Genomic DNA, 230686 nt, shown 5'->3' with positions numbered 1-230686 from the left:
GGCGTAATACTGCGCACCAGGACTGCACCGCTCGCCGTCTCCCCCTGCACATGGAGGGTATGCTGACTGTAGGCACGGACCTGACGCATCCAATGTTCGACTGCACTCTTCTCTACCGGCATCTCACACCGCTGCCGCTGCTGCGTCAGGGTGCCGTCCTGGCTTTTCCAGGCGGCCAGGTAGAACACCAGCGTCCATTGCTCAGCGTTGCCAATACAACCCGCCCCCGAACCAAAGGCATCGACCAGCCCGATAACCGGTTCATCCGTGTTCAACATGCGCGCGTTTCCTTTGTCTGTAGTTGGGGCAAGCTTATTGTCCACGTATCAGTTGCTGTGCGCACGCTTCACTGCCGAGCCATTGCAGATACGCCTGAAGGTGCCATAGGATGCCTCCTTATGAATCGATGCTACTGACGCTGGAAAAACGATGACCGAATTACAAGGATGTGTAGAATTTTCTGGTCTGGAGTGCCGGCCTGTTGGGCCCTCTGACGTAGAAATGATCTGCTCACATCGCCAGGAAATGTTTCTTGAGGCGGGTGGGAACCCTGAAGAACTACGGGTCATGACTCAGCACTTTCGCCCATGGCTGGAGGAGCGGCTCGGTGACGGTCGGTATTACGGATTCAAACTCTTGGATGGCGAACAACCGGTCGCAGCCATTGGCCTGATGAGCATTGATTGGCCTCCCCATCCATCGCACCCAACCCTGGATAAGCGTGGGTACGTGTTGAATGTGTTCGTCCAGCCGGCCTACCGCCGCCGAGGTCTAGCCTCAGCCTTGATGCAAGCTGCTGACGCCGAGTTTGCTCGCCGAGGAATCACCTTCGCTGTACTGCACGCCACCAATACGGGCAAACCAGTCTATGAGCAAATCGGTTGGACTGGAACGTCGGAAATGGCCAAATCCATTACTTGGTAGTGACCGCTTTCGACTGTGGATTCAACCGGTCGATGCAACACATCACCTGATCGGCTGTTTTGTAGGACGACGCAGTCACCGATGTTCCGCTGCCAACATTGATCTGAATTGAGAAGTGATCTCGGAAGATAGCCCAGCAGCTTCGAAAACTGCGCAGGTGAAGCTAACGGGTGCAGGGCCTGGAGCAGTTATGATGCGGTCTGCAACCAAAGCCACTGGACTGCTTCGATAAAGCGTGCACCCCTCATAACCTACGGCATTCTGTTGCAGGAAGTCAGCGCTGTTCGATGTATGAGGAACGGTGTCGAGAAGGCTGGCCCTGGCAAGTGCCAGCGTTCCCCCACAGATACCGGCAATTGTCGCTCCACTTGAACGACTGGCACGAAGAAACTCTCGAATATCAGGTGCTTCTACACGTTCCCAGACCATTCCTCCAATCACGACTACAACGTCCGGTTTCCATTCCAGACATTGTTGCAAACTGCTATCGACAGTTACAGCCAATCCACCCTGCGAGCGAAACTGCCCCGTAACAGAAGCGAAAAACCTGACGTCGATCCCGTAAAACGGAGACGCAGTTCCAGCGATGAAAGCGTATTCCCAATCCGCAAAACCGGGTGTCAGTATCAATCCCACACGTGCCATCAGTCAGAATCCTCCATGAATGCCAGTAACATATGGCGACAACACACATACATCAAGGGCTGCTTTGGGTTGCGGTTTCAACCGCTCGCGAATAACTGCTTTGGATTATGCAACCCCTGCCCAAGCGTCAAACCATTACCTCGAATCAGCGAAGCATGCCATTTCAGTGTCCTGTCGCAGTGCAAGCCTGACGCGCAGGCATTGCTTGAAAAAAAAGCGTCAAGCGATGGCATCATCGGAGTGGATGGTGACAGTGGTCGCCCACGCGGGTTAATCCACCAGCAGATTACCTTGCTGATCAGCGAATTTCTGGTGCAGTCATCTGGCTACAAAGCGGTCGGCCCAGGCGCAGCTCCTGCGCGGTGAGCCTGCAATACCATTTCTGTCAGTGCCCATCATCATGCCGGCACGTGAACCACATCGTCTGTATGGATGAATAATCGAGGCGGTCGCACTTGTACCATGGTGTCTGGGCACACTCTGGCTCAAGGAGATGGCATGACCTCTATTGATCAACTGGAAACCCGCCTGCGCACGCTTGAAGATGTCGAAGTGATTCGCCAGCTCAAGGCGCGCTATCTGGCGTGTTGCGATCTGAAGGATCCGCAGGGCATGCGCGACTGCTTCGCGCCGGGCCCGGTGCTTATCGACTACGGCCGGATCGGTGTGTTCGAAGACCGCGATCAACTCGTGGCGATTTTCCAACAGCTCGGCTGTCATCCACATGTTGTCGAGATGCACCATGGCGTCAACCCGCAGATCGATGTGCTTGATGATACGCACGCCCGTGGCACATGGGGTTTGCATTACCAGATGATCGACACGCAATCGCGGGCTATCACCCAGCTTGGCGCGCACTATGACGACGAGTACCGCAAGATCAACGGTCATTGGAAGATCAGCGCCACGCGCTGCGTGGTGACGTCCACGCTGATCGCCAGCTATGAGCAGACCGAGCCCGGTGTGCGCTTCGCCGGTGTTCAGGCGAGTGCCACAGAAATGGGAGCACCTGCAGATGAGTAACGATCACAGCCAGTTGGTCGCGGTTGTAACAGGCGCGTCGCGTGGTGCCGGCAAAGGCATTGCTCTGGCACTCGGCGCGGCGGGCGCGACGGTGTACGTGACCGGCCGTTCGCAGAACGAGGGCGATGCGTCGTTGCCAGGCACGATCCACGAGACGGCGCGCCAAATCGATGCGTTAGGCGGCAAGGGCATCGCCGTCGCGTGCGATCACGCCGATGATGAGCAGGTGCGCAGCCTCTTCGAGCAGGTCGAGCGAGAGAGCGGGCGGCTCGACATCCTTGTCAATAACGCGACGTTTCTACACGATCAACTGATAAACCCCGGACCGTTCTGGGAGAAGCCGCTCGATCTCGTCAAGATCCTCGACGTCGGTTTACGCTCCGCCTATGTGGTGAGCTGGTACGCGGCTCCGCTGATGGCCAAACGTCGTGGCGGGCTGATCGTATTTACCTCGTCATTTGGCTCGAACTGCTACATGCACGGCGCAGCCTATGGCGCGCAGAAGGCCGGTGTCGACAAATTCGCCAAAGACATGGCCGTGGACTTTCGCCCCTACGATGTCGCGGTGGTGTCCATCTGGATGGGTCCGCTGCGCACGGAGCGCACGACACGTGCATTGCAAGACCACCCGCATCGCTACGAGGAATTTTCGTTCGTCATGGAAAGCCCGGAGTTCACTGGCAGGGTCATTCACGCGCTGTATTGCGACCCTGACCGAATGACGCAGTCCGGGCAGGTCCTGATCGGGGCAGAAGTTGCGGTGAAGTACGGCATTGTCGATCTGAATGGCCAACAGCCTCCGTCCTATCGCGACATGCTGGGCAGTCCAGTGCAGGCTCATCCGGCGATTGTCGAGTAGCGAGGCCGCCGATAGCAGCTTGAGACCGTAAACGTCGGCTCGACGGGATGCGGAAGAGATCGCCGTAGATGTCGATCTTTAGCGAGATCGCGGAACCTTCAAACGACTCAGGGTTCGCCATGCATATTGGCAAGGCAAGCTCCAGGGTGCAGGGGCCACGCTGAATGGCCTCGCCCGGAGGCTATGGCGTCGAGGCATGCTCAGGGACAGGCCGGTGAGGAATAGTCTGTCCGTTGGCAATGGCACTGGCTTCAAGCTTCGCACGCTCCGCGTCCAAAAAAACATACGCGGCTTGCAGGGTGGTGATCTTCGCTTGAATTTCGGCCATCTTGCTGGCGACCAAGGCCGCGCCTTGAGCACAATCGATCGTATTACCCCGCCTGGCCGCGAGGATGTCGCCAATTTCAGCGAGTGAAAACCCTCCGCTCTGGGCACTCTGAATGAATGCCAAATCAACAACGGTCTGATCGCTGTAGCTGCGGTAGTTGTTGGCCTGTCGATGGGCCACGATCAGCCCGAGCTGCTCGTAATAGCGCAATGCATGGCGCCCGAGGCCACTGCGGCGCTCCAACTCCCCAATGTTCACATTAAAAATTCCTTGACTGTAGAGCAGGCTCTACACCTTAGCCTGCGCCAATCATCCAAACAAGGAGTCAGGCATGAGCGTTGAATGCTTCGTCACAGGCAGCAGTGGGTTTGTGGGTCAACATTTACTGGCCCGTCTTACTGCCACAGGGCACAAGACTTGGGTGCTTATGCGCAGTCCTGAAAACACTGAGCGTCTCAGAGAGCAGGTAGGCCGACTGGGCGGTAACCCTGCGTATATCCATGCCGTTGAGGGCGATATCAGCAGTGAGGGGCTTGGGCTCAGCGAGGCAGACAGGCAGCGCGTGTCTTCGGCCGCTGTGGTTTTCCACCTCGCGGCGCAATTTACCTGGGGGCTTACAATGGAGCGCGCCCGCACAATCAATGTGCAAGGGGCCCTGAACGTCGCCAGGATTGCGGCGAGCCAGCGTATCCGATTGCTGATGGTGGGCGGCTTTATGCTGCAGAACCTTACCCACCTTGCCAGTATCGGGGTTGATAATGAGCACCCTGAAAACACACATTGGCCCGCAGTCTACAACCGTGTAGGTGGCTACGAAGGCAGCAAGCTCGAATCCCATTTCGCAGTCATTCGTTACATGCAGGAAGCGGGCGCGGATTACACGATCGTTCATCCTGCTACGGTGTGTGGCCACAGCGAGAGTGGGCACATCCTGGAAGGGCAACCGCTGGCCGAACTCATTCGAAATCTGGCACAAGGCCGGTTCAAAGCTGTCCCCGGTTCCGCCGCGCACTGGTTGCCATTGGTCAGCGTCGATTACCTGGTGACGATGATAACCTGCGTGGCGTTCGACCCTTCGATGGCCAACCGGCAGGTCCTGGCGCTCGATGAGCGCACACCGAACTTGCAGGGGATGCTTCAGCAGGTCGCAATAACGCTGAAGGTCAAGGCACCCCGCCGCCATGTAGCGATAGGGGTGCTCAGGTGGCTTTTGACGATTCCCGGACTGGCAGCCCGACTCGCGATCAGCGCCGAGTCACTGAACTTTATTCAGACGCAGCGCTTCGACATGAGCGATAGCAAGCAACTGGAAAGGAAGTATCAGTTAACACATCCCGACCTGGCGCGAACGTTGGAAAAGACGGTGCGCTATGTCGAGGGTTACCTGCCCAATTGAGCCAACCACGTCAGGCAATCTTCGATGAAGTAGCAAATTCCTTATGCTGTACTGCGCGCGATCGGAGGCGCGCAGATGGCGTTCCTGTAAGGCGTTGTGACGGCCGGCCAGGCGCGCCTCCAGCAACAACAGACTGATGCTAAACGGCGTGACCGTGGCGCTGACCAACCCCAAGGCGATCCTGTTCTTCGCAGCGTTCCTGCCGCAATTCATCCGCTCGGGAAGTGACTCGAACGCACAGTTGAGCATTCTCGTGCTGACCTTCGCGGCCTGCTCGATCGCCTCCCATGCCTTCTATGTGGCCCTGGCCCAGGTGCTGCGGCGCAAGCTCGCCTCGCCGAACCGTGCGCGGTTGATGAACCGGCTGTTCGGCGCCTCGTTCGTGGCGCTGGGGGCGAGCCTGTTTACCGTTCAGGCCAAGGTTGCCTGAGTGACGGTCATCACTGCTTGGTCCGCAAGGGAGGTAGCCATTTTTTGGCTTCAGGCTGAACAACGGCTATTGCTTGTGAACTGTCGATGGTGGATGAGCGCTTTCACCATCGAGGACACTCAATTACCCCAGTAACATGGCACGGGCTGCGCCCGTGTTCTCGGGTAAACCCGCTCCCACAGTGAATGGGCAACGGCTGAGGCCAACACTATCCTGTGGGCGGGCTTCGCCCGTGATGGCATCGGTGTGGTGCCAGTACCTTCGCGGTGTTTGTATCGCAGGCAAGCCTGCTTGTATGAATCCCCCACCGGACTGCAGTCCATCTTGTGGGAGCGGGCTTGCCCGCGATGGTATCGGCGTGGTCTCAGTAAATTCGCGGTGCTTGTATCGCATCCACCGGTTGAATCCGGACCCCAAAGCGGCCCTTCGCGGAGGTCAGCTCTCGGCCAGAAATGGCCATCCTGTCTTGTTCATATCAAGCCCAGCATGAGCAGACATCGCTCAATGGTGCATACAGTGCCCCCTTCGCTCAGCAGATGCTTTAATTCATGCCTGTTGCTTCGTGCTATGGCGGTTGTGCGTGGGGCACCTTCGGGTGCGCCGGGACCTGGAGCCCGGTCTGTCAACCCGCGTACAGCTGCCACCCTTATCGGGTATCAAGGACATTCGCATAAGTTCGTACAATTATGCGTTTGAATACACACTTCAGCCCAATTACCCTCTTGCGCATTGCGCCCAATACAGCGGCCGATTTCAGCAGCCCAGCCCTCGTTCAACAGGTGCTTTAATTCTTGCCTGTTGCTTCGTGCTATGGCGGTTGTGCGTGGGGCACCTTCGGGTGCGCCGGGCTCCTTGATCCCTGGTCTGCTAACCCGCGTACAACTGCCACCCTTGATGGGCATCAAGGACATTCGTGTCAGTTCATCCCCACCTGCGCTTGAATCCACACGTCAACCCCGTTAATCTGCTGCGCGTCGCTGACAATCCAGCGATCGGGTTTGGTAGCCCGGTTGGTAATCAAGGCGCACAAGCGGCCTATCCGAATCAGTTGGCACTTTATCTGCGCCAGCTGGTTCGCGTTATGGCGGCTGTGCGCGGGGCGCCTTCGTGCGCGCTGGGTTCCTTGATTCCCGGTCTACCAACCTGCGTACAGCCGCCACCCATTCGTTTGGTAGCGATACGTGGCGGCTCCAACAATCAAGGAGCGTCACCATGACCAAGATAGTCCCCGATCCCCCACCCACCAACATCCTGAAAACCACCGCCTGCGCCACCTTCGGATCCTGCGAAGACAGCCACGATCCGCTGTTCAGTGTTCGCGCCGGGCTCAACGTCGAAGACGTGCTGATCCACCTCACCATCCTGCTACGTTCCGCCTACGCCACCAACGAACAGGCCTGTCAGGTGGTCGACAGCGAAACCCGGCATCTGCTCTGGTTCACCCGCACGGCCGTTGATATGGCTCAAGGGCTGGCGCAGGCGTTGCTCGGTGGCATGGAGGTCGAGCGCTCAAGGCCGGAAACGCGCTAACGGTATAACGGGCAGCGGCGCTCGCCCTGCCCGCTTTTCAGGCCACGGCAGGTTCTGCGTCCAGGCCTTTCTGCACATACCAGGACAACGGCAGCGTCAGCAACAAGGTGGTGGCCACGATGATCACGGCGAAGGGCACCCCCGTGATATCGCCCAGATGACCAAACACCACTGGCGCCAGCGCGCCGCCACCAATCGTGCCGGTGTAGAACACGGCGAAGGCTTGTTCGCGCTTGCCTGGGCCGGCCAGGTCCGGCACGGTGCCATAGAGCACCGATGACGTACCGTTCAGCACCAACCCCAACAGCGGCAGGGTCGCCATCAGGCCGTAAAACGGCAGGTACACCGCCAAGATGATCAGCGCAGCGGTAGAGAACTCGGTCAACCATACGGTCTTCATCATGCCAATGCGTACGCCCAGGTAGCCGCACAGCAACTTGCCGAATGCCCCACCGACGAACAACATCATCAGCGCCAACCCTATGCCTGCCGTCCCGGCCCCTTTGGCTTGCAGCAGGAACGGCAAGAAGGTGAGGAACCCCATCCGCACCGCGCTGTCCAGCGTGCCGGTCAGGACCAGGGCACGCAACCCGCCGACAGAACCCCGCCCGGCGTTTGCCGCGAAGGCTTTACCCTGAGCCGACGCGGGCTGCGCCTGCGCCGGAATCAGCCACCACAGCAGGCCCGCAGCCATCAGGCCGAGCAGGCCCATCAGGGTGACGCTGGCGCGCCAACTGATCAGCATCAGCAGCAGGCCGACAACGCCCGGCAGCAGCGTTTTACCGATGTCCCCAGCGAAGTTGTACTGCGACAACGCTTGCTTGACGCCCCCGCCCGCCTCGTGAGTGTCCGTAATCAACGAAGACGCCAGTGGGTGTTGAGTGCTCGCACCCAATCCCCCCAGCAACAGCGCCATCAACAGCAGGCTCAACCCACCAGCCTGCCCTGCCAACACATAGGCCAGCCCCGCAAGTGCGGTACCGGCCACCAACAGGCGTGCTCTCCCCCAGCGCCTCGCGGCACGGCTTGCCAATAACTGGAAACCGGCCATCATCCCCGAGTAGGCACCACGCAACAGGCCGATCTGGGCATAGCTCAAGGAAAACTGCGCCTGCCAGATCGGCAACAGCACATAGATAACGTCGGTCAGGCCATCATGGACAGCGTGGGCGCCACAACCCGCAATCAACGAGCGGCGACGCACCGTGGCATTAGTAGATTGCACTACAGGCAAAGACGGTCCTTCGTCGTTGAGCGCATTCATCGTGTAGAAATCCCCGCGGGTTGCACGCTGATCACCTCATACAGTCCTGGATGAAGGATACATCGCGACCAAGGGGTTTACAGCCCGTCGAGATCAACCCATGTCGCACACTCAGTACGCCCCTCTCAGGGTCAACGTAAAACTGCGCGGCTCACCATAGAAGTTGTAGATATTGGGGGTACCGACTGAAGCGTAGTAGGTGCGGTCCAACAGGTTGTTGATGTGCAGATCGACGCTGTGTTGTTTGTCCAGTTGGTAGCCGATACGGCCGTTGACCACGGCATAACCACTGTTCACCAGTTCGTCGCGCCAGCCCCGTGAACTCTGTGTCGCACCATTGGCCAGTACCCCAAGGCCGACACTGAACCCCGCCAGGGCGCTCTGCTCGTCAAAGCGGTAGTTGCTCCACAGCTTGAGCTGGTCCTTGGGCGTCTGGATCGAGTAGGTTCGCCCCTGATTCTCCCGGGCTTGCAGGTAGCGCGTCTCCAGGCGGGTGTAACCTGCCGACAGGTCGAGCCCAGCAGCGGGCTTGCCAGTGACTTCCAGCTCCCAGCCCTCGCTTTCTACTTCGCCGGCGTTCAGGTAGTAGTTGTCGTTTGGATAAGCCGGATCGGCGTAGGCACGGTTCTCGTCGCGCAAATTGAACCAGGCCAACGACAGCCCCAGGCGCCCTTCCAGCCATTCGGTTTTGCTGCCGACTTCATACTGGCGCCCTTCACGCGGCTTGAGCACGCTGCCATCCGCCTTCAGTTGGGTCTGCGGTACAAAAATGTCGGTATAGCTGGCGTACAAGGTGATGTTCGGGTTCAACTCATACAGCAGGCCGCCATAGGGGCTGATCTGCTGATCGGCTTCAGCACCGTCTCGCCAGTCCGAGGCATTGGATGGCGCAACGTCGCGGGTACGGCTGCGGAAGGTCGTGGTGCGAGCCCCCAGTACCAGCGTCAACGGATCGGCAAGGCTAATGTTCAGCCGGGAATAGAGACCGTACTGTTCGGTTTCACTCTCTCTGCCCGAGGTGTATGCAATCGTCGGTTCGGGCAGATCATCGAGCCCGTCAAAGGTTGTGCTCCCCCCCACACCACGCCCCGAGCGGCCACGGCTGTTGTACACCTCAGCGTTGGCCCCCAGCAGCAGGTTGTGGGTACGCCCCAGCAACGCGAACGGCCCGCTCAAGAACACGTCCATGCCTTCGCGGGTGTAGTTGTAGGCACCTTGCATGCTGCTGTAGCGGAGGGTATCGGTCAGTGGCGCCAGGCCCGATGAGGCATAGGCGTACTTGTAGTTCTGGTACTGTTCCCGCCGGTTGAACGCGCCCTTGAGTACCCATTCGTTGTCGAAGCGATGTTCAAGGCTGGCCGACCACTCATGGGTGTCGTAGCTCAGCCGTCCCCAGTCAGGGGCATGGAAGGTTGAGCGCGACACATCCAGCAACCTGTAGTGCCCCTTGGCGTCCACCAGGTCATACGCCGGTAACCCGGACCAGGGCGCCTGCACCTGCTGCTCTTGAGTGCTGTAGGAAACGTCCAGTGTGGTCTGCGGATTCAGGTCGTAAGCGAGGGCGGCCATCCCCAACCATTTGTCACTGCTGGTTCGATCGTAGAAGTATTGGCGATCCTCGCTCGACAGCACCAGGCGACCGCGCAGGCTGCCACTGTCATTCAGCGGCCCGCTGATATCGCCCTCACGGCGGTAGGTATCCCAGGAACCTGCAGAAAGGGCCCAGTTGGCGGCGAAATGATCCAGGGGCCGCTTCTTGACCAGATTGACCACACCACCCGGCTCACCCGCGCCCTGCAGGAGGCCGGAAGGCCCCCGGAGCACTTCGATGCGCTCGTACAGCGGCAGGTCGAACTGGTTGGACGGGGTCATGCCGTTGTACGAAGGCACACCGTCGTACATCACGCCCAACGCATAACCACGGGACAAATACTGGTAGCTCAAGGTGTCATTGGCGATGAGGGTGACGCCGGTCACTTGCTGCATGGCGTCGGGGACACTGACCATGCCCTGGTCGTCCATCTGCTGACGCGTCACCACACTGACCGACTGAGGAACCTCTCGTGAGCTGAGCGGAGTTTTATTGAATCCACTGACGGTTTCGGCTTTATAGCCGGGCTCCCGTTGGCCGACGACAGTGGTTTCCGGTAAGGCCAGTGGTTGCTCGGCAGCGTTGCTGAACATGCTGACCAATACCAGGGACCAGCCCAGTGGCGCAGGGCCAGGACGTTGTTTTAAAACCATGAGGGTGCTCGCTCGATAATCTGGCGGCAGCCGTCCGGCATGCTCCACAAAGCCCTGATAAAACGCTCTGGATGGCGCCAGCGACTACCCTGTCAACGGACGGCGCGACTCTAGTGCCTCAGAGCCTGCTGCTAAAACTGCGACATCCCGCCACGGCCAAGCCATGCCAGGGCCGCCCCGACGAGCCGCTTTATGGGCGGCTGCCAGGGATGCGGCAGCCTGTCGCACAAGGCCGACAGGCTGGCTCGCCACCGACGTACCCGGCAAGCGCTACTCAGGGTACCGGCAACCACCTGCGAAACCCCGTGCCGCCCTTGCCCGTCAGTGGGCACCAGGCAAAGTCCCACGGCACCGGTGGAAGTTCTTCCTGCTCCAAATCGGGCGCGAGCATCGGACGAGGCGCCACCTTCCAATCGAAGAGCATCTGCGGTGAACCTTGCCAGGCCAAGACCAACCCGCGCGCCAGGCTGTCATCGGTATTGATCCAACGCGCCGCCGCAGCACTCATGAACGACTCGATGTGCGCGTCGTTGATCCGTGCCCGGTAGCTGGAGCCGAGCAGCCAGCGACACACGCTCAGGTAATACGTCCAGTTCAGTGGCGGATGATTGCGGTACGCCCAGGTCATGAAACCACGAAAGATATTCAGACCATCCGGAGGGTCGAGCTTAAGCAGCGCCGGGCACACATCGAACAACGTGTGCCAGTACGGCAGCAGACGGGCATCCAGGTGCACGAAGCTGCGTGCGTTGCTGGGGTAGTCGGGAAACGGCAGCAGAAAATCCCCTTTTTTCCCCAGTCGGGAAGCCTTGCTGACCAATCGCGAGGCGCCTGACGGAACCGCTAGCGCTCGCATGTCAGCCTCCCCAATGGGCGATTCAAACCTTCAATACCACGCGCCATGTTGCGCTCCTTACCCTGTCACCATTAACCATGGGCACACCCGATTCGGGTGTGCGGAAAAAGCCGGTCATGCGTGACGAGCAGGAGACGCTCGGGGGTTGATCGACGGCCAGCGGGCACGGGGCGACACCCAGAACAATGGCGGTGTGAACGGCCGCGGTGACGCCGCGATAGCACCGATCAGCGCCACCGACGCTGGCGGAATGAATACGGCTTCAAGCGTCTGAGAACAGCAACAATGGACTTGGTCAGCCTTGCCCGCAGAGGATGGCCGCTGTTTGTCGAGCGCAAGCGTGACCTGCTGCACGCTGCCCGCAGAGCAAAAGCTGCCCGTCAGCAACTGCTCAATGCTCAACGCGCCAAAAGCACCGGCCATCGGCAGCGCCATGACCTTGAGCACAATCGCCAGAAACGCCGCGACCCAGACGTTCTGCTGACTGGCGTTACTCATTCCACCCTGCATGCAACACCCTAAGGATGATGACAATCAAACACCCGCCCCCACGCTGTGGCGCATGGGCGACAGCAAGGCGAACAGCGGACGAAGGCCTGCAGCGGTCACCGGCCAATAAGGCCGTCCGCCTGTGAGCGTTAAATCAGAGGGGATGCGCGAGGATTGGCCGAGGGCCAGGAATAACGCGGGGGCGCCTTGCAGCGTTGCTCACGGCCGGGACGTTGTGTTCGCCCCAGCCGTAGCAACCAGCTGAGGCAGAACAGCATGGCAATGCCAAGGCTTAGTGCAGAGCAAATCGGACAAGAAAAACTGGCGCCCCAGCCGCTGGCCGAAGGGCTGCCGAGGTCGGTGCTCGGGCTGGGGGCCTTGCCGCCGAGGGAGGCGCAGAACTGTCCACCCAAGCCATTGAGTTCCAGCCCCATCACCTGCCCGTGCCCCAAACCGCAGGCAAACACATTGAACAGAACGCTGAAATACAGCATCCAGGCAATGAGTGAGCGGTCTGAGCGGGCGAGTTTCATGGCGGCGACTTTACCATCGAACCGCAAGAAGGCTGAAGCGCGACTTGGGTCGAACAGACTGGCCAGAAAACCATTGCCGACTATTTTCTATCACGAGCGACATCCCTGTAGGTCTTCGGCAGCTCCCCTGTCCATTGCCGGAACGCCCGAGTGAATGCGGAAGGCTCAGAAAAACCCAGCGCTAGGGAAACAAGACTGATCGACATCGACGTCTGGCTCAAGTAATGGATCGCCATGTCCCGACGCACACCATCCTTGAGCCGTTGAAACTGGCTTCCCTCAGCCGCGAGCTTTCGCCTCAGTGTTCTGTCGGTGAGGTGTAACGCGAGTGCCGCATGCTGAATGGTGGCTTCAGCCAGATTTTCCGAGCGCTCCAGGTAATCCAGCACTCGCCGTGTATAGACGGGGTAATAGGCCGGCCGAGTGAACCAGTCGAATGGCGCTCGCTTCAAATGAACCCTTAGGGCCTCGGGTGTTTGCACCAGCGGTGCCTTGAGTGCCGCCGCATCGAACACCAGGCAGGTCACCGGCTGGTCGAACTTCGCCGGACAGGGAAACATCAAACGGTACTCTGTCAGGTGTTTGGGCGCCGGATGGTCAAACGCGACATGCTTCAGCGAAATCCGCTGGCCAATCAACCAGCTGGGAAAACGATGCCACAACAGCAGTAGAAAACCTCTGAGCAGGTAGTCCGGGTCTTGAGCCGGATCCTTGAGCCGCATCGAAAAAACCGCTTCATCACCGACGACATCAAGCGCCAGGTGCAAGGAGTCATTCACCACATTGTAGAAGTGGCTCAGCTTGTAATACACCGAGTGCAGGTTACGTGAATGAACGACCTGCTTGGCCATGATGGCGAACACGCCCTGCCGACAACGCTGCGCGCCCATGCCCAGAAACTCGTCATCGGCCAAACGCCAGACCGCTCGCATCAAGCGACTGAATTGATCAGGCGTGATCCGCAGATGGGCATTGTCCAGCATGCGTCGATTAAGGCCCGCTTCATTGAGCAGCACCGCCTCGTCAAGCTGAAGACGGCGCCCGGCGTTCATGAGCATTCGGGCGAAATGAATGGAAATGGAATAGCGCTCTATACCCATCGAAGACAGATCCCTGCATCACATCCGCGAAGTCTACCGCCATACCGCTGTCCGTTTATGTCTATTTTTCGACTGGTTTCGTTATTGTCGCCAAGGGCCCTTCCAATGGAAGGTAGCGACCGCCAGCAGAGGCCTGACTGATGCGGGTAAAACGCTGCCATTTCCGACAATTCCCAAGGAACCCGTCCGTGCACGTGCAAGCAGTAAACGTGGTTACAACGCCAGGGACAGCTACTCGTCCGCGCAAGAACCGCAGGCTAAACGTATTGATATACCCGCACCAGGCGACATCCGTTGCGCCCAGCGTGCACACCAACGGCCTGAAGCGCGGCCGATATGCGCCCTCTGCCCTACAGAATTACCGGCTCACACTGCCCCCACTAGCGCGCCTTCATGCGCTGGGCGACGGCTGTGGCCAATGCCAGCGGGCCCATGACAGTCGAGGCGAGCGCCCCATCGCATCTGGCCAATTTGGTCGATTATCGGGCGCAGCTCAACGCAAGGCCTGACGCTTCCAATACCCAATACCCAATACCCATGACACGACCCTGACGTTTGGCCCCAGCAGCGTGAACAGCACGGTCGGCCTGACGCATCGTTTTAAAGAGGATGTCTTAATGAGTGATTACACCCATCCCTATCGCGACAGCGAGTTCGTCCTGCAGCAACTGGTCGAATTTGAAGCCTTGTGTGCATCGGCACATCGGGATGACATCAACGATGAACTGGTGTCCGCGATTCTGGCCGAAGCCGGTCGTCTGGGCTCTGGCGTATTGGCACCGCTCAACAGGATTGGCGACACCCAGGGCGCACGTCTGGGCGAGCACGGCGTTCAGGAAACTCCCGGTTTCGCCGATGCTTATCAGCAGTTCCAGGCCGGCGGCTGGCCTTCGTTGACTGCAGCGGAAATCTGGGGCGGCCAAAACCTGCCGAATGTGATCGGCACTGCCGTCAATGAAATCTGGCATTCGGCCAACATGGCCTTCGCCCTCTGCCCGATGCTGACGCAAGGTGCAATCGAGGCCATCGCCCACCACGGCTCGCCCGCCTTGCGTGATGCCTACCTTGCCCCGTTGGTCAGTGGCGAATGGACCGGCACCATGAACCTCACCGAGCCGGATGCCGGTTCAGACCTGGCCGCGATCAAGAGCCGTGCTATCCCTCAGGGCGACCATTACCTGATCAGCGGGCAGAAAATCTTCATCACTTGGGGCGACCACCAGATGACGGAGAACATCGTCCATCTGGTACTGGCCCGGCTGCCAGATGCACCGGCCGGCGTAAAAGGCATTTCGCTGTTCGTCGTGCCTAAATTCCTGCTTGATGCCCAAGGCAAGCCAGGCGCACTCAACGATGCCCGCTGCATCGCGCTGGAGCACAAGCTGGGCATCCACGGCAGCCCGACCTGTGTCATGAGCTTTGGCGATAACGGTGGCGCCATCGGTTACCTGGTGGGCGAACCACACCAAGGGCTGGCGTGCATGTTCACCATGATGAACCACGCTCGACAAAGCGTTGGCCTGCAAGGCCTGGCCATCTCCGAACGCGCCTACCAACACGCCTTGCAGTACGCCAAGGACCGCCTGCAAGGCACGCGCAAGGACGGTAGCCGCTTCTCGATCATCCACTTCCCGGATGTACGGCGCATGCTGCTTCAGATGAAGGCGTCCATCGAGGCAATGCGAGCCCTGGCACTGGTGGCTGCCGCCGAAGTGGACCGGACCACCTACGCACCTGACGCAGACGCGGCAAAGCTGCATCAAGGTCGCGTCGACCTGCTCACCCCCATCGTCAAGGGGTGGCTGACCGAGATGGCACAAGAGGTGACCTCTCTCGGCGTACAGATTCACGGTGGCATGGGCTTCATCGAAGAAACCGGCGCCGCCCAGCATTATCGTGACGCCCGTATCCTGACCATCTATGAGGGCACCACCGGCATCCAGGCACTTGACCTGGTCGGGCGCAAGACACTGCTCAACGAAGGCCAGTTGATCAACCGTTTGTTGGACGATATCGGCGAAACCGTCGCTGTGCTGCAACGCTCGACGCACCTCGCCAATCAGGCTGCCGCACTGGAAGGCGCCTTGGGCGCTGGCCGGCAAGCCCTGCGCATTCTCCTCGACAATGCGAAAACCGACGCGCACCTGGCAGGCAGCATCAGCGTGAACTTCATGATGCTGTTCGGCTACCTCTGCGGCGGTTGGCTGATGGCTCGCTCGGCCTTGAGCGCCCAAGCCCTGCTCGACGCCGGCAGCGGCGATCCTCAGTTCCTGAAAGCCAAGCTGGTCACTGCCGACTTCTATGCCGAACAGCTACTGCCGCGCGTGCATGCCCTGCTGACCGCCATTGGTAGCGGCAGCAGAAGCATCATGGCACTGGACGACGAACAATTTTGACTGCGCGTTCATTGACTAGCCCCCCAGTAACGACTGGCACTGCGAACTACTGCGGTGGCCTTTAACGGTCACCGCACGTTTGCAACACACGTTTGCCCCACAACATAGCGATACCCGCCTTGATCGTCTCGGCCTCCCCTTCTGCCCACCCCCAAGAACAATCAGGCGAGCAGCGCTTCGCAACGGCCCTGCTGAGTAAGGACGCGCGTACCCATTGGGCGTTTGATGCCCGGTAGCCCGTCCATTTCTCCCCCTATTTGAGGTTTCCCCCATGCACGCTTCGCGTATTCGACTGGCTTCCCTGCACGACAAGATCATGAGTGCGACGCAGGCAGCACGGCTCATCAAAGACGGCATGACCATCGGCATGAGTGGTTTTGGCGGTGCGGGAGACGCCAAAGCGGTTCCCTTGGCATTGATCGAGCAGGTCAAGCGCACGCCACTGAAAATCAACCTGATTACCGGCGCCAGCCTTGGCGGAGGGCTGGATGGGAAAATGGCCGAAGCCGGCCTGCTGGCACGGCGGATGCCCTTTCAGGGCGATGCGGTACTGCGCAAAGCCATCAACGAAGCGCGCGTCATGTTCATCGACCAGCACCTCTCGGAAGTGGTCGAACAGGTGCGCGATGGTTTCCTGCCCACCCCGGATATTGCGGTCGTCGAAGCGGTGGCCATCACCGAGCAAGGGCATATCGTACCTACGTCCTCCGTGGGCAACTCGGCAAGCCTGGCCCTGGCGGCCAAGCAGGTAATCGTCGAACTCAACCTGGCGAGCAATCCACACTTCGAGGGGTTACATGACATCTACCTGCCTCAAGATCGCCCTCACCGTGGCCCTATCCCCATTCGTCACTCAAACGAGCGCATCGGTAGCCAGGCGATCGACATCGATCCGTCACGCATCGCCGCCATCGTCATCTGCAACTCGCCCGAGGCGACCGTGACCATGTTGCCGCCTGACAATGACACGCAGTCCATCGCCGACCACTTGGTGCGGTTCTTCGAGCAGGAGGTGGAAATGGGCCGCCTGCCTAGAAACCTGGCGCCGCTGCAAGTGGGCGTGGGTTCCATTGCCAATGCCGTGATGTGTGGCCTGATCAACGCGCCCTTCAACGACTTGGTGCAGTACTCCGAAGTCCTGCAGGACTCCACGTTCGACCTGCTTGACGCCGGCAAGCTGAAATTTGCCTCGGGATGCTCCATCACCCTGTCCGGCCCCTGTGGCGAGCGAGTCTTCGGCAACCTGGAAAAGTACGCTGACCGCCTGGTACTGCGCCCCCAGGAAATCTCCAACCACCCGGAAGTCATTCGACGCCTGGGGCTCATCGCAATCAACACCGCGCTGGAGTTTGATCTCTACGGCAACGTGAACTCCACTCACGTCTGCGGCACCCAAATGATGAACGGCATCGGCGGCTCCGGGGACTTTGCCCGCAACGCTCGCCTGTCGATATTCGTGACCAAGTCGATTGCCAAGGACGGGAACATTTCGCGCGTAGTGCCCATGGTCAGCCACGTCGACCACACAGAGCACGACGTGGATATTCTGGTCACTGAGCACGGCTTGGCTGACTTGAGGGGCCTCGCACCTCGAGAGCGGGCCCGGGTGATTATTGATCAATGCGTACACCCAGACTACCGCGCAGCCCTTGATGACTACTTCAGCGCCGCCTGCCTGCTGGGCGGACATACCCCCCACGACCTCAGCCAGGCGTTGAGCTGGCATGTACGTTTGAACAAGACAGGCAGCATGCAGCAACCCAACTGACGCCCTGGCACACCGCTGCAGCGCAAACGCGCGGCACTGCAACTGAACGGCCACCCCCAGGCCGTTCGGTTCTGCGCTAAACCTCGTCACCCGCGCATCACCGCCTACGTGCTGTTCGGTCCCGAACAGCCATTCAGCACTTTGTTCGGTGCAGTGCTTCCAACCTTACCGCTCAATACAGCCAAGCCATTGTTTTAAAAGCACTTTTAAACATGGCATGGTTCTCGCCTTGTTCCTCTCACCCTAGAAATGTGTCGCCCGCTACTGACCGTTAAGTAGCCGGTCGAGCCGTACATGCCTTGAAGAGGAATACGATGAAACTTCTGCACATGCTGTTCTGCACCGCGTTGTTGTTTGGCGCCAACACCTACGCCAGTGACGACGTGCCGTCATTGGCAGGCAAGCGCATCGCCATCAGCATGACCGGCACCAGCCATTACTTCGACGTGAAGGCGTTCCAGGCTCAGGTCGACGAGGTAAAACGCCTGGGCGGTACTCCCATTACGCTGGATGCCGGCCGAAACGACAAAAACCTGGTCACGCAACTGCAAACCGTGGTCACCCAAAAACCTGATGCCGTTATCCAGACGCTGGGTACGCTGAGCGTGATCGACCCTTGGCTCAAGCGCATCAAGGCGGCCGGCATTCCGCTGTTCACCATCGATGCGCCCTCGCAGTACAGCATCAACAACACCACCTCGGACAACTACGCAGCGGGCCGTTTGTTGGCGGAGCAACTGGTCAAGGATACCGGTGGCAAGGGCAACATCCTGGTGTTCAACGGTTTCTATGGCGTGCCCGTATGCCGCATCCGCTATGACGAACTGATCAAGGCGCTGGCCGACCATCCGGATCTGAAGGTCATTCAGCCCGAGCTGCGTGACGTCATCCCCAACACCGTGCAAGACGCCCGCTCGCAGGTCGCGGCGTTGCTCAACAAGTACCCCAAAGGTGAAATCGCGGCCATCTGGTCGGCCTGGGACATCCCGCAGCTGGGCGCCAGCCAGGCGCTGATTGACGCGGGGCGCACCGAGATCAAGACCTACGGTGTCGATGGCACACCTGAAGTGCTCGACCTGATACAGCGAGACGATTCGCCCATCGGCGCCGTTGTGGCCCAGCAACCCGTCTTGATCGGAAAAACCGCAGTACAGAATGTCGCGCGTTACCTGGCCGGGCAAAAAGACCTGCCTAAGGAAACCCACGTTTCCACCCTGCTGACCACGGCAAACAACCTGGATGAAATGCAACAACTGCGAGGTGACCAATGAGCCAGAAAAGTGATTTCGATATCGGCCGACGCGCCCTGCTGGGCGCTGGCGTTACCCTGGCTGCCGGCCTTGGTCTTTCTTCCCTGGCCCGAGCAGCCAGCCCGAGTGGCAGCGCCAGTGGCGACGCACCGGTGCCTTCACTGGCGGGCAAACGCATCGCCATCAGCACCGTGGGCACCAGCATCTACTTCGATAGCCGTGCGTTCGCCGCGCAGGTCGAAGAGGTGAAAAGGCTGGGCGGAACGCCAATCACCCTGGACGCGGGGCGCAACGACAAGGCCATGGTCACCCAGCTTCAGAACCTGGTCACCCAGAAGCCTGATGCGGTGATCCACACGCTGGGCACCTTGAGCATCATCGACCCCTGGTTCAAGCGTATTGCGGCGGCCGGCATTCCGCTGTTCACCATCGAGGTGCCGTCGCAGTACGCCATCAATACCATCTCGGCGGACAACTGGAGCACCGGCTTGATCCTGGCCAAGAAGCTGGTGGCGGACCTGCGCGGCAAGGGACGTGTGCTGGTATTCAATGGTTTCTATGGGGTGCCAAGCTGCGGTATTCGTTACGACCAGTTGAAGCTCGTGACCAAGTTCTACCCACAAATCGAGTTCCTCGAGCCGGAGCTGCGTGATGTCATCCCCAACACCGTGCAGGACGCCCGCAGTCAAGTCGCCGCGCTGCTGAACAAATACCCCAAGGGCGAGATCGATGCGATCTGGACGGCCTGGGATTTGCCGCAGTTGGGTGCCAGCCAGGCGCTGATCGACGCAGGGCGCACCGAGATCAAGACCTACGGCGTCGACGGCACACCGGAAGTACTGGACCTGCTTAAACAACCCAATACGCCAGTCGCCGCCGTGGTTTCGCAACAACCGGCACTGATCGGACGCTTGGCGGTACACAACGTCGCCCGTTACCTGGCAGGTGAGCACGACCTGCCCAAGGAAACCTTCGTCGAGACACTATTGACCACAGCGGACAACGTCGATGACGTTCGCCGCCTCAGGGGTGATGCTTGAACAACATCCCTGCCCTGGAGCTTCGCAACCTGACCAAGCAGTTCGGCGTCACGCGGGCGCTAGACGATGCCAGCCTGCGCGTCCAGCGTGGCAGCGTGCATGGCCTCGTCGGTGAGAACGGTGCCGGAAAGTCGACCCTGATCAAGGTACTTGCCGGCATTCATCGCCCGGATGCCGGCAGCCTGTGGGTGGACGGTCAGCAATACACACACTTCACGCCGCGCCAGGTGGCACGTCTCGGCATTCAGTTCATTCACCAGGAGCGACTGCTGCCCGCCAGTTTCACGGTGAGCGAGGCGCTGTTCTTCGGCCAGGAAATACACCGCGGCCCTTTCGTCGATCGCCGTGCGCAACAGCGGGAAGCCGAACGCCTGCTTGACGCGTATTTCGACCTGAAATTGCCGCCGGATGCATTGATCGGTGAGCTGAGCAGCGCCGAGCAACAGGTGGTGCAGATTACCCGCGCGCTGATCGCCAAACCCAAGGTGCTGGTATTCGATGAGCCCAGCGTCGCGCTGGTGCAACGCGAGGTTGAGCAATTGCTGCGCATCGTCAAGCGATTGCGTGATCAGGGCTTGGCGATCATCTACATCTCTCACTACCTGCAAGAGATCGAACACCTGTGTGACCGGGTGACCGTGTTGCGCAATGGGCGTGATGTCGCCGAGGTCGATCCGCGCAACACGTCGCTGGCAGAAATTACGCGCCTGATGGTCAACCGCGAAGTGGCCGAAATGTACCCCAAGCAGCCGGTCGCATTGGGCGAGCCGCTACTGCAGGTGAGCGGCCTGCAGAAGCGGCATGCCTATCGCGATATCGACCTGCTGGTGCGCCGTGGCGAGATCGTCGGCCTCACCGGGCTGGTGGGCTCCGGCGCCAAGGAGCTGCTGAAAAGCCTGTTCGGCCTGGACCCGGCGCAACAGGGCGAGATTCGCCTGAACGGGCAACTTGTCGAGTTGAACAGTACGCATCAGGCCGTGCGCGAAGGCGTTGCCCTGCTGCCGGAAGAGCGCCGCCGGCAAGGGGTGGCGCTGGACCTGTCCGTTCAGGAGAACAGCACCCTGGCCAGCCTCTCACGCTTCACCCGGTTTGGGCTGCTCTCGGAACGCCGTGAGCAGCAGGAAACCCAAGCCCTGATCGAGCATCTGCTGATCAAGACCTCCGGGGCGCAGGCCAGGGTGCGCCAGCTCAGCGGTGGCAATCAGCAGAAGGTGGCGCTGGCCAAATGGCTGAGCCGGCAGTCGACCCTCTACCTGCTGGACGAGCCCAGCGTCGGTATCGACATCGGCGCCAAAGTGGAGATCTACCGTCTGATCGGAAAGCTGGTGGAGCAAGGCGCCGGTGTCTTGCTGCTTTCGTCCGATCTGCCCGAGCTGCTGGGCCTGTGCGACCGCGTCTATGTCATGCACCGAGGGGCCATCATTGCGCAACGCAAGGCCGCCGAGCTCGACAGCGACACGCTACTGGCGCTTGCGTCCGGCACACATCATCAACAGGAACCCGACTATGTCCACTGATCTCTCCCTGGCCAGCGTGTCGGTCCCACGACTCTCGAACCGCTGGCAATTGAAACTGCTGCGCCATGGCGCCTCGCTGGCGTTCCTGGCGATCTTGCTGGTATTTGCCAGTACAGCGCAAAACTTCCTTTCACCCACCAACCTCTCGAATGTCTTCGCGCAATCTGCAATCCTCGGCCTCCTCGCTTTCGGGCTGACCATCGTGATCATCGGTGGCGGCTCCAACGTGGTATCTGGCGGCCTTGACCTGTCGCTGGCGGCCAATCTCGGGCTGTCGGCCGCCGTCTATGCCACGCTGAACAACGCGGGCGTCAGTGCAGCCAGCAGCATCGCCCTGACCTTGGCATGCGGCCTGGCCATCGGCGCGCTGAACGGCCTGGTGGTGGTCGGCCTGCGCCTGCCGCCACTGCTGGCGACGCTGGCCAGCATGAACCTGATTGCCGGCCTGGAGCTGGTGTTGACTGAAAATACCGTGCTGCCAACCGAGTCAGCGCTACTGGAGCTGCTCAGTTTTGGTCATTGGCTGGGGCAGCCGGCATTGGCCTGGGTGTTCCTTATGGCCGCGCTGCTGTTGACGCTGCTGATCCAGTTCAGTCGTTACGGCCTGCGCCTGTATGCCGTTGGCGAGTACCCGGAAGCAGCAACTGCAGCAGGCCTGCCTGTGGCGGCCTATCAGTTCTCCAGCTACCTGCTCAGTGGTCTGTGCGGGAGCCTGGCGTCGTTTTGTTCGGCCGCCTGGTTCAGTGGAAGCACTACCGGCTCTGGGGAGATGCTGCTGTCGGTTGTAGCCATCGCCTTTCTAGGCAGCGTGTTCTCCCGCCGCCTGCGCCCGAGCATCAGCGGTACATTGCTGGCCACGTTGCTGGTGGGTTTTCTGGTCAATGGTTTCCAACTGCTGAACATCTCCAGCTTCTGGGTCAACGGTGTACAGGGTGTATTGATTCTACTGGTCGTCGCCAGTTCAAGCCTGCTGCGTGGGAGGTCGTGACATGAGCCAATCAACCACAGTGCTACCCAGCACCGCCTCGGTATCAATCAGTCGTCAATGGCTGCGCCTGGTCTTGCCCGTCTTGTTCCTGGTGCTGCTGGTATTTTTCGCGGTCAATGCACCCGGTTTTCTCAGTGTGGGCAACCTCAGCAGTGTATTGCTCAACAATTTCGCCCTTCTGGCCATCGTCGCCATCGGCATGACGCTGGCAATCAGCGCTGGCGGTATCGACCTTTCGGTGAGCGTAGCGTTGGATCTGGCTGCACTGACGTTCGTCGTATCGCTCAATGCTGGCTTTGGGCTGTTTCCGGCAATCGTGTCCGCGATACTGGTGGGCGGCCTGACCGGCGTATTCAACGCAGTGTTGATCAGCGGGCTGCGTATTTCGCCATTTCTGGCGACACTCGGTACGCTCTTTATCGGCACCAGCGTGCAGCAGTTGCTCTCCGACGGCGGCCAGCCGATCTACCTGGCTGCACAGGCACGCCCTGCCCTGGCCAGCATCGTCGTGCTCGGCATTCCGCTGCCGCTACTGATCGTTGCGGTTTTGGCGGCGGGTTACGGTGTAGCGCTCGCCAAAGGCCGCTTCGGCCGTCAGGTGCTGGCCATCGGCGAACAACCGGAGGTCGCGCGCTACAGCGGTGTGCCGGTGCAGCGCATCACCGCCCGGGTGTTCATCGCGTGCGCCCTGGCCTGCTCAGTCGCGGGTATTTTGCTGAGCAGTACAGTGAATGCCTACGTACCGATGTCGGGTAACGCCTTTCTGATCAATGCAATCGGCGCCGTATTTATCGGCACCACCCTCAACCGCCATGGGCGGGCCAACGTACCGGGTACACTGCTGGGCGTACTCTTCCTGAATATCACCGCCAATGGCCTGCTGCTGATCGGCTGGAACTTCTACTGGCAACAGGTGGCCACGGGCGCACTGATTCTGCTGGTGCTGTCGTTCAGCTACCTTGGTCGCCGCGTATTCAAGGACCCGTCCTGACCACCCCTGTAGGAGTTGGCTTGCCAACGATGCAGACGCCACGGTCTCGCTGGCACTTCGCCGACGCCATCGCAGGCAAGCCAGCTCCTACAGGAAATGCAGTGTTCTGTGTGGATCGTTGTGGGCGTTGGCTTGCCAACGATGCAGACGCCTCGGACTTGCTGACACTGCGCTGAAGCAATCGCAGGCAAGCCTGCTTCTACAGTCCATCCCTGTAGGAGCCGGGCTTGCCCGCGATACAGGCGCCGCGAAGGCACTGACACCCCGCCGATACCATCGCAGGCAAGCCTGCCGGTGGCGCCGCTGCAGGGAATGGATATGTTCACAAGGCGAATGACACACCTGCCATTCCGATCCCCCGGGATGGCAGGTGTGTTTTGCTCAGGTCAGTGCCACACCGTTAAGGTAGTGGTCGCCCAAGCGACGGCGCAGTTGCGACAACGGTACGGCATCGCCCTCAATCGACGGGCGCGGCGTTTGCCTTCCGGTCAGCTCGACCTGCAGCTCACTCGCCCGTTGTGCCGCTTCCGCAGCCGCCAAGCGTGCGCTGGCGGCCTCGACCGACGAGCGCCCGGCCTGCGCCAGCAACGCATCGGCGGCAGCAATACGCACCTCCAGGTCACCAATACTTGCGATGGTCAGGGTATCGTCCTTCAACGGGCTGCCTTGCAAGTGTTCGACCAGCGCACGTTGAACATTTTGCGCGAACCCCAGGTCGGCCAGTGTATGAGCGTGAGACATAAGCAGGTCCTCAGTTCCAGGAATGACGTTGTGGATTGACGCCGTTCAGGCGCTGGTTGCCGATCAGGTGGTATTTCCAGCGCACCGGATCGTGCAGCGTATGCGTGCGCGCGTTACGCCAGAAACGGTCCAGCCCCTGGCTGGCAGACACACTGCGCGTGCCTCCCAGCTCCAGCAGCCGGGTCGACGCCAACAGGGCGATCTCGGTAGACAGGACTTTGGCCTGGCCGACAACCACCGAGGCGTGGGCGACGCTTGCTTCGGTAGGCTCCGCAAGCGCAAGGTCCACGGCCTGGGCGGACGCCTGGAGGATCGCTTCGGCAGCGTGCAGGCGCCAGGCCAGGTCGCCAATCGCAGCCTGGCTAAGTGGGTCCTGCCAACCGTGCTGCAAACCACTGTCGACCCACGGACGCGCCTCTCGCGCCACGCGCAGGGTTTCGGCAAACGCGCCTCGGGCAATGCCGGTGTCCACTGCGGCCTGAATGATCTGCGACACCGGCCCATCGGCGGTGGGTCGGTCATAGGCTTTCCAGGCCGGAATCACGGCGCTGAGCGGCACGCGTACGCGGTCGATCAATGCCTTGCCACTGGCGGTGGTGCGCTGCCCAAAGCCATCCCAGTTATCGACAATGCTCAGCCCTTGCGCGTCCCGTGGCACAAACGCAATGAACGGCCGGTTCTGCTCATCCACCGCCGCCGTCGGGACAATGTGAGCGAACAGCGCGCCGGTGCAGTAGAACTTCTCGCCCTCCAGCACCGCGGTGTCGCCCTCAAAATGAATGCGTGTTTCGAACGCAGTGACGGTTTTGCTCTTGGCTTCGGAGAACGCATTGCCGAACCGATAGCCGGCAAGCACCTTGGCAAAATAGTGATGTTGCTGTGCCTCGCTCCCGGTCAACAGCAGGTTGTTGATCACACCGTAGTGATTCTGCGGCAACTGCCCCAGCGAGGAGTCCGCCGCTGAAACGGTTGCCACGACCTCGGTCAGCGTGGCGCAGGACACGCCAGCACCACCATGGGCCTTGGGAACGGTAATGGCCCACAGGCCACTCTCGGAAAAGCGGTCCAGCTCCGCCCACGGCAGACGTCGCTCGCGATCACGCGCAACGGCTTCTTGGGCAAAATCCTGGGCCAGGCGCTGGGCCACCTCAATGGCTTCGGCATCACTACGAATAATATGCGCCGGACGCCGAGGCGCTGAAATGGCCTGCTCGGGCAGGCGGGTATGCAGTCTATCGGTCATGCGTGACTACTCCATGCGGTACAGGTAAGAAAGGGCTACAGCACAGGCTTACAAGCGGAAATCCAGCGGGTACTCGACGATGAAACGCACTTCGTCAACGTTGGACTCGGCCACGTGATCGCCGCCGACACGGTGCGTGGCCTGCATCAGGTTGAATGAGAGGTCCTTGGCCGGCCCGCTCTGCACCACATACTTGATCCAGACGTTGCGCTCCCAGTGGCTGCCATCCTTGATGCCGCTGTAGTAGCTGTAGGCACCCCCGGCGCGGCTGCCATCGATGTCGGTACCGCGCACGTAACGCGTGGTCAGGGTGAGGCCCGGCACACCGAGGCCAACGAAGTTGTAGTCATAACGCGCCTCCCAGGCACGCTCGTTGGGGTTGTTGAAGTCCGATATCTGGGATGCGGCATCCAACTCAAGGTCGTAGGTGTTCCAGACATAGTCGAACGGCGTGTCACCGTCGATCCGCGTGTAGCTCAACTTGAAGGCATGGGCGCCATAACCCAGCCCGGCATGGGCGCTCCAGGAGTCGTTGTCGATCTTGCCGGCCAACGCCTTGCCGCTGTCGCGGGTGCGGTAGTAGTTCAGGCCGGTGTTGACGCTCAGGGCCTCGTTGATCGGCTGCACAAAATCGAAGCGGGCGAAGGACTGGTTCCAGATGTCGTCAAGCCGGCTGGTGTGCAACTTGAAGCTCAGTTGGTCGTTGAACACATAGTCACCGCCCAGGTAGATCACATCGTTGGCGCCCTTGAAGCGCCCCGCGTACACCGTGCCGAGGTCACCACGGTGGTTGCTGGCGTTGCGATCGCTGCTCGACTCAAGCTTGCCGCCCTGCAGGGTCAGGCCCTCCACGGAGGTGTTTCGAAACACCAGGCCGCGCAAGGTCTGGGGCAACAGGCGAATATCGCTGGCATAGAGTACCGGGCTGGTTGGGCGCACATCGCCGTAGCGCACTTCGGTGTCGAAGGCACGCACCTTGAGCGCCGCGCCGACCTTGCTGTACTCATCCTTGGGTTCGCCATCGAAGTTGGCACCAGAGCGCGAAACGATGCCCGGCACCCCCACACCGTTGCCGACCACACCATTACCACCATCGAGCTTGAGGCCCAATACGCCCTGCACATCCAGGCCAAAGCCGACCGTGCCCTGGGTGAAACCGGATTGCACATCGGCGATCACGCCATGCCCCCATTCGCGATGCTGGCTCTGCCGTTCACCGGTATTGGGGTTGCGGGCGAAATCGCCGTTGCGGTAGTCCTGGCTGAAGAAGTAGTTGCGGTTGAGCACATGTACCTGCGTGCCCTCAAGGAAGCCTTCGCTTTCTTCGCTGGCGGCAAAGGCCGGGCTGGCCAGGGCAAGGGTCAATGAAAGGGCTGTTCGATGGTTGTTTCCAAAACGCATGGCAAGGTCCTAGTAGTTGCGTATGTAACGCCCGTGCAGGCGCTGTTCACTCAACTATTTCAACAACCATGCCAATTAATTAATCCTTATATATCAACAACTTAAAATACAAACCTGAGAAACGGGAATTTTACCAACGGGCAAACTGACCGATCAGTGTTGCGTGCCACACAGCACATTCGAAGGTCGACACCCGAATGCCGTCAGGCACAGTCGAACGCCATCCACCGCAGGCGGATTCGCACGCGGAAAGTCATGTTGTATGTGTGCTGGAAAAGGAGAGATCAGGTGCGGGGGTACGATAGAAAACCGCACCGATGGGCGCACAGGCACCCATCGGGAGAGGAGGAAAACGAGTGCGTGGCGTGCCTCAGTCGGCCTTGCCACCGAGGTAGAAATGCTGGATGTCTTCGCGGGCGGCCAACTCACTGGCGGCGCCCTCACCCACCACCCGGCCGTTCTCCAGAATGTAGGCATAACTGGCGTGACGCAGCGCAACATTGATGTTCTGTTCGGCCACCAGAAAGCTCACGCCTTCCTGAGCATTGAGCTGGGCAACGATATCGAAAATTTCCTCGACGATGATCGGTGCCAGGCCCATGGACGGTTCATCAAGCAACACCAGGGAGGGCCGGGTCATCAGCGCACGCCCAATGGCCAGCATCTGCTGTTCGCCGCCCGAGGTCAGCCCCGCCTGGGTCTTGCGCTTGGTCTTCAACCGCGGAAACCAGGTGTAGATCCGCTCCAGGTCCTGCTCCAGCTCACGCCTGGAGGGGTTGCGCAAAAAGCCGCCACTGCGCAGGTTTTCCTCGATGGTGAGATGGGCAAACACATGACGCCCTTCCAGCACATGGACAATGCCCTGGCGTGCCAGCACGTTGGCCGCGACCCCGGCGGTGTCCTGCCCGCGAAAGTGGATCTGGCCGCGGGTAACCCGCGCGCGATCGGCCTGGACCAGGCCGGAGATAGCCTTGAGCGTGGTACTTTTACCTGCACCGTTGGCCCCCAGCAGGGCGACAATACCGCCCTCCTCGATCCGCAGAGAAACGCCGACAACCGCGAGGATGGCGCCGTCATAGACCACTTCGATGTCCTCGACGGCGAGCAGCTCGGCACGCTCGACAGCAGGACGGGTTACTGTATTCATCTATACGCACCTTCTACTAAGCTCAGGGCGCACCGTTCAGGATCGCGGCACGCAGGCAGGCATCACTTACTGCTCAGCCGCGCAATCGCGTGCTTGAACACCTTTTTCTTTGGCGTACTCTGCAGACTTGGCATCGATCAGTGGGCGCAAGGTCGTACGGTCGGCCTGAACCCAGTCGGTGATCAGGTTCCACTGCTTGCCGTCCCACTGCTGTACCTTCGCTGCACCGCCGCCCTCATGGTCATCACACGACAGTTTGAGCGGCTGCATGAGGCCCAGAAACCCGATCTCCTTGAGGCGTGCATCATCGAGGTTCAGGTGCTCCAGGCCCCAGCGTCCCTCTTCACCGTTGAGTGGACGGTTGCCGAATTTTTTCTGCCCGGCGCGTATCGCCTCTACCGCGATGGCCGCGTTCACCAGCCCGGAGTTGTAGTACACGCTGCCAAAACTCTTGGGGTCCTTGAGGTCACTTTTGCCCTTGTCGAGAATGTGCTGCTTGATGCGCTGGTGAATATCGAAGGTGGCACCGCCTGGGTAGGGTGTCAGCGCCAGGTAGCCTTTGCCCGCCTCGCCCGCGGGCAGTACGTCCTCATTCGAGCTGGCCCAAATGTCGCCGACAATGTGGTCTACCGGATAACCGAAGCGCGCCGCCGTCTTGATCGCCACCGGCGTGGACACGCCCCAGGTACGCAGGAATACCCAGTCCGGCTGGAGTTGGCGCACCTTACGCCACTGCGAAGCCTGCTCGTTCCCAGGATCGGCCACCGGGATCTGGATGTTCTCGAAACCATATTTTTCCGCCAGCAGCTGCAGCGGCCCCTGGGTTTCACGGCCGTAGGCGGAGTCGTGATAGACGGTGGCAATCTTCTTGCCCTTGAGCTTGTCCAGGCCACCCTCGCGCGCTGCTACGTAGTTGATGAATGCCGACGCCTCGCTGTAGAAGGTCAACATGGCCGGGAAGTTGTACGGGAACACACTGCCGTCGGTGGCCTCGGTGCGGCCATAGCCGAGCGTGATCAGCGCAATCCTGTCAGCGGCAGCCTTGTCGGCCAGGGCGTACGCAGCGGGTGCTCCGTTGGGCTGATAGAGGGCCACGGGGGCTCCATTGAGGCCGTTCTTGAAGCGCTCATAGCACTCGATGCCCTTCTCCGCCGTCCATTCGGTCTCGCATTCCTGCCACACCAACTTGACGCCGTTGATGCCGCCTTCCACTTCATTGATGTAACGCAGGTAGTCGATCATCCCGGCCCACACCGGAATACCACTGGAGGCATAAGCGCCGACGCGGTAGGTGGCCAGGGGAAAGAATTGTTCTGTGGCGGCGGCCTGTGCTGGCTGTGGCAATGCCGAGTATAGGCCTAGCGCCAGGGCGAGCGCGGTGGCGCTGTATTTGAGGGTTGCATTCAGGGTCATGGGTTCTCTCTCGTCCTTTCGCCGCGCGGCAACCCAAGGGGTGCCGCGGGCAGGTGCTTTCATGAGGCAGGCAGGCTTACTGTTCGGCCGCGCAATCACGTGGGGTGATGCCCTTTTCCTTGGTATAGGCGGCGGACTTGGCCTCGATCAGCGGCCGCAGCGTATCGCGGTCGGCTTGCAGCCAGCCCGTCACCAACTGCCACTTCTCCCCGTCCCATTGCTGCACGCGGGCGGCACCACCGCCCTCGTGATCAGCACACGACAGTTTCAAAGGCGGGAGCAAGCCCTCGAAGCCGCTGGCCTTGAGGCGCGCCGCATCGATGTTCAAGTGTTCAAAGCCCCAGCGTGCTTCCTCGCCATTCAACGGGCGATGGCCGAACTTGGTTTGCGCAGTGCGCAGTGCCTCGACCGCGATGGCCGCGTTGATCAAGCCGACGTTGTAGTACACCTTGCCGAAGTAGGCTGGGTCCTTGAGATCGCTCTTGCCGGTGTCGAGGATGTACTGCTTGAGGCGTTTGTGAATCTCGAACTCTGCGCCACCGGGGAACGGTGCCAGCGCCTGGTAGCCCTTGGCCGCGGTGCCGGCCGGAATCACGTCAGCCTCGGAGCCGGCCCAGACGTCACCGATGATGCGATCGACCGCAATGCCAAAGCGTGCTGCGGTCTTGATACCGACCGGCGTGGACACGCCCCAGGTGCGCAGAAACACCCAGTCCGGCTTGATCTGGCGCACCTGGCGCCACTGCGCGGACTGTTCGTTACCCGGATCGGCCACCGGGATCTGGATGTTTTCAAAGCCGTACTTCTGCGCCAGCAACGCCATCGGCGCCTGGGTCTCGCGGCCATAGGCAGAGTCGTGGTACACGGTCACGATCTTCTTGCCTTTGAGTTTGTCGAACCCGCCTTCGCGCTGGGCGATGTAGTTGATACCCACCGACGCCTGGCCGTAGTAATTGAGCAACAACGGGAACGCGTAGGGGAACACGCTGCCGTCGGTGGACTCGGTACGCCCGCCCGCACCATCGATCAGCGGGATCCGGTCAGCCGCGCCCTTCTCCATCAACGCATACGAGCCCGGTGTACTGTGGGTGAAGAAGAACGCGGTCGGTGCGCCGTTCAAGCCGCCCTTGTAGCGCTCGTAGCACTCGACGATGCGATCAACGCTCCACTCGGTCTCGCACTCCTGCCAGACCAGCTTGACGCCATTGATGCCGCCCTCGACTTCGTTGATGTAGCGAAAATAGTCAATCTCGCCAGCCCACCAAGGGATGCCACTGGAGGCATAGGCGCCGACCCGGTAGGTGGCCATGGGCACAAACTGTTCATTGCTGGCGGCCTGCGCCACCGCGGGCAGCAGGGACTGGAAGCCAAGCGCAAACAAGGCGCTGATGAGGGTACGCTGGAGGGGGTTACGCATGTCGTTCACTTCTTTGAGATGGAGTGTGGTTCGTCCCCTCCCGTGGTCGGGTCAAGGTGCATGGAAATCTTGATCGCGCTAGAAGCGCAGTGGCCAGGTCCTGAGCCGGTCGCGCAGGTTGCCGAACAGGCGTACCAGGCCTTCCGGTTCCTTGATCAGGAACACGATGATCAGCGTGCCAAAGATGATTTTCTGCAGGTTCTGCAACTGACCGGCATCGACATTGCCGCCGAACAACCACTGCCCGGCATGGTTGAGAAAGATCGGCATCAGGCTGATGAACGCGGCACCGACGAAGTTGCCAGCAATGCTGCCCATGCCGCCGATAATGATGATGAACAGGATCTGGAACGAGCGGTTGATATCAAAGCTGCCGGCGCTGGCCGTCCCCAGGTAGGCGAACGCCCAGAGCGCACCGGCAATGCCCAGGTAGAACGAACTGACCGCAAACGCCAGACGCTTGTAGCGATCCACCGGGATGCCGATCACTGCCGCGGCCGTGTCCATGTCCCGGATCGCCATCCAGTTGCGGCCGATCTGGCTGCGCACCAGGTTCACCGCAACCCAGGTCAGCAGCACCACACAGCTCAAGGTCAGCAGGTAGCGGCCGACCGGTGAGGCCAGGCTGTAGCCGAACAGTTCCAGGCGCGGCGCACTGATGGTGCCGGACGACGCATAGTTGTAGAACCAGGGAAACTTGGCAAACACCCACTCAATGAAAAACTGTGCGGCAAGTGTGGTGACCATCAGGTAGAAGCCTTTGATTCTTGCGCTGGGGATACCGAACAGCATGCCGAGGAACGCGGCAATCAACCCGCCGCCCACCAACGCCAACGGCAGCGGGATACCCGGCACTCGCAGCAACAGGCCATAGGTGGCAAAGGCGCCGACCGCCATGAAACCCGCAGCGCCAACCGACGTCTGGCCGGTGTAGCCGGTCAACAGGTTCAAGCCCAGGCCGGCCAGCGACAGCACCAGAAACGGGATCAGGATTGCATTGAGCCAGTAGTCATCGCCCAGCAGCGGCAAGGCCACGAAGGCCACCAGCAGCAGGAGCGCCAGGCCCAGGGGCCAGCGCCGACGTACCAGGATCAGGGGCGCATCGTCAAAGCTGGTGGTGAGGCGCGCAGTAGTCGTGGTCATACGATCACACTCGTTCGATGGCACGGTCGCCAAACAGGCCGGCCGGGCGGATATAGAGGAATACCAAGGCGAGGAAGTAGGCGAACCAAGGGGTGATGCCACCGCCAATCAGCGGGCCGATATAGGCCTCGGCGAGGTTCTCGGCAGCACCGACAATCAGCCCGCCGACGATGGCTCCGCCAATCGAGGTGAAACCGCCGATGATCAGTACCGGCAGGGCCTTGAGGACCACCAGTGACAGCGAGAACTGCACCCCCTGACGCGCGCCCCACAACAAGCCGGCCACCAGCCCGACCATCCCGGCCACGGCCCAGACAATCTGCCAGATGCGGTTGAGGTTGATGCCAATGGACAAGGCCGCGCGGGTATCGTCTGCCACCGCACGCAGGGCTATACCGATTCGCGTGCGGTTGAACAGCAGCGCCAACAGCGCGACCAGCACTGCGGCAACCGCGGCAGCAACCAGGTCGAACTGGCTGATCATGACCTCGCCCACGAACAACGGGATATCCTCGATGCCCAGGTCCAGCGCCCGTACCTGGGCGCCCATCAGCCCTTGCGCCAGCCCTTCGACGATGAAGGACAGGCCGAGGGTGGCCATGAACAGGGTGATCTGCGAGCGGTTGACCAACGGCCGCAATACCAGGCGTTCGATCAGCAGGGCGCCGATGATCATCACTACCAGGGTCAGGGCCAGCGCCAGCACGAAGGGCACGCCCTGCTCGTGCAGGCTGACAAAGGTCAACGCAGCAAACAGCAGCATCGCACCCTGGGCGAAGTTGAACACGCCACTGGCCTTGTAGATCAGCACAAAACCGATCGCTACCAACGAGTACATGGTGCCGGCGAGCAAGCCACCGATCAGGGTTTCCAAGAAGAAATTCATCAGTGCACGGTCCCCAGGTAGGCAGCGATTACGTCAGGATTGGCCTGCACTTCAGCGGGCGTGCCATCGCCGACTTTGCGCCCGTAGTCGAGCACAACGACGTGGGCGCAGAGGTCCATGACCACCTTGATGTCATGCTCAATCAGAATCACCGTGGTGCCCAGGTCGCGGTTGATGTCGGCAATAAAGCGGCTCATTTCCTGTTTTTCCTCGGCATTCATGCCGGCCATGGGTTCGTCGAGCAGTAATAGCGTTGGCTGGGCAATCAGGGCGCGGCCCAGCTCAACGCGCTTTTGCAGGCCGTATGCCAGGCTACCCACCGCGACGTCGCGCCAGGGCTGCAACTCCAGGAACTCCAACACCTGCTCGGCACGTTCGGCGAACACCCGCGCCTCGCGCCGGGCCCGTGGCAAGCCCAGCGCCTGCTCGAGAAAAAAGCTGCGCTGGAAACGCGACAGGCCAGTGAGCAGGTTGTCCAGCACGCTCATGTTCTTGAACAGCGCGTTGTTCTGGAACGTGCGGCCGATGCCCAGGCGCGCTGCCGTCAGGGGATGCGGGCGCTGCAGCCGCTCGGCATCGAACTCCAGCTCGCCGGCATCGGCACGGTAGACACCGTTGAGGATGTTCAACAGCGAGCTCTTGCCCGCGCCGTTGGGGCCGATCAACGCGCAGATTTCGCCACGGCGCACGGCGAACGACAGGTCATTGATGGCCTTCACGCCTTTGAATGACAGGGAGATGTTGCGGACTTCAAGAAGCGTACTCATGCAACACGCTCCAGGTCCTCGTGCAGCCACAACAGCCGGCCAGGGGCACGCTCGGCATCGGCATTGGCCGGGTGTTCAATGTGGGCCACCCGCTGGAAACCGAGCAAATGGCGCACCCGCGACTTGATCCAGCGGCGCAAGCCACGGCGTGGATCCGCCAGGGTCCAGTCGCACAGGCGGCGGCGCCAACTGCCTTGAGGTGCCAGCCGTGCCTCGATTTCCTCAGCCAGTGTCTGTGCACGCTGAGCAGACAACAGCAGTGCAGTCGGGGCGATTTCACGGCGGTCGCGGCTCGCCGTTTCACGGGTTTCCGGAAAGGCAAAACCTTCGCCACGTTCCAGCCAGCGGCTTAGCACATGAGCCAGGCCCTGGGCCCACTCCGTGCCTTCATCAACCCAGACCACCTCATCACGCGCGGCCTGAGCCCACCCCTGACGAGCGTGATACAACGGTTCACCGCTAAACAGCGTCGCCAAGGGCAATACCTGAAACGCGCCCTGCGGTGCGGTGCTGGCCTGTGCGCAGAACAGTCGCAGTGGCGCCAGCGGGTCAAGCCCGGCCAGACGCCAGTGAGCAACGGTCTCGCGGCGCTGCACGAAGGCAAAATCCGCTCGCAGCAGACGCAACTGCCGCTGCAACACCTCGCCACGGCTCTGCGGGCTGATGACTGCGCTGCATCCACCCAGGCTGTGGGCCGCGATTGCCAGGATCAGCAGGGACGGCTCAATCGCACCGCACAACACCAGCCGTGCTTCAGGCACAAAACCCTGCTGACGCAGACCGGCAGCGCACCGTTCAACTTCACGCAACACATCGATCCAGCGCCAGGCCTTCCAAGTGCCTTGGCGACGGTGACGCAGGGCGATCTGCAACGGTTTTTCCCTGGCCCAGCGACGCAGCGCCGACAGGGCAAAGTCCGGCACTACATCAAGCGGCCGGGTGTTCAGCTCATGGACCTTCATAGGCAACTCCTGGAAGGCCCAGACCGCTCATATCAACGATGCTCAACTGCATTTCACGTGGCACTGGGCTGCTCCTGTCTACTCAGCTTCGCACCACTGTCCGGTGCGTTTGAAAGCTATGTAACAGGATCCGTGCCAACAGATAATTTATGTTTATTTTCAAATACTTAGATTAAAAATAATGCCACCGACTCGTGCCTGCGTGGCGACAGCCTGTTGATCAACTGTTCGTGCATGGACAGTTGATCAACGCCCTACCCTGCCAGAAGAACGCACCCGACCACCTGAGCGGCCAATCAGCGCCGCGCGACCTTGAGCACGGGTGCCATCCCTGTGCGTTATCCCGTTTCCCCTTCCCCAAGTAGTCCGAAACTCCCAGCGCGCCTAGGAGTATCGGCCAATGCGCAATCACCGGCGCTTTTACATAGTTGTGGCATGTAGCAGAAAGGGGCTGCGGTCAGGTCTCGAAGACTGAAAACTGTCTGGAGAAAGTCATGACTATTTACAAAAAAAGCTCATCCCTGAAGAACGACATAGCCGGTTACACCGGTGCAGATCTTTCGCCCTTCACCCAAGGTTTCAAAGCGAACGACAGCACGACGTTTACATTCCTGAGCAATCCCGCCGCCCTGACTGCTCCGACGGTCACCACCGACCTGAAAGACTACGCTCCTGGCAGCACAGCCATCATCACAGCCAGCGGATTCGCCGCCGGCAGTACCGTGAAGCTCGAGGTGGATCATGTCACCGACGCTGGCGCAGACAGCGTGTGGGGCACGCCTGACGATGTACTCAACACCAATACTGGCGAGGGGCACGACCCCTGGTATGTGACCGACGGTGGTACCGGCGATCTCGACGGCCAGGTCAACGGCAGCGTCACCACCTCGTGGTACGTAAATCCCGACGACTCGGCAGATGCCAGGTTTCTGCTCACCGCCAGCGCTGCGGGCCGCGATGGTGTGTTCGGTACCGGCGACGACGCCGTAGCGACAACCTCGTTTACGGACAGCGGCCCAAGCATCGTGGCAACCGGTGCGAATGTGACGCTGGACGAAACAGCCGGGTTGCAGAACAGCACAGCCACTCCAAGCCCTGCAGGAGATGCTAACGACAATGACATTCTGGTGGCCTCCCTGCCTTCGATCTTCTCGGCACGCTTGACGACACTTGGGGCAGGTACCGCGACGGGGGCTGCCTTGAGTGGCTATACCGGGGCTGCTGGCAACACCGGCAGTGATGCGTTCACCATCACCCCGACGCCCGGAGCAAACATTACCGATGTGAGCTTCACCGACAGTCTTGGCGCGGCGCTCAATGGCTTGGACAGCGGACTGGATACCCTCAATGGCACCAACATCCTTCTCTATACGGATGAGACCAACAACAACATCGTTCTGGGCCGCGCCGGCGGCCCAGCCGGTGAGATCGTGTTCGCTGCCTATATTGAAGAAACCGGATCGCCGGTCACCGGCGGCAAAATCTGGACCGTGCAGTACGAACCGTTCAAGAACCCAGACGCCAGCAACCCTGACGACCCGATCGATCTCACGAATATTGTTTTCGTCGGCGCCAGTCAGGATCTGACATTCAGCCTGGCCAATGCGCCCTCCGGCCAGAACCTCTTCCTCATGTTCACCACGGCGAACCCGACAGTGGTCAACGACGGCGGTGTCTTGCGGATCACAGACCCCACCATCATCGCGACCGGAAAGGACCCCGCGGACCAGTCAAGCGGCGCCAACATAACCACCGGTGACACGATCAATACCAGCCAGGCGGGTGGTCCGACCACCTTTGGCACCAACAATCAGATGATTGTGGAACAAGAGGGCATCCGTTTTACGTTCGTCACGGGTGCCAGGCAGAATGTGACCATTCCCAACCTTGACCAGAACGAAGCAGATGTCGAATCCAACATCGACTTCACCGGCATGTTCAATGCAAAGGGGGCCAGCTTCGACGTCGTTCAGCTACAGAGCGGCAAGAGTGCCATCGTAAAAATCAGCGCGTTCAACACGGCGGCTGAACCGGGTGTGAACTTCGTCAACGGGTACGCAGGTGATGCATCGGTTGCAATCACTAATGTTCGCATCATCAACAAGAGTACCGGGGCGGTAATCGAGAACTCAAACGGATCGGTGAATGATCCGAGCATTACCATCAGTTTTACAGGTGGCGTTGCCACCATCACGGGCATCAAGGCCGGCTACAAGATTGAATACACCACAACGCAGAATCACAACCGTGTACTCATCGAGAACGGTGCAGCCGTCGATGCCAAGGGCAATGACCATGCCGATTTCGATATCGGTAGTTTCACACTGAGCCAAGCGGTGACTTCGACCGCTGAAATCGGCTCCAAGATCATCTTCGAGGACGATGGGCCAACGGCAACCGGCACCGCAGCGACTGGCACCGTCGATGAAGATGGCCTGACCAACGGCATCCCCGGCGGCACCGGCGACGTTGCCGGCGAGGCGACCACCGCCAGTGGCAGCGTGACCGGCATCTTCCAGTCCGGTGCCGATACGCCGCTGAGCTACAGCTTGTCGAGTGACACCAGCGGCTTGCCTGCACTGAGTTCGGGCGGCGTCGCACTGGTGTACAGCGTCGTGGGCAACACCCTTACCGCCAAGGCCGGTGTGGTGGACGTGTTCACCTTCAGCCTCACCAGCGCCGGTGCCTACACCTTCACCCTGCTCAAACCGCTGGACCATGCGGCCGGCAACAACGAAAACGACATCACCATCAACCTGGGCAGCTTGCTGAAGGCCACTGACAAGGACGGCGATACCGTCACCGCCGCTGCTGAAAAACTGGTCATCACCGTCGACGACGACACCCCAACGGCAACCGGTACTGCGGCGACTGGCACCGTCGATGAAGATGGCCTGACCAACGGCATCCCTGGCGGAACCGGCGACGTTGCCGGCGAGGCGACCACCGCCAGTGGCAGCGTGACCGGCATCTTCCAGTCCGGTGCCGACACGCCGCTGAGCTATGGCTTGTCGACTGACACCAGCGGCTTGCCTGCACTGACTTCCGGCGGCGTCGCACTGGTGTACAGCGTCGTGGGCAACACCCTTACCGCCAAGGCCGGTGTGGTGGACGTATTTACCTTCAGCCTCACCAGCGCCGGTGCGTATACCTTCACCCTGCTCAAGCCGCTGGACCATGCGGCCGGCAACAACGAAAACGACATCACCATCAACCTGGGCAGCTTGCTGCAAGCCACTGACAAGGACGGCGACACCGTCACCGCCGCCGCTGAAAAACTGGTCATCACCGTTGACGACGACACCCCAACGGCAACCGGTACTGCGGCGACTGGCACGGTCGATGAGGATGGCCTGACCAATGGCATTGCCGGCGGCACCGGCGATGTTGCCGGCGAGGCGACTACCGCCAGCGGCAGTGTGACCGGCATCTTCCAGTCCGGCGCCGATACGCCGCTGAGCTATGGCTTGTCGAGTGACACCAGCGGCTTGCCGGCACTGAGCTCGGGCGGCGTCGCACTGGTGTACAGCGTCGTGGGCAACACCCTTACCGCCAAGGCCGGTGTGGTCGATGTGTTCACCTTCAGCCTCACCAGCGCCGGTGCCTATACCTTCACCCTGCTCAAGCCGCTGGACCATGCGGCCGGCAATGACGAAAACGATATCACCATCAACCTGGGCAGCTTGCTGCAAGCCACCGACAAGGACGGCGATACCGTCACCGCCGCTGCTGAAAAACTGGTTATCACCGTCGACGACGACACGCCAACGGCAACCGGCACCGCAGCGACTGGCACCGTCGACGAAGATGGCCTGACCAACGGCATCCCTGGAGGCACCGGCGACGTTGCTGGCGAGGCGACTACCGCCAGCGGCAGTGTGACTGGCATCTTCCAGTCCGGCGCCGATACGCCGCTGAGCTATGGCTTGTCGAGTGACACCAGCGGCTTGCCGGCACTGAGCTCCGGCGGCGTCGCGCTGGTGTACAGCGTCGTAGGCAATACCCTCACCGCCAAGGCCGGTGTGGTCGATGTATTCACCTTCAGCCTCACCAGCGCCGGTGCGTATACCTTCACCCTGCTCAAGCCGCTGGACCATGCAGCCGGCAATGACGAAAACGACATCACCATCAACCTGGGCAGCTTGCTGCAAGCCACCGACAAGGACGGCGATACCGTCACCGCCGCCGCTGAAAAACTGGTTATCACCGTTGACGACGACACGCCAACGGCAACCGGCACGGCAGCGACTGGCACCGTCGATGAAGATGGCCTGACCAACGGCATCCCCGGAGGCACCGGCGACGTTGCCGGCGAGGCGACCACCGCCAGCGGTAGCGTAACCGGCATCTTCCAATCCGGCGCCGATACGCCACTGAGCTATGGCTTGTCGAGTGACACCAGCGGCTTGCCGGCACTGAGCTCGGGCGGCGTCGCACTGGTGTACAGCGTCGTGGGCAACACCCTCACCGCCAAAGCCGGCGTGGTCGACGTGTTCACCTTCAGCCTCACTAGCGCCGGTGCCTACACCTTCACCCTGCTCAAACCGCTGGACCATGCGGCCGGCAATGACGAAAACGACATCACCATCAACCTGGGCAGCTTGCTGCAAGCCACTGACAAGGACGGCGACACCGTCACCGCCGCCGCTGAAAAACTGGTTATCACCGTTGACGACGACACCCCAACGGCAACCGGTACTGCGGCGACTGGCACCGTCGATGAAGATGGCCTGACCAACGGCATCCCTGGAGGCACCGGCGACGTTGCTGGCGAGGCGACTACCGCCAGCGGCAGTGTGACCGGCATCTTCCAGTCCGGCGCCGATACGCCGCTGAGCTATGGCTTGTCGAGTGACACCAGCGGCTTGCCGGCACTGAGCTCGGGCGGCGTCGCACTGGTGTACAGCGTCGTGGGCAACACCCTTACCGCCAAGGCCGGTGTGGTGGACGTATTCACCTTCAGCCTCACCAGCGCCGGTGCCTATACCTTCACCCTGCTCAAGCCGCTGGACCATGCGGCCGGCAATGACGAAAACGATATCACCATCAACCTGGGCAGCTTGCTGCAAGCCACCGACAAGGACGGCGATACCGTCACCGCCGCTGCTGAAAAACTGGTTATCACCGTCGACGACGACACGCCAACGGCAACCGGCACCGCAGCGACTGGCACCGTCGACGAAGATGGCCTGACCAACGGCATCCCTGGAGGCACCGGCGACGTTGCTGGCGAGGCGACTACCGCCAGCGGCAGTGTGACTGGCATCTTCCAGTCCGGCGCCGATACGCCGCTGAGCTATGGCTTGTCGAGTGACACCAGCGGCTTGCCGGCACTGAGCTCCGGCGGCGTCGCGCTGGTGTACAGCGTCGTAGGCAATACCCTCACCGCCAAGGCCGGTGTGGTCGATGTATTCACCTTCAGCCTCACCAGCGCCGGTGCGTATACCTTCACCCTGCTCAAGCCGCTGGACCATGCAGCCGGCAATGACGAAAACGACATCACCATCAACCTGGGCAGCTTGCTGCAAGCCACCGACAAGGACGGCGATACCGTCACCGCCGCCGCTGAAAAACTGGTTATCACCGTTGACGACGACACGCCAACGGCAACCGGCACGGCAGCGACTGGCACCGTCGATGAAGATGGCCTGACCAATGGCATTGCCGGCGGCACCGGCGATGTTGCCGGCGAGGCGACCACCGCCAGTGGCAGCGTGACCGGCATCTTCCAGTCCGGCGCCGACACGCCGCTGAGCTATGGCTTGTCGAGTGACACCAGCGGCTTGCCTGCACTGAGTTCCGGCGGCGTCGCACTGGTGTACAGCGTCGTGGGCAACACCCTCACGGCCAAGGCCGGTGTGGTGGACGTATTCACCTTCAGCCTCACCAGCGCCGGTGCGTACACCTTCACCCTGCTCAAGCCGCTGGACCATGCGGCCGGTAATGACGAAAACGATATCACCATCAACCTGGGCAGCTTGCTGCAAGCCACTGACAAGGACGGCGACACCGTCACCGCCACCGCTGAAAAACTGGTCATCACCGTTGACGACGACACCCCAACGGCAACCGGCACCCCTGTAACCGGAACGGTCGATGAAGACGGCCTGACCAACGGCATCCCCGGCGGAACCGGCGACGTTGCTGGCGAGGCGACCACCGCCAGTGGCAGCGTGACCGGCATCTTCCAGTCCGGTGCCGACACGCCGCTGAGCTATGGCTTGTCGAGTGACACCAGCGGCTTGCCTGCACTGAGTTCCGGCGGCGTGGCACTGGTGTACAGCGTCGTGGGCAACACCCTCACGGCCAAGGCCGGTGTGGTGGACGTATTCACCTTCAGCCTCACCAGCGCCGGTGCGTATACCTTCACCCTGCTCAAGCCGCTGGACCATGCAGCCGGCAATGACGAAAACGATATCACCATCAACCTGGGCAGCTTGCTGCAGGCCACCGACAAGGACGGCGACACCGTCACCGCCGCCGCTGAAAAACTGGTCATCACCGTTGACGACGACACCCCAACGGCAACCGGTACTGCGGCGACTGGCACGGTCGATGAGGATGGCCTGACCAATGGCATTGCCGGCGGCACCGGCGATGTTGCCGGCGAGGCGACCACCGCCAGTGGCAGCGTGACCGGCATCTTCCAGTCTGGCGCCGATACGCCGCTGAGCTATGGCTTGTCGAGTGACACCAGCGGCTTGCCGGCACTGAGCTCGGGCGGCGTCGCACTGGTGTACAGCGTCGTGGGCAACACCCTTACCGCCAAGGCCGGTGTGGTGGACGTGTTCACCTTCAGCCTCACCAGCGCCGGTGCGTATACCTTCACCCTGCTCAAGCCGCTGGACCATGCAGCCGGCAATGACGAAAACGATATCACCATCAACCTGGGCAGCTTGCTGCAAGCCACTGACAAGGACGGCGATACCGTCACCGCCGCCGCTGAAAAACTGGTCATCACCGTTGACGACGACACCCCAACGGCAACCGGCACCCCTGTAACCGGAACGGTCGATGAAGACGGCCTGACCAACGGCATCCCCGGCGGGATCGGCGACGTTGCCGGCGAGGCGACCACCGCCAGTGGCAGCGTGACCGGCATCTTCCAGTCCGGTGCCGACACACCGCTGAGCTATGGCTTGTCGAGTAATACCAGTGGCTTGTCAGCGCTAAGCTCGGGCGGCGTGGCACTGGTGTACAGCGTCGTGGGCAACACCCTCACGGCCAAGGCCGGTGTGGTGGACGTATTCACCTTCAGCCTCACCGCTGCCGGTGCCTACACCTTCACCCTGCTCAAGCCGCTAGACCATGCAGCCGGCAATGACGAAAACGACATCACTATTAACCTGGGTACCCTGCTGCAGGCCACCGACAAGGACGGCGACACCGTCACGGCAGCCGCCGACAAACTGGTCATCACCGTTGACGACGATACGCCGACACTCGCGTTCGGCAACCTGATCGGGACCGGTAGCGTCCTTGCGCAATACGGGTTCTGGGATAAGTCGGACGGAGCCGACGGGCTGGGTGCAGCCGGCCTGGATGTCTCGCTGGTGAACGGTGAGTTCACGCTTGTCAGGCCAGACAACACAACAACGACCGGGACCGGCACGCTCACCGAACTATCGCCCTCACCGGATGCCAATGGCGCGTACCAATTCGCAGGAACGCTGACCGGTGACTTTGACAACAATGCTCAAACAGCAGATACCAGCGTCGACTACACGCTGACCGTGTTTGCCAATGGCAGCTATGCACTGGATCTGGTTCAGGGCTTCAGTTCGACGGTGGTGCTCAGCAGTGCCGACGGCTCACTTGCAGCCGGCGGTCCTGATCCGGTTCGCACGCTGTTGATTCCGGAGACAAATGATCCAACCATTCCTTCTGCATCTGAGGAAATTGTCTTCTTCTCGGCAAAAGCGCTTGCGTCTACAACGGACATCCTGTCCGGTATCGGGCTCGGAGCCTACGACCCCACGGAAGCAGCGCTGCAGACTAACCCGTTACCGTCGTACATCGATCCTGCATCGATGAACGTCAGCACATCCGGCATTGGTGTTGCCAACAACCTATTCCAAGGAGACAACCTGGCGGCAATCAGCGCAGCCGATGAGAGTTTCGTCATCAACCCAGAGACCCTGCTGACGGGAATGAAGGTCTTCATCGACAACTCCGTGGGGGGGTACGACACCGCGACAGAAGACCTGTACTACAGGATTTACTACGAGGATGGTACGTTCTCGGACCTCATCGAAGTGAATACCCTGACGCCGGAGGCCGGTGGACAGGTGTCCTTCCTCATCGAGAGGGAAGGAACGGCACTGATCGACGCGGTTCAACTGACGATGGGCCGAGGCGAGATCAAGATACCGGTGATCGAGTTCATTCAGGAAAGCGAGAACCTGGCCAGTGATGTCAAGCTGACGTTCAACGCGACGGTGACCGACAAGGACGGGGACTCGGCGACAAGTACCTTTAACGCCGACTTGTTTGCCAACGATGCGGCCGACGCCACCTTCGACTTCACGCTGGTTGGAACAAGCGGTGCGCGTGATGCCTTCAACGTCGATCTGTCACTCACAGAGAACCAGTATCAGGTCACCGGCTTCGATGTGACCGCCGGCCACCGAGACACGCTGGTGCTCAACGGCGACCAGAACGCGGTTGTCCAATCAATCAACAACGCCGGTGCAGACAGCATCGTGACGATCGCCGAGTCCGGCGGACAAACAACGACGATCACCTTGGTCGGAGTCGATGTTCTGAATAGCGACATTGTGTTTGGCGGTGCCTGAGGTACTGCGCGCAGTACAGGATGCGAGGGTGGCGTAGAAACCACCCTCGCATTGCTTCCTGGCAATCGAATACAAGACCTGCATGGCCGAACCCGCTCTGGATGGTCAAGCGCCACAACAAAGAACGGCAACACAGCAGCGCGCCATGCACCCATAGCCGTTTCAGGTCGCGGTTCTTGCGTGAGGCTCAATCCGACTCCACTCACGTGGACTCAGGCGGCTCTCCGTTGCTGGTGAGCCCATGTTTCATTGCGTACATGAGCAAATCGATTCGATTGATGAGATCGAGCTTTTGATAGATGTTGCTGAGGTGGTTGTGTACCGTGTGTTCGCTAATGCCCAGGCGCTCGGCGATGCCCATGTATTTGGCAGACGGATCATCCACAATGGCGCGAATCAGTTCCCGCTCGCGCAGTGTCAGCCGCGCCTGTTTCGCCTGTTCCAGATTGCATCTCAAGGGTATATGCCCGGTCGCGGCATAGCCGGAGAGCCCACCGGCCCACGCCCTATCCAGCCCGATGTTGCGATGGTGAACCTTGATGATGGCCTGGATGATCGACTCCGTCGGGTCTTCCGCAAGCACGATACCGCGTGCGCCCGCCTCTATCGCCTGGGCAACGGGAATGGATTCGTACAAACCCTTGAGCACCAGCACCTTCATTTCCGCGCTGCGGGTGAGCCCCGAGACAACCTCCAGCGGGTTAAGCGCATCAGGAAAGAAACTGAAAAAAATAACGTCTGGGCGCAACTGATCGGCAAGGTCCAGCGCATTGGTGTAGGTGGTGGCCTGGCCGCTCACTTCCATCCGAGGCTTTCTGGCATTGATCAAATCGTGAAGGCCCATCAGAACAAGAGGGCGACAATCGATCAGCATCACCCGTATTGGTTTTCTGTGTTCAGGCATTCTCTTTCTGCCCCCTATTGAAAGACGGTACCCGCCCACATGTTGAAAGCATGGGCTTCCACCGGCTGCACCAGCAGGGGCTGCAAATATATCCATAAGCCGGACAACGGCATCGAAACAACACAAATAGGAATAGCTATCAATAGCTTGCGCATGATGATGTGCTCCCTAAGCCGGTAAACTGAGTCTAGGCCAGCACGGTATGCTGCCAGCCCACCTAACCGCCAGCCACCGACTCACCCCTCCTACACGTCGCTCGACCGATGCTCTCAAAACGTACTCTAGTCTCGCAAAATCAAGACCTTAGGCTCACCAGCGACGGCCTGCAGCCACAGCCTGCCCCGCCCAAAAACGTCAATCAACCGACGAATGGCGGGTGAAAATGTACAAAAAAACGATGGCGTCAATTTAACGTCAAACCCTGCCTCAACGAGCCCCTCTGGTCGGCCCTGGGTACGCGCACGGGCACGCCAAACGCGTTTAATGTGGGTTGTAGGGGCATGGTGCAGTGCCGCCGCTCGGCGCCTCTGTACTGGCCAACCGTCACGCCACTTGGATGAACGTGCGGATGAATGCCGGCTTGAGCGAAGGATGGCCAACGTGAAGGTTCAATCGGAATCGGAAGGGGTAACGGGACAGTTATCCAACAAAAGTGCTTACAAGAGACGGTCGTGGCTTGGCGAGATCAGGGACGCACGACATCCTGGCCAGCGCTGCGGGGACTCAACCAGCCATTCACACTTTCGACACTTTCGGCCGACGGCTTTCCCGCCCAGCGATTGAGGCTGAACACATTACTGAGGAACTCGTATTGCGTCTTGAGCAGGTTACGCCGAGCGCGAAACTCGTTACGCACGCTGGCCAGTACATCGACGGCATTGACCATTCCATAGTTCAGCGCTTTCTCTGCGGCTACCCTCGACAACTGTGCAGAGGCCAACGCCAGGCGGTTCGCCTCGATCTTTTCACCGTTCGAACTGGCGGTGAGGTATGCGCTGGTGATCTCCTTGACCACCCGACGCCGGATCGCTTCCAGTTCCTGCTCGGCAGTCACTTGATCCTGATAGAGCCCACGGACCCGCGCCGAGGTCGAGCCGCCGCTGTACAGCGGCACCTGAATGCCAACGCCCGCAACATAACTGTCAGTACGTGGCGTCAGGGAATTGTTGTAACCTTCGTTGGTCTGTTGAGCACTCAGGCTCAGGCTCAAGGTCGGATAGTGCCCGCCCTTGCCACTGCGTAACGCGGCGTTCGCTGCTTCGACCCCGCTCTCGCGAGCCTTGAGCGCAGGGTTTGACGCGATTCCCTCGCGAACCCAGGTTTCCAGACTCTGCGCAGAAACCTGTAGTTGCACGTCATCACGAATCCGATTAAGCCTCTCTTTGACGGGGCGACCGACAATCTCTGCCAGTGATTCGCGGCTGATAATGGCTTGGTTACGGGCATCCAGCTCCTGCGCCGCGAGCAAATCCACCCTGGCCTTGAGGTCAAGCTGATCCGTAATCAAGGCCAACTGCTTCTCGTACAACACGTTGATCCGGTCCAGACTTTTTTGCGTGGTTAGACGCTCCGCTATCACTAACTCCAGCTCATCCTCTGCCGCCAATGCCGTGAAGTAACGCCTCGCCAATTCCACTGTCGCCTCCGCCTGGGCATCCAGCGCTTCCGATTCGGACTGCTTGGCCAGGCTTTGAAATTTTTTATAGTTCTCCCACGCGGCCTTGTTATAGAGGTACTGACGCAACACCAGGCTGTAGCTCTCGCTATCGTAACTCTGCTGTATCAGGTCGTTTTCCTGGTGAATCTGGTTCACCCCTGCGTTAATCGATACTTGCGGCAACAGCGCTCCCAGGGCCTCGCGCTGATGTTCCTGACCCGCCTGGGCTCGCGCAAAAGAGGCCAGTACCTGCGGATCCTCCAACCGCGCCTCCCGATACAGCTGTACAAGGTCAGTGGAAAACGTCGAGGCACTGACCCCTTTCGATACGACGGCAGGGGTTTGCGCCAGGGCAACGCCCGCCGCAACCATGAACGCACTACCCAACAAAATGGCCGACGTGCCCACGGTCATTCCTCGATCATCGATTGAGAGAGGGCATTGCGCGCCGGTTGCATCAAGTACTGCAACAACGTGCGTTGGCCCGTGATGATCAACACGTCCGCCGGCATCCCCGGCAACAACTTGCGCTCACCCAAGGTACGCACGCCGTTCTCGGTTACCCGGACCCGAGCCAGGTAATAGGCGGCCCCGGTCTTCTCGTTGGTCAGCCGGTCAGCCGATACGCTGCTGACCTCGCCTTCGATCACCGGTGTGGTCGAGCTATTGAACGCGCTGAAACGAATATCGGCACGCTTGCCGATGGCGATACGGTCAATATCCAGCGTCGTCACCTGAGCCTCTATGACCAGCTCGGAAACCGATGGAACGATGTCCAGCAGCGGCGTTGCCGGGCGCACGACACCACCAATGGTGTGCACTGTCATGCCAATCACCATGCCTGCGTCGGGTGCGCGGATGACGATACGGCTGAGCCGGTCTTCCAGGGCCGAGGTTTTCTCCTGCAAGTCGTATATCTTGGTCTGAACCTCGGCCAACTGCTTGACGACATCGGCATTGAAATCCTTGTCGATTTGCAGAATCTGCAGCTGTGTTTCGTTGATCTGCAGACGCGTACGGTTGATTGTGGAACGGTGATCCGCCACCTCAGACCTGAGCATCCCCAGTTTGCGCTCCTGCTCGAGCAGACGTTGCTTGTCGACGAACCCCTGCTTGAGCAGGTCCGTCAACTCATCGATTTCACCGCTGTAGGATTTCTCCAGATGCATCTTCGCGTCGATCATCGATTGCAGCCCCTTGACCTGTTGCTGCAACTGGCCGATGCGCTCCCGCAATACTGCTATCTGGCCCAGCCGCGAGCCCTGTCGAGCATTGAATACCTGGGTCTCGCTCTGGCGCGCTTCCATACCGCGCGAACTCGTGGGATCGACCACGTCACCAAAACCGATCGCCGACAGCGTGTCGCGCTCGGCGATGAGCCTTGCCTCCATGGCTTTGGCCGCGACCAACTGGCTTCGGGTCATCTCGTATTCAAAACGCAGTTGGGCATCATCAAGAATGATCAGCGGATCACCGCGTTTGACGATGTCGCCGTCATGGGCCAGTACCTCTTTGACAATGCCCCCTTCAAGATGCTGGACGGTTTTGCGGTAAGTCTGCACCGTGACCACACCCGGCGCATAAGCGGCCCCGTCGAGGGGCGCGAAAGCCGCCCAGGTGCCGAACAGGCCGAAAGTCACACTGACAATGGCGACGCCCAACCGGCGTACTTTACGATCCGACGTTGGCAGGTCGGCGAGACTGTCAATTTGCCGGTCGGGCATCTTAGGATTCATTGTCTTCGTCCTTGCCGGTATCGACCGCAGCAACACTGGCACCTGCAGGCATGGCATGCCGTTGTGCCTGCTGTTGCCTTGCGTTGAGTTCGGCCAGCACCTGGTCGCGAGGCCCAAACAGGCTGACAACCCCAGCGTTCATCACCATGAGCCGGTCAAGTTGCGACACGATATTGGTTCGGTGGGTAATCACAAACAGCGTCGCACCAGTCTGTTTTAACTGCTGGATGGCTGCCGCCAAGGCACGATCACCGACGTCGTCAAGATTGGAGTTGGGCTCGTCAAGCACAATCAACCTCGGGCTGCCATACAGGGCACGGGCCAATCCGATGCGTTGGCGCTGCCCGCCCGACAGCATGACCCCCTCGCTGCCAATCACAGTGTCGTAGCCATCAGGCAACAGCAAAATCATTTCGTGAACGCCAGCGGTCTTGGCAGCCAGAATGACTTTTGCCGAGTCGACCTCGGCGAAGCGGGCAATGTTTTCACCGATGCTGCCCTCGAACAATTCAATGTCCTGAGGCAAGTACCCGATATATGGGCCCAGCTCTTGTTTGTCCCAGGCGCTGATATCCGCGCCATCCAACCGGACGACCCCATGCTGCGGCGCCCACACCCCTATCAATGCTCTGACCAGGGTCGACTTGCCGGCGGCACTTGGGCCGATGATTCCCACCACGCAACCGGCAGGGACGCTGAAGCTTATGTTTTTGATGATAGGTGTATTCGAGCCAGGTGCCGCGACAACCAGATTCTCGACCTGCACGTGCCCCTGGGGCGGAGGTAAAGACATACGCTCGGGTTGCGTCTGTTGCTTGTCGAGGATGTCGTTCAGACGGCGGTATTGCGAACGCGCCGCAATGAAGCCTTTCCAACTGCCGATGATCAGATCAATGGGGGCCAGCGCACGCCCCAGTAGCACGGCCCCGGCAAACACCATACCGGCTCCGACCTGATGGTCCACCGCCAGGTACGCCCCCAGCCCCAGCACCAGTGATTGCACCAGGAGCCGGAAAGTCCGGGAAAGCGTACTGACAATAGCCCCTCTATCGCTTGCCATGGACTGCAACAACAGAACGTTTCTTTGCCGACGCCCCCAACGATCCATCAGGGTTTCAAGCATGCCCATGGACTCGATCACCTCTGCGTTGCGCAGGTTCTTCGTGGTGTAGAGCGTCGCGCCGATATGTTCCTTGTTGGCCTGGGCCAGTGCCGGCCCCGTCAGCCTCTCATTGAGAAATGCGAGTGATAACAACAGTAGCGCACTGCCTGTCGCCACCCAGCCGAACCAGGGATGAAACAGGAACATCACCGCGATATAAATCGGCAACCAGGGGGCGTCGAAGAAGGCGAACAATCCGTTACCGGAGAGAAACTGCCTCAAGCCCGTCAAGTCGTTGAGGGGCTGTGCCGAAGCATCCATGCCGCCACTGTCCAAAGCCCGTTTGAAACTGGCTTTATAGACTTGGCGGCTGAGCAACACATCCAGCCGGGTACTGACCCGTACCATGATGCGCGAACGAACCCACTCCAGAGAACCGAGCGTGAGCAACAACCCGGTCATGATCAGCGTCAGCATTGCCAGGGTCGTCAGACTTCCGCTGCTCATCACTCGGCCATATACCTGAAGCATATAGAAGGTAGGAACGAGCATCAGTGCGTTGATAAAAAAGCTGGCAAAACCAACAAAAACAAAGCTGTCTCGACAGGTTTTCAGCGCACTTTTCAGACTGTTTTCAGGTGTGCTTCGCATTGAGACCCCTGCTCGTAAAGCCAACCTTTGAGGAGCTTAGATCATGTCGAACAACTGTGTTCGGTAATTGACCAGATCGCAGACTTTCTGGATCTTCCGCCCAGTGCAGCACCGCGCTCGTCGTGCGCCCTCCTTCGTTTATGACAATCTGATTGCTGGCAACGACAGCCTGGAATTCGTCGACCGGGCATCACCCCAATTGATCAACCATGACCGCATTGCTATAGACCAGAGCACCGTCAGCGGCACGGTGCCCGACCAAATGAAACTGACCGCGTTGGTCACGTGCACTCAAGTAAACGCGAAACTGGCAATCCGACAACGGGCCACACTCCGGAGGCATGATCAATTCCATCTGGCTGATGTCGACATCAACCATCACCTCGGGCGCGTTGGTCTTTTTCAACTGCTCTTCAGCCGCCTCAAGGCGAACATGATCCGCGCCACTGACGTGAAAATGAATTTGCCCCAGCTCGATGGGGGGTGCATCGCTACTGGTCTTGTACCAGCCTTCTATAGTCAAGGTGTTCATGGACAGTGCTCCTGAGGTGAACGCCCCGACATTGACGCTGGATCGGGGCGCACGCTGGGCTAGCGCTTGATGAGGGAAATCTTGGTGCCCTCAATGCTGATACCCGCCATCAACCCTTGCTGATCGAAGACAAACGCATAGGCATCGTGCTGCAACGACGAACTCGATAGATTCTTCGCCACGCCTTGATCAACGACGACGACGGTAGGCCCGACGCCGACCTCCCAGCCCTTCGTGTCGCGCACATATTGCAGGGCTTTGTCGGTCATCAAGAACACGGCATAAGCGTAGGATTGGGCGCCTGCCTGCAGCCCCCAGGAGCCGGTCACCGAGTTGTAGTAGCCATCCACTTTGGAGCCGATCAACAACTCGCCTTCACCATAACTGCCACCAAACACCAGGCCGGCCTTGACGATGTTAGGGAACACGAGCACAGCCTTGGCGGTGCGCGACAGGGTCTGAGCCAATGGGTCTGCCTTGTAGAGCATCTGCAAGGCCTGTTGGGAATCTTTGTCCAGGTCCGCGGCCGTTGCAGCACTGGCACTGTTAATGAGCCCTGCCGATGCCAATGACAGGACGACAAAAGCCATCGAAAACAATAACCGTAGTGAATGTTTCATTGCTGAACTCCAATACCCGAAATAGAAAGGAAGTGATCGTGGGCTGTGCGACTGACATCCGTCAGTCGGTTACAACCGCCCCATCAGCAGCAACACGATGAGAATGATCACCACGATGCCCAACCCGCCGGTCGGTCCGTATCCCCAGTTCCTGCTGTGCGGCCAGCTCGGAAACACGCCGATCAGTAGCAGGATCAAGATGATTAATAGAATTGTGCCCACGCTCATGGCTGTTTCCTCGAGCGCGCGAAAGAAAAGAGCAGGCTTTATCGCTGTCGCGCGCGCACAGCGATCTGACACAATCAGCTTGAGCCGTTGGCAGACAATGTTCTGTACGGTGCCGCACAGACGTCAGGGTCTTTTGCGCCGAGCCTGTTGAACGTGGGCGTCACTGAGAACGCTCGACACGAAGCCCCCTTATCGCAAAAAGAACCTGGAGAACCTCATGAACAAGGACCAAGTAAAAGGCAGAGCCAAAGAAATTGAAGGCACGATCAAGGAAGTCGCAGGCAAGGCTGTTGGCAACAAAAGCCTGGAAAACAAAGGGAAGATCGAGAAAACGATTGGCAATGTTCAGGCAGGCATTGGCGACCTGAAGGAAGAGTTGAAACGCTGATCCGACTCGATGATCGGGTCCATTCAAAAGCATAAACAGCGCAGCCGGTGTACAACGCGCTGAACCCACTCTGGCAACCACACGAGTACGTGCTGTAGCGAACAGACGGTCAGGCAAACATTGCCCAAACTTTCTGCACGAGGCCGTACAGCACCGCTCTCGTCACTGTCACCGTGCTGCAGGACAATCACGTGCCAGCCAAAACACCACGGCAGGTGGAGAACCGCCTGCTTCAGGGCCTGCCTGAAAAGGACCTCAACCCTATACTGGATCAGTGCCAGCACGTCGACCTGGCCTTTGGCACCGTGCTGTGTGAGCCTGGCCAGCCCCTGCTGCATGTGTACTTCCCAAGCACCGCATTCATTTCCCTGATGACGACGCTACGTGGCCATCCACCCCTTGAAATAGGTCTGGTCGGCTACGAAGGCATGCTCGGTGCGACCCTTGCACTAGGTGCCAACACCGCCCCCATGCGGGCGATCGTACAAGGGGCCGGCAGCAGCCTGCGAATGGAATGTGCACAGCTGAAAATCGCGCTCCACGAGCATCCCGTGCTGTTGCAACGGTTGAATCAATACCTGTACCTGTTCCTCAAGCAACTGGCGCAAACGGCAGCCTGCACTCATTTCCACGAGATCGAGCCGCGCCTGGCGCGTTGGCTACTGATGACTCATGACCGCGCACACGCCAACCATTTTTATCTGACGCACGCGCTCCTGGCGAACATGCTTGGCGTAAGGCGCAGTGGCGTGACCCTGGCTGCCGGAGCACTACAAGAGCGCAATTTGATTCGATACTCCCGTGGCGACATTACCATCCTTGACCGCAAGGGATTGGAAGCTGCGTCATGCGAATGCTACTGCGCGCTCCACACAGAAGCCTGAAAATCATGCCCAGGGCACTGTGTGCGATGGCGTACATACCCTGCCCCTTCTTCAGGGACAGAATGGAGCCAGGGAAAAGCAGCATTCGCTGCAACAGGCGTAATCATGAACACCATGACTGATTCACTCGCAGTAACGCGCATAAATGCGCAGTGCCATCCACTGGTACGTTACCTCAACAAGCTAAGCGGCATTCGCTACTCGGCCCTTTATGAGCAGACCGGCTGCTACGAGCTGAACCCTTTGTACGGAAAAACACGACATGCTACCGACGAAGAGCTGGCCAATACCGAGGTCTGGGAGCGACTGCCTTGAGCCCCAGGCGTACGAAGTCAAACAGGACTCACACTGAAGGTTCGAGCATGCGCCTCGTATCAGTAGCCACAGCTGCCGGCTTCGCACTTGTCCTGCTCGGCAACCAGGCCGTTGCCGCCGACCCTGAGCCAAACAAGGCCGCAACGGTCGACAAGGCAAAGGCCCTGGAACAGAAAGCTGCGGCGAACCAGAGCACGACATCGTTACCCAGGGCCGAGCCCCTCACAAAGCCTGAAGCGCAAGCCGTGGACCCTGTGGGCGCAGCCTCCCTGAACAATACAATTAGCTGCCTTTCACGCACCATCTACTGGGAAGCCAAAGGCGGTGCGCCTGCCGACATGGAAGCGGTAGCCAGCGTCGTCCTGAACCGAGTAGGTCATGCAGGCTTTCCAGGCACGGTTTGCGAAGTGGTCAAACAAGGCTCCGAACAGCATGCCTGTCAATTTTCCTGGTGGTGTGACGGCAATTCTGATCATGTAGATGAAGACGCGCCCTACCTGCTTGCCAAGGAGGTAGCACGCAAGGCGCTCAACCAACAACTCACCGACCGAACAGGCGGCGCGTTGTACTTCCATAGCAAAGGCGTAACACCCGATTGGGCCAAGCAATACACCAAGACGGCCGAAACAGGAAAGTTCCTCTTTTACAAGCCTCACGACGGGACAGCACGATAGCGCCGGCGGCGAGACACACGGTGAGCCTGTTCAGTGAGAAGTGGTATGGCTAAGGACTGTATGGGCAAGAAGACGATCGGTTTCTTTCTTTACAACGGCATAACACTCGCAACACAGCGCCTCGAGCTTCGCGCGATCCAACACCTCTATATGGCCACGGCTGTACTCGATCACCCCGAGTTTCTGTAATTTACCCGCAGCTTCCGTGACGCCCTCGCGACGAACGCCAAGCATGTTGGCAATCAGTTCCTGGGTCATGATCAGCTGATTACTCGGCAAGCGATCCAGCGACAGCAGCAACCAACGACACAGCTGCTGGTCGATTGAGTGATGGCGATTGCACACTGCGGTCTGTGCCATTTGAGTAATCAAGGCCTGGGTGTAGCGCAGCAACAGCTGCATCATCTCGCCATGCCGGTTGAACTCACTTTTCAGGCGATGCCCCGCCAGCCGGTAGGCATGCCCTGCACTCTGCACAATGGCCCGGCTCGGAGTGCTTTCGCCGCCCATGAACACGGCTATGCCAACGAGCCCTTCGTTACCTACAACAGAAATTTCCGCCGAGGCCCCCGTCTTCCATCACGTAAAGCAGGGAAATGATGGCGTCGGTAGGGAAATAGACATACTGAAGAGAATCACCTGACTCATACACGACCTTGCCCAAGGGCAAGACGACCAACTCCAACTGGGGAATCAGCCGCTCTTGTACCTCGATGGGCAACGCCGCCAGCAGACGGTTCTGCAACGGGTGGGGAAGCTCAGACATGGTTTCACCAATGGTGCCAATGGCCTGCAAACACACGGGATTTCACAATCATAGACCCGCTGGTGAATTTCCACCTCCCGGCGCCCCGTGCACAAGGATTCAATTTTCTGTAGTACCTGGGCCTGCAGTAGAGGATGCTGGACAAGGTTAAGACGCGCCCCAGGTTGCCTGACTGCCATGTCTATTGCCCTATGGTCCCTACTCCTCGGTTTTTTACTCATCACCATGGTGCTGGGTGGAACCCTGCTCGCCCGGTTGCTGTTGAGCAGCGCTATGGTCTACCTCTTTGTCGGCTACACGCTGGGGCCTGCGGGGCTTGCGGTGATCACCCTGAACCCTGCGCATCATGCCGATGTGCTGGCATGGGTCGCCGAGGTCGCAGTGCTTATCTCACTGTTCAACGTGGGATTGAAGATGGGTGCCGTTCCATTCTCCGACAGGCGCTGGAGGGTGCCGCTACGCTTGGCACTCATCTCCATGGTGCTCACGGTAGGGCTTATCACCGCTGTCGGTGTCTGGGGACTGGGGCTGCCACTGGGTGCCGCTGTGTTGCTGGGGGGCATCCTTGCCCCGACAGACCCTGTGCTGGCTTCCGGGGTGCAAACTGACAGTGAAGTCCATCCAGATCGCCTGCGTTTCAGCCTTTCCGGAGAAGGTGGCTTGAACGACGGAACGGCGTTTCCCTTCGTGATGCTGGGCCTCGGGCTGCTGGGGTTGCACGACCTCGGCACGAGTGGCTGGCGCTGGTGGGCAATAGACCTGATCTGGGCCACAGCGGGAGGCCTGCTGATCGGCGCTGCGTTAGGCGCAATCATCGGCCGCCTCGTTGTTCACCTGCGTACGCGCTATAAGCTGGCCGTAGGCCTGGACGAATTCCTCTCACTCGGTCTTCTGGCGATGGCTTATGGCGCTGCGCAACTGAGCCTGGCATCCGGCTTCCTGGCCGTATTCGCCGCAGGGCTGGCGCTGCAACGGGTCAAGGAGCAACCGAAGCCCAATACGGCATCACTGAGCACGAGGCCTGGGGTGAGCGGCCACGCCTACGAGGCATTGGCCACGCACTCCCACCATGCCAGCGCAACCATGACGAGCGCAGTGATCGGGTTCAATGAACAACTCGAAAAGTTGGCCGAACTTGGGATGGTACTGTTTGTGGGGGCATTACTGCCCTACGTGGTTTATTGGCCAGCCTTGTGGTGGTTCATACCCTTGTTGTTCGTGCTCCTGCGCTCGCTGGCCGTTGCGATTGGGATGCTGGGCGAACCCATGCGCACACCACGGCGCGCGATGATCTGCTGGTTCGGGATACGCGGAATAGGTTCCATCTTTTACCTGATGTTCGCCATTCGCCATGGCCTGACCCCCCACGTGGCTCAACAATTGATAACCCTGACGTTGGTGACCGTCACTGTCTCTATCGTGGTACACGGTATGTCGGTTCTGCCTCTGATGAAGTGGTATGAACACCAAGACTAACCCTTGCAGTAACGCTGATGTACGCGTTCCAGGCATACCAGACAACGCCAACGGTTAAGCGCGGTAACGCACCGACGCCAACCGCCTGCGCTGTCACAGTGCACTCCAGCCCGATGCAATGATGCACGCCTGTCGGGCCTCCATCATAGAGAGTGCACGCTGATGCAAAGACAATTACGCAACCTGATACTCGCCGCCAGCATCTCACTGGCAATAGGCGCCACAAACGGCATCGCCGCAGCGAATGCCAAGACCTTCACGGATACACGACAGGAAACCCAAATCTGGACGACCTTTGCGTTGAATCCTTATTTGCGTGCCAACGACCTGAACGTATCGGTGGCAGATGGCAAAGCCACACTGAGCGGTTACGTGGATGAAAGCCCTCATAAAGACCTGGCGAACGCCATTGCTCTGGGTGTCGGTGGGATTGATGCCGTCGACAACCAGATCATCGTCCAGCCTGATTACGTTGCGCCGGTTTCCTCCGCAGCGCGCAGCTACGGCACCATGATTGACGATGCCACCATCACTGCCGCGGTGAAATCGAAGTTGCTGTGGAGCAAACAGGCCGATGGCATGTCCGCTAACGTCCAGACCGAGTCAGGCAAGGTAACACTGCGTGGTACCGCCAACAGCAACGCTGACCGGGAGCTGGCCGGCCGTCTGGCCAGAAATACCCACGGCGTCGTGAAGGTAGATAATCAATTGGTCATTGAGCCGTCCGAGCCAACGATGACCGATAGCACCCAAAGCGCCGCGAATGCAGCGGGACGAGATGTTGCCGACAGCTGGATTACGACAAAGGTCAAATCCACCCTTATGTACTCCAGCAACGTCAACGGCAGCGGCATTACGGTCAACACCAAGGACGGTATCGTCACGTTGAATGGTACGGTGGAGAACGCAACGGAACGTGATCTGGCAATCGAACTCGCGCAAAACGTGAAAGGTGTGACGAGCGTGCAATCGACCGATCTACGGTACTGAAACACGCCTTTGAAGCTTCGCCATGCAGCCTTGCGAGCAGCCTGCACGGCGAAGCTTCCAGGTTGCGGTTCCGCTATTACCCTCACCTCGCGGAGGGACAGCCAATGAGTCTGCTAGCCATGTGGAAATGCGTGCGTATTCCACTGATGCTGTGCCTGGTTGTGTTCCTGGCATTTCTGATTTCCTGCAGCACATTACCGAGAATAGTGCCCGACATGGCTCGCGCGCACTCGCCTCCGATACAGTTCGATGGAATACACGGTCCGCTGTCAGCCGAGCGCAGCAAGGCCATTCTCGACCGGCTCAAATCCACCGGCGTAAAGACCGATATTTTCGACGTGCACCTGGCCATTGAAGAGTCCATCGTCGGCAGCCCGCTGACCGAGGGAAACAAGGTCGATTTACTGCAAGACGGGCCAGCAACCTACCAGGCGATGATCAAAGCCGTAGAGGCGGCGCGCGACCATATCAACATGGAGACCTATATTCTTGATGATGATGAAGTTGGCCGGCGCTTCGCCAACGCACTGATCGCTCGGCAACGACAGGGTGTACAAGTCAATCTGATCCGCGACAGCGTCGGCACCCTTGCCACCCCCCAAGCGTTTTTCACTCGATTGACCGACGCGGGTATCAAGGTTCTGGAGTACAACCCGGTCAATCCAATGACGGCCAAGGCAGGCTGGGACGTGAATCAGCGCGACCATAGAAAGCTGCTGATAATAGACGGGCGTACAGCCTTCCTCGGTGGGATCAACATCAGTAGTGTCTATTCGGGCGGCTCATTTGGCGCTCGCACGAAGATACGTCCGAGCGGTGATTTACCCTGGCGCGATACCGACTTGCGTATTGAGGGGCCCGTGGTTGCGGAACTACAGAAATTGTTCATCCACACATGGGCGAGTCAGAAAGGCGACCCTCTGACGGCACGTCACTACTTTCCGCCCCCCGAGCGCAAAGGTACCGAAGTTGTACGTGCCATTGGCAGTTCGCCCGATGAGCCTTTCAGCCTGATCTATGCAACGCTGATCTCCGCGCTGCAGAACGCGCAGACCGAAATATGGCTGACCAACGCCTACTTCGTGCCCGACCCGCAGTTGCTGGAAGCGCTCAAGGACGCGGTCGCGCGGGGCGTCGACGTCAAGCTGGTATTGCCCAGCAGCACTGATTCCTGGCTGGTGTTCCACGCCGGCCGCGCCTACTACAGCGAACTGCTAGCCGCCAAGGTCAAGCTGTACGAACGCCGCGATGCGCTGCTGCACGTCAAGACGGCAGTCATCGATGGTGTGTGGTCGAGTGTTGGCTCTACCAACCTCGACTGGCGCAGCTTCCTGCACAACGATGAAGTCAACGTTGTCGTACTGGGCACCGAATTCGGAAAAAAAATGCAGGCCGCGTTCCAGGCCGACCTGGCCAATTCAACCGAGATCACGCTGGAACAATGGCGACACCGCTCAATGGGCGTGAGGATCAAAGAACTGATGGGCCGGCTATGGGAGTACTGGCTATGAGCCAAGCAGCGCTGCGCTGGAGTACTGTTCTCAAAATAACCCTGCTCTGCACCCTGATAGGACTGCCGCAGGCCCATGCCCAGGACGCAGCCCAGACGTTGAAAGCACGCTACGGCGCTCTAGAGCAGAAATTGACGCACAACCCTTTCAATAGACCGCTGGTTCTCCTGTCGAGCGAATCCCCCAATGGCCTCAAAGGCGAAGTCTATGCAGTCGTCGAGTACCCTTTCGACGTGGTCAATTCACAGCTTGGGGAGATCAAACACTGGTGCGATATCCTCATCCTGCATCAGAACGTCAAACGTTGCATCAACGCCAACACCAGTGCTGGCCCGACGCTGCAACTCAGTATTGGCCAAAAATCGAACTCGTCCCTGGCCGATGCCTACCCCTTCACGTTTCTTTATACCGCGGCTGCGTCAAACGCCGACTACCTGAACATCTTGCTGAAAGCGGCCGAGGGGCCATTGGATACACGCCTGTTTCGTATCGAACTGCAAGCGGTGCCGCTGGACGCCCAGCGCAGCTTCCTGCACCTGTCCTACTCCTATACGTATGGCCTTACCGCACGTCTGGCCATGGTGGGTTACCTGGCCACGACCGGGCACAACAAGGTCGGTTTCAGTATCGTTGGCCAAAACACCAGCGGAGAGTCTGTCTACGTGGGTAATACCCTGGGTGTGATTGAGCGCAATACGATGCGCTACTACCTGGCAATAGACGCTTACCTGTCCACGCTGCTCGTGCCACCGCCGGCACAGCAGGAGCAACGCCTGAGAGCCTGGCACGCGGCTGTTGAGCGCTATCCGCAACAACTCCACGAGCTTGAACTCGGCCCCTACCTGAAAATGAAACGCGAGGAAATTCAGCGTCAGCAGATAACACTGCTGAAGTAAGCCGATCTATTCAGCACTTCTATCAGCTTGATGCGTTGCACGCAAAGACTCAGCAGGGACAGGACACAGCACAATCGTCGGCAAAGCCAACGGTTTACCTCCATAAGCGCCTGCGCATAGCCAGGCCGTCACTCCAAGTCGTCCCAATAAGGGGGCGTGCCGATGGCGTTCAGAAAGTAATCCCACACCAATCGCACTTTTCGCGAGCGAAGCCGGTTCTCGGGGGATATCAGGTGTATTTGACTTGGCATCGCCTCCACGGAGCCCTCCCATTCGGGCAGAAGCCGGATCAACTCTTTGTTCCTGAAGCACTCTTTGCTGAACAGCCAGGAAGGAAAAAATACGATCCCCCTTCCAGCCAATGCCGCTGCCACCAGCACCTCAGCGTTGTTGCTACGGAGTGGACCATGAACATCAATGATTTCTACTGCCTCGCTCTCAGGACGACGAAAATACCAGCGCTGCGCTCCACCCGTTCCTTTGTAGACGAGACAGGAATGGTTTCGCAGCGCCTGCGGCGACGAAGGTTTCCCATACCGCTCCACATACTCTGCGCTCGCGCAGAGTACGTAGCGTTGGTCGCAGATTTTCCGTCCGATCAAACCCGAGTCCTCTAAATGCCCGACTCGGAATGTGATATCGGCGCCCTCCTGTACGGGATCAATGAACGCATCGGTGACAGCCAGCTCCACGGTCAGTTCGGGGTATTGCAGATAAAGACCATTGAGGAGCTTCACAATGTGAAGATGGCCCAGCGCGACAGGTGCATTGATCCGCACCAGGCCACCAATGTCACCTCCTTTACCGCTGACTTCTTCATCCGCGGCGTCCAGCAACTCCAGAACTTCCCTGATCTGAAGGTAATAACGCTCACCCGCATCGGTCAGCTTTACCGCGCGAGTACTTCGATACAGGAGCTGTTGCCCTACCTCACGCTCAAGTGCCGCGATGAAACGTGAAACCGATGAGGCTGGCACCTGGAAGTGGCGGGCTGCCGCGGAAAAGCTGCCCTTCAGGGCAACCATCGCGAAGAACCTGTGGGCTTTTAGATGCATGTCAGGTGTCCTTCAAGGGCACGGGGAGGCTGCTATGACCCGCAAATGCTCAGCCGATACCGTGCTTTCAGCCTTATGCAGTCAGACAAATGCAAACCCAAAAATTGCTGATACAGCAATAGTGTTTTGCTTTTAGCCTTAATTGTGACCTTTTTCGCAACCTCCTACCATCGCGCCCTCTATAGCAGTGCGTTACCCCACTTGGAGGCCAAGACTCATGATTGACCTGTTTGACCCATATGACTTGAACGGTTTGACGCTGAACAACCGCTTCGTCATGGCACCGATGACCCGGTCACGGGCACCGGAGGACATTGCAACTGAACAGGTGGCCTTGCATTACACCCAGCGAGGCACTGCTGGCCTGATTGTGTCCGAAGGTACCCCGATCTCCCGCGAGGGCCAGGGCTATCTCTTCAATCCTGGGATCTTCACAGAAGACCAGATCCAGGGCTGGAAGCTGGTCACCGATTCAGTCCACAGCGTGGGCGGCAAAATCTTTGCCCAGTTGTGGCATGTTGGACGTGTTTCCCACACCTCGATTCAGACCGACGGGAAAGCGCCCGTCAGTGCCACGAGCAAAGTTGCACAAGGCGCGATCGCCTTCGGATACACGCAGAGCGGTGAACCAGGATTTGTCCCAACGTCGACTCCCCGCCCTCTTGCTACCGAGGAAGTCGGTCGAGTCGTTGAGGATTTTGCGCAAGCCGCAGCGAATGCAATTGCTGCCGGTTTCGATGGCGTGGAAATTCATGGCGCCAACGGCTACCTGATCGAGCAGTTCCTGAACCCATTGGTCAATGACCGCTCCGACCGCTATTCAGCGAAAAGCCTGGAAGACCGCCTGCGCTTCGTGTTTGAAGTGGTTGATGCCGTTTGCTCCAGAATTGGTGCAGACAAGGTAGGTATTCGGATCTCTCCGTACGGGCAGCTCTTCGACATGCCACTCTACCCCGAGATCGACGAGACCTACTCGGCACTCTGCGCAGGCATGAACACGCGTGGGATTGCCTATGTCCACGTCATGGATCAGACACACTTCTTCCTGGCGAGTGAAAGTGCTACTGCGCAGGAGCAAGCGCTTCGAGAACTGCTGGAGCACTGCAAAGCGCAATTGGGCCAAACAGCGCTGATTCTTGCCGGTGACATGACATTGGAGCGCGCCCAAGACCTGGTTGATGCTGGGCTGATCGATCTGGCTGCCTTTGGGCAACCGTTCATTGCCAACCCTGATTTGGTCGCACGCTTGAAAAACGGCTGGCCTTTGTCGACGCCAGATCGCGACACCTACTACGGCGGCACCGCCAAGGGTTATGTCGACTATCCCCCCTACGTGCCAGCCTGACGCGACGGTCATTCAGCGGTGGCGAGGCAGTCATTGCCCGCCATCGCCTAAAACAACGGCCGTTCTGGATTGTCTGCTGCTAGTGAGGCGTTATGGCTGACTGTGCCAGCCTCATCTCGCCGCCCAAGGCGATCCGGATAAAAGTCGAGTGATATACCGCAAAACAAAAAACCCCAAGGCTTTCACCTTGGGGTTTTTCATGTGCAGCGCACCTTTCTATTAATCTATCAAGATTCGCTGCACCAAATTTGGAGCGGGAAACGAGACTCGAACTCGCGACCCCGACCTTGGCAAGGTCGTGCTCTACCAACTGAGCTATTCCCGCGTCGTCTTGATGGAGGCTATTCTAGCGATTTTAAAAACCTCGTCAAGCCTTTGATTCAAAAAAGTTTTATTTTTTTTCTGAACCGTCCCGCAGGTGTGGCCAGGCCGCCCGCAAGTACTGTTGCATCGACCACAAGGTCAGGCCCGCAGCGATCATCAGCAACGAATAACCCAGCACCACCCAGAAGTTGAGCACCGGCGGGTTGGGCCAACAGGATCACCAGCGCCAGCATCTGCGCGGCGGTCTTCCATTTGCCCAGGTTCGACACCGCTACATGAGCGCGGGCGCCAAGCTCGGCCATCCACTCGCGCAGCGCCGAGACAACGATTTCGCGCCCGATGATGACCGCCGCGGGCAAGGTCAGCCACAAGTTGGCATGCACCTGAACCAGCAATACCAGCGCTACCGCAACCATCAGTTTGTCGGCAACAGGGTCGAGAAACGCACCGAACGGTGTGCTCTGTTGCAGGCGCCGGGCCAGGTAGCCATCCAGCCAGTCGGTCGCTGCGGCAATGGCAAAGACCGTGCTGGCGGCAAGGTAGCTCCAGTGGTAAGGCATATAGAACAACAAAATGAAGATCGGTATGAGCAGGACGCGAAGAACGGTAAGCAAATTAGGAATATTCATCGGCACAACTGGCTGCAAAGTGAGCGGGCATTCTACTCGCTATGCAGGCTGTCATAAATCGACTCAGCGAGCTTTTTACTGATTCCGGGTGCTTTAGCGATTTCTTCTACGCTGGCACGGGCCAATTCCTGCAGCCCACCGAAGTGTTTGAGCAGGTCGCGACGACGCTTGGGCCCTACCCCGGCAACACCTTCAAGGCTGGAGGTACGCCGCGCCTTGCCGCGTCGGGCACGGTGGCCGGTGATGGCAAACCGGTGGGCCTCATCGCGAATCTGCTGGATCAGGTGCAACGCCGGGGAATCCCCGCGCAACGTGAACTCGTGGGCGGCATCATTCAGGTAAAGGGTTTCAAAGCCGGCCTTGCGCGTAACGCCCTTGGCCACGCCCAGCAGAATCAGCTCGGGTACGGCCAGTTCCTGCAGTACATCCCGAGCCATGTTCAGTTGGCCCTTGCCGCCGTCCACCAGCAGGATATCGGGCAGTTTACCCTCGCCTTCCTTGAGCCGGGCAAAGCGTCGGGTCAAGGCCTGGTGCATGGCCGCATAATCGTCGCCAGCCGTCACGCCTTCAATGTTGTAGCGACGGTAGTCCGACTTGAGCGGGCCTTCCGGCCCGAACACCACGCAGGACGCCACGGTCGCCTCACCGCTGGAGTGACTGATGTCGTAGCACTCCAGTCGTTGAGGGATCTCGTCGAGCTTGAGCACCTGAGCCAGTGCTTCAAATCGCGCCGCCATGTGCTGGCGGTTGGCCAGGCGCGCCATCAGCGCCTGTTCGGCGTTGGTAACCGCCAGTTGCTGCCAGCGCGCGCGCGTGCCGCGAACCCGGTGGCTGATGCTCAACTCGCGGCCACGCAGGCTATGGATCGCGGCGGTGATCGCCTCGAAGTCCTCATGCACCACGTTGACGATCAACTCGCCCGGCAGGTCGCGTTCAGGGTTCCCCACATAATACTGCGAGAGAAACGCAGCCATGACTTCGGCCACGTCCTCCTCAATACCCACCTGCGGAAAGAAGTTCTTGCTGCCCAGCACTCGCCCGCCACGCACACTGATCAGGTGTACGCAGGCACCACCCGGGTTGACGAACGCGGCTATCACATCGACATCACCGCTACCGCCCTCCATGCTCTGCTGGTCCTGGACCCGCCGCAGCAAGGCAATCTGATCGCGCAACTCAGCCGCGCGCTCGAACTCCAGGGCCATGGCTGCACGCTCCATGGCCGCACTCAACTCATCGGTCAGTTGGTGGCTGCGCCCTTCCAGGAACATCACCGAGTGACGTACATCCTCGGCATACACCTGCGGCTCAACCAGACCGACACACGGAGCCTTGCAGCGCTTGATCTGATACTGCAGGCAAGGCCGCGTGCGGTTGCTGTAATAGCTGTCTTCACACTGGCGCACCAGGAAGGTTTTTTGCAGCAGGTTCAGGCTCTCGCGAATGGCTCCGGCGCTGGGATAAGGCCCAAAATACTTGCCCTTGGCCTTCTTGGCGCCACGGTGAATGCCCAGGCGCGGGTATTCACCCTCGGAAAGCACGACATAGGGGTAGGATTTGTCGTCACGTAGCAGGATGTTGTAAGGCGGCCGCCATTCCTTGATCAGCGTCTGCTCCAGCAGCAGCGCCTCGGTCTCGTTGGCGGTAATGGTGGTTTCGACCTGAGCGATCTTGCCCACCAGCGCTGCCGTTTTCGGCGCAAGACCGGTCTTGCGAAAATAGCTGGCCAAGCGCTTTTTGAGGTTCTTCGCCTTGCCTACATAAAGCAGGCGCGCGTCCTCGTCGAACATTCGATAGACGCCCGGGCGACCACTGCAGGTCGCCAGGAAGGCGCTTGAATCAAAAACAGGGATCATGTTCAGAGATTGGCGTCGACCATGCCATGGCGGACCGCCAGCAACGTCAGTTCGACGTCGCTGGTGACCGAAAGCTTTTCAAAGATACGGTAACGGTACGTGTTCACGGTTTTCGGCGACAAGCACAGCTTGTCGGAAATGATCTGTACCTTCTGGCAACCGACGATCATCAGCGCGATCTGGATCTCTCGTTCGGACAACGCGTCGAAAGGCGAACCCTGCGGCTGGAACGGCTTGAGTGCAAGCTGCTGGGCGATCTGTGGGCTGATATAACGCTGCCCGGCAAACACCAGGCGTATGGCCTGAACCATTTCATCCAGCCCAGCGCCCTTGGTCAGGTAGCCCGCAGCTCCAGCCTGCAGCAAACGTGTCGGGAACGGGTCCTCTTCACAGACCGTTACCGCCACCACTTTCACATCAGGGTGGCTACGCAGCAGCTTGCGGGTGGCTTCCAGGCCGCCGATACCCGGCATCTTGACGTCCATCAGGACGACATCCGGCTTCAACTCACGCGCGACCTTCAATGAAGCCTCGCCCGAATCCGCCTCGCCGACCACCTGAAGACCGTCGATATCAGCCAGCATTCGGGTAATGCCTGTACGCACCAGATCGTGATCATCGACCACCAGGACCCTAATCAAGCTGACACCTCGCGTTACGGTCTTAAATTGGATCCCGCCACTCTAACAAAAAACCCGGCACGAATCCTAACGGAAAGCGTCACGATACCGACGTCAATTTCCTTACACCCACAGCGGGCCGCTGCATCCCCCTGGACAGGCTGTGAAGCAATTGCACCACAGCCTCCTGATCGGCCTGCGGCAATGTTCGATAGCAATCGAGCAACTGGCTTTCAGCAGACGACAAGCCCTTGGCCGTCACCGGAGTATGCACCCCGGTGAGCACATACAAGGCATCGACACCGCGCCCTGCCACAGCGGCCAGATAGTCCAGCTTGGGCGTTCGCTCACCACTCTCGTATTTGCCCTGAGCATTGGGCTCGACACCACCGATGTCGCCAAAAGCACGCTGAGTCAGCCCAAGCCGCTCTCTTTCTTCCCTGATACGCGAACCGATTCCAGTCATCTGAATACAAAATCCCTTACACGACACCCCCAAGGGGGGCTCCCTGAAAATAACAATAGGTAATGAAGCGCTGCTGAACTATGCACGCGATGCAGCGTGCAACACAAGCCAGCCCGTGACAGCCCGACATGACGCCACTCATTCCCACACACCGTTAGTGTTTGAACATTAATTCTGGCAACGCAGAAGTTCCCTATCACAGCGGTATTACAGAGTATTGAATGTTATCGAAGTTAGCTGCAGCGGCCCACCACACACTATAAAAAACACATGAACTGCGCGCACTGACACTGCGCGAGCGCACGCGCCAAAAAAATGAACACACCTCAATGTTTCAGGCCCAAAAAACGCCTTAAGCAGAAATTTTGACGCCAACAAACCACCACGAAAAAGCCTTCAATTTTTTGACGCCCAACTTACATCAAACTTTAAGTCATTGATTTAAAAAGGTTTTTTATATTTAACTGATTTAATTTGACCACTCATCAACTTTGTAGACACTCGCCACTTGCAAGTATTAAAAGTCGTCTTATAGGATGTAAAAAAGACAGAAAAACCGCCTGCGCAATACAACTTCGCGCTGTCTGTCAGCGTGCGCCTGCCGCCCTATAAACATGTCTAACTAACGATCCCGGATCAGTCGATGAACCGGGAGAGAGGGAACTATGCATATCAGTATTTTTGGATTGGGTTATGTTGGGGCTGTCTGTGCCGGTTGCCTTTCGGCACGCGGACATCAGGTGATCGGTGTCGATATCTCCGAGGCCAAGATCGAGATGATCAACCAAGGCCAGTCACCCATCGTTGAGCCTGGCCTTGAGGCATTGCTGCAGGAGGGCCTGCGCAAAGGGCTGCTGCGTGGCACGACCGATGTTCAGGCCGCAGTTCTGGAAACCGACCTGTCACTGCTCTGCGTTGGTACCCCGAGCAAGAAGAACGGCGACCTGGACCTGGTCTACATGGAGGCTGTGTGTCGCCAGATCGGTGAAGCGCTGCGTGACAAGCCCTCGCGGCACACCGTCGTGGTACGCAGCACCGTGCTGCCCGGAACAGTGAAGAATGTGGTGATCCCACTGCTTGAAGCCACGTCCGGCAAACGTGCCGGTGTCGACTTCGGCGTCGCGGTGAACCCGGAGTTCCTCCGCGAAAGTACGGCGATCAACGACTACGACTTCCCGGCGATGACCGTCATCGGAGAGCTCGACAGCCAGTCTGGCGAGCTGCTGCAATCGCTCTACGAGGGCCTGGACGCACCGGTGATTCGCAAGTCGATCGAAGTCGCCGAAATGATCAAGTACACCTGCAACGTCTGGCATGCGACCAAGGTCAGCTTCGCCAATGAGATCGGTAACATTGCCAAGGCCTCGGGCGTCGACGGCCGTGAAGTGATGGATGTGGTCTGCCAGGACCACAAACTCAATCTGTCACGCTATTACCTGCGCCCCGGCTTTGCCTTCGGTGGCTCGTGCCTGCCCAAGGATGTTCGCGCCCTCACCTACCGCGCCGGTCAGCTGGACGTCGAACACCCACTGCTTGCCTCGATCATGGCCAGTAACCGCAGCCAGGTGCAGAACGCATTCGACCTGGTGACCGGTTTCGACAAACGTCGTATCGGCCTGCTCGGCTTGAGCTTCAAGGCTGGCAGTGACGACCTGCGCGAGAGCCCGCTGGTAGAGCTGGCCGAAATGCTGATCGGCAAAGGTTATGACCTGCGCATCTACGACGCCAACGTGGAGTACGCGCGGGTATTCGGCGCCAACCGCGATTACATCGAAGGGAAAATCCCGCACGTCTCCTCACTGCTCTGCAACGACTTGCAACAGGTCATCGACGACTCGGACGTGATCGTGCTCGGTAACAACGACAACCGTTTCGCCCTGGCGCTGGAGCGCAACGACAACAAGCAGATCGTCGATCTGGTCGGCTTCATGCCGCATACCAGCGACGCTTCCCGTGAAGGGATCTGCTGGTAAGCCTGAACGCTCCGCCAAGAGAGCAGCCGGCACCCGCCATCAACTGACATGACCTGCCATCGTCCGCCCGCCTCGCGGGACGGCGACGTGCAGCCGTGTCGCCGGCAGGCGCCGCCACCATCAAGGAGAGACGAACACATGGAACGACAGTCAGGCCAACCTGCGGGTCACTCAGGCATGCTCAGGGCAAGCGCACGCTTCTGCGCCTGGGCCTGCCTGTTCGGCTTGGTCGCGCTGGCCTCGGAAATGGTTGCACCGCAATACCTGGACCCCAATCACCACCTGTTCATTTTCATCATCGGCACCCTGGGCATGTGGCGCTATGGCAACGCCATTGTCCATTACCTGCGCGGCATGTACTTCCTGCACTGGAAGTTTCCACGTATTCGCAAGGCCGTCGAGCGCATGGGCGATGCAGCACTGCCAGCCCACATGTTCATGGTGGTCACCAGTTTCCGTATCCCGACCCATACCACCTTCAAGGTCTACCAGTCGGTATTCCAGGAAGTGCAGCGGCTCAAGGTACCGTGCACGGTCATCGCCTCGATCGTCGAGAAAGGCGACGAGCACTTCATCAAGGACATCATGCGTAACGAGGTCAAGGGCCGCGACGACATCAAGCTGGTTATCGTCCGCGCCCGCGGCACCGGCAAGCGTGATGGCCTGGCGCATGCCTTTCGCGCACTGTCGCGGCAGATGCCCATGGAAGACTCGGTGGTCGGCGTGGTCGATGGCGACACCATGATGCTGCCCGGCTGTGTCGAACGTGCGGTCAAGCTGTTTGCCTACCTGCCCAATGTCGGCGGCCTGACCACCAACGAGTTCTGCGAGGTCGAAGGCAGCCGCCTGATGCGCGAATGGCACTCGATGCGTTTTGTTCAACGGCACATCAACATGTGCTCGATGGCCCTGTCGCACCGCGTGCTGACCCTGACCGGGCGGCTGTCGTTCTTCCGTGCCAGTGTGATGACCGACCCCGAGTTCATCAGGGATGTCGAAGCCGACTTCCTCGAACACTGGCGCCTGGGCCGCTTCCAGTTCCTCACCGGTGACGACAAGTCATCCTGGTTGAGCCTGATGCGTGCGGGTTGGGACACCTTCTATGTGCCCGACAGCAACACCCTGACCGTGGAGCATCCGCCAGACAACAGCTTCTGGCGTGCAACCCGGCAGTTGATGTTCCGCTGGTACGGCAACTCGCTGCGGCAGAACTTCCGCGCCACCCACCTGCTCGGGCGAGCGCGACTGGGGCTGTTCACCCTGTATGTGCTGCTGGATCAGCGGGTATCGATGTGGACATGCCTGATGGGCCTGACTGCATCGGTGGTGGCCGGCCTGGTGTTCGGCATCCAGTACCTGCTGGTGTACCTGTTCTGGGTGCTGCTGTCGCGCACCCTGGTCACGGTGATGTTCCTGTTTGCCGGGCACCCGGTAAGCCCGGTGTACCCGTTCGTTCTTTATTACAACCAGATCGTCGGCTCGGTGATGAAGGTTTACGCAATGTTCCACATGGACCAACAGCGCTGGACCCGACAAAAAACCACATTAAGCAACGGCAGCGTCAACTTCGATGCAGCCCTGAACCGCTGGTCCTCCAAAGCGATGCTGTGTTCCTCCATCGCGATCTTCTTCGGGGTCATCTCGGTTCTTCTCGAACTCACGCAACGTTAAGGAAAGGCGCCTGTCATGAGTAGCTCCAGCACCCCAACAGTACCGGCCAATGTGGTCCATGAAGCGATCGACGAACGTCAGTACGTGCGCACCAAACTCAATGCCCGGGTCCTGCTCAGCGCAACGGGCCAACCCTCATTCGAGAGCACGCTGCAGGACATTTCCCTGGGCGGTATCGGCCTGGTTCATGCAGACCCGCTGAAGATCGGCAGCCTGTACAACGCCTCGATCAAGCTGCGACTGAATCAGATCGACCTGAATATCGACAGCAAGGTCAAGATCGTGTCCCAGCGCGGCCAGGAGGTCGGCGCACAGTTCGTCGACCTCGATACCCAGAAGCGCGACATCCTGCGCTACATCATCACCGCCTACATGTCCGGCGAAATCGCCGACATCAATGGCCTGTTCAACGTGATGCAACGCGAGAACTACATCAAGGAACGCAAGCACACCTATGCCAGCGCGCGTTCAGCCGGCGACCGCCTCAAGGCCATGACCGGCACCCTGCTGTACACCGCCGCCGGGATCGCCGCGCTGAGCTTTGTTGCCTACAAGAGCTACCTGCTGCTGTTTCGCATCCCGGCGCTGCAAGCCCAGGTGTCGGCCAATGCCCAGGTCATCAGCATGCCCGACAACGGCTATGTGAAGTTCCTGCTGCAACCGGGGCAGACCGAGGTCAAGGCCGGCGAGCCGGTGGCGAGCATTTCAACGCAACTGGCGACCAGCTTTACCAGCCCGGCCGACATGAAGGCAGTCGCCGACCTGTCGCCCGGCGACCTGCAAACCCTGCTCGGTCGCGCCACCATCGAAACCGTGATCAACAGCCCGTGCGACTGCCAGGTGTACTTCCCAAGCAAGCCATTGGACGGCTTCGGCTACAAGCAGGCGCCACTCATGCACCTGCTGCCGAAAAACGAAGACCTGTTCGTCACCGCCAACGTGCCGTTCGACAAGCTCGCCGACATCTCCCGGGTGACCTCGGTCGACCTGCAGGTGTTCGGCCTCGACGAGCGCTTCACCGGCACGGTGGTGGACTCGCGGGTGGATGAGCTGAACAAGAACCTGGCCCTGACGATCCGTCCGGACACGCGCTTGCCAGCCCAGGCCTATCTGAAACCGGTGTCAGTAGACCTGTTCCTCGGTCTGCCGTCGCTGTCGCGCTAAGGGCCGAGCGATGAAACCGATGACGCCCACCTGGTTGCTGCTCGGCGCCCTGGCCTGCACTGCCCCGGCGTTGGCCGGGCAGAGCCTGGAGCAAATCCGCTATGCGCTGTACAAAGACCCCAGCGCCGAGGTCACGGCTGATCTGCGCGTGCTGGCCGAGCGTGGTGACCTGGCGTCCAAGCTGTTGCTGGGCGACCTGTTGTCGAGCAGTGAAGGTGCCAGCCGCCAGGAAGTGATTCGTCTGTACCGCGAAGCCTTTGCCGACGGGCGCGGGCTTGTCCCGGCGCTGGCTTCACTGGCGCGCCTGCTCGACCGCAGCCCGAGCCTGCGCCAGGGCCAGCGCGCCTGGGTTGAACAGGCGCTGACGCGCTACCCGAGCAACCTCGACCCGCGTAACGCCAGCACAACCCTGGAAGTGTTCCTGGTGTACCCGGAACTGGTGCCAACCCATGAAGCGGCGCAGGTGCTTGGCCTGTATGAGCAGTCGTGCCTGCTCAACTGCCGTCCCGCGTTGTACCGCGCTGTTCTGGCCGAGCGCCAGGGCGATCGTGCCGCGGCCGAGCGAGGCTATCAACAGGCGGTGCGGACTGACCTGCGGGCCATCGACCGCTATTACCGCTTCCTTGGCGAGGATCAGGACACGGCCTTCCCGGCCTTCGCCCGAACCCTGGAGGCCGAGCGGCCGCAACTGCCGGTGGACATCGTTCACCGTATCGGTTCACTGCTCGACAGCATCACCAGCGTGCGCCGCGCCGAACAGGACGCCGACCGCTACGAGCGCCAGGCCAGCGGCATGGGCCCGGACAAAGCCCAACCGAGCCCACAGCAACTGGCCCAGGAAAAGGCCGAGGCCGAAGCCCTTGATCTTGCCACCGCCGAAGCTCACCGCTGGCGTGACAACGCGGTGGAGCGCGGTTTCGTCCCGGCGATGGTGTCCAAGGCCAACTACATGATCTCCAACCCGACCGAGCACAACGCCGAGGAAACCCAAAGCCTGATCGACCAGGTAAAGACCCGGGAGCCAACCCGGGCCAAGGCACTGCAAGCCTCGTTCTACATGGTCAACAACTGGCTCACCCTCGACCCGGACAAAGCCCGTGCGCTGATCGATGAACTGATCGCCAGCCACTACCCCGATGCCCAACTGCTGCTTGGCGAGTACTACAGCAAGGGCGTCGAGGACGAGCCCGACCAGGAAAAAGCCCTGGCGATTTTCCAGCAACAGGCACAAGACGGCTCCACCGCGGCCTGGTACCGCATGGCGACCCTGCATGCGTATGGCCGGGCGATCTGTCATGACCCGGTCAAGGCCTACACCTATGCACGGGTCGCTCTGGACCTGGGCGAAAACGGCGCCCGCAGCCTGCTCAAACGCCTGGAAAAAACCCTGAAAAAGGATGACATCGAACGCGCCCTCGTGGCCCGTAACGATCTGTTGAAGGAGGCTACCCTGTGAAAGCGCACCACTCCCTGTTCGGCGCCCTGCTCGCCCTGACCCCTGTTTACGCAGCCTTGGCCGCCGAAGAAATCACCGGCCCGGAAGCCGACAGCAGTGAACCGGTACGGGTTGCCGCCAGCGATGGCAGCGAGCCGCTGATTACCTCCGAGTTCTTCAACAAGCTCACCGTGCAAACCGGCTACGGCCCGGAAAACTCCCAGGTCGGCCGCAGTCGCGAGATGTTCTACAGCCTGCGCTACGAGCCCTCGTTCGCCTGGTACTCACCGGAAAAGCGCTGGGCCAAGTGGCAGGTCTACGGCCGCCTGTGGCTGGACTATGACTCCAGCCAGGCAATCAGCGTGCAGAATGAAAACGCCAACAGCTTCGGCCGCGAGCAGCCCGAAGGCTGGTACGCCGAGCTGCGCGAGCTCTACGTCAAACGCAACCTGCTGGGTGACGACCCGCGTTTTTCACTGTCGGCAGGCCGCCAGCGCTACTTTGACGACTACGGGATCTGGTGGGATGACAGCCTTGAGTCGTTGCGTTTCAACTACAACGACACCTTCTCCCATGGCTTCCTCGCCGTGGCGCAGAAGTTCTACAACTACAACAGTGACGTCAACACCCTGGCCGACAGCGAAGAGCGCACCACCTACCTGATGGGTGAGTATGCCTACCGCTGGAGCGAGCGTAACTGGGCGGGCGTACGCCTGATGCATGAGGACGACCACAGCGGCCACGACCCTGAAGACCGCTACGACTTCAAGGGCATGCGCTACGGGCTGTTCTTCAAGGCCGATGACTTGCAGGTCAGCCCGCTGTTCAGCGACTACCACCTGGAGCTGGCCGGGCTTGATGGCAAGATCGACAACACCGACGGCAATGGTATTACCAGCACCGGCAACAGTACCCGTGGCTGGGCGGCACTGGGCGAGATTGGCAAGCGCTTCCACGACCTGCCCTGGACCCCACGCCTGGCATTGCGCGGTGGCCTGACCGACAAGCCCAGCGATGATAACGACGGCTTTCGCCTGAACACCATCCAGTCTGACCGTATCACCCGCCAAGGCTCCTATAGCACCCGTCTGACCAGTTCGTTCGTCAGCCTGGACCTGCGCAACCTCAGTTACTACGGCTTTGCCCTGGAAACCCAGCCAACCCCACGCAGTGCCCTGGACCTGAGGCTCACCGAGCTCAAGCTGCGGGACGCCGAAGGCACCCTGCCGATCCGCATCGACGGTGATCAGCGCAGTGCGCGTAATCAGGCTATCACCCAAGGCACCCATACCGGTGGCAAGACCGTCGGGCAGATGCTCGACCTGAACTACTACTGGAAAATGTTTCCCGTGGCCATCGACGGCAAACACCTGGACGTCAACACCCTGGTCAGCGCCAGCTACCTGAATGCAGGTAACGCGCTGGACACCGGCGATGACTATCAGCTGACGCTCGGCGTCGTGATCAGCTACTAAGGACGGGCCCCGAGATGATCTTCGCCTCCAACGTCTTTCTGTTCCTTTACCTGCCGCTGTTCCTGGCCGTGTACTTCCTTGCCCGGCCGCAGTGGCGCTCAACGGTGATCGTGGCCGCCAGCTACATCTTCTACGCCTGGTGGCGCCCGGACTTTCTGCTGTTGTTCGTCGCCATTACCTACTGGAACTACTGGTTCGGCCTGCGCATCAAGGCACGCCTGGATGCCGGCGACAAACGCTGGGCGTTTCGCCTGTTGTGGATCGGCATCATCGGCAACCTGTCGACCCTGGGCTACTTCAAGTACGCCAACTTCGGCGCCGAAGTGCTGGCCGCCCTGCTCGCACCGCTGGGCATCAATACCTTTACCCTGGAGACGATTTTCCTGCCGCTGGGCATCTCCTTCTATGTGTTCCATGCCCTGAGCTACATCGTCGACATTTACCGCAAGGACGCCACGCCGACCAACAACTTCATCGACTTTGCTGCGTTCGTTGCACTGTTCCCTCACCTGGTTGCCGGGCCGATCCTGCGCTACAGCCAATTGGCCCCACAACTGCGCCAGCGGACCCATTCACTGGAGCTGTTCTCGCTGGGCGTGTGCCGGTTCATGCTCGGTTTCATCATGAAAGTACTGATCGCCGACCAACTGGCGCCGATCAACGTGCTGTTCGTCAGCGAAGGAACCCTGCAATTGAGCGATGCCTGGTTCGGCCTGGTGGTCTCGACCCTGCAGCTGTACTTCGACTTTGCTGGCTACAGCCATATGGCCCTGGGCCTGGCCCTGATGATGGGCTTTCGTTTTCCGGAGAACTTCAACCAGCCCTACGTCTCGCAGAGCATCACCGAGTTCTGGGCCCGCTGGCACATGACCCTGGCGCACTTCCTGCGTGACTACGTGTACATGCCGCTGGTACGCAAACGCATTGCCGGTGCCCTTCCCGCACTGGTCTACACCATGCTGCTGTCGGGCCTTTGGCACGGTGCCAGCTTCGCGTTCATCTGCTGGGGGCTGTTCTTCGGTTTTGGCATGGTGATCGAGCGCAAATTCGACTTGGCGACCAAGATCACCACGCCCTACCACCTGGGCCGCAACCTGCGCACGGCGTTGTTGATCATCCTCAGCATGCCGCTGTTTTTCACCAACGACCTGCGCCACAGCCTGGCCATCTACCAGGCGCTGCTCGGTTTCAACGGTCTCGGCTCGCTGGAGCTGTACGTACTCGGCGCGTCGAAGATGGCCATGTCCTTTGCCGCCGTGGCGCTGTGCTGGCTGATCCTGGCCGGGAGCAACAACGTGCGCTACTACGCCGGCAACAAGGAGCACTACTTCATGCGCCACGTCGGCGGCCTCAAGGCCGTGCTGCTGTGGTGCGGGTTCGGCCTGGCGCTGAGCAGCCTGGCGGCGCACTCCTTCTCGCCCTTCTTGTACTTCCAGTTCTAGGAGACTGCCATGTACCCGGTGTTCAACTCGGCAAGCAAGGTCAACGGCATTCTGTTCTGCCTGGTGTTGGCGGGCATGTTCATCTACTCGCTACCGCCCGTTTTCAGTTTCGCAAAAAACCAGAGCGACGCCTGGACGCTGTTCGTCGATGGCAAGTTGCTGCGCAAGTTCGAGCAAGCCTACGACAAGCGTTTCTTCCTGCGCGAACCCTCGGTAGCACTGTGGGCCAACGCCCAGTACCAACTGTTTGGCGAAGGCACCAAAGGTGTGGTGCTGGGCAAGGACGGCTGGCTCTACACCAACCAGGAGTACCGCGTACCCAACGACCTGGACGCCAACATTGAGGGGCAACTGGCACAGATTGCCGCGGTCGAGCAGCAACTCAAACAGCACAACAAGCAGCTGATCGTACTGCCGTTGCCCATGAAGCTGGACATCTATGCGGCCCACACCCAACACCCCTTCGACCCGCGGGTAGTGAGCCTGTATGACCGTTTCGTCGGCCAGCTCCAGGCACGACAAATCGCCGTCACCCCGGTGCGTTCAACCTTTCTGCAGCACCTGGAAGGGCCGGAACTGTTCCTCAAGTCCGACACCCACTGGAGCCCGGAAGGTGCCCGCCTGGCCGCTCATGAACTGGCCCGCCAACGGCCTGAGTTGCTCGGTGACGAACGCTACGTGTCGAACAAGGTGGCGGAAAAAATCGTCAAGGGCGACTTGATGAACTACATCCAGTTCGGGCAAAGCCCCCTGGCCCCGCAGTTCGGTGCCAATTCGATCGCCGTCTACGAAACCCTCAAGGCCAGCCAGGACGCCGATCAGCTGTTCGCCGAGGAACACCAGAGCCTGCTGCTGGTCGGCACCAGCTACAGCAAGATCGATGACTGGAACTTCGTCGGTTTCCTCAAGGAAGCGCTGAACCGCGACCTGCTCAGTGTCGCCGTCGAGGCCCGCGGGCCATTCGAAGCCATGACCCAATTCCTGCAGAGCGACCAACTGGCCAATCCCCAGATCGACACCGTGGTCTGGGAGTTCCCGCTGCGCACCCTGCTTGTCCACCGGATCGGTTCACTGAGCCGCCCCGCCCAGCCCCAACACTTTTAAAGGAAGATCCCCATGACCCGCACCTTGCAGCAGTTCCTGGCCGCCAGCGCTCTGGCCCTTGGCGTACTCAACGCACCGATTGTTCTCGCCGCCGAAGGCAACGCCGACCTGTATGACGCCGTGGCCCCGGCCGACTCGGCCTTTGTTCGGGTATTGAACCTGAGCAACAGCAACATCGAAGTGACCCTGAGCGGCAAGGTAACCCCGCAGAAGGTCGCCCCCGGGCAACTCAGCGGCTACCGTTTCACCCCTGCCGGTACACACAAGATTGCGGTCGGCAGCCAGTCGATCGAACCGCAACTGATCAAGAACGCCGCCAGTACCGTGGTCTATGACGGCAAAAGCCTCACCCTGATTGCCGACAAGTACATCAACGAACCGAAGAAGGCCCAGATCGCCTTCTACAACCTGACGCCGGCCAAGGCGGCGTTGAAGACCGTCGACGGCAAGCACGTGATCATCGACCCGCTGGGCAAGGACCAGACCGGCAGCCGCATGGTCAACGAAATCAAGATCGGCTTCGCCGCCTATGTCGAGGAACAGAACGTGGCCAGGTTCGAGGAACTGTTCCTGAAGAAGGGTCGCTCCTACAGCTACGTGCTGCTGCCTCAAGGCAGCGGCTACCGCAGCCTGAGCCTGGCCAACAGCATTGACCCCAGCGAGTGAATGACCACTGCACTTGTTCAACAGGATGATGAATCGCGCACATGAAGACTTTACTCCCCCTGGGCCTTGTCGCCGCCCTTGCCTGCTTCAGCCTGCCCGCCACGGCAACTGAAACCGGCAAACGTGCTGCCTGCGAGAGCCTTGAGTGCATGACCTGCCCCGCCCTGAGCGACCCGCAGAAGTACGCCGAAGGGCGCATGAAGCTGATGCGTGAAATTGTCCCGGGCAAAAACCGCTGGCTGTTCCGCTCGATGGTCGACCTGACCAACGATTTCGGTATCCCGGCGCCGATGCGTCCAGAGTTTGCCCGGCTGATGGCTGCGTTCCGCCAACAAGGTATCCATGTCGCCATGGCGATCCAGCCCACCCGTGGGCTGATGCACCGCGACAAGCTCTATCCCGACCAACTGCATGGCTTCGACTTCGCCCGGGCCAGCGGCAACCTGAGCAGCTACCTGCAACAGTTGCGCAGTGCCGGCGCAGTGGTACCCGACATGATGCAACTGGTGCACACCCCGCCCAAGGGCGAGTACTTCTTTCGTCGTGACCACCACTGGACCCCCAGTGGTGCCGAGGCAACTGCACGCTTGCTGGCCGACGAGGTGCGCCGGCAGCCGTTCTATGCCGAACTGAGCAAAAAGCAGTACCGCACTGAACCTGGCGTCATGGTGCCCAAGGACGGCACCCTGAACCTGGCGATGAGCTATATCTGCGGCAACAACTATGGCTTCCAGTACGTGCGTGGCTACCAGACCATCCCCATGGCCGACGACGCCAACGCACTGTTCGACGAAGCACCGGACCCAGAGGTGATTCTGGTCGGTGACAGTAACTCGGCCGCCCGTGAGGACGAGAGCAAGCAGTTCAACTTCGACGGCTACCTCAAGCAGTACCTGGAAGTGGACATCCTCAACTACGCCCTGCCAGGCGTTGGCCAGGATGGCTCGCTGCTGGAATACCTGCTCTCGGACAACTACAAGCCCAAGGCGCCGCCCAAGCTGATCATCTGGGAGTTGCCCGCCAACTATCAGCTAGAATCCAAACCCATGTATCGGCAACTGATTCCGGCGATCAAAGGCGGTTGCTCGACCTCTACCGCAGTGCTCGGCAACCACGTACAGCGCCCGGCCTTGAAGGTCAGTGACCGCATCGAGTTGCTCAGCAATGCCGGTGAGGCACGCAAGAACCTCAGCAGTGGCCAGGGCTTTCTCGACATCAAGATCAGCGACAAGAACGTCAAGGACTTCTACGTCATCGTCTATTACGACAACGGCGCCCGCGACAAGGTCTGGTTCCGCCGCGAAGCAGCCGTCACCGGTGGGCAGTACTACCTGGAACTGAGCAAGGCCAAGGAATTCGCCGGCGCCAACCTGCTCTCGGTGTTTCTTGAACCCACCAAACCCGGCACTGCTGCCACTGAAGTGGAAACCCGACTATGCCTGTAAAACGCTGGAGCGTCGCCGGGCTTGGCCTGTGCGCCGCGCTGCACCTGGGCAGTAGCCTGGCCGCCAGCTCGATCTGGCCGGCACAGGCCACCGCGCAGTCGGCGATGATTGCCGACTACCGCAGCCTGGCCTGCAGTAAAGAGCCGCCACCGCCCTACACCGGCAACCTGCAACTGCAGAGCAAGTACGACCAGAGCGACGCCAGCAAATCGACCTTGCGCAGCGACCCGGACGCTGGCACGGAAAAGGTCGGCAAGCAGGTCAAAGCGTTCATCGGTGGGCTGATTTACGCCAACAAACGCTTCCTGCGGGCCAAAACCCCACAAGAAGCCAACATGGCCCTGGCCTGCCAGGACCAGTGGCTGGAACGCTGGGCCCAGGCGGGCGCGCTGCTCAACCCCGACGCCAGCAGCACCGGCATGGCCGCACGTAAATGGGCGGTCGCCGCCATGGCCTCGAACCTGCTGCTGACCCAGGCGGCGAGCAATGGCAAGGTTAAGCTCTCGCCCGCCCAAAACGCCTGGTTCGAGCGCCTTGGCGAGCTGGTCATCCGTGAGTACCAGCCGCGCCAGACGCCGGACTTCACCTGGTTCAACAACCATGACTATTGGGCCGCCTGGGCAGTCGCCGCGACCGGCATGCTGGTGCAGCGCGACGACTTCATCCAGTGGGCCGACGGCAACCTGCGCCGAGGCCTGCAGCAGGCCGTGCGCAGCAGCGACGGCAGCTATGCCTACCTGCCGCTGGAAGTGGCGCGCAGCAAGCTGGCCGCGACCTACAGCCAGTACGCCCTGGTGCCGTTGGTGCTGCTGGCCGAGTCGGCGCGGGCCAACCACCTGCCCTGGAGCAGCGAGGATCAGCAAACCCTGGAACTGCTGGCCAACTTTGCCGCGCGCAGCATCCTTGACCCCGGCAACCTGCCGGAACTCAAGGGCCAGTCACAGACCGATGTCGCGCCGTACAAGCTGGCCTGGTTGATCCCGTTCCTGCAACGCGCCCCGGACAACCGCCTGGCGCGTCAGCTGTATGACAGCGAAGACGGCGACGTCGACAACTACAGCCAGCTCGGCGGCCCGCTCAAGCCGTTATACCCCAAACTGCCGTAACCCAAGGACGAACCGCCATGGCCTTGTTTGCCCGTCACCTCTACCTTCCCTGCCTGGCGCTGTTGCTGGCTGGCAGCGCTCACGCCGCCAGCCAGAGCCTGCCGCTGCAGCAGTCACTGAGCACCGTTGCCACGGCAGCGCACCAAGCACACCTGCAACAGCTGCAGGCCCAGGCCCGTGAGGCCGTGCAAATGCAAACGCCTGAACGCCCGCGCCCCGCCGCACGCGGCAGTGTCAGCCTGCAACCAATGTTCTCTTCCCAGGGCGGTAGCTGGCCGTTCGAGCCGTTCGTCAACAACGGCCTGTTCCGTGCCATTGCCGGCTATCAGGCGCACCACCCGAACGCCGTACTGATTCGCAGTGGCAGCGTCACCCTTGCGCAACTGCATGACGCCCTCAAGGACGAGCGCATCCTCAAGCGCTACAAGGACGGCTACCTGCTCAGCTACCCACTGATGATCGCCAGCGACGGTGGCCTGGTGCTCGAAGGCACCAGCCTGTACCTGTACAGCTACTCCGGTACTGCGCTGATCAACCAGGGCTGGCTGGGCCTGAACCAGTCTCGCCTGGAGAGCGTCGCGGGCGACAAACCAGGCAGTACTGACCGGGCCTGGCGGCCGTTTGTGGTGGCCTGGGCTGGCAGCCACACCCAGGTGCTGAACTCGACCCTCAACCGCCTGGGCTACAACGCCAACCTGTCGCGTGGCCTGAGTACCGCCCTGAGCGTGCAGCAACCCGCCAACAGCCGACCGGCGACGCTGCTGGTGCGTAACAGCCAGTTCAACGAACTCAGTGCCGTAGAGCTGCAACATACCCTGGCCCAGTTCGACAGCAATCGCTTTGAGCATTCACAGCAATACGCCCTGGATATCCGCGACAGCCAGGCACTGATCAGCCAGAACCAGATCCGCGGCGTCGACAACAACAGCGCCATCCGCCTGCGTGGCAACACCCGGGCGCTGGTCGAGAGCAACCTGATCCTTGGCGCCAACAAGGCTGCCATCGAGGTCAGCGAACAACACGGTGCACTCGTACTGAGCCGCAACCGCATCGGCGCCAGCCGGGGCAACGGTATCCTGCTGCGCAGCCTGCAACCCACGGGCACTGCACCGTTGCTGATTGACGACAACCTGATCGGCAGCAGCCAGGGTAGCGCGATAGATGCCAGTGAAGTCGCCGCGGCAACGCTGATCAACAACCGTATTGGCAACACCCCGGAATATGCCGTCAGCCTGCGCAATGCCAGCGCCCTGCCCGGCCCGTTGATTCTTAGCGGCAACACCCTGGGCCAGGTCGGCAAGGCGGTGGTGCGGGTCGAAGGCTTGAACCAGGTGGACCTGGGGCCTAACCGTTTCAACGGTACACCCCTGCTACAGAACCTGTTGATCGGCGATTTGCTGCCCGTACAGAGCCTACTGCTCGACGCCACCCTGCGTCAGCACCAGGTGATCCGCGTCAGCCAGGTGGCTGCCGTGCAATAACGCGCTGCATGCGCACAAAGCAATCGTCCTCACCCACCGCTTCAAAGCCCCGGCGCCGGTACAACCCCTGCGCCGGGTTGCTCTTGAATACGGTCAGGCGCAACAACGGCAGGCGCCGCGCTGCCGCCCAGGCCGCCAACTGCTCCAACGCCCAGGAACCGACGCCCCGCCCCCGGGGCGCTTGCAATCACCTGCAGCTCGCGAATGAACAGCGCCCGGGCATCCTGGCTCAGGCTGCAAAAACCCAGTAACTGCTCGCCCTCGACGATCAGCCATTGCTCACGCCAGGTCCAGGCTTGATCAAAGGCTTCATCCATCCACAGGAGGTCGTACTCCCGGTAATACGGCAGCATGTTGTCGCACGTCAGCGCGCGAGCAAAAGGCAAGTGCTGGTCAGTAGCGCGAATCAGTTGCAGGGTCATTAAACGATCAACCAAAAATGCCGGCCTTGCCGACGAAGGGATCAACAGCGTATCAGCGACTGTACGGACGCTGTGGACGATACAACGCTTGTCAGTAAAACGTACGCACTTACAGGTTTACTTGATCAAGATCAGATCGCCATCACTGTTTGTTTCTATGCTGGTCACGCACGGCTCGTTACTTCATGGCAAACGCTACCTGGACCCCTTCTCATGACCACCCCGACACTGGCGACACGCTCTGCACTTTCAAGCGTTAGCCAAACTCCCAGCCGCGCCACGCTGACCCTGTTTTTCTCCTTGTTGCTGGCCGGGTTGGTGTACACCGCCTGGAGCCTGTTTCGCGATGTCAGTGCCAGCGGCACGGTGATTACCACCTGGACACCCTTTGTCCTGCTGGGCGTAGCCCTGGTAATCGCTCTGGGGTTCGAATTCGTCAACGGTTTCCACGATACCGCCAACGCGGTGGCCACGGTCATCTATACCCATTCGCTCCCGGCCTCGTTCGCCGTGATCTGGTCGGGCTGCTGGAATTTTCTCGGCGTACTGTTCTCCAGTGGCGCAGTAGCCTTCGGTATCGTCGCGTTGCTGCCGGTGGAATTGATCCTGCAAGTCGGCTCGTCGGCCGGCTTCTCGATGGTCTTCGCCCTGCTACTGTCGGCGATTGTCTGGAACCTGGGAACCTGGTGGCTGGGGCTGCCGGCTTCATCGTCACACACCTTGATCGGCTCAATCATCGGCGTTGGCGTGGCCAATGCCCTGATGCACGGTCGCAACGGCACCAGCGGCATAGACTGGACCCAGGCCAGCAAGGTCGGCTACTCGTTGCTGTTGTCACCGGTGGTCGGTTTTGTCTGCGCGGCCTTGTTGCTGCTGACCTTGCGCCTGTTGGTCAAGCGCAAGGCGCTGTACCAGGCGCCCGTCGGCAACGCACCACCGCCCTGGTGGATTCGCGGGATGCTGATCCTGACCTGTACCGGTGTGTCCTTCGCCCATGGCTCCAACGACGGGCAAAAAGGCATGGGGCTGATCATGCTGATTCTGGTCGGAACCCTGCCGATGGCCTATGCATTGAACCGCACCATGCCTGCTGAACAATCCGTGCAATTCGCCTTCGTGGCCGAGGCCACCCAACAGGCGCTGGTGCGCACGGCGCCACAGCCGGCACCCGACGATCCGCGACAGACCCTGACCACCTTCATTCGCAGCCAGCAGGCAAATGCCGATCTGCTACCCGCCCTGGCCGCGCTCGCCGGCCTGATTGGCCAAGAGGTCAAGGGGTATGGCTCCTTTGCCGGCGTACCGGCCGAGGCCATGGCCAATGTGCGCAACGACATGTACCTGACCAGCGAAGCCATTCGCCTGATGGACAAGCAGAAGCTGATCCACTTTGATCCAGCGACCCAGGCCACCCTGCACGACTTCAAACGGCAGATCGACGATGCCACGCACTACATTCCCCTCTGGGTGAAGGTTGCCGTGGCCATCGCCCTCGGGCTGGGCACCATGGTCGGTTGGCGGCGGATCGTGGTGACCGTCGGCGAGAAAATCGGCAAGACCCACCTGACCTACGCCCAGGGCGCCAGCGCCGAACTGGTCGCGATGTTCACCATTGGCGCGGCAGACCTGTACGGCTTGCCCGTTTCGACCACCCATGTGCTGTCCTCTGGCGTGGCCGGCACCATGACCGCCAATGGCTCGGGCCTGCAGCTACGGACCATCGCCAACCTGCTGATGGCCTGGGTGCTGACCCTGCCGGCGGCGATTGTGTTGTCGGGTAGCCTGTACTGGTTACTGCGCCAGGTGTTCTGAAACAGCAGCCATACTCAAGGCACCCTCGCCACCTCGCGGAGCCTTGCCATGGCTGAACTGCTGCGCCACATCTGCCGTCTGCTGGACAATGGGCTGAACAAGGACGTCTTCGACAACCTGCGCAACTTTCTCATGTGCTCGCTGCTGCTGGCGGCTGGCAGCAGCACGCTCACCGGTGATGGCCAAGTGTATTTCGGCCTGTTCGCAGCGCACATGGCCGGCGTCGGGCTGATAGCGCTGGCCGTTTTTCTGATGCTGCTGAACATGGCCGACGGCCTGCGCAAGCTGTCCAAGGCCCGCCATCCGCTGCTCCTGCAGGTCATTCTGTGCCTGGTCTACATGCTGTTGGCGGTGCGTGTGGTAGAGATTGTCTGGGAGTTTCGTGCCACCTGAACCCGCAGCTCGCGGACCCGCGTCCAGGCATCCGCCTGCAAGCACTGCGCCTGCCCACCCCTACTCGTCATAGTGATACATGGGGCCTTGGCTGCGAGCAGGCAGCGTTGTGGTGTAGGCTAACTGCCCTGGAAGAATAATGATTCAAAAAAGGATGAGCCCCATGACGTACGATGACGCCTCCTTGCGAGCCCTTGCCACACTGCCCCACACCGCCCTGTTCGTCGCCTGGGCCGTGCAACGGTCCCTGACCAGCCGTAACTTTCAGGCAGACTTCGACTACGAGATCAATTCGCTGGTTGAACGTACCCTCACGCCCGGCCTGTTCTTTCGCCAGTGCTGCGACAGCAGGCTCAACGCGGAAGACCTCAACCGCCAGGGCAATGCCTTCGTCGCCCACTACCTGGCCATCGAGAACGGCCAGTTTGCCGCCGACTGCCAGGACCTGCTGGCGACAAAGGGTGATCGCCCCAGCAGTGTGGCCGACACCTGGGACAACTTCGACAGGCTGAAACCACGCCTGGATGAACGCTTTGCGCAGTGGCAAAAGGACCTTTACCTCGCAACCAGCACCACAATCTGACCCAGCACATTTCCAAGGATGGATTACCCATGGCACAAATAAAGGTCTATGGCCTGCGCTCGACACTGGAGCGCCACCGCACAGGACTGTCGGAGGCGATTCATGCCGCAGTGATGGCTGCACTGGCGTATCCGGTCGAGAAACGTTTCCAACGTTTCATTGCGCTGGACCCGGCGGATTTCCTCTACCCCGACGACCGCTCACACCAGTACACCATCATTGAGATCAGCCTGTTCGAGGGCCGTTCGGTACAGGCGAAGAAAGCACTCATTCGCCTGTTGTTCCTGTACATCGGCGAACGCACCGGCATCAGCGCCCAGGATGTGGAAATTACCCTGTCTGAAACCCCGCGGGAGAACTGGGGTATTCGCGGCCTACCGGGAGATGAGCTGGGGTTGAACTACAAGGTTGAGGTCTGACAGGCGCCGTATGTCCGGGTGGCGCCCGCCGAGTGTCGATTGTTCTGCTACTTTGGGAATACCCAGCACGCACACGTACAGGTGACCCATCATGGCGCGCACCACTCCCATCGAGCTCTACCGCAACATTGGCATCGTTGCGCACGTAGACGCCGGCAAGACCACAACCACCGAACGCATCCTGTTCTACACCGGGGTCAACTATAAAATGGGCGAGGTGCATGACGGCGCCGCGACCATGGACTGGATGGCCCAGGAGCAGGAGCGCGGCATCACCATCACCTCGGCAGCCACCACGGCTTTCTGGCAAGGCTCGACCAAGCAGTTCCCGAACAAGTACCGCTTCAACATCATCGACACCCCCGGCCACGTTGACTTCACCATTGAAGTCGAACGCTCGCTGCGCGTGCTCGACGGTGCGGTGGTGGTCTTCAGCGGCGCCGACGGCGTCGAGCCGCAGTCTGAAACCGTCTGGCGCCAGGCCAACAAATACAAGGTGCCTCGCCTGGCCTACATCAACAAGATGGACCGCCAGGGCGCCGACTTTCTGCGGGTGGTGAGACAGATCGACAAGCGCCTGGGGCACCACCCGGTGCCGATTCAACTGGCCATCGGCGCCGAGGAGCACTTTGTCGGGCAGATCGACCTGGTGAAGATGAAAGCGATCTACTGGAACGACGATGACCAGGGCACCAGCTACCGCGAGGAGGAGATCCCCGACGCGCTGCGGCCACTGGCAGAAGAATGGCGTGCCCACATGATCGAAGCCGCCGCCGAAGCCAACGACGAGTTGATGAGCCTGTACCTGGACGGTGTCGAACTGAGTACGGCGCAAATCAAGGCAGGATTGCGTCAGCGCACCCTGGACAACCAGATCGTGCCGACGATCCTCGGTTCGTCGTTCAAGAACAAGGGGGTGCCGCTGATGCTCGACGCGGTGATCGACTACCTGCCGGCCCCTTCGGAAATCCCGGCCATCAACGGCACCGACCCGCAGCACGAAGACAAACACCTGGAACGTCATGCCGACGACAACGAGCCCTTCTCGGCCCTGGCCTTCAAGATCGCCACCGACCCGTTCGTGGGTACCCTGACCTTTGTCCGGGTCTACTCCGGGGTATTGTCCTCAGGCGATGCGGTACTCAACTCGGTCAAGGGCAAGAAGGAACGGGTCGGGCGTATGGTGCAAATGCACGCCAACCAGCGTGCCGAGATCAAGGCCGTGTGCGCGGGCGACATCGCCGCACTGATCGGCATGAAGGATGTCACCACCGGCGATACCCTGTGCGACATCAACAAGCCCATTATCCTTGAGCGCATGGACTTCCCCGACCCGGTGATCTCGGTGGCCGTGGAGCCCAAGACCAAAGCCGACCAGGAAAAAATGGGCATCGCCTTGAGCAAACTCGCCCAGGAAGACCCGTCGTTCCGGGTCAAGACCGACGAGGAAACCGCACAGACCATCATTTCCGGTATGGGCGAGTTGCACCTGGACATCATCGTCGACCGCATGAAGCGCGAGTTCGGCGTCGATGCCAACATCGGCAAACCCCAGGTGGCCTACCGCGAGAAAATCCGCAATACCTGCGAGATCGAAGGCAAGTTTGTCCGCCAGTCGGGTGGTCGCGGCCAGTTCGGTCATTGCTGGATTCGCTTTTCGCCAAGCGATGAAGGCAAGGAAGGCCTGGAATTCACCAGTGAAGTGGTCGGTGGAGTCATCCCCCGTGAGTACATCCCGGCCATCCAGAAAGGCATCGAAGAACAGATGCAGAACGGCGTACTGGCCGGCTACCCGCTGATTGGCCTGAAAGCGGCGGTGTTCGACGGCTCGTACCACGACGTCGACTCCAACGAGATGGCCTTCAAGATCGCCGCGTCGATGGCCACCAAGCAGCTTTCGCAAAAAGGCGGTGCAGTGCTGCTGGAGCCGGTGATGAAGGTCGAAGTGGTCACACCGGAAGAATACATGGGTGATGTGATGGGCGACCTCAACCGTCGGCGTGGCGTGATCCAGGGCATGGACGACAGCCCGGCGGGCAAGGTGGTGCGTGCCGAAGTGCCACTGGGAGAAATGTTCGGCTACTCCACCGACATGCGCTCAATGTCCCAGGGCCGGGCCAGTTACTCGATGGAGTTCATTCGCTATTCAGAAGCGCCAGCCAGCATAACCGACGTGATTATCAAGAAACAGGGCTAGCCGCCACGGTACGCGGCACTCAAGACAACACGGCCAACCAGCGGGCTGGCCGTGACATTTCCAATTGCGTAAGATCCGCTCCCCTTCTTGCCAACACCGTTGACCGCGACCGCTTTCGCCGGTCGGTTTTTTTCAGGTACCCCATGAAACCCATTCGCCTACGCGCCGAGGCCCTGGCCGGCCTTACCACGTCCTTCGCACTGCTGCCCGAATGCATCGCCTTCGCGCTGGTCGCGCACCTCAACCCGCTGATGGGGTTGTACGGTGCGTTCATTATCTGCACCTTGACCGCCCTGTTCGGTGGGCGACCAGGCATGATTTCCGGCGCTGCCGGGTCGATGGCGGTGGTGATCGTGGCGCTGGTGGTGCAACACGGCGTGCAGTACCTGCTCGCCACGGTGCTGCTGGGTGGGCTGATCATGGTCGCCTTCGGCCTGCTGCGGCTGGGCAAACTGGTGCGCATGGTGCCGCACTCGGTGATGCTGGGGTTCGTCAATGGCCTGGCCATCATCATTGCCCTTGCCCAACTGGAGCATTTCAAGAGCGCAGAGGCCTGGCTCAGTGGTGCACCGCTCTACCTGATGATCGGGCTGGTCACGCTGACGATGGCCATCGTCTACCTGCTGCCGCGCCTCACCCGCGCAGTGCCACCGGCGCTGGTTGCAATTCTGGGTGTCGGCCTTGCGGTGTACCTGCTTGACCTGCCGACCCGCACCTTGGGCGACATGGCCCACATTGCCGGCGGCCTGCCAGTATTTGCACTGCCCCAGCTACCCTGGAACCTTGAAACCCTCGGCATCGTCGCCCCTTATGCGATATTGATGGCCTTGATCGGCCTGCTGGAAACCCTGCTGACACTGAACCTCACCGATGAAATCACCGAAACCCGTGGCTACCCGGATCGCGAGTGCGTAGCACTGGGTGCAGCCAACATGGTTTCAGGGCTGTTCGGCGGCATGGGTGGATGCGCGATGATCGGCCAAACGGTGATCAACCTCAGCTCCGGTGGCCGTGGTCGCCTCTCGGGCGTGATCGCTGGGGTGATGATCCTGCTGTTCGTGCTGTTTCTCTCGCCGCTGATCGAGCGCATCCCGCTGGCCGCGCTGGTCGGGGTGATGTTCGTGGTCTCGCAGCAGACCTTCGCCTGGGCCTCGCTGCGGGTGTTCAACAAAGTGCCCTTGAACGACGTACTGGTGATCATCTCGGTGACCGTCATCACGGTGTTCACCGACCTGGCCACCGCCGTGCTGTGCGGGATCATCATTGCTGCCCTGAACTTTGCCTGGCAGCAAGCCCGCGAGCTTTACGCAGACGGCCATCTGGAAGCCGATGGCAGCAAGCGTTACCAACTGCATGGCACGCTGTTCTTCGCCTCGACCACCCAGTTCCTGAACCAGTTCGACCCGGCCAACGACCCGGCCCAGGTGACGCTCGATTGCCGCCACCTGAGCTTTGTCGACTACTCGGCAATCGCCGCGCTGAAGACATTGCGCGAACGCTATGCCAATGCCGGCAAGCACCTGCGCGTGCTGCACTTGTCTGAACGCTGCAGGCAACTGCTCAGACGCGCGGGCATGCACACACCAGGCGAGTGAGTCGCAGGAGGAGCGTTTCAGCAGGCCTGGCAGCTCTTGACCGACGCAGACACTGCGGCCCATGCTCACGCTCCTCCAACCGAACGCTCAGGGAACGACTGTATGAAGCTGGAAACCTTAGCCATTCACGCGGGCTTCAGCCCCGATCCAACCACGAAGGCTGTTGCCGTACCGATCTACCAGACCACCTCCTTCGCCTTTGACGACACCCAGCACGGTGCCGACCTGTTCGACCTGAAGGTGGCTGGCAATATCTACTCGCGGATCATGAACCCCACCAACGACGTCCTGGAAAAACGCATGGCCGCGCTTGAAGGTGGCGTCGGCGCACTGGCCGTGGCTTCGGGCATGGCTGCCATCACCTACGCCATCCAGACCGTGGCCGAGGCCGGCGACAACATCGTCTCGGTGGCCAAACTGTACGGCGGCACCTACAACCTGCTGGCCCACACCCTGCCGCGCTTCGGCATCCAGACCCGCTTCGCCGCCCATGACGACATTGCCGCGCTCGAGGCACTGATCGACGACAAGACCAAGGCGGTGTTCTGCGAGTCCATCGGCAACCCGGCGGGCAACATCGTCGACCTCCGGGCACTGGCCGACGCCGCGCACCGCCATGGCGTGCCGCTGATCGTCGACAACACCGTCGCCACCCCGATCCTGTGCCGCCCGTTCGAGCACGGTGCCGACATCGTCGTGCATTCGCTGACCAAGTACATCGGTGGCCACGGCACCAGCATCGGCGGCATCGTGATCGACTCTGGGAACTTCCCCTGGGCTGAATACAAGCAGCGTTTTGCCCTGCTCAACACCCCTGACCCGTCCTACCACGGCGTCACCTACACCGAAGCCTTCGGCCCGGCAGCCTTTATCGGCCGCTGCCGCGTGGTACCCCTGCGCAACACCGGCGCGGCACTGTCGCCGTTCAACGCCTTCCTGATCCTGCAAGGCCTGGAAACACTGGCCCTGCGCATGGAGCGCCATACCGAGAACGCGCTGAAAGTGGCGAACTACCTGCGTGAGCATGAACAGGTCGCCTGGGTGAAATACGCCGGCCTGCCGGACCACCCCGAGCATGAGCTGGCCGTGCGCTACACCGGTGGCAAGCCGGCGTCGATCCTCTCCTTCGGCATCAAGGGCGGCCAGGAAGCCGGGGCGCGCTTCATCGATGCGCTGAAACTGGTGGTACGCCTGGTGAACATTGGCGACGCCAAATCGCTGGCCTGCCACCCGGCCTCCACGACCCACCGCCAGTTGAACGACGAAGAGCTGGAGAAGGCCGGAGTGCCACGTGACATGGTGCGCCTGTCCATTGGCATCGAGCACAGCGACGACATCCTGGCCGACCTGGCGCAGGCGCTGAAGGCCTCTGCACAAGGCTGAGTCGGTTTTTTTAGCGTTAGCAGGGTTGCTACTGGTGGGCAAGGCTCACTCCCACAACCTGCGAGGATCAGGCAGCTGGCAAGACCGCACCCGCGGATTGCCCAGCCCCTGGCAAACCCGCAGACACAATTGACTGTACATCCATACAGATAATGCTTGCCTCTCGCCGCCACCCTGCGCATGCTATGCAACTTCTATAGCCGCCAGACTCATCATCGGCCATGCGCCTCTTTCTCTGCGAAAAACCCTCCCAGGCCAAGGACATCGCCAAAGTCCTCGGCGCCAACCGGCGCGGTGATGGCTGCTGGGTCGGCAACGACCTCTGCGTAACCTGGTGTATCGGCCACCTGCTGGAAACCGCACCACCTGACGCCTACGATGCCCGCTATAAACGCTGGGTACTGGAAGACCTGCCCATCGTGCCGCAGCAGTGGAAGATGCTGGTCAAACCGAAAACCGCCAGCCAGTTCAAGGCGGTGAAACGCCTGCTCAGCGAAGCCCGTGAACTGGTCATCGCTACCGACGCCGACCGCGAAGGTGAAATGATCGCCCGTGAACTGGTCGAGCACTGCCGCTACCGTGGGCCGATTCAGCGCCTGTGGTTATCGGCACTCGACGACGCCTCGATCCGCAAGGCGCTGGCAGCGCTCAAGCCCGGTGCCGCTACGTTCAGCCTCTATCACTCGGCCCTGGGTCGCTCACGGGCCGACTGGCTGATCGGCATGAACATGAGTCGCCTGTTCACCCTGCTCGGCCGTCGTTCCGGGTACCAGGGGGTGTTGCCGGTTGGCCGGGTGCAAACCCCTACCCTGCGCCTGGTGGTCGACCGCGACCGCAGCATCGCCGACTTCGTGCCGGTTCCGTTCTGGGCCATCGAGGTGACGCTGAGCAGCGCCAATGCGAGCTTTACCGCGCAGTGGCGCGCCCCGGAAGACGCCTGTGACGATCAGGGCCGCTGCCTCAACCCGGTACTGGCACAGCACGCCGCCGAGGCCATTGGCGGCGCGGCCAGCGCAGAGGTAGTGAACGTCAGCACTGAACGGGTACGCGAGGCCGCCCCGTTGCCCTTCGACCTCGGCACCCTGCAGGAGCTCTGCTCGAAAAAGCTGGGCCTGGGCGCCCAGGAAACCCTCGACATTGCCCAGGCGCTGTATGAAACCTACAAGGTCATCACCTACCCACGCAGTGACTGTGGCTACCTGCCGCTGAGCCAGCACAGCGAGGCCCCGGCCATTCTCGCCGCACTGGGCCGGGCCGACGCCAGCCTGGCCGCACTGCAACCCTATCTGGAGCCGCAACGCCGCTCACGCGCCTGGAACGATGCCAAGGTCAGCGCCCACCACGGCATCATCCCTACCGCTGCGGCCATCGACCTGGGGCGCCTGCCGAGCAAGCACAAGGCGGTGTTCAGCCTGATCCGTGCGCGCTACCTGGCGCAGTTTCTGCCCAACCACGAATACGACCGCACCGAGGCCGACTTCGACTGTGCCGGTCAGGCACTACGCGCCGTTGGCAAGCGTATCGTCGAACCCGGCTGGCGCCGCGCCCTGCCCGAAGCCCTGACCCCAGGCAAAGGTCGCGAAGCGCCGGCAGCGCAGGTGTTGCCGGCACTGAGCAAAGGCCAGCACTGCGCCGTGGCCGGGGTCAATCTCAAGGACCTCTGGACCCAGCCGCCCAAACCGTTCACCGAGGGCGACCTGATCAAGGCCATGAAGAACGTCGCCAAACTGGTCGACGATCCACGGCTCAAGCAAAAGCTCAAGGACACCACCGGTATTGGTACCGAGGCGACCCGTGCCGGAATCATCCAGGGCTTGCTCGACCGAGGCTACCTGGTAAAGAACGGCAAGGCGTTGTCGGCCACCCCGGCTGCCTGCAGCCTGATCGACGCCGTACCTCGGGCCATTGCCGACCCAGGCACTACGGCTATCTGGGAGCAGGCACTGGACATGGTGCAAACCGGCGAGATGAGCCTGGAGGCGTTCGTTGCCAAGCAATCGGCATGGATGAGCAAGCAGGTCGAGCGATGTGCCGGGCTCAGCCTGAACATCAGCGGCCCGGCAGTTCCAGCCGGGGGTAGCAGCGCCCCCTGGAAAAAGAAACGCAAGGCCGCAGCGCGTAAACCATCGAGCAGCGCCAAACGTCCGAAGAAAACCGCGGCGCCAAAGGCCCGCTGAAAACGTGTATACACATCAACTGGATCAACTCAAGGTCAGGGACTGCCCATGAAATTTGCCTACACCATTCTTTACGTACCCGATGTCGCCTCATCGCTGGCGTTCTTTGAACAGGCCTTTGGCATTAACCGGCGCTTTTTGCATGAGTCTGGCGACTATGGCGAACTGGACACCGGTGCCACCACCCTGGCTTTCGCTTCACGGGCGCTGGGCCAGGCCAACCTGCCAGAGGGGCTGGTAGTGGCAGCTGAATCAGCCCGGCCGCTGGGCATGGAAATCGCACTCGCCACCGATACTGTCGAGGTCGCCCACGCCCAGGCACTGGCCTGCGGAGCAACCGAGCTCAAGGCCCCCGAGCAAAAGCCCTGGGGGCAAACCGTGTCGTACCTGCGCTGCCCCGATGGCTTGCTTGTGGAGTTGTGTACGCCGATGGCGTAACGCTGGCGTCTGCGCCGACAGAAAAAAGCCCTGCCGGAGACCGGCAGGGCTTCAAGGTGCAGCCACTACAGTGTAACGATCAGCGACCGATAGCCCGCGCCGCGTCGGACGTGTACATGTCCGGCGTGAACTTGCTCTCGTTGAGGATCGGCCCCTTCTTCGCCTCGTTGGTCATCCCGTAGCCGGTGTACTGGCCCGAGTTCAAGTCCATGAAAAACTGTGAACCTGCCTGCCAGCCGCTCATGTCCGGATGGTAGTAGTAGTTGATCATTGCATGCTTCCACAGCTGCCCACGGGCATCGTAGTTATCGGCCATGACCGCGTTCCAGGTGTCTTCGTCAATGAACAGCACCCGCTTGCCATAGACGTGGCGATAGCCTTCCTTCAGGTCAGCCTCCACCACCCAGACACGCCGCAGCTCATAACGCATGAACTCAGGATTGGGGTGGTTGGGCGTGAGCATGTCAGCGTACTTGATGTTCCCCGCATTCGGTTTGAACGCGTTGGCCGGGCTGTAGATTTCACGCTTGCCAATCAGTTTCCAGGTGTAGCGTTCCGGCGCGCCGTTGAACAACCGGTCCTCATCGACCGTCATGGTCCCGTTGGTGCCGATCATCGGTTGGTCATAGCCGTAGCCCGGCATTTGCCGGACGCGTCGGGTCGACGGGCTATAGCTCCAGGCCTGGCGGGATTCAGTGGCGAAGTTGTAGGGTTCATGGGCAATGCTGATCACGCCGTTGTCACGGGCCGGTTTCAGCGTAGTGTTGTAACTCATCGCCTGAACCTTGTTTTCGGTCTTGGGTTCGACCGTTGGCGAGTTGGCCTGCGACAGGTTGCGCGCATGGGCACGGCCCCAACCGATACTGCCGTTGGGCAATACGGACGCCAGGTCGCTGATCTTTTCCTCGGTGTAGGCGCGCGCCGGCAACTGATGGTTCCAAAGCACTTCCATGCCATTTTTCGGAATCGGGAACGGTATCTGGCCGAGCCCTTCAATGCCAAGGCCGTCATTGACCAGCTTGGCAGTCAGCGCATTCTGCATCGCCCGCCGGCACACATAATCGGGGTAACGGAAATCCCGATGCCCAGGGTAGACGTTCATCTTGTAGGTGGTCGGGTACTTCTTCAGCAGGGCTTTCTGGCCTTCGGTCAGGTGCGCCTCGTACTGGCTCATGTTCTGTGCGGTGATCACCAGGATCGGCTTCTCCGACGCGTAAGGGTCCACAGGTTGGTCACCCGAGAACTTCACGTGATTCCAGCCGGGGACCTCCCCCAGGTATTTGCCGGTGTACGGGGGAATGGTTCCTGCAGCATTACCGGCCTGCTCGGCACCGACGCAGGTCAGTTCCTTGCCCAGCTTGGCGGCTTCCTGAGGCGACACCTCGGCGTATGCGCTACCGATAATCCCGGCATTGGCGGTTAATGCGGCTGCGAGCATGACACCTGTTCTTGTTATTTTCATGTATTGCCTCCTTCGCTGATAAGGCTTGCGGGTATGGGCCTATTGTTCGTGTTCTGACGGCGCCAACATCGTCCGGAAAGACTAAAAATCAAGGTGCTTCCACCTTTCTTTCAGCGCGCTCTTGAGCACTTTGCCGGTGGCGTTGCGTGGCAGTGGCTCAGCCTGCGAGTACACCCGCGCCGGGACCTTGTAGCCCGCCAGCCGCTGGGCAATGAATGCACAGACGTGCTCTTGGTCGGGCATCTGCCCGGTATTGCCGTGAATGACCAACGCCACGGCTTCACCCAGTACCGGATCGGGGATGGCAAATGCCGCCGCCTCGTCAACACCGGGCATTTCACTGACACAGGCTTCAATTTCGGCCGCCGAGATTTTCTCGCCACCGCGGTTGATCAGGTCCTTGAGCCGCCCGGTAATGCAAAGAAACCCCTCCTCGTCCAGGTAGCCGATATCCCCCGTGTCGAGCCACCCGTCATGCAAGGCCTCGGTGCTGGCCTGCGGCAGGTTCCAATAGCCGCTCATCAGGGTTGGCGAACGCAGCCAGATCAAACCACTGGAACCGTTGGGCAACGGCTGCTGCGGGTCGTCGCCAATGCGCACATCGACAATCGGCAATGGCCAACCGGCCGTTGCCGGTTTGTAGACGAACTGATCGCCCCCAATAGCCGCGCCGATGCCGTTGCTTTCCGTCAGGCCGTAACCGCTGCCACAAATGGCCTCGGGCTTGCGTGCGATCATCTCGGCCAGTAAAGCACTGGAGGACGCACCACCCCCAAGGCCCAGCCCGAACAGGCTGGCGGTCTGCTCGGAGCCAAAGCGTGGCGATGCGAGCAATTGCTGCATCATCACCGGTGCGCCGCTGAACTGGGTACAGTGCTCCTCACTGATCAGATCGAGGGCGCGTTCGACGTCCCACTTGTACATCAGCAGCAAGCGCCGGCCACTGCGCATTGCCGAAAGGAACTGCGCATGCAACCCGCTGACATGGAACAATGGAACCGCCATCAGGGTGGTGGGTGGGTAGCCGCTCTGGATCACCCCACTGATGAGTTCAGGTGAGCTCAGCGCGCAGAATGCGCTCTGGAACTCCAGTGCGGCCAGGGCCTGGCAGATCGCTCGGTGGCTGGACACCACGCCCTTGGCTCGGCTGGTAGTACCGGAGGTGTAGAGGATCAGTGCCGGTGCCTCAGGGTCAATATTCACCACTGGAACAGGCAAGCGCGCGTCGGCCAACAGGTCTTCATAGCGAAGACAGTACTCGGGCAGCTGTACCTGACGTTCCGTTCCCACAACGATCGTTGGCAACTGGTCGCCGGCCAGGTCGTCTTGCAGCACGCTCAGCCGCGGTTCATCACACAGCAGCACGCGGGCACCGCTGTCTTGCAAGCCATGCAGCAACTCGTCACGCAGCCCCCAGCTATTGAGCGGTACACACACCGCGCCGCAACGCTGGATCGCGGCGAATGCCACCAGCCAGGCCGGCTGATTGCGCATGGCAATGGCAACCCGCTCGCCGGGGCGCAGGTCAAAACAGGCGACCATCTGCCCCGCCAGCCGGTCAACCTGATCGAAGTACTCGGCAAAGGTCAGCCGCTGGGCTTGCCACACCAGGAACTCGCGCTCACCGTGCACACGACCGGCATCAATTGCTTCCACCAGGTTGTGTGCGGTGTGCCGAAAAAAACGTGCACCACCCTCCGCCGGGCTTACCACTTCAAAAGGCGAGCCCGGTGCAATCAATTGCTGCCAGGCGGATTGCCATCGTTCAATGCTCATGTGTCGTTCTCCAGGGCAACCGAGACGTCGCGCCTTCAGGCGCAGGCCTCGTCGAGGGCCGAATAGCGTTCGCAATGAAAATCCCGGTCGCCCAAACAGGCCTGGGCGACGCGCACACGCTTGAGGTAAAGACCGACATCCAGTTCATCGGTGACCCCGATGCCACCGTGCATCTGTACGGCTTCATTGCTGACCTTGATTGCCGTATCACCGGCCTTCCACTTCGCCAGGCTGACCAGTCGGCCACGTTCGGCGACACTGAGGCTGGCGTCGTCCAGGGCCGCCAGCCCGGCCATGACTGCGCTGCGGGCCAGGGCCAGATCGACGTACAACTGGGCGGCACGGTGTTGCAGGACCTGGAACGAGCCAATCGGCGTGTCGAATTGCACGCGGGTCTTGAGGTAGTCGAGGGTGGTCTGGAACAGTTGCTCGGCCATGCCCAACAGTTCTGCGGCCAGGCACGCACGACCGCGGTCCAGCGCGGTGTCCAGCGCGGCCCAGCCATCACCGAGCGTGCCCAACAGTGCGTCACTGCCCAGTTGCACACCGTCCAGCCGTAGCCGCGCACAGTTACGCGAGTCGATCAACGGCAAGGCGCTGCAATTCAGGCCAGGGGTATCGGCAGGTAACAGGAACAGGCTGATCCCCTGTGCCTCACCCGCATGCCCCGAGGTACGCGCAGCCAGCAGGTACGCATCGGCGCCAAGCCCGTCGACCACCCAGTACTTGTCACCCCGCAAACGGAAACCGTCGCCCTCGACCACCGCCTCAAGGGCCGTACCCAACGGGTTATGACGTGACTGTTCATCCAGCGCCAGGGCCAGGCGTTTCTCGCCGCTGATCAGGGCATTCAGCCAGCGGTCCTGCTGTTGCGGGTTGCCCGCAAGGTGCAATAGCGAACCACCCAGCACCACGCTCGACAGCAAGGGCGTGGCCGCCAGGTTGTGGCCGATAGACTCGAACACCGGCCCAAGCCCCATGCAGCCAAAGTCCAGGCCCCCGTAATTTTCCGGAAATGGAATCGCACTCCAACCCAGGTCCACGGCGGCTTGCCACAGCTGCGGATCAAAACCGAGCACCGAACCCTCGTCGCGCAGCCGACGCTGGGCCGCGACCGGGCTGCGCGCCGCGAGAAAATCCCGGGCACTGTCGGCGAGCAAGCGCTGCTCTTCGCTGTAGCGCAGGTTCATGGCGTCACTCCTTTCTTTGCATCGGGCAGACCAAGCACGCGCTTGGCGATGACATTGAGCTGGATCTCCGAGGCACCACCGGAAATCGTCAGGGCATAGCTGTTCAACCAGGCCCGGGTAATCGCCTGTTGCTGGGCACTGAAGGCCTCGCTTTGCCAGCCGAAGGCATGCCCGCCCATGGCATCGAGCAGGACTTCGAACTTGTCGCGTTCCTGCTCGGTGTGCACCAGTTTCATGATCGACATCAGGCCACTGACGTCGTCACCGAACCTGGCTTCTTCGGTCATGCGCTGAACCGTCAGGCCATAGGCGTGTTCATTCATCGCGCAGGCCACGGCGCGGGCATGCAGCGCCTGTTCACCTTGGCTTTGAGGGCGCGGCAGGTACTCACGCAGCAGCGAAAGCAAATGGAAATGCGAGGGCAGGCTGATCTCGCCAAACTTCGACATGGCCTTGCGTTCGTGCTGCAGCAGGTACTTGCCCAGGTTCCAGCCGCCATCCAAGGGGCCGATCAGTTGCTGCTTGGGCACCTTCACCCCATCGAAGAACACCTGGCAAAACGCCGATTTGCCGCTGATCAGGTCAATCGGTACCGCCTTGACCCCAGGGCTGCGCATATCCAGCACGATCAGGCTGATACCTTCATGCTTGGGCACCGTGGGGTTGGTTCGTACCAGAGCGTACATCCAATCGGATTTATCGCCGTAGGACGTCCAGATCTTGCTGCCGTCAACGACAAAGTGGTCGCCAGCATCACGGGCCGCCATTTTCAGGCTGGCAAGGTCGGAACCCGCGTTAGGCTCAGAGAAGCCCTGACACCAGCGCACTTCACCCCGGGCCATGGGCGGCAATAACGTCCGCTTCTGCTCCTCACTGCCAAATGCCAGCAGCACCGGCCCAAGCATCCAGATGCCCAGGTTGATCTGGGGCGGACGACACTTGAGCCTGCGCATTTCGCTCTCAAGTACCGCCAGTTGCTCTTCGCTCAAGCCCGCACCGCCGTACTCCTCGGGCCATTCCGGGCAGAACCAGCGCTTGTCACGCATGCGCTCAAACCACAACCGGGCGTCTTCGCTGGGGAACTGCGGCTGGCTGGCACCCCACACCACTTCGCCCTCCGCCATGGCGGTTCGCATGGACAAGGGGCAGTTGGCCTCCAGCCAGGCACGGGTCTCGTGCCTGAATTGCTCAATCGTGCTCATGAAATTCACCCTCGACCCGGCCCCGGACTCAGTCCGGAGCGGGTACTGTTCTTGTTGTATTGGCTGAGCGGCGCGGGGCGCTGTCAGCGTTGGGTACGTGGCATGCCCAGGCCGAACTGGGCGATCAGTTCACGCTGAATTTCGTTGGTGCCACCGCCAAACGTCAGGGTGACCGAAGAGCGCAGTTCGTACTCCAGCTCGCCCTGCAACAACGCCGCTGAGGAGCCGCTGCGCAACGAACCGTTGGCGCCGAGAATGGCGGCGAGCTTGCGCAGTATCTCGATGGCCGACTCGGAGCCATACACCTTGGTGGTCGAACTCAGGGCCACGTCCATGCGCTGCTGCTCAAGGTCGGCGGCGATACGCAAGTTGATCAGGCGCATCGCTTCCAGGCGGGCATAACACTCTGCCAACGAACTGCGCACCCAGCCCTTGTCCATGGCCCGTCGGCCCTGTTCATCACGGCAACGCGCCCACAGGTAGACCCGGCGGAACAAGGCGACGACCTTGTCCGACCAGGAGCCAAGCCCAAGCCGCTCATGGTTGAGTTGCTCGGTGATCAGCTTCCAGCCACCGTGCAACTCCCCTACCAGCATGTCCTTGGGCACCCGCACGTTGTCGTAATAGGTGGCGGTGGTGGCAATGCTGGTGGTCGGGATCAGTGTCGTGGAGAACCCGGGCGCCTGGGTATCGAGGATCAGGATCGAAATCCCCTTGTGACGCGCTTGCGTGGGGTCAGTACGCGCCGCCAGCCAGATGTAGTCCGCCGCATCGGCACCGGACGTCCACAATTTGTTGCCATTGACCACGAACTCATCGCCTTGCAGGCGTGCGCTGGTCTTTAGAACCGCCAGGTCACTGCCGGCGTCCGGCTCGGAGTAGCCGATGGCAAACATGATCTCGCCCGCAGCGATGCCCGGCAGGAAGCGCTCCTTTTGCAGCGCGCTGCCATGGGTCATCAGGGCCGGGCCGACAGTGCTGATGGTCACGAACGGCAATGGCGCACCGGCAATGTTGGCCTCTTCAAAGAAAATCAACTGCTCAGTGGCCGCGTAGCCTTGGCCACCATGCTCTTTGGGCCAGCCAACAGCCAGCCAACCGTCGCGACCCATTTGCCGAATGGTTTGCCGGTACAGCTCGCCGCCTTCCTGGCCCCGCAACTGCTCACGCAGCTGCGGGGTCATCAGCGCCTGGAAGTAGTCCCGCACCTTGTGGCGCAGGGCGTGTTGTTCAGGAGTCAGATCAACGAACATATAACGCCTCCTTATGCCGCGCCGAGAATCAGGCCGCTGGTCGGCACGCCGGTACCGGCAGTGACCAGCACGTTTTCTACCGCCGGCACCTGGTTGACTGCGGTGCCGCGCACCTGCCGTACCGCTTCGGCGACGCCGTTCATGCCATGAATGTAGGCTTCGCCCAGTTGTCCGCCGTGGGGGTTGATCGGCAACTTGCCGCCACGGGCATGATGGCCCGCGCGGATGAACTCCTTGGCCTCGCCACGCTTGGCGAAACCGAACTCTTCCAGTTGCGGCAGCACGAACGGGGTGAAATGGTCATAGATCACCGCGGTCTGAAACGCTTCCGGCCCCAGCCCTGACTGGCGATAAAGCTCACGGGCCACCACGCCCATTTCCGGCAGCCCGGTAATGTCGTCACGGTAGAACGAGGTCATGATCTGCTGACCGTCAGTAATGCCCTGGGAACCGGCCTTGATCATCACCGGCTTCTGGCGCAGATCGCGGGCACGTTCCGCCGAAGTGATCACCATGGCCACGGCGCCATCGGACTCCTGGCAGCAGTCGAGCAGGTGCAGCGGTTCGCAGATCCAGCGCGAGGCCTGGTGCTCCTCGAGGGTAATCGGCTTGCCGTAGAAAAACGCCTGGGGGTTGGTCGCGGCAAAATCACGCACGGCCACTGCGACCCGACCGAAATCCTCGGACGTGGCTCCATAGGTGTGCATGTAGCGTTGAGCAAACATGCCCACCCAGGCCGCCGGCGTATGGAAGCCGTGAGGCATGTACCAGCCGTAGTTGACGTTCTCGAAGATCGGCGTCGAAGCGAAACCGTACGTGCCGGTGCCGAAGCGATACCAGGACCGCTCATTCATGGCCCGGTAGACCACCACCACTTTTGCCACACCGGTGGCCACCGCCATGGCCGCGTGCATGATCGGCGCACACGCCGCACCACCGCCGTGGGGCACTTGCGAAAAGAACTTCACGTCCTTGCAACCCAACAGGCGGGCAATTTCGTATTCCGGAACCTTGTCCACCGAGTAAGAGCTGAAGCCCTCGACCTCGGAGGGGTCAATGCCCGCATCCTTCAGCGCGCTCAGCGTGGCTTCAAGGGCCAGGCGCAGTTCCGTGCGCCCGGAGTTCTTGGAAAACTCGGTCGCGCCCAAACCAACTATCGCGGCGCGTCCGGATATCGACGAAGTCGTCATGTCTGTGTCTCCGGCTGTCAGGGCAGGACCAGCGCGACCGTACCGGTCACGTGGTTGCCCATGGAATTTTTGCCGCTGAGGGTGACTTCCACCGTGCGGGTGTCGGCATCCTGGCGGGTCACGCTGCCGCTGAAGGTCATGCAGTCACCGGGGTAGTTCGGTGCACCCAGCTTGATTTTCAGTGAGGTGAACGTGGCCAACGGCCCCGCCCAGCCTTCGACATAACGTTGCACCAGCCCGTTGGTGGTCAGGATGTTCATGAAGATATGCGGTGAGCCCAGTGCGCGGGCGGCCTCCAGGTCATGGTGCCCCGGAAAATAATCCCGGGTGGCAATCGCGCCACCGGTGATCAGGCCGACCGTGATTGGAACCGCCAGTTCAGGCAGCACTTCGCCGGGGCGCACGTCTTCAAAGCGCTTGGTGTTCTTCGAGGTCATATTTCCATCCCAGCTTGTCGTTATCGCTCAGCCAATCGCCGAGACGTTCCAGGCTTGCCGCCGAACCACCCAGGGCGAGGCCCAGGGCGCGGCTCCAATAGAGAAAACGGTGGATCGGGTACGTCAGGTCGACGCCGATACCGCCATGCACGTGCTGTGCGATGTGGCCGATGCGATGTCCCGCTTCACACGCCAGATAAGCGGTAGCCAGCGCTTCCGACGGCGACGGCAAACCGGCGTCGAGGCGATAGCAGAGTTGCCAAAGCACACTGCGCAGGGCCTCAAGGGCGATATGCGCATCGGCCATGCTCATTTGCACCGCCTGGAAGCTGCCAATACGCCGCTCGAACTGCTGACGCTCACTGACATAGGCCACGGTGCGGCGGATCTGCTCCTCGCTGACACCCAACTGCAACGCAGCCAAGGCCGCCACGCTGCGCGGCTCCAGCCAGGCCAGGGCGGCACTGGGCAGCAACTGCGGGGCCGCAACGCGCAGGCCCTCGACATGCACATCTGCCACGGCTTCACCGTGGGTAAGCACCGCTGGCACACGGGTTACCTGTGCGACCGAAAGGTCAAGCAGCAACAACCGCGGCTGGCCGTCTACGTCTGCCAGCACCAGTGCCGCCTGTGCCTGTTCACCCAGGGCCACGGCCGCAACCCGACCATTGATTTCCCAGCCCTCGGCACACGGACGGGCCTGAAGCTCGATGCCGCAGGCACTGCCAAGGGCATCGATGGCCAGTGTCAGCATGGTTTCACCCGACGCGGCTTTTTCGGCCAAGGCCGCGAGCTCGGGCAATGCGAACTCGGCAAGGGTCGCTGCGGCCAGTTGATGCCGCCACAGCGGCACCTGTGCCAAGCCCTTGCCCTGAGCCTGCAACACCAGCATCAGCTCGGTCATGCCCAGGCCACTGCCACCGTGGGATTCAGGAATCGCCAAGGCGTGCAGCCCGGTTTCAATGCAGAGCGCCCAGAGTGGAGCCATCAGCGGCTCACCACTGGTATCCCAGCGACGCAGGTAGTCGTCGTGGCAGTGGTCGACAAACAGGCTGTCAGCCATCTGCGCAATCGCGCGCTGGTCTTCGGTCAATTCAAAATTCATGGGGTCAACTCCTACTCGCCGACGGGCCGAAACAGGGGCAAGGTCAGCGCGTCATCGAAGGTCTGGAACTCGACCTGCAAACGCTGGCCGATCTGCAACTGCTCACGCTCAATGCCGACCAACCCGGCGATCAGGCGTACGCCCTCCTCCAGCTCGATCAGACCGATGGGGTTCGGGTGATCGAACGGCGCGACCTCCGGGTAGTGCATGACCACAAACGAGTAGAGGCTGGCGCGACCACTGGCCTGGACGGTGTCCCAGTCGAAGCTGTGACACTGGATACAGACCGGCGCGGGTGGATGGCGCAAGGTGGCGCAGGCCGTGCAACGCTGGATCAACAGTTGGCCCTGTGCGCAGCCCTCCCAGAAGAACCGGGTGTCGTCACTGATGCCCGGTTGCGGGCGCTTGGCCTTGGCAGGTGCAGCGGCCACGGCCGGCGCAGGCGCGGCTGGCTGAGCATTGGCCGGGCGAAACTTGAACACGCGGAACAGCAACTCGCCTACCGGTTCGTCGCCACCGGCCTTTTCGACGAAGTGGCTCATCACCAGGGTGACAAAGAAGCCCGTGCCCAAGGCGGTGGTTTTTTCATCGCCCACCGCATCCAGGCGGGTGGTGTAGTAGAGCTTTTCACCCAAGCGCAAGGGGCGCGTGAAGCTCAACTCGGAGTTCACTGCCACGACCGAGTTATAGCCGTACTGCTCGAACAGCTTGAGCACTTCATAGGGGTTTTCGTCGGTGGAACCTGGCGGATAGTGGTTGGCATGGAAGCCTTCCATGGTCCACACCTGCAACATCGCCGGCGGCGCAATCAAGCCCTCATGGGGCGTGCCAAGGGCAAACGCAGGATCGGTGTAGAGCGGGTTTTCGACACCCATGATCTCGCACCACTGACGAATCATCGGTGCATTGACCTCATCCCAGGCATACACACGACCGTATTGGCGCCCCACTAGGGCGCGCACATTGGATAGCAATTGTGGATCAGCCAAAGTCGTCTCCTGCAAATTGAGGGCGGCAACCGGACCCGGCCGCCACCATGGGTCGATCAGGTGGGCAGAACCTGCGCCGCACCGAGAAACGCCGGACGTTCGCCACCGCCATGCAGCAGCAGGTTGCAGCCGCTGGCGTAGCTGGCCAGCGGCGAGGCGATGTACAGGCAGGCATTGGCGACATCCGCCGCCACGGCCATGCGACCGGCCGGGATACCGGCGCTGACGGCGGCGATACCGGCGTCGTTGCCGTAATGCAGGTGGGCCTGTTCCGTCAGCACCAGGCCCGGGCTGACCGCGACCACACGAACCTTCGGCCCCCACTCCACCGCCAGCGACTGCACCAACGACAGGACGCCAGCCTTGGCCGCGCCATAGGCCGCAGTCCCGGGTGAGGCGCGCAGGGCGCTGATGCTGCCGATAAACACGATGCAACCGCCCTGCACTTGCGCCTGCATCAGGCGGTTGGCGTGCTGGGCGACATTAAGAGGCGCGATCAGGTTGAGACGAATGATGCTGTCGTGAAAACGTGGCGATGCGCTGGCGGCCTCGGCTGCCGGGCTACCGCCTGCGTTGTTGATGACCACGTCAAGGCGGCCAAAATCGCGACTGATGGTGTCGAACAGCGCCTGTAGCGAGTCCGGGTCGCGCACGTCCGCCGGGATGAAGATGGCGCGCTTCCCCTCCAGCGTCGGCACCTGCTCAGGCGCTGAGCGGGCGCAGACGATCACCTGCGCATCGGCCGCCAGAAACTCACGCGCAATGCCCGCGCCAATGCCCTTGGTACCGCCGGTGACGAGCACCACCTTGCCACTGTAATCAAGCCCCGAATGCAGCCCCATGTCGCGCTCCTTAATTCTGCTGACAGGGTTCACTCTAGGGACAAAGCCAGGCCCATTCTTCGTCTGAACGGACGATGAATCATCACCGTCCGGCCGTGACACTGGCAGGCATTCACCTGACGCCTGGCTCACGAGGACGCTCATGCCTGATTCATCCGCTCCACCGGTTCTGCTCGAACGCCCGCTGCCTGGCGTAGCCCTGCTGCGGCTCAACCGTCCGCACGCGACCAATGCCCTGAGCCTGGAGTTGCAAGCCTTGCTGTCGCGTTACTTCAGTGAACTGAGCGCCGACCCACAGGTGCGTTGCATCCCTGCTGACGGGCGGCGACAAGGTGTTTGCCGCAGGCGGCGATATCAACAGCATGGCCGGCGTCGGCCCTATCGATATCTACCGGCGCCATACCGAACGGGTCTGGGCGCCGATTCAGCACTGCCCGAAACCGGTGATCGCGGCGATCTGCGGGTACGCCTATGGCGGTGGCTGCGAGTTGGCGATGCTTGCCGACCTGATCGTCGCCGGGCGCAGCGCACGCTTCTGCCAACCGGAAATTCGTATCGGCATCATGCCGGGCATTGGCGGTACCCAGCGATTGGTCCGCGCCGTGGGCAAGGTAAAGGCCATGCGCATGGCCCTGACCGGGCAACCGATCAGCGCCGAAGAAGCCTGGGTGGCCGGCCTGGTCAGTGACCTGGTGGACGATGACCAGGTCCAGGCTCACGCCCTGGAGCTGGCTCGCGTCATCGCAGCGATGCCGGCATTGGCCGCAGAACAGATCAAGGAAGTGATTCTCGCCGGCATGGATGCGCCACTGGAGGCCGGCCTGGCACTGGAACGCAAGGCCAATGCCCTGCTGTTCGCCTCCCGGGACCAGAAAGAAGGCATGCAAGCCTTTATCGAAAAACGCCCGGCGCAATTCGAGGGACATTGAACGGCATCGACCCGCCAGAACGCAGCACTGCAACACAGCACAAGGCCGCTTGCCCGTTTCAACAGGCAAGCGGCCTTGTGCAATCAAGCACTAACGTGATGATCAGATGCTCATCACCATCTGCCCACTGTCGATGCGCAGTTCGACGCCGTTGATGGCCCGGGACTCATCGCTGGCAAGAAACAGCACACTGGCCGCCACATCCTCGGGCAAGCACATGCGGTTCATCGGGTCACTGTCGATGGTCAGGCGGACCGGGTCGACACCCTGCGGGAAGCCGCCACTGGTCATGTCGGTGAGTACGCCGTCCGGATGCAGGGTATTGCAGCGGATCCGGTACTTGCGTCGTCGGCAGAGCACCGCCACTGAACGCGACAAGGCCGCCACAGCGCCTTTCGAAGCACTGTAGGCCATGAAATCATCACGCCCGGCCAGTGCCGCAATCGACGACAGGTTGATGATCGAACCACCGCCCTCCTTCATCAGCGCAATCCCCTCTCGACAGCCGAGAAACACACTGTCAGCATTGACCCGCATGACCTTCTGCCAGTCCTGCACCGAGGTTTCTTCGATTGAACCGCTCAGCAGTATGCCGGCATTGTTGAGCAGGATATCCAGGCGGCCATAGCGCTCACGCAAGTGCGCCATGACCTGCTTCCACTCTGCCTCGCTGCTGGCGTCATGGCGGATAAACGCCGCAGCCGGGCCGATCTCGGCAGCCAATGCCTCACCGGCAACGACGTCGATATCGCTGATCAGCACCTGTGCGCCTTCAGCCGCCAACAACCGTGCACTGGCACGGCCAATACCCTTGGCACCGCCAGTCACCAGCGCCACCTTGCCATGAACCCGTCCGGGCATGTTGTTCTCCTTGATCGTCATCAGCTCATCTCGTGTGCGCGGTTATGTTGCAGTGGCTGTGCAAGGTTGATTGCGGCTGCCGTCCCGGCGCGACGCCCGGAGAACACGCAATCGGCCAGTGATAGACCACTGATGTACAGGTGTGAGGGAATACCCAGGGCGGTGCGACCGGCAGCGTAAAGGCCCGCGATGGGCTGCCCTTGGGGATCCAGCACGGCCCCGTTGCCTTCATCCACCCGCAAACCGCCCAAGGTCAACGCCCCTAGCGGGAAGACCGGGTTGGTCACGGAAATGTCGCAGGCGTAGAACGGGCCCTGCTCAAGCACCTGGCGACCGCCTGGCGACTTGCCGAATGGATCGGGCGCCTCACCACGCGCAGCCGCATTGTTGGCCTGCAGCGACTGGCGCAACGCGCTGGCCTTCATGCCAGTGACCGTAGCCAGTTGTTCCAGGCACTTGCCCTTGCTCACCTTGAGCAGCATCAACGCCAGCGCCGGCACGCTCTGGAACCACCAGTACCCACCGAACAGTGCCTCCCGGATCGCCTTCTTGCGCAGCGGGGCATCGAGCACCAGCCAGGCCTTGCCGCCCTGCTCCTCCATCAACGGCTGACCCAGCGTCGCGCCATAGACCTCTTCGTTGCAGAAACGCTGGCCTTGGCTGTTGACCACGATGCCCTTGTGCCAACTGTAGGGCGGATTGATGAACCGCCAGGCCGACACCCGATTCAGCGCAGCGCCTTCACCACCGGCACTCACGCCCAGGCGCAGGCCGCTGCCGTCACAGCCGGTGGCGCCCACCTTGAAGTTGCGGCGAAATTTCGGCGCGTGCTGCTTGATCAGTTCGCGGTTGAAGATGAACCCGCCCGTACTGAGGATCACCCCGTTCCGGGCCCTGACCAGCCTTGGCCGGGCGAACTCGCGCTCCAGTTGGCTGACCCGCAGGCGTAACCTGTCACAGTAGGCCGGGGAAAAGTTCTGCAAGCGCTCGGCACGGGCAGCCCAACGGGCGTGCAGCTTCGCCTGCTTGCTGCCCGGCGGCAGGCACCACAGCTCGGCACCGATCACCCGGCCCTCCTGGTCAAGCACCAGGCGCTTGGCGGCTGATTGCAGCAGTGGCCGCACCCCGGCGCGCAGGCAAGCCGCCTTGAGGTGAGCATACAGCACCGCACCACACTGGCCTTTGCCGACCGTACGGTGGCCGCGTGGCGCCGGAGGCAACGGGCCGCTGTGCTGCGGTACCAGCTCATTGCCGGAGTAGTAGAGGAAGTAGCCGTCGGGTGGATAGGAGGTCTTGCCACCTGGGGGCATCTGGTGCCCGTAAGGCGCACCGTGGCTTTCCAGCCAATCTAGGTTGGCCACGCTGTCCGCACAAAAGCGCCGCAGGGTCTCGTCGCTGACCACGCCCTGGGTTTCGTGCTTGAGGTAGTCGAACATGGCCTCGGGGGTATCACTGAAGCCTGCGGCGTACTGATACCGGGTCCCCCCACCGGCATACACGACGCCACCGCTCTTGGCACTGGCGCCGCCACCTGTGAAACGGTCGGCGATCAGCACATCGACGCCATTGGCGCGGGCCTCCAGTGCCGCACAGGCCCCGGCCGCGCCCCAACCGATGATCAGCACATCGCACTGCTCATCCCATGTCACGCTACTGCTGTCGGCAACGCGCAATGGTGCCTGAATCGCCGTACAGGTGCTGTTATCAGACATGTCCATGACGGCTCCTAACGCTGGCTGGCGAGGTGGTTGGCAGCGACATAGGCGAAGGTCATCGCCGGCCCGAGGGTGCCGCCCGCCCCCGGATAACTGGTACCCATTACCGACGCGGAGCAGTTGCCGATCGCGTACAGGCCGTCAATGGGCGTACCGTTGTCGCGCACCACTTGTGCATGTTCGTTGGTCAGCAAGCCGCCCTTGGTGCCAATATCACCGGCATCCAGGCGCATGGCGTAGTACGGCCCCTTGCGCAGGGGCGCCAGGCACGGGTTGGGCTTGATATTGCTATCGCCGTAGTAACGGTCGAACACATTGCCGCCACGGTCGAAGTCCAGGTCCTGGCCGGTGCGCGCATAGTCGTTGACCTTGTCCACTGTGCGCTCAAGGCCCACTGCATCGACGCCGATCTGTTCGGCCAGTTGCGCCAGGGTGTCGGCCTTCCAGTACAAGGTGTTCAACCATTCCTTGCGCAGACGGCTGTCAGGCATGACCTGGGCCGGCATCAACGGGCCCATGGCGTAGTGGAAGCGGAAATGCCCGTCAAAAATCACCCAGGCCGGCACGGACTTTCCGCCTGTACGCTGATTGTCGCGGAGCATGGCATCGACGAACTCCAGGTACGGAGCCGCTTCGTTGACGAAGCGTTGCCCCTCGCCGTTGACCACAATTGCCCCGGGGAATGCCCGCTCGGCAAAGATACCGCGCGGCTTTTCCTCTCCCGGCACGGCAATGGTCGGCGCCCACCAGGCCCAGTCCATCAACGCGGTCGCCGCGCCCTGGGCGATCCCCGCTTCCAACGCGGCACCGGTGTTGTTGCCCGGTGGCGTCGCACTCCAGGCCATGCGAGTCGGCTTGGGCAGGTATTGCTCGCGCAATGCCTGGTTCTGCTCGAAGCCACCGGAGCCCAGAATCACCCCGTAACGCGCATGCAGCTGCTTTTCCTGACCCTCACGCTGTACCGTGACCCCGGTGACCCGGCCCTGCTCCGTGAGCAACCCACGAAAATCGGTGTTCAGCCACAACGGCACGTTACGGTCCATCAGAGAACGACGCAGTGACGCAACCAACGCGCTGCCAAGGGCTGCGCGGCGGTCGAATTTACTTTTGCGCCGCCATTTGAAGTCCAGCTTGTAACGCAGCATCAGGCCCATGATCAGCCAGCGCCAGCCGAAGCTGCGGGCCATGGCCTTGTGCGCATGCCGGGCAGTCCAGGCAATACGCCCCATCAGCAAGGTCGAGGGTGATGGTTTGCGCAGGTTGTCCAGTTCCTCACCGAGCAGGCTGGTGTCGAACAACTCGGGGTCGAGGGTGCGTCCTCCGGGCAGCGAACCAGGCAAATGCGGGTAGTAGTCCGGGTACTTGGCAGCCACCGCATAACGTACCCGACTGGTACGGGTGAGCGCCTCGATCATCTTTGGCGCATTGTCCAGGTAGGCCTGCAGGCGCGCATCATCGACGTGCTCGCCAGCCGCGGCCTTGAGGTAGCGCATCGCCAACTCGAAGCTATCGTTACCGCCCTGGCGAGCAAAGTAGTGATTGTTCGGGATCCAGATCCCACCGCCGGAAATAGCCGAAGTACCACCGTACTTGTCGCTTTTTTCCACGATCAGCACGCTGAAACCCTGGTCGGCGAGGAAGACCGCCGACGTCATCGCACCTGCACCCGAACCAACGACGATCACGTCGTAGTGGGTTTGAGACTGAACTTGAGCCGTCATTGTTGTTATGCCATTAGCTGAGGTCAGGAAAGACCGCCGACGACGATACGGGGACGCTGGCGGTGTGCATCCCATGATCACGGCTGACCGGGGCGCTCTCATCGTCAAAGCGGACTAGACCCATCAGACGACATTGAACCTGGCGGACAACTGGTCCAGTGCACGCGCCAACTGCTCCAGGTCAGACGCCGCCGCGGCACTGCGGCCGGCATTGGCCGAGAGCACGCCGGTGCCGGCCGAAACGCTCTCGACGCGCGCGACCATTTCCTGGGTGACCCGTACCTGTTCGGCGATCACCACAGCAATGGTGTCGACGCTTCGAATCACATCGTCAGTACCACTGCGGATCTGCGCCACCGAGTCGCCGGCCTCCTCTGCCAGCCCGACCCCATCACGTACCCGGCTGATTACCCGGTCCATCCCGCCAACCACCGCCTGGGTCCCCTCCTGGATGTGTTGTACCGTGAGGTCGATTTCGCCGATTGAACGGGCCGTACGTTGCGCCAACAGCCTGACCTCATCGGCCACCACGGCAAAGCCACGGCCCTGCTCTCCTGCCCTTGCGGCCTCGATGGCGGCGTTCAGCGCCAATAAATTGGTTTGTTCGGCAATGCTGCGAATCACATTCAGCACCGTACTGATCTCGCCGGAGAACACTTCCAGCTCACGGATATGCACGGCGGTGTCGCTGATCACGTCGCTGATGCGGTTCATTCCATGGGCCATATCGCGGATAAAACCTTCGCTTTTGCCCGAGCGCCCCGCCGAGTGCTGCGTGATGTTGCGCGAAACCCCGACCTGGGTGTCGACTTCGCTGATTGAACCCGAAAGTTGCTCAACTGCAGAAGAAATGCCGCGCACGGCGTCAGCCTGCTGCTGCGCAGCCAACGAGGCCAGCTCTGCCGATTCGGCCATGTGGGCCGCTTCGTGACTGACACGCTGCACCAACGAGCGCATCTGCGAGATCAACCCGTGCAGGCTGTCGCGCATCGTCGCGATATCACCCAGCATCCGGGCAAACTCATCGCGCCCCTTGACCTCGATGGGCTGCGACAGGTCGCCACTGGCAATCGCGCGCACACTGGCGCCCGCCTGGGCAAAAGCCCGTTTCAGGCGACGCAAGGTCGAGAACGCGGTAACGCTGCCAGCCAAAACCCCCACCACCGCCAGCACCAGGTACGCCAGCAGGGTCGAGCGATAGCGTTGCTGGGCGAGGTCGTATGCCCGCGCAGCCGCTTCCTTCTGCAACGTCTGCAGCTTGCCCAGTTCAATACCCGCCGCATCGCCAGCAGGTTCGGCCATGCGCAGGAACGAAATGATGCCGGACAGGCGATAGTCACCCGCGCGCAAGGACTCCAGCAAAAGCTCCAGCTCACCCAGCCAGGCCTGGTAATGGCCATCGAAGGCCTCGGCCACCTGCTGTTCATGGCTGGACAAGGGGCGTTGGCGGTAGCTGGCCCACACCTGAGCGAGCGCGTGATTGTTGGCTTCGATGGCCGCTAGCGTCACATCGATCGAGCGGTCGAACGCCGCCACCAGAGGGCCTTCCGGGTCATGCTGAATAGCAAGCAACACCAGCCGCCGACTTTCATCGAGACGGTGCTGAACCTCACCAACAGTAAGCAGCGTCGCCAGATTGTCTTCATTGATGGTACGCAGACTGTCACGAGCCTGTTGCAGGCCATAGCCACCAAAACCGACCGCAACGATAAACAACAGTGTGGCCAACAACGCCCAGAACCACAGGCGCTGGGCAATAGTGATCGCGTTGAACATAAGCAACGGTAAACCCCGTAGAGGCGACAAGGCGCTCATCCGAGCGCCCCATGCACAATGAGTCAGTCAGCGGTGACCATGGCCATCATGGCCGCGAGGTAATGCTCGCTATACGGCGGCAGCAGGCCCCATTCACGCCGCGGGTCATGCGCAGGCGCCTTGAACACGGTGCGCAGGTGACTGAACTCAAGAAACCCTTCACGGCCGTGGTAATGCCCCATGCCAGAGGCGCCCACGCCGCCGAACGGCGCATCGTGCATCGCCGCATGCATCATCACGTCATTGACGGTGACGCCGCCCGACAGGGTGTGCTCCAGTACCCGCTGCTGCTCCTGTTGATCCTCGCCGAAGTAGTACAGCGCCAGCGGACGTGGCCGGGCGTTGATGTCGGCGATCACCCCATCAAGGTCCTCATACGTGAGCACCACCATGGCCGGGCCAAAGATTTCTTCGCGCATGATCTGGCTGTCACGCGGCGGGTTGACCACCACACGCAGGGGCCGGCGACGGTCCTCGGCATCAACCGCCAACGCCTCCGGCAGGCTTTCGATGCGAGCCCCCAGGGCCCGGGCCTCGTCCAGATAGCCTTCGACACGGGCCAGATGCCGCTGATTGACCACTGCCACCACATCCGGGTTGCCGGCAACCGAGGGGTTGAGCTCGCAATAGGCACTGCGCAAGGCGCTGAGGAAAGTTTCAAGGTGCGCCTGCGGTACATACACCAGGTCGGGACTGATGCAGATCTGCCCGCCATTACAGGCTTTGGCTGCGGCGATGCTGAACGCCGCCTTGTTCAGGTCGGCACTGCGCGCAATGATCACTGGCGACTTACCGCCCAACTCCAACGTCACCGGTACCAGGTTCTGCGCAGCATTACGCATCACAGCGCGACCAATCGCAGTACTGCCGGTAAACACCATGTGGTCGAACGGCTGGGCAGTGAAGCCTTCCGCCAGCTCAGCGCCCCCCGTGACCACGGCGATCTCCAGCGGGTCAAGGTGCTCAGCACACAACTGCGCTACCAACTCAGCGGTACGCGGAACCACCTCCGACGGTTTGAGAATCGCCCGGTTGCCCGCAGCCAGTGCGCAAGCCAGCGGGCTGAACAAGGTAAACAGCGGGGCGTTCCAGGTACCAATGATGCCCACCGTCCCTTTGGGCTGATACATGACCCAGGCCTTGGCGCCCAGTTGGTCGTAGGGCGCGAATGCCGGGCGTGGCTCGTCCTGCATCCATAGGTGCAGGTTGTCCCGCGCATGCTTGAGCGACGAGAGAGAACCCAGCACGTCGTTCATCAGGGAAAAGCCTGCAGGCCTGCCGCCGAAATCCTGATCCATCGCTTCGGTCAACACACCGTGGTGACGCACGAGCAGGTCGATCACCTGCTGAACCCGCCGACGACGTGTGTCGGCACTGACCGCGCCGGCGCTGTTAAAGGCTTGTTTTTGCCGGGATAACAGGCTCGAAAGCGCTTGTACGGATGACGTGGCTGAACTCATTCGTGTCCCCTCGCTGGTGCTGGCCCCAAGGCCCGGAAGCGCCGGATGCGCATGAGGCCACACTAGTCGCGGGGCGACGCCCGGCGCCTCGTCCGATCGGACGAGAATCGAACAAAAGCGTTAGTCCGTTGAGACGATGTACAGCGCCCTGCGGCGACCAATACTGGCCACACGAAAACTCCACTCCATGAGGTCTATCATGGCTATGCAAAACGCCAGCTTCGATCCCCAGGCCTTCCGCGCCGCGCTCGGTACCTTCACTACCGGGGTTACGATCATCACGACCCAGGCCGAAGACGGCTCACCGGTGGGGATCACCGCCAACAGCTTCAACTCGGTATCGCTCAACCCGCCACTGGTGCTCTGGAGCCTGTCGAAGAACGCCCGCAGCCTGCCGGTTTTCAGCAACGGCAAGCACTGGAATGTGCATGTCCTGTCCACCGAACAGGAAAAACTCTCGGGGCGCTTCGCCACCCAGGGCGAAGACAAGTTTGCCGAAGTCCAACTCGATAATGGCGTCAGCGAGGCGCCCTTGCTGCAAGACTGCACCGCACGCTTTCAATGCCGTACTGCCTTCCAGTATGAGGGCGGCGACCATGTGATCTTTGTCGGGGAAGTGCTGGCCTTCGATCACAGCGACCGGGCGCCGCTGGCGTTCCAGAGCGGCCAGTATGCGCTGGCCACCCGCAAGCCGCGAAGCGAGTTGCGCCTGGCAACCACACCGCCGCCACCGGAATGCAGCTACACCGAAGACCTGCTCGGCTACTTGCTCGGGCGCGGGCACTACCAGGTGCTCAATGCCCTGCGGCGCATGGTGAGCAACCAGCAGCTGGACGAACAGGCCTTTTTCATTCTCTCGGTGCTGTGTATCCGCGATAACCTGAGCCTTGAGGAAATCAACACCTTTGTCAGCTACACCGGCCATGAGGTCACACTGGCCGGCATGCGCTTTCTCGAGCGCCAGCACCTGGTGGCGATCGAGGGCGATGCCGATCAGTTGCGTTTCGTGCTCACGGCAAACGGCCGCGAGGTGTCGCTGCAACAGTTGGCGCTGGCCAAGGTGGTGGAGGAAGAACTGTCGGCCAAGCTCGGCAGTGCCGACGCGCAAGCCCTCAAGGTCTTGCTCAAGCGCCTGATTGTAGTGAGCGACCCCGGCTTGCCCGATCTCTGGGCGCCGCGATGACGAGCGGCGCAACCGTCATGCCGGCCACCTCGGTCGGCTGGCGCAGCCACGGCCTGTTGTTGCTGCTGGCACTGGTGTTCGCCGACAACTTTGTCGGGCGCCAGATACTTGCGGTGATGATTGAGCCGATCAAGTCGGAGTTCGGGGTCGGCGACACGGCCATGGGCCTGATCTCCGGGCTGGCCTTCGCGGCGGTGTATGCGCTCATGGGCTTGCCGGCGGGACGTCTGGTGGATCGTCTGCCGCGTACGCGCCTGCTCGCACTGTCGTGCCTGCTCTGGGCGGTGGCAACGATGGCCTGCGGGCTGGCCGGCAGCTTTCTGGTACTGGCCATTGCCCGGATGCTGGTCGCGGTCAGCGAATCACCAACGACCTCGGCATCCCTGTCCTTGATCGCCGACCTGTATCCACCGCATCGACGTTCACTCGCCATCAGTTGCTTCACCGCCGCACCAACGTTTTCCTCGATCATCGGCTTGAGTATCGGTGCCTGGGTGGTCGAAGTGTATGGCTGGCGTACAGCATTCATTGCCCTTGGCCTGCCCGCCCTGTTGTTTGCCGCCGTCATGGCCATCGTGGTGCGCGACCCGGTACGGGGGCGCTGGGACCTGAGCCCTGCCCCCGCCCATGCCCACGCGCCACTGCTCGGCATGGGCGCTGAAGCCCGCAAGCTATGGGCGCTGCCTGCCTATCGCTGCCTGATACTGGCGGGCGGCCTGACCACGCTCAGCTCCTACGCCATTGGCATGTGGAACACCAGCTTCCTGGTACGCTCCCACGGCCTCTCGCTGCAACATGCTGGCCTGTTGGCTGGGGTCATCTGCGGCACCGCCGCCGGTGTCGGGGGCCTGTTCAGCGGCTGGTTGAGCGACCGCCTGAGCCGACGCAACCCGCACTGGCAGCTCTCGATTCCGGTGCTGGGTCACTTGACCGCCATCGCCACCCTGAGCACCTACCTGCTCTGGCCCGACACCGTGCTGGTCACGCTCGGCAGCGTGCCGATTCCAACGGCGATGGTGTGGTGTGCGCTCTACAGCTTCTTCGCCGTTTGGTGGGTAGCGCCGTCCTACAACCTTGTTACCCAATTGGTACCGTCCAACCGGCGTGGTACGGCCATGGCCCTGCAAACCATCGTCAGCACACTACTCGGTGTCGGCATCGGGCCGCTGGTGACCGGCCTATTCAGCGACATGCTGCAACCCCTGCTTGGCCAGCAGTCCTTGCGTTACGCGCTACTGATGGTAAGCCTGCCGGTCATTGGCTCCGTACTGTTACTGATCCGGACCTCGACCCACGCCTCCAGAACGGCCTATAGCCACGCGCTGTAAGCCTTGAACCACGCGTGTTTTCTTCGATGGGCAGCCTGTTCAAACACGGCTGCCCATCCCTCGATCAGAACCGGCTGAAATCCGGTTTACGTTTCTCGGTGAAGGCTGCGATCGCTTCTCGGGCGGCCTCTGCGTCAAGCATTTGAGCAAAGCGCTTCGCTTCTTCATTGATGCGTGCCAGCACGTCACCGGCATCTGCCAGTTTCAGCAGGCGCTTGGTCTCCATGACAGCACTCGACGGTTGCTGGGCAATCTTGCGTGCCTGGGACAACGCGAAGTCGAGGACCGCTTCCGGTGACAGCACACGATTGACCAGTTTCGACTGCAGCGCAAACTCGGCATCGAACGGCTCGCCGGTCAGCAACGCCTCGGCAGCGCCTTGATGACCAAACAGCTTGGGCAAGAGCAAACTGGACGCAGCTTCCGGGCAAAGGCCGAGACTGACGAAAGGCACGCTGAAACGGGCGTTGGTGCCCGCATAGACCAGGTCGCAGTGCAGCAACAGCGTCGTGCCGACACCGACCGCCACGCCACAGACGGCCGCGACAATCGGTTTGGGAAATGCGCTCAAGGTGCGCAAGAAACGCCAGACCGGGGCATCCTCGGTCGCGGGCGGATGCGCGATGAAGTCACCAAGATCATTGCCGGCAGAGAAGACCTGCTCACTGCCGCGAATCAGCACCACGCGAACCTCACGGTCAGCCGCTGCACTGACCAGCACCTCGCTGAGCGCGTCATACATGGTCGCGGTAATGGCGTTTTTCTTTGCTTCACGGTTAAAAGCAATCGTGAGGACGCCGGCCTCCTGAGTGGTGAAAATATCGCTCATCCTTGCCTCATTGGTTAAGTAAGCCACATGCCACCCGAGTATGCCTTGCCAGCTTTCGCGGGTGTTGAAAACCAATAGGACAAAGACGTCGCCTGCCGGCGTGATCGCGGGCAAGCCCGGCTCCTACAGGCTGCGCGGACTCTGTTGGAGCTGGCTTGCCTGCGATGGCGTCGGTGGGGTATCCGCGAGTGCGCGGCGTCTGCATCGCGGGCAAGCCCGGCTCCTACAGGTTACGCGGACTCTGTTGGAGCTGGCTTGCCTGCGATGGCGTCGGTGGGGTGTCCGTGAGTGCGCGGCGCCTGCATCGCGGGCAAGCCCGGCTCCTACAGCTGGTGCGGGCTCTGTTGGAGCTGGCTTGCCTGCGATGGTATCGGCGGGGTATCAGTAGGTGCGCGGCGCCTGCATCGCGGGCAAGCCCGGCTCCTACAGCTGACGCGGGGTCTGTTGGAGCTGGCTTGCCTGCGATGGCGTCGGTGAGGTGTCAGTGAGCTCGCGGCGTTTGTATCGCGGGCAAGCCCGGCTCCTACAGCTGACGCGGGGCCTGTTGGAGCTGGCTTGCCTGCGATGGTATCGGCGGGGTGCCAGCGAATGCGCGGCGTTTGCATCGCGGGCAAGCCCGGCTCCTACAGGTTGCGCGGGCGCTGTTGAAGCTGGCTGGCCTGCGATGGCGTCGGTGGGGTCTCAGCGAGTGCGCGGCGCTTGCATTGCGGGCAAGCCCGGCTCCTACAGGCTGCGCGGGGCCTGTTGGAGCAGGCTGGCCTGCTATGGCGTCGGTGGGGTCTCAGCGAGTGCGCGGCGTTTGTATCGCGGGCAAGCCCGGCTCCTACAGGTTGGCGCTGGCTCTGTTGGAGCTGGCTTGCCTGCGATGGAATCGGTGGGGTGTCAGTGAGCTCGCGGCGTCTGCATCGCGGGCAAGCCCGGCTCCTACAGGCTGGCGCGGGCTCTGTTGGAGCTGGCTTGCCTGTGATGGCGTCGGTGGGGTGTCAGTGAGTGCGCGGCGTTTGTATCGCGGGCAAGCCCGGCTCCTACAGGCTGGCGCAGGCTCTGTTGGAGCTGGCTTGCCTGCGATGGCGTCGGTGGGATGCCCGTGAGTGCGCGGCGCCTGCATCGCGGGCAAGCCCGGCTCCTACAGCTTGCGATGGTTTCAGCGAGGCGTCAGTCAGCGGTTGCCAGGGTGTTCCTCGCGTGCGGCGTGCTGAGCCTCACGGGCTTCACCTTCAACCCGCGCCGACGCGACTGCCGGCGCCGGTACATCATCCTCGCTGTTCACCGAACGGCGAAATCCCTTGATCGATTCACCCAGGTCAGCACCCAGGTGCTTCAGGCGCTTGCTGCCAAACAGCAGCACCGCCACGACCAACACTACCAGCCAGTGTTTCCAGTCAAACACACCCATGATTCAGTCTCCGTTTGCACAGTGCAACGCCCGCACCCAGGTTGCGGGCGCCCAACACGCTGATTACTCGACGTCTTCGTAAGGCAGGCCGACGTAGTTTTCGGCGATATTGACCAGGCCGGCATGGGAGTTGAGGAAGTACTCACGGTCGGCTTGCTGCATCTTCTGGTCCCAGGCGTCTTTGTGGTCGCCGAAATCATGCAACAGGTTGGTCATGAACCAGCTGAAACGTTCGCCTTTCCAGATACGGCGCAGCGCCAGTTCCGAGTACTTCTCCAGCAGGTCGGTGCGGCCTTCCTTGTAGACCTTGACCAGGATGCGGTACAGGTAGCACACGTCGGAGGCGGCCAGGTTCAGGCCTTTTGCGCCGGTCGGTGGCACGATGTGAGCCGCGTCGCCCACCAGGAACAACTTGCCATACTGCATCGGCTCAACCACGTAGCTGCGCAACGGGGCGATGCTCTTCTCCAGCGATGGACCGGTCACCAGCTTGTCGGCCACTTCCTGCGGCAGACGTGCCTTGAGTTCATCCCAGAAGCGTTCATCGGACCACGCTTCGACCTTGTCGGTCAGCGGTACTTGCAGGTAGTAACGGCTGCGGGTCAGCGAGCGCTGGCTGCACAGGACGAAACCACGGTCATGGTGGGCATAGATCAGTTCATGGTTGACCGGTGGGGTGTCTGACAGCAGGCCCAGCCAACCGAATGGATACACGCGCTCGTAATGGGTGAGGATCTCGTCCGGGATGCTCTTGCGGGCAACACCGTGGAAGCCGTCGCAACCGGCGATGTAGTCACAATCGATGCGGTAGGTTTCGCCGCCTTTTTCAAAGGTGACGTAAGGATTTTCGCCCTTCATCTCGTGCGGCTGCACATTCTCGGCCGAATAGATGATCGGCGCACCGCTGGCAGTGCGAGCGTCCATCAGGTCACGGGTGACTTCCGTCTGGCCATAGACCATCACGGTCTTGCCACCGGTCAGCGCTTTGAGGTCAACGCGAATGCGCTTACCGGCAACCAGCAACTCAACGCCGTCGTGAACCAGGCCCTCGGCGTCCATACGCTCGGAAACACCGGCTTCACGGAGCATGTCCACCGTGCCTTGCTCCAGTACACCGGCACGAATGCGACTGAGCACATAGTCCGGTGTCTGACGTTCAAGAATGATGTTGTCGATGCCAGCCTTGTGCAGCAGTTGACCCAGCAGAAGTCCAGAAGGGCCGGCACCGATAATCGCAACCTGAGTTTTCATTACTGTGATCTCACATGGGCACTCCAGCCGGTTTCGGGCAACGACTGGAGGTTATTGTTTTATTTGGCCCCTGCATTTTTACTTACAAAAACTGGAAAAAAAGGTGATATTTCGCCCATGAATTGCACTTTTGAAAATACGGTTCGATTATCGAACGAACCAATACACCCCTCTAACCACACCCGCCAGGTCGCTTCGCACGATGAAAACCAGCCTTCCCAGCATCCCCGTATTCAAGCTGTACGGTGAAAACCAGGCATGGCCAACCCCGGACCTGCTGCACTGCGAGTCGATCCCCAAACGCAGTAGCCTGCACCATTGGGAGATCAAGCCACACCGTCACGCCGACCTGTTCCAGTTGCTCTACGTACAGCGTGGCCAAGCGATGGTCGAGGTCGAGGGACGGCGTACAAAGGTGTTGGAAGCGTCGATCCAGGTCACGCCGCCGCTGACCGTGCATGGCTTTCAGTTTTCAGAAAATATCGAGGGCTACGTACTCACCCTTGGTGCGCCACTGGTCGCGCAATTGGAGGCACAATTGGGTGCGCCACTGACCGTCCTGGCATCGTCCGGCTGCTACCCGGTCGGGCGTGATCGCCGTACCCTCAATACCCTGTTCACAGCCCTGCACCAGGAGTATGAAGGCAGCGCGCCAGCACGCGACCTGCTGCTGCACTCCCTGGTCAATGTGCTGATGGTCTGGATCAGCCGCCAAGGCCTGCAGAACAGGCAACCAAGTAGCCGTGGCGAACGCAACCAGCAATTGCTCAGCAGCTTTATCAAGCTGGTGGAACAGCATTACCGGGAGCATCTCTCAGTGGAGCACTTCGCCCACCGTGTCGGCCTTTCCAGCGTGCACCTCAATACCCTGTGCCGAGAACTGGCCGGGCAGACAGCGCTGCAGATCATTCACCAACGCCTGCTACTGGAAGCCAAGCGCAGCCTGATCTACACCACCATGAGCATCAGCCAGTTGTCCGACAGCCTGGGCTTCAGCGACCCGACCTACTTCTCACGCTTCTTCCGCCGCCTCAGTGGCCAGACCCCTAACGCATTCCGCCAAGCGGCCGGGCACCACGAAAGCGGCGCCTGAACACCCGCGAGTTTTTCGCAATCAGCCGAATTTTCTTAATAAATACCGCCACTTTCAGGCATGCAAGGCGCAGAAACGTTAGGCATTAAAAACATAACTTATTGATTTTAAAGGCTAAAAAATAAAATTAAAAACTGGCACGGTAGTTGAGAGGCGTCCCCCTTGCGCAGCGGCATAAAACCCTCTGCGCATGACTCATAACAATAAGGCTGACCCTCTCATGCATCAGAAATTCACCCTCGCCACACCCCTTGCGCTCACTGCTGCCCTTCTGCTGGCCAGCACGGCTTCACAGGTTCAGGCCACTGAAGGCGGTATCTCATCCTGGCCGATGGGCATCGAAAACTACGGTATGGGTATCCTGCCGCCACCTGGCACGTACGGCCAGGTGTTCGTCGGCAACTACCTGGCCGACACCCTGCGCGACAACGCCGGCGACAAAGCGGCTGACATCGACCTGCGCGTGACCACCATCGTTCCACGTTTTGTCTGGGTTACCGAGCAGAAGGTCCTAGGTGGCAACCTCGGCTTTCATGCGTTGCTGCCACTCAACGATATCCGCCTGAACGTCAAGAATGGTCCGCACGACCACAAGCGCGGCATCGGTGACGCGCACCTCGGCCCGGTGATCGGCTTCCACCACAGTGACAAGTTCCACACTGCCGTGGGCGTCGACTTCGTGCTGCCTACCGGTAGCGAGTACGACAAGAACGACCTGGTCAACCTGGGCAACAACTACTACACAGTGCAGGCCGTGTATGCTATGACCTACATGGACCCCAACGGCTTCAATGTCGACGTGCGCCTGATGCACGACTACAACTTCGAGAACAAGGACACCCACTACCAGTCTGGCCGCGAACTGCATGCGGACTACACCCTCGGCTGGGGCCTGGGCAACGGCTGGGTACTCGGTGTCGGCGGCCACGCCTATCAGCAGATCAGCGATGACAAATGCAGCGCCTCGAACTGCGCAGCCGCAGCCCTGGTTGACGCCAACGACGGCAACCGTGGCCGCTCCTTCTCGATTGGCCCTGCAGTGCAGTACACCAGCAAGAACGGCTGGTCGCTGAGTGCCAAGTGGCAGGACGAATCGAGCGTGCGCAACCGCGCCGAAGGCCAGACATACTGGCTGAAGTTCACCACCGCGCTGTGAGCCGCCCCCGCAGGCCGTAATGAAAACGCCCCGAACCGTACAGGTTGCGGGGCGTTTTTAATCGCATTACAGGACTTCAACCACCCTTGAGGCGGTAACTGACCTGAGCTCGGCTCATGCCGAGCATCTGTGCGGCTGCAGTCACATTGCCACCGGAGCGTTCCAGCGCCAGGCGCACCAGGCGCAGTTCGATCTCTTCCAGCGAGGTGCTCAAGACCCGCTGGCGTCCCGAGACAAAGTCCTGCAGGCTCGCCAACGCCGGCTCCTCGGCCGCACCATCGGCCACAGGCTCAACGGCAGGCTCCGAGACGGGCGATACAGCCCCCTCAGCGGCTCGCGTCGCCGACAGACGCCCCTCGGCAGTCAGGCCGATCGCCGTCGCCATCAGCGGCGCCCCGGCTTCGGTCAGGTGCACAACGTCCATCACCTCGCCGTCACCAGCAGCAATCACACCGCGCTCGATAAGGTTCTGCAGCTCGCGGATATTGCCCGGGAAACGGTAGGTCAGCAGTGCATTGACCAAGCGCGTGCTGAAACCGGCCAACTGACGACCATGACGCTGGCTGAAGATACGCAGGAAGTAGCTCATCAACAGCGGAATATCTTCGCGACGTTCACGCAGCGGCGGCAAGTGAATCGGGAAGACGTTCAGTCGATAGAACAGGTCTTCACGGAAACGTCCGGCTTCGACTTCACGGCGCAAGTCCAGGTTGGTGGCGGCGATCACCCGTACGTCGACCGCGATTGGCGCCGTACCCCCTACCCGCTCGATCTCGCCTTCCTGCAAGGCACGCAGAATCTTGCTCTGCGCACTGAGGCTGAGCGTGGCGATTTCATCAAGGAACAAGGTACCGCCATCAGCCCGCTCGAAACGCCCGGGCCGCGAACGGTCAGCCCCGGTGAAGGCCCCGCGCTCGACACCAAACAGCTCGGCCTCCACCAGGTTCTCTGGCAGGGTTGCGCAGTTCAAGGCCACCAGTTGCGTGTGGTGCCGCGAACTGGCCTGATGCAAGGTACGTGCAAACAACTCCTTGCCCACGCCAGACTCGCCGGTCAGCAGGACTGTGGCCTGGGTGTCGGTGCTACGCGTTGCAACAGCTGACTGGCCGCGACAAAGGCAGCGGAAATCCCCACCAGCTGTTTACCCTCAGGCGGTACGTCGAGCTCGGCGAGGGTCGTCTCGGTACCTGAGCTGTAGGCACTGCGGCTCAGGAAGTCGCCCGCGTCCAGATACGCCAGGTCGACGTCGATATCCTCCCACTGCTCGGCCGGCTTGCCGACGATGCGGCAGGCCTGGTGGCCCATGGCGCGGCACTCCTCCTCGCGAAAGACCACCAGACGCCCGAGCAGCGACGAGGCATAGCCGCTGGCATAGCCGATCTCCATCCAACAGGCCGGTTCGCCACCCAAACCGTAGACCGCAATGTGTTCATCGTCCTCCAGGGAGTTGTGCCAGAGGAATTCGGAGTAGAAGTGCCCGGCGCTGGAATCGATCTCGAAACGCACGACCTCGACATTGACCATGCCCTCAAGCATATGCAACCGCGGCCCGGCGCTGTAGAGGCTGGCGTGATCACCCTCGGGCCATTGCTCGCTGACCTGCGCAGCATCGCGTGCACCGGCTTGCCAGCCGATACGCGTGAGCAAGCCACGCGCCTTGTCAAACCCCAACGCGTCAATCAGTTCACGGCGAATAGCCCCGAACGCAGAGCCCTGCAGCAGCATCATGCGCTGGCCGCACAGCCAGATGCTGCCATCCTGTGGGGCGAAGGCCACGGTTTCAGCCAGTTGTTCAGCGGAAGGCAAACCACTGGCACCGAACTGGCTGGCCCGATCAACGATCAGGCGCTTCTGTCGACCGAGTAACTGCTTGAGAAAATCCTCATCCGCAGGACGGCCGGTCTTGCTGGTTGTTGTTGTACGAGTCATAGGCAATCAACAGAAGGCAGATAAGTAGCCTTTCAGTATGCCCAGCCCCCCCGTCGGGTCAATCGGCAGGCAGACGACTAGCCCCCCCCTTCAGGCACTTTCGTCCGATAACCGCACAATTTCTCTTCATTCAGCGCACTGCCGAGCTTTCGACAGCTTGCGACTTCTCTGCATAAATTTCCGCACCTGCCGCTTCAAACCCTCCTGCCCGCGACATCCTGCTGCGCCTGAAAATTCTCGCAAGATACTGTTTTAAAAGGGAAAAATTAATTTCAAGCCGCGTGGCACGATAATTGTTAGTCACAGGTCACGTGCACATCGATAAAAAAAATACAGGTGACCCCGACATGACCACTGCCCACTTCGCGCTTGACACCCGCTGCACCTTGCCGGTGTGGCTAATCTCCTTGTGCGACCTCCCGGACAGTGCCCTCGGTGCCCTCCATCAGCTTCAAGGCTGAACCGTAACCCTGCGTACCACGACCAGCCGGAAGCCTTCGGCCAGCGGCGCTCAAGCCGCTGATGGATGACCTTTCGGTTCTATAAGAGAGAACATCATGACCGCTACTCGCCCTGCCTATCAGAACCTTGACTTGCAGCCGCTCGCCGGAGAATGGCGTGCCGGCAGCGCCGGTCGCTCGCTGGAAGTGTTCGACCCCTTCGCCCAACAGCGTTTGCTGGACATTCCCCTGGCCAATCGTGAAGACCTGGACGCGGCCTACTGCAAGGCACGCGAAACCCAGGCCGAGTGGGCAAGCAAAGGGCCCGCCGCGCGCGCCCAGGTGCTGCTCAATGCGGTGAAGATCTTCGACGAACGCCGCGAAGAAATCATCGACTGGATCATCCGGGAGTCCGGCAGTACTCGCATCAAGGCACAGATCGAGTGGGGCGCCGCCCGTGCCATCACCCTGGAGTCGGCCAGCCTGCCGAGCCGCGTACACGGGCGCATCATTGCGTCGAACATCCCGGGCAAGGAAAGCCGCGTCTACCGCATGCCACTGGGCGTGATCGGTGTCATCAGCCCGTGGAACTTCCCCCTGCACCTGACCGCCCGCTCACTGGCACCCGCCCTGGCCCTGGGCAACGCTGTGGTGGTCAAACCGGCCAGCGATACCCCGGTCACCGGCGGCCTGCTGCTGGCGCGTATTTTCGAAGAAGCCGGCCTGCCAGCTGGCGTACTCAGCGTGGTTGTGGGTTCTGGCGCAGAAATCGGCGATGCCTTTGTCGAGCACCCGGTACCGGCGTTCATCTCGTTCACCGGCTCCACTCAGGTTGGGCGCAACATCGGCCGCATTGCCAGCGGCGGCGAACACCTCAAGCACGTTGCCCTCGAGCTGGGCGGCAATAGCCCGTTCGTGGTCCTGGCCGACGCTGATGTCGAGCAGGCCGTCAATGCCGCCGTGGTGGGCAAGTTCCTGCACCAGGGGCAGATCTGCATGGCGATCAACCGCATCATCGTCGAGCAGCCACTGCTGGAAGCCTTCACCCGCCGCTTCGTCGAGCGCGTCAAAGCCCTGCCCTACGGCGACCCGAGCAAGGCCGAAACCGTGGTGGGCCCGGTGATCAACGCCAAGCAACTGGCCGGCCTGCAGGAGAAGATCAACACGGCCATCGCCGAAGGCGCCACGCAGCTGGTCGGCGCACAAGCCCAGGGCAATGTAATGCCACCGCACGTGTTCGGCGACGTGACCGCCGACATGGAGATCGCCCGGGAAGAAATCTTTGGCCCACTGGTCGGCATTCAGTCCGCCCGTGATGCCGAGCATGCCCTGGAGCTGGCCAACCGCAGCGAGTACGGCCTGTCCAGCGCGGTGTTCACCTCCAGCCTGGAGCGCGGCGTGCAGTTCGCCCAGCGTATTCATGCCGGCATGACCCACGTCAACGACATCCCGGTCAATGACGAACCCAACGCACCGTTCGGTGGCGAGAAGAATTCCGGCCTTGGCCGCTTCAATGGCGACTGGGCCATTGAAGAGTTCACCACTGATCACTGGATCACCCTGCAACACGCCCCTCGTCCGTATCCATTCTGATCCGGCCCAAGGCTCCCATGAACCAACCTACCAATAAAAAAATGGAGTACGAAATGTCATCACTCCTCAACAGCTCAGCTGTGAAACGGACTTTCGCTGCTTGCTTCGCCCTGCCTTTTGTTGTGCTTGCCGGTAATGCCGCCGCCGATGGTGATGGCGTCTGGAAAGGCGGAGAAAACGTCTACGCCAAGGTTTGCGGCCACTGCCATGAAAACAAGGTCGGCCCGGTGATCAAGGGTCGCCAACTGCCACCGGCGTACATCACCGCCGTGGTGCGCAACGGCTTCCGCGCCATGCCGGCCTTCCCCGCTTCGTTCATCGACGACAACTCGCTGCAACAGGTCGCCGACTACATTTCCAAAGCGTCTGCGCCAGCGGCCAAACCTTAAGGAGCGCGTCATGAACGTCGAACGTCGTTTCCTGCTCAAGGGTATGGCCCTGGGCGGCTTGGCCGGTGTTGCCATGGGCAGTTCCAGCCTGGCCATGGCCAACACCATGCTCGGCGGCCAGGCCCGGCCGGCGCTGCCAACCCTGGCCTTGGTCAGTGGCAATGTCGCTGAGTCGGCCTTCCTCCAGGGGATCAACGCCAGCCCAGCCGCCAGGCAGGTCAGTGTGCAGCGCACCGACCTCAGCCTGGACTTCATCCTCGGCTTGGAAAAGCGCCTGCGCAGTGGCCAGCCGCAACGCATCATTGGCCTGGTCGACGATGCCAGCGCCGCGCTGATCGTAGACCTGGCGCGCAGCACAGGTGCCCGGGTGCAATGGCTGGGCCAGCACAACGCAACGGCCACCGCCTCGCAGCACCGCCTGCTCAGTGCCCAAGCGGCCAGCGGCTGCGCCCCGCAGCTGGGCCTGCAGTTGAACGCCTGTGGCACCGGGTTCAGCCTCAGCGAGCAGCGCCTGCATGGCAACAAAGCCCCCCTGCAGATGGGCGCCGCCAGCCGTAACCGCGCCGGTTCCGAGCAATGGGCCGCCACGCTCGGCTACGCCCTGGCAGTAATGGGCAGCGCCGACAGCGGACAGGCACCTCTGGTGGCCAGCCGCCCATCGCCGTTGACCGGCAATTTCGTTTCGTTCTCGATCGAAGCTTGAAGGAGCTAACAGATGACTGAGCAAACCAACAACACCCTGCTCCCGCGCGGCGTCGATGCTGCCAACTTCCAACAAGCCATCGCCAAGTTCCGTAAGCTGCTGGGCGAGGACAATGTTCTGGTCAAGGACGATCAACTGATCCCCTACACCAAGATCATGATGGCCGTGGACAACGCCGAACACACGCCATCCGCCGCCGTCACCGCCACCACCGTCGAGCAGGTGCAAGGCGTGGTGAAGATCTGCAACGAACACAAGATTCCGGTATGGACCATCTCCACCGGCCGTAACTTCGGCTACGGTTCGGCGGCGCCAGGCCAACGCGGCCAGGTGATCCTCGACCTGAAGAAGATGAACAAGATCCTGCATGTCGACCCAGAGCTGTGTACGGCACTGGTCGAACCGGGCGTGACCTACCAGCAGTTGTACGACTACCTGCAGGAAAACAAACTGCCGCTCATGCTGTCGTTCTCCGCGCCGTCGGCCATCGCCGGCCCGCTGGGCAACACCATGGACCGTGGCGTGGGCTACACCCCCTACGGTGAACACTTCCTGATGCAGTGCGGCATGGAAGTGGTACTGGCCAACGGTGACGTCTACCGTACCGGCATGGGCGGCGTTAAGGGCGACAAGGCCTGGCAGGTGTTCAAATGGGGCTACGGCCCAACCCTGGACGGCATGTTCACCCAGGCCAACTATGGTATCTGCACCAAGATGGGTTTCTGGCTGATGCCAAAACCACCAGTGTTCAAGCCGTTCGAGATCAAGTTCGAGAACGAGTCGGACATCGCTGAGATCGTCGAATTCATCCGCCCCCTGCGTATTGCCCAGGTCATCCCGAACTCGGTGGTCATCGCCGGCGTACTCTGGGAAGCCTCCACCTGCAACACCCGCCGTGCCGACTACACCACTGAGCCGGGCGCGACCTCCGACGCGATCCTCAAGCAGATCCAGAAAGACAAGAACCTCGGTGCCTGGAACGTGTACGCCGCGCTCTACGGCACTCAGGAACAGGTCGATGTGAACTGGAAGATCGTCACCGGCGCCCTGAAACAGCTGGGCAAAGGCCGCATCGTCACCCAGGAAGAAGCCGGTGACACCCAGCCGTTCAAGTACCGCGCGCAATTGATGTCGGGTGTGCCAAACCTGCAGGAATTCGGCCTGTACAACTGGCGTGGCGGCGGTGGTTCGATGTGGTTCGCCCCGGTGAGCCAGGCCCGTGGCAGCGAGTGCAACAAGCAGCAGGCGCTGGCCAAGAAGATCCTCAACAAGCATGGCCTGGACTATGTCGGCGAGTTCATCGTCGGCTGGCGCGACATGCACCACGTCATCGACGTGTTGTACGACCGCACCAACCCGGAAGAGACCAAGCGCGCTAACGCCTGCTTCGCCGAACTGCTGGATGTGTTCGAGAGCGAAGGTTACGCCGTGTACCGCGTCAACACCGCCTTCCAGGAGCGTGTGGCGCAGAGCTACGGCCCGGTGAAGCGCAAGGTTGAGCATGCACTCAAGCGTGCCCTGGACCCGAACAACATTCTGGCGCCAGGCAAGTCGGGCATCGACCTCGCCAACCCGTTCTGATTGCTCTTGATGCCCCGCCGGCACCTCTCGGCGGGGCGGTTTTTACCGCTAGGAAATACCATGAACTACGCGCAACTGTTCGCTGCCAGTGCCTTGCTGCTGGCTGCCCCTCTGGCCCTGGCTCAGGGCGACGCCGCCCAGGGCAAAACCCTGTTCACCGCCCAGTGCGGCTTCTGTCACAGCCCCGAAGCGGGCAAGAATCTCATGGGCCCAAGCCTGCATGGCGTGTTCGGCCGTGCCAGCGCCCAAGCACCCGCCTTCAGCTACTCTGCCGCACTGCAAGGCGCCAAGCTGCAGTGGAATGAAGCCAACCTGGACAAATGGCTGAGCAGCCCTGCCACCCTGCTGCCGGGCAACATGATGATGTTCCCCGGCCAGGCAGACGCGCAGAGCCGCCAACACCTGATCGCTTACCTGAAAACCTTGAAGTAAGCGCCTTCAGGGCCACCAGGGTGACCATCAGCGCAGCGTTTCCGTAGGTTCTGCCGTCGGTAGGACCATCGCGCATCTGGTCACCCTGTTGCCGCCCACACCTTAAGTCGTACCCCCTGCCTCTTTGGTACTGGAAAGCCCCCGTGTGCTTGACAGCCCGACAGGCCGATCGCAATTCTTGCCGCGCAGAACAGGCCCTCCATAACAACAACAGCGATTGAGTGGCGCTTCACTGCGCCATCGGAACAAGGAGTTCGTCGATGCTTGGCTACTATGCGCAATACAGCAAGGAATACATCGCCACCCTGATGATCGTGACCACGCTTTTCTTCGCGCTGCCGATCTTCATTGCGCCTATTGCCTGGGCCAAAGCCATGCGCTGGACGATCCCGGACCATCAGCACCTGGCCATTTACTTCGGACGCTGCCTTGGCGCATTCATTCTGGTCATTGAAGCCGCCATGCTGCGTTCGGTCATGACCGGCACTAGTTACAGCTACGCCTTCGACCTACTGTTCATGGTCTTCGGCCTGATGTTCGCCGTGCATGTCTATGGCGCACTGAAGCGTATCCAACCGATCACCGAAACCCTGGAAATCGGCTTCTGGGTAATGCTCTTCGTCCTTAATATCCTGTTCTACCCCGCCGCCACCCTCACCCCCTGAAGGCCCTGCGCGAGTGCGGCAGCTGCAGCGCACGCTCTGACAGTACGACCTTTTGCCCATGGTGGTGTCAGCAGCGCAAGCGCACACTGCCTGCAGCTGATGGATCAGCGACCCGTCGCAGAGAGCCCGCCTTACGCGGGCTTTTTGTCGTCTGGTGTCCTGTAGACGGCACCGAGTCCACCTTTCTGACAAATGTCAAAAGGCCCGGACCTGTCTTGGATAGAGTAGTTGCAACGGCTACCTACCCATCGAGACGACCATGAGCAACTCGCAGGACGAGGTCATCGCCTTTCTCTCATGCCCCGGCAACTACCCAGGGCCTGAGCAGCCGGTCATCTGCATAGAGAGCCACGGTTCCAGAGTGTTTCTCCACGCGGATCGAGCCTACAAGCTCAAGCTCGCAGTGGCTTATGCTGCGCTGGATTTCCTGACCCTGGAACGCCGCGAGCAGGCCTGCCGGGCTGAGTTGCGACTCAACAGCCGGACAGCCCCAGACCTGTATTTGCGCCTATGCCCGATCACACGCCAATCAGATGGCCAGCTGGCATTCGACGGTGACGGCCAGGTCGTGGATTGGCTGGTGGTCATGCGGCGCTTTCCTCAGGAAGCGCTGTTCGACCGCATGGCCGTTGAGGGTCGACTGAGCGAGCCGCTGATCACTGAACTGGGAGCGGAGATTGCACGGTTTCATGCCAGCGCCGAGGTTACCCCGGCCTTCGGTCGCGTGGATGACCTGGCCTGGGAGGTTGAAAAGAACCATCGGGAAATGTGCCGCTATCCGCAGCTCTTGGCGATGGACGCGGTCAACGACCTCTACAGTGCCAGCCGTTCGACACTCGACGGCTTGACCCAATGCCTGGAACAGCGCCGACGCGAGGGACGGGTGCGGCGTTGTCATGGCGACCTGCGCTTGGCCAACATCTGTTTGTACAACGGGCACCCGACGTTATTCGACGGTATTGAGTTCAGCGAGCGAATCGCCTGTATCGACAGGCTCTACGACGTGGCATTCGTGTTAATGGACCTGGACCATCATGGCCTGCACCCTCTGGCGGTGTGCCTGTTGAACAGCTATCTGCAACACGGTGACATGAAGGAAGACTGCCGCCCCTTGGCATTCTTTCTTTCATTAAGGGCCGCGACTCGCAGTTTTTCCCTCGCCAACGGCTCAGTGCGCCAGCAGGACTGTGCCTTGCAGCAACTGAAAGCCGATAAAGCCCGGCAATTGCTGCGTCAGGCACAGGGCTACCTGAATGACGAAAGCCCACGTCCGGGAGTACCCACAGCATGTTGAAGAAACCCTATGCCTACCGCGCCAACAGCGCCCAGGCCGCTATTACGCCGTTGCTACGCCATTACGCTGAACCGTTGCCAGCGCTGGAGACAGAAGCCTTCGGCGCGCTGTTTGACCGCTACGCCGATGCGCGGGTGGTCATGATCGGCGAAGCCAGTCATGGCACCTCGGACTTCTATCGGGCCCGTGCGGCGATTACTCAACGACTGATAACCCAGCACGGCTTCAACATCATTGCCGTCGAAGCAGACTGGCCAGATGCCAGCCACGTTGACCGCTATGTGCGCGGGCTGGCACCAACGGCCTGGAAGCGCCATATCTTCAGCCGCTTTCCTACCTGGATGTGGCGCAATACCGAGGTGAAAACCTTTGCCCACTGGCTACACCAGTACAACCACTCGATGGCCCCGGAGCGGCGTGTCGAGTTCCGTGGGCTGGATGTCTACAGCTTGCGCAACTCCATTCGGGAGGTGCTGCACTATCTGGAGGGTGTCGACCCGCTGCTGGCCCATGAAGCGCGGCAACGCTACGGCTGTCTGACCCCTTGGCAGGATGATCCGACCCTGTATGGTCACTTTGTCGAACGTGCAGGTGTAATGCCCTGTGAGCAAGCGGTGGTCGAGCAACTGAACGTCATGTTGGCCAAGCAGTTGGCCGGGCTGGTAAAGGACGATGAAGCCTTTTTCGATGCCCGGCAGAATGCACAAGTCATCCGGGCGGCGGAACAGTACTACCGCGCCATCTATCGTGGTTCGAGCGCCTCCTGGAACCTGCGCGACCGGCATATGTTCGACACCTTGCAGGCGCTGCTCGAACATCGGGGTGCTGAAGCCAAAGCCGTGGTGTGGGCGCACAACTCCCATATCGGCAATGCAAGTGCCACGGAGATGGGCTGGAAGGGACAATTCAACATTGGCCAACTGTGCCGCAGCGCCTATGGTCGGGACGTGGTGCTGATCGGCATGAGCACCGATCAGGGTCAGGTAGCGGCGGCCGATGATTGGGATGGCGACATGCACATCAAGGATGTACGCCCCTCACGTGCCGATAGCTGGGAACAGCAATTTCTCAAGGCCGGCGTGGCCCGCTCATTGACCGACTGGCGTGATCCGCAACGAGAGGATCTGCGCGACGCGCTGTCCATGTCGCTGCTGGAACGGGCCATAGGTGTCATCTACCGCCCGCAGAGTGAACGCGAAAGCCACTATTTTCAGGCGGTACTGGCCGACCAGTTCGACGCAATGGTGTGGTTTGAAAAGACGCTTCCGGTCACAGCGTTGCCACTGCCGAAGTCCCAGAAGCTGGAACCGGAAGACGAGACCTATCCGTTTGGCGTGTAGGGGTCACGCAGCCGCTTCAACAGCGGCTTGCTCCCATAAAACGGTGCCATTCACACGCCAGATTCACGCTGCCAGGCACGCTGCAGCAGGTCGATGACCTCGTCGTCCGATGTCTGGGAAAAGTCCAGGTACCATTGCCCGATCGACACCAGCCACTCAGGCGTGAGCGGGCACACCAGCTCGGTCACTTCACTGCGCAAGGCCTCGGCAGAGTCCAGTGCCGCCACAGGCACGGCAACGACAATGTGCGCCGGGTTGTGTCGCCGTACGGCATGTACCGCAGCCATCATTGTGGCCCCGGTGGCCAACCCGTCATCGACCAGAATCACCACCTGATCCTTGAGGTTCAAGGGCTGTCGCCCTGCCCGGTAGGCGTGCTCGCGGCGTGATAACTCACGGGTTTCCCGTTCGACTACGGCGTCGAGGGTAACCTGATCGATGTGATTGGCTCGCAACACGTCCTCATTGACGATTTGTATACCACCACTGGCAATGGCGCCCATGGCGTATTCCTCATGAGAGGGCACGCCCAGCTTGCGGACCAGCATCACGTCCAGGCGAACCTCAAGAGCGCTGGCGATTTCGTAGGCAACCGGAACACCACCGCGTGGCAGGCCGAGAACAATGACATCATCCCGTTGTGCGAATTGCAGCAGCGGCTCCACCAGGCTTTGGCCGGCAGCCGTTCTGTCACGCAAGGTCATTTGCAACGAAGGACCAGGGTTCATCTGACACCTTCCTAAGGGCTTATCAAGGACGGATCCGCGCTCGTCGTGCCCTTTTGCAACAAATAGTCGACGAGCGTATCCAGGGTTTGTACCTGCTGGTAATCGGCTTCGGGAATGGCGATGCCGACGCGCTTGTTCAAGGCTTCGATAAAGCGAAGCCAGTCCATGGAGTCCAGATCAACCTCTTCGCGCAGTGACCGATCGCTGCGCAGGTGCTCGACCTCCAGCTCTGGCGCGATGCCTTTCAAGGCGTTCAGAACCTCACTGCTGATCAATTGTCGATCCATGTGTGCATGCCTCAAAGGTTCTCGGGTTGTTGTAGCAAATGACCAAGCTCAACGAGAAACCGCGCGCCATAGTGGCCGTCGCTGGCCCGATGATCGGCAGACAGGCTGCTGACGACGGTGGGCATCACGCAGAGTTGCCCCTCACGCACCCAGGGCCGCTCACTGATCCGCCCGAAGCCGACCAGCGCCACCTGGGGCGGGTAGATCACGCCAATGACGGTGTCCACCCCCTGATCGCCAAGCAGCGTCACCGTCAGGCCCGCGCCGCTGAGCTCGGAGCTGCGCAAGGAGCCACTGCGCGTACGCTCCACCAGGCTGGCCAGTTCACTCATCAACTGGGGCAATGACTTGTCAGCGACATCGTGCAAGACCGGCGCAAGCAGGCCGCCCTGGCGCAGCGAGATCGCCACCCCAAGATCACTGCCGGTTGCAGGCTCGAAGGTATTTGTGTCGCGCCAGAAGCCATTGAGCCGGGGGTACGTGCGCAGTGCCAGGGCCACGGCTTTTAACAGCAGTACGCTGGGCAACAAGCGCTCCTGCAACGGACAGTGCGCATTGTGTGCCTGCAGCCAGGTCATGGCGTGGCCCAGCTCAAGGGTCTCGCACAGGTAGTAGTGCGGAATCTCTCGCTTGGAACGGCTCATGGCCATGGCGATGGTTTGACGCATGGCCTGGTTCCGGTCAGGTGGCGTTGCAGCACGAGCGGCCGCTTCGACATCGTCCAGCGTGATCACACCGTGTGGTCCGCTACCGCCAAGCAGCGTGACATCCAGGCCCAGCTCGGCCGCGCGCTTGCGGGCTACCGGGGAAATCCGTGGTCGGCCGGCGACGGCTTTGGGCGTTTCAACCCGTCCATGGCCGCTGCCGGTGGCGGTGCTGCCGGTGGCGGTGAGTGGCGCGCTTTGTGCCTGCTCACCTGGCGCCAGCAACAGCGCGATCGGTGTGCCGACCGGTACCTTGGTGCCAACCTCAATCAACAATTGCGCGACCGTAGCGTCATGCCAACACTCAACCTCTACGGCAGCCTTGGCCGTGTCGACAACAGCAATCACCTGACCTCGCTTGACCACTTCACCCGGCTGGACCTTCCACTCCAACAAGGTGCCTTCATCCATGTCGGCACCGAGTGACGGCAGATTGAACTCGATCATGGTGTGCGCCCCCAGTTCTGCCTGCGCGCGCGACACGTTGCGCTATGCATGTTCACGACCCCCGACACAGTTCATGGGCGGCGGCGACGATTGTCGCGACTTGTGGCAGCGAGGCTTCTTCGAGGTGCCGGGCATAGGGAATGGGTACCTCGGCACTGCACACCCTTGAGGGTGGCGCATCCAGCTCGAAAAAAGCCTGTTCGACGATCCGTGTAATGATTTCGGCAGCCAGGCTGCCACTGCGCCAGCCCTCATCGACAACCAGTGCGCGATGGGTCTTGCCAACTGAGGACATGAGGGTGGCGTCATCCAGAGGACGCAGCACGCGCAGGTCGATGACCTCGCAATCAATGCCCTCGCCGGCCAGTTGCTCGGCTGCCTTCAGCGCTTTGCCGAGCGTGCCGCCATAGGCAATCAGGGTCAGGTCCTTGCCTGTTCGGCGGACCTTCGCGCTGCCGATATCCACGTGTTGCCAATCACCTGGGTCACCTTCGAGGTTGTAGAGTTGAGCATGCTCGAAGATCAGCACCGGATCCGGGTCCTGCAGCGCTGGCCAGAGCATGCCGCGAGCATCCTCGACGGTCGCCGGTGCAAGAATTTTCAACCCAGGGATATGGGCGTACCAGCCTTCCAGGCTGTGCGAATGCTGTGCGGCCAGTTGGCGCCCGGCACCCGTCGCCATACGCACCACCAGCGGCACGGAAAACTGCCCACCGGACATATGCCTCAAGGCCGCCGCTGTGTTCATCAGCGGGTCCAGGGCGAGCAAACTGAAGTTGACCGTCATGATCTCGACGATCGGGCGCATGCCGCCCAGCGCCGCGCCGATACCGGCGCCCACGAACCCCAGCTCGGACAAGGGCGTGTCGCGAATGCGTTCGGGCCCGAACGCCTCAAGCAACCCCTTGGAGACGGCATAGCTGCCACCGTAACGCCCCACGTCCTCACCCATCAGGAACACCCGGGAATCCTTTTGCAACGCGTCGCGCAAGGCCTCGCGCAGGGCTTCGCGGTAGGTCATGGACGGGCTCATGGCGCAGCCTGCGGGGTATGCACATCGCGGTACAGATCCTCAAGCGGCTCCAGGCTCCCGGCCTCGGCATCGGCAATCGCGGCCTCCACTTGCGCCTCCACCTGGGCCGCGATCGCGAGAAAACCGGCTTCGTCAACCACGCCCTGCGCCTTGAGCCGTGCGCTGTAGGTGTGGATCGGCCCGCGTGCCTTCCATTGCTCCACTTCCGCCTTGTCGCGATACAACTCCGGGTCGAACATGGAATGTGCGCGAAATCGATAGGTCTGAAACGCCAGGAAGTAAGGACCACGCCCTGCCCGGACATGCTCAAGGGCTGCGCTCGTGGCTTGATGCACGGCAATCACGTCCATGCCATCCACAGACTGAGTCGCGACCTTATAGGCCGCAGCCTTGGCGCACAGGTCAGTTTGCGATTGTGAGCGCGACAACGCAGTACCCATGGCATAGAGGTTGTTTTCGCAACAAAACAGTACGGGCAGTTGCCAGAGAGCCGCCAGGTTCATTGACTCATGAAAAGCACCCTCTGCCATCGCCCCTTCACCGAAGAAACACACCGAGACATCGGTCTTTCCCTGCATGCGGTCGGCCAGGGCCAGGCCGACCGCCAGCGGCAAACCACCCGCGACAATCGCGTTGCCGCCGTAGAAACGGGTCTTGGCATCGAACAGGTGCATCGAGCCGCCGCGGCCGCGTGAGCATCCCTCCTGATGCCCATACATCTCGGCGAAAATAGCCTGCATCGGCACCCCTTTGAGCAACGCGTGACCATGCTCACGGTAGGTCGAGACCACCGCATCGTGGGCGCCAAGTGCATGCATGACGCCAACAGCCACCGCCTCTTCACCGATGTAAAGGTGCAGGAAACCGCGAATTTTTCCTTCGCCATAGAGTTCGGCGGCGCGCTCCTCGAAACGGCGGATACGCAGCATGTCACGGAGCAAGGCAAGCAGCACATCGTCTGCATAGGGCAACGGCTGCGGGCTCATGACGGGTTCTCCAGGCTGGAGGTGTCACCTTCGGGCAAGCCCAGTTCCCTTGCCTTGAGCAGGCGCCGCATGAGCTTCCCGCTGCGGGTGTGTGGCAGTTGCGCGACGAACTCCAGCTCCTTGGGCGCGACCACCGCGCCCAATCGCTTACGCCCGTGACCAAGCAATTCGTCATGCAATTGCGGGCTGGCTGTGAAGCCGCTTTTGAGGGAGACAAAGGCCTTCACGGTTTCACCCAACAAAGGGTCGGGCTTGCCGATCACCGCCGCTTCCGCCACGGCCGGGTGCTCCATGAGCGAGCTCTCGACTTCGAACGGGCCGATCAGGTGTCCGGCTGACTTGATCACATCGTCGCTACGGCCAATGAACCAGTAATAGCCATCAGCATCCCGACGCACCAGGTCACCGCTCAGGTACCAGTCACCGACGAAACACTGGCGGTAACGCGCTTCCTGTCCGAGATAGGCACGAAACATCGCAGGCCACGGCTGTTTCAGGGCCAACTCGCCGACCTCTTCATCTGCCAGGAAGCACAAGGTGCCATCTGCATTGAGCGAGACAATCGCGGCGTCCACGCCCGGCAGCGGCTTGCCCATGGAGCCGGGCTTGATGTCCATCGACACGGTGTTGGCAATCATGATGCCGCCCGTTTCGGTCTGCCACCAATTGTCATGGATCGGCAGGCCCAACACTTCCTTGCCCCACCAGACCGCTTCTGGGTTAAGCGGCTCGCCAACGCTGGCAATGAACCGCAAACAGTCAAAATGATGGTTGTGCGCCAGTGCTGCGCCGGCCTTCATCAGTAAACGGATCGCCGTCGGTGCCGTGTACCAGACCGTAATCCGCTGGGCTTCAAGCATGCAGTACCAGCGCTCGGCGTCGAACTCGTTGCTGTCGACCACGCTGGTCACCCCCAGCAACAGGGGCGCGAAGATGCCATAGGAGGTACCCGTGACCCAGCCAGGATCGGCGCTGCACCAATAGATATCATCAGGGTGCAGATCCAACGCGTACTTGCCCGTGACCCGGTGAGTCAACGCCGCGCCATGAACATGCAGCACCCCCTTGGGCGTGCCCGTCGTGCCACTGGTGAAGTGCAAAAGCGCAGGGCTGTCAGGGGTAGTCTGGGCAACCGGGAACTGCTCATCGGCCTCGTCCAGCAACGGCTGCAAGCGGAGTGTGCCGGCCAACGGCTCGATCTCGGCGCCCTGCTCGTCATAGAGCAGCACATGCCGGAGCGCGGGCAAGCGCTCACGAATGGCCGCGACCTTACGTCGATAGAGCGCTTCAGTGGTCAACAGCACGCGGCCCTCGCCAAGGCGCAGGCGCGTTTCGATCGGCTCGGGACCAAATGCGCAGAACAGTGGCGACACCACGCAACCAAGCTTCAAGCCGCCAAGCACGCCGAGGTACAACTCCAGCCCTCGGTTACACAGCATGAACACACGCTCGCCCCGCTGCACACCCAAGCGGTTCAGCAGGCTGGCAAAACGATTGCTCAGCAGGCTCAGTTGGGCATAGCTGATGTTTCGGCAACCGCCGTTACGTTCAACCAGCCGCAATGCCGTATGCTCCCGGCGCTCGCCCAGCGCATGCCGGTCAACGGCCTCGAAGGCGAGGTTCAACCCTCCGCCCGGCAATCCGGCCAACTCGGCTGCTTGCGCCTGCCAGGAAAACCTTTCCCGGGCTTGCCTGCTATCGAGCCAATTCGGTGTCACCGGGCACTCGCCCATGGTTTTGGTGATAAGCGTCGGATGCATGATTGACCTCTTGAGTGCCCTGCCCGGTTAACGCAAAGCCCCCTCCTGAGCGACAGGTGCGGGGGCCTGTCACTCAGGGAGCTGCATGGACGGTGATGGTTCCTTTTCCGGGATATCGGTCATGGTGGCTTCGGTCAACAGCAGGATGCTGGCCACTGACACCGCGTTTTCCAAGGCGATGCGCACCACCTTTGTCGGGTCGATGATGCCGGCCTCAAACATGTCCACGTAGCGGTTGCTGGAGGCATCAAAGCCAATGTTGGCGGGCTCTGCGAGCATGCGCGCGACGACGACCCCGGCATCTACCGCCGAGTTTTCTGCAATCACCCTTGCCGGTGCCTCCAAGGCCCGGCGCAGAATCTGCAGTCCCGTCTTGAAGTCCCCTTCACTGGTCGCTTCCTCGGCCGCAATCACCGGAATGGCCTTGAGCAGCGCCAGCCCACCGCCAGGGACGATGCCCTCGGCAATGGCCGCACGCGTCGCTGAAATGGCATCATCCAGGGCATCCTTGCGGACTTTCATCTCGGCTTCGGAAGGTGCGCCTACACGGATCACCGCAACACCGCCGGACAGCCTGGCCAGGCGTTCCTGAAGTTTCTCTCGATCGTAGTCGCTGGTGGTGCTGTCCATTTGCTGACGCAGGTGTTGCAGCCGCGCCTCAATCGCCTCACGCGTACCCGCGCCGCCAATCAGTGCCGTGCTGTCCTTCTGTACAACGACACGATGCGCTTGCCCCAACTGGCTCAACTCGACCTGCTCCAACTCAATGCCCAGCTCGCTGGAAATCACCGTTCCACCGGTCAGGACGGCAATGTCCTGGAGCATCTCCTTGCGTCGGTCACCAAAGCCCGGGGCCTTGATCGCCACTGCGCGCAATACGCCGCGAATCTGGTTGACGACCAGCGTGGTCAGGGCTTCACCCTCGATGTCATCGGCAATCAGCACCAGCGGCTGGCCACTTTTAGCAACCTTCTCAAGCAGTGGCAGCAGGTCTTTGAGAAGGCCGATCTTGTGGTCACAGAGCAGCAGGTAAACCTCATCGAGCTCCACCTGCATTTTCTCGGTATCGGTCACAAAATACGGCGAGACATAACCACGGTCGAAGCGCATGCCCTCCATGACTTCGACCATGGTTTCGGTGGTCTTGGACTCTTCGACGCTGACTACGCCCTCAATACCGACCTTTTCCAGGGCATCTGCCACCCATTGACCGATGCTGGCATCGTTATGAGCCGAAAGTGTGGCCACCTGGGCCTTCTCCTTGAAGGAGCTCACCGGACGCGACTGGTCAAGCAGCGACTGCATCACCAGCGCCAACCCACGGTCCAGGCCGCGCTTGAGGTCAATGGCACTGGCACCCGCGACGACGTTGCGTATGCCATCGGCGAGGATCGCATGGGCCAGCAAGGTCGAGGTGCTGGTGCCATCCCCCACTGCATCGCCCGTACGCTCGGCCGCCTGACGCAGCATCTGCGCACCGAGGTTCTCCTCGGGGTCCTGCAGATCGACCCGTTTGGCAATGGTCACACCGTCATTGCAGACGATGGGGTTGCCCCATTTGCTCTGGATCAGCACCGATTTCGATTTGGGCCCGAGGGTCACGCGAACCGCATCTGCCAATTGCGCCGCACCGCAGAGAATCTTCTCGCGCGCAGCGGAACGGAAGAGAATTTTTGTGTGAGCCATCAGCATGCACTCCGGGGTAGTTCAGCCACCGACCTGTACTGACAGCCTCCATGAATGCCCCCGGGCAGCCTTGACTTTTATCAAAAAAGCCCAAATTTGCAGACGTTCCCGGATGTGTGGCGCGCAACTCAGGCACTGTCCCTGAACGCGTGATAGAGCTCCTCTTCCTGAGCAAAATGCATACGCAGAATCGCATCCAGGCCGTACAAGAGCCGCTGGATTTCCTGCAGGTAGGCGGGGTCGGGCCCTTCTGCCGGCAGATCCTGCGCAATGTGTGCAAGCCGCCGGGTAATACGAAAAATCTCGCGGTGTGTATTGTTCATCGCCGCCATCGGGTCATCCCCCCCTGTCAGGATGGCGATGCGTGGGTACAGCTCACTGTCGTCCTGGCGCTCGTGAGGCACTAGCTGATTCAGTAAACGCTCATTCAACGCAGCAAGTTCAGCTGCCGCGACCGGGCCGGACAAGCTGTTAAGGCGATCGGCCAGGGACCTGACGCTCTCCAGCACGGGCTTGAGCTGTTGGTGCTCAACCTGCAACTGTGCCCACTGCTCGCTCGACAACACGCCCGCTGGGCGTGCCGCCCCCACCTGGCGAGCACGCAACGCACTGAGGATCGCGAGCAAATCGATCACCTCCTGTAACAAGGCGCCTGCGACAGGCGGTAAATAGCCGAACGCTGCAGCGATCATCGCCACCAGTGTCAGCCCCATGCCGACACCAACGCTCTGAACCGCAATGCGGCGCGTTCGACGTGCCACAACCAGTGCTTCAGCCAGGCGATCCAGACGGTCTACCAGCAAGACCACATCCGCCGCCTCGGACGAGGCATCTGCGCCGCGTACGCCCATGGCGACACCGATGTCGGCCGCCGCCAGCGCCGGGGCATCATTCACGCCGTCGCCCACCATGATGACCACACCATCGCGGCGCGCCGCCTGGATAGCAGCGAGCTTGTCGCCAGGCGTTTGCTCGGCAAGGACCTCGCTCACACCGAGTACCGCGCCGATCGACTCGGCAACGTTTTGCCGGTCGCCGGTCAGCATCACGAAGCGCTCTATCCCCGCTCTGCGCAACAGGCGCAGGGCTCTCGGTGTTTCCAGCCGAATCTCGTCGGTCAGGTGCAGCGCCCCGAGCATCACGCCCTCAACCCCGACAAACACCCCACATGCGCCGTCGTACCTCAGGCTTTGAAGAAACAACTGGCTCCAGGCTGCCGGCGCAGTGGAGCGCATCACATAGGCAAAGCTACCGACGCTTACTGTCTTGCCATCCACCCGTCCAGACACCCCTGCCCCCGGTTCCTCGGCCACTTGCGTCGGCACTGAAAGCACAAGGCCGCGCTCACGTGCCGCAGCCACTACCGCAGCGGCAATCACGTGGTTGGAGGCCTGCTCCAGGGACGCTGCAAGGCGCAGGACCTCCTCGGCAGCGGTGTCTGGCTCACACTGAATGGCAACGAGGCGCGCATTGCCCCCCGTCAGGGTACCGGTCTTGTCGAAAAACAGGATGTTGGCCTGAGCGAGCCGCTCCAGCGCACCGCCCCCTTTCACCAGCACCCCTCTGCGCGCGCAGCGGGACACGCCGGAAACGATCGCCACCGGCACCGCCAGAATCAGTGGGCACGGCGTTGCGACGACCAGTACCGCCAGCAGCCGAATCGGGTCGCCGGTAAAAAACCAGGCCGCGCCTGCCACGGCCAGCGTCAGCGGTACGAACAACAGGGCATAACGGTCCGCCAGCCGGGTGACCGGGCTACGCGTTGCTTGTGCCGCGGCAACCAGCCGGACGATCCCGGCAAACGTGCTATCGGCAGCACTGGCGCTCGCCATCATGTCAAACGCCGCACCGGCATTGATGGCCCCGCTGCGCACGGTGTCGCCGGACAGCCGCCGAGCAGGCAAGGACTCCCCGGTCAAGGTGGACTCGTCCAGCTCTGCCGTGCCGCTCAAGGTACCGTCAACCGGCACCACTTCACCGCTGCGCACCAACAATCTGTCGCCCGGTACCACCTGATCAAGGCTGACTTGCCGCAACTGACCGTCTTCATAGCGGTTAGCCAAGCGTGGGGCTCGGTTCAGCAATGCCGTCATTTCACGGCGCGCCTGCGCTTGGGCATAATCTTCGAGCGCGCGACCACTGGCCACCATCAGGCCAATGACCGCTGCCGTGAGAACTTCGTCCAGCGCCAGCGCCAGGCCGATCGACAGCAAGGCCAGCACATCAACCCCGGCTTGACGACGCAACAGGGTTTTGACGATATCAATGACAAGCCCCAGCAGGACCGGCAACACCCCCGCCAGCCACAGCCCATGCGCCAGTGCAGCCTGCGCGTTCAGGTAGAGAAGCCCGCCGGCCAACAACGTGATAGCGGACACTACCAACAGGGCTCGATAGGGCAACTGCGACATGAACGGCACAGTGGTCACGTCACGATTGCAACCGTGGACGAACCGGCGCCGTGTCGCTCAGCGACGCCAGGCGCAGATGACAGAAGCTGTCGGCGCTCGCATACCGTTGAATCGACTTCAAGGGTGCCCCCAGTGCGACATGCCCCGCTTGTTCAACCGGGGCAATCAATGTTGGGCATTCGGCCCAAAAGGGTTGATGCAACAGATCAAGCGTAGGCGAGATGTTCCTGCATAGCCAAACTGCTCCGCCAGCTACGCTTTGTTCTATGGTTGAAGCATCAAAACCTTAAAGGAAGTGGGCCATGCCATCACTTGAACCCGTCCGCGGCTGCGCGGTTCATGACGAGCCGCAGCCATGAAGAACTTTCGCTGGGAATTTGCATTCTTTGCGTTCGCCTTTATCGCCCTGGTCATGCTGCAGTTCATGCAGTCCAATCGGAATCCGGTAGAACCCATTCCTTACAGCCAGTTCCTCCAACTGTTGGAGGCCCATAAAGTCACGGACCTGAAGATCGAGCGGGAGCAGATTTCCGGCACACTGGAAGAACCGATCAACGGCCATAAGCAGTTTTCGACGGTACGGGTCGACCCGGCCTTGGCCACTGAGCTCAGTTCGTCCGGAGCCGATATCCGCTTTACCGGCATACCGGAAAACTCCTTTGGTAGCCAGTTGCTGGGCTGGCTCATGCCACTGGTGTTGTTGATGGTTGTCTGGAACCTGATCATGCGCTCGATGGCAGGGAAACAAGGCATGGGCGGCCTGATGGGAGTCGGAAAATCCAGGGCAAAAATCTTCGTCCAGCAAGAGACGGGCGTGACCTTCGCGGATGTAGCGGGGATCGACGAGGCCAAGGCCGAACTGGTCGAAATCGTCTCCTTCCTGAAAGACAAGGCCAAGTACGCTCGCCTGGGCGCCCACATCCCCAAAGGTATCCTGTTGGTCGGGCCTCCAGGCACCGGCAAGACCTTGGTCGCCAAGGCCGTGGCCGGTGAAGCGGGTGTACCGTTCTTTTCCATTTCCGGCTCGGAGTTCGTCGAGATGTTCGTGGGCGTGGGCGCGGCCAGGGTGCGCGACCTCTTCGAGCAGGCCCGTGCAGCCGCGCCCTGCATCATCTTTATCGATGAACTGGATGCCTTGGGGAAAATGCGCGGGGTCGGTGCCTTTGGTGGCAACGATGAAAAAGAGCAGACACTCAATCAGTTGCTGGCCGAACTGGATGGCTTCGATCCGCGCGAGGGGGTGGTCTTGCTGGCAGCAACCAACCGCCCCGAAATCCTCGACCCGGCCCTTTTGCGCGCCGGTCGCTTCGACCGGCAGATCATCATCGACCGGCCCGACCGCAAAGGCCGTAGCGAGATTCTCAAGGTCCACCTGAAGAACGTCACGGTTGACCCATCGATCAATAGCGAACGTATCGCCGACATCACCACGGGTTTTACCGGTGCAGACCTGGCGAACCTGGTCAACGAAGCCGCGATCGTCGCAACCCGACGCGGCGCCCAGACCGTGACGCTAGATGACTTCACTGCCGCCGTGGAACGAATCGTTGCCGGCGTGGAGCGCAAAAGCAGCTTGCTGCTGCCGCAGGAGCGCCAGGTGGTCGCCTATCACGAAATGGGCCACGCCTTGGCCGCAGCAACGCTGCCTGCCATGGACCCGGTGCATAAGGTCTCCATCGTACCCCGTGCGGTCGGCGCCCTGGGCTACACCCTGCAACGTCCAAACGCCGATCACTTCCTGGTCAGTTGCCAAACGCTGAAAGATCGTATGGTCGTGCTCATGGCCGGGCGTGCTGCCGAATTCATCGTCTATGGCCAAATCTCCACCGGGGCCGCCGACGACCTCGCCAAGGCCACCGACATCGCCCGGCAGTTGGTTACCCGTTTTGGCATGAGTGAAACCCTCGGCCAGGCCGTGCTGGAGCGGCACACCGCAAGTTACCTGGGAGAAAACCTGCTGGCCGCACGCGACAAGGACTATTCGGAACATACCGCGCGCGAGATCGACCTGGCGATCAGAGCGCTGCTTGAGGATGCCTACAGTCGAGCCAAGGCGTTGCTTGAACAGCGCCGGACCGATCTGGATACCGGCGCAAGACTGCTATTGGAGAAAGAAACCCTGACCCCCGAGGAGTTCCCGGCATTGGTGTCAGTGAGCACAGTGCCGTAGGCCGCTCCGTTAAACCCAAAAGGCCTCACGCTCCAGCGCTAACCTCGATGACGTTGTTATTGCCCTGTCCAGAGATAATTCAGGTTCTTGAAATTCCAGGCGTCGTGAGCCTCTCGACTGACAATACGGTCTGCCGATTTCTTTTTGCTCAAGTCGACAACTTCTTGTGGAATCGACATTTTTTTCTGAGTTGAAAAAAACACCTTCACCTTGGGGGTCAGCAGAGAGGACTCGTTCTGTTCGAGCACGACCGCCAGACGTCCGCTTTCCAATCGAACCAGGGAGCCGACCGGATAGATCCCCATGTACTTGACGAATGCTTGGAAAATGACAGGGTCAAAATGCCCTTCCCATTCGGCCATCTTGTGCATGGCGTCTGCAGGCCCCCAACCCTTCTTGTAAGGTCGATCCGATGTAACTGCATCATACACATCACAAACAGCTGCCATACGCCCAAGCATGCTGATCTGTTCGCCTGATAGCTTATGCGGGTAGCCTGTGCCGTCGACTTTTTCGTGATGGTGTAAACACACATCAAGCACCATGGCACTGACGTGATGGCTGTCCATCAATATACGCGCACCGAGTTCAGGGTGCTGATAGATCACACTGAACTCCTCGCCCGTCAGTTTTCCAGGTTTATCGAGTATTTCCAGTGGGATTGCCATTTTCCCTATATCGTGCAAAAGCCCCGCGAGGCCGGCTTCATGGACAGTACTCTGCGAGAGGCCCAACTGACGTGCCAACCCGATCATCAGCCCACTGACCGCAACGGAATGCATGTAGGTGTATTCGTTTACGCTTTTAAGGCGTGCCAAGCTGATCAAGGCATGTGGATGCCGCACGATAGAGTTGGCAATGGTATCCACCAACTGGTTGACACCCTGCAGATCAATCGCACAGCCCATTCGTACTTGGTTGAACATTTCCATGATAGCTGTTTTCGAGCGCTCACAAAGTCGCAGGGCCGCGAGTACTTCCTCTTCCATGGAAACCTTCGCTAGCGTTTTTACTTTTCGCTCTGCGACCGCAGCCAATACTGCATCAGCAGAAGAGTTGACCTGTGCCACACCAACAGCCGGCACATCGGCTCCGACATCCAAACCCTTGCTGGTTTCAATCCAGACTTCGCGTATTGCTGAGTCCACTATTCGCTTTAGATCGCTATCGCTGTTCAGTAGAAAGCGTTCTCTCCAGAAGGGATGATCAGTCCAGGCCCCGCAAAACTCTGTGATGTACATACCCACGCGTAAATCTGTGACAGCTATGCGCTTCAACATGACGCTATACCGTTATTTTTCGTATTGCCGATCAGGGTTTTCAAAAGCGCTTTCAAGCACCCAGCTGTTGCATTCGTTCAATGACTCGACCGGCTAGATCGTCGGGGCGAAACTTGGCCAGAAAGTCGTCAGCACCCACTTTTTTTACCATCGCCTGATTAAAGGCGCCGGATAAGGACGTGTGCAACACAATGTGCAAGTCGTGCATCCGTGGGTCGTTGCGGACTTCCGCAGTCAGGGTATAGCCATCCATTTCCGGCATCTCGATATCAGAAATCATCATCAGCAATTCTTGTTCTGGTTTCTTCCCTTCATCGAGCATATGGTGCAAATAGTCTAACGCCTGACGCCCGTCGCTGAGGGAGATCACATCTACACCCACGGCCTCCAGACATCGGGAAACCTGTTTACGCGCAACAGAAGAGTCATCTACCGTCAGCACGCATAACCTGGCAGCTGCCGTCTGGATAGAGGCAGAAATTACGCCCTCGGAAATCTGTTCAGAAACGGGCGAAACTTCGGCCAGTACTTTTTCCACATCGATGATTTCAACCAGTTTGCCGTCCACCTGCGTTACCGCAGTAAGGTAGTTATGCGTACCACTGCCCGTGGGTGGCGGATGTATACCTTCCCAATTAAGGTTGACGATGTGTTCTACCGCACTGACCAGAAACCCTTGGGTCTTGGTGTTGTATTCAGTAATGATGACAAAGGCTGTACTGTGGTCTTTAACACCCGGCAGTCCAGTGGCTAGCGCCAGGTCCAATATCGGGATGGATGCGCCTCGCACATTCGCTACACCGCAGACCACGCGATGGGACATTGGCAGTGCCGACAGTCGAGGACACTTGAGTACTTCGCGTACCTTGAATACGTTGATGCCATACAATTGATTTTCGTTAAAGCGGAAAAGCAGCAGTTCAAGACGGTTTTGCCCAGCCAACTGAGTGCGGCTGTTCACCGTTTCCATAAGGTTTGCCATCTGATACCCCAATCTACAAGAAGAAGCACTGCGGTCTGGGCCGCTTGGCAACGAACTATCAAAGCGCGCAACCAGGACATTGCGCTGTTGCGCAGTGAGCTTCAGGCCATCTGCAACGGAGGAAAGCTCACCGTAATGTTGGCCCTGTGATCGGAGGCTTCAGCCATTTGCTGGCTCATTGGGAAGTACGTTTTCAGTCGCTGCGCTAATGGGACGCTCAGGGTGTGGGGGAAAATCGGCAAACTGCTTCTCAAGATCATGACCTCTCGGAACGAGATTGATTATTGGAGACTGATGCTTCCAATAAGCATTTAAAAATCGATCCATGATCTAATCGCTAGGGAAAAGTACCACTTCCAAATCACTGTAATGCACCAGCTGACTTAAGCTTATTTTGACCGGTACGATTTTGCAACACATAAATGGCTATGTGCCATCACTCTTTCAAACAAGGGGCACTCTAATCTGCGCCCATGCTCAAAAAACAAGCCGAGCCAACCCGAGACAAGAAGTTAATTAAGATTTGTTAATGTTTGGCAGCACCAATGAAAACAAATTCAAAAACAACAGCATGACTGTGGCGACAAATATTTCAAATATATGACAAGGCTATCCATCAACCAGATGAAACGGAGCAGAGATCTTCTCGCCTCTCATTACCGTCCGTCCCTGAACCCTCTGTTATCAATTGTTCGATCGCATCAAAATGGCGTTGCATTACCAGCACCAGGTTCGGATCAAAGTGTCGGCCAGCCTGCTCAAGAATATAGGCCTGTGTACGCTCGGGGCTCCAAGCGCACTTATAGGGGCGAGGCATGCGCAACGCATCGTAAACGTCGCATAGGGCAACAATGCGCGACGCCAGCGGAATTGCTTCTCCTGCAAGACCACGCGGGTAGCCGCTGCCATCCCACTTCTCGTGGTGGCACAGAGCGATTTCAGCAGCCAGCTCGGTCAGTTCCGTGGCCTGCTCCTCATGCAGAATGTTATACCCGATACGCGAGTGCCCCATCATTTCCTGGCGCTCTTCCAGCGTGAGCGGCCCTTCCTTGCGCAAAATCCGGTCAGGAATGCCGATCTTGCCGAGGTCGTGCATGGGCGCCGCCATGCGAATGAGCTCGCACCAACGCGCCGACATCCCAATGGCCTGCGCCAACAGGGCTGCAGTATTACCGATGCGCAAGGTATGCTCGCCAGTATCATCATCGCGGTAACCTGCAGCGCGGCTAAGGGCCCTGATTACGGCGCAATAGCTGTCTTGCAACTGAAGGGTGCGCTCACGCACTTTGTCCTCCAGCTCTCGGTTGAGGTCTTGCAGCTTCTCGGTTGCCTGGGACAGGCGCAGGCAGTTGCGCACACGCAAGACCAACTCGGTCAGATCCAGGGGCTTGCTCAGGTAGTCATTGGCACCCAACTCCAGCCCCAGACGACGGTGCTCAGGCTCGCTCAAGGCACTCAGAATAATCACTGGCGAACGTGAGCGGTCACGCCCACTGAGCTGGCGCAGAATTTCGAATCCATCCGGGGCCGGCATGTCCAGGTCCAGTAAAAGCAGATCCCAAGGCTGCTCCTGCAACCAACACAGCCCCGCGCCGGAGTCGGCAAAGCTTTTCACATGTTTCAGGCCAAAGGCCTTCAGACTTGACTCAAGCAAGCGCAGGTTAGCCGCGACGTCGTCGATAATGACAATGCGAGTATCCGCGGGAATATCAGTAAACATTCAGACTCTCCTGTTGCAGCAATGCGCTGACCAACGCTCGCAGTTCATCCGACGCGAGTGGTTGCTTGAGTACCGCCTGAAACTCACACCCCAGCATCGCCAATGACCTGGGGCAAGAGCCCAGCAGAATCACAAGCATCCCATCGCCACCGGGCATGCGTCGCAGTTGTTGCAGTGAATCGCCGAGCTCGCTGCCCTGCCGGTCGCAATCGACCAGCAATATTGCCGGAGCACCCTGGGCGCGAACCTGTAACAGGCACTCGGCGAGGCTTCCGGCATCCAGCGTCACCATCCCCTGAAGCGTAGTGTCAATGCAGTGGCGGGTCGCATCGTCGTCACCCACGTAGTACAACCGCGGCGCAGGTGCCGACACGTCATGTGCCGGGCGGGCATTGGCATGGGCCAAGTCGATCCAGAAACGGCTGCCAACACCTGGCTCACTGCACAGCCCCATACGTGCGCCCATCAGCTCAGCAAGCTCACGACATAACGCCAGGCCAATGCCGGTACCCTGAATGGCCGTGTTTTCCTTTCCAAGCCGCTGGAAGGGCTCGTACAGCGCATGCTGCAACTCCGGGGCAATACCGTACCCGCCGTCCTCGACAAACAACCGAACCCGATCACCACAGGTTTCCACGCCCATTAGCAGGCGCCCTTCAGGGCGGTTGTACTTGATCGCGTTGGACAGCAGGTTAAGCAGGACCTGACGCAAACGCCGGGTATCAGCCAACACACTCAGTGAACCTTGCGTCGGCTGCAGGATCAGGTGCAGCCCGGCAGCCTCGGCCTGGGAGCGGACCATTTCGGCACATTCGCGCATCAGGCCAGTCACCTCAACGGCACGCAGTTGCAGGCGCTGAGTCTCGGCCTGCAAGCTGGACCAGTCCAACAAGTCGTTGACCAGATGCGTGAGGTGCTCGCTGGCCCCAAGGATTTCGTTCAGTGGCTGCACCTCGGCCTGTTGTTCATCCGCCTGCATGCGGAGTAACTGGGCGAAACCATAAATGGCATTGAGCGGTGTACGTAGCTCATGGCTCATGCTGGAGATGAAGCGCGACTTGGCCTGGCTTGCGGCCTGCGCCTCCAATGTGCGGCGACGCAGATCCTCTTCCACCTGTTTGAGGGTATCGATGTCGACGAAGGTTCCGGCTGCAACACGCGCCTCAGCGCCATTCTCATCAATCAGACGGCCCCGGCAAAGCAACCAGAGCGGCGTTCCATCCGCCCGCAACAGGCGCAGTTCCAGATCGAGTCGCGACGTATGCCCCTGGCGAAGTGCATCCAGTGCCTTGTCCAGGGCCGGGATATCCTCAGCGTGGACGTGACGATGGAAGGCCGCTCGCGTCAGCTCTGAGCCTGCAAGGTTGAAGCGTTGGCAGAGCTCACCGTGCAGCAACAGACGGTCGTCCTCAAGACGATACTCCCACAGACCTGCGGTTATGCTCTCCACGACCAGGTTCAGGTGCAGCTGGGCCGTGTTACGTTGCGCCTCGCTGGACGCAAGTTGCTTGCCCATGGACAGCACATCGCCGGCCATGTCGTCCAACTCTTGAATATCCGACACGGCACGTTGTGGATGCCATGCCCCGTGACCGATCTGCTGCAACATCTCACCAATGTCGCCGATGGGACGCCGCAGCCGTTCGCTGAGTGTGCGGGCACGAACCCACATGAACGTGAAGAACCCGAGATAGAACACCACCAACCCGACAATCATCAAATAGCCGATGTTGCGGTAGTGGCTGGCCAGGTTGTTGGTCGCGGCCATGACCTCCCGCTTGTCGGCAATCGCCAGCAAACGCCAACCGGCTGGATGTATTTCACTCCAGGCGACCAAGTGCGGTCGGCCGCTCAGCATCACCTCGGTATTGCCGCTGCTCTGCCGGGCAAGCGCGCCCACAAGGTCATTGAATTCCGCTCGCTGCGCCAGGCTGAAATCGTCAGACCTCAAGTGATCGCCTTGCAGTGCTTTCTGCGTGTCCTGCGAGGGGGGCTCACGCAACGCAAAGTCATGCTCAGCCTCTGGCGGCAGCGCCATGATTTTCATGTCGTTGCTGACCAGCATCAGGTAGCCGCCCCACGGCACCTTGAGCTTGCCGATTTCATCGAGGATGCCGCCCACCGTAATATCCAGGCCTACTACGCCCTCGAGGAAGTCTCCTGTGTAGACCGGCTGAATCGCCGACATCATCCAGCCATGCCCCGCCGGGTCAAGATAGACATTGGTCCAGCGTGCAGTGCGCTGCGGATTATGTTTGGCGTCGGCAAGGTAGTAAAAGTTGTACCCAGGAATCTGCATATCATGTGGGTACTGCTCGTCAGCGCGAATCCAGGGGTAGATGCGGTTGTAGCTGTCCCAACTATTGAAGTAAAGGCTCGCCACCAGCGGCTCGTGACGCTTGATTTCACGCATCAACGGATCAAGTTGTGCCAGTCGCCTGACCTTGCTCAGGTCCTGGCGCGAAGGGGGTGTTACAGACGAGTAGAAGGACGCCGCTCCACCGAGGTCATGCGGGCTGAAAAGCGCCCCGCTCGACGTGCGCGCCAGGCTTTCCATTGCTCCCTGAGCAGGGGTATGCAATGCGTTGGCTGTCATTTGAGCAAACATGCCCGTGATGCCAGCAATATGCCCGAGCTGATCCTGAACAATACGTGCATTTTGCTCGGCGGTAGCGCTGAGGCTGTCGACTGCATTGTGCTCCAGGTACTCGAGCTGGGATTCGCGAACGGCTTGGTTACTGAACAAGTAGCAAGCTATCAGTATCGTTTCCACCAACACCAGCGGAATCAAAGCGCTTTGCACAAATGCTTGCCAGATCCATTGGCGCAATCCTGTCCTGGAAGGACGTTTACTCACTTGGCCTCCCTGCAGATGATGGCAGGTTGTTTTGTTAGATGATGTCAATTTGCCTTCACCTGATATTAACCTATCTGTCGGGAACTTTCCTTAAGGAACACGAGCGCTTTATCACCTGCAGCAACAGGTGACCTGACACAAACCAGCAGGCTAGAAGCGTTTAAAAATACAGACGAATGATCTGCGACTAAAGTCGCAGATCACCAGGGTAGGAGGCTGTTAGCGCAAGGACTAAAGGAAGTCAGCGTAAGGTGTCACCGGCTCTATCGGAAGCGGCAGGTTGCCTTGCCAGACATCGAAGCTGTACCGCAGGTAGAGAACGACCGTACTGGGCGCGTAAGCGTCGCTGTGCTGCCAGGTGATGCCCGACCCGAGGACCATGTGATCCGTGAGTCGACGCTCGAACAAGCCCTGGAGGCGGATGCTGGCGCCGCTGCTGCTACCCGAGCTCGACGTCAGGCTGCTGCCATCCAGCACTTCATAACCTGCGTTTCTTATCAAGCTCTGAAGCTTGGAACTGGAGATGGCATCAGTATTGGCGTGAGACCAGCCAACCGAGCTTTCAAGACGCACCGACCAGTCGCTGTTACGCCAGTTATAGTTCAGCGGAACGCTCACTGAGTAGTACTTCTGCGGGCTGTAGTACCCACCGTTACCCAGGGTGTATTCGTCCTGATTGTTATCGTAACCCCAGTACATCAGGGTCAACCCGGTACGCAGGCGCTCATCGGCACGATCGATCAGCCGGTAATAGTAACCCGCCATCGCCGAGCGCTTCTGGTTGTTCTCGACGTTTTTACCACGCAGCCAGTAGCTGCCAAGGCTGGCCCATATACCGTCAACCCCTCCCTGGTCGTGGCTCAGGCTCAGGGTCAACCCATTGGACGTAACGCCACCCCAACGAATCCCGGTATTAGGGTCGACAGCGCCGGAATACGACACCACGGAGTTGGAAACGGGCCGCCGCGAGGCGGTCAGCCGCCAGCCGAGTGTGTGCCAATCACTGCCGTAGCTGACGCCCCCCAGCCAATTGGGAATTTCAAACGTGTCCGGCGTACGGCCAAGGTCGAAAGACCATTGAGCGTTGTTCCAGCCCAGTGCCATGGCAGGGCCACTGACACTTTGCGATTCGTTCACGCACCCCTTGGGCAACACGGCTCTCCGTACTCTGTCTACGCAACTGTACCGAACAGGTGCCGAAGTCCGTCGTGGTACGGCCATCGGCGTTGGTCTTGAAGCTGTCGGCATTCAGGTCAATGTTTTCCGCCTGCAGGAAGCCGTGTCCTTCAAGCAGCGGCGTATCAACCCGCACGATGCTGGTCTGGGTCACCAGATCGGAGATACCTGACGCTGAGTTGTCGGTACGCCAGAGGTAGTCGTGGTAAAGGGTGATCGTCGGGCTCGTCTGTTGGTACAGCTTGTCGACATCACTGCGCAAGCTGCTTGCCAACCAATCATCGCCGTCTTGCTCACGGCTCGCCAGGGTCAGGGCTCGATCATCCCGCGGTACGGCTTGTTCGGGTGTCAGCATGCCAGCAGCCGCCATGCCCCGTGCGTAATAGTCCAACGCCTGCTGAGGGTTATCCTTGGCTATCGAACGAGCCGCATCGCGGTATATCACGGGGTCGGTCTGTGGTGTCTTCATCAACTGGGCGAACACCGCATTGGCCTTTTCACGCTCGCCCACCGCAGCCCAGGCATTGGCCAGCCGACGCTGATACGCCGGATCGTGACTCACGTCCTGGGAAGGCTTGAGTGATTGCAGCGCTTGACGCGCCGATGCTTTTTGGCCGCTGGCAATCAGGGTTTCGATCATCCCCAGCTGGGCGTCGGCGTTCTGTGGTTCCTTCTCCAGAACAGTCCGATAGTAACGTTGAGCCTTGGCATACTCGCCCCGCTGCAATGACCAGTCAGCCAGCGTCGCGTAGTCGTCGACCGTGGCTGAACGCAGCAACAATGCCTCAGCCTGATCTTCCTGACCGCGCTCACGCAGCGCCGAGACCTGGGCTTGCAGCTGGCGACGACGCAACCGGTTGGCCAGTTCGTGCATGTTATCGGTCCATGCCGATACGGGTATTTTCGAGAGCGAATCCTGAGCCTCGGCATCGCGCGAATCACTGGCCAGGTAGAGGGCATGGGCGTAGCGGGTTTCGCTGTCCTGCCCCTTGCGCTGCAACAATTGACGGAAACTGTCATCGGCAGCTGCGCGTTGCCCCAACTCACGCTGACTGTTGGCCAAACGATAGGTCAACCACGGATCGTCTGGCGCCAATACCCTGGCCTTGCTCAATGAAGCAGCCACCTGTGCCCAGTCGGCACGCTGAGCCGCCGCATCGGCCTGCGCCTTGAGCCGATCCAGCGCCAAGCTATCGCGCAAGGCGGCAAACTCTCGCTGCTCGGACGGCGACAGGCTGTCGAGAAAGGCTTCTGCCTTGCCCGGCGATTGTGATTGGTAAAGCCTCACCAGTGCACGCACGACACTGCCATTGCCAGGCTCAAGTTTACGTGCCTTGAGCAGCAGCGTTTCAGCTTGCGTATCACGCTGTTGCGCACGGGCGACAGCAGCCAGCCCGACCAGGGCATCGGCATCGCCGGGCTTGGCATCATGGGCACGTTGGTAAAAGCCCTGAGCGGCGCTGTACTCCTTTCGCTCTAATGCGGCATCCCCTTTCTGTAACAGCATCCATTGATAGTTGGCTGTCTTGAGATCGGCCCACTTGCTGATCCAACGGGAATCCTGCTCTTTGCTCAACGCACTGGAAAATGCGTCATATGCGCCTTCGTACTTCTTCTGACGCATCAGGGCAATACCCAGGGCCCCATGCAGGCTGGGGTCCTCGGGATACTTGATCAAGGCACGACGCAAGTCCGCTTCGGCATTGGCGTTTTTCCCCTCATCAACCAGCTTCTTGCCGGTTATACCGGCACGCCAGGCAGGATCGCCCAGCAGTTGCTGCTGGCGCTGCAGTTGGTTTCGGGCATCTTCCTTGATCGGCAAATGACGGTAGTGCTCGATGAAGCCTTGCCAGGCCTGCGCACTTTCACTGCCCATCGGCATATCCAACAGCGCTTTGTACTCGCGTTCCGCATCACGTTTTTGCGCAGTCAGCAGCCTGCCCATCAGCTTTTGCAATTCGACATTGCCTGGGTACTGCTGATCCAGTTCATACAAGTGCTCAATAGCCATATCGCGCTGGGCTGGGATATTGCTGCGAACACTCCAGAATTCCATGGTTGTAATGAAATCGGGCGGGCCCTTGTCGAACAGTTGCTCATAGAGTTTGGCCGACTCTTCAGCGCGCCCCGCCGCCGCCAGCAAGCGTGCTTCCTGCAAGCGCTTCTGCCCTTCCGGCGTTTGCAGCATCAGCAGGTCCTCAGCATGCTGCAGTTGCGGGGAACCTGGCGCCTGGCTGCGTAACTGCGCCACGCGCGCCTCTGCCAGCGCTGGATTTTTTTGCTGCAACGCCTGACGCACCTTGGCCAGCAGCACTTCAGGGTCGTTGGGCGCGATCAACTCCAGACGTGCCAAGGAGTCACGCACCAGGTCTTCACGGTAAGACGCCTCGCCAATACGGACTTGCTCCAATAACCACTGCTGCTGATCATTGCTACTCATTGGTTGGGCCAGCGCTGCACTCGATAGACAGCTAAACAACAGTCCCCACGTTCTTATTCTTTGCATGAATCAACCCAGCTCGGCACAAGCCGGCCCTCCTTGTTGAATCGATAACGACGGTCATCCCACCCCTGACCAAACATTGTCAGCGACTGGTTGTAATAAGCATTGGCCTGAGGCGGCTCCTGATGCAGGCGCTGACGCTGCGCCTGCAACGCCGCGACGGACGTCGGATCACTGGCCAGCAAGGGTAACAGCGCTGCCGAAAAGCCAACAGGGCCAATACCGGTGTGAGCTCCGGTTGCACTGTCGACAGACGCTGGAGGGAAGCCGTCACGAGTGCTTACCTCGACCATCGGCAGGAAGTGCTTGAGCAAATCGGTTCGTCCGGGGGCATCCGGCGCCAGCATACCGAGCCACAAGTACACCCGGATCGCATCGTAACTACCCTCACTGCCTTTAACAGCATCCACCTTCCAGCCCTGCCCCTCGCGCCAGAGAAGCCAGTCAGGGGCAAAGCCCTTGGGCGTTCCCTCAAGCAACATCCGTCGTGTGTTGTCTGCCAGCTCAGCCCAAATCGGCGACTCCAGGGAAAACCGGGCGAGCAACGGCAACGGCAAGTAACTGGGGTTCAGGCGCCAGCCCTCTGCAGTCTCGAAACCTGTGTCGCCAGGTAATAGCATCAAACCCAGACCTGGCAGTTTACGCAGGCTTTGCGCGGCGCTGCGCCAGAGCATATTGCGCCCCAGCGTCACATAGTCCTCCCGCCCCCACAGGCGCCCGGCCTCAAGCAGGCTGTAAGCGATCCACAGGTCGGCATCACTGGCATTGTTGGTATCGAGCACCGACCAATGACCGTGCTGATCCTTGCCCCATTTCCAGGCCGGCAAGTGTCGGCTCAGATCACCCTCGGCAAGGTTGTTCTGGGTCCAGCGCAACAACTGAGCAAAGCTGTCCCGATCATTGGCCAGCAGGGCAAAGAACATCCCATACCCCTGCCCCTCTGAGGTCGTAATTTGTTGCTTCGAGGAACGATCAATGACACGCCCGTCCTGACTCAACAGCGCGTGTTTGTAACCCTCCCAGGCGGGCCACAGGCATTCGCTGGCGCTGACCGGCACCACAACGCTCAACGCCAGTGCAAGCGCCCCCATGTCCTTGAGTAACCTCACGGTTTGTTCGCCAGACGCCGACGTGCGACCCACTGCAGGACGCGCCACAGCAGAAAAGCCCCCAACAGCATGCTCATACTCGTTACAGCTGCGAGTACGGCAGGTTGATCGGAAAGTCGGTACCACACCAACATCCACCATGGCAGATGCCCGACGAAATATTGGTCCCCCACCTGCTGGCCGCTAACGCCACTGCTACGAATCAACACCACAGAGCCGGTCATCGCGTCCAGTTTTCCAGTGTCGTTGAGCACATCACGCAACAGTTGGTGGTCCTCATCACTGTTGGCCAGGAAGGCAACAATGCTGCGCTGGGCATTGAATGGCGACTGCAACCCGATAACCGCAGCCAGCGGCGCATTGGCGATCGAAGATGCCGGGATGCCTTCACCTGCAGACTCACCGGCATACGCAATGCCCGCGCCACCTACCTGCTGGCGTGAGGCATTCAGAATCGATGATCGCGTATGGTCGAGCAGTTGAGTAAGGTCTTGGCTCTTGCGCAGGTTCTGGGGCATCTGGCTCATCACCAGTAGATCCGCGTCGATGCTAGCGACCGCTTTCCAGTCGTCTGACAATCGCAACCCGAAGGCCGGCAGGCCAGACTGCGCAGAAATCCATGCGAGGGTTTCAAGCAAGGTACTGATCTGCGTGGCATCGCTGCGAGCGGGCACCATCACCATGGTTTCCGAGAGGTCGGCCATTCGGCTGAATGGGAAACCGCTGCGGGCGAAGGCACCCAGGTCCGGCATCCGGAGGTAGTGATGGTAGCCGGAAAGATCAATCGTCGACTCTTGGTCGATCAGCACCTGATTGGTCGACGGCAAGGACGTCTGGCAATGGCCCTTCTGGGCACTGCTCAAGGTACTGGCAAAGTTAAAGTCAAAACGCAGGGTGTTGCGGTCTTCGATTTTTAACGACGGCACCAACAGTTTGTGGCTGGCGTCGATCGAGTCGCTGGACAGCACCATCGCGCTCAAGCCTTTGATCACATCCCCGCTGTTCTTACCCAGCGGCAAACTGCTGATGAACTGATTGTTCAGGCTGATATTGAGCTGCGATGCATCATTGGTTGATGGCACGGTGTAGCGATACCGCGTTTCCAGTGGTACGCCTCGATTGAGCCAGAAAAAAAGATCCGGCGGGAGTTTCATTTCAAGGCTGATCGGCTGCGGCCGCAAGCCACTGGCTTGCAGTTGCTCGGGGTACTTGATCAGTTCGGCGAAACGCACGGGGCGATCTGTGCGCATCCAGTTCGGCGCGTCATAAGGCTGGCGTCGCGGTATGTCCCGGACCGTGTCCAAGGTCATCTGCGAACCACTCAACAATCCCCCCCCTAGTGCGAGGGTCTGCGCGGCAGTGACCAGGTCGTCTTCGTTACGCCCCAGCACAAGCAGCACCTTGCTGTAAGCGTCAGCGGGATTATCAATTATCTGAATGGATGGCGCCTGGACCAGCGGGAACTTTTGCAGGTCTGCCAGCATTTTTGGCCGATGTTCGTTGCTGGCAAAGACGATCGAGGGCATTGCCCTGTTGTGCTCGCCCACCGCCGGTAACTGGTCAAACAACACCGGAAACTGTGTGCCACGCCAACCGGCCAAACTACCGAAGTAAGACGCCAGTATGCCCGCTGCACGCTGTTCACCCAACGTGGGTGACTCAGCGAACACCATGTTTACCATCGCCTTGTCCTGCCCTCGCGTATCAAAGAACGGCATCGGAAAATAGGCCAGGTCGTTCTGCAGCGATAGCGCCTGCTCCTGGATGAGCAAGTGACTGGTACGGCTGACGTTCAGCCATAACGCACTGTTTGCGGGATCTTCGCAAAGCTCTGAATAGTGCCCGACGAACTCCAGGCGCACCCGGTTGAAGTCACTGACAAGGCGTGGATCAAGGATGAGCTCTTGAGTTGTCTTGTGCCCTAGCTGGTCTTTCGCGATGGGGACCACACTCATCAGGACATCATTGAGGTAAACCCGAAGGTGTGAGACCAGTGGTAGCAGCGCCGGTGAAGGCGTGTACTCCAATTGCAAGCGAACATCACTGGCGATCCGGTCATGACGCATGCTGAACACAATCTGATCGCTGTTGTGAATACCCAGCAACAAGCTGTCGGAACTTCGCCCCAACTTTTCGAAGCTGAGCGTTTTGCTCCAACTTGGAAGCCCGTTCAGTGATGACCTCACCTCATTCGGTGTCGAGGCCTGTGGCGTCAGAGGTTCAGCCTGCGCCAGGCAGAAGCCGAGGGCCGGGAGCAGAAAGCTGGTAAAGCAGAATGTCCTGAGAGTTCGGCTCATTGCGTGGTCACCGGTTCGCTAGAAGTGCTGGGGGAATGGGTCGGCACGCGCGGCAGATAGCTTGCCAGCCAGCGCAACACACGCAAGACCGGATTGATCAAGCGCGAGGCCCACGAAGGCAAATAGCTGAACAGCCGCCTGTAGCCGCGCCCACCCATTTTTAGAATCCCGATAAAGCTGTACAACGGTTGCTCGGGTTTGAACGCCTCGCGCCAGCCCAACCAGGCATCGGCGCGGGCGAATGTGCACTGCACGAAGTCAATTTTCTGCTGCACCGACATCTCGGCAAAACGGATACTGATGGTGCCTTTCTGGCTACGCGTCACGGTGCCCGGAAACAGGAACTCTCGAACACCACGCTGCATCAGCACCGAGATACGCGCGCCTGGCGACAGGGAAAGGTCGGCATTGACGTTGATGCATGCCCCGCCATCGGAGTAGTCATGCAGGATCCCCGGATAGCAATGACCGCTGTCCAGGCGCACCGCCGCAGGCAGTTTCGACTGGACCCGATGGGTACTGCGCACCTGACGCACTTCGGCGGCCACAGCGACCGCCACGCCAATAATGAGCAAGTTATAGACCACCCAGGTGCCACTGATCAGTACCGTGCTGTACTCGTTTGCCGGGCCATAGATGAAACGCCAGACCGCGAAAACCAGACCTGCCAGGTTGAGCAGTGCAAGGATCAGGTACGGTTTGGCAATGCGCCAGTCAAACTGATTGTTTTCCATCAGGCCACCCTTGGCCGTGACATTGAATTTGCCCTTCTTGGGGCTGAACAGTGCCACGGTGGTCGGGCGGGCGATGTACCACGACAACACCGTTTCGTAGACTTCGCCCCAGAATGTCCGACGATAAGCCCCCTGCATCCTGGAGGTGGTCAAGCTGGCGTGAACCATGTGCGGCAATACGTACAACAGGATCATCAACGCCGGTGCATAAATGATGTAGGCATGCAGGAGCAGGAACGCCAGTGGCGCAGTGAGGAAAATCAACCGTGGCAGACCGGCCAGAAAGTGCAGCATTGCGTTGGCGTAACAGATACGCTGAAGGAGCGTCAGGCCTTTCCCGAACAACGGGTTGTCGGTGCGGAAAATCTGCGCCATGCCCCTCGCCCAGCGAATACGCTGGCCAATATGCGCCGACAGGCTTTCCGTGGCCAGGCCGGCCGCTTGCGGTACACGTATGTAAGCGGAGTTCCAGCCATGACGATGCAGACGCAGCGACGTGTGGGCATCTTCGGTTACCGTCTCCACGGCAAAACCGCCAATTTCATCCAGTGCAGAGCGCCGTAGCACGGCACACGAACCGCAGAAAAATGCAGCATTCCACAGGTCATTGCCATCCTGGACCAGCCCATAAAACAGCTCGCCTTCATTAGGGCTGCGGCGGAACAGGTTCAGGTTGCGTTCAAATGGATCGGGCGAAAGAAAGTGATGCGGGGTTTGTACCAACGCCAGCTTCGGGTCACGCAGGAACCACCCCACGGTCAGCTGCAAAAATGAGCGCACCGGCAAATGATCGCAGTCGAAGATCGTTACCAGCTCGCCGTTTATATGACCCAACGCATTATTGAGATTACCAGCCTTGGCATGGGTATTATCGTCACGAACGATGTAACCGACACCCACTTCCTCGGCGAACTGTCGAAACACCTCGCGCCGGCCATCATCCAGGATATAGATCTTGAGTTTGTCACGTGGCCAGTCGATGCCCAGTGCTGCGTAAACGGTGCCTCGAACCACGGCAAGGTCTTCGTTGTAGGTGGGAATCAGCAGGTCAACTGTCGGCCACAAGCGCACATCGCTGGGCAGTTGTACCGGCTTGCGCTCAAGCGGCCAACTGGTCTGGATATAGCCCAGGATCAACACTACCCACGAGTAGGTTTCAGCCATCAGTAGCAGTACACCGCAGCCCAGGTCGAATGGTTTATCCCAGTTCAGCGTCGCGGTGTAGCGCCACCACAGGTAACGACAGGAGACGATGACCGACAACATGATCAGCATCAATGTAGGGAGGCGTCCCGGGATGCGCCGAATCAGCATGGCCAATCCCCAGAGCAGAATGACGAAAATCGTCTGATTGAGCAGGCCAAACGGTTCGGTGATGCACAGCAGCGCCAAGCCAAGCGCAATCACGGCAATCACACCATCAAGCAGGTATCGAACAGGGCGCCCTAGCCCGCCCCACCAATGTGTCCCCTGATGCAGGTGCGTGCGCTGTACAACACGCTCGGGCAACTGCTCCAGAACCTCGACGACACGCGCCCATCCCTGCCGGCAGAGCCCGGCCAGGCGTTGCAGCAACCCCGGCTCACGGGCTTTACGGGGCGCCCGCCCTAACGGACGAATCAGTAGCAGCCAGAGGCTTTGTATGGTGTAGCGTAACGGGTCACCCAGGCTCGGCGTCTTGCGGGCCAGGTGCGGATACCAGCGCATAGGCTGATCAAGTACGCTTCGCCAGGCGGGCGACTCAAGCGGCAGCACCAGCCAGGCCAGTGCGTTCATTGTCGCCAACAGAAATGCCACCAACGGGTTGCAACCATGCCGTTGGCGCAGATGAGCGTAGGGAAACCAACGGGTGATCATGGTCGTTCCTGGCGTTGAGCCAGGCACCAGGTGGCAAGGCTGAGCACATCCTGAGCCGCAAGGCTGGCAGGCGAATGTTGCCCAAGCGGCTTCTGGAGCGCCAATGCCTCGCGCATGGCTTCATCATTGTGGACCGCCAATGGCAGCATTCGTGCGCCAAAAAGCCTTCGCCAAATCAGTAGCAGGTCGCGTTGAAGCAAACTGGCGGGCTCGAATCGATTAACCAACAAATAGCCATCCAGTGCTTCAGCGCGATGCAACAGCACGTGGCACGCCGCGTCAGCTTCGGCGACCTGAATCTGTAATGCACAACTGCCGACCTCCGCATGCCCGGGCAAACGCTGAGGCAAGTCGAACAGCATCCAGTCAAAATGTTTGGCCAAGGCCGCCTGGCGTCGTGCCCAAACGTCAGGGTCCTTAGACAAACGATGCTCAACCTGCTGTTGCTCTGGATGATCCAACTGTCCATAAGGCAGCAGGCACAATTGCGGTTGCAGCGTCCAGGCCTGATCCTCCCAGTTCTGCTCATCGAGCAGCGCACGCGCCCAACCACCGCGCTCGCCAACTGACAGGTTGAAATGCAAGCCCAGGAGATTCTCAGGACACATGTCCACCAACAAGACGGACTGGCCGAGGTGGTGCAATGCATGGCCAAGGGCAGCCAGCAGCGAGCTGTTGCCAACCCCGCCGCGTACGCCGCGTACGCTCAGGGAAATCATTTCGCCTCCTGGCGTTCGAGCGGCAACACCCGTTCCTCGTGCTGCGCTACCTCGCTGACAGCCGCCAGCAACGGCCAACGTTGCAATGCACCCTTGAGTTCAAGCTGAGCGGAAACATCCACATACTCCAGATCAGGTAATTGCAGGCAAACCTTGAGCTGAGCAATGTCGGTAGTATGCTCGTAGCGCAACAACACCTTCGAATTCAATTGAGTTTCTGCGGGTAAGGCAGCCATGCGCCATTCTCCTTGATTCGAACATAAGGCCGGCCGGCATACTCAAGCACTACGGTCCCAGCGTTCTCTGAAACCACCGGTGTTTGCGGAAGGCCAGTCAGCAAGGTAGTCAGGTCAAGGCCCTGCGGCTGGGCCTGCGCGACATAAAGACGGCTGATGATTTCCGAGAGGGCCAGAAAGCTGCTCGGTTCACTGATATGCAAGGGGCCGGTGCGTGGACTGGCGCCCATCCCTACCAGCTTGATACCGACGGGTACATGGGTGATTGATGGGCTTGGAATTTCGCGCATGCCAGGAATCTGCATCCGGTCACCGTGCAGGGCGGCACCATGCTCAGGAACAATCACCACCACCACGCGCCGGCCACTTTGCTCCAGTTGCTTGATGAAGCCGCTCAAGTCACTGAGCAGCATCTGTGCACGCACTTTATAGTCGGCGCTCTTTGAGCTTCCGTCGGCGGCGAGCATGCGATTACCGTCATGCAAGGTAATGGTGTTGTAAAAAAGCGCCACACGTGACTGGCTCTCGCTTTCACGGTGCTGCCACCACTTATCCAAGACCTCGCCATCACGCCAGATAGGCAGCCCCTCAAAACTGATTATCGGGTTCTTCAGCATATGGATATCAACGGCAGGCGCCGGGAGTGAACCCTGAGTGCGAACCCTGTCAATGAACCCTTCGAATGCCCCCGTGTGGTTAAGCATCACTTCACTGGCAAAACCCAGCTTGCTCAACTCTTCGAACAACAGACACTGCTCTGGCGGTGTCTTGTACAAGGCGGTATGGCTTGCTTGGCCGCAACTGGCACGCAACAAGCGAATGGCTGCCGGCCCACTGTAAGAGGTGACAGAGTTGAAGTTGTCGAATACCACATCCATCTGCTGGAACAGCGGGTTGTCACGCAGGCCCACCGTGTCGATATCATCCCAGGCCAACGAACACACGTTAATCAACAGCAGGTCGAACGGCGGTGAGTCTGTAATCGGCGGTTTGAACTCGACACGACGTGTTGCTTCGGTGGTATAGAAATCCTGCAAGTAGCGGTTAAGGGTTTCATTGTCGGGATCGGCAACCATTACTTTCTTGGTAGCAACCCCTGGCGAGGCAACCATCGCAACGGCTTGCTCAGAGGGGGCCTGCAAGGCCAGCAAGCTTGTAGCACCCAACCAGGCCAAACCGATCAGGGTAAAGGTTGTTACCCGTAACCACTGATGCACAAGGCGGTACAGCACCATCACCAGGAGCAACCAGCCACAGAGGCTCCAATTGATAAAGCGTCCCGCCAGTTCAAGAAAATAGGCTGCGGAGAAGGTCATCAACCCCGGGTGATTCAATATGTTAGCCAAAGGTGGTAACCAGGTGTCCTGATAGAACAGCATCGCCCCCACTGGCAGCGCGATCATAGCGCGCAGGATCTCCAGCTTTCGACTGTTCAGAGGCACCAACAAAAAAGCGGCAAAGACCAGGTTGGGGAGTATCTGCAGGTTGAGGTACCCCATCCAGAGCATGACGAACTTGATCAGAAAATAAACGTTCCACACCCCCAAACCGGTGTTGCGTCGTACAGGCTGAGACGGAATGATCTTAAGCTGGCTCATCGGACTCACCCTTTACCGTGGTGGCCGCCACGCGACGACGCAGGCCTTTTGACTTCAGGTAACGAGGCCGCATGCAACCTCGCAACAACGCCATAAGCAAACGCCAGAAACTCTTGAAAAAAACCACCAGTGCCAATGTCAGTACACTGCTTAGCGCAATGACCTGCAGTAGATCGGAGGTGCTCATGGGCGATACTCCGTGACGGGCAATACCATAGGCCGCGGCGTGTAGGTATTACTGCGCTGCGTATCCACTACCGCCCCTGTATCGGCATCAACCGAAGCCAGCCGGGCGCTCATCTGGGGAACCGCTGTATCCAACAAGGCTTTGCGTGGTAAACCCTCAATACCAAACAAAAACTGGCACTCACTGAACAGGTCGTACCAAGGCAATCGGAAAATCCGCGCCAGTGCATTGGCCACGCCATCGGCCCTGCACGCAAACAGAAACAGGTACAACACGCCGTCGAGCACACATGCAATATCGCCAAGACGACGTAGATCGATCTGGTCGAGGTATTGCTCAGCCGCCATGTCATTGCGCGGCTGCAACCTCAACAATTGATGGCTGACTTCCCCGGCGTCACGCTCATAGATCGGGTCCAGTATCGAGATGAATTGGTGCGGTGAGACCACACCACACACCGTCGGTGGCCGAAGCCGCTCAAACAACTCGTTTAACTTGATATTCAGGCTATGCCGCCAAACCTGCCCCTGAACACTGTCAACCAAACTGAAAAAACAGGCTGGCGAAACCCCATAGGGCACGATGATATTCGCCCCACAGGACACCAACAGACGCTCATCCCGATAGCGTAAGCAAGCGGCCAATTCCCTTACGATGATTTTCAGCGAAATGCCGCAGCGCTCGCGCAACTCATACAATCGCTGGGCGAGTTCCTCGACTTGCAGATTGTTCGTTACCCCCACTATGACGCTTGCGGCTTTTGCCCGGATTGCCTGAAGAAAAAGGTCGTCATAGTTATCGAACTGCCTCCACTGATGAGACAGTGGTGATATGCCTTCCAGGACCGAGCGCAGCGCCAGGTAGAGCCGTTGGTCTTCGCTCTGTGCGGGTTGCGGATTGGTACGCTCGAACACAGCCAGCGCGAATCCCTCAGGATGTGCCTCCAGCTCAAACTCCTGCTCACTGCAAACGCCCAGCGGACTGTGCCAATAACTCAGTTGATAGCGGGTAACACCGTCACGACGATAGAGCCGCGCCAGCCCGGACAGCCGCTCATTCAGGCTTATCAAATGTGCATGAAGCTTCGGAGCCTGGCCATGACACAGCACCAGCAATGTGCAGCCGTGCCTATCCAACCAGGTTGCCAGGCTCTCACACCAGCGTTGCAAATTCTGGCTGCCGAACCCCTGCCAAGTGGCTGCAGGCAGCATCAAAACGATTGGGCTGCCCTTTTTGACCGCGGCTCGGCTCAATTCATGGTTCAACGATTCGAGCGCCGATCTGATTGAAGCCTCAGGCACTTCAAACAGCCTCAACGTGGCGGGGCCTGCGTGCCGTCCCAACGGGGCAACAACCTCTTGGGGGTCCTGGTTGAAGCACACCAAAGTGGCCGCTTGAATGTGCCCTAGCCCTTCCAGAAACTGAAATGCCAATATTTTGGCGTCGCTCACATGGTCAATGGACAGCCAGTAAAGCCCCCCTTGCCGCAGCAGCATTTGCTCATCGCGCAGATGTCGGATAGCTAGAGTGACCGGCTCCACTTCATTCCCCCTCCCTTGCAAACGCAAGGGATAGAAACCCCTATATACCAAGCATTTTCTCAGTAAAAAGAAACACCAAGCCTGATATCAATATAGTAGCGCTGAGTTTCTGGAGGTCTCTCTTTTAACGGCACCCGACCAACGGCAACTCATTGTCATGATGTTTAAACACAACCCATGAACTGCCGAGCTCACATCTTAGTCTATGCCCGAGGTATACAGCCGCCGCGACAACCGTGATGGCAATAAATCTCATTCTTCTTGATAATCAACCACCTTTATTGGATCCAATAAAGCGCAACATCATGTCGTCACATTCTTGACAGATTAATTGATACCCCCAAGTACCCACAGGCGGTGTATACGTTCTTGAAATTAACGAGACAGACGACTATTTCAAATCAATATCTCGCCAATGCCTGTTAACCAACCAAGCTGTTCAACCATTAACGTTAAAGTGCAGTGACCTTTCAGCATGACCAACGTACTGCAAACAAGCAGTACAGATCGTCATCTGTCAGCACGTAATGGGCGGTTGGCTGGGGCAGTGTCCGGCGTCTTTACCGGCAGGGCCTTGAGAAAAGCGCGAAATCGACGTTTACCGGCGCCTGAATAGCTGACAGGCACCGGTTACGCGCAGCGCCTGGCAGGACGCCAGGCGCGGATCCGGGCGAACCGAAGTCGCCCAGGAAGGGAGGCTGCTTCAGGCAGCCTTGTTTTTCAGAGCACGACGGTGAACCACTACACCCATGAGCGCCACGACGATGGACGCGATACCGGTAGAGATCACCAGCACCTGGTACTCATCAACGAAAGCCATGGTCACAAGGCACGCGATGATGAACGCAATCACCAGGTAGGTCAGCCAAGGGAACAGCCACATCTTCAGACGAATCTGCTTACCTTCGGCTTCCAGCTTGCGACGCATTTTAAGTTGCGAGAATGCGATCACCAGGTAAACCAGCATGGCAATCATGCCGGTGGTGTTCATCAGTACGTCCAGTACATCCTTGGGCCGCAGAGTGTCGCTGAAGTTGATCAGGGCAACAAACACCGCTACCGAGCATGAACCGAGAATCGAGAATACCGGTACGCCGCTGCCGGCGCGGGTCATCTTGAAGATCGCCGGCGCATCGCCACGGGTCGCCAGGGAGAACAGCATGCGCGAGGCCGTGTAGTGCGCCGAAATCATGCAGCTGCTCACCGAGGTCAGAACCACGAAGTTCATCACCATCTCAGCGCCAGGGATGCCCAACAGCTCCAGCGTACGACGGTAAGAACCATAGCCCGACTGGCCCAGCAGCGGATCGTTCCACGGCACCAGGGCTACAATCAGGAAGATCGAACCCACGTAGAACAGGCATACACGCCAAACCACCGAGTTGGTCGCCTTGACGATCTGCTCGGAAGGGTTTTTCGATTCGGCCGCAGCGATGGTAACGATTTCAGCACCGAGGAACGCGAACATCACCCCAAGCATGGCCACAACGACTGACTCAATGCCATTGGGCATGAAGCCTTCCACCGCCGTCAGGTTGCTGATGCCATGCACTTCGCCGGTCGGCCACAAATTGACCACGGCCATGCCACAGACCACAAGGAAGCAGACAATGGCCACCACCTTGATCAGGGCGAACCAGAACTCGAACTCACCGTAGTGCTTGACGTTGAAGAAGTTGACGCCAATCAGCGTCAGGGTAGCGATCAACGTGAAGGTGTTGATGCTGACCGAGGGGAACCAGCCGTGCAGAATCTTGCCTGCGACGTAGGCTTCCCACGCCATCAGGATGACCCAGAACCACCAATACAGCCAACCGATGGTGAAACCGGCCCAACGGCCAATAGCGCGTTCGGCATAGGTGGAAAACGAACCCGTATCAGGCGATGACGTGGCCATTTCGCCAAGCATGCGCATGATCAGCACCACCAGGATGCCACCGGCCAGATAGGCGAGTACGGCAGCCGGGCCAGCGCTGTGGATCACACTGCCAGAGCCGACGAACAATGCGCCGCCGATGACCCCGGCAATCGACATCATGGTCAGGTGGCGCGATTTGAGCGAAGCACTGAGCTTGCTCTCATGCTCCGCCTTCGCTGTGGAAGTGGATGTGGATGTTGCGTCCATCAGTAGTCTACCTCGTGTTCTTTTTATCTAAGGAAACTCGTGAAAGCACGACGGTCGTCGCGTTCACCTCTGCATCAGCTGTCTGATTGTGTGCACGATGGTGTGCCCGAGCCGACAAACGGCCGCGTTGGGCAGGGTTTCTATCGTGCTCAGGCTCGTCCGGTGGGCCTGAGGTGTGGTGCAAGGGACGGATGAACGGCACCAATAGGCGACGACATCAGCGGAAAAGACGTGAACGGAGCACTCTCCGTCGGAAAAGCATCGGATAGATTGTGATTGTTCATGAAGCTTCAACGGCTTTGGTCTGGCGATAACTGACACCTAATGTAAAAATGTCTGACGCCAAGAGCCATGCACAGCGCGCACAAATCGTCACTGCACTGTACAGGTCGCCGATGCAGCACACTCCGTTTTCCTGCAGGTGCTTGGTGGTACGCTCATTTGAAGGCACAGCTTCCCCATGTTTGAATTACGACCCGACGCATCGCCCCCATTGGTCAACCAGATCATCAATGGGCTGCGTGAGTTGATCGAGAACAACACCCTCAAACCCGGCGCAAAAGTACCGTCGATTCGCGCCTTCGCCGCCACCTATTCGGTCAGCACGTTTACCGTAGTTGAAGCCTACGACCGTCTGGTCGCCCAAGGCTTGCTGATCAGTCGGGGCAATGCTGGCTTCTTCGTCAACCGCTCGGCAAACGAGCGGATCAACGCACAAGCCAGCGAACCGCGCCCGGTCAAACCCACGTTCAACTCCGAGTGGTACTTGCAACAGATTTTTGAAAGCCGGCAACTGGCCTTCAAACCCGGCTGCGGCTGGCTGCCAAACGACTGGATGTTCGAAGACGGACTGCGTCGCGGCTTGCGTCAGGTTGCCAGCAGCGTGATGGAGCTCAGTGGCTATGGCGACCCCATGGGGCTGCTGGAGTTGCGCACGCTCACCGCCCAGAACTTGCAGCAGGACCTGCGCATCGTCGTGCCGCCTACCCAGTTGATGCTCACCCATGGCGGCAGCCAGGCGCTGGACCTGGCTGTGCGCACACTGGTGCAACCGGGCGACGTGGTGCTGGTGGACGACCCCGGCTACCCCAACCTGATGAGCATCCTGCGCTTCCAGGGGGCCACCCTGATCGGTGTGCCGCGCACCCCGGCCGGCTACGACCTGGACCACCTCGAACGGCTGCTCGCGCACCACCGCCCGACGGTGTTTTTCACCCAGCCGCACCTGCACAGCCCGACCTGCTCGCGCACGCCCCTCGTGCAATTGCACCGCCTGCTGCAACTCGCCTCGCAGCACGGCTTTCGGATTGTGGAAAACAACCTCTACGCCGACATGATCGCCGAGCCCCTGCCCTGCCTGACCAGCCTCGATCACCTGCAACAGGTGGTGTACGTCGGCAGCTATTCCAAAAGCATCTCCCCCAACGTGCGCGTCGGCTACATGCTGGCCAACCCCTCGCTGATGCAGCAATTGCTGCACCTGAAGATGCGCTCGGGCCTGACCACCTCACAGGTCATGGAACGCGTGGTGTATGCGGCTATCACCGATGGCCGATGGCGCAAACACCTCAAGCGCATGCGCCAACGCCTGTCGGAAGCGCAACAGGAAGTCAGCCGCCAGCTCACCCGGCTGGGCTTCGAGTTGTTTGTCGATTCAGATGAAGGCATGTACATCTGGACCCGTCACCCGGCCATTCCCGACAGTGCCTCGCTGGTTGACGAAGCCCTCAAACACGGCATCATGCTCGGCCCCGGGCAGTTGTTCATGGTCGACTCACAAGCCACAGGCTGGATGCGCTTCAACGTAGCATTCAGTACTGAACCGGCACTGTGGGAGCAACTGGAGAAGTTGCTGATAAAGCATGTTCACGCCGCCAAGGGGAGACTGCTTGAAGCAAACTACAAGTGTTAGTAATCAGACCGCCTGGGAAATAACCGTCAAATTGCATGGACAGCCACGGAGACACTCATGTCCTTCACAATCAAAACCGTAAGTGCCGGTGAAACAGCGATGGCTGCGGCGGCACTATGCGAGTTATGGCCGCGATACTCTGCAACTGAAATTGTTACTCAGGTTGATGAGTTTCTTCGTCCGAATGGCTACAACCTGATCGGCCTTTGGACAGATGAATCGCCCGATGCAGTCTGTGTATTGGGTTATCGTATCCAGCACTCCCTCTGGTTAGGAAAGTCGCTTTACGTCGTCGACATTGCAACACTCCCGCAATGGCGCGGAAACGGTTTCGGTTCAGCGCTGCTTGCCTGGGTAGAGGCAGAAGCAGAACGCCTGGGCTGTTCAGCTGTTCACCTGGACTCCGGTGTTGGAACTGACCGAGGCGCGGCACATCGGCTCTACATGCAGCGCCACTATCAGATTGCCTGCCATCACTTCCTGAAGCGTTTGAGCTAACGCACTGAGCGTGCCCGCCTTGCGCGCGCACGCTCCTGGATAAGGCTGTTACACGCCCTGCATACCCTGAAGCCGTTCGGCATCAGCAGACTTGCGCTGGCGCTTTTGCTCATACATTGCACGGTCTGCAATCGTCAGCGCCTCGGAGATACGGACAGTCTTGTTGGTCACGGCAAGGCCATAGGACGCCTTGATGCCTTCCTCTTCAAGCGCTTCCTTGATCCTCTCGCACAGCGCCAGACCGCCACCCCAGTCACAGTTGACGCCAATGATGCCGAACTCATCGCCCCCCAGCCTTGCGACAATATCCTCAGCCCTGGACGCCTTCTGCAATGCAAACGCTGCACGCTTGATCAACACATCGCCGGCGGCATGACCATCGCGGTCGTTAATGGACTTCAATTCATCCAGATCGACGACGATCACAACAGAAGACTGGCGATAACGCTGGTAGCGCGCTTCTTCCTTGGCGAGAAGCTGAACCCATCCCGCACGGTTGTAGACCCCCGTCAACGCATCTGTGAGCGCTTGAGCCTGATAACGCTCAGCCCGCCTCTCTTCTTCGTCGACCCTGAGCTCCATCTGCAGAATCGTGCTGAGCATTTCGCCCACCAGCTCAATCAGTTCCTGATGCTCGGAAATGCTATCGGGCTTGGACTGAGGATCGATGCCGCACAACGTCCCAAACAAGCGTCCATCCGCAAGCACAAGCGGCACGCCAATGTAGGCTCCGATTGGTATTTTCCGGCCTATTTCGGCAGCGGCATAAGCAGGGACCTGGCTTGAGTCCGAGGCAATGTTTGGCCCAAGCCCCTTGACCATCTCACTGCAGAAGGAGTCGTCCCAATTGAAGACGTCGCCAGGAACGACACCATAACCCCGGTCGTCACTGTGCAATACCGTCCAGTCGTTGCCCTCGGTTCGGGTCACCATGCACAGCTGGAAGCCTAGCGTGCGACGCAGAAAGGCCAGCGCTCTTATGGACGCACTTTCAAAATCATTCATGACATGCCCCAAGGAAAATACCAGACAACAGACGCCGTACCCGGATTAGAGGGCTGCCAGGCGGTCCAGATTAGCTTCAACCACTGAGCAAGAGATTCATCCAAGACTACCTCACCAGTGTTTGATGCAGCTTGAGCTCGGGCACCCGATTGAAACTGCGAACATGGTATCAGCAACTGACTCCCGCGGGCCGGCACTGACCATTCTGGAGCAGATATTGAGATGAAAAATCGATTATCCAAGTCATTACTGGAGCGCAATAGCCTGTCAGCCCGCTGCAATCGACCGCACCCAGCCGACTGAGTCATTTTGCATCAGCACCAACAACCTGCCACCATCGAGCTCCGGCTCAGACAGGGAGTGTTCCCCGCGTATGAAAACCATTGCCAGCCACATCGATCCGAGCGTGATTGCACTTGCACTTGATCAGTCATTCAATGCCGTTTTACTGACAGACGCTGACGAAGGCGAGCATCGTATTCTCTACGCTAATCAAGCTTTCCTGCGAATGACTGGCTACCGCGAAGATGAGTTACTGGGACGTAACGCTCGTATATTCCAAGGCCCGGCGACCAATCCCGAGGTGATTGATCGGCTGCGCCAGTGCCTGCGGGATGGCACCCATTTTCAAGGCTCGACAATCAACTACCGCAAGAATGGACGCCCTTACACCGTTGAGTGGAATATTTCCCCAGTACACAACACGGCCGGCGAAATCACGCATTTCATTTCGATACAGCAGGACATCAGCAGCCTGATGGCCGCCCAAAATACGACCCAGCTGTTCGCCCACGTACTTAATGCAACCGATGATGGCGTCGTTATCACGGATGCCAGTGGCACCATCGAATTCGTCAACAAAGGCTTCGAAAAGATCACCGGGTACGGGCTGACGGAGGTGCTCGGCCGCAATCCGAACATGCTCAAGTCTGGGGAACAAGACCCTGAATTCTACAAAGACATGTGGGAGACCCTGAAAAAGGGCCGCTCCTACAAAGGCACCTTTGTTAATCGCAGCAAGAACAACGAACTGATTTACTGTGACGAGACAATAACCCCACTCACTGACCAGGCCGACAACATCACCCATTACGTGAGCATTTTTCGCGACCTGACCACTCGTATACTCGAAGAGCAGATGTTTCGTGAAATGGTACGCTTCGACGGGCTGACCGGCGCACTAACCCGAGCAGCCGGAGAGTTGGCACTGGAAAAGGCCTACATGCAGTCTCGTGGTAGCAAGCTGCCCATGTCGATCGCACTGGCCGACATTGACCACTTCAAACACGTCAACGACACCTGGGGACACACTGCCGGCGACACCGTCCTAAAAGCGGTGTCGCGCAGCATGATTGGTGCACTAAGGGCTAACGACAGCGTCATACGCTGGGGCGGCGAAGAGTTCCTGCTTATTTTCAGTGGCTGCGACCTGGACCAATCACTGCCGCTGGCCGAACGCTGCCGAAAGGCCATTCAGCACAACCAACATGAACACGCGGGCTGTATTACCTTGTCGATTGGATTGGGTGAGCTCCAGCCTGACGAAGCATTACCGGATCTGATCGAGCGAGTCGACAGAGCGCTTTACATCGCCAAAAACTCAGGCCGGAACCAGACGCAGGTATCACGCCGGTGAATACCTCGTCCGGTACGGGCACGCACATACTGCTGCGTCCAGGCTTCTGCCTGCCAGCCTGCACGGCTAGCGTGAGGTTTTAACCTTCAGTACCTCGGTGTAAATGACATTGACCGTCTGACCGACCTTGAGGTTCTTCATTCGAGCCTGGAGTTCGGGATCCTCAACCTTGAGGACTGTCACTTTTCCTTCAGGAGGCAGCAAGGTCACTTCATGTTTTTTCAAGTCAATGTGAGTGATCTTCGACGTCACCTTGACCCGGCGAACCGCCTCACCACCCGGATGAGGATTGTCCTTGGCGGCGCGGGTGGTCATTGATTCATTGCTGACACCAGGCGCCCCCCCAACATTGGTGTCGAGCACGTAGGCGATTGAGCGAACAACAGTTATGTCAACGTTGTCGCCGACCTTCAAGTTGTGCAAAGCCTTGGCTTGATCCGTTAGCTGGATAGTCACCGGCTTTTTGTCGGCGCCTTCAATAGTGACCTGATAATTCGCCGCATCAACGGCCAGCACATGCGTAACGACATGGCCTTCTATCGCACTACCGCCCAACGGCACATCGGCGGCAAGGGCCGTAAAGCTGGTAGCGGACATGATGGAAGCAAGAACAACAGTGCAGGCAAGGGAACGGATTGGCTTCATAGGTTTACTCTTCCATGTGATGGCTGAGAGAACAACACGACGGATACCAAGGCACAGCGCTTTGTGGGTACGCCAAAGCATAGTCATTGATTGCCAATGTGCCTGATCACAGTGTGAGTGATGACGGGCAGCCGAACGTTCCAGGATGTCTCGAGAATGCCGCTGCGCGAGCCGTGCCTGGCCCTCAGGGCTTACCTGTAGGCCAAAAGCGGCGTGCGCTACACCAACCTCTGGATCTGGCTTCAGCGTGGTTATGTGGCGCAGCACAAACGCAGAAGGCACTCGATGCAGGCCCGCTGAAGATCAAGGTCCCCCGTAAGTTCAATGAAGTGCTAGCAAGCTGTTGCAGCGGCAGTTGGTCGCGGCGCGTGATACATAGGCGACCTGAGCGGAAGAAAAACGGGACAGCGTGAAGAAAAAGGCCGAGTCACCCGAAAAGTCACGCACATGAAAAAGCCCAGTCGTTTCCGAACTGGGCTAAGTCATTGAATTATATGGTCGGGACGGAGTGATTCGAACACTCTACCCCTTGCACCCCATAAAGGTAATAAGCCATCCAAAGCGATTCTACCCAGCCTAATGAATCGCGCTCAATACATGGATTTTACTGGCCTGCATGGCTTTTTCCATCCAAAATAGCTCCATCGGATTCCGTCAAATCCAGTCTCAATTGGCAACCAATTGGCAACGGGAAAACTAGACAGACGATGGCCAAAATCACAGACCGGCAAATGACAGCCAAACCGGGCAGCAGCGACAAATGGCTCAGTGAAGTAGCCATCTGGGGGCATGGCAGTCTGGTAGCACGTATTACTCCAAGCGGGGAGCGCCTCTTCTACTTCCGTTATTCCAACAGTAGCGGAGAACGCATCACCTACCCCATCGGCACCTATAGCCGCGACGGCCAGGAAGGAACCATGACCCTTGCTGAGGCGGGCCAGCGAGCGAAGGAGCTCGCTGGCTTGCACAAGGCCGGGATTCGGGATATCCGCGAGCACTTTGAAGCCGAGGAAGCCACACGCATTGCTGCCCGGGAGGCTGAGCTGGCTCGCCTAGCAGCGGAGAAAGCTGCGATTGAAGCAGAACAGGCTCAACAGGCCTCAAGGAAAAGCGTTACCGAGTTGTTCGAACACTGGGCCAAGATCGACCTGATTAACCAAAAGGATGGCGGGGCCGAGGTGCGTAGGATGTTTGAGAAGGACGTTCTACCGTTTCTAGGCAAGATGGCAGTAGCCGATGTTAAGAAGGGTCACATCACCGAAGTAACCGACGCCCTTCTCGCTCGCGGCGTCAATCGCATGGCCAAGCTGATCTTCAGCCTAATGCGACAGATGTTCCGGTTTGCAGTGGATAGAGATCTGATTGAGCACGACCCGACCGCCAGCATCCGCAAGGCCAAGATCGGTGGCAAGGTTGTCGAGCGGGACCGAGTGTTAAGCGATGATGAAATCCGTGCCCTGGCCAAACTTGCCTCGGAAGCCGGCCTGCTTTCCTCCACCGAAGCAGCGATCTGGATTGCCCTCTCCACCTGCTGCCGTATTGGTGAGTTGCTCAACACGCGCTGGGAGCACGTAGATCTCACCAAAGGCATCTGGCTAATACCAGCGGAGAACAGCAAAAACGGCAAGGCCCATAATGTCACGCTCTCGTCATTTGCCATCCATCAGTTCGAGAAGCTCAAAATACTGAATAGTCACTCCAAATGGTGTTATCCGAACACCGATGACAGCGGCCCAGTTTGTTCGAAAACGGTGACGAAGCAACTTGGAGATAGGCAACGCCAGCCGAGCCAAGGCGTGATGAGCAACCGTAGCGCCAAAGCCCAGGCACTCCTCCTGCCAGGAGGAAAATGGACTCCTCACGATTTGAGGCGAACGGGCGCAACAATCATGACGGCACAGGGCGTACTGCCAGAGGTAGCTGAGCGCTGCCTTAATCACACAGAAGAAAATAAGGTTAAGCGTACCTACCAGCGTCACAGTTACACAAAGGAAATGGCGGAGGCCTGGCAGAAGCTCGGCACACACCTGGAGCTGCTAATGCCCCACTTACCTCCGCTACAAAGGGAATAGCAACTATTATTTAGCCCACCAAACCCAGCAAGCAGAAAAATATACATAGCCGCAGCAAGGAAAGAGCATGCCTAGCTTTGACCCTAAAATTGAGAGCCACGCCTTAAAAACCACAATTGATAAGGCACTAGACAGGCTGACTTTACTCTTCCACCAGTTTGAATCGAGCTTTGATCTTCCAAGACATATGACTGGCATCCATCAGGCCATTATCAGCGGCGCGATTAATGCCGAAACAATTGAGCAAGAGCAAGACAACCGTATATTCCAGCGTGAAAGTCTAGCCCCCTATAAAAGCCATTTCCGGCATGCCTGCATTTACACAGAACTGGCGAAGATTAGCTACGCAGAGCGTAATGACAACACCGCCTGGTCTTTTATTGCCCAAGCCAACCATCAAATAGGATTAGCCATCGGAACTTTGAGCACCTACCCAGGCGTAGATATAAAAGACGTGCGCAGCAAGCAGGCAAGAAACGCTGCTCGAACAAGGCATTCACAGCATGCCCCAGAGCAAAGTGAAATTGTCAAACTACTCTCCGACCCTCCTTCCGGCGGATGGAAGAACGAGAAGGAAGCATATAAGGCCATCATCGAACCGCTTAATAGCATCATCCAACAGAGCCTAAAGACTCTAGGCGGACAAAGATTCAAACTCGTTGAGTCTCAAAAGCTTGAATCTGCAGTTAAGCGTTGGCTCAAATACAACCCCAAGAAAGCAGAACAAGGCGAACCGCAGGGCATGGTTCGCCTAGCTTATGAAGCACACTCGCAAGAACGATTGACAAACCCTAATAACCATTGACGGATGGGAGGAGCAGACCACTCCTACGCGGCCTACCGCGACGCACCTCAAATGCTTTAGGACGTATGCCCTTCCCAAAACATCTGACTCCAGGCACCGACAGCTTGAAGTACTCATCGAGCTTGGTCATGTATATGACAATGCGCCGCAACCCTTCTCGTGCTCGCTGATCAGCATAACCGACCATCCCAATCCCGCAATACTCATACCCTTCTTTGAATGCATTGCAGTTGTAATATGTTCCACGCCCGTCGGTAACTACAGAATGCCAATGTTCACCAATCATCCGAGCCAGAGTGACATCTTGCCGAACTTTCCCTCCATCAAAAAAAAGGAGTAAATGGTAGTGCAGTCCCTTACGCTTGCCCTTTTCAAATTTCCACGCATATCCCAGTAGAGGCCCAAAGACATTCGCCTTCAGATCCTTCAGCAATCTACTACGATGCTGGCACACATCCATCACAGTGACACCACCAGCTCCGCGAAAAGATTCCAAGTAGCTCAGATCCACTCTCAGCACCAGCATGCGAGCATGGAATTTGAATAAATCGTTCACATACGAGTTCAGCTCCCTGTAATTCTCCACTACAGAGCGCCGATAACTCTTCAATCTCGCTTTGAACGAACTACTCTTGATCTCACGCCTGATATCCTCCACACAGGAGTTGAGAATTTTTACAGCCTCCTCTACAAGACTACCCCACACATTTTCAATTCTACCTATAACCTTCCGGAGACCGTACCTATTGACGCATGAACAAAATACTTCGAAATATGGATTAAGACGATAGTCCTGATCATCTGCCACCTCAAAATAATCTTTACCGATATACCTGACAAAATTCCGACCTACCGATGTCGCCTTGAGAGTATCCCCATACATCGCCTCCCTCTCTACCGAGAATAGATCTTCATCTGAGGCGATTATCTCACGTATCAGCGGACCAATCTTTAGAATCAGACCAACTCTGGCGTTATATTCAACACCAGGCACGCCAGCCCCATGTTCATTTCGAGCACAACCCTCCCCAACAAAGAGCCTCTCCACAATTAATTTGTCTTCTTCTACTGGAGTCACATAGATACCCCATTCCGTTCGACAGCGACTCTCACAAGAGCCACTGCAACAATTGATAAAATCCACTCTCTAAACACATATCCAATATCGATAAGCAGATATTTACTTGTATATAAAAAACTCCATAAATAACTAAATAGGGAAAACCTCTCCACTCCGCATACCGAATGGCACGCATGACACAAAACCCAGTATTCATGCTTGAAAGTTAGCGCACCTGAACCACTACAATGCAGTTCATAGCAGCAAGGAAATTATGGTAACTCTCGAATACTCGCTACACAACGAAACGACTTTCAATCCATTCGTTGATACTGTCTTCTAGCCAGCCAACAGCCGACAAGCCAAGTTTCATTGGCCTTGGGAAGGTACTGTCATAACGCGGTGATCGCGGGTTCAATCGATCATATATTGCCGACCGGCTGAGCCCTGTCCGATCCGTCACCTGTCTGATCCGCAACACCTTCAACACACGGTTTTCATTTGCCATGTCACCTCTCCAGTCCTGTTCAAACCTAGGACTAGCTTGGCAAATACCGGTCAGCAGTGCATTTGCACCTGCGCGCAAAACATCTCACCTGCGCGCATTTTTCTCTTGACAGCTCACAAATATATACGCCGAAGGTAGTCTTTACACGCCGTACCTAGGCTCCGGAAGGGCTGAGAACTAACTTTCCAGCAGTGGGAACCAACTTTCGCCCCTCAAAGCCGCCGCCTCGCCGATTCCACTTTTTTCAACATCTATATCACCGCAGTGAACCCACCCCATGGAGCGCCAAGCCATGTCACTGCAACGTTTCAGATGTCCCCTCCCCAAAAACTTCCGACTCGCCTCGGCCCTGAAGATCGTTTGCACCATACCCCCTATCGGTATGGCCATCCGTGGCCACCTTCCGCCGATGCTCGGAGGTCCGGTATTACTGACTGCGGGTATGCTGGCAAATCCACTCAGCATCGTGCTTTGCACGCTGGCCAGCATTCTGCTCGCTCGCCTAACCGACCATAGCCAGAAATTTCCACTCGACCTAAAACAGCCTACAAGCCACACCCTGGCTGACAGTCTCTGGCTGAGCTGTGGCTATCGCATCAGCGCTCGCTACTAACCCCAATCACATCTCCAGTACCACTACAGATAGCCGTGCAGTGCGCGGCGCTTTCATGCCCAAAGGAATCCCTCACATGGCTCATCAAATCGAACAAATGGCGTACGTCGGCACCACGCCTTAGCGAAAATGACATCCTGCTGATGGCCCAGCAATTAGCCGTCAGCCGGCTAACCAAAGGCCGGGCCCTGACCGACCCACGGCAAGTGTTCAACCACCTGCAAACACTTCTCCAGCACCATGAGCACGAGGTATTCGCCCTGCTGTTACTCGACAGCAAGCATCGGGGCATCGCGTTTCGCGAGCTGTTTCGAGGGACTCTCGATGGCGCCAGCGTATGCCCCCTCTAAGTGGTCAAAACCGCCCTGGAGCACAACGCCGCAGCCGTGATCCTCGTACACAACCACCCCCGTGATCCTCGTACACAACCACCCCTCTGGAGATGCTGAGCCCAGTCAGGCTGACCGCCGCCTGACGGCAACGCTACAGGCAGCACTCAACCTAGTGGGCAACCGGACGCTGGATCACATAATCGTCGGCAGCGAGGGCTGCGTGTCCCTGGCAGAACTGGGTGCTCTCTAGCGTCGGCTTCTGGGTTACCTGCCGGCCCAGAAGCCGATCCACCTCATCCAATACTACGGAGAAAACAAATGGCTTCGCTACGCCTTCTGGCATTCACGTTTGCCTTCATTGGAGTTCTTGCTGGCTGCATCGCTGCAGTCTCGCTGTTGATCCTGATATGGCGCTTCCCACCCTTGCTGCTGGCTCTGCTAGCCGCACTCTGGCTGTTCAGCCTCTTACCCAGTCACAGCGAGCAATGAACTGCCTGTTCAAGGCCCCACTGCACCCTGCCTTTGGCCGTCCCTATGGAGTGTTAACGATGAATAGACGCTGTTTGATTTGCGAATCAGACGCCATCCTGACCAAAGACGCAGCAGTAGGCATCGTCCTGTTGGTGGGTATTGCCGGAGGTTGGTTGCGGGACGTCCACCAAGCACGCCAAGAGGCACGGAGCCACACATTCTAATTACTTGAGTATGGATACAACTTGCTGCAGGCAGGACTGGTCTAAGTCTTTCACTGCTATCGATCGGCATCGCTAGTAGCTGCAGATTTCACTCGATACCTGTTCGATGATTTTAACTGGACTCTGTTCAAAATCGGGAGCTCAGTGCTGAGCTCCTAATTTTTATTTTTTGGCTGGGTTCAGTGCTGCACTTATCCTAACAGCAGACCTGGGCGGGAGATTTTCGCCGCCGCCCCGATTTGTCCTTTATTTTACTAAGCTGAGTTCGGACTTTGGCTCATCTGGGGTGATCCAGCGGACTTCGATGCGGCGCTGCTGGGCGTCCTCCGGCGCGATACCGGGTATGGGCTGTGAGTCACCATAACCAGCCACCACCACACGTCTCGCCGTAGCACGATCGAGATTACCAACGATCAGCTTGCGCGCTTCACGAGCACGAGCGGCGGAGAGAGTGAAGTTGTCGTCGTAGACCGTACAATTGGCTTCGAAGTTGGTCACTGGACGCAGCACCGGTAGGTTGTCGGTATGGCCTTCTATGTAGACCTGAGCACCACGGAACTGCGCCAAAAACTTCGTGACCGCCGCTTCGATGCTTTGGAAGGCTTCGCGGGACTGTTCAGTGATGCAGGCACTGCCGCGACCGAATACACCGTCGCGCAACGTCAGTTTCTGCGCCTCCAGGTCCAGTGCCACCAGGCCGGCACCGGCGGTGCCTTTGAGCGAGTCCTGCAAGGCCCCGAGCAAGTGCTCAACCTTCTGCCGCTGGCTGGCACTGCTCTGGGCCTGTTCTTGTTGGTGCTTGAGGTCCGAGTAACTCTTCTGTAGCACCGCCATCACCAACAGCAACATGACCACTGCCATGACTCCGGCCATCAGGTCGGCAATTGACACCCATTCATTCGGTTTGTCTTTCATCGCCCGTCACCTCACAAGGCCGTTTCGATCTGCACCGCAGTCGGCTGTGCACGGTCGAGGACATGGAGCTGGGCAATGATCTCGCGAAGTGACTGGCTAATCTCACCGCCGGTGTTGCGCTGCTGGTTGTGCTGGACTACGTTGCTCAGCACTTCCAGGTTCTGATCGATCTCTTGCAGATTGCGACCAATCATGTCGACCCGCGCGGCCAGTGCATCCACGGCCGGTTGCAGCGGGCTACTGTGTTGCATCGTCATCAGCTGCGCGACCAGTCCCTTGATTTCGCTGGCGGCCAACTCGGCCTGTTGAGTGACCCCTTCGTAGCGACTGTCGAGGGCCACCATGCGCCGGCCGCTTTCGGAAACGGCCTTGAGGCCCGAGAGGATTTTTTCACGCAGGTCGCCCACCAGGTGGGTCATGCCTTCGACGTTGACTTGCAGGGTTTCACTGGAGCCCTGGAAGCTGGCATGAGCATTACGTTGCAGGTTCAGCGACTCCTCGTTGGACTTCTTCATGCCCTCCATGGTCTGGCCTACATTGTTCGACAGGCTGTTGACCGCCGTGGAAATGCCCAGAGTGGCCTCAGACAGACTGGCGGACATCTGCGTCATGTTGCTGGTGAAGCTGCTGCCCATCAAGCCAATGGTCTCGCCCAGATCTTGCTTGAGATGGCCAAGCACACCAGCGACACCCTCCTTGAAGTCAGCAATGGCTTGCTGCAGGTCACCTGCCGAAACGCCAATGGTGCCCGCGGCGCTGGCCATCTGTTCAGCTGCGCCGGAAATGGCTGCGAGGTTGCGGCTATTACTGTCGATCAAGTGTTCCATGGCCTGGCGTGTGGCTCGACCGTCTTCAAGCTGTTGCTGATTCTGCTCGCCGTGCTGCTGCAATAGGGCATCGATGGCGCCCAGTGCAGTCAGCGTCTGTTCGCTGGTGCTGTTCAACGTGCGCAGCACAGGGAGGGCACTTGTCAGTGTCTTGCCGCTAGCTTGCTGGGCCTGCAGGATGTCCTGCCGGACCTGGTTACCAGCCTGGGCTTCCTGTACCAGGGTTTGCCTGACCTGGTTTGCGGCCAACTGATCCTTTTGCAGTTTCTGCAGACTCTGGTTGCCTGCCTGTTGCTCTTGCAGCAGTCCCTGCAACGTCAGGTTGCCGGCTTGCTGCTCCTGCAGCGACGCGTTCAGAGGGAGCAGCAGGGCATCGATGCTGGAGCGATTGTCCGCAAGCGCCTGCTGGGTCGTTGCGGTGTGATGCTTGACCAGGCGTGCCTGCAGATCCAGCAACTGCCGTTGACTCTCGTTCTGAGCGGCAAGGTTTTGATCAAGCCGGCTCAGGGTCTCGAGCAGCGTCGTTTGCGCTTGTTGGCGCTCGCCTTGGCGTTGCAGGCGACTGCTGTCGAAGGCACGTTTCATCTGCCCGACACACCAGCGCAGTCGCCGCTCTTCGTAACCGTTGCTGGCGGCATAGGCTTTTAGCAGCAGGAAGGCAAGAATGCCCCAGGTCGAGGTTTTGAACTTGGTGCCCAGGCCTTCCATCATGCCCATGAGGTTAGTCATGGCATTGTCCATACCGCCCCCGGCATTGGCTTCGACCAGAATCGTCGAGGCCTTGTTCAAGGCGATGCCCAGGCCCAGGAAGGTACCCAGCAGGCCGAGGATCAACAGGATCCCGGGCATGAACTCGACCATTTTTTCGCCGGGGCTAGCCACGGCGGCACTGATCTCGTTCACTGAGCCGTGCTCCACGTCCAGGTCATCCTGGCCGCCGCCGTTCCACTTGCGCTCCCAGGTCTGCGCCCGTGCTCCGCGCTGCAATGCAATCACGGTCACCAGCGAAAGTATCCCGATCAGCCCGGCGAACAACAGTTGTAGCGGGTCTGCCGAAGGCAGCAGAAAGGTAAGGATCTCCTGAAAATTCACGCAGCCACCTCGACCAGGCGGCTGGCACGTTCACGGCTGGCTTCTTCGAAGATGTTGGCGAAATCGATGATCAGGCTCTGTTCGTCTTCGGTCAGCTCTTCCCAGCGTTTGCCATGTTGAGCACAGTCGATGATGATCATGCCGACTTCCTGGCTGTCGCTCAGCAGGTAGGCGTCGTCGGCGAAGTCTTCGGGCGCTTTCTCCAGCACCTGCAGGAACCCCTCGGCGGCATATACATAGTTGCGCATCTCCTGGTTGCGCTTGCGTAGTTGGTCCATCTGCGCCTTGAGGGCTGGCAGACGGGACTGGATGTCGGCCAGGGCCGCCTTGTCTTCGGCAGAAGGTTCACCGAGGTTCTGGCTGATCTTCAGCTGGCGCTCTTGAACCTGCAGTTTGGCCACCGACTCACTGAGGGTTTTCCAGTCCTTCTCCTGCTGCTCAAGGTTGCAACCCCAAGCCATGATCAGCTCTTCGAACACGAACGGAATCAGCTTTTTGCCAAAACGTGCGGCGATCACTTCATCCAGGCGCACCGCCTGGGCATCGCTGACCTGAGGCTTGGCCTTGAGCAGTTCTGCAGCGATCTCGACCAAGAACAGATCGTCACGGTTGATCGCGTCCAGGTCCTGAGCGTGAATCAGTCGTTGCTCGGTGTCCTTGAGCAATTTTTGCGAGGCGCGCAGGCGCAGGTAGTGATCGAAATCGCTGATGTTGTTGTTTTCCAGCACCTGCTGGATACGGGTGCTCAACTGGGCGTACTGGGTGATCAGGGTTGCCAGGTCGAGGGCACGGCCAGCTTCACCGCGCACTTCCTCGCGGGCTTCGCGCAGTACTTCTTCGTGGGTCGCAGCCTGCTCCATTTCTTCATCGTTCAAGAGCACATCGCGCAAGGTCTTGGCTTTGGCGATGGCCCACTCGACGGCAGCCTTTACCTGCTTGGCCAGTGCGGTCTTTTCCCAGTTCAGCAATGCCTCGAGGGCCTTGTCGAAAGCCCGGATGGCCGTGGCCACCCAAGGGAAGGTCGGCAATGCAACGGTCGCCCATTCGGCGGCGATCTTGAGCGCCGGCCTGACCACAGTGGCGATGAAGGGCTTGACCTTGCTCCATACCTCCTTGACCTTGCCGACGAAGGATTCGGCCTTGGTCGCCATCCAGTCCAGCGCATCCCTGGCCTTCTCACGTACGGTGTCGTAGGTGGTGCGCACCACCTCTACCACCGCTGAACCGACGCTCTTGATGGCGCTCCAGCAATCCGAAAAAAAACCCATTGTTCAGTCCTCGTAATGTCGTCAGTCGATACCCAGCAGGGCCTTGGCCCGCTTGGCATCCTTGGTGGCATGGTTGGTGTGGGTGGCGACCTGCCGCTGGGCGGTCTGTACTTCGTCGATGGCCAGCTGGATATGGGCCATCTGCAACTGGGCCTTGCTGCCTTGCTGCTCAGCCGTCAGCAAGGCCTTGGGCAGCGCCAGGCGCATGCAGGTGCGGATCTCTCGACCCGACAGCCCTTCCGATTGTATGGCCGCTTCGGTCAACAGCAGATCGCGCGGCGAGCCCAGGGGAATCTGCTCGACCAGAAAGCGCGACCACAGCTGCTCGCGGGCAGCCAGGTCGGGCAGACTGAACTCAATGTGATAGCCGATCCGGCTGCGAAACGCTTCATCGTAGTTGCCGGCAAAATTGGTGGCGAAGACCACAATCCCTTCATACCGCTCGAGCTCGATCAGCAGTGTCGAGCGCATGGCATTGACCTCGTTGTCGACCCCCTGGGTGACCGAAGACAAGCGCTTGCCGAGCAAGGTATCGGCTTCATCGAAGAACAACAGCGCGCCTGTCTCGGTCGCCTGGGCGAACGCTGCCTGGATATTGCGCGCGGTGTCGCCCATGAACTTGCTTTCCAGTTCGGCAATTCCCAGCGCCATGAACGGCAACCCGAGCTGACCGGCCAGGGCCTCGGCGCACAGGGTTTTTCCGGTACCGGGCGGGCCATAGAAGTTGAGGATGGCGGTCATGCCCATCGGATCGACGGCAGCGAAGCCCCAGTCCTGGTAGATCGTGCGATGAAAGCGTAGGCGCGCCAGGCACTCGTCCAGTTGCAGACGTGTCCTGGCCGACAGCACCAGATCATCGTTCAACGTGAAACGTGTTGGCCTGAGCGTGAAGGTCGGGGCGTTGCTAGCGGGATCGGCCACGCGTGGTGGCGCCGGATTCTGGCCAGGAGCGTTATCGTTCATGGAGTTAGCCTGTGAGACATGGGGGCGCGTGGAGACGGTCGTTCTACCGACTGAAACCGCGCGCGGATGATGAAGAGGCGATGAGCTGAACGCAGAAGGCGCCAGAGGGCGGTCCGCTGGTGAGGCCGAAGGTATCCAGGGCTGATGCCGGACAATTGAAGCCGGAACGTTCGGTGGCCCAGGACATGACTACCAAAGCACCTCGCTGACGCATCCAATGCATGTTCATCCGTGAAGCCTTCAGACAGTACGGCGCTTTGACATCAAAGTGCTGGCGAGACTACTATGATTAATAGCCATTTGCTACTGCCGCTCAGTTGTCACGTGGCAGAGGCTTGATAAGCTCCAACCACCTCGTTACCTCGCATCTCTATCGTCAACATAACGGGCGATCGCTGCTCGACCAGCAATTGCTGCATCTTCCCGATATCGCTTTTTGCGCTCGCCATGAACACGGGCAGCGTCTCCTCCTCCCACTCCCTCAAGGACAAGCGGTTTGCCTGGATCGTGGACTGGGAGTCCAGGTAAGAGGAGAGTTTGTTGACTCGGTCCTCGACAGCGCCCTTGAAGGTGGACAAGTGCCCACGCGCCCCCAGGAAGTCAGCCGCCACCCTGTCGAGCGTCGCCTGACGCTGTTTAACCACGGCAGCTTCTCCAGGGAATGAGCCCAACAGCCGGCAGGCCACCAACCGGGTTCCCATACACAGCTTCCACTCCTCTGCTCGCTCATCGGATTCGCTCTGCATCTTTTTCAAGGCTGCCGTCAATCCCGCCGTGGTTTCGAAAAGACCCGGCGCTTTGTGCTCCGCAGCTCGCTTGGCCAGCGCCACCAGCTCGCCCTCCAAGTGATCATGGATCGCGCCCAGATCCACTTCGATATCTTCCAGCTTCTGCCTGATCGCGGGGTTCAACTCGCCGGCCAGCACCAAAGGCGTGACTTGCCCGAGGTAGTTCAGCGCTCCTTTGACCTTGGACTTGCGCTCCTCGACCTGAAACCTGGCAATGCCCTCCACCCCCGCCTGGATCTCGCTGAGCTTGGCACTGATATCGGCCAGATGCTTTTGCGCCACGACTGCAGACGCGATCTGGAACATCGCAGCAGAGCTGACCAATTGCTTGAGCCGTTCGGGTTCGAACAAGGTCGCATGCTCGCGGATCCTTCCGCCCTGGATTGAGAAAGCGCGATAGCCGTCGCCGTTGGCGACCGAGGCGAGAGGGCCATCGATGACCACCTGCATATAACGAGACTGGGCAACGTCTTTGGCGACAATCAGATTGGGCAGTGTTTGCAGCAATGGACCCAATCGGTCGATGCCCAAGCTGGCAGCATCGACCTTATTGGCGCCAGCGGGAACGAGTTGCTCCGTCGCAAGCTGGACACTCATCAGGGGCTGCTCGGCAGATCGTCCGATCAACCAGGTCGCTTGCTCGCTCTTGGCGGCGCTGGGTACTGGGAGGTTGTTTTCCATCACGGGCTCCAGATTCAGATTGAATTTTTCATTGCGCCAACGCCGCACCACATTCGCCGCAGAATCGGGTGCCACGCGTACTGCGCGCCTTACAGGCGGAACAAGTGACCAGCGCGCTCTTCTGCCGGATGTAGGCGATCTGCACGACGCAAGGCACCGTTACCCGGTAGGCCTGGCTCGCCAGGGTGTGAGCCCCCGCAATACCCGTCAGTGCCACACCCACAGGGCCAAATGCCACCCCGGCTGCCCGCCCCGCGATGATATTGGCACCAGCAGCCAAAGCGCCGCCCATTGCCAACCGGGCGAACGCATTGTTTGCCAGAAGCGCGGCCTGTACGGCGGCAGGCCCACCCCGTCGTATGGCTGCCTGAATCGCGGCGAACGATACGCCTAGCACACCTGTCTCGTTCTGGAAGCCCTTGGAGAAATCGGCCTGCTCTTGCGGCGACATTTTCTCCCAGGCCTGGGAGAGCAACTTCTCCAGCACCTTGAGCTCAAGGCTCGCCACCGGCTCGTCCTTACTGCTCGTCCCACCCACATGGCTAAGCACGTCGGCGACAATCTCGGCATAGGGCACACCGTTGCGACGGAACAGGTTGACGATGCTATTGCCGCCATAATGCTGAAGCTCACGAATCAGCAGCAACAGTACACCTCTGGAAAACTTGCTCTTCTTTTTCGCCGACTCAAGAGCTTCGCGCACTTCACTTGCCATCGACAACCGCCCCTTGCCCGAGTCGGTCAAGAAGTCGACTAAAGCGGACACATCAGCTGGATCTGCGTCACTAAGCAGCTGCAAAAGCTCAGTGTCCCCATTGATATCAATTTCGCGTTCCATCAACCATCCCTCGAAATCCGTCCAGGCAAGCCGCTGCCAGCAGTCATAGCTTCTCGGCTCGCTATCGGCGCCACGTCGCAAAACTTTAGCCAATCACCCCTGTCAGTCGGTGCCTTCACGAGCGTTCGTTTCTAGCCGGCGCCCGGCTTGCCTGTTCATCGCAGCTTGCTGGGCAGCCTGGGCGCAGTACCTTGCAGGGCTCGCATGCGCTGCAGGAGGTGGGCATTGAGCCGTTGCTGGACGCGCAGGCTTCTCTTGAGCTCCCGGTTTTCACTTTCACAGATCCGTGCCCAGCGCATCGACTCCCGGCACTTTCCGACGGTCTGCCAGATCTCCTGCAACCGCAGGTACTGCACCAGCAGCGTCAGCAAGATCCCGCCCATCAGTACCAGCGCACCCACTGCCACCCAGTCATACATATCCATATCTCACCACCCCTTCATGTGGCCATTTGCAATAAACACCACAAAAACGATATGTCGCTTTTAACGACAGGTCTATAGTGTGGACTTGTACAGGTAAAGTATTCGCTCACACGGAGGCGCCATGAAACGCAAACAATCCATCTCGCAGGTCCGCTGGGACCTGGCACTTCGCTATCGCTTGATCGAGACCGTGGCCTGGTGGGAGGGCCGGTTGACCACGGGTCACTTGATGCAGAGCTTCGGTATCAGCCGCCAGCAAGCCTCGAAAGACATCAACACCTACATCACCGAGCATGCGTCAAGAAACTTGACATATGACAAGCAGATCAAGGGGTACGTGCCGACGCGCTCGTTCAAGCCGTGCTTCATCGACCGCAGTGCAAGCGCCTACCTCGACCTGCTTTCACAGAACAACGAGCGAGCGCCACACGTCGAAGGACTGAAGCTGGCGTATGCCCATACCCTCGTGCTTCAGGTGCCCGATCGCAGTGTTCAACCCGAGATTTTGCGGCCGCTGCTCAAAGCCTGTCGGGAAGGCCTGCGCCTTGAGATGGAGTACGTCTCGCTTGCCAATCCCAAGCCGGAAACGCGGATCATCGAGCCGCACACGCTGGTGTACACCGGAATGCGCTGGCATGTTCGCGCTTACTGCGAGAAGAACGGGGCCTATCGCGACTTCGTGCTCAGCCGTATGCGAGGAGAGCCCGGGCTGCTGGAGAGCAACGGAAATGACATCGCAAAGGACCAGGCCTGGAATACCGAAGTGTCAGTGATCATTGAACCGGACTCACGCCTGGGCGAGGCACAGAAGGCGATCATTCACCATGACTACGGCATGGAAGATGGTCGGCTGGAGATCGTGACCCGCCAGGCCCTGGTGAAGTACGTTTTGCAGCGGTATCAGATCGACCCCAAGAACCTGGACCCGAAACCGGAAGCCCAGCAGATCATGGTGAAGAATCTTGCTGAGCTCAAAGCCTGGTTATATGACTGAACCGAACAGCACGCTTCGCTCACTCGGCAGCCGTGGCAGCCCCCAGGTCATAACCGATCATGAACAGCGCCTGTTCGATGGCACGCAAGGTCTGGGCAGACGTCGCGCCAACGCGGAACGGGTTGCCGGCGTTGAGCACATGGCAGGCAACCTGGCTCAAAATCCAGCTGGCATTCATGTTCCAGCGCGCATGGTGCGAACCCGAGCGAAGCCGCTGGAACTGAAGCGTTCCGACGCTGGGGTTACGGTTCTTCGGGGTAACCGTATTAGCCCCCTCTTTTGCCGCTGCCCAAGGGAAATTCAGACCCGCCGGCACCTTGGTAAGCCCCTTCGCTTTGCAGTACTGCACGACCAGCATGCCCAGGCCCGCGGCCACGCGACTGTCGTAGATCACAAAATCAGGGCACACGAGCGAGTAGATCTTGGTCATCCCGGAGTTGAACCGCAGGGTTTTGGCGCGAAGGATCGGGGCATCGGGGTCCTTCTTGATCAACGCTGCTTTCACATCCTGCACCATGCGCCCCAGCCCAGCCTTGTTTTCCTTGAGCCACTGGGCGTTGCGTGCCGTGACACCGCCCCAGGCCATGACATCGAGTGCACTTTGCAGCATCAGATCATCGTCGCTGCCAGCGGCTAGCAGATCGCGGCGCAAAGCCTCCAGTGCATTCGAGTTACTGACCGAGTCCACGCCAGGATTGAACGAAAGACGGGCGTTGCCAGGATGATTCCAGGCGTAGGCCTGGTAGGCACCGTAGAGGCTGTCGCAGGACCATTCGTTGCCCGTGCGGCGATCGACGTACGCATGCTTGGCCAGGGTCGGGGAGTCCAGTTCGGTCGCGAGCCAGCCTATGAATTCAGGGACGTGAGGAAGGGTGGCGTGGGCTTGTTTGGCTTTCATCATTACTCCTGTGGGCTGGCGCTCAGCGCAGAATTGCGTGCCAGCGAGAAGAATGGTATCTACCGATACGACACTATTTTGTCCGTATTTTGCCCGCGAGGAAAATTCCATTGGCTGCCGCCAAATACACCGCACCCAATCGCGAGAAACGCCGCAAATTCATCAGGGATATTCTTCATCGTGCCGGGGGCGAACTGACGACCAAGAAGATTCATGCGGCCCTGGAAGCGTCCTATCCGCAGTACTGCAGCAGGACAACCCGCCGTGACCTTGAAGCCCTGGCCAGGCAGAAAGTGATAACGGAGGTCACGAAAGGGAGAAAAGACCTCAGGGCCCGCTACTGGAAGCTCAACGGCGCGAGCCTCGACCTGGTCCTTTCGCCTGCAGAGTCCATGACGCTCACCGCCATCTTCCAGCATGCAGAACGCTTCGGATTTAGTGCTGCGCTGGGCGAGTTGGCCACGTTGCGCAACTACGCCGCCGACTCGGTCGTTGCCGGCGCCAGACGCAACCTGCTGGCCGAAGGACGTATCAGGACAGGAACCCGGTTTACCGTGCTCAATCCGGGGGACTACAACACCGAACACCTCGAGACCATCCAGAATGCCATGAGGAATGACGAGTCTCTGGAGCTGGTCTACAGGCCACGAGAAGCCGGCGACGTAACCTGCACCTACCTGCTCAAGCCGTTGACGCTCTCCTACCAGGACTCGAACGTCTACCTGACGGCATACGTCGACAGCGAGGAGTGGCCAGAAAACAAAACGCCTGAAGCGGGAGCCCCTCGTGGCAAGTACAGCAGCAACGGGCCAGGCACCACCTGCGCACTCATGCTCCACCGCGTGGTCAGCGTCCGCACGACGGTGGCCAGCATCGCCGAACCACCGGGCTACGATCCCCAGTCAACGGAAGCACAGCGGGACCTGATGACGATCCATGGCGACGGGCCTGTCGACCTGAAACTCAGGTTGAGCCCCAATCTCCACAACCGGCTCACCGAGAACCCATTGTCTGTCAGTCAGGTCATGACGCAGGATCAACAGGGATGGATATTGACGTGCCGGCTGGACGACACCCAAGGGCTACGCCTGTTCCTGCTCAGCAATGCGGCAGACATCGAGGTGCTGGCTCCCGCTCAACTTCGTACCGAGGTGTACAAGACACTGCGCAATGCACTGGACCAATACGAACGCCCGGCGCACGAAAGCCACTCGCACTGATCAGTCGTCGCCGCCGATGTCCCCTTCCCGCCCCATCAGTATGTGCTTCAGCCTGTCGGCCTGGGACGCGACCTGATGGGCGATGTACATCAGCTCTTCTTCATTGAGGTGTTGCACCGGGTGGCACGCGCGTACGCTCAGCTCCTCATCCTGGTCGACATGAAAGTCCACAAGTTCAAAACGGGCGTTGCGACCCAGCGTGTGCTCAACCAGGGGGGACTGACTGAACCGTTTGAACGTGGCCAGTTTTCGGGTCCATTTACGGTTGATCACCTTGGCGCTGAACATCACGTACTGCCCCTTGACCCCCCATCGGACCAATTGGTATCGCCCCTCCAGCTTGAAACAGAACTCAAACCGCCAGGTCGATAGACGCCGCACACTCATGCGCTCCGTGTCATGTACCAGCCTGTCCACCATCTCGTGGACACGCAGCACCGTTTGCTCGGGGCATTTACTGGACGCAGGCCGCGTACCTGAGGCACGCTGATAGACGTCAAAAATTTCGTCGCCAATCAGCACACCGTCGCTGCCCGCGTAATTGTCGACGCTGTACTGCACCGCCAGTCGCCTTGAGCTGTCGGTGCCCGGAACCTGCGACAGGCGCCTGAACGGATCGGCCTGCAGTGCCTGAACAAAGCGCACACGCCCGATGGGGCTGTCGATATCGCCCGGGTCTTCGATCTCACCGGGCAAGGTCGCCGATACCAGCAATTCAGCCATGCCAACGGCGCTGCGCACCGTGACGCACGGCACGCCAGCGTGTGGGGGCTTGAGACCCGTCGTGGACAAGTGCCACCCGTCGCCAGCCTCCCTCACGAACAGCTGCGGATCACCCGTCAGATCCCTGAGCGTGGCCCCCAACTGGGTTTTGACATGAGCCAGGCGCCGCTTCATGGCATCGGCCTGGTTGCTTATTGCCCGACTGCAGTCATCTCCCTGAATATCATTGTCCGTGATTTCATAATGGCTGGTCAGAAAATCAAGGATCTGCGGCTGCACGGGGGCCTGGTCCACCACCTCTTCATGCAGCTCCAGCTCGCGCTTGAAGCACGGACCTTGTTGGCCCACGGCATGCAGCGTTTGAATGAAGGCGTTCATGTTGGCGGCAGCCTGACGCACTTGATAGAACTCCATGCTTTGACGGATGTGCGGAAAGCCGACCTGAATGAAATGCTCGGCATAACCGGCACCGGCCGAATGCATGCGTCGATGCGCCAGCGAGCCGACCCGGTCAACACGACCGACCTTTTGCTCTAGGGCGATAGGGCTGGATGAAATACCGTAGTGGACGACGCTGTCGCAGAAGGTATGCAGGTCTTCACCTTCCTGAAAGACATCGGTAGATACCAGCACTCGGGGATAACCCGGCATGCGGAACAGCGCGGCAATCGCTGTACGGCTGCCGCTGTTCTCACCGGTCGCACCGCGAATGGGTGATGTGGAACGGACCTGGCTGGCCAGGTACTTGGTCAGGCCGCTCACCGGCCTGGAGTACACCTCAGGAAAATTGAGCTTGATCAACAGGTCCAGGTTCTGGGCGGTGTCGCGCAGTATCTGGTAGCTGCTGAACGGGGTGTGGTCTGCCTGTTGAACCGTCAACAGCCCGGCCAGTGCCGCGATGAACGAACCATCTGCATCACCGTCCCGTTCCCTGCGAGCGTGCCTGAGTGAATACAGGTCGATGAAAGGATGATCCACACGGCATAGCACCCCCAGCAGTTCCTGGTGGGTACTCAGCCTTCGTAGTAGCCGGTCGACCTCACCACTGTTCAACGTGGCCAGTTGGGTGAATGTCTCGGCGCTCCATTGCGGCGCCAGGCCCCTGAGCTCGTCATAGCCTCGCAGGCTGTCCCAGAGCGTTGAACGCGCAAGCTCACGGGCAAGCGCTGAAGGCTCAGCGAGGTCGCACATGGCCTGAAACCCTTCGAACAGTACATTCAGCACGTGCCTTGCGACCGTCGCAGCCCCGTCCCCTCCCTCGGCGACGGCCCGCAGATACGCATACTGCGCCAGTCGATAACGCTGGCCAGGGCTGGCAACCGACTCGCTCTTGCCAATCACGCCCCAGTCGATAGTCAACGAGTTCACCGCTGGCATGCCCGGCAGGGAGACCCAGTTCGCCTCGAACAAGCGGCTTTGCAACAGCGTGCTACGGAAGTAGGACGGCAACGGCCCCAGCCCCTTGTCGCCGTCCAGCTCAGGATTCTGTCCTCGATAGAACCAGGTAAAGAAATTGTCGCTGCTGGCCGACGCTTCGAACCCGTCGGCGGCCTCATTCTCAATGAGCGAGTGACTGCGTTCGACTGTGCGCGCCCGGTATCGCTGGAAAATCCTGGCAACGGCATCATCGCCGCCGATGTAGTCACCGATCCAGTGGTCGTAGGCTTCTTCGAGTTTGAACTTAAGCTCCGAGACGCTGCGTACACGGCGGACGAAAATCAATTGTTTCTTGCCTTCGACAAACGCCAACCGGTGTGTCTGCTGGCACACGCTGTCCATTTTGGGGTGCGGCGGCCTGCGCTTGAAGGACTTCTCGTAATCGTCCACCAGGTATTCGACGACACTGCGGTCTGCCGCATCGCGTGACGAATCGCCTTCGCTGATGGCCTCATGACCGTCGAACTCCACGGGCTGGTTCTTTTTGCCTGGCAGATAACTCTCGAACGAAGCCAGCATCCCCAGCTCAAATCGATTCGAGCAGTTCTCCCGCAGATGCTCGCTGACCTTCTTCTGCAACAGCGCGGCGAACAGCTTTTGCGCAACAGTCAACTTCACCTGCGCAGCCTCCCCGCTGCGATGCTCGCGGCGATACATGTTGCGCGTGTGGGCCACCTGGTCGAGGGTGAGGGTATTGAGTCGACGGACCAGCAAGCGACTGAGCGCCGCATGCATGTCGGGCTCGGCCGGATCGCTCCCCTGAGGCAGGTCTGCCTGGCGATTGAAGCCGAACAATGCGAGCTGGTTACGCAACTGACCCAGGTCGCGATCGAATGGCGTCGCCGACAGCAGCAACAGACGTTTGATCCGCCGGTTGTCGCCCAGCAAGGTCGCCAGCAAGCGGTTACGGTCGCTGCTTTCACGGCCGGCACGCAGGTTGTGCGCCTCGTCCACCACCACCAGGTCGAAGCGCGGCAGCATCTTGCCGAGCGCCTGCATCCAGACGTCCTTGACCTTGCGTTTGAGCTCAGCAGGCTTGCTGTTACCGCTCATAGCCCTCAGTTGCCTGACCAAAGGGGCCATCAGGTCCCGATACTGCGGCATCAATTCTTCGAACTGCCGGGTGCTGTTCAGCACCTGAGCAACCGTGTTGCCCAGCGCAAAGCTGAAGATCGAGGTGCAGAGGAACAGATCCCGCTCATTGCCACTGGCGACGGTCTGCACCAGCTCGGACAGGTTCCGACAGTCCTTGAAGGGCGTGACCGGACCGCCGCCCAGTCCTTTGACCGCCAGGTCATCGAGCCGATAGTTGCTTTGCACGAACGCTCGATAATCCTTGATCCATTTGTCGCGAACGTTGTTTTTCGGCAACAGGTACAGCACCCGCAGACCAGGGTTGAAATGCCGCATCAAGGCAGCCACACCAAGGCCTATATATGTCTTGCCCATGCCGACCTCATCGGCAAGGTAGGCTACCCGGTGGTCCGCAAGCTTGTTGTACAAGGCGACGGCGCCCAGCAGCTGCTGCTCGGCCAGCCCCTGGAGGTCGCGGTTGTTGCCTGAAAAATCAATAACGGCCTCGGCCGTGGCCTTATTGATCCGCTGCATGGGAGACATCCTTCTTGCGTGAATTCGCAGCGCTCAAGGGATGCTGAAATTGAGCCCTGAACCAGTCAAGAAAACGCCTGCCTTCGGCCTCGTCGAGGTTACCCAGCAGCTCGTCGTTTTCCAGCTCGGTGATGACTGCCTCTACGCCCCTGACCAGGGTCACGCAACTGTGCTCCGGATACCGGTTCAACACGCTCTGCATGCTGACCAGCGTCAAATAGCGCACAACCAGCGTTTCCTCATCGCCGCCGCCATCCTTCACGCTGTCCAGCATGGCCTGCAAGGAATCGGGCTGACAGCCTGCGAGGTAATACGCCAGCTTTTTATGATTGCCCTCGGCCTCAGCCAGCGCCAGTGTGCGTTCCAGTTGCCAGAATGCACTGTTGACCTGTGAAAACTCGGAGATAAAGCTCCTGCCCTCCCCCTCATCCACCATTTCCGACAACTGTTCATCCACCACGTCGTTGGCGCGACGCCTGCTGAGCAGCTGCCGGGCCAACTCGCCAAACCGGCTGATCTTCTTGCTCAAGCGCATCTCGATGAACAGACGCAGCAGGCTTTGCAGGTCCATGGCCGGCAAATGGCTGGGACGACGGTAGATGTTGTACTGCGAGACCATCAGCCAACGCTCCACGCGATCGGTGCCTGACTGCCAGCGTACGTTGAGCAGTGAAGAACGCTGCAATTGCTCACGTAACGCCGGCAGCGGCTGCGCTATCTGCCCGGCCCGATCGAAACCCAGGGTGCCGATGCTGCGTTGCGAGCTGTCCAGAAGCACCAGATCGCCGCTGATCGACTGCTGAGCCGTAACCTCCAGCACCTGACTTTCCCAGTCGTAGGCCAGGCGCAAAACGGGCATCGTCAACCCGTCCAGTGGTTCGGCGGTTTGCAGGCCAGGGTCGGCCGCAAACCCCGAGAGGCTGACCGGCGAAGGTGCCAGCAACGGCACAAGGTCCCGCCCCTGGAGCAGGAACCCTGACTCGACGTTTACCTGAAATGCCTTGTGGCTGAAATTCACCGAACCGACGAATTGCCAGGGCCGTTTGCCCAGCCCTTGAAAAATCTTGGCGTGAAGACGACGAAACGGCTTGTCGTGCACCTTGTGGCTGTTGTGCCAATGCCCGGCCCAGTCGCACCATTGATCCACGTGGAAGGCACTGAACACTGCCGGATCGACCAACGCACGCCGCTCTTCGTCATAGGGCAGCAACAGGCGCACTGTCGCAAACTCTCTCATCAGCTCTTGCGTACTGCCACAGGTGGGCGTCTCGCCGAAAAACGGGCTGATGATTTCCAGCGTGCCAGACGCTTTCGCAGCCGATGGCGCTCGCAGGTGCTGATGAATGAAGTCGAGAAATGCCAGGCGCTCAGGTGCCGCCCCTGAGAAATAAAAGCTGCAGTCAGGATCATCGGCACTCGGCGACCACCCTGCCTGCACCTCGATAATACCGTTTAGAGCCGGTGTCGGTGTGGCGGCCTGGAAGAATTGCAATGCACGACGCAGCGGCTCAAGGATATTGCCTGGAGCACGGGTCGCCCGAAGTTCGACAAAGTGGCCAACCTCGATGTTGTCCCACCACCCCGCCTTGGTCAGATTGAATGACCCTGCCGCCAATACGATAACCGGCGCATCGTCATCCTCCCCCTGAACCACAAGGATCGTCAGCTTAGAATGTTGACAGCCATTGCCGACCCGTATGGGCAAGTAGTCGACTTCCAGGCGACTGCCGGCGGCAGGATTGAACACATCCACGTCATGGGCCACGGCGAAACGCCGGGCCTTGTCCTGCATCAAGGCCTGCAACTGGACATAGCGAATGTCATCCTGACTTGAGAGCGCTTGATCGCCCAGGAGCAAGGGAATGACTTCGAGTTCAAAAAAATCTGGTTCAAAACTGTAGGTCGTGAAGAAGGCAAAGCTCACTTCACGCTCACCGATGCAACTGCGAAACGCGTCACTGATGGTGTGTGCTTTCATGCGTGTTCGGCCCTGGCAATGGCGAGGAAGGCGCGGAGGAAAAAGCTGTAGTCCCACGCCTCATGACAATGTGCAGCCAGATCCTCAGGCAAGCTGGCGCGATCGACAGGGACCCTGACCCTGAGCCTGTCGCCCTCCCAATGAAGCCAGGCCGCACCGCCTCGTGCGCCCGTCACGGCCGCGTTCTGAGCCATGAGCTGGTCGATGACCTGACCCGCATCCCCGTCATTGGCGGCATCGGTCAAATCATGGAGGAAGCCGGCATGAGGCAAACCGGGCCGGTCCCAACCCGGGTGGAGAAATGGCTCACCCAGCCGCGAGTGTAGGTCGTTGATCAGTTCACTGCGGGCTCGCCCGTTCTGCCTTTGCAACCAGACGACCACGGTGTTGGCGAATACCAATACCGGTTGCAACAACAGGATTTGCTTCAAGACGTCCTGCACCTGTGCATCGACCTGATGGGCGTCCACCGCCCACCGGGCGAATGAGCGAACGGATGCAGATGGCTCAGCGGAAACGGCCAACCAGTGCTGAACCGCCTCATACAACGCCACTTGCAAGGGCCGCGCGCCGGCATACCGCAGCAGCGCCGACACCAGTTTTTTACGCATGCCCTGGTCATTGAACAGGGCCGCAAAGCGGCGAGCCAGTTGCGACAACTGCTCCTTTCTTACCGTACCCTGAGTCGCCAACTCGCCGAAACGCTGCCACTGCGATAGGCCAAATGTCTCCAGCAAGGCATCCGTCAGGGCGATCCCTGCGCTGGTCAAGCGCCTGTCGCTCCCCTTGATCAGGCCGGCTTCCTGCAATGCCGAGGAGTACAGTCCCCATAGCCCGTAGCTGAGTTGATTGCTGAGGATTTGGGCTTTCTTGTGCATGCCCAGCGCCATCGAGTCGCGCCTGAAATTGGCAACGGCTAGCTGGCGACCCAACAGACTGGCCTCCAAAGAGGCTTCCAGTCGCAGGTAGGCGGCCAGTTGCTCGGCCCTGGCATAACGTTCCTGTACACCGTCGAGGGAGCGGGATCTGGAACCTTCATGGGCATAACGGCAGGCCAGGAGAGCCACAATGAAATGGTCAGCGCGACTGGTCACCGTGGTCAGGTTACCTACTAGCTTGCGCCCCACAGCGCTCCAGATGGACTCGATGGCCAAGGGGTCTCTGGATCCCTTCGGACGCAACCTGTCATCGAGCAGGGATAGAACGGTAAGCATCAACACACATCCTTGAGAAAGACCCAACGCATGGCAATCATTGCATCTGATCCCGACAATCTACGTCGTGGTCTGCAACCATTGGACTGACCAAATCAAAAATACAGGCAATATGCCATCTTTTTCGCTGGCGGCGATAGAGACGACACATTCTGACTACCCTCTACACCAAGCTAACGGCTCTACAGCAAGAGGAGATCAGTATGGCCGCCCGTCTAAACCCTTTCGCAAACGGCAGCTACCGTGCGGTAGATACTTGCGCGCTGTCGATCAAGTGGAGCTTCCAGCTCTTGCTAGAGCTGGGTGGACATCGCACTTTCATCGGCCGACACGGCTTCAATGACGATGACCTGGCCCATGAGCTGGGCCTCACCCAATGGGTAGACGATGACCGTTACAACCCATCCCTAGCCCTGACGACGCTACGAAAATGTGCCCGCAGCTTTCCGGAAGATCACCCAAGCACCCCATACCCGGACAATCCTGCAAGCAACCTCGAAGCGTTGGGTGACTTGCTGGCGTTGCCCGATGCCGAGCTACAGGTGCTGGGCTTCTGCGTGCTGATGCACAGCGATCCGACGCTTAATGACGCTACCGACCGATTGGACATGCTGGGCTTCAACCGGGCATTGAAAGTGCTGTCCGTATTGCTGGCCCTGCCCCTTGCACAGGTAGAGTCGTGCCTTGCGCATGCCAGCACACTGATGCGCACCGGGCTGCTGGATATCAGCTCCAGCAACCGTGCGGCGATGGCGCTCAGTTCGATGCTATCGATCAGCAATCCGGACCTGCCAGGCTTGCTGCGTTTCAGCAAAGGGACGCCACTGGACCTGTTTGCTTATGCATTCCGCGCCAGTCCGCCCGGCACCTTGAGCTGGGAGCACTACAGCCATATCAGGCAGCCACTGGTAATCGCCGAACGCTACCTGAGCAAATCCCTTGCCCAGGCGCGAGCCGGCGTGAACGTACTGCTGTACGGCCCTCCCGGCACTGGCAAGACGCAACTGGCGCGCCTAATCGCCAGCCGGCTGGACAGCGCACTCTATGAAGTCGCCTGCACCAACAGCGACGGTGACCCCGTCTCGGCCAAGCAACGCCTGTGCTCCTTGCGCGCAGCCAACAGCGTGCTGCATTCTCAACGAGCCGTGCTGGTGCTCGACGAGATCGAAGACATCTTCCAGGTAGCGGAAGCAGCTGTCAGTAACCGCTCGCAAAAAGGTTGGATCAACCGCATGCTCGAAGAAAACGCTCTGCCATGCTTCTGGCTGAGTAACAGCATCGAAGCGATCGATGCTGCCCACATACGGCGCTTCGATCTGGTAATTGAAGTGCCCAACCCACCCTTAGCGCAACGCAAGCAGATGCTGCGTGAATGTGGCGGTGGCAAGGTTAGCGACGCTTTGGTGGAGCAACTGTGCGCCCATGAGCAGATTACCCCGGCTGTACTAGAGCGCGCCGTGCGCGTTGGGCTTAGCGTGGGGGCCCGCGCGCCAGCAAGGTACTGGACAGTACTATTCGCTGCATCGTCGACGGCACGTTGAGGGCGCAGGGATTCGAAAAGCTGCAATGTACCGACCAGGGGCTGCCTACGTTCTACTCGCCAAAGTGGGTGAATGCCGACCAACCGCTAGACGGTTTGGTAGACGGCCTACGCGCCCATCCTCAGGCACGCCTATGCTTCTACGGCACGCCCGGAACCGGCAAGACCGCGTTCGGCCAGTGGCTGGCGCAAGCGTTGGACAAGCCGCTGATGGTCAAGCGAGTATCCGACCTGGTGTCGCCCTACGTGGGCATGACCGAGCAGAATCTGGCGAGCACCTTCGAGCGCGCCCGACAGGAAGATGCCGTCCTGCTACTAGACGAGGTTGACAGCTTTTTGCAGGACAGGCGCAAGGCTCGGCAAAGCTGGGAGGTCGCCGCCGTCAATGAAATGCTCACGCAGATGGAAAGCTACCAGGGGCTGTTCATCGCCTCCACCAACCTGATCCGCGACCTGGACGAGGCGTCTCTGCGGCGCTTCGACCTAAAGGTGCATTTCGGCTACCTCAATACAGCCCAGGCCCAGGCCCTATTCGCCGCGCACCTCAAAGCGCTGTCGCTTAAGGACCCGCAACAAAGCGCAACTGGACGATTGCGCAACGAAGCATTCCTAACCCCTGGTGATTTTGCAGCGGTGGCACGACGTGCGCGTTTCAAACCGTTCGCCAATGCCGACGAACTGGCCGCCGCGCTGCTGGCCGAATGCCGCTTGAAGGCCACCGGCCAGCAACGCTCTATTGGCTTCCAGCAGTGGACGCACTAAAGGTCGTCCTCTCGACGCCGATAGGCAGATAACCTGTCATACTGCTAGCCAGTGGCCAGCCTTCACACCACAAGGATGCGTTTTGTGCCCTCTACCAAGACCCACAACGCCTTGAGCCGTCAATGGGAGCTGCTACAGCAACTTCCCAAACGCTCTCCCGGCATCACCGTGACTGAATTGCATACCCGCCTGACGGCTGCTGGCTACTCAATCAGCCGCCGCAGCGTCGAACGCGACCTGCATGACCTTTCTCTGGTGTTCCCGTTACAATGCAACGATGCAGGCACACCATTCGGTTGGTTCTGGAAGCCAGGTGTGAGTGTCGAGTTGCAGGGCATTACTCTGACTGAAGCGGTGAGCCTCACTCTGGTGGAGGATGCTGTTCGCCCGTTGCTACCGGGGAGTATGTTAAGCACGCTAGAACCACGCTTCGAGCACGCTCGGCAAAAGCTCAGAGGCCTCGGAGGCGATAACCCTGCCGCTCGCTGGCCCAACAAAGTGGCAAGTGTTCGACCTGACTTCAATCTCCGCGCCCCGCAGATCCAGCCAGAAACCCTAGAGGCCCTGCAGCACGCATTGATTAGCGAACAGCAGGTTCGGTGTCAGTACTACTCTGCGCACAGCGACAAGCAGAGCGAGTTGACCCTCAATCCGTTGGCCATCGTACAGCGCGGACTGGTCACCTACCTGATTGCAACCGCAGCCCCCTACACCGATGTCCGACAATTCGCGGTACACCGCTTCCGCTCAGTGAAGGTGCTCGACTCGACCTGCCAGGGGCTGGAGTCCTTCGAGTTGCAAACCTACCTCGCCACCGACGCCTTGCACTTCGGCAAGCCGGAAAAAATCTGCCTCAAGGCCTGGGTGAGTGAGCAGCAAGCTCGTTTGATTCGGGAGACGCCTTTGAGCACAGATATGGTGCTTGAGCCGTTGGCTCAAGGCTTCCAGCTTCAAGCGACTGTAACTAATACCTGGCAACTGCACTGGTGGATTCTCTCACTAGGAGATTCATTCGTGGTACATGAGCCTGCAACACTTCGCCAACAAGTGTGCGACTCATTACGCCGCGCTGTCGCAGCGTATGAGCATGAGGATTGCTCACCGTAAGCAGTCGGCATAACTCGTCACGTGTTCAACCCAGCTCGAATGAAGTAACAACATCATGCTAAATTCTTCCATGCTGAATAGTATTGCCACCCAGCTACACAACCTGGCCGCGGGCGTTCAAGAGGCAACTATCGATGAGTCATACCAGGTAAGCATTCCCTTTAGTGCAATCCACAATGGCAATCGCGCTACGTTGCTGGAAAAATTGAAATCCTTGTCCGCCCCCAAAGGGCGTTACATATATCAATTCACCGTCGAGCAAACTTTATCTGAAACTCTGCATCAAGCATTTAAGGCGGCAAAGTCAGCCGGGAGAAATGATCGGGCCTACTGCCGAATAAATGCTGCCTCTGCATTGCTGTATGTTGGAAGCTCCACAGACCTGCACTCACGAATCAAGCAGCACTTGGGATTCGGCAACAAAGGCACCTATGCCATGCAGCTCTGCCACTGGTTGCCAGAACTAGAAGGAGCGTTGAACATTCAAGCATGGCGGTTCGCTCAGAATGTCGACAATAGCGTCATCCAAGCCATTGAGGATGGTTTATGGGCACTGAATGGGCCTATGTTCGGCAGGCAAGGTGCTCGCTAAGCTATCGGTCGGCTAGGAAACCTTTGCTCTTCGCTCATCTGGTCAAGTAAGCGCGGTAGAATTTCTGCCGCTCTACCGACCAGCCTAAACGCCTTCTCCTCTTCAAACGCCTCGGAGTCGAGATTGATATGCACAATCAAAGCACCGTGCTCTCTAGCGATTCTGGGAATTTCTGCCGCAGGTTGCACCAAGCCCGAAGTCCCGATTGAAAGCAGCAGATCACAATCTTTAGCAGCTGCTAGCGCTTTGCGCCAAGGCTGCTCCGGTAGTGACTCCCCGAACCAGACCACCCCTGGTCGGATTTTACCGTTGCAATGCTGACAGCGTGGTGGCTCGATCCTGCACATATTCTTAATTTCATGCTCAGCCTCTATATTCCATTTATAGGGGCGTGCACACGCAAAGCAACGTGGCGTGTTCAAGCTACCATGCAAATGAATGACCTCATGACAACCCGCCCGCTCATGTAAATCGTCAACATTCTGGGTAATTAGCGTCAGCTTGGGCAATTGATCAGAAAGTTTAGTTATAGCCAAATGGGCAGGATTAGGGATAGCGGCAAGTACCATCGCTCGTCGCCATTCGTACCACCCCCATACCAACGCAGGATCCATGCGAAAGGCATTGGCAGCCGCCAAAGCAGCGGGGTCGAATGATTCCCATAGACCGTTCAAGGCATCGCGAAATGTTGGTATGCCACTCTCTGCCGAGACACCCGCGCCTGTGAACACCACCACATGATGCGCGCGACGTAAACGCGCCCCAAGAAACTCAATCATAAGTCGCCCTTATCTCCGCAACCTCGCGTACCACTCGGCCAGTATGCGGTCGATCGCGCTAGTTGCTTGCAAGCTCAACGCATCATGCCCACATCGCTCACACGAGTCTGCTGGGCTTAGGGCATCGCTCAGTGGCGCAACCGTCTTCTTCCAGCCACATTCGCAGCATACTAATGTAAAAGGTCTTGGCCTTACGGGCATAATCGGCCCTCTCAATTACGCTTGAAGTGAAATAGAATTTATAACTTTTAAACTACAGGAAGCAAAGCCCTCAAGATCTCCACCTGGCGCTGTAGTTGCTCTACGTGCGCTTGCTCCGCTCGCAGGGCTGATCTGAGCTCGCGGTTCTCCTCAATGTGGAAACAGGTACTCTGCCGCTGCTCCTGAAGGTTAACTTGCCAGTGGTTAATCAAACTCGAGATTTTAGTATGCTGCAAATACTGAAATGACAGTAAAATCAAGATCAGACTTTGCAGCGCATACATGCTCCAAGCTCCAATGATCATGCCTTTAACCCCTAAACAATGCAGATTCGACTGCCTTTCGGTACCAGTAAGCAGCCTGCTCAAAGTTTGGCGCCTGGCCCTTTGCACCAGTCTCGTACAGCCGCCCCAGCGCTTTGCCCGCCCAACTGATACGTAAGGGATCCATGAACCCCACATTCAAAGCCGCCCACTGATCCCCGATGCTGTGCTCCCGATTTTCTCTGGAGCCAGCCCGCCATGATGCGACCCGACGCCAAAGTCGAAAAGGTATACCTCTACCCCAAGCCCGTGGACTTCCGAAAATCCATCGATGGCTTGGCCGCTTTGGTCGAGCTGGATATCAAGGTCGCCGTGTTCGACCCCGTGCTTTTTGTTTTTCTGAGTCGCCACCGTAACCGAGTAAAAATCCTCTACTGGGAGCGCAACGGTTTCTGCCTTTGGCTCAAGCGTCTCGAGTCAGAACGGTTCAAAACATCGCCCGACGCTACCGATGAAGCCATGATGTTGAGCCTCCAGGAGTTGAACTGGCTGCTTGATGGTTTTGATCTCTGGCGCAACCGCCCTCATCAAGTTCTGACTCCACGTTTCGTGGCCTGACCCGGTATAATCCGGGCATGACTTTCATGCCTGACGATCTTCCAGACGATCCTGTTTTGCTCAAGCAAATGCTGCTTGAGGCATTCAGCCGTCAAGAGGAAGTGGCTCAGTCCTACCAGACCCACATCGTCGATTTGAAAGGACAGATCAAGTTGCTGCGCGACCGTCTATTCGGACGTAAATCCGAACAGACAGTGGAGCCGAACACGCCGCAACTGGCTCTGTTCAACGAGCCAGAAAGCGTGCCGATATCGCTCATCGTCGATACCGAAGAAGAAGTCGTTTCGCCGACCATACGCCGTGGCAAACGCAAACCGTTGTCGGCTGACCTGCCGCGTATCGAAGTCATCCACGAACTGCCTGAGCACGAACTGACCTGTGTCTGCGGTTGCCGCAAGCATGTGATCAGTGAAGAAACCAGCGAGCAGCTGGATATCGTGCCGATGCAGATCCGGGTCATCAAACACATCCGCAAAGTCTACGGTTGTCGCGGTTGCGAAACGGCTCCGGTCACCGCTGACAAACCTGCTCAATTGATCGAAAAGAGCATGGCCAGTCCGAGTGTCCTGGCGATGTTGTTGACCACCAAGTATGTCGATGGCTTGCCGCTGCATCGTTTCGAGACGGTGCTGAGCCGACATGGTATCGATATTCCGCGTCAGACTCTCGCCCGTTGGATTATCCAGTGCGGCGAGCACTTGCAACCGCTACTGAATCTGATGCGCGACCGGTTGCTGGAAAGCCCCGTCATCCACTGCGATGAAACCCGCGTCCAGGTGCTTAAAGAACCGGATCGAGACCCGACCAGCCAATCCTGGATGTGGGTGCAAGCCAGCGGGCCTCCGGATCGAAAAGTCGTGCTCTTCGACTACACCTCCAGTCGTGCGCAGGAGGTGCCGCTGCGCCTGCTGGAAAGTTATCGTGGCTACATCATGACCGATGATTACGCCGGTTATAACGCATTGGCGCTGCAACCGGGCGTGGAGCGTCTGGCATGCATGGCCCATGCGCGACGCAAGTTCGTGGACGCTCAAAAAGTGCAACCCAAGGGCAAGACAGGACGTGCCGATATCGCGCTAACGATGATCAACAAGTTGTACGGCATAGAGCGAGACCTCAAGGACGTCAGCGATGAGCAGCGATTTATCGTCCGTCAGGAAAAGAGCCTGCCGATCCTGGCTCAGTTGAAAAGCTGGTTGGATAAAGCGCAGCCGCAAGTGACGCCACAAAGTGTCCTGGGCAAGGCTGTTAATTATCTGGCCAGCAACTGGAGCCGGCTGGAGCGCTACGTGGAGGCTGGTTTTTTACCGATCGACAACAACCGGGCAGAGCGTGCAATAAAACCATTTGTGATCGGGCGCAAGGCTTGGTTGTTCAGTGATACGCTCAAAGGTGCAACGGCCAGTGCCCAGATCTACAGTTTGGTCGAGACCGCCAAGGTCAACGGCCAAGAGCCCTATACGTGGCTGCGCCACGTACTAGAGCGCCTGCCACATGCGCAGTCGGTGGCCGACTACGAAGCGTTGTTGCCGTGGAGCTGCTTACCGGAAATGCCACGGTAACCTCGATCACAACTTCGCGGTAGGTGGGGATCATGGATCGGTTACTGCCAATGAGGGGTGTGGTCCACTCTATTATACTTCCGTAATTAAACCCCGCAAAACAAATGCATCCTGACCCATAATCAAAAGTCGGATTACATTCGCGAATTCAAATCAAATCCGCTAGATTTTTAGCGGATTTTTTATGTGTTGTGTAGAGCAAGGAGACAACAAAGATCTCTATACCCATCCCGTTTTTCTTTAACAGCGTAATTTTATAGCGGGCGGCACGAAGAGATAGAGATAGCTGAGGCTTGGCAAAATATCATTGGTAATCGAGGCTACTTCTTTAACTGCAACGCAAATAAATTAAATTACACCATCACTGCTGATGCCCAGATTAATAAGCTGCTCGCCACATGTTTAACCGATGACTATCATAATTTTCACTCATCCTTGCTACCCAGACCTTCGAAGCTCAGGCACAATCCCCAGCCCGCTCCTTCCATATCAAATACCGAATGAAACTGCTCAACACCTACGACGACCGTGACGAAGCCGAAGAGGCGGCCGAGAAACTAACCGGCGACAAGCGCCTTGCCAGCGAGCGCGATGCAACTGTCACGATCTACAACCTGTTCGGCATCCCTAGTTGGAGCAACCTCTACCGCCTGGACATGTACAACCTGGGCGAGCTGAAAAGCCTACTGGATCGTCGCGCAATCTGGCCGCCGGCCGACCAAACACGACATGCCGAGATTATTGCCACACTGCAGACCGTGGCAAAAAACTATGGAGTCGAGGTACCAGGACACTGGCTTTAGCCAGCAAGCTACCCAACGATCTCGATATATCCGATCAGCTCAGCCGAATAGCTCCCATCGCCGTTGGCCGCCCCTTTATGTCTCAGTTCGCGCTGTAAAGTGGGCTCTACCAACTGCGAAAACAGTTCCTGTCGCTGTTCAGGAGAGAAGCAAGGGGTGGCCGGTGCAGCCTGCAGGTATTTCTCACATTGCCGCTCTACCATCGGGACACGTGTTCCATCTGCCTTCACGGCTATTGGTTGCAAGACCACTCGACGCTCACCAGCACTGGTTGAGGTTTCAACGATCCAGAGCGACACCAGCACAGGTTCACCCTGATCTCCCAGTACGGCAATGCCGATCTCTTCAGGGGGCAGGCTGCGCCAACGCCCCAGTTCCTGCTGTACCAATGGGTGGTCAAGGCCCATCAGGTCGACATCGTCACTGCTGGTGGCAATATCGCGATCCAGCGTAAAGCGCAGCTTGCGCGAGCCATCTTGGGCGACGAGATCGCAGGTATTTTCGTCAATCTTCACCAAGCGCTGCTGGCGGTCTGCCAGGGCCGACGACATGAAGCGCACCAAGCGATCCATGCTGGAGGACACGTCGGAGAAAGGCTGGTAATCATCGAGGCTGAAGCCCTCCAGATCCTGAAAGAGATCGAAGACAACCTTGCGAGCCTCGCTGGAGTTGGAGAGCGCCGCTTCGAGCTCCACCTGAGTACGACGCAGGGTTGGGTCGGAAAGCGCTTCCTGGTACAGGCGGTCGTAGTTGAGCCGTTCGGAGAGCTGACCAAGGATCTGGGAGCGCAAATCTTCGGCTACATTGCCTTGCTCATCGACCTTGCCGACAGTTCGAGCGATTTCGGTAAGTTTCTCATCTAGAAGCAGGAAAATCCGCCCCTCGATGGTATCCGAGAGCACCAAGTTATAGACCTGAGCCGTATGGTTCTGCCCGTAGCGGTGGATGCGACCGATACGTTGCTCTACATCCATCGGATTCCAGGGCAGGTCGAAGTTGAACAGGATGCGCGCAAATTGCAAATTGATCCCTTCACGTCCGGCTGCCGTACACACCAGTACTCGCGGGCCATCCTTCTGCCGGAAGCGGCGCTCCGCAGCCACTTTTGCACCATGATCACCGCCCCTGAGCACGACAACACCCTGGCCTGGGTAGGTTGCCTCGATTTCCTGGGAGATCATTTCTACCGTTCCCAGGTAGGTCGCGAAGATTACTACCTTTTCCTCAGGATTCTGCCGCCATAGGTAACCCAAGCCATCGAGCAGCTTTTGCGCCTTGGTCTCCCTTTGCTGGGGGAAGGAGGCCAACAGGTCACCAATTCGCAGGCGCTCCTCTGGTAGGTGGAGCTCAACAACGGCAGAAGCTGCCTCTTCCGAATGCGTCGATGAAAATTCGCTACCGTAGGGATCGGAAGCCATTTCCAGGACATCATCATCCAGCTTCTTGATCAGGCGATGGCGCAGATCTGCCATCACACGATCGACCTCGCTGCGGCCGATGATGTCACGTGGCAGATTGAACTGCTCATGGATCATTTCACGCGCTTCTTCGTTAAGTCGCTCACGCCCCTCGATGTCAAGATCTTTGTCACGCAGCAGCGCTTCATGCAGGGTCAACATCAACAGGCGGCGCTTGAGGGTGCGCCGTACAGCCGCAAAGCTTGAGGCCGCGATTTTCTGGAAGATGGCCATCAGGAACCCCAAGGCCCGGCCCTGGTTGCCCTGACGCTTGGCCAGGTCAAAGCCTTCCTCCAGATACTCACGCAAGCGCTCATAGAAGCGCTTTTCTGCCTCGTTCATCACGAACGACTCTGTATGCACCCAGCGACGAGCAAACAGCGGTGAGCCATCCGGTTGGCAGGCATCCGCCTTGGTACGGCGGAACATCACCGTATTCAGCCGATATCGGTGATCGACCATCTCCTCCGGCCCTTTGAACAGGGTCGGGTTGAGCAACTGCACCAGCATCCAGAATTGGAAATGATTGCCCTGGTGAGGGGTGGCCGAAAGCAGCAGCAGGCCACGAGCATGATCCTTCAGTGCCTCGGCCAGCTTGTAGTTTTCGGTTTTCTTGACCTTGTTTCCGCTGCTGCGATGAGCTGTCAGGTGGTGCGCTTCGTCGAACACCACCAGATCCCAGCGTGGGGCTTCCAGCAGGCGCTTGATGCGTGCAGGCCGCTTGAGGGTATCGATGCTGGCGATCAAGCGGTCGTGCTTGGCGAAGGCATTTGTCTTGCGGTCGGTGATGTCGCCCTCCGAACCGAATACCTCGAAGTCGAGATTGAACACGTCGTTCAGCTCACGATGCCAGTTGTTCACCAGGCCCGCAGGAACCACCATCAAGGCACGGTTCAGCTCTCCGCGGCTCGCCAGCTCGCGCAGGATCAGCGCCGTTTCGATGGTCTTGCCTAGCCCCACCTCATCGGCAATCAGGTAGCGTCTGGGTGAGGCGGTGGCAATGCGGTGGGTCAGCACTACCTGGTGGGGCAGAAGATCAATGCGGGCCGAGGTCAGTGCAGACGCGCTTTCCATCGCCGGCAACGCATGTGCCTCATAGGCTAGCCAGGCCTTGCGCGCACGCTCGCTGCCACCTGCAACCGCCTGCAAAATGCGCTGGGTGCGCGACAACTCACGCCGGACCAGGTGAACAGGGACACGTCGTAGACCAACGCCGACAAACAGCGCCCCCAGGTATCCATCCCGAGGCGGCTCGGTAACAACCCCCTGCCCAAACTCGGCATGCGTGATCTGCTCACCAGGAGAGAAATGAAGCTCAGCGCTCATCGTCACGACTCAGGTAATCCGCAGATGGAAGAGGCCCGATGCTTTGGCCCCTGGGCGCAAGAGGATCTCCTGCGGGTAGTCGGTGGCCTCCCCCCAGAGCACGCGGCCAAAATCCAGGGCAGCATCAGAGTGAGGATGCGCACAACGCCAGGCCACCGCATCGGTGGCCGGGTTTGTCGTGAGCCGACCAGCGCCGGAGGGCATCCAGAACATCAGTGCTGCCTGCCCCTCGTAATAGCTCTGGAAGGAAAGCAAGGCACCCTTGACCTCTGCCGCCAGCCAGTCCTCGGCCTCGTCAGGAGGGAGCACATCCAGGCTGCCCTCCAGCCCGGCTACCACAAGGGTATTGTTGTCGTTGCTCGGCAGGTCATCCGGCCAGTTTCTGGCAGCCTGGATGAATTGCCTCAGGCTCCAGACCTCACTAGCAACACAAACCTGTGCCAATGCTTCCGCATCCCAAATCCAGCTGGTTCCCCTGCGCATCCAAACGCTGTCGAGCAACTGCTTCATGCCTTAATCCTCCTGGAACAGCGCCATTTGCTGCACGGCTTCCTTGTGACTGGATGCCCAGCCGTTGTAGATGGTGAGCGCCCGCGAGGCGGCATGGCGCATCGGTTCGGTCGCCGCACGCTTGGACAACCAATCCAGCAGTCCCTTGAGCGCGGCGTGGGGTTTGAAGTTTTCATTCTTCAAGGTATCGGCAGCATTGATCCCACTGTTGTCGAAGCATGCGCCCATCAGCACCAGCGCCTGGTCAAGGTCCGAGGTCAGCTTGCGACGATGCTTGCCCTGCCAGCTTTGTGCGAATGCCAGCGGCTCGACCATGTAGAAGACCTTTTTCTTTTCCTCACACCAGCCACGCTCTACGAACTCATCAGGGGCCATGCCGGAGCCACGCAGGTGCTTTTGCATCTGATCGCGGGCGACTTCAGTCTGTCCCTCGTAGATACGCAGGAACTGACGAGTAACGGGTTCGGCGTTGACCGGTGGTGGCTCCTGAGTACGGTTAGCGTCCTCATCGATCAGCTGGTTGATACCCACTAGGGCATCCCGCACATTGATCACTCGGCCTTCATCGACATAGACCTTGCCGTAGTGGCGAGAGAAATACTCCAGAGCCTTACCGCGACGAATCACCTGCAGGTCAGCCGATGGCAAACCCTCCTTGGAGTGGTTTTCCAGCATGCCTTGCAGTTGGCGAACCTCAGCCAATACCTCGCGGCGCATGCGGCCCCAGCTCACCGGTTTGGGCTCTTCGGTGCGTTTGCGGCAGACGTGGATGATGTCGTACTCGATGGTCTTCGAACCGAACTCTCCTTCGCCTTTTGTTTCGTCGGAGCGAATCGGATAGGTAGCTTCGAGATAGAAGCCCGCATCGAACAACGACTCCAGCACTGCCACCCACGGCTCATCCTCGCTGTGATGGAAGGTGAAGGCCAGGATGCCGCTGGGCTTCAGGAGGCGATGCGCCTCGCGCCAGCACTGCGTGAGCAAGCGCTGGTAGAAGCCATCCGGGTCTTCTGGCTCCCGTGCTTTGTTGGCCACGGCCTCCAGCGACTTGGGTGTGTACTCTGCACTGAAAATCTCTGGGTACTTGCCCTTAAGCACCAGGCGGAGCCAGACGTAGAAAAAGTCGGCCAGCTCCGAGTAGTGCAACAGGCCGCCGAAAGGCGGATCGGTGATGACCAGATCAAGGCTGGCACTTTCTAGCTGAGTCAGATCGGTGGACGAGCCCTGATGCACGACCACATCTAGCACCGGGTCGCCGGGGAACACTTTTTCGCTCTTCCCACTTAGCTGACCAGCAAGCGCAGAGTCGCGGCGCTTCAGCGCTTCGATGCTCACCGAATCCCACGGTTCAGCCGCCCATTCTCGGCCCTCATTGATCCCTTCGATACACGACGCCCAATTGCCACGACCCAGCGCTGGAAAAACACTGTTTTCAACGACATTGTTCTTCGGGTGATAGTTGTTGTTGCTCATGTGCGGCACGAGCTTGTCGTAACCGCTATCCCAAAAACAAAAAAGATTTTGATTGCGTAAATATTGCTGGAAGGCCCCCAGCACAAACTCCCGCACCCGCCAGTCGTAGTCCCCGACTTCGACAATGGCTTTGAGCAGTTGAGCGTGCACCAGCAGTTGGCGCGGGTTGAACATCGTCCACCAGTGCGTGAAGCCGTAGTTTTCACGGATATCACTGTTGGCAATAGCTGTCATGAACCCATAGGGCACTTCAGAGCGCGGCCAGTAGTCCTTCAGGTCAGCATCCTTGCGCGCTTCCCATTCCGCGAACGCAGCGTCATGTTGATGGGCATGTGCTATTTCATAAGGTGCGAAGAAGCGCCCGCTGTAGGGTTTGCCTGCTTCATCCCGCTTGGGCGCGTAGCCTTGAACGGCATATGCTGCCATTTGGCCGCTTTTCTTGGTGGCCTTGATAGAGCTCATGACGTCTTGCACTGTGCCGCAGGCCGCGCAGGCAAAGTTGGAGCGCTTCGGCACTGTGCCGTTTTCCGGCGCAAAGGTGATCTTCGTTTCTGGGCAAGTCACTTGGTCCGGCAGTGCACCTCGCACCTCTAGCAGACGAATTTTGGATGCTCGCTCATTATCCCAGCGCGTAGTCGCACCCACGTCATCCTGCGCCGAACCACCGAAGGGCTGGCCGTTCACATCCAGCTTTGGCGAGCCTGCTAGCCATTGCGGATGCACCAGCAGACTCAGCTCGACCTTCTTATTTTTGCCCTTGCCAAGCTTGATTTGCCCACGAGTGCCTTCCAGCGCCAGACCATCCTTGATGCGTAGTTGGGCCTTGATACTGCTGCCACAATGCGGACAGCTCACACCCTTCTCGACATCAAGGATGGCGAACGGATGCTCCGACGGTGCCACATACAACGGCACGTCGGGTGCCATCCGCGCAGAGTGTTCCTCAATATGGAATTCACCGCCACAGTTGCTGCAGGCATGCTCCCAGTGCTTGACGGACAGAGTTTTCACCGCCATCACCGGACTGGTCATGATCGGTGTTCGATGGCCGCAGCCGGTCACCTGGCAAGGGCCGTGCTTGGCCCAGAAGGTGTAGATGATCTCCGGGCCTTCGTAGCGATAGTCTTTGCGCTCCTCACGCGGAATGCTCAGCGGGTCGAAGCCGGCGGGCATCACCTTCTGGGTCGGCAGATGCGTCCAGCTGCCTTTCTCACCATTCGGGCCATCACAGTAGTAGTACGGCATGATCTGCGGCTTGACTTCGGCCTCGATGTCGGCGAGCAGGCGTTTTACTTCCTCCAGATCGACGTTGGCCAGCTCCTGCTTGACCACAAACCACGCGACTGGATTCAGGTCATTACCGATCATCTGCATGCCAAGGCGTGAGCCCTCCACTAGCGTGGTGCCACCCCCCATGAAAATGTCCGCCACCTTCAGATCCTTGAAGGCCCCCTTCTTCTGGTGGTTGGCATAGTAGTTGTCCCATACCAGCTTGGCTGCGTGCGACTTGTCCTCCGGAGCCTTGGTGGCTGCCGCAATCAGCATGGAGCGGAAAACGCTGGAGCGACGACGTGCCCACCATTTCGACATCTGGTAGATCGGCTTGCCTGCGTTCCCCTCGATGATCGCCACCTGGTTGACCGGGAGGATCGGGAAGTCGACCTCCAGGCAGGTCTTGGGGCGATTCGGATCGTTGAAATCCACGGTTTCCAGCGCAACGGCTTTGCCGGCACCAACAGCCTTGGCGACTTCGAGGGCCAGGAGTTCTTTCTTGGTTGCCATATGGCGCATATCCTTACTTGGTGAGCTCGACGAACGGCGATAAAACTTCCAGCAGCGACAAGCCACCGTGGGTCAACGTCGGGTATCCACCCTGGCTTTTCCATTTCAAACGACCAAGCGCCATCAGGTGTGCCCCATGCTGGTTTTCGATCTGGAGAGAAACCGGGGGAGAAAAATGGCCAGCCTCGGCTGTACCTGCAGTGCTACGGCCGCTGGCAAAGGTTTTCTTGAGGTAGGCAGCTACATCCCCTTCGGCGTCCGAGAAGTAGCCTGTAGCGGCATAGCCATGGTCAGAGGTGATAACCAGTCGACGACCCGTTGCCAGTTTTTCCACGAAAGCCCAGAAGTCATCGCTGGTGAGTTGCTCCGCGGCATCGCGAGTCAGGACTTCCAGTCCTTGGCCAGCACCGGAACCATCGTGCACCTTGCTGTCTGGCCAGTGGTGCCAGAACACCCAGCTGGGTGCGCTGTTAACCAAGCCGGCGCAGTCCTGCCAGGGTAAATCGATGCTTTCGGTCTGGCAGGGAGCAAGCCTGTGAGTCAATCCGCCACCATTGCTCTGCAGTTGGCTACGACTGCCAAAGCCCAAGGCTTTGGCAAATTCGGTGGTTTCACCCGGCAGCTCCGAGGCTGTAGCTGAGACTTCATGCAGGTTAAAACCGCGCTCCTTGGCTCCCTGGAGCAGCCAAGGCAGCTCGCGCAGCGAAAGACCATCCAGAATCAACACTGCCTTGGCGCTGTACGGTTGTTCCCACCAAGTTGCTACTCGGTCAGAGGTCTGCTGAATACCGCTTACTTCAGAATCAGCAAAGGCATGCCAGAGATCCCAGCTGCTGGTCGCAAGAAAATGATCCAGCCAGCCCACCTCACGGTCACGCCGGGTCACCTCGCCAGCGGCATTACCCGCAGCCAACGGCTTGCTAGTGATCTCCATGACGCGTTCGACAATGAGTTTCCAGGCTTCTGCGGACGTACCGCTGGTGATCTTCTGTAAAAGCTCAGCATCCAGTGCCATCAGTTGTCTTCCTTCTCAAGGGATAGCTCGAAGGCCATGCCATCCGGGAGCTTCTTCAGCAGCTCTTTCAATTGAGCGCCAGTGGCGGCCGAGAGTTTGAGCGTCACGGACTCGACAGGTGTGGCAGGGCCAATACCCCAACCTTCCAACTTGCCAATCAGGTTCAACGGCGAGGTGGCAGGATTCTGCAGTACAGTTTTTGACTTACTACTGGTGCTGTCGGACGGGTTGGCAAAAATCCCCCCAGGAGCAGGTGGAGTGCCGCCGCCAGTCTCCGAGACAGGGAATGGGGGCATGCCACCTCCCTGGCCGGAATTGCCATTGCTGTCACCGAAGAGCCCACCGGGCTGTGGCGGAGGGGTAATCGGGGTAACTGCGCCACCTGTAGCAGGTACGGCAGAGGGCTGCAGCAGGAATACCTCGTCCAGTTGCCGTCCTGTGAGGGAAAGCTTGGGTCGCAGGCGCTTCCAGGCGCTTTCTTCATCTTCACCCGGCTGCGCTTGCAGGTATTCCATGCCTCGCAGGTTGATAGCGATCTTGCCTCGTGCACACAGGCGGATGACGCGCTCCTTCATGGCGGTTTCCCCCAGCCATGGGATGCAGTCCAGCCCACCTGGACGGGGCTCCTTCAGTTCGCGCAGCAGCTTGCTGATAGGTTCGCTGTTGGAAGCGAGCTCCATGACAAGCTCTTCAAGATCCTCTGGAACGAACAGGTCATTGACTAGTGCTTCCTCGATGTCCTCGGGGATCTGCGCTCCCTGTTTCTTCAGCGTCTCCACAGCGAATGCGCATTGGCTGGGGTCCTGGTTGCTCCAGCGCATCAGTACAGCGAAGCGATCAAAGCGCTTCTTCAGGATGTCACGCAGCTCGCTCTGGTACTTAGTCTGTAGCTTCCGGTACTCGGGACTCTGACTGCTCCATTCCTGCGCTTTCATGGATGCGCGGGCCAGGATCAGCAGGTCGCGGTCCTGGAAAGCATTCTTCGAGCCTCCTCGGGGGAGCAGGAAGCGTACCGTGTTGCGATTTTTTTGCAGGTGATCCTTGAGCCAGCGGCCGAGACGCTCATCAAGGCGGTCCGGCTCTTCCGGCAGCACCAAAATGGGCAGGCGATCATCCCAACGCCCAGGCTGCTCGCTTTCCTCGAGGGTGGACCAAGGGTCAGAAAGCCAAGTGCTGGGCAATGCAATCACGCGGAAGTTTTTCGCCACCTCCTCGGTGCCGCCGATGACGTAGCGGATCTCCTTGGCCAGTTGAGCGAGATCCGTCCCGTCGGCAAACAGCTTGTCGTTGCGAGCACAGGCCATCAGCTTGGCCCGGGGGTTTTCCTCTTCACGGAATACCAGTCGATTACCATCCGGGTGGATGTTGAAGCTGTTCTCGACAATAGTGGCGAGCTCGACCTGAAAGGCGTTGTCATCGACTGCCGATGCACGGGTGATATCGACTTGCAGAGTTGCTGGCTCAGCCCCTGCCTGGTTCCCGACAGCAATCGAGCGTAACCAGAGTGCGCTGACAATCTCCTTCAGGTGCGGCACATCGTAACGGTACCCTGGCACCGCCTCGGTAACCGAGGTGATGTTGCGCAGCGCCTTTTCGCGCAGGGTGCGATGCTGCTGATTGGACACCGAATCCAGCAGCGCACCGATGCCAGCGGTGTCGTCATCAAGAATGAAGTCGGCGGCAGTTAGAATCGGGCTGCTATCTCCCCGGCTTTTGAACAGGTTGGCCAGGATGCGGATCATATCGCGGGTTTCCTGGGCATCCGTGGCGATCAGAACCTGGTCTTCCAGAAGCTGCAACAGGTGCGGGGCATAGGGCCACGCCTCAGTGAAATCGCGACGCTTGCGCTCCTGCTCTGCAGCCGGCACATCTAGCAGTCGGAAGAATTCGCTGACGTGATTGGCCAGCAGGCTCTCGATGTTGGCAGCAGGAACCTGCAGCCGGTTGTCGAACAGCCGGTGCAGCAGCATACGCCGACGATCCAGCTGAATTCGCTCGGGGCTGCCGCCTGCCTTGAAGTCGATGGTCACCGGGTTGACGCGGTGAACCTGCTGATAGGCATCGGTGCTGCCATTGCGCACGGAGATCACCAGAACCAAGAGCTCCGGATGCTCCTTAGCGATCTCGGAAAGGATCTGGATGAAATTGAAGGCCCAAGCAACCGCTGGTGTCTGCTTGGTATCCTTGAGCCCATCGAACCAGGTCTGGAACTCGTCCAGCAACAGCATGGTCGGTTGCTTCTGGAGCAGCTCCAAAATCAGGTCTTGGGAGGGGACATCGGTCTTCGCGTTGCCCATACCCTCCCATTTGCCACGGATGTATGTGCCATGGGGGTGACGCTCCAGCAGCACATCCCAGAGGAACTTGTAGCGCTGACGGTGCAGGCTTTCACCGATCACCAGCATGCCATCACGCAGGCGAATCTTGGCAATCTCCGGCACGGCCAGGGTGGTTACCCATGAGGAGAGCCAGGCAGCGGTCGATACAGGGTCGTTGACCGCGTGGTACAGGGCCGCCATCAAGTGCGACTTACCAAGCCCGCGCTCGCCAATCACTACAACAGGACGCCCCTGGTCAGGCCCGACGGCCTCGATCCCCTTGAGCAGATCTTGGGTGGGGTAGGTGATGCTCAGGAATTCCTGAGCTGCAACCTGTGTCGCACCAGTGTTGCTCTCGTTGGCAAGCTCGATGGCAGTGCCTTTGAGGCGCTTGCCCCGGAACTCCTCACGCAACGTTAACCCAAGCATCGGCACTCGATCTCCATTCAATCTCAACGCAGGCCCCGCCAAAGCACAGGCGGGGGCCGGCAATACATTCGTCAGAGTCAGTCAGCTTATAAAAAGGAAGGAGCAGCGGCCCGAAGATGGAGGCCAAGAATGGCCGCCACTGATTGACTCGTAAGGGACCGCCACACAGCGCCAGAGCAGAATTGCTCGGGCTGAGCATCGGGAATGCATAGTGTGGTATCGGGTGAAGCTGTGGAGCTACCCGAGAGGTGATGGCGTCATCCTGCATGGAAGGCACACACAGGCTAACCGGACAGAGGGGCATGCTCTGCCGGGCACCATGGTCTAAATTATTGCGCTCATCCATCCCGTAGATCCTTCACGGCCGAGCTGCTGCTAGTCAGCCATGAGTGTGCGCAAGACAATCTCAATTGGCAACCAATTGGCAACCAGACTGGTCAAGTTTTGACCACAACCAAAAACTGACAGGCATAAAAAAATCCAAGCACCCGTAAGCGCTTGGATTTTCTAGGGATTTTTGGTCGGGACGGAGTGATTCGAACACTCGACCCCTTGCACCCCATGCAAGTGCGCTACCGGGCTGCGCTACGCCCCGACTGGGCTTTAAACCCGCTCTCGATGTTGCTGAGAACGTTGAAGAATGTACCTTAAGCTTTTGAATTTTGGAAGTATTATTTTCCTGATCCTTTGCCGGGTTATTTCTTCAGAACCACCAGTACATCTTCCAGTTCGACAATCATTTGCCGAATCAGTTGTTTGTACTGGGTGGTGTCATCCTTGGCCTCATCACCCGACAGGCGCAGGCGCGCGCCGCCGATGGTGAAACCCTGGTCGTATAGCAAGGCGCGGATCTGCCGGATCATCAGCACGTCTTGGCGCTGATAATACCGGCGGTTTCCGCGGCGCTTGACCGGGTTGAGTTGAGGAAATTCCTGCTCCCAATAACGAAGTACGTGCGGTTTTACCGCGCATAGCTCGCTGACTTCACCAATGGTGAAGTAGCGTTTGCCAGGAATCGGCGGAAGCTCGTCGTTATGACTTGGTTCCAGCATAAGCCTCAACTCGGGCTTTCAATTTCTGCCCTGGACGAAAGGTGACGACGCGACGTGCCGTGATCGGGATCTCTTCACCCGTTTTCGGGTTGCGGCCCGGCCGCTGGCGCTTGTCACGCAGGTCGAAATTGCCGAAACCGGACAATTTGACCTGCTCGTTGTCTTCAAGAGCGTGCCTGATTTCCTCGAAAAACAGTTCGACCAATTCCTTGGCTTCACGTTTATTCAGGCCCAGCTCCTCGTACAGCCGTTCGGCCATTTCAGCTTTCGTCAGAGCACCCATACGCTATTTCCTTAACGTGGTGTTCAACCTTTGTTCGAGCGAGGTGAGGATGTCTTGAGTCGCAGCGTTCACCTCATCGTCATTAAGAGTGCGCGATGGATGCTGCCAGGTCAAGCCAACAGCCAGGCTTTTTCTATCGGGATCAATGCCTTTACCCTGATAGACGTCAAACAGCCTGAGGTCTGTAAGCCACTCGCCTGCATTTTCACGGATTACCTCAAGCACTGCGCTCGAAGCCACATCACGTCCTGCAATTAAAGCCAGGTCACGACGTACTTCCGGGAATTTCGACAGCTCGTGGAACTTCGGCAGGCGGCCTTCAACCACATCGCCCAAGACCAGTTCGAAAACAAACACCGGACGATCCAGACCCAGGGTTTTCGCAAGCTCTGGGTGGATGGCGCCCAGGTAGCCTACTTCGCGACCATCACGCTCGATGCGTGCGGTCTGGCCTGGGTGCAGTGCCGGGTGCTTGCCAGCGGCAAAGGTGAAATCACCCAGCGAACCAGAGAAGCCCAACAGTGCTTCAACGTCTGCCTTCACATCGAAGAAATCGATGCTGTCACGGCCATTGGCCCAACCTTCAGGCATACGGCTACCGCAGACCACGCCGGCAAGCATGGGTTGTTGCTGCAGACCGTCCAGCTGACCAACGAAGCGCTGGCCGCTTTCGAACAGGCGCACACGATCCTGTTGGCGGTTAAGGTTGTGCTGCAGGGCCTTGACCAGACCTGGCCACAGGGAGGCACGCATGGCCGCCATGTCGCTGGAGATCGGGTTGGCCAGCAGCAGCGGCTCGACGCCTGGGCTGAACAGCTCAAACAGTTTAGGGTCGATAAAGCTGTAGGTGATCGCTTCCTGATAGCCACGGGCAACCAGCAGACGACGCAGTGCTGGCAGCTCGCCACGCGACTCGGCACGGGCTTGCGGCGCCAGGCGTGCTTGCGGGTAACGAACCGGCAGACGGTTATAGCCGTACAGACGGGCCAGCTCTTCGATCAGGTCAACTTCCAAGCTGATGTCGAAACGATGGCTTGGCACCTCGACCTGCCACTGCCCTGCTCCACCTGAGGTTTTCAGACCCAGAGCATTGAGCAGGCGCTCGACTTCGGCACTGTCCATTTCCATGCCCAGCATCTGATTGATGCGGTCGGCACGCAGGGTGATCGGCGCAACGTTCGGCAGATGCTGCTCGCTGACCGCCTCGATGACCGGGCCGGCTTCGCCGCCAACGATCTCCAGCAGCAGGCCAGTAGCACGTTCAATGGCTTCCTTGGCCAGTTGCGAATCGACACCGCGTTCGTAGCGGTGCGAGGCGTCGGTATGCAGGCCGTAAGAACGAGCCTTGCCAGCCACCGAAATCGGCTCGAAGAAGGCGCTTTCCAGGAAGATGTCACGGGTAGTCGCGGAAACACCGCTGTGCTCGCCCCCCATTACACCCGCAATGGCCAGAGCGCGCTCATGGTCGGCAATGACCAGGGTGTCGCTACGCAGCGCAACTTCCTGACCATCCAGCAGGACCAGCTTCTCGCCCTCTTCGGCCATGCGCACACGGATACCGCCGTTGATTTCGGCGAGATCGAATGCATGCAACGGCTGGCCCAGTTCAAGCATCACGTAGTTGGTGATGTCGACGGCAGCGTCGATACTGCGAACATCAGCCCGGCGCAGGCGCTCGACCATCCACAATGGGGTCGGACGCGACAGGTCGACGTTACGGATAACACGCCCCAGGTAACGTGGGCAGGCAGCCGGGGCCAGCACCTCGACCGAGCGAACGTCATCATGGGTCGGAGCAACGGCAGGCACAGCCGGGCGGGTAACGGGCGCGTCATACAGGGCGCCGACTTCACGGGCCAGGCCAGCCAGGGACAGGCAGTCGCCACGGTTAGGGGTCAGGTCGACCTCAATGCTGGCGTCGTCCAGGTCCAGGTACTCACGGATGTCCTGGCCAACCGGTGCATCGGCAGCCAGCTCCAGCAGACCGTCGTTTTCTTCACTGATCTGCAGCTCGGCAGCCGAGCACAGCATGCCGTTGGACTCAACGCCACGCAGCTTGGCTTTCTTGATCTCGAAGTCGCCCGGCAGTTCGGCACCGATCATGGCAAACGGAATTTTCAGGCCTGGGCGAACGTTGGGTGCGCCACACACGACCTGGAAGGTCTCGCTACCGTTGCTGACTTGGCAGACACGCAGCTTATCGGCATCCGGGTGTTGTTCGGTGCTCAGCACCTCGCCTACGACGATGCCACTGAACTGGCCGGCTGCCGGGGTGACGCTGTCGACCTCAAGGCCAGCCATGGACAGACGAGCAACCAGCTCGTCACGGGATACCTGCGGGTTGACCCAACCGCGCAGCCACTTTTCACTGAATTTCATTCTGCTCTCCTGAAAGATTCGTTACGGGTGCGCGACCTAGCGAAATTGCGCAAGGAACCGCAAATCGTTGTCGAAGAACAGACGCAAATCGTTGACGCCGTAACGGAGCATGGCCAAGCGCTCGGCACCCATGCCGAAGGCGAAGCCCTGGTACTCTTCAGGGTCGATGCCAGACATGCGCAGGACGTTCGGGTGGACCATGCCGCAGCCCATGACTTCCAGCCAGCCGGTCTGCTTGCAGACACGGCAGCCTTTGCCGCTGCACATCACACACTGAATATCGACTTCAGCCGACGGCTCGGTGAAGGGGAAGAACGACGGACGGAAACGTACCGCCAGCTCTTTCTCGAAGAACACGCGCAGGAATTCTTCGATGGTGCCTTTGAGATCGGCGAAATTGATCCCGCGATCAACCAGCAGGCCTTCGACCTGGTGGAACATCGGCGAGTGGGTCAGGTCCGAGTCGCAACGGTAGACGCGACCAGGGCAGACAATGCGGATAGGTGGCTGAGTGGACTCCATGGTCCGCACCTGCACCGGCGAGGTGTGGGTACGCAGCAGCATGTTCGCATTGAAATAGAAGGTGTCATGCATTGCCCGCGCCGGGTGGTGGCCAGGAATGTTGAGCGCTTCAAAGTTGTGGTAGTCGTCTTCGACCTCTGGGCCTTCGGCGATGCCGTAACCGATATGGGTGAAGAACTGCTCGATCCGCTCCAAGGTACGGGTGATCGGGTGCAAACCACCGGAAGTCTGGCCACGGCCCGGCAGGGTCACGTCAATGCATTCGGCAGCCAGACGAGCACTGAGCTCAGCCTCTTCGAAGGCGGCCTTGCAGGCATTGAGCACCTCGGTAACACGTTCCTTGGCGTCGTTGATCAGCGCGCCGACTTTCGGGCGCTCTTCGGCTGGCAGGTTGCCCAGGGTCTTCATCACCTGAGTCAGCTCGCCCTTCTTGCCAAGGAATTGAACCCGGATCTGCTCCAGGGCATTGATGTCTTCAGCGCGCTCCACAGCATCCAGGGCTTGGGAGACCAGCGCATCCAGGTTTTCCATGTACAGACTCCAGATACGAAATAGGGGAAGAGCTTACAGGCTCTTCCCCTATTTATGACGTTTAACATTCGCCGCTAATGTCGACGGCGAATGATTGTCGTGGGTACTTAAGCCAGAACGGCTTTAGCCTTCTCGACAATCGCAGCAAACGCCGCTTTTTCGTTCACTGCCAGATCAGCCAGAACCTTACGGTCGATCTCGATGGACGCTTTTTTCAGACCAGCGATCAAACGGCTGTAAGACAGACCGTTGTTACGAGCACCAGCGTTGATACGAGCGATCCACAGAGCGCGGAACTGACGCTTCTTCTGACGACGGTCGCGGTAGGCGTATTGGCCTGCCTTGATGACCGCTTGCTTGGCAACACGGAATACGCGCGAGCGAGCGCCGTAGTAGCCTTTAGCCAGTTTCAGGATTTTCTTGTGACGCTTACGAGCGATGACGCCACGCTTTACACGAGCCATGAGTAACTTCCTCTATCTTTGACCGAAATTAACGTACGCGCAGCATGCGCTCGACTTTTGCAACGTCAGACGGGTGCAGCAGGCTGCTACCACGCAGTTGACGCTTACGCTTGGTCGACATTTTGGTCAGGATGTGGCTCTTAAAAGCGTGCTTGTGCTTGAAGCCGGAAGCGGTTTTCAGGAAACGCTTCGCGGCACCGCTTTTGGTTTTCATTTTTGGCATGTTCGGATACTCCGCATTCAGTGGATAAACATAACCGCAAGGCCTGCCGTGCCCTGGTGGTTATTTCTTTTTCTTGGGGGCGATGACCATCAAAAGTTGGCGTCCTTCCATCTTAGGATGCTGTTCGACGGTTCCGTATTCCGCGAGATCAGCTTCGATCCGCTTCAACAGTTCCATACCCAGCTCCTGGTGAGCCATCTCACGACCACGGAATCTCAGAGAGATTTTGGTCTTGTCCCCATCAGTAAGGAAACGTACCAGGTTGCGTAGTTTTACCTGGTAATCCCCTTCCTCCGTCCCTGGACGAAACTTAATTTCTTTAATCTGGATGATCTTCTGGTTTTTCTTCGCTGCAGCCTGCTGCTTTTTCTTCTCGAAAAGGCTCTTGCCGTAGTCCATGACTCGGCAGACAGGCGGGACTGCGTCGGCAGAAATTTCTACCAGATCCAGCTTCGCTTCTTCAGCGATACGAAGCGCTTCATCAATCGAGACGATGCCAATCTGCTCGCCGTCAGCGCCAATTAACCGAACCTCGCGTGCCGAGATATTCTCGTTGATCGGGGCCTTCGGTGCAGTTCGTTTATCTTGTCTCATATCACGCTTAATAATGATTACTCCGATTCTTGGCGACCACGCCGGGAAACCGCTTGTGCGAGGAATTCAGCGAATTGCGCGACAGGCATCGAGCCCAGGTCAGCACCTTCACGTGTACGCACAGCGACGGTTTGTGTTTCGACTTCCCGGTCCCCAATAACCAAAAGGTAGGGAACCTTGAGCAACGTATGCTCGCGGATTTTAAAGCCGATCTTCTCATTTCTCAAGTCGGACTTGGCACGGAATCCGCTTTCATTGAGGGTTTTTTCAACATCCAGCGCAAATTCTGCCTGTTTGTCGGTGATATTCATGACCACCGCCTGCATTGGCGCCAGCCAGGCAGGGAATGCACCCTCATAGTGCTCGATCAGAATGCCGACGAAACGCTCGAAGGAGCCGAGAATGGCACGGTGCAGCATGACAGGATGCTTGCGACCGTTATCTTCGGACACGTACTCAGCGCCAAGACGGATCGGCAAGTTGAAGTCGAGCTGCAGGGTACCACACTGCCAGACACGACCGAGACAGTCTTTCAGCGAGAACTCGATCTTCGGCCCGTAGAAGGCACCTTCCCCTGGCTGCAGGTCGTAGGCCAGGCCAGCGCTGTCCAATGCAGAGGCCAGTGCGCCTTCGGCGCGATCCCACAATTCATCGGAGCCAACACGCTTTTCAGGACGCGTGGAGAGCTTGAGCTCGATGTCCTTGAAGCCGAAATCGGCGTACACGTCCAGGGTCAGCTTGATGAACGCAGCAGCTTCGGCCTGCATCTGCTCTTCGGTGCAGAAGATGTGGGCGTCGTCCTGGGTGAAGGCGCGCACACGCATGATGCCATGCAGCGCACCGAGACGGCTCGTTACGGTGGCAAGCACCGAACTCGGCCAGACGCAGCGGCAGCTCACGGTAGCTCTTCAGGCCTTGATTGAACACCTGCACGTGGCATGGGCAGTTCATCGGCTTGATCGCGTAATCGCGGCTTTCCGACTCGGTGGTAAACATGTTTTCGGCGTAGTTGGCCCAGTGCCCGGATTTCTCCCACAGGGTACGATCGACCACTTGCGGGGTCTTGATCTCCAGATAGCCGTTGTCACGCTGCACCTTGCGCATGTACTGCTCAAGCACCTGGTACAGGGTCCAGCCATTCGGGTGCCAGAACACCATGCCCGGGGCTTCTTCCTGGGTATGGAACAGGCCCAGGCGTTTGCCAAGCTTGCGATGGTCGCGCTTTTCAGCTTCTTCGATGCGCTGGATATACGCAGCCAGCTGCTTCTTGTCTGCCCAGGCAGTGCCGTAGACACGCTGCAGCTGCTCGTTCTTGGCATCGCCGCGCCAGTAGGCACCGGACAGCTTGGTCAGCTTGAACGACTTGAGGAAACGGGTGTTCGGCACGTGCGGGCCGCGACACATGTCAACGTATTCTTCGTGGTAGTACAGGCCCATGGCCTGCTCGTTCGGCATGTCTTCGACCAGGCGCAGCTTGTAGTCTTCGCCACGCGCCTTGAACACCTCGATGACCTCGGCGCGCGGGGTAACCTTCTTGATGACGTCGTAGTCGGTGTCGATCAACTGCTGCATGCGCTGCTCAATTGCAGCCATGTCATCAGGGGTGAACGGACGTTCATAGGCGATATCGTAATAGAAGCCTTCGTCAATGACCGGACCGATCACCATCTTGGCGGTCGGGTACAGCTGCTTGACGGCGTGACCGACCAGGTGAGCGCACGAGTGACGGATGATCTCCAGCCCCTCTTCGTCCTTGGGGGTAATGATCTGCAGGCGGGCGTCGTTCTCGATCAGATCGCACGCATCGACCAGCTTGCCGTCGACCTTGCCGGCGACGGTGGCTTTGGCCAGACCTGCACCAATGGATGCTGCGACCTGGGCGACGGTAACCGCCTGGTCGAACGAGCGTTGACTGCCATCGGGAAGAGTAATAATGGGCATGGCGCCTCCTCTCCTAGTGGTGACCCCTACCAAAGGTCACGTGGGTTGGGATGAGCCAGTACGCGATCCGCCCCTGTCTTTCAAAAAGAAAGCCTGTCTCACAGTGACAGAAGCCAACGGCCTGCCAGGGAACGAACCAGAGTGACTGGAGGTAAAAATCTATAAGCCGCCGATGCTAACACAAAGCGTTTTACGGATCGCGGCTCACACGCCACAACACGCAGAAATAATTCTGTTTTTTTCGGAAGTGGTGAACCAGAGCGGATTTTTCCTCTCAGAGTCTAAAGAAGCGTCCTACTCTTGAATGACCCGATCGAATAGGAGTGTCCGGCATGCGAATTCAGTCCCTACTGGCCATGGCCACCGCAGGCGTGTTGCTGTTGCCCCTGAGCGTCCAGGCGGGGCGCCTGGCCTGCCGGCAAGAAAGGCGATTACCTGGATCAGTGCATTACCGCCGCCGCCGCGCAACCCGGCATGACCATGACCACGGCCAAAAAACACTGTGATTGCGGTGCAAACGCCATCGAGAAAAACTTCACCACCCAGGAAATCGAGCAACTGGACAGCAGAACCGGTGTGGATGCAGCCCTCGTGAAGCGAGCCCAGGATGCGGTCAGAGCCGCCTGCGCCCCCAAAAAATAGGCTCAAAACAGAGAATCCGACAATAAACTTGCCTCAGATCAGCATTATGCAAAGGTAAAAGCCGCCACGGACGCATATTTAGACTATGATACCCCCGTGCACCCTGTTGGCCTCGGCAACACCGCACTATTGAAAATCATGTTTCCTGGAGATACACCCATGTCCAATCGCCAAACCGGCACCGTAAAGTGGTTCAACGATGAGAAAGGCTTCGGCTTCATCACTCCTCAAGGTGGCGGCGACGACCTGTTCGTTCATTTCAAGGCCATCGAATCTGACGGCTTCAAGAGCCTGAAAGAAGGCCAGACCGTTTCCTTCGTTGCCGAGAAAGGCCAGAAGGGCATGCAGGCTGCACAAGTTCGCCCTGAGTAATCAGTACGAATTAAAAAACCCGTCCTGGTGACGGGTTTTTTTGTGCCTGAAATTCGAGCGTGTCAGCCGCAGTTGACGCGGATAACGACGCCGCGTTCATCGGTATTGAGATTCAACCGCTCGGAACGGTACTCCAGGGTCATGATGTCGTGCGGCGAGAGCACACGTGCCAACTGCGAACCACTGGCCTTGCGCGCCTGCTCCAGCAGTTGAGCGGACGCCTGCTTGCCGACGGCGAATTCAGCGGCACTGGCCTGGCAACGGCCATCGCTGTTCACTGGCGCGGACACTTCAGGCGCCTTCGTTGAAGAACCGGTGGCACTGCAACCTGCCAGAACGACAGCCGCCAACATACCGGCCAAAGATGCACGAATGCGGAACATGAACTCTCCTTTTAAAACCAGAATCTGCCCGAGCAGGCAGCTTTCATCACTTTTTGTTTCAAAGCATGCACAGTCTGCCTGAGCCACCCTCGACGGGAAACTTGCAATCGTGACCGGATTTTGCACGCTTAATAAAGATCGATGTAGTCGGATGAAGGCGTCGGCCAGTTGTCCTGCAGCACCTTGAACACCTGCCGCACCCAACGCTCATCAACGGCAGCCTGCGCCCCTACACAGCCGGAACCGGCAGCCCAGGTTTCCAGACGAAAGGCCAACCCCTCGAGCTCACGACCACCCACCACTGGCGACAGCCAGGCCTGCCCTGCCCGATTCACCCGCAACTGATTGTGAATACGGCCATCCCCGGACGCGAGCAGCTCGCGAACGGCTTCAAGGGTAAATTGCTCGGGGTTGTTCAGATCAATCTGCACGGGATCACCTGGGAATCAAAACACCAATAGTTTGCCACGTAGCGGTTCTTATTCCTAAGTCGCAGTGCGATCGAATCAGGCGCATGATTTACTGCCAGCACTGGCGGAGGGCAATCGAACCTCCCCTTCGAACGCCAGGGTGCGGCATTCGAATCCTCATCACCTGCACACGCGTTTCGAGACTTCCATGGCAAGCCACTACATAGACGCCGACATAAAGGTCAAATGGCCCGACGGTCAAAGCGCCTACAGCCCGGGCACCCCCGAAGAGTTAACCCTTATTGCCATCGATCTGCTCGTCAAGGAACTGGGCAGCGATGCCGCTCGCGCCTTCATCGAGCAGATACTCGGACGTTACGCGCCCGAGCATGGCGACACACTCAGGACCTGACATCATCGCTCATACCGACTCCAGCTCACCAAGACGCGGAATGGAGGGCTGCGCACCCGCTCGCGTTACCGATAACGCAGCAGCACGCTGACCGAAGGCTATCGCCTCACGCTCACCGCGCCCAGCCAGCAGGGCCGCAGCGAAACCACCCACAAAGGTATCTCCTGCCGCCGTGGTGTCGACAGGCTGCACGTTCGGCGCAGGAAAATGCTCAACGCCCTGAACATCGGCGAACACAGCACCTTCGCCACCCAGGGTAATGATCACCTTGCCCGCACCCAGCGCCAGCAGTTTCAGCGCAGCGCCCTCGGCAGTCTCGCGGGACGTCACTGGCAGCCCCGTCAGCGCCGCCGCCTCGCTTTCGTTGGGAATCAGGTAATCGGCCAACGCCAGCCAATTCGATGGCAGTGGCCCTGCCACCGGAGCAGGATTGAGAATCACCACCTTGCCCAATGCATGACCACGCTCCAATGTATGCAGTACCGTCAGGGCGGGCACCTCCAGCTGACAAATGATCAGTTCGGCGGCCTGTAGCAACGTATCGAAACGCTGTACCGACTCAGGCAGCAGTTGCCCATTACTACCCGCAACAACCACGATAGCGTTCTGGCTTGCCGCGCCTACCACAATCAGCGCGACACCACTGGAGGTGTCGGCACTGATACTGACGGCCTGACAATCAATACCTTCAGCGGCCAGCGACTGACGCAGCTGCACGCCGTAGGCGTCATCCCCCACACAACCAATCATCGCAACGTGCGCACCAAGCCGCGCAGCGGCCACCGCCTGATTCGCGCCCTTGCCACCGGGCACAGTGGTGAAAGACTCACCCGCCAGGGTTTCACCCGCCTTGGGCAAGCGCTCAGCTCGCACGACCAGGTCCATATTGAGGCTGCCAACCACCACGATGCTCGCCTGCATGGCTCCGCGCCCTCTGCGCTAATCAGTAAACGTGTCCGGACGCGGTGCCGTCGACTCACGCAGCACGATACTCGGCGTCACAATGCGCTGCTCAACAGCGCTACCGGCCGGCTCAGCAATACGGTGCAGCAACCGCTCAACCGCGATTTCGCCCAACTCACGGATCGACTGGCCGACCGTGGTCAACGCGGGATAAACGTACTGGCTCAGCTGGATATCATCGAAACCGATCACCGACAGTTCACTGGGCACACAGATATTGCGCTCGGCAGCCGCTCGCAACACACCGATACCGATCATGTCATTGGCTGCAAAAATTGCGCTTGGCCGGTTCTGCCCCAACAGCTTTGCCGCAGCGCCATACCCACCAAGGCCGGAAAAGTCACTGTCAAGCACCCTGCCCTCAACCACTGTAATGCCCGCTTCAGCCAGCGCACGCGTGAAACCCGCCAGGCGCATCCGCGCAACACTGGTACTGGCAGGCCCATTGATACAGGCAATGTCTCGATGCCCCAATTCAAGCAGGTGACGCGTAGCCATGTATGCCCCTTGCTCATGGTCGATACGCACCAGGTCGGCCTCCACCCCATCAAGGGCACGGTCGACAATCACCATCGGCGCGCGCACCGTCTGCAAGCTTTCCAACAGGTCGCCATCCTCCCCTACCGACGCGACAATCAAACCGTCGATTCGCTTTTCCAGCAACACCCGCAGGTAACTGCGCTGCTTCTTCGGGTTGTCATCGGAGTTGCACAGGATGACGCAGTAGCCGTTGCGCTCACAGGCATCCTCAATACCCCGGGCCAGCTCGGCGAAGTAAGGGTTGACACTGTTGGGCACCAGCAAGCCAATCGTGGCGGTGCTGCGCGCCTTGAGCGAGCGCGCCACTGCGCTGGGCACATAGTCGAGCTCAGCAATCGCGGCCTCGACTTTCAGTCGAACCTGCTCACTGACCGGCCGGGTCTTGTTCAATACATGGGACACCGTGGTGTAGGAAATCCCCGCCAAGGCCGCTACATCTTTAATCGTTGCCATTTTTAGTTCCGCCTGCGTGTACGCTGGCTGCGATAGGTGTCGAGGATCACAGCGATAACAATCACCGCGCCAGTAATAATGCGTTTGCTTGGCTCCGAGACGCCAATCTGTGCCAGCCCTGCAGCCAGCACGGAAATGATCAGAACGCCGAAAAAGGTGCTGATGACTGAGCCGCGCCCACCCATGAGGCTGGTACCGCCGATCACCACAGCGGCGATTACCTGCAGCTCCAGCCCAGAGCCCGCATTGGGGTCGGCCGCTTCCAGCCGGGAAATCTGAAACAGTGCGGCCAACCCGGCAAGCAGCCCCATCAACGAGAACACCAGCACCTTGTAAGGGCGCGGATTGATGCCCGCCAGGCGCACAGCCTCTTCATTTGTGCCAATGCCGATCAGGTAGCGACCGAACACCGTGCGCACAAGCACCCACTGAGCAACCACGATCACCAGCAAGGCAATCACGAAGGCGGGCGAAATACCGAATACCAAGGGCTCGGACAGCCAGGCAAAGGCATCACCGATATAGGCCGTGCGCGAATCGGTCATCTGGTAGGCCACGCCACGCGCAACCTCCAATACACCCAGCGAAACGATAAAGGAGGGAATTCGCCAAGCGACAGCAATCGAGCCGGTAACGGTCCCGACCAGTGCCGCACAGGCCATGCCGAGCAACGCCGCTGGCAGCGCACTCCAGCCCCAGCCGAGGATGGCGACACTGACGATGGAACCCGCGAGCGCCAGCACCGAACCAACCGACAAATCGATGCCGCCGACAATCAATACAAAGGTCATCCCGACCGCCAGCACCATCAGGTCGGGAATTTGATTAGCCAGGATGCTGAAGGTAGCGTAGGAAAGAAAGTGGCTGCTCAACAGCGAAAAAAGCACGATCAATATCAGCAGCGCACCCGCCAGGCCCAGGTAAGCACCCACACCCTGATAACGCCCGCCGCGCGTGCCTGCAACAGCAGCAGAGGCTTGAACCGGTGAGGTACTCATGCAGCGCTCCCCTGATAACCGGCGAAGGCCGCCGCCAGCAGCTGATCCTGACGCCATGTGTCACGCTCAAAGGTGTCGACCAAGCGCCCTCTGGAGAGCACACCGATACGGTCACAGATCAACATCAACTCGCGCAGATCGCTGGAAACCACGACCAACGCCCGCCCCTGACGAGCGAGCTCGGCGAGCAAACCATAAATATCGAACTTGGCCCCCACATCAATGCCACGGGTCGGCTCGTCAAACAGCAACACCGAGCAGTCGCGCGCCAGCCAACGCGCCATCACAACCTTCTGCTGATTCCCGCCAGAGAGCTCACTCACAACCTGATCCGCACCCGTACAACGTATTTGCATCGCTTCGATCTGCCGTCGCGCCAAGGCCTGCTCCGCATCACGGTCGACAACACCCGCTCGAGATACCGCCGACAGGTTGCCCAAGGCAATGTTCGCCGTAATGGATTGAGACAGCAGCAACCCCTCGCCCTTGCGGTCTTCGCTGATCAGCGCAATACCCTCGCGCACAGCCTCAGCCGGTGAAGCAAGGTGTACCGGCCTGGGCGGGTTACCTAAAGCGACACACCCCTGGTCGGCCGAGTCGGCGCCGAAAATTAAACGCAGCAGCTCAGTACGCCCAGCACCGACTAATCCGTAGAGCCCGAAAAGCTCGCCACTGCGCACCTCGAAGGACACGCCAGAGACCGCATCTCCCCGCCCCAAGCCTTCGACCGTGAGCATCGGCTCGCCCATACGACGCTCGCCAAGATCAATCGCCTCAGCCAACGCACGCCCCACCATCAGACTGACTAATTGCTCGCTGCTGTAACGCTGCATCAGCTCAACGCACACCAACTGACCGTCACGCAGCACCGCGACTCGCTGAGCAAGATGCCTGAGCTCTTCCAGTCGATGGGAAATATAGACAATCGCCACCCCCTGGCGCTGCAAGCGCTCGATCTGAGCAAACAACAATGTCACTTCGCGCGCCGTCAGCATCGCGGTCGGCTCATCCAGAATCAGCACATGACAGTCACCGATCAGGCTGCGAGCAATTTCGACCATTTGCTGATGACCGATGCCCAGCTCACTCACCCGCGTATCCGGGTCGACCGCTTCAAGACCGACCTGTGCCATAGCCGCCCGGGCCAGTACGCGCAAACGCTTGCGGTCGATCCAACCGGCGCGACTGGGCAGGTTGCCGAGAAACAGGTTTTCAGCCACCGAGAGTGTCGGCAACAGGTTCAGTTCCTGCATGACCATACGCACGCCCAACCGCTCGGCTGCCGCGCGACTGCCAGGCAGGTAAGGCTTGCCGTTGAACTGCATCTGGCCGGCCGTGGGCGGTTCCAGGCCTGCAATGATCCTGGACAGGGTGCTTTTACCGGCACCATTCTCCCCCGCCAGGGCCAAGACCTCGCCGCGGCGCAGGGCCAGGTCAATATTGCTTAGTACAGGCTGCGCATAGGCTTTGCCCACAGCGCTGACTGACAGCACGATATCCTCAGTCGCAGGCATACAGGGTACTCACTGGAAATGAAGGCTACGGCGCCTTGACCAACTCAACCGGCGTCTGGATGACATTGTCAGCATCCACCTGCGGCAACTCCCCCTTGAGCATCTTCAGCGCCACCTCAATACCGAACACAGCCTGCCTGGCAGCGAACTGATCAGCACTGGCCAACACCCGACCATCGCTGAGCATCGGTTTGATTGCCGAGATGTTGTCGTAACCCACCACCTGCACCGTACCCGTCCTGCCCGCCGCCCGCACCGCCGAGACTGCACCCAGCGCCATGCTGTCGTTGCCAGCCAGCAAGGCCTTGAGATCGGGGTATTCGTTGAGCATGGCCGACGCTACGGCGCGCCCCTTGTCGATCTCCCAACTGCCCGATTGCACCGAGACAATCTTCATCTGCGCCGCGTCCATCGCGTCCTTGAAGCCCGCCGTACGCTGCTGCGCATTGGTGGTCGTGGATATGCCCTCGATGATGCCAACCTGATCACCGGCCGTAAGCCTTGCAGCGAGGTAGTCACCCACCAGACGAGCGCCCTTGCGGTTGTCTGGCCCTACGAATGGCACGCTCAGGTGCTTGCTTTTGAGCACGCCCGGGTCAAGGCGGTTGTCGATGTTGACCACCGTGATCCCAGCATCAATGGCCTTTTTGATCACCGGCACCAGCGCCTTGGAATCGGCAGGTGCAATCACCAGCGCATCAACCTGGGAAACGATCATTTGCTCGACAATACGGATCTGGTTACTGGTATCGGACTCATCCTTGATACCGTTGGACACCAGGTCGAACTCACCTGCGTGGCTTTTCTGGTAGGCCTTGGCACCGTCTTCCATCGTCAGGAAGAACTCGTTGGCCAAGGACTTCATGACCAAGGCAACCCTGGGCTTCACAGCAGCCTGTTCGACCGCGTGGGCAACGGGAACAAAAGCGCTGAGAGCGCTCAACACAACAGCCCCGAGCAGGCGTCCGGTGAAGGGCAACGTCATGAAATCACTCCAGTACATTATTGTTATCAAGTAGCAAACGTTTGCATTACTTCACTATGGAAATGCCCGCCACCTTTGTCAAATACCCCCGCCATCACCTGACGGCGAGGCCAAGCAGGGGAATTATCCTTTAAACAGATCGGAAAACCGAACAGCCAAATACAGATAAATTCGGGAAGCCGATCCCTAAAACACCAGAAGATACGCTTAAGGCACCCATAATCTCCAATAAAAACAATACGTTAAATCAAGACAACTGAACTGGTACGCTTTCTGCTGTTCTTTGCCTGGCAACACCGCACTTCAATCAATAAGCGAGAACAAAAATGAAAGCTGCGTTCCACTCCTTTGTACCGAGTGCCTTGGCCCTGCTGCTGCTCCTGCCTGCAGGCGCCAATGCCAAGGACGTCGAGAATCAACAGAAACTGGCCAATGTGGTCATCCTGGCCACAGGCGGGACCATCGCCGGTGCAGGCGCCGGCGCTGCCAACAGTGCGACGTATCAGGCCGCTAAAGTGGGCGTCGACAAGCTGATCGCAGGCGTACCGGAGCTGGCCAACCTGGCCAACGTCCGTGGCGAGCAGGTCATGCAGATCGCATCGGAAAGCATCACCAATGAAAACCTGCTGCAACTGGGCAAACGCGTCGCCGAGCTGGCCGACAGCAAGGATGTCGATGGCATCGTCATCACCCACGGCACCGACACCCTCGAAGAAACCGCCTACTTCCTGAACCTGGTCGAGAAGACCGACAAGCCTATCGTGGTAGTCGGCTCGATGCGCCCAGGCACGGCCATGTCCGCTGACGGCATGCTCAACCTCTATAATGCCGTGGCAGTGGCCAGCGACAAGCAGTCCCGCGGCAAAGGCGTGCTGGTCACCATGAACGACGAAATTCAGTCTGGCCGCGACGTGAGCAAGTCGGTCAACATCAAGACCGAGGCCTTCAAGAGCGCCTGGGGTCCGATGGGCATGGTGGTTGAAGGCAAATCCTACTGGTTCCGCCTTCCGGCCAAGCGCCACACTCAAGATTCGGAATTCGACATCAAGCAGATCAGCAGCCTGCCCCAAGTGGATATCGCCTACGGCTACGGCAACGTGACGGACACTGCTTACAAAGCACTGGCACAGAACGGCGCCAAGGCACTGATCCACGCCGGCACGGGTAACGGCTCTGTCTCCTCCCGCGTAGTCCCTGCCTTGCAGGAGTTGCGCAAGAATGGCGTACAGATCATTCGTTCGTCCCACGTCAATGCCGGCGGGTTCGTGCTGCGTAACGCCGAGCAACCGGACGATAAGAACGACTGGGTTGTCGCTCATGACCTGAACCCACAAAAAGCCCGCATTCTGGCAATGGTTGCCTTGACCAAGACCCAGGACAGCAAAGAGCTGCAGCGGATCTTCTGGGAGTACTGATCCCCGCCTGCCGGCCGCCCGCCGCTCTACGGCGGGCATCACCGCGTAAAAATAGTTTCAAAGGCATGCAGCAAATCGCTGCATGCACTGTCTGAAGCGCTCCTACACCCACAAGGTGTTGCGAAATGGCCTACAGTAAAATACTGTATGCACATACAGCAAAACAAGGAACGCTCCGTGGCAACCACTTCCTCTGCATCGACCCCCGCCAGCAGTTACGAGCAACTCGGCCTGCGCATCCAGAAAATC

At 59.5% G+C, this 230686-nt stretch carries 182 protein-coding genes, 2 tRNA genes and 8 pseudogenes (2 of these 192 only partly in view); 78 read left to right on the top strand and 114 right to left on the bottom strand.

The window, feature by feature from the left end:
• Nucleotides 1–278 carry the 5' portion of a DUF2262 domain-containing protein gene (locus ACZ9H3_RS02285; RefSeq protein ID WP_476219333.1) on the bottom strand. It extends 484 nt beyond the left edge of the window, so only the first 278 of its 762 coding nucleotides appear in the window; the start codon lies at nucleotides 276–278; its stop codon lies off the left edge, out of view.
• A 151-nt stretch (nucleotides 279–429) separates the two neighbouring features.
• Between ACZ9H3_RS02285 and ACZ9H3_RS02280 the strand changes: the two genes are divergently transcribed.
• The gene (locus ACZ9H3_RS02280; RefSeq protein ID WP_476219331.1) at nucleotides 430–924 is read left to right on the top strand and encodes a GNAT family N-acetyltransferase; all 495 of its coding nucleotides are present in this window, start codon (nucleotides 430–432) and stop codon (nucleotides 922–924) included.
• A gap of 75 nt (nucleotides 925–999) precedes the next feature.
• Here the strand turns inward: ACZ9H3_RS02280 and ACZ9H3_RS02275 are convergent, their stop codons facing one another.
• Complete coding sequence (locus ACZ9H3_RS02275) at nucleotides 1000–1569, bottom strand: DJ-1/PfpI family protein (RefSeq protein ID WP_476219329.1); 570 nt, start codon at nucleotides 1567–1569, stop codon at nucleotides 1000–1002.
• Between the two features lie 15 nt (nucleotides 1570–1584).
• On the opposite strand from ACZ9H3_RS02275, the gene ACZ9H3_RS02270 reads away from it, so the two are divergent.
• The 3 genes from ACZ9H3_RS02270 to ACZ9H3_RS02260 all read left to right on the top strand — a co-directional run bounded on the left by ACZ9H3_RS02270 (nucleotide 1585) and on the right by ACZ9H3_RS02260 (nucleotide 3451).
• Entirely contained in the window at nucleotides 1585–1935 is a 351-nt protein-coding gene (locus ACZ9H3_RS02270; RefSeq protein WP_476219328.1) for a hypothetical protein, read from the top strand.
• Between the two features lie 132 nt (nucleotides 1936–2067).
• A complete protein-coding gene (locus tag ACZ9H3_RS02265; RefSeq protein WP_476219326.1) occupies nucleotides 2068–2592 on the top strand; it encodes a nuclear transport factor 2 family protein in 525 nt (174 codons plus the stop codon).
• Complete coding sequence (locus ACZ9H3_RS02260) at nucleotides 2585–3451, top strand: SDR family NAD(P)-dependent oxidoreductase (RefSeq protein WP_476219325.1); 867 nt, start codon at nucleotides 2585–2587, stop codon at nucleotides 3449–3451. The genes ACZ9H3_RS02265 and ACZ9H3_RS02260 overlap by 8 nt, the downstream gene beginning before the upstream one ends.
• 181 nt (nucleotides 3452–3632) lie before the next feature.
• Here the strand turns inward: ACZ9H3_RS02260 and ACZ9H3_RS02255 are convergent, their stop codons facing one another.
• Entirely contained in the window at nucleotides 3633–4037 is a 405-nt protein-coding gene (locus ACZ9H3_RS02255; RefSeq protein WP_476219323.1) for a MerR family transcriptional regulator, read from the bottom strand.
• Between the two features lie 73 nt (nucleotides 4038–4110).
• Between ACZ9H3_RS02255 and ACZ9H3_RS02250 the strand changes: the two genes are divergently transcribed.
• The 3 genes from ACZ9H3_RS02250 to ACZ9H3_RS02240 all read left to right on the top strand — a co-directional run bounded on the left by ACZ9H3_RS02250 (nucleotide 4111) and on the right by ACZ9H3_RS02240 (nucleotide 7135).
• Complete coding sequence (locus tag ACZ9H3_RS02250; RefSeq protein WP_476219321.1) at nucleotides 4111–5175, top strand: SDR family oxidoreductase; 1065 nt, start codon at nucleotides 4111–4113, stop codon at nucleotides 5173–5175.
• A gap of 133 nt (nucleotides 5176–5308) precedes the next feature.
• Complete coding sequence (locus ACZ9H3_RS02245) at nucleotides 5309–5605, top strand: LysE family translocator (RefSeq protein WP_281182051.1); 297 nt, start codon at nucleotides 5309–5311, stop codon at nucleotides 5603–5605.
• A gap of 1212 nt (nucleotides 5606–6817) precedes the next feature.
• Nucleotides 6818–7135: a hypothetical protein gene (locus ACZ9H3_RS02240; protein WP_476219319.1), complete on the top strand. Its 318-nt coding sequence runs from the start codon at nucleotides 6818–6820 to the stop codon at nucleotides 7133–7135.
• 37 nt (nucleotides 7136–7172) lie between these two features.
• On the opposite strand, the gene ACZ9H3_RS02235 is transcribed toward ACZ9H3_RS02240, so the two are convergent.
• From ACZ9H3_RS02235 to ACZ9H3_RS02210, 6 genes are all read right to left on the bottom strand, one after another.
• Nucleotides 7173–8399: an MFS transporter gene (locus ACZ9H3_RS02235; RefSeq protein WP_476219317.1), complete on the bottom strand. Its 1227-nt coding sequence runs from the start codon at nucleotides 8397–8399 to the stop codon at nucleotides 7173–7175.
• Between the two features lie 111 nt (nucleotides 8400–8510).
• On the bottom strand, nucleotides 8511–10643 hold the full coding sequence (locus tag ACZ9H3_RS02230; protein ID WP_476219315.1) for a TonB-dependent siderophore receptor: 2133 nt from the start codon (nucleotides 10641–10643) through the stop codon (nucleotides 8511–8513).
• 274 nt (nucleotides 10644–10917) lie between these two features.
• Complete coding sequence (locus tag ACZ9H3_RS02225; protein ID WP_330523630.1) at nucleotides 10918–11499, bottom strand: putative natural product biosynthesis protein; 582 nt, start codon at nucleotides 11497–11499, stop codon at nucleotides 10918–10920.
• A gap of 114 nt (nucleotides 11500–11613) precedes the next feature.
• Nucleotides 11614–11997: a DUF2946 family protein gene (locus ACZ9H3_RS02220; protein WP_330523629.1), complete on the bottom strand. Its 384-nt coding sequence runs from the start codon at nucleotides 11995–11997 to the stop codon at nucleotides 11614–11616.
• A gap of 140 nt (nucleotides 11998–12137) precedes the next feature.
• On the bottom strand, nucleotides 12138–12521 hold the full coding sequence (locus tag ACZ9H3_RS02215) for a DUF2946 domain-containing protein (RefSeq protein ID WP_476219312.1): 384 nt from the start codon (nucleotides 12519–12521) through the stop codon (nucleotides 12138–12140).
• Nucleotides 12522–12601: 80 nt separating this feature from the next.
• Nucleotides 12602–13621: an AraC family transcriptional regulator gene (locus tag ACZ9H3_RS02210; protein WP_330523627.1), complete on the bottom strand. Its 1020-nt coding sequence runs from the start codon at nucleotides 13619–13621 to the stop codon at nucleotides 12602–12604.
• Nucleotides 13622–14238: 617 nt separating this feature from the next.
• On the opposite strand from ACZ9H3_RS02210, the gene ACZ9H3_RS02205 reads away from it, so the two are divergent.
• The 7 genes from ACZ9H3_RS02205 (at nucleotide 14239) to ACZ9H3_RS02175 (ending at nucleotide 23571) form a co-directional block, all read left to right on the top strand.
• Nucleotides 14239–16017 (top strand): acyl-CoA dehydrogenase family protein, encoded by a 1779-nt coding sequence (locus ACZ9H3_RS02205; protein ID WP_330523625.1) that lies wholly within the window; start codon nucleotides 14239–14241, stop codon nucleotides 16015–16017.
• A 271-nt stretch (nucleotides 16018–16288) separates the two neighbouring features.
• Nucleotides 16289–17785, top strand: coding sequence for a succinate CoA transferase (locus tag ACZ9H3_RS02200; protein WP_476219309.1), 1497 nt, complete (start codon nucleotides 16289–16291; stop codon nucleotides 17783–17785).
• Nucleotides 17786–18099: 314 nt separating this feature from the next.
• The gene (locus ACZ9H3_RS02195; RefSeq protein ID WP_102052024.1) at nucleotides 18100–19056 is read left to right on the top strand and encodes a sugar ABC transporter substrate-binding protein; all 957 of its coding nucleotides are present in this window, start codon (nucleotides 18100–18102) and stop codon (nucleotides 19054–19056) included.
• Entirely contained in the window at nucleotides 19053–20075 is a 1023-nt protein-coding gene (locus ACZ9H3_RS02190; protein WP_476219307.1) for a sugar ABC transporter substrate-binding protein, read from the top strand. Before ACZ9H3_RS02195 ends, ACZ9H3_RS02190 begins: the two co-directional genes overlap by 4 nt.
• 5 nt (nucleotides 20076–20080) lie before the next feature.
• Nucleotides 20081–21592, top strand: a complete 1512-nt coding sequence (locus tag ACZ9H3_RS02185; protein WP_476222673.1) for a sugar ABC transporter ATP-binding protein — start codon at nucleotides 20081–20083, stop codon at nucleotides 21590–21592.
• On the top strand, nucleotides 21582–22580 hold the full coding sequence (locus tag ACZ9H3_RS02180) for an ABC transporter permease (protein WP_083199715.1): 999 nt from the start codon (nucleotides 21582–21584) through the stop codon (nucleotides 22578–22580). Before ACZ9H3_RS02185 ends, ACZ9H3_RS02180 begins: the two co-directional genes overlap by 11 nt.
• A 1-nt stretch (nucleotide 22581) precedes the next feature.
• Nucleotides 22582–23571, top strand: a complete 990-nt coding sequence (locus tag ACZ9H3_RS02175; RefSeq protein WP_476219306.1) for an ABC transporter permease — start codon at nucleotides 22582–22584, stop codon at nucleotides 23569–23571.
• A gap of 381 nt (nucleotides 23572–23952) precedes the next feature.
• Here the strand turns inward: ACZ9H3_RS02175 and ACZ9H3_RS02170 are convergent, their stop codons facing one another.
• From ACZ9H3_RS02170 to ACZ9H3_RS02125, 10 genes are all read right to left on the bottom strand, one after another.
• Nucleotides 23953–24312: a hypothetical protein gene (locus ACZ9H3_RS02170; protein ID WP_454241282.1), complete on the bottom strand. Its 360-nt coding sequence runs from the start codon at nucleotides 24310–24312 to the stop codon at nucleotides 23953–23955.
• A gap of 10 nt (nucleotides 24313–24322) precedes the next feature.
• Complete coding sequence (locus tag ACZ9H3_RS02165) at nucleotides 24323–25555, bottom strand: SfnB family sulfur acquisition oxidoreductase (RefSeq protein ID WP_476219303.1); 1233 nt, start codon at nucleotides 25553–25555, stop codon at nucleotides 24323–24325.
• Between the two features lie 48 nt (nucleotides 25556–25603).
• The gene (locus ACZ9H3_RS02160) at nucleotides 25604–26956 is read right to left on the bottom strand and encodes an OprD family porin (RefSeq protein ID WP_454241280.1); all 1353 of its coding nucleotides are present in this window, start codon (nucleotides 26954–26956) and stop codon (nucleotides 25604–25606) included.
• A gap of 370 nt (nucleotides 26957–27326) precedes the next feature.
• Nucleotides 27327–28103, bottom strand: a complete 777-nt coding sequence (locus tag ACZ9H3_RS02155; RefSeq protein ID WP_102052017.1) for an ABC transporter ATP-binding protein — start codon at nucleotides 28101–28103, stop codon at nucleotides 27327–27329.
• Nucleotides 28104–28169: 66 nt separating this feature from the next.
• Nucleotides 28170–29510 (bottom strand): ABC transporter substrate-binding protein, encoded by a 1341-nt coding sequence (locus ACZ9H3_RS02150; RefSeq protein ID WP_102052141.1) that lies wholly within the window; start codon nucleotides 29508–29510, stop codon nucleotides 28170–28172.
• A gap of 82 nt (nucleotides 29511–29592) precedes the next feature.
• Nucleotides 29593–30933: an ABC transporter substrate-binding protein gene (locus tag ACZ9H3_RS02145; RefSeq protein WP_476219302.1), complete on the bottom strand. Its 1341-nt coding sequence runs from the start codon at nucleotides 30931–30933 to the stop codon at nucleotides 29593–29595.
• 78 nt (nucleotides 30934–31011) lie between these two features.
• Nucleotides 31012–32076: a branched-chain amino acid ABC transporter permease gene (locus tag ACZ9H3_RS02140; RefSeq protein WP_102052016.1), complete on the bottom strand. Its 1065-nt coding sequence runs from the start codon at nucleotides 32074–32076 to the stop codon at nucleotides 31012–31014.
• A gap of 4 nt (nucleotides 32077–32080) precedes the next feature.
• A complete protein-coding gene (locus ACZ9H3_RS02135; RefSeq protein ID WP_099774282.1) occupies nucleotides 32081–32962 on the bottom strand; it encodes a branched-chain amino acid ABC transporter permease in 882 nt (293 codons plus the stop codon).
• Nucleotides 32962–33729, bottom strand: a complete 768-nt coding sequence (locus ACZ9H3_RS02130; RefSeq protein ID WP_476219301.1) for an ABC transporter ATP-binding protein — start codon at nucleotides 33727–33729, stop codon at nucleotides 32962–32964. Before ACZ9H3_RS02130 ends, ACZ9H3_RS02135 begins: the two co-directional genes overlap by 1 nt.
• On the bottom strand, nucleotides 33726–34691 hold the full coding sequence (locus ACZ9H3_RS02125; protein ID WP_476219300.1) for an AMP-binding protein: 966 nt from the start codon (nucleotides 34689–34691) through the stop codon (nucleotides 33726–33728). Before ACZ9H3_RS02125 ends, ACZ9H3_RS02130 begins: the two co-directional genes overlap by 4 nt.
• 494 nt (nucleotides 34692–35185) lie before the next feature.
• Between ACZ9H3_RS02125 and ACZ9H3_RS02120 the strand changes: the two genes are divergently transcribed.
• Entirely contained in the window at nucleotides 35186–43486 is an 8301-nt protein-coding gene (locus ACZ9H3_RS02120; protein ID WP_476219299.1) for a T1SS-143 repeat domain-containing protein, read from the top strand.
• A 202-nt stretch (nucleotides 43487–43688) separates the two neighbouring features.
• On the opposite strand, the gene ACZ9H3_RS02115 is transcribed toward ACZ9H3_RS02120, so the two are convergent.
• The 8 genes from ACZ9H3_RS02115 to ACZ9H3_RS02080 form a co-directional block, all read right to left on the bottom strand.
• Nucleotides 43689–44390 (bottom strand): response regulator transcription factor, encoded by a 702-nt coding sequence (locus ACZ9H3_RS02115; protein ID WP_065760677.1) that lies wholly within the window; start codon nucleotides 44388–44390, stop codon nucleotides 43689–43691.
• Between the two features lie 14 nt (nucleotides 44391–44404).
• On the bottom strand, nucleotides 44405–44545 hold the full coding sequence (locus tag ACZ9H3_RS02110) for a hypothetical protein (RefSeq protein ID WP_157767130.1): 141 nt from the start codon (nucleotides 44543–44545) through the stop codon (nucleotides 44405–44407).
• 530 nt (nucleotides 44546–45075) lie between these two features.
• Entirely contained in the window at nucleotides 45076–46461 is a 1386-nt protein-coding gene (locus ACZ9H3_RS02105; protein WP_476219295.1) for a TolC family protein, read from the bottom strand.
• On the bottom strand, nucleotides 46458–47771 hold the full coding sequence (locus tag ACZ9H3_RS02100; RefSeq protein ID WP_476222671.1) for an HlyD family type I secretion periplasmic adaptor subunit: 1314 nt from the start codon (nucleotides 47769–47771) through the stop codon (nucleotides 46458–46460). Before ACZ9H3_RS02100 ends, ACZ9H3_RS02105 begins: the two co-directional genes overlap by 4 nt.
• Before the next feature lies 1 nt (nucleotide 47772).
• Nucleotides 47773–49536 (bottom strand): type I secretion system permease/ATPase, encoded by a 1764-nt coding sequence (locus ACZ9H3_RS02095; protein ID WP_099774278.1) that lies wholly within the window; start codon nucleotides 49534–49536, stop codon nucleotides 47773–47775.
• Nucleotides 49537–49726: 190 nt separating this feature from the next.
• Nucleotides 49727–50068, bottom strand: a complete 342-nt coding sequence (locus ACZ9H3_RS02090; protein ID WP_476219293.1) for a hypothetical protein — start codon at nucleotides 50066–50068, stop codon at nucleotides 49727–49729.
• A 59-nt stretch (nucleotides 50069–50127) separates the two neighbouring features.
• Complete coding sequence (locus ACZ9H3_RS02085) at nucleotides 50128–50688, bottom strand: lipid-binding SYLF domain-containing protein (RefSeq protein WP_330523131.1); 561 nt, start codon at nucleotides 50686–50688, stop codon at nucleotides 50128–50130.
• 69 nt (nucleotides 50689–50757) lie between these two features.
• The gene (locus ACZ9H3_RS02080) at nucleotides 50758–50916 is read right to left on the bottom strand and encodes a DUF3309 family protein (RefSeq protein ID WP_330523130.1); all 159 of its coding nucleotides are present in this window, start codon (nucleotides 50914–50916) and stop codon (nucleotides 50758–50760) included.
• A 217-nt stretch (nucleotides 50917–51133) separates the two neighbouring features.
• Here ACZ9H3_RS02080 and ACZ9H3_RS02075 point away from each other — a divergent pair, with 217 nt between their 5' ends.
• The 4 genes from ACZ9H3_RS02075 (at nucleotide 51134) to ACZ9H3_RS02060 (ending at nucleotide 53177) form a co-directional block, all read left to right on the top strand.
• Nucleotides 51134–51304 carry a CsbD family protein gene (locus tag ACZ9H3_RS02075; protein WP_476219290.1) on the top strand — a complete coding sequence of 57 codons (171 nt, stop codon included), beginning with the start codon at nucleotides 51134–51136 and terminating at the stop codon, nucleotides 51302–51304.
• Nucleotides 51305–51495: 191 nt separating this feature from the next.
• Entirely contained in the window at nucleotides 51496–52188 is a 693-nt protein-coding gene (locus ACZ9H3_RS02070) for a Crp/Fnr family transcriptional regulator (RefSeq protein ID WP_476219288.1), read from the top strand.
• A 105-nt stretch (nucleotides 52189–52293) separates the two neighbouring features.
• A complete protein-coding gene (locus ACZ9H3_RS02065; RefSeq protein ID WP_476219286.1) occupies nucleotides 52294–52503 on the top strand; it encodes a hypothetical protein in 210 nt (69 codons plus the stop codon).
• Nucleotides 52504–52550: 47 nt separating this feature from the next.
• A complete protein-coding gene (locus ACZ9H3_RS02060) occupies nucleotides 52551–53177 on the top strand; it encodes a cell wall hydrolase (RefSeq protein ID WP_476219285.1) in 627 nt (208 codons plus the stop codon).
• Between the two features lie 30 nt (nucleotides 53178–53207).
• Here ACZ9H3_RS02060 and ACZ9H3_RS02055 read toward each other — a convergent pair.
• A pseudogene (locus ACZ9H3_RS02055) lies at nucleotides 53208–53943 on the bottom strand (Crp/Fnr family transcriptional regulator).
• A gap of 177 nt (nucleotides 53944–54120) precedes the next feature.
• On the opposite strand from ACZ9H3_RS02055, the gene ACZ9H3_RS02050 reads away from it, so the two are divergent.
• The 4 genes from ACZ9H3_RS02050 (at nucleotide 54121) to ACZ9H3_RS02035 (ending at nucleotide 58816) form a co-directional block, all read left to right on the top strand.
• Entirely contained in the window at nucleotides 54121–55419 is a 1299-nt protein-coding gene (locus ACZ9H3_RS02050) for a cation:proton antiporter (RefSeq protein ID WP_476219283.1), read from the top strand.
• Nucleotides 55420–55581: 162 nt separating this feature from the next.
• Complete coding sequence (locus ACZ9H3_RS02045) at nucleotides 55582–56409, top strand: BON domain-containing protein (RefSeq protein ID WP_476219281.1); 828 nt, start codon at nucleotides 55582–55584, stop codon at nucleotides 56407–56409.
• A gap of 104 nt (nucleotides 56410–56513) precedes the next feature.
• Nucleotides 56514–57920, top strand: coding sequence for a cardiolipin synthase (gene cls / locus ACZ9H3_RS02040; protein WP_476219280.1), 1407 nt, complete (start codon nucleotides 56514–56516; stop codon nucleotides 57918–57920).
• On the top strand, nucleotides 57917–58816 hold the full coding sequence (locus tag ACZ9H3_RS02035; protein ID WP_476219279.1) for a hypothetical protein: 900 nt from the start codon (nucleotides 57917–57919) through the stop codon (nucleotides 58814–58816). Before cls ends, ACZ9H3_RS02035 begins: the two co-directional genes overlap by 4 nt.
• 128 nt (nucleotides 58817–58944) lie before the next feature.
• Here the strand turns inward: ACZ9H3_RS02035 and ACZ9H3_RS02030 are convergent, their stop codons facing one another.
• Nucleotides 58945–59871 (bottom strand): LysR family transcriptional regulator, encoded by a 927-nt coding sequence (locus tag ACZ9H3_RS02030; RefSeq protein ID WP_476219277.1) that lies wholly within the window; start codon nucleotides 59869–59871, stop codon nucleotides 58945–58947.
• 217 nt (nucleotides 59872–60088) lie between these two features.
• Between ACZ9H3_RS02030 and ACZ9H3_RS02025 the strand changes: the two genes are divergently transcribed.
• Complete coding sequence (locus tag ACZ9H3_RS02025) at nucleotides 60089–61216, top strand: alkene reductase (RefSeq protein ID WP_476219275.1); 1128 nt, start codon at nucleotides 60089–60091, stop codon at nucleotides 61214–61216.
• Nucleotides 61217–61465: 249 nt separating this feature from the next.
• On the opposite strand, the gene ACZ9H3_RS02020 is transcribed toward ACZ9H3_RS02025, so the two are convergent.
• The 5 genes and pseudogenes from ACZ9H3_RS02020 to ACZ9H3_RS02000 all read right to left on the bottom strand — a co-directional run bounded on the left by ACZ9H3_RS02020 (nucleotide 61466) and on the right by ACZ9H3_RS02000 (nucleotide 65111).
• Nucleotides 61466–61541 (bottom strand) — tRNA-Gly (locus ACZ9H3_RS02020).
• Nucleotides 61542–61607: 66 nt separating this feature from the next.
• A pseudogene (gene pgsA, locus ACZ9H3_RS02015) lies at nucleotides 61608–62169 on the bottom strand (CDP-diacylglycerol--glycerol-3-phosphate 3-phosphatidyltransferase).
• Nucleotides 62170–62201: 32 nt separating this feature from the next.
• Entirely contained in the window at nucleotides 62202–64025 is a 1824-nt protein-coding gene (gene uvrC, locus ACZ9H3_RS02010; RefSeq protein WP_099774264.1) for an excinuclease ABC subunit UvrC, read from the bottom strand.
• 2 nt (nucleotides 64026–64027) lie between these two features.
• Nucleotides 64028–64666 (bottom strand): response regulator transcription factor GacA, encoded by a 639-nt coding sequence (gene gacA, locus ACZ9H3_RS02005; protein ID WP_099774263.1) that lies wholly within the window; start codon nucleotides 64664–64666, stop codon nucleotides 64028–64030.
• A 79-nt stretch (nucleotides 64667–64745) separates the two neighbouring features.
• Nucleotides 64746–65111, bottom strand: a complete 366-nt coding sequence (locus tag ACZ9H3_RS02000) for a helix-turn-helix domain-containing protein (RefSeq protein ID WP_099774262.1) — start codon at nucleotides 65109–65111, stop codon at nucleotides 64746–64748.
• A 665-nt stretch (nucleotides 65112–65776) separates the two neighbouring features.
• On the opposite strand from ACZ9H3_RS02000, the gene ACZ9H3_RS01995 reads away from it, so the two are divergent.
• From ACZ9H3_RS01995 to ACZ9H3_RS01945, 11 genes are all read left to right on the top strand, one after another.
• Nucleotides 65777–67084, top strand: coding sequence for a nucleotide sugar dehydrogenase (locus ACZ9H3_RS01995; protein WP_102053420.1), 1308 nt, complete (start codon nucleotides 65777–65779; stop codon nucleotides 67082–67084).
• A 177-nt stretch (nucleotides 67085–67261) separates the two neighbouring features.
• Nucleotides 67262–68755, top strand: coding sequence for a glycosyltransferase (locus ACZ9H3_RS01990; protein WP_065760793.1), 1494 nt, complete (start codon nucleotides 67262–67264; stop codon nucleotides 68753–68755).
• A 15-nt stretch (nucleotides 68756–68770) separates the two neighbouring features.
• Nucleotides 68771–69919, top strand: a complete 1149-nt coding sequence (locus ACZ9H3_RS01985; RefSeq protein ID WP_065760790.1) for a PilZ domain-containing protein — start codon at nucleotides 68771–68773, stop codon at nucleotides 69917–69919.
• A 10-nt stretch (nucleotides 69920–69929) separates the two neighbouring features.
• Complete coding sequence (locus tag ACZ9H3_RS01980; RefSeq protein ID WP_476219270.1) at nucleotides 69930–71375, top strand: tetratricopeptide repeat protein; 1446 nt, start codon at nucleotides 69930–69932, stop codon at nucleotides 71373–71375.
• Nucleotides 71372–72829 (top strand): alginate export family protein, encoded by a 1458-nt coding sequence (locus ACZ9H3_RS01975; RefSeq protein WP_476219269.1) that lies wholly within the window; start codon nucleotides 71372–71374, stop codon nucleotides 72827–72829. The genes ACZ9H3_RS01980 and ACZ9H3_RS01975 overlap by 4 nt, the downstream gene beginning before the upstream one ends.
• Nucleotides 72830–72843: 14 nt before the next feature.
• A complete protein-coding gene (locus ACZ9H3_RS01970; protein WP_476219267.1) occupies nucleotides 72844–74271 on the top strand; it encodes an MBOAT family O-acyltransferase in 1428 nt (475 codons plus the stop codon).
• 9 nt (nucleotides 74272–74280) lie between these two features.
• Nucleotides 74281–75375: an alginate O-acetyltransferase gene (locus ACZ9H3_RS01965; RefSeq protein ID WP_476219265.1), complete on the top strand. Its 1095-nt coding sequence runs from the start codon at nucleotides 74281–74283 to the stop codon at nucleotides 75373–75375.
• A 12-nt stretch (nucleotides 75376–75387) separates the two neighbouring features.
• Nucleotides 75388–76041 carry an alginate O-acetyltransferase AlgF gene (locus ACZ9H3_RS01960; protein ID WP_476219263.1) on the top strand — a complete coding sequence of 218 codons (654 nt, stop codon included), beginning with the start codon at nucleotides 75388–75390 and terminating at the stop codon, nucleotides 76039–76041.
• Nucleotides 76042–76082: 41 nt separating this feature from the next.
• Nucleotides 76083–77486: an alginate O-acetyltransferase AlgX-related protein gene (locus tag ACZ9H3_RS01955; protein WP_476219261.1), complete on the top strand. Its 1404-nt coding sequence runs from the start codon at nucleotides 76083–76085 to the stop codon at nucleotides 77484–77486.
• Nucleotides 77477–78592, top strand: coding sequence for a polysaccharide lyase (locus tag ACZ9H3_RS01950; protein ID WP_330523121.1), 1116 nt, complete (start codon nucleotides 77477–77479; stop codon nucleotides 78590–78592). The genes ACZ9H3_RS01955 and ACZ9H3_RS01950 overlap by 10 nt, the downstream gene beginning before the upstream one ends.
• 17 nt (nucleotides 78593–78609) lie before the next feature.
• Nucleotides 78610–80073, top strand: a complete 1464-nt coding sequence (locus ACZ9H3_RS01945; protein ID WP_476219259.1) for a right-handed parallel beta-helix repeat-containing protein — start codon at nucleotides 78610–78612, stop codon at nucleotides 80071–80073.
• Here ACZ9H3_RS01945 and ACZ9H3_RS01940 read toward each other — a convergent pair.
• Nucleotides 80048–80495, bottom strand: a pseudogene (locus tag ACZ9H3_RS01940) (GNAT family N-acetyltransferase). The gene ACZ9H3_RS01945 and the pseudogene ACZ9H3_RS01940 overlap by 26 nt on opposite strands.
• A gap of 213 nt (nucleotides 80496–80708) precedes the next feature.
• Here ACZ9H3_RS01940 and ACZ9H3_RS01935 point away from each other — a divergent pair.
• From ACZ9H3_RS01935 to ACZ9H3_RS01895, 9 genes are all read left to right on the top strand, one after another.
• Nucleotides 80709–82307 (top strand): inorganic phosphate transporter, encoded by a 1599-nt coding sequence (locus tag ACZ9H3_RS01935; RefSeq protein WP_330523119.1) that lies wholly within the window; start codon nucleotides 80709–80711, stop codon nucleotides 82305–82307.
• 48 nt (nucleotides 82308–82355) lie between these two features.
• A complete protein-coding gene (locus ACZ9H3_RS01930) occupies nucleotides 82356–82700 on the top strand; it encodes a hypothetical protein (RefSeq protein ID WP_099774250.1) in 345 nt (114 codons plus the stop codon).
• A gap of 163 nt (nucleotides 82701–82863) precedes the next feature.
• Nucleotides 82864–83283: a DUF7832 domain-containing protein gene (locus ACZ9H3_RS01925; protein WP_102053429.1), complete on the top strand. Its 420-nt coding sequence runs from the start codon at nucleotides 82864–82866 to the stop codon at nucleotides 83281–83283.
• A gap of 29 nt (nucleotides 83284–83312) precedes the next feature.
• Entirely contained in the window at nucleotides 83313–83702 is a 390-nt protein-coding gene (locus tag ACZ9H3_RS01920; RefSeq protein WP_102053430.1) for a tautomerase family protein, read from the top strand.
• Between the two features lie 91 nt (nucleotides 83703–83793).
• Nucleotides 83794–85899 carry an elongation factor G gene (fusA, locus tag ACZ9H3_RS01915; RefSeq protein WP_065760776.1) on the top strand — a complete coding sequence of 702 codons (2106 nt, stop codon included), beginning with the start codon at nucleotides 83794–83796 and terminating at the stop codon, nucleotides 85897–85899.
• Between the two features lie 143 nt (nucleotides 85900–86042).
• The gene (locus ACZ9H3_RS01910) at nucleotides 86043–87494 is read left to right on the top strand and encodes a SulP family inorganic anion transporter (protein ID WP_065760775.1); all 1452 of its coding nucleotides are present in this window, start codon (nucleotides 86043–86045) and stop codon (nucleotides 87492–87494) included.
• Nucleotides 87495–87596: 102 nt separating this feature from the next.
• Nucleotides 87597–88877 (top strand): bifunctional O-acetylhomoserine aminocarboxypropyltransferase/cysteine synthase, encoded by a 1281-nt coding sequence (locus ACZ9H3_RS01905; RefSeq protein ID WP_330523117.1) that lies wholly within the window; start codon nucleotides 87597–87599, stop codon nucleotides 88875–88877.
• Between the two features lie 221 nt (nucleotides 88878–89098).
• Entirely contained in the window at nucleotides 89099–91054 is a 1956-nt protein-coding gene (locus ACZ9H3_RS01900) for a DNA topoisomerase III (protein WP_476219254.1), read from the top strand.
• Between the two features lie 48 nt (nucleotides 91055–91102).
• Nucleotides 91103–91492: a VOC family protein gene (locus tag ACZ9H3_RS01895; RefSeq protein WP_099774243.1), complete on the top strand. Its 390-nt coding sequence runs from the start codon at nucleotides 91103–91105 to the stop codon at nucleotides 91490–91492.
• A 79-nt stretch (nucleotides 91493–91571) separates the two neighbouring features.
• Here ACZ9H3_RS01895 and ACZ9H3_RS01890 read toward each other — a convergent pair whose 3' ends face one another.
• The 10 genes from ACZ9H3_RS01890 to ACZ9H3_RS01845 all read right to left on the bottom strand — a co-directional run bounded on the left by ACZ9H3_RS01890 (nucleotide 91572) and on the right by ACZ9H3_RS01845 (nucleotide 102938).
• Nucleotides 91572–92954, bottom strand: coding sequence for a DUF1329 domain-containing protein (locus tag ACZ9H3_RS01890; protein ID WP_476219251.1), 1383 nt, complete (start codon nucleotides 92952–92954; stop codon nucleotides 91572–91574).
• Between the two features lie 81 nt (nucleotides 92955–93035).
• Nucleotides 93036–94730 carry a class I adenylate-forming enzyme family protein gene (locus ACZ9H3_RS01885; protein WP_476219249.1) on the bottom strand — a complete coding sequence of 565 codons (1695 nt, stop codon included), beginning with the start codon at nucleotides 94728–94730 and terminating at the stop codon, nucleotides 93036–93038.
• Between the two features lie 35 nt (nucleotides 94731–94765).
• Nucleotides 94766–95920: an acyl-CoA dehydrogenase family protein gene (locus ACZ9H3_RS01880; protein WP_476219247.1), complete on the bottom strand. Its 1155-nt coding sequence runs from the start codon at nucleotides 95918–95920 to the stop codon at nucleotides 94766–94768.
• A complete protein-coding gene (locus ACZ9H3_RS01875; RefSeq protein WP_330523113.1) occupies nucleotides 95917–97122 on the bottom strand; it encodes an acyl-CoA dehydrogenase family protein in 1206 nt (401 codons plus the stop codon). The genes ACZ9H3_RS01880 and ACZ9H3_RS01875 overlap by 4 nt, the downstream gene beginning before the upstream one ends.
• An 83-nt stretch (nucleotides 97123–97205) precedes the next feature.
• Entirely contained in the window at nucleotides 97206–98375 is a 1170-nt protein-coding gene (locus ACZ9H3_RS01870) for an acyl-CoA dehydrogenase family protein (RefSeq protein WP_065760543.1), read from the bottom strand.
• An 11-nt stretch (nucleotides 98376–98386) separates the two neighbouring features.
• A complete protein-coding gene (locus ACZ9H3_RS01865) occupies nucleotides 98387–99565 on the bottom strand; it encodes a lipid-transfer protein (protein WP_065760544.1) in 1179 nt (392 codons plus the stop codon).
• 17 nt (nucleotides 99566–99582) lie between these two features.
• Nucleotides 99583–100002, bottom strand: coding sequence for a MaoC family dehydratase (locus tag ACZ9H3_RS01860; RefSeq protein WP_065760545.1), 420 nt, complete (start codon nucleotides 100000–100002; stop codon nucleotides 99583–99585).
• Nucleotides 99974–101107, bottom strand: coding sequence for an acyl-CoA dehydrogenase family protein (locus tag ACZ9H3_RS01855; RefSeq protein WP_476219243.1), 1134 nt, complete (start codon nucleotides 101105–101107; stop codon nucleotides 99974–99976). The genes ACZ9H3_RS01860 and ACZ9H3_RS01855 overlap by 29 nt, the downstream gene beginning before the upstream one ends.
• Before the next feature lie 11 nt (nucleotides 101108–101118).
• Entirely contained in the window at nucleotides 101119–102096 is a 978-nt protein-coding gene (locus tag ACZ9H3_RS01850) for a bifunctional MaoC family dehydratase N-terminal/OB-fold nucleic acid binding domain-containing protein (protein ID WP_409281424.1), read from the bottom strand.
• A 56-nt stretch (nucleotides 102097–102152) separates the two neighbouring features.
• Nucleotides 102153–102938 (bottom strand): SDR family oxidoreductase, encoded by a 786-nt coding sequence (locus tag ACZ9H3_RS01845; RefSeq protein ID WP_065760547.1) that lies wholly within the window; start codon nucleotides 102936–102938, stop codon nucleotides 102153–102155.
• A gap of 142 nt (nucleotides 102939–103080) precedes the next feature.
• On the opposite strand from ACZ9H3_RS01845, the pseudogene ACZ9H3_RS01840 reads away from it, so the two are divergent.
• Nucleotides 103081–103867, top strand: a pseudogene (locus ACZ9H3_RS01840) (enoyl-CoA hydratase).
• Between the two features lie 102 nt (nucleotides 103868–103969).
• On the opposite strand, the gene ACZ9H3_RS01835 reads toward ACZ9H3_RS01840, so the two are convergent.
• The 5 genes from ACZ9H3_RS01835 to ACZ9H3_RS01815 all read right to left on the bottom strand — a co-directional run bounded on the left by ACZ9H3_RS01835 (nucleotide 103970) and on the right by ACZ9H3_RS01815 (nucleotide 111439).
• Complete coding sequence (locus ACZ9H3_RS01835; protein WP_102053445.1) at nucleotides 103970–104728, bottom strand: SDR family oxidoreductase; 759 nt, start codon at nucleotides 104726–104728, stop codon at nucleotides 103970–103972.
• Between the two features lie 20 nt (nucleotides 104729–104748).
• A complete protein-coding gene (locus tag ACZ9H3_RS01830) occupies nucleotides 104749–106446 on the bottom strand; it encodes an FAD-binding protein (RefSeq protein ID WP_102053440.1) in 1698 nt (565 codons plus the stop codon).
• A gap of 8 nt (nucleotides 106447–106454) precedes the next feature.
• Nucleotides 106455–108164 (bottom strand): FAD-binding protein, encoded by a 1710-nt coding sequence (locus tag ACZ9H3_RS01825; RefSeq protein WP_065760550.1) that lies wholly within the window; start codon nucleotides 108162–108164, stop codon nucleotides 106455–106457.
• A gap of 123 nt (nucleotides 108165–108287) precedes the next feature.
• Nucleotides 108288–109979 (bottom strand): methyl-accepting chemotaxis protein, encoded by a 1692-nt coding sequence (locus ACZ9H3_RS01820; RefSeq protein ID WP_476219238.1) that lies wholly within the window; start codon nucleotides 109977–109979, stop codon nucleotides 108288–108290.
• 23 nt (nucleotides 109980–110002) lie between these two features.
• Nucleotides 110003–111439 (bottom strand): coniferyl aldehyde dehydrogenase, encoded by a 1437-nt coding sequence (locus ACZ9H3_RS01815; RefSeq protein WP_476219236.1) that lies wholly within the window; start codon nucleotides 111437–111439, stop codon nucleotides 110003–110005.
• A 199-nt stretch (nucleotides 111440–111638) separates the two neighbouring features.
• Between ACZ9H3_RS01815 and ACZ9H3_RS01810 the strand changes: the two genes are divergently transcribed.
• Both ACZ9H3_RS01810 and ACZ9H3_RS01805 read left to right on the top strand, forming a co-directional pair.
• A complete protein-coding gene (locus ACZ9H3_RS01810; RefSeq protein WP_099774232.1) occupies nucleotides 111639–112622 on the top strand; it encodes a flavin reductase family protein in 984 nt (327 codons plus the stop codon).
• Between the two features lie 17 nt (nucleotides 112623–112639).
• Nucleotides 112640–113950 (top strand): spinster family MFS transporter, encoded by a 1311-nt coding sequence (locus tag ACZ9H3_RS01805; RefSeq protein WP_476222670.1) that lies wholly within the window; start codon nucleotides 112640–112642, stop codon nucleotides 113948–113950.
• Between the two features lie 64 nt (nucleotides 113951–114014).
• On the opposite strand, the gene ACZ9H3_RS01800 is transcribed toward ACZ9H3_RS01805, so the two are convergent.
• The 3 genes from ACZ9H3_RS01800 to pobA form a co-directional block, all read right to left on the bottom strand.
• Nucleotides 114015–114779, bottom strand: coding sequence for an enoyl-CoA hydratase (locus ACZ9H3_RS01800; protein WP_476219234.1), 765 nt, complete (start codon nucleotides 114777–114779; stop codon nucleotides 114015–114017).
• A 1159-nt stretch (nucleotides 114780–115938) separates the two neighbouring features.
• A complete protein-coding gene (gene tatA / locus ACZ9H3_RS01795; RefSeq protein ID WP_476219232.1) occupies nucleotides 115939–116175 on the bottom strand; it encodes a twin-arginine translocase TatA/TatE family subunit in 237 nt (78 codons plus the stop codon).
• A gap of 63 nt (nucleotides 116176–116238) precedes the next feature.
• On the bottom strand, nucleotides 116239–117426 hold the full coding sequence (gene pobA / locus ACZ9H3_RS01790; protein WP_065761944.1) for a 4-hydroxybenzoate 3-monooxygenase: 1188 nt from the start codon (nucleotides 117424–117426) through the stop codon (nucleotides 116239–116241).
• Nucleotides 117427–117628: 202 nt separating this feature from the next.
• On the opposite strand from pobA, the gene ACZ9H3_RS01785 reads away from it, so the two are divergent.
• Together ACZ9H3_RS01785 and ACZ9H3_RS01780 are read left to right on the top strand one after the other, a co-directional pair.
• Nucleotides 117629–118519: a helix-turn-helix domain-containing protein gene (locus tag ACZ9H3_RS01785; RefSeq protein ID WP_065761945.1), complete on the top strand. Its 891-nt coding sequence runs from the start codon at nucleotides 117629–117631 to the stop codon at nucleotides 118517–118519.
• A 220-nt stretch (nucleotides 118520–118739) separates the two neighbouring features.
• On the top strand, nucleotides 118740–119675 hold the full coding sequence (locus ACZ9H3_RS01780; protein WP_476219228.1) for a SphA family protein: 936 nt from the start codon (nucleotides 118740–118742) through the stop codon (nucleotides 119673–119675).
• 76 nt (nucleotides 119676–119751) lie between these two features.
• On the opposite strand, the pseudogene ACZ9H3_RS01775 reads toward ACZ9H3_RS01780, so the two are convergent.
• Nucleotides 119752–121604, bottom strand: a pseudogene (locus ACZ9H3_RS01775) (sigma 54-interacting transcriptional regulator).
• A 557-nt stretch (nucleotides 121605–122161) separates the two neighbouring features.
• On the opposite strand from ACZ9H3_RS01775, the gene pchA reads away from it, so the two are divergent.
• The 8 genes from pchA (at nucleotide 122162) to ACZ9H3_RS01735 (ending at nucleotide 130041) form a co-directional block, all read left to right on the top strand.
• Nucleotides 122162–123637, top strand: a complete 1476-nt coding sequence (gene pchA / locus ACZ9H3_RS01770; protein ID WP_476219226.1) for a 4-hydroxybenzaldehyde dehydrogenase — start codon at nucleotides 122162–122164, stop codon at nucleotides 123635–123637.
• Nucleotides 123638–123690: 53 nt separating this feature from the next.
• Nucleotides 123691–124026, top strand: coding sequence for a c-type cytochrome (locus ACZ9H3_RS01765; RefSeq protein WP_065760041.1), 336 nt, complete (start codon nucleotides 123691–123693; stop codon nucleotides 124024–124026).
• Between the two features lie 10 nt (nucleotides 124027–124036).
• On the top strand, nucleotides 124037–124729 hold the full coding sequence (locus tag ACZ9H3_RS01760) for a hypothetical protein (protein ID WP_065760040.1): 693 nt from the start codon (nucleotides 124037–124039) through the stop codon (nucleotides 124727–124729).
• A 12-nt stretch (nucleotides 124730–124741) separates the two neighbouring features.
• Entirely contained in the window at nucleotides 124742–126310 is a 1569-nt protein-coding gene (locus ACZ9H3_RS01755; RefSeq protein WP_476219223.1) for an FAD-binding oxidoreductase, read from the top strand.
• 60 nt (nucleotides 126311–126370) lie between these two features.
• Nucleotides 126371–126742 (top strand): c-type cytochrome, encoded by a 372-nt coding sequence (locus tag ACZ9H3_RS01750; protein ID WP_065760038.1) that lies wholly within the window; start codon nucleotides 126371–126373, stop codon nucleotides 126740–126742.
• A gap of 260 nt (nucleotides 126743–127002) precedes the next feature.
• The gene (locus ACZ9H3_RS01745; RefSeq protein ID WP_476219221.1) at nucleotides 127003–127407 is read left to right on the top strand and encodes a hypothetical protein; all 405 of its coding nucleotides are present in this window, start codon (nucleotides 127003–127005) and stop codon (nucleotides 127405–127407) included.
• Nucleotides 127408–127666: 259 nt separating this feature from the next.
• Nucleotides 127667–128701 carry a phosphotransferase gene (locus ACZ9H3_RS01740; RefSeq protein ID WP_330523100.1) on the top strand — a complete coding sequence of 345 codons (1035 nt, stop codon included), beginning with the start codon at nucleotides 127667–127669 and terminating at the stop codon, nucleotides 128699–128701.
• Complete coding sequence (locus tag ACZ9H3_RS01735; protein ID WP_476219218.1) at nucleotides 128695–130041, top strand: erythromycin esterase family protein; 1347 nt, start codon at nucleotides 128695–128697, stop codon at nucleotides 130039–130041. The genes ACZ9H3_RS01740 and ACZ9H3_RS01735 overlap by 7 nt, the downstream gene beginning before the upstream one ends.
• 50 nt (nucleotides 130042–130091) lie before the next feature.
• Here ACZ9H3_RS01735 and ACZ9H3_RS01730 read toward each other — a convergent pair whose 3' ends face one another.
• The 8 genes from ACZ9H3_RS01730 to ACZ9H3_RS01695 all read right to left on the bottom strand — a co-directional run bounded on the left by ACZ9H3_RS01730 (nucleotide 130092) and on the right by ACZ9H3_RS01695 (nucleotide 140083).
• The gene (locus tag ACZ9H3_RS01730) at nucleotides 130092–130769 is read right to left on the bottom strand and encodes a phosphoribosyltransferase (RefSeq protein WP_476219216.1); all 678 of its coding nucleotides are present in this window, start codon (nucleotides 130767–130769) and stop codon (nucleotides 130092–130094) included.
• An 11-nt stretch (nucleotides 130770–130780) separates the two neighbouring features.
• Nucleotides 130781–131056, bottom strand: coding sequence for an acyl carrier protein (locus tag ACZ9H3_RS01725; RefSeq protein ID WP_102053455.1), 276 nt, complete (start codon nucleotides 131054–131056; stop codon nucleotides 130781–130783).
• An 11-nt stretch (nucleotides 131057–131067) separates the two neighbouring features.
• On the bottom strand, nucleotides 131068–132207 hold the full coding sequence (locus ACZ9H3_RS01720) for a dihydrolipoamide acetyltransferase family protein (protein WP_476219213.1): 1140 nt from the start codon (nucleotides 132205–132207) through the stop codon (nucleotides 131068–131070).
• Between the two features lie 52 nt (nucleotides 132208–132259).
• Nucleotides 132260–133228, bottom strand: a complete 969-nt coding sequence (locus ACZ9H3_RS01715) for an alpha-ketoacid dehydrogenase subunit beta (RefSeq protein ID WP_476219211.1) — start codon at nucleotides 133226–133228, stop codon at nucleotides 132260–132262.
• A gap of 8 nt (nucleotides 133229–133236) precedes the next feature.
• Nucleotides 133237–134226, bottom strand: coding sequence for a pyruvate dehydrogenase (acetyl-transferring) E1 component subunit alpha (pdhA, locus tag ACZ9H3_RS01710; RefSeq protein WP_330523095.1), 990 nt, complete (start codon nucleotides 134224–134226; stop codon nucleotides 133237–133239).
• Nucleotides 134223–135986 (bottom strand): acetate--CoA ligase, encoded by a 1764-nt coding sequence (acsA, locus tag ACZ9H3_RS01705; protein WP_476219208.1) that lies wholly within the window; start codon nucleotides 135984–135986, stop codon nucleotides 134223–134225. The genes pdhA and acsA overlap by 4 nt, the downstream gene beginning before the upstream one ends.
• Before the next feature lie 69 nt (nucleotides 135987–136055).
• Nucleotides 136056–137672: a chaperonin GroEL gene (groL, locus tag ACZ9H3_RS01700; protein WP_476219206.1), complete on the bottom strand. Its 1617-nt coding sequence runs from the start codon at nucleotides 137670–137672 to the stop codon at nucleotides 136056–136058.
• 128 nt (nucleotides 137673–137800) lie between these two features.
• Entirely contained in the window at nucleotides 137801–140083 is a 2283-nt protein-coding gene (locus tag ACZ9H3_RS01695; RefSeq protein ID WP_476219204.1) for a heavy metal translocating P-type ATPase, read from the bottom strand.
• Nucleotides 140084–140438: 355 nt separating this feature from the next.
• Between ACZ9H3_RS01695 and ftsH the strand changes: the two genes are divergently transcribed.
• Nucleotides 140439–142253, top strand: coding sequence for an ATP-dependent zinc metalloprotease FtsH (gene ftsH / locus ACZ9H3_RS01690; protein ID WP_476219202.1), 1815 nt, complete (start codon nucleotides 140439–140441; stop codon nucleotides 142251–142253).
• A gap of 56 nt (nucleotides 142254–142309) precedes the next feature.
• On the opposite strand, the gene ACZ9H3_RS01685 is transcribed toward ftsH, so the two are convergent.
• The 15 genes from ACZ9H3_RS01685 to ACZ9H3_RS01615 form a co-directional block, all read right to left on the bottom strand.
• On the bottom strand, nucleotides 142310–143533 hold the full coding sequence (locus ACZ9H3_RS01685) for an HD-GYP domain-containing protein (RefSeq protein WP_330523090.1): 1224 nt from the start codon (nucleotides 143531–143533) through the stop codon (nucleotides 142310–142312).
• A gap of 52 nt (nucleotides 143534–143585) precedes the next feature.
• Nucleotides 143586–144515 carry a chemotaxis protein CheV gene (locus ACZ9H3_RS01680; RefSeq protein WP_330523089.1) on the bottom strand — a complete coding sequence of 310 codons (930 nt, stop codon included), beginning with the start codon at nucleotides 144513–144515 and terminating at the stop codon, nucleotides 143586–143588.
• Nucleotides 144516–145131: 616 nt separating this feature from the next.
• Nucleotides 145132–146235 carry an HD domain-containing phosphohydrolase gene (locus ACZ9H3_RS01675; protein ID WP_476219199.1) on the bottom strand — a complete coding sequence of 368 codons (1104 nt, stop codon included), beginning with the start codon at nucleotides 146233–146235 and terminating at the stop codon, nucleotides 145132–145134.
• Nucleotides 146225–149092, bottom strand: coding sequence for a sensor histidine kinase (locus ACZ9H3_RS01670; protein ID WP_476219197.1), 2868 nt, complete (start codon nucleotides 149090–149092; stop codon nucleotides 146225–146227). Before ACZ9H3_RS01670 ends, ACZ9H3_RS01675 begins: the two co-directional genes overlap by 11 nt.
• A 231-nt stretch (nucleotides 149093–149323) precedes the next feature.
• Nucleotides 149324–150229, bottom strand: a complete 906-nt coding sequence (locus ACZ9H3_RS01665; protein ID WP_476219195.1) for a cellulose synthase subunit BcsC-related outer membrane protein — start codon at nucleotides 150227–150229, stop codon at nucleotides 149324–149326.
• Nucleotides 150132–152708, bottom strand: coding sequence for a tetratricopeptide repeat protein (locus tag ACZ9H3_RS01660; RefSeq protein ID WP_476219194.1), 2577 nt, complete (start codon nucleotides 152706–152708; stop codon nucleotides 150132–150134). The genes ACZ9H3_RS01665 and ACZ9H3_RS01660 overlap by 98 nt, the downstream gene beginning before the upstream one ends.
• 53 nt (nucleotides 152709–152761) lie before the next feature.
• Complete coding sequence (gene bcsZ, locus ACZ9H3_RS01655) at nucleotides 152762–153862, bottom strand: cellulose synthase complex periplasmic endoglucanase BcsZ (protein ID WP_102053463.1); 1101 nt, start codon at nucleotides 153860–153862, stop codon at nucleotides 152762–152764.
• 14 nt (nucleotides 153863–153876) lie between these two features.
• Nucleotides 153877–156177, bottom strand: coding sequence for a cellulose biosynthesis cyclic di-GMP-binding regulatory protein BcsB (gene bcsB / locus ACZ9H3_RS01650; protein ID WP_330523085.1), 2301 nt, complete (start codon nucleotides 156175–156177; stop codon nucleotides 153877–153879).
• Nucleotides 156174–158768 (bottom strand): UDP-forming cellulose synthase catalytic subunit, encoded by a 2595-nt coding sequence (bcsA, locus tag ACZ9H3_RS01645; protein WP_476219192.1) that lies wholly within the window; start codon nucleotides 158766–158768, stop codon nucleotides 156174–156176. Before bcsA ends, bcsB begins: the two co-directional genes overlap by 4 nt.
• Nucleotides 158765–159487, bottom strand: a complete 723-nt coding sequence (bcsQ, locus tag ACZ9H3_RS01640) for a cellulose biosynthesis protein BcsQ (RefSeq protein ID WP_065760020.1) — start codon at nucleotides 159485–159487, stop codon at nucleotides 158765–158767. Before bcsQ ends, bcsA begins: the two co-directional genes overlap by 4 nt.
• On the bottom strand, nucleotides 159484–159723 hold the full coding sequence (gene bcsR, locus ACZ9H3_RS01635) for a cellulose biosynthesis protein BcsR (protein WP_099774209.1): 240 nt from the start codon (nucleotides 159721–159723) through the stop codon (nucleotides 159484–159486). The genes bcsQ and bcsR overlap by 4 nt, the downstream gene beginning before the upstream one ends.
• On the bottom strand, nucleotides 159693–161321 hold the full coding sequence (gene bcsG, locus ACZ9H3_RS01630) for a cellulose biosynthesis protein BcsG (protein ID WP_476219189.1): 1629 nt from the start codon (nucleotides 161319–161321) through the stop codon (nucleotides 159693–159695). Before bcsG ends, bcsR begins: the two co-directional genes overlap by 31 nt.
• Nucleotides 161308–161508, bottom strand: a complete 201-nt coding sequence (gene bcsF / locus ACZ9H3_RS01625) for a cellulose biosynthesis protein BcsF (RefSeq protein WP_330523082.1) — start codon at nucleotides 161506–161508, stop codon at nucleotides 161308–161310. Before bcsF ends, bcsG begins: the two co-directional genes overlap by 14 nt.
• Nucleotides 161505–163049 (bottom strand): BcsE family c-di-GMP-binding protein, encoded by a 1545-nt coding sequence (locus tag ACZ9H3_RS01620; RefSeq protein ID WP_476219186.1) that lies wholly within the window; start codon nucleotides 163047–163049, stop codon nucleotides 161505–161507. The genes bcsF and ACZ9H3_RS01620 overlap by 4 nt, the downstream gene beginning before the upstream one ends.
• Nucleotides 163050–163752: 703 nt before the next feature.
• Complete coding sequence (locus ACZ9H3_RS01615) at nucleotides 163753–165174, bottom strand: amino acid permease (protein ID WP_065760820.1); 1422 nt, start codon at nucleotides 165172–165174, stop codon at nucleotides 163753–163755.
• Nucleotides 165175–165634: 460 nt separating this feature from the next.
• Here ACZ9H3_RS01615 and ACZ9H3_RS01610 point away from each other — a divergent pair, with 460 nt between their 5' ends.
• Together ACZ9H3_RS01610 and ACZ9H3_RS01605 are read left to right on the top strand one after the other, a co-directional pair.
• Nucleotides 165635–167086, top strand: a complete 1452-nt coding sequence (locus ACZ9H3_RS01610; RefSeq protein WP_476219183.1) for an aminotransferase-like domain-containing protein — start codon at nucleotides 165635–165637, stop codon at nucleotides 167084–167086.
• Between the two features lie 57 nt (nucleotides 167087–167143).
• Nucleotides 167144–167584: a GNAT family N-acetyltransferase gene (locus ACZ9H3_RS01605; RefSeq protein ID WP_409277954.1), complete on the top strand. Its 441-nt coding sequence runs from the start codon at nucleotides 167144–167146 to the stop codon at nucleotides 167582–167584.
• A gap of 48 nt (nucleotides 167585–167632) precedes the next feature.
• Here ACZ9H3_RS01605 and ACZ9H3_RS01600 read toward each other — a convergent pair whose 3' ends face one another.
• Nucleotides 167633–168589: a sensor domain-containing diguanylate cyclase gene (locus tag ACZ9H3_RS01600; protein WP_476219180.1), complete on the bottom strand. Its 957-nt coding sequence runs from the start codon at nucleotides 168587–168589 to the stop codon at nucleotides 167633–167635.
• Between the two features lie 373 nt (nucleotides 168590–168962).
• Between ACZ9H3_RS01600 and ACZ9H3_RS01595 the strand changes: the two genes are divergently transcribed.
• Nucleotides 168963–170225: a sensor domain-containing diguanylate cyclase gene (locus ACZ9H3_RS01595; protein WP_476219178.1), complete on the top strand. Its 1263-nt coding sequence runs from the start codon at nucleotides 168963–168965 to the stop codon at nucleotides 170223–170225.
• Between the two features lie 66 nt (nucleotides 170226–170291).
• Here ACZ9H3_RS01595 and ACZ9H3_RS01590 read toward each other — a convergent pair whose 3' ends face one another.
• Nucleotides 170292–170870, bottom strand: coding sequence for a hypothetical protein (locus tag ACZ9H3_RS01590; protein ID WP_099774201.1), 579 nt, complete (start codon nucleotides 170868–170870; stop codon nucleotides 170292–170294).
• 707 nt (nucleotides 170871–171577) lie between these two features.
• Here ACZ9H3_RS01590 and ACZ9H3_RS01585 point away from each other — a divergent pair.
• On the top strand, nucleotides 171578–172942 hold the full coding sequence (locus ACZ9H3_RS01585; RefSeq protein WP_476219175.1) for a tyrosine-type recombinase/integrase: 1365 nt from the start codon (nucleotides 171578–171580) through the stop codon (nucleotides 172940–172942).
• A 67-nt stretch (nucleotides 172943–173009) separates the two neighbouring features.
• Nucleotides 173010–173747: a hypothetical protein gene (locus ACZ9H3_RS01580; RefSeq protein WP_313326152.1), complete on the top strand. Its 738-nt coding sequence runs from the start codon at nucleotides 173010–173012 to the stop codon at nucleotides 173745–173747.
• Here ACZ9H3_RS01580 and ACZ9H3_RS01575 read toward each other — a convergent pair.
• On the bottom strand, nucleotides 173734–174825 hold the full coding sequence (locus ACZ9H3_RS01575) for a YagK/YfjJ domain-containing protein (protein WP_476219173.1): 1092 nt from the start codon (nucleotides 174823–174825) through the stop codon (nucleotides 173734–173736). The two genes, ACZ9H3_RS01580 and ACZ9H3_RS01575, sit on opposite strands and share 14 nt — an antisense overlap.
• A 277-nt stretch (nucleotides 174826–175102) precedes the next feature.
• Nucleotides 175103–175315, bottom strand: a complete 213-nt coding sequence (locus tag ACZ9H3_RS01570) for a helix-turn-helix transcriptional regulator (protein ID WP_313326148.1) — start codon at nucleotides 175313–175315, stop codon at nucleotides 175103–175105.
• Between the two features lie 696 nt (nucleotides 175316–176011).
• Here ACZ9H3_RS01570 and ACZ9H3_RS01565 point away from each other — a divergent pair.
• Nucleotides 176012–176510, top strand: a pseudogene (locus ACZ9H3_RS01565) (JAB domain-containing protein).
• A gap of 691 nt (nucleotides 176511–177201) precedes the next feature.
• On the opposite strand, the gene ACZ9H3_RS01560 reads toward ACZ9H3_RS01565, so the two are convergent.
• The 7 genes from ACZ9H3_RS01560 to ACZ9H3_RS01530 form a co-directional block, all read right to left on the bottom strand.
• A complete protein-coding gene (locus ACZ9H3_RS01560; RefSeq protein WP_476219170.1) occupies nucleotides 177202–177870 on the bottom strand; it encodes an OmpA/MotB family protein in 669 nt (222 codons plus the stop codon).
• Nucleotides 177871–177881: 11 nt separating this feature from the next.
• Complete coding sequence (locus ACZ9H3_RS01555) at nucleotides 177882–179789, bottom strand: hypothetical protein (protein WP_476219168.1); 1908 nt, start codon at nucleotides 179787–179789, stop codon at nucleotides 177882–177884.
• Complete coding sequence (locus ACZ9H3_RS01550) at nucleotides 179786–181057, bottom strand: hypothetical protein (protein WP_476219167.1); 1272 nt, start codon at nucleotides 181055–181057, stop codon at nucleotides 179786–179788. The genes ACZ9H3_RS01555 and ACZ9H3_RS01550 overlap by 4 nt, the downstream gene beginning before the upstream one ends.
• Before the next feature lie 21 nt (nucleotides 181058–181078).
• On the bottom strand, nucleotides 181079–182020 hold the full coding sequence (locus ACZ9H3_RS01545) for an ATP-binding protein (protein ID WP_476219165.1): 942 nt from the start codon (nucleotides 182018–182020) through the stop codon (nucleotides 181079–181081).
• Nucleotides 182021–182340: 320 nt separating this feature from the next.
• Nucleotides 182341–183564 (bottom strand): hypothetical protein, encoded by a 1224-nt coding sequence (locus ACZ9H3_RS01540; protein ID WP_476219163.1) that lies wholly within the window; start codon nucleotides 183562–183564, stop codon nucleotides 182341–182343.
• Entirely contained in the window at nucleotides 183518–184327 is an 810-nt protein-coding gene (locus ACZ9H3_RS01535; RefSeq protein ID WP_476219161.1) for a hypothetical protein, read from the bottom strand. The genes ACZ9H3_RS01540 and ACZ9H3_RS01535 overlap by 47 nt, the downstream gene beginning before the upstream one ends.
• 155 nt (nucleotides 184328–184482) lie before the next feature.
• Complete coding sequence (locus tag ACZ9H3_RS01530; protein WP_064590730.1) at nucleotides 184483–184752, bottom strand: hypothetical protein; 270 nt, start codon at nucleotides 184750–184752, stop codon at nucleotides 184483–184485.
• Nucleotides 184753–184873: 121 nt separating this feature from the next.
• Here ACZ9H3_RS01530 and ACZ9H3_RS01525 point away from each other — a divergent pair, with 121 nt between their 5' ends.
• Nucleotides 184874–185746, top strand: coding sequence for a helix-turn-helix transcriptional regulator (locus tag ACZ9H3_RS01525; RefSeq protein WP_064590733.1), 873 nt, complete (start codon nucleotides 184874–184876; stop codon nucleotides 185744–185746).
• A gap of 19 nt (nucleotides 185747–185765) precedes the next feature.
• Here ACZ9H3_RS01525 and ACZ9H3_RS01520 read toward each other — a convergent pair whose 3' ends face one another.
• Nucleotides 185766–186644 carry a hypothetical protein gene (locus ACZ9H3_RS01520; protein WP_064590736.1) on the bottom strand — a complete coding sequence of 293 codons (879 nt, stop codon included), beginning with the start codon at nucleotides 186642–186644 and terminating at the stop codon, nucleotides 185766–185768.
• Nucleotides 186645–186754: 110 nt separating this feature from the next.
• On the opposite strand from ACZ9H3_RS01520, the gene ACZ9H3_RS01515 reads away from it, so the two are divergent.
• Nucleotides 186755–187864: a helix-turn-helix transcriptional regulator gene (locus tag ACZ9H3_RS01515; RefSeq protein WP_313326140.1), complete on the top strand. Its 1110-nt coding sequence runs from the start codon at nucleotides 186755–186757 to the stop codon at nucleotides 187862–187864.
• Here the strand turns inward: ACZ9H3_RS01515 and ACZ9H3_RS01510 are convergent, their stop codons facing one another.
• Genes ACZ9H3_RS01510 through ACZ9H3_RS01500 form a run of 3 tightly spaced genes read right to left on the bottom strand, consistent with a single transcriptional unit; the run spans nucleotide 187865 to nucleotide 194824 of the window.
• Nucleotides 187865–191632, bottom strand: a complete 3768-nt coding sequence (locus tag ACZ9H3_RS01510) for a DEAD/DEAH box helicase (protein WP_476219157.1) — start codon at nucleotides 191630–191632, stop codon at nucleotides 187865–187867.
• Nucleotides 191616–193610 carry a phospholipase D-like domain-containing protein gene (locus tag ACZ9H3_RS01505; protein WP_476219155.1) on the bottom strand — a complete coding sequence of 665 codons (1995 nt, stop codon included), beginning with the start codon at nucleotides 193608–193610 and terminating at the stop codon, nucleotides 191616–191618. The genes ACZ9H3_RS01510 and ACZ9H3_RS01505 overlap by 17 nt, the downstream gene beginning before the upstream one ends.
• Nucleotides 193607–194824 carry a hypothetical protein gene (locus tag ACZ9H3_RS01500; protein ID WP_476219153.1) on the bottom strand — a complete coding sequence of 406 codons (1218 nt, stop codon included), beginning with the start codon at nucleotides 194822–194824 and terminating at the stop codon, nucleotides 193607–193609. Before ACZ9H3_RS01500 ends, ACZ9H3_RS01505 begins: the two co-directional genes overlap by 4 nt.
• A 203-nt stretch (nucleotides 194825–195027) precedes the next feature.
• Here ACZ9H3_RS01500 and ACZ9H3_RS01495 point away from each other — a divergent pair, with 203 nt between their 5' ends.
• From ACZ9H3_RS01495 to ACZ9H3_RS01480, 4 genes are all read left to right on the top strand, one after another.
• The gene (locus ACZ9H3_RS01495; RefSeq protein ID WP_476219151.1) at nucleotides 195028–196365 is read left to right on the top strand and encodes an AAA family ATPase; all 1338 of its coding nucleotides are present in this window, start codon (nucleotides 195028–195030) and stop codon (nucleotides 196363–196365) included.
• A 68-nt stretch (nucleotides 196366–196433) separates the two neighbouring features.
• Nucleotides 196434–197126, top strand: a complete 693-nt coding sequence (locus ACZ9H3_RS01490; protein WP_476219149.1) for an ATP-binding protein — start codon at nucleotides 196434–196436, stop codon at nucleotides 197124–197126.
• A gap of 84 nt (nucleotides 197127–197210) precedes the next feature.
• Nucleotides 197211–198233 carry a helix-turn-helix transcriptional regulator gene (locus ACZ9H3_RS01485; RefSeq protein ID WP_476219147.1) on the top strand — a complete coding sequence of 341 codons (1023 nt, stop codon included), beginning with the start codon at nucleotides 197211–197213 and terminating at the stop codon, nucleotides 198231–198233.
• Between the two features lie 55 nt (nucleotides 198234–198288).
• Nucleotides 198289–198825, top strand: a complete 537-nt coding sequence (locus tag ACZ9H3_RS01480; protein ID WP_476219146.1) for a GIY-YIG nuclease family protein — start codon at nucleotides 198289–198291, stop codon at nucleotides 198823–198825.
• Here the strand turns inward: ACZ9H3_RS01480 and ACZ9H3_RS01475 are convergent.
• Entirely contained in the window at nucleotides 198822–199604 is a 783-nt protein-coding gene (locus tag ACZ9H3_RS01475) for an SIR2 family NAD-dependent protein deacylase (RefSeq protein WP_476219144.1), read from the bottom strand. The two genes, ACZ9H3_RS01480 and ACZ9H3_RS01475, sit on opposite strands and share 4 nt — an antisense overlap.
• Nucleotides 199605–200326: 722 nt before the next feature.
• Between ACZ9H3_RS01475 and tnpB the strand changes: the two genes are divergently transcribed.
• From tnpB to ACZ9H3_RS01460, 3 genes are all read left to right on the top strand, one after another.
• The gene (gene tnpB / locus ACZ9H3_RS01470) at nucleotides 200327–200686 is read left to right on the top strand and encodes an IS66 family insertion sequence element accessory protein TnpB (RefSeq protein ID WP_476219142.1); all 360 of its coding nucleotides are present in this window, start codon (nucleotides 200327–200329) and stop codon (nucleotides 200684–200686) included.
• A 17-nt stretch (nucleotides 200687–200703) separates the two neighbouring features.
• A complete protein-coding gene (tnpC, locus tag ACZ9H3_RS01465) occupies nucleotides 200704–202248 on the top strand; it encodes an IS66 family transposase (RefSeq protein WP_476219140.1) in 1545 nt (514 codons plus the stop codon).
• Between the two features lie 500 nt (nucleotides 202249–202748).
• Nucleotides 202749–203051, top strand: a complete 303-nt coding sequence (locus ACZ9H3_RS01460; protein ID WP_476219138.1) for a hypothetical protein — start codon at nucleotides 202749–202751, stop codon at nucleotides 203049–203051.
• 8 nt (nucleotides 203052–203059) lie between these two features.
• On the opposite strand, the gene ACZ9H3_RS01455 is transcribed toward ACZ9H3_RS01460, so the two are convergent.
• The 14 genes and pseudogenes from ACZ9H3_RS01455 to thrS form a co-directional block, all read right to left on the bottom strand.
• Nucleotides 203060–205834: a DEAD/DEAH box helicase gene (locus tag ACZ9H3_RS01455; RefSeq protein ID WP_476219137.1), complete on the bottom strand. Its 2775-nt coding sequence runs from the start codon at nucleotides 205832–205834 to the stop codon at nucleotides 203060–203062.
• A gap of 9 nt (nucleotides 205835–205843) precedes the next feature.
• Nucleotides 205844–206344: a hypothetical protein gene (locus ACZ9H3_RS01450; RefSeq protein ID WP_476219135.1), complete on the bottom strand. Its 501-nt coding sequence runs from the start codon at nucleotides 206342–206344 to the stop codon at nucleotides 205844–205846.
• A gap of 3 nt (nucleotides 206345–206347) precedes the next feature.
• The gene (locus ACZ9H3_RS01445) at nucleotides 206348–209599 is read right to left on the bottom strand and encodes a DUF1156 domain-containing protein (protein WP_476219134.1); all 3252 of its coding nucleotides are present in this window, start codon (nucleotides 209597–209599) and stop codon (nucleotides 206348–206350) included.
• Between the two features lie 13 nt (nucleotides 209600–209612).
• A complete protein-coding gene (locus tag ACZ9H3_RS01440) occupies nucleotides 209613–210614 on the bottom strand; it encodes a hypothetical protein (RefSeq protein ID WP_476219132.1) in 1002 nt (333 codons plus the stop codon).
• Nucleotides 210614–213361 (bottom strand): DUF499 domain-containing protein, encoded by a 2748-nt coding sequence (locus tag ACZ9H3_RS01435; protein WP_476219130.1) that lies wholly within the window; start codon nucleotides 213359–213361, stop codon nucleotides 210614–210616. Before ACZ9H3_RS01435 ends, ACZ9H3_RS01440 begins: the two co-directional genes overlap by 1 nt.
• 518 nt (nucleotides 213362–213879) lie before the next feature.
• Nucleotides 213880–213956, bottom strand: a tRNA-Pro gene (locus tag ACZ9H3_RS01430).
• 100 nt (nucleotides 213957–214056) lie between these two features.
• Complete coding sequence (locus ACZ9H3_RS01425; RefSeq protein WP_010222411.1) at nucleotides 214057–214413, bottom strand: MerR family transcriptional regulator; 357 nt, start codon at nucleotides 214411–214413, stop codon at nucleotides 214057–214059.
• Nucleotides 214394–214696 (bottom strand): integration host factor subunit alpha, encoded by a 303-nt coding sequence (gene ihfA / locus ACZ9H3_RS01420; protein ID WP_002553164.1) that lies wholly within the window; start codon nucleotides 214694–214696, stop codon nucleotides 214394–214396. Before ihfA ends, ACZ9H3_RS01425 begins: the two co-directional genes overlap by 20 nt.
• Nucleotides 214697–214699: 3 nt before the next feature.
• Nucleotides 214700–217075, bottom strand: a complete 2376-nt coding sequence (pheT, locus tag ACZ9H3_RS01415; RefSeq protein WP_476219128.1) for a phenylalanine--tRNA ligase subunit beta — start codon at nucleotides 217073–217075, stop codon at nucleotides 214700–214702.
• A gap of 36 nt (nucleotides 217076–217111) precedes the next feature.
• Nucleotides 217112–218128 carry a phenylalanine--tRNA ligase subunit alpha gene (gene pheS / locus ACZ9H3_RS01410; protein ID WP_476219127.1) on the bottom strand — a complete coding sequence of 339 codons (1017 nt, stop codon included), beginning with the start codon at nucleotides 218126–218128 and terminating at the stop codon, nucleotides 217112–217114.
• Nucleotides 218129–218235: 107 nt separating this feature from the next.
• Nucleotides 218236–218592: a 50S ribosomal protein L20 gene (rplT, locus tag ACZ9H3_RS01405; RefSeq protein ID WP_009394046.1), complete on the bottom strand. Its 357-nt coding sequence runs from the start codon at nucleotides 218590–218592 to the stop codon at nucleotides 218236–218238.
• 28 nt (nucleotides 218593–218620) lie between these two features.
• Nucleotides 218621–218815: a 50S ribosomal protein L35 gene (gene rpmI / locus ACZ9H3_RS01400; RefSeq protein WP_009394045.1), complete on the bottom strand. Its 195-nt coding sequence runs from the start codon at nucleotides 218813–218815 to the stop codon at nucleotides 218621–218623.
• A gap of 60 nt (nucleotides 218816–218875) precedes the next feature.
• Complete coding sequence (infC, locus tag ACZ9H3_RS01395) at nucleotides 218876–219427, bottom strand: translation initiation factor IF-3 (protein ID WP_176717451.1); 552 nt, start codon at nucleotides 219425–219427, stop codon at nucleotides 218876–218878.
• Nucleotides 219427–221350 (bottom strand): annotated as a pseudogene (gene thrS / locus ACZ9H3_RS01390) (threonine--tRNA ligase). Before thrS ends, infC begins: the two are co-directional and overlap by 1 nt.
• A 332-nt stretch (nucleotides 221351–221682) precedes the next feature.
• Here thrS and ACZ9H3_RS01385 point away from each other — a divergent pair.
• Together ACZ9H3_RS01385 and ACZ9H3_RS01380 are read left to right on the top strand one after the other, a co-directional pair.
• Nucleotides 221683–221992: pseudogene (locus ACZ9H3_RS01385) on the top strand (hypothetical protein).
• Between the two features lie 159 nt (nucleotides 221993–222151).
• Nucleotides 222152–222364, top strand: a complete 213-nt coding sequence (locus tag ACZ9H3_RS01380) for a cold-shock protein (protein ID WP_003179963.1) — start codon at nucleotides 222152–222154, stop codon at nucleotides 222362–222364.
• A 62-nt stretch (nucleotides 222365–222426) separates the two neighbouring features.
• On the opposite strand, the gene ACZ9H3_RS01375 is transcribed toward ACZ9H3_RS01380, so the two are convergent.
• On the bottom strand, nucleotides 222427–222747 hold the full coding sequence (locus ACZ9H3_RS01375; protein ID WP_065760831.1) for an I78 family peptidase inhibitor: 321 nt from the start codon (nucleotides 222745–222747) through the stop codon (nucleotides 222427–222429).
• Between the two features lie 128 nt (nucleotides 222748–222875).
• Nucleotides 222876–223178 (bottom strand): hypothetical protein, encoded by a 303-nt coding sequence (locus ACZ9H3_RS01370; RefSeq protein WP_099774111.1) that lies wholly within the window; start codon nucleotides 223176–223178, stop codon nucleotides 222876–222878.
• Between the two features lie 187 nt (nucleotides 223179–223365).
• Here ACZ9H3_RS01370 and ACZ9H3_RS01365 point away from each other — a divergent pair, with 187 nt between their 5' ends.
• Entirely contained in the window at nucleotides 223366–223569 is a 204-nt protein-coding gene (locus ACZ9H3_RS01365) for a hypothetical protein (RefSeq protein ID WP_099774110.1), read from the top strand.
• Between the two features lie 9 nt (nucleotides 223570–223578).
• On the opposite strand, the gene rbsK is transcribed toward ACZ9H3_RS01365, so the two are convergent.
• Genes rbsK through ACZ9H3_RS01340 form a run of 5 tightly spaced genes read right to left on the bottom strand, consistent with a single transcriptional unit; the run spans nucleotide 223579 to nucleotide 229022 of the window.
• Complete coding sequence (gene rbsK, locus ACZ9H3_RS01360; RefSeq protein ID WP_476219122.1) at nucleotides 223579–224490, bottom strand: ribokinase; 912 nt, start codon at nucleotides 224488–224490, stop codon at nucleotides 223579–223581.
• Nucleotides 224491–224508: 18 nt separating this feature from the next.
• On the bottom strand, nucleotides 224509–225525 hold the full coding sequence (locus ACZ9H3_RS01355) for a LacI family DNA-binding transcriptional regulator (protein ID WP_099774108.1): 1017 nt from the start codon (nucleotides 225523–225525) through the stop codon (nucleotides 224509–224511).
• A 2-nt stretch (nucleotides 225526–225527) separates the two neighbouring features.
• The gene (locus ACZ9H3_RS01350; protein ID WP_330523072.1) at nucleotides 225528–226523 is read right to left on the bottom strand and encodes an ABC transporter permease; all 996 of its coding nucleotides are present in this window, start codon (nucleotides 226521–226523) and stop codon (nucleotides 225528–225530) included.
• On the bottom strand, nucleotides 226520–228037 hold the full coding sequence (locus tag ACZ9H3_RS01345) for a sugar ABC transporter ATP-binding protein (protein WP_476219119.1): 1518 nt from the start codon (nucleotides 228035–228037) through the stop codon (nucleotides 226520–226522). Before ACZ9H3_RS01345 ends, ACZ9H3_RS01350 begins: the two co-directional genes overlap by 4 nt.
• A 25-nt stretch (nucleotides 228038–228062) precedes the next feature.
• Nucleotides 228063–229022 (bottom strand): substrate-binding domain-containing protein, encoded by a 960-nt coding sequence (locus ACZ9H3_RS01340; RefSeq protein WP_476219117.1) that lies wholly within the window; start codon nucleotides 229020–229022, stop codon nucleotides 228063–228065.
• A gap of 326 nt (nucleotides 229023–229348) precedes the next feature.
• Here ACZ9H3_RS01340 and ACZ9H3_RS01335 point away from each other — a divergent pair, with 326 nt between their 5' ends.
• Nucleotides 229349–230437, top strand: a complete 1089-nt coding sequence (locus tag ACZ9H3_RS01335; RefSeq protein WP_099774104.1) for an asparaginase — start codon at nucleotides 229349–229351, stop codon at nucleotides 230435–230437.
• Between the two features lie 147 nt (nucleotides 230438–230584).
• Nucleotides 230585–230686, top strand: the start of a protein-coding gene (locus ACZ9H3_RS01330) for a DUF1654 domain-containing protein (protein ID WP_476219115.1). 177 nt of this gene lie beyond the right edge of the window; 102 of the gene's 279 nt are visible here — the first part of the coding sequence; the start codon lies at nucleotides 230585–230587; its stop codon lies off the right edge, out of view.

The sequence above is a fragment of the Pseudomonas sp. TE3910 genome (assembly GCF_056279025.1).
This window is presented reverse-complemented; position numbering and strand designations above follow the sequence as displayed.

Coding starts and splice junctions, on each gene's coding strand:
- ACZ9H3_RS02280 (WP_476219331.1), top strand. CDS start 430: ATGACCGAATTACAAGGATGTGTAGAATTTTCTGGTCTGGAGTGCCGG.
- ACZ9H3_RS02275 (WP_476219329.1), bottom strand. CDS start 1,569: ATGGCACGTGTGGGATTGATACTGACACCCGGTTTTGCGGATTGGGAA.
- ACZ9H3_RS02270 (WP_476219328.1), top strand. CDS start 1,585: ATGAATGCCAGTAACATATGGCGACAACACACATACATCAAGGGCTGC.
- ACZ9H3_RS02265 (WP_476219326.1), top strand. CDS start 2,068: ATGACCTCTATTGATCAACTGGAAACCCGCCTGCGCACGCTTGAAGAT.
- ACZ9H3_RS02260 (WP_476219325.1), top strand. CDS start 2,585: ATGAGTAACGATCACAGCCAGTTGGTCGCGGTTGTAACAGGCGCGTCG.
- ACZ9H3_RS02250 (WP_476219321.1), top strand. CDS start 4,111: ATGAGCGTTGAATGCTTCGTCACAGGCAGCAGTGGGTTTGTGGGTCAA.
- ACZ9H3_RS02240 (WP_476219319.1), top strand. CDS start 6,818: ATGACCAAGATAGTCCCCGATCCCCCACCCACCAACATCCTGAAAACC.
- ACZ9H3_RS02235 (WP_476219317.1), bottom strand. CDS start 8,399: ATGAATGCGCTCAACGACGAAGGACCGTCTTTGCCTGTAGTGCAATCT.
- ACZ9H3_RS02230 (WP_476219315.1), bottom strand. CDS start 10,643: ATGGTTTTAAAACAACGTCCTGGCCCTGCGCCACTGGGCTGGTCCCTG.
- ACZ9H3_RS02225 (WP_330523630.1), bottom strand. CDS start 11,499: ATGCGAGCGCTAGCGGTTCCGTCAGGCGCCTCGCGATTGGTCAGCAAG.
- ACZ9H3_RS02220 (WP_330523629.1), bottom strand. CDS start 11,997: ATGAGTAACGCCAGTCAGCAGAACGTCTGGGTCGCGGCGTTTCTGGCG.
- ACZ9H3_RS02215 (WP_476219312.1), bottom strand. CDS start 12,521: ATGAAACTCGCCCGCTCAGACCGCTCACTCATTGCCTGGATGCTGTAT.
- ACZ9H3_RS02210 (WP_330523627.1), bottom strand. CDS start 13,621: ATGGGTATAGAGCGCTATTCCATTTCCATTCATTTCGCCCGAATGCTC.
- ACZ9H3_RS02205 (WP_330523625.1), top strand. CDS start 14,239: ATGAGTGATTACACCCATCCCTATCGCGACAGCGAGTTCGTCCTGCAG.
- ACZ9H3_RS02200 (WP_476219309.1), top strand. CDS start 16,289: ATGCACGCTTCGCGTATTCGACTGGCTTCCCTGCACGACAAGATCATG.
- ACZ9H3_RS02195 (WP_102052024.1), top strand. CDS start 18,100: ATGAAACTTCTGCACATGCTGTTCTGCACCGCGTTGTTGTTTGGCGCC.
- ACZ9H3_RS02190 (WP_476219307.1), top strand. CDS start 19,053: ATGAGCCAGAAAAGTGATTTCGATATCGGCCGACGCGCCCTGCTGGGC.
- ACZ9H3_RS02180 (WP_083199715.1), top strand. CDS start 21,582: ATGTCCACTGATCTCTCCCTGGCCAGCGTGTCGGTCCCACGACTCTCG.
- ACZ9H3_RS02175 (WP_476219306.1), top strand. CDS start 22,582: ATGAGCCAATCAACCACAGTGCTACCCAGCACCGCCTCGGTATCAATC.
- ACZ9H3_RS02170 (WP_454241282.1), bottom strand. CDS start 24,312: ATGTCTCACGCTCATACACTGGCCGACCTGGGGTTCGCGCAAAATGTT.
- ACZ9H3_RS02165 (WP_476219303.1), bottom strand. CDS start 25,555: ATGACCGATAGACTGCATACCCGCCTGCCCGAGCAGGCCATTTCAGCG.
- ACZ9H3_RS02160 (WP_454241280.1), bottom strand. CDS start 26,956: ATGCGTTTTGGAAACAACCATCGAACAGCCCTTTCATTGACCCTTGCC.
- ACZ9H3_RS02155 (WP_102052017.1), bottom strand. CDS start 28,103: ATGAATACAGTAACCCGTCCTGCTGTCGAGCGTGCCGAGCTGCTCGCC.
- ACZ9H3_RS02145 (WP_476219302.1), bottom strand. CDS start 30,933: ATGCGTAACCCCCTCCAGCGTACCCTCATCAGCGCCTTGTTTGCGCTT.
- ACZ9H3_RS02140 (WP_102052016.1), bottom strand. CDS start 32,076: ATGACCACGACTACTGCGCGCCTCACCACCAGCTTTGACGATGCGCCC.
- ACZ9H3_RS02135 (WP_099774282.1), bottom strand. CDS start 32,962: ATGAATTTCTTCTTGGAAACCCTGATCGGTGGCTTGCTCGCCGGCACC.
- ACZ9H3_RS02130 (WP_476219301.1), bottom strand. CDS start 33,729: ATGAGTACGCTTCTTGAAGTCCGCAACATCTCCCTGTCATTCAAAGGC.
- ACZ9H3_RS02125 (WP_476219300.1), bottom strand. CDS start 34,691: ATGAAGGTCCATGAGCTGAACACCCGGCCGCTTGATGTAGTGCCGGAC.
- ACZ9H3_RS02120 (WP_476219299.1), top strand. CDS start 35,186: ATGACTATTTACAAAAAAAGCTCATCCCTGAAGAACGACATAGCCGGT.
- ACZ9H3_RS02115 (WP_065760677.1), bottom strand. CDS start 44,390: ATGCCTGAACACAGAAAACCAATACGGGTGATGCTGATCGATTGTCGC.
- ACZ9H3_RS02110 (WP_157767130.1), bottom strand. CDS start 44,545: ATGCGCAAGCTATTGATAGCTATTCCTATTTGTGTTGTTTCGATGCCG.
- ACZ9H3_RS02105 (WP_476219295.1), bottom strand. CDS start 46,461: ATGACCGTGGGCACGTCGGCCATTTTGTTGGGTAGTGCGTTCATGGTT.
- ACZ9H3_RS02100 (WP_476222671.1), bottom strand. CDS start 47,771: ATGCCCGACCGGCAAATTGACAGTCTCGCCGACCTGCCAACGTCGGAT.
- ACZ9H3_RS02095 (WP_099774278.1), bottom strand. CDS start 49,536: ATGCGAAGCACACCTGAAAACAGTCTGAAAAGTGCGCTGAAAACCTGT.
- ACZ9H3_RS02090 (WP_476219293.1), bottom strand. CDS start 50,068: ATGAACACCTTGACTATAGAAGGCTGGTACAAGACCAGTAGCGATGCA.
- ACZ9H3_RS02085 (WP_330523131.1), bottom strand. CDS start 50,688: ATGAAACATTCACTACGGTTATTGTTTTCGATGGCTTTTGTCGTCCTG.
- ACZ9H3_RS02080 (WP_330523130.1), bottom strand. CDS start 50,916: ATGAGCGTGGGCACAATTCTATTAATCATCTTGATCCTGCTACTGATC.
- ACZ9H3_RS02075 (WP_476219290.1), top strand. CDS start 51,134: ATGAACAAGGACCAAGTAAAAGGCAGAGCCAAAGAAATTGAAGGCACG.
- ACZ9H3_RS02065 (WP_476219286.1), top strand. CDS start 52,294: ATGAACACCATGACTGATTCACTCGCAGTAACGCGCATAAATGCGCAG.
- ACZ9H3_RS02060 (WP_476219285.1), top strand. CDS start 52,551: ATGCGCCTCGTATCAGTAGCCACAGCTGCCGGCTTCGCACTTGTCCTG.
- ACZ9H3_RS02050 (WP_476219283.1), top strand. CDS start 54,121: ATGTCTATTGCCCTATGGTCCCTACTCCTCGGTTTTTTACTCATCACC.
- ACZ9H3_RS02045 (WP_476219281.1), top strand. CDS start 55,582: ATGCAAAGACAATTACGCAACCTGATACTCGCCGCCAGCATCTCACTG.
- cls (WP_476219280.1), top strand. CDS start 56,514: ATGAGTCTGCTAGCCATGTGGAAATGCGTGCGTATTCCACTGATGCTG.
- ACZ9H3_RS02035 (WP_476219279.1), top strand. CDS start 57,917: ATGAGCCAAGCAGCGCTGCGCTGGAGTACTGTTCTCAAAATAACCCTG.
- ACZ9H3_RS02030 (WP_476219277.1), bottom strand. CDS start 59,871: ATGCATCTAAAAGCCCACAGGTTCTTCGCGATGGTTGCCCTGAAGGGC.
- ACZ9H3_RS02025 (WP_476219275.1), top strand. CDS start 60,089: ATGATTGACCTGTTTGACCCATATGACTTGAACGGTTTGACGCTGAAC.
- uvrC (WP_099774264.1), bottom strand. CDS start 64,025: ATGATCCCTGTTTTTGATTCAAGCGCCTTCCTGGCGACCTGCAGTGGT.
- ACZ9H3_RS02000 (WP_099774262.1), bottom strand. CDS start 65,111: ATGACTGGAATCGGTTCGCGTATCAGGGAAGAAAGAGAGCGGCTTGGG.
- ACZ9H3_RS01995 (WP_102053420.1), top strand. CDS start 65,777: ATGCATATCAGTATTTTTGGATTGGGTTATGTTGGGGCTGTCTGTGCC.
- ACZ9H3_RS01990 (WP_065760793.1), top strand. CDS start 67,262: ATGCTCAGGGCAAGCGCACGCTTCTGCGCCTGGGCCTGCCTGTTCGGC.
- ACZ9H3_RS01985 (WP_065760790.1), top strand. CDS start 68,771: ATGAGTAGCTCCAGCACCCCAACAGTACCGGCCAATGTGGTCCATGAA.
- ACZ9H3_RS01980 (WP_476219270.1), top strand. CDS start 69,930: ATGAAACCGATGACGCCCACCTGGTTGCTGCTCGGCGCCCTGGCCTGC.
- ACZ9H3_RS01970 (WP_476219267.1), top strand. CDS start 72,844: ATGATCTTCGCCTCCAACGTCTTTCTGTTCCTTTACCTGCCGCTGTTC.
- ACZ9H3_RS01965 (WP_476219265.1), top strand. CDS start 74,281: ATGTACCCGGTGTTCAACTCGGCAAGCAAGGTCAACGGCATTCTGTTC.
- ACZ9H3_RS01960 (WP_476219263.1), top strand. CDS start 75,388: ATGACCCGCACCTTGCAGCAGTTCCTGGCCGCCAGCGCTCTGGCCCTT.
- ACZ9H3_RS01955 (WP_476219261.1), top strand. CDS start 76,083: ATGAAGACTTTACTCCCCCTGGGCCTTGTCGCCGCCCTTGCCTGCTTC.
- ACZ9H3_RS01950 (WP_330523121.1), top strand. CDS start 77,477: ATGCCTGTAAAACGCTGGAGCGTCGCCGGGCTTGGCCTGTGCGCCGCG.
- ACZ9H3_RS01945 (WP_476219259.1), top strand. CDS start 78,610: ATGGCCTTGTTTGCCCGTCACCTCTACCTTCCCTGCCTGGCGCTGTTG.
- ACZ9H3_RS01935 (WP_330523119.1), top strand. CDS start 80,709: ATGACCACCCCGACACTGGCGACACGCTCTGCACTTTCAAGCGTTAGC.
- ACZ9H3_RS01930 (WP_099774250.1), top strand. CDS start 82,356: ATGGCTGAACTGCTGCGCCACATCTGCCGTCTGCTGGACAATGGGCTG.
- ACZ9H3_RS01925 (WP_102053429.1), top strand. CDS start 82,864: ATGACGTACGATGACGCCTCCTTGCGAGCCCTTGCCACACTGCCCCAC.
- ACZ9H3_RS01920 (WP_102053430.1), top strand. CDS start 83,313: ATGGCACAAATAAAGGTCTATGGCCTGCGCTCGACACTGGAGCGCCAC.
- fusA (WP_065760776.1), top strand. CDS start 83,794: ATGGCGCGCACCACTCCCATCGAGCTCTACCGCAACATTGGCATCGTT.
- ACZ9H3_RS01910 (WP_065760775.1), top strand. CDS start 86,043: ATGAAACCCATTCGCCTACGCGCCGAGGCCCTGGCCGGCCTTACCACG.
- ACZ9H3_RS01905 (WP_330523117.1), top strand. CDS start 87,597: ATGAAGCTGGAAACCTTAGCCATTCACGCGGGCTTCAGCCCCGATCCA.
- ACZ9H3_RS01900 (WP_476219254.1), top strand. CDS start 89,099: ATGCGCCTCTTTCTCTGCGAAAAACCCTCCCAGGCCAAGGACATCGCC.
- ACZ9H3_RS01895 (WP_099774243.1), top strand. CDS start 91,103: ATGAAATTTGCCTACACCATTCTTTACGTACCCGATGTCGCCTCATCG.
- ACZ9H3_RS01890 (WP_476219251.1), bottom strand. CDS start 92,954: ATGAAAATAACAAGAACAGGTGTCATGCTCGCAGCCGCATTAACCGCC.
- ACZ9H3_RS01885 (WP_476219249.1), bottom strand. CDS start 94,730: ATGAGCATTGAACGATGGCAATCCGCCTGGCAGCAATTGATTGCACCG.
- ACZ9H3_RS01880 (WP_476219247.1), bottom strand. CDS start 95,920: ATGAACCTGCGCTACAGCGAAGAGCAGCGCTTGCTCGCCGACAGTGCC.
- ACZ9H3_RS01875 (WP_330523113.1), bottom strand. CDS start 97,122: ATGAGCACGATTGAGCAATTCAGGCACGAGACCCGTGCCTGGCTGGAG.
- ACZ9H3_RS01870 (WP_065760543.1), bottom strand. CDS start 98,375: ATGTTCGTTGATCTGACTCCTGAACAACACGCCCTGCGCCACAAGGTG.
- ACZ9H3_RS01865 (WP_065760544.1), bottom strand. CDS start 99,565: ATGACGACTTCGTCGATATCCGGACGCGCCGCGATAGTTGGTTTGGGC.
- ACZ9H3_RS01860 (WP_065760545.1), bottom strand. CDS start 100,002: ATGACCTCGAAGAACACCAAGCGCTTTGAAGACGTGCGCCCCGGCGAA.
- ACZ9H3_RS01855 (WP_476219243.1), bottom strand. CDS start 101,107: ATGAATTTTGAATTGACCGAAGACCAGCGCGCGATTGCGCAGATGGCT.
- ACZ9H3_RS01845 (WP_065760547.1), bottom strand. CDS start 102,938: ATGGGGCTGCATTCGGGGCTTGATTACAGTGGCAAGGTGGTGCTCGTC.
- ACZ9H3_RS01835 (WP_102053445.1), bottom strand. CDS start 104,728: ATGCCCGGACGGGTTCATGGCAAGGTGGCGCTGGTGACTGGCGGTGCC.
- ACZ9H3_RS01830 (WP_102053440.1), bottom strand. CDS start 106,446: ATGGACATGTCTGATAACAGCACCTGTACGGCGATTCAGGCACCATTG.
- ACZ9H3_RS01825 (WP_065760550.1), bottom strand. CDS start 108,164: ATGACGGCTCAAGTTCAGTCTCAAACCCACTACGACGTGATCGTCGTT.
- ACZ9H3_RS01820 (WP_476219238.1), bottom strand. CDS start 109,979: ATGAGCGCCTTGTCGCCTCTACGGGGTTTACCGTTGCTTATGTTCAAC.
- ACZ9H3_RS01815 (WP_476219236.1), bottom strand. CDS start 111,439: ATGAGTTCAGCCACGTCATCCGTACAAGCGCTTTCGAGCCTGTTATCC.
- ACZ9H3_RS01810 (WP_099774232.1), top strand. CDS start 111,639: ATGGCTATGCAAAACGCCAGCTTCGATCCCCAGGCCTTCCGCGCCGCG.
- ACZ9H3_RS01805 (WP_476222670.1), top strand. CDS start 112,640: ATGCCGGCCACCTCGGTCGGCTGGCGCAGCCACGGCCTGTTGTTGCTG.
- ACZ9H3_RS01800 (WP_476219234.1), bottom strand. CDS start 114,779: ATGAGCGATATTTTCACCACTCAGGAGGCCGGCGTCCTCACGATTGCT.
- tatA (WP_476219232.1), bottom strand. CDS start 116,175: ATGGGTGTGTTTGACTGGAAACACTGGCTGGTAGTGTTGGTCGTGGCG.
- pobA (WP_065761944.1), bottom strand. CDS start 117,426: ATGAAAACTCAGGTTGCGATTATCGGTGCCGGCCCTTCTGGACTTCTG.
- ACZ9H3_RS01785 (WP_065761945.1), top strand. CDS start 117,629: ATGAAAACCAGCCTTCCCAGCATCCCCGTATTCAAGCTGTACGGTGAA.
- ACZ9H3_RS01780 (WP_476219228.1), top strand. CDS start 118,740: ATGCATCAGAAATTCACCCTCGCCACACCCCTTGCGCTCACTGCTGCC.
- pchA (WP_476219226.1), top strand. CDS start 122,162: ATGACCGCTACTCGCCCTGCCTATCAGAACCTTGACTTGCAGCCGCTC.
- ACZ9H3_RS01765 (WP_065760041.1), top strand. CDS start 123,691: ATGTCATCACTCCTCAACAGCTCAGCTGTGAAACGGACTTTCGCTGCT.
- ACZ9H3_RS01760 (WP_065760040.1), top strand. CDS start 124,037: ATGAACGTCGAACGTCGTTTCCTGCTCAAGGGTATGGCCCTGGGCGGC.
- ACZ9H3_RS01755 (WP_476219223.1), top strand. CDS start 124,742: ATGACTGAGCAAACCAACAACACCCTGCTCCCGCGCGGCGTCGATGCT.
- ACZ9H3_RS01750 (WP_065760038.1), top strand. CDS start 126,371: ATGAACTACGCGCAACTGTTCGCTGCCAGTGCCTTGCTGCTGGCTGCC.
- ACZ9H3_RS01745 (WP_476219221.1), top strand. CDS start 127,003: ATGCTTGGCTACTATGCGCAATACAGCAAGGAATACATCGCCACCCTG.
- ACZ9H3_RS01740 (WP_330523100.1), top strand. CDS start 127,667: ATGAGCAACTCGCAGGACGAGGTCATCGCCTTTCTCTCATGCCCCGGC.
- ACZ9H3_RS01735 (WP_476219218.1), top strand. CDS start 128,695: ATGTTGAAGAAACCCTATGCCTACCGCGCCAACAGCGCCCAGGCCGCT.
- ACZ9H3_RS01730 (WP_476219216.1), bottom strand. CDS start 130,769: ATGAACCCTGGTCCTTCGTTGCAAATGACCTTGCGTGACAGAACGGCT.
- ACZ9H3_RS01725 (WP_102053455.1), bottom strand. CDS start 131,056: ATGGATCGACAATTGATCAGCAGTGAGGTTCTGAACGCCTTGAAAGGC.
- ACZ9H3_RS01720 (WP_476219213.1), bottom strand. CDS start 132,207: ATGATCGAGTTCAATCTGCCGTCACTCGGTGCCGACATGGATGAAGGC.
- ACZ9H3_RS01715 (WP_476219211.1), bottom strand. CDS start 133,228: ATGACCTACCGCGAAGCCCTGCGCGAGGCCTTGCGCGACGCGTTGCAA.
- pdhA (WP_330523095.1), bottom strand. CDS start 134,226: ATGAGCCCGCAGCCGTTGCCCTATGCAGACGATGTGCTGCTTGCCTTG.
- acsA (WP_476219208.1), bottom strand. CDS start 135,986: ATGCATCCGACGCTTATCACCAAAACCATGGGCGAGTGCCCGGTGACA.
- groL (WP_476219206.1), bottom strand. CDS start 137,672: ATGGCTCACACAAAAATTCTCTTCCGTTCCGCTGCGCGCGAGAAGATT.
- ACZ9H3_RS01695 (WP_476219204.1), bottom strand. CDS start 140,083: ATGTCGCAGTTGCCCTATCGAGCCCTGTTGGTAGTGTCCGCTATCACG.
- ftsH (WP_476219202.1), top strand. CDS start 140,439: ATGAAGAACTTTCGCTGGGAATTTGCATTCTTTGCGTTCGCCTTTATC.
- ACZ9H3_RS01685 (WP_330523090.1), bottom strand. CDS start 143,533: ATGTTGAAGCGCATAGCTGTCACAGATTTACGCGTGGGTATGTACATC.
- ACZ9H3_RS01680 (WP_330523089.1), bottom strand. CDS start 144,515: ATGGCAAACCTTATGGAAACGGTGAACAGCCGCACTCAGTTGGCTGGG.
- ACZ9H3_RS01675 (WP_476219199.1), bottom strand. CDS start 146,235: ATGTTTACTGATATTCCCGCGGATACTCGCATTGTCATTATCGACGAC.
- ACZ9H3_RS01660 (WP_476219194.1), bottom strand. CDS start 152,708: ATGAGTAGCAATGATCAGCAGCAGTGGTTATTGGAGCAAGTCCGTATT.
- bcsZ (WP_102053463.1), bottom strand. CDS start 153,862: ATGGGGGCGCTTGCACTGGCGTTGAGCGTTGTGGTGCCGGTCAGCGCC.
- bcsB (WP_330523085.1), bottom strand. CDS start 156,177: ATGAGCCGAACTCTCAGGACATTCTGCTTTACCAGCTTTCTGCTCCCG.
- bcsA (WP_476219192.1), bottom strand. CDS start 158,768: ATGATCACCCGTTGGTTTCCCTACGCTCATCTGCGCCAACGGCATGGT.
- bcsQ (WP_065760020.1), bottom strand. CDS start 159,487: ATGATTTCCCTGAGCGTACGCGGCGTACGCGGCGGGGTTGGCAACAGC.
- bcsR (WP_099774209.1), bottom strand. CDS start 159,723: ATGGCTGCCTTACCCGCAGAAACTCAATTGAATTCGAAGGTGTTGTTG.
- bcsG (WP_476219189.1), bottom strand. CDS start 161,321: ATGAGCCAGCTTAAGATCATTCCGTCTCAGCCTGTACGACGCAACACC.
- bcsF (WP_330523082.1), bottom strand. CDS start 161,508: ATGAGCACCTCCGATCTACTGCAGGTCATTGCGCTAAGCAGTGTACTG.
- ACZ9H3_RS01615 (WP_065760820.1), bottom strand. CDS start 165,174: ATGGACGCAACATCCACATCCACTTCCACAGCGAAGGCGGAGCATGAG.
- ACZ9H3_RS01610 (WP_476219183.1), top strand. CDS start 165,635: ATGTTTGAATTACGACCCGACGCATCGCCCCCATTGGTCAACCAGATC.
- ACZ9H3_RS01605 (WP_409277954.1), top strand. CDS start 167,144: ATGTCCTTCACAATCAAAACCGTAAGTGCCGGTGAAACAGCGATGGCT.
- ACZ9H3_RS01600 (WP_476219180.1), bottom strand. CDS start 168,589: ATGAATGATTTTGAAAGTGCGTCCATAAGAGCGCTGGCCTTTCTGCGT.
- ACZ9H3_RS01595 (WP_476219178.1), top strand. CDS start 168,963: ATGAAAACCATTGCCAGCCACATCGATCCGAGCGTGATTGCACTTGCA.
- ACZ9H3_RS01590 (WP_099774201.1), bottom strand. CDS start 170,870: ATGAAGCCAATCCGTTCCCTTGCCTGCACTGTTGTTCTTGCTTCCATC.
- ACZ9H3_RS01585 (WP_476219175.1), top strand. CDS start 171,578: ATGGCCAAAATCACAGACCGGCAAATGACAGCCAAACCGGGCAGCAGC.
- ACZ9H3_RS01580 (WP_313326152.1), top strand. CDS start 173,010: ATGCCTAGCTTTGACCCTAAAATTGAGAGCCACGCCTTAAAAACCACA.
- ACZ9H3_RS01570 (WP_313326148.1), bottom strand. CDS start 175,315: ATGGCAAATGAAAACCGTGTGTTGAAGGTGTTGCGGATCAGACAGGTG.
- ACZ9H3_RS01560 (WP_476219170.1), bottom strand. CDS start 177,870: ATGAAAGACAAACCGAATGAATGGGTGTCAATTGCCGACCTGATGGCC.
- ACZ9H3_RS01550 (WP_476219167.1), bottom strand. CDS start 181,057: ATGGGTTTTTTTTCGGATTGCTGGAGCGCCATCAAGAGCGTCGGTTCA.
- ACZ9H3_RS01545 (WP_476219165.1), bottom strand. CDS start 182,020: ATGAACGATAACGCTCCTGGCCAGAATCCGGCGCCACCACGCGTGGCC.
- ACZ9H3_RS01535 (WP_476219161.1), bottom strand. CDS start 184,327: ATGGAACGCGAAATTGATATCAATGGGGACACTGAGCTTTTGCAGCTG.
- ACZ9H3_RS01530 (WP_064590730.1), bottom strand. CDS start 184,752: ATGGATATGTATGACTGGGTGGCAGTGGGTGCGCTGGTACTGATGGGC.
- ACZ9H3_RS01525 (WP_064590733.1), top strand. CDS start 184,874: ATGAAACGCAAACAATCCATCTCGCAGGTCCGCTGGGACCTGGCACTT.
- ACZ9H3_RS01520 (WP_064590736.1), bottom strand. CDS start 186,644: ATGAAAGCCAAACAAGCCCACGCCACCCTTCCTCACGTCCCTGAATTC.
- ACZ9H3_RS01510 (WP_476219157.1), bottom strand. CDS start 191,632: ATGCAGCGGATCAATAAGGCCACGGCCGAGGCCGTTATTGATTTTTCA.
- ACZ9H3_RS01505 (WP_476219155.1), bottom strand. CDS start 193,610: ATGAAAGCACACACCATCAGTGACGCGTTTCGCAGTTGCATCGGTGAG.
- ACZ9H3_RS01500 (WP_476219153.1), bottom strand. CDS start 194,824: ATGCTTACCGTTCTATCCCTGCTCGATGACAGGTTGCGTCCGAAGGGA.
- ACZ9H3_RS01495 (WP_476219151.1), top strand. CDS start 195,028: ATGGCCGCCCGTCTAAACCCTTTCGCAAACGGCAGCTACCGTGCGGTA.
- ACZ9H3_RS01480 (WP_476219146.1), top strand. CDS start 198,289: ATGCTAAATTCTTCCATGCTGAATAGTATTGCCACCCAGCTACACAAC.
- ACZ9H3_RS01475 (WP_476219144.1), bottom strand. CDS start 199,604: ATGATTGAGTTTCTTGGGGCGCGTTTACGTCGCGCGCATCATGTGGTG.
- tnpB (WP_476219142.1), top strand. CDS start 200,327: ATGATGCGACCCGACGCCAAAGTCGAAAAGGTATACCTCTACCCCAAG.
- tnpC (WP_476219140.1), top strand. CDS start 200,704: ATGACTTTCATGCCTGACGATCTTCCAGACGATCCTGTTTTGCTCAAG.
- ACZ9H3_RS01460 (WP_476219138.1), top strand. CDS start 202,749: ATGAAACTGCTCAACACCTACGACGACCGTGACGAAGCCGAAGAGGCG.
- ACZ9H3_RS01455 (WP_476219137.1), bottom strand. CDS start 205,834: ATGAGCGCTGAGCTTCATTTCTCTCCTGGTGAGCAGATCACGCATGCC.
- ACZ9H3_RS01450 (WP_476219135.1), bottom strand. CDS start 206,344: ATGAAGCAGTTGCTCGACAGCGTTTGGATGCGCAGGGGAACCAGCTGG.
- ACZ9H3_RS01445 (WP_476219134.1), bottom strand. CDS start 209,599: ATGGCAACCAAGAAAGAACTCCTGGCCCTCGAAGTCGCCAAGGCTGTT.
- ACZ9H3_RS01440 (WP_476219132.1), bottom strand. CDS start 210,614: ATGGCACTGGATGCTGAGCTTTTACAGAAGATCACCAGCGGTACGTCC.
- ACZ9H3_RS01435 (WP_476219130.1), bottom strand. CDS start 213,361: ATGCTTGGGTTAACGTTGCGTGAGGAGTTCCGGGGCAAGCGCCTCAAA.
- ACZ9H3_RS01425 (WP_010222411.1), bottom strand. CDS start 214,413: ATGCTGGAACCAAGTCATAACGACGAGCTTCCGCCGATTCCTGGCAAA.
- ihfA (WP_002553164.1), bottom strand. CDS start 214,696: ATGGGTGCTCTGACGAAAGCTGAAATGGCCGAACGGCTGTACGAGGAG.
- pheT (WP_476219128.1), bottom strand. CDS start 217,075: ATGAAATTCAGTGAAAAGTGGCTGCGCGGTTGGGTCAACCCGCAGGTA.
- pheS (WP_476219127.1), bottom strand. CDS start 218,128: ATGGAAAACCTGGATGCGCTGGTCTCCCAAGCCCTGGATGCTGTGGAG.
- rplT (WP_009394046.1), bottom strand. CDS start 218,592: ATGGCTCGTGTAAAGCGTGGCGTCATCGCTCGTAAGCGTCACAAGAAA.
- rpmI (WP_009394045.1), bottom strand. CDS start 218,815: ATGCCAAAAATGAAAACCAAAAGCGGTGCCGCGAAGCGTTTCCTGAAA.
- ACZ9H3_RS01380 (WP_003179963.1), top strand. CDS start 222,152: ATGTCCAATCGCCAAACCGGCACCGTAAAGTGGTTCAACGATGAGAAA.
- ACZ9H3_RS01375 (WP_065760831.1), bottom strand. CDS start 222,747: ATGTTCCGCATTCGTGCATCTTTGGCCGGTATGTTGGCGGCTGTCGTT.
- ACZ9H3_RS01365 (WP_099774110.1), top strand. CDS start 223,366: ATGGCAAGCCACTACATAGACGCCGACATAAAGGTCAAATGGCCCGAC.
- rbsK (WP_476219122.1), bottom strand. CDS start 224,490: ATGCAGGCGAGCATCGTGGTGGTTGGCAGCCTCAATATGGACCTGGTC.
- ACZ9H3_RS01355 (WP_099774108.1), bottom strand. CDS start 225,525: ATGGCAACGATTAAAGATGTAGCGGCCTTGGCGGGGATTTCCTACACC.
- ACZ9H3_RS01350 (WP_330523072.1), bottom strand. CDS start 226,523: ATGAGTACCTCACCGGTTCAAGCCTCTGCTGCTGTTGCAGGCACGCGC.
- ACZ9H3_RS01345 (WP_476219119.1), bottom strand. CDS start 228,037: ATGCCTGCGACTGAGGATATCGTGCTGTCAGTCAGCGCTGTGGGCAAA.
- ACZ9H3_RS01340 (WP_476219117.1), bottom strand. CDS start 229,022: ATGACGTTGCCCTTCACCGGACGCCTGCTCGGGGCTGTTGTGTTGAGC.
- ACZ9H3_RS01335 (WP_099774104.1), top strand. CDS start 229,349: ATGAAAGCTGCGTTCCACTCCTTTGTACCGAGTGCCTTGGCCCTGCTG.